This is a genomic window from Streptomyces netropsis, assembly GCF_014203545.1.
GTDB classification, from domain to species: domain Bacteria; phylum Actinomycetota; class Actinomycetes; order Streptomycetales; family Streptomycetaceae; genus Streptomyces; species Streptomyces netropsis.
The window spans coordinates 1-230,686 of the sequence record NZ_JACHJG010000006.1 but is presented as its reverse complement, the minus strand read 5'-3'; the positions used below and the strand labels follow the sequence as shown (position 1 = coordinate 230,686).

The window sequence follows — 230,686 nt, the reverse complement described above, 5'->3', positions numbered from 1 at the left end:
GGTGCCGTGGGTGTTGTCGGGCAGGTCGGGCGAGGCGCTGCGGGCGCAGGCCGCGCGGTTGGCGGCGCACGTATCCGCTCACCCCGAGCTGAACCCGGTCGACGTGGGCTGGTCGCTGGCCGCCACGCGCAGTGCGTTCGAGCACCGCGCGGTGGTGGTGGGCCGGGACCGGCAGGAGCTGCTGGCGAGCACGTCGGCGGTGGCCGCCGGTGGTGAGAACCCCGGTGCGACGGTCACCCGGGACGGTGTGGTGCTGACGTTCGCCGGTCAGGGCTGTCAGTGGGTCGGTATGGGCAGGGCCCTGCTCGAATCGTCCGCGGAATTCCGGGAGTCGATGCGGCGGTGTGCCGAGGCGCTGGCACCGTTCGTCGATTTTGAGTTGACGGATGTGTTGGACGACGAGGCGGCCCTGTCCCGGGTCGATGTCGTGCAGCCCGCGTTGTGGGCGGTGATGGTGTCGTTGGCCGGGCTGTGGCGGTCGTGGGGTGTGCCGGTCGCTGGGGTGATCGGGCATTCGCAGGGTGAGATCGCGGCCGCCGCGGTGTCGGGTGCGTTGTCTTTGGAGGATGCCGCGCGGGTGGTGGCGTTGCGGAGCCGGCTGATCGCGGAGAAGTTGTCGGGTCTGGGTGGGATGGTGTCGGTCGCGCTGCCTCGCGTTGAAGTAGATGCGATGGTGGGGGCGTTCGCGGGGGTGTCGGTCGCGGCGGTCAATGGTGCTTCGTCCACCGTGGTCTCCGGTGATGTCGCCGGGCTGGACGGGCTGCTCGCCTCGTGCGAGACCAAGGGGATCAGGGCGCGCCGTATCGATGTGGACTACGCCTCGCACTCCGCGCAGGTGGAGTTGATCCGGGAGGAGTTGCTTTCCCTGCTCGCCGGTATCTCCCCGCGGACGTCGGAGGTCCCGTTCGTGTCGACGGTGACCGGTGAGCGGATCGACACCGCTGAGCTGGGGCCGGAGTACTGGTACCGCAACCTGCGGCAGACGGTGGAGTTCCGGGCCGGTGTCGAGCACCTGCTGGGCCAGGGACACACGGTGTTCCTCGAGTCCAGCCCCCACCCCGTCCTCACCGTCGGCATCGAGGAGACGGCCGACCAGGCAGTGGTGCTGGAGAGCCTGCGCCGCGACGAGGGCGACCTCACCAGGATGGTCACGGCGGCCGCCGAAGCCTGGACCCGGGGCGTACCGGTCGACTGGACGCGGCTGCTGGCCGGCGGCCGACGGGTGGGCCTGCCCACCTACGCCTTCCAGCGCCGGCGCCACTGGCTGGAGGCCCCGGACCGGCCCCGGACGGCCGCAGACCAGGGCGACCAGGACTTCTGGACCGTCGTGGAGGAAGAGGACGCCGACCGGCTGGCGGACATGCTGCGCGGCCCGGCCGGCGACGACCTCCGCCCGCCGCTGAAGGACGTACTGCCCGCGCTGTCCACCTGGCGCCGGGAACAGCGTCGCAAGTCCACCGTGGACGGCTGGCGATACGCCGTCGCCTGGAGGCCCGTCGCCGATGCCCCCGTCCCGGCGGGCCTGGCCGGCCCCTGGACCGTGGTGGTGCCCGCCGGATACGAGCACGACGCCGTCACCGCCTGGACCTGCTCGGCACTGCGCAACCACGGAGCCGACGTCCAGTGCCTGGTCCTGGCGCCGGGGGACACACGGCAAGCGCTCGCCGAGCGGCTCGGTGCCGCCCGGCCGGCCGGGCTCGTGTCCCTCCTGGGGCTGGACGGGAACCCGCACCCCGGCCACGAGGCGCTGCCCGGCGCCGTGCAGGGCACCGTGCTGCTCGTCCAGGCGCTGACCGACGCCGGGGTGCGGGCCCCGCTGTGGTCGCTGACCCGCAACGGTGTCACGGCGACCGGCACCGACCCCGTGGGCTCCACGGCGGCCGCGCAACTGTGGGCCCTGGCCCGCGTGGCGGGCCTGGAGCACCCCGAACTGTGGGGCGGCCTGCTCGACCTGCCCTCCGAACCCGACGACCGCTGCGCCGCGCTGCTGGCCGGCGCGCTGGCGGCGCGGGACGGCGAGGACCAGCTCGCGCTGCGCCCGGCGGGCCTGCTGGCCCGGAGGCTGGTACGGACGCCCGCACCGGACGGTGCGCCGGCCCCCGCCTGGCGTGCGCGTGACACCGCGCTGGTCACCGGCGGAACCGGTGGCCTCGGCGGCCACGTCGCCCGCTGGCTGGCCCGCGCGGGCGCGGAGCACGTGGTGCTGGTCAGCCGCCGCGGAGCGGACGCGGAGGGCGCGGAACAACTGCGCGACGACCTTGCCGCACTCGGCGTCCGGGTCACCATCGCCGCCTGCGACGTCGCCGACCGGGAGGCGCTGGCCACGCTCGTCGAGCACGTCCAGGCGGCCGGCCCGCCGATCCGTACCGTCGTTCACACGGCGGGCTCCGGCCGGTCGGCGCGACTGGCGGACACCGACGCCGCCGAGATCGCCGCCGTGCTCGCGCCGAAGGCGACCGGTGCGCGGAACCTGCACGAACTGCTCGGGGAACTCGACGCGTTCGTCCTGTTCTCCTCCGGTGCCGGAGTGTGGGGCAGCGGCGGCCAGGGAGCCTACGCGGCGGCCAACGCCCACCTGGACGCGCTCGCCGAACAGCGCAGGAGCCAGGGGCTGGCGGCCACCTCCGTGGCCTGGGGCGCCTGGGCCGGTGGTGGCATGGCGGCGGGAGCCGCCGAGGAATGGCTGCACAAGCAGGGTCTGCGCTTCATGCCGCCGGAGACCGCGATCGGCGCCCTGCACGAGGTCCTCGACCGCGACGAGGGCACGGTGGTCGTCGCCGACATCGACTGGCAGGCCTTCGCTCCGCGCTACGCCTCGGCGCGGTCCCGGCCGCTGATCGGTGAGATCCCCGAGGCCCGCCCCGCGCGGGAGACGGACGCGGTGGAGCAGGCCCCGGACCTGGTGGCCAAGCTTGCCGGGCTGTCGGGCGACGAGCGGCGCCGCGCACTGCTCGCCGACGTACGGGCCCAGGCCGCGGTGGTCCTCGGGTACTCCGCTGCGGACGCCATCCCGGCCGACCGGCCGTTCCGCGAGCTCGGCTTCGACTCGCTCACCGCGGTCCGGCTGCGCAACCGGCTCGCGGCGGCCACCGGGCTGGCCCTTCCGGCCACCCTGGTCTTCGACCACCCGACCTCGGCGGCGCTCGCCGCGCATCTCGGCTCCCGGCTCGCGTCGGACGACAACGCGGCCCGGTCCGCGCTGCTCGACGAGCTGGCCGGGCTGGAGTCCGCGGTCGCGTCGCTGACCGCGGACACCCTGCCCACCGTCGTGCCGGACGCCCAGGAACGGTCGGCGCTCACCGTGCGGCTGCGTGCCCTGCTGACCAAGTGGGAGCAGGCGCAGGGCAATGAGCAGAACGCTTCCCGAGAACAGGTCGACGACGTGAGCGACGACGATCTCTTCGACTTCATCGACGCCAAGTTCGGCCGTTCGTGACCTCTGTCGACTACCACGCGAAAAGGACGGGTCTCTCCATGGGGGACGAGCAGAAACTCCGCACCTACCTCCGGCGCGTCACCGCCGATCTGGCGGACGTGACCGAGCGGCTGCGGCAGGCGGAGGACAAGAACTCCGAGCCCATCGCGATCGTGGGCATGGGCTGCCGCTATCCGGGCGGGGTCCGTACGCCCGAGGAGTTCTGGGCACTGCTCGACGAAGGCGTCGACGCGGTGGCCGGATTCCCGGACGACCGGGGCTGGGACCTGGAGAACCTCTACGACCCGGACCCCGACGAGCCGGGCAAGTGCTACGTCCGCGAGGGCGGGTTCCTGTACGACGCGGGCGAGTTCGATGCCGCGTTCTTCGGGATATCCCCGCGCGAGGCGCTGGCGATGGACCCCCAGCAGCGCTTGCTGCTGGAGTGCTCCTGGGGCGCGCTGGAACGTGCGGGCATCGCCCCGGCGTCCCTGCGCGGCGAGGACGTCGGCGTCTACATCGGCGCCTGGAACAGCAACTACGGCAAGACGAGCGGGGCGGAGAGCTCCGAGGGACACCTGCTGACCGGCAACGCCTCCAGCGTCGTCTCCGGTCGGGTCTCCTACGCCCTGGGCCTGGAAGGCCCCGCGGTCACCGTGGACACCGCCTGCTCTTCCTCGCTCGTCGGCCTGCACCTGGCTGCCCAGGCGCTGCGGGCCGGGGAATGCGAACTGGCCCTGGCCGGCGGTGTGACGGTGATGTCCACTCCCTTGTCGCTGGTGTCCTTCTCCCGGCAGCGCGGACTGGCGCTGGACGGCCGCTCCAAGGCCTTCTCGGCGTCCGCCGACGGCATGGGCATGGCCGAGGGCGTCGGCGTGCTGGTGCTGGAGCGGCTGGCGGACGCCCGGCGCAACGGTCACGAGGTGCTGGCCGTGCTGCGCGGCTCGGCGGTCAACCAGGACGGCGCGTCGAACGGTCTGACCGCGCCGAACGGCCCGTCGCAGCAGCGGGTCATCCAGGCGGCGCTGACCAACGCCCGGCTCGCCCCCTCGGACGTGGACGTGGTGGAGGCGCACGGCACCGGCACGGCCCTGGGCGACCCGATCGAGGTGCAGGCCCTGCAGGCCGCCTACGGACAGGGCCGGCCGGAAGGCCGTCCGCTGTGGCTGGGGTCGGTGAAGTCGAACGTCGGTCATACGCAGGCCGCGGCCGGCGTGGCCGGTGTGATCAAGATGGTGCTGGCCATGCGCGAGGGCGTGCTGCCCAGGACCTTGCACGTCGAGGAGCCGACGGCAGAGGTGGACTGGTCCGCCGGTGAGGTACGGCTGCTGGCGGAACATCAGCAGTGGTCCGCGGCGGACGGACGTCCGCGCCGGGCCGGGGTGTCCTCGTTCGGGATCTCCGGCACCAACGCCCATGTGATCGTGGAGGAGGCGCCGCCCGTCGAGGCCTCCACCGTCGACGTCGAACCGGACGCCGACGTGGTTCCCTGGGTGCTGTCCGGCCGTACCCCGGAGGCGCTGCGGGCGCAGGCGTCCCAGCTGGCCGCGCACGTATCGCAGCTGAACCCGGTCGACGTGGGCTGGTCGCTGGCCGCCACGCGCAGTGCGTTCGAGCACCGCGCCGTCGTGGTGGGCCGGGACCGGGACGAGCTGCTGGCGGGCCTGCGGGAAGCGGCCGACGCCGACGACGGCCCGGCCGTGGTCGACACCGACGGCGGTGTGGTGCTGGTGTTCGCCGGTCAAGGCTGTCAGTGGGTCGGCATGGCCAAGGCGTTGCTGGAGTCGTCGCCCGTCTTCGAGGAGTCGATGCGGCGGTGTGCCGAGGCGCTGGAGCCGTTCGTCGACTTCGCGTTGAAGGATGTGCTGGACGACGAAGCTGCCCTGGCCCGGGTGGAGGTGGTACAGCCCGCGTTGTGGGCGGTGATGGTGTCGTTGGCCGGGCTGTGGCGGTCGTGGGGTGTGCCGGTCGCTGGGGTGATCGGGCATTCGCAGGGTGAGATCGCGGCCGCCGCGGTGTCCGGTGCGTTGTCTTTGGAGGACGCCGCGCGGGTGGTGGCGTTGCGGAGCCGGCTGATCGCGGAGAAGCTGTCGGGTCTGGGCGGGATGGTGTCGGTCGCCCTGCCCCGGGACCAGGTCGTGCCGCTGCTGGCGGACTACCCGGGAGTGTCGGTCGCGGCGGTCAACGGCGCCTCGTCCACCGTGGTCTCCGGCGACGTCGCCGGGCTCGAAGGGCTGCTCGCCTCCTGCGAGACCAAGGGGATCAGGGCCCGCCGTATCGATGTGGACTACGCCTCGCACTCCGCGCAGGTGGAGCTGATCCGCGACGAGTTGCTGGAGGTTCTCGCGGGGATCTCCCCCCGGACGTCCGAGATCCCGTTCGCGTCGACGGTGACCGGTGAGCGGATCGACACCGCTGAGCTGGGGCCGGAGTACTGGTACCGCAACCTGCGGCAGACGGTGGAGTTCCGGGCCGGTGTCGAGCACCTGCTGGGCCAGGGCCACACGGTGTTCCTCGAGTCCAGCCCCCACCCCGTCCTCACCGTCGGCATCGAGGAGACCGTGCACGAGGCCGGCGCGCGGGCCGTGGTGCTCCACACCCTGCGCCGCGACGAGGGCGACCTGACCAGGATGCTCACCTCCGCCGGTGAGGCCTGGGCGCGCGGTCTGCCCGTCGACTGGCTGTCCCTGCTGGCCGGCGGCCGACGCGTGGACCTGCCGACGTACGCCTTCCAGCGGGAGCGCCTGTGGCTGGATCCGCCGCGCGCCCAGGCCGGCGACGTCGGCGCGGTCGGGCTGGTGGAAGCCGGGCACGAACTGCTGCCCGCGGCGGTGGAACTGCCCGGCGGGCAGTGGGCGTGGACCGGCAGGCTGTCGCTGTCGGCCCACCCGTGGCTGGCCGACCACCAGGTGCTCGGGTCGGTGCTGGTCCCGGGCGTGGTGTGGGTCGAGCAGGCCCTGCACGCGGGCCACCAGGTCGGATTCGGCTGCGTCGAGGAACTGACGCTGCAGGCACCCCTGGTGCTCGACGAGTCGGAGCCGGTGCACATCCGGGTGGTCGTCGCCGACATCGGTGAGGAAGGCCGGCGGTCGGTGTCCGTGCACTCGCGGGGCGCGGAGCAGGAGTGGGTGACGCACGCCGAGGGCTTCCTGACGGCCGAGGGGCCGCAGCAGCCGCAGAGCGTGGCCGTGTGGCCGCCCGCCGGGGCGACCCCGGTGGAGTCCGACGGGTTCTACGAACGGCTCGACGACGCGGGATACCGCTACGGAACCGTTTTCCAGGGAGTCCGCAGGGTCTGGCGGGCGGGCGACGACCTGTTCGCCGAGGTCCAGCTGCCCGAGGACGTCGACGTGGAGGGCTTCGGCATCCACCCCGGCCTCTTCGACGCCGCACTGCACACCGCCGCCGTCGGCAACCTCGGCGCCGGCGAGACCCGGCTGCCGTTCTCCTTCGCCGACGTACGCCTGTTCGCCACCGGCGCCAGGTCCCTGCGGGTGCGGGTCGGCCCGGCCGCCGACGGGCAGGGCATGTCCTGGCAGGCCTGGGACGCCACCGGACTCCCGGTGTTCACCCTCGGCAGTCTCGCCACCCGGCCGGTCAGCGCCGACCAGCTGTCGGCCAAGCGACCGGAATCGCTGTTCAAGGTGACCTGGGACGAAGCCGTCCCCGTCGTCGGGGCGGCCGCCGCCGCACACGGCGTGATCCTCGGCGACGACCGGATCGGCCTCGCCGACGCCCTGCGCACGGCGGGCTGGAAGGTGGACACCGCCACCGGTCCGGCCTCCGTCGAGGAGATCCCCGAGATCCTCGTACTGCCGTGCGCGGCTCCGGCCCCCCACGACGACGACCTTCCCGCCGCGGTCCGGGCGGTCACCGGGCACGTCCTGGGCGTGATCCAGGAGTGGCTCGCCGACGACCGGCTCGGCGACTCCCGCCTGGTCGTCGTCACGCGCAACGCCCTGCCGCGCGACCTGGTCCACAGCCCCGTCTGGGGCCTGGTCCGCTCCGCGCAGACCGAGAACCCCGGGCGCGTCACCCTCGTCGACGTCGACGACCACCCCGACTCGTCGGCGGCCCTGGCCGACGCCGTCCTCTCCGACGAACCCCGGATCATGATCCGGGCGGGCAAGGCGACGGCCGCCCGGCTGGTGCGGGCCACGGCCCCCGACCTCGTACCGCCCGCCGGAGCGGACGCCTGGCGGCTGGAGATCACCGAGCCGGGCACCTTCGACAACCTCACCCTGGGCGTCTACCCGCACGCCGAGAAGCCCCTGGCGGACAACGAGGTCCGCGTCGCCGTGCACGCCGGCGGCCTGAACTTCCACGACGTGGTGGCCGCGCTGGGCATGGTCGACGACGACCTGACGCTGGGCCGCGAGGCCGCCGGTGTGGTCGTGGAGGTCGGCGGCGCCGTGCCGGACCTGTCCCCCGGAGACCGGGTGATGGGCATCCTCTCCGCGGGCTTCGGACCGCTGGCGGTGACCGACCACCGCTACCTGGCGCGGATCCCGGCCGACTGGACCTTCGCCCAGGCCGCCTCGGTGCCGGCGGCGTTCCTCACCGCCTACTACGGCCTGAGCGACCTCGGCGGTGTCGGCGAAGGCGACCGCGTGCTGATCCACGCCGCCGCCGGTGGCGTCGGCATGGCCGCCGTGCAGATCGCCCGGCACCTGGGCGCCGAGGTCTTCGGCACCGCCAGCCCCCGGAAGTGGGGCACGCTGCGCGAACTGGGACTCGACGACGCGCACCTGTCCTCCTCCCGCACGCTCGACTTCGAGGAGAAGTTCCTCGACGCGACCGGCGGACGCGGCGTCGACCTCGTACTGAACTCGCTGGCCAGGGAGTTCGTCGACGCATCGCTGCGGCTGATGCCCGGCGGCGGCCGGTTCGTCGACATGGGCAAGACCGACATCCGCCGGCCCGAGCAGGTGGCCGAGGCCCACCCCGGCGTCACCTACCGCGCCTTCGACCTCGTCGAGGCGGGCCCGCAGCGGACCGGGGAGATGCTCGCCGAGATCGTCCGGCTGTTCGAGGCCGGGGAGTTCAGTCTGCTGCCGATCACCCAGTGGGACGTGCGCCGGGCGCCGGAGGCGTTCCGCCACATCAGCCAGGCCAAGCACGTCGGCAAGATCGTCCTGACCGTTCCCCGTCCCCTCAGGACGGACGGCACGGTGATGGTGACCGGAGCCTCCGGCACGCTGGGCGGCTTCGTCGCCCGGCACCTGGTCACCGAACACGGTGCGACGCGACTGCTGCTGCTCAGCCGCGGCCCCGAGCGCACCGAACTGGTACGCGAGCTGACCGAGCTCGGCGCCACCGCCACCTGGGCCTCCTGCGACGTGGCCGACGCCGCCGCGCTGGAACGGGTGGTGAGCGCGGTCGACGAGCGGCACCCGCTGGTCGCGGTGGTCCACTCGGCGGGCGTGCTGGACGACGGCGTGATCGACAAGCAGACCCCCGAACGCCTCGACACCGTGATGCGCCCGAAGGTCGACGCCGCGTGGAACCTGCACCGGCTGGTCGGCAACGCCCCGCTGACCGACTTCGTGCTGTTCTCCTCGGCCAGCGGCGTACTCGGCGGAGCCGGTCAGTCCAACTACGCCGCGGCCAACGCCTTCCTCGACGCCCTGGCCGAACACCGGCGCACCGCCGGCCTCGCCGGACAGTCGCTGGCCTGGGGGCTGTGGACCGACCGCAGCACCATGACCGGCCAGCTGGGCTCCACCGAGCTGGCCAGGATCGCCCGCAACGGTGTCGCCGAGATGTCCGAACAGGACGGACTGGCGCTGTTCGACGCCGCCCGCGAGGCCGGCGAGGCGCTGCTGCTGCCCATGCACCTGGAGGTCGCCAGGCTGCGCGGGCGCGGCGGAGAGGTGCCCGCGATGTTCCGCAAGCTGGTGCGCTCCTCGGCCCGGCGCACGGTGACCGCCGCCGTGCAGAACTCCGGCCTGGAGCAGCAGCTCGCCTCGCTGTCCGCGGCCGAACGCGCCGAGGTGCTGGTCGGCCTCGTGCGCGACCACGCGGCGGCGGTGCTCGGCCACGGCACCTCCGACGCGATCTCCGTCGACCGGCCGTTCCGCGAGCTGGGCTTCGACTCGCTGACCGCGGTGGAACTGCGCAACAGGTTCTCCTCCCTCACCGGGCTGCGGCTGCCCGCGACCGTGGTCTTCGACCACCCGACGCCGCAGGCACTGGCGACGTACCTCGGCGGCCTGCTGGCCACCGACGCGGCGTCCCCCACCGAACCGGTACTGGCCGCGGTCAACCGACTGCGCGGGGACCTGCGGGCGCTCGCACCGGACGCCGACGGCGTCGACGACGTGACGATCCAACTCGAGGCGCTGCTCGCCGAGTGGCGCGAGGCGACGGCCGCCCGGGACCGGGTGACCGGGTACGACCTGTCCGAGGCCACCGACGAAGACCTCTTCGCGCTGGTCGACAGCGACATGGGGGAGTCCTGATGACGGCCGGGACCACCGAGACGAAACTCCGTGAATACCTGAAGAAGGCCCTCACGGACCTGCACGGCACCAGGCAGCGGCTGCGCGAAGCCGAGCGCAAGGACGCCGAGCCGCTGGCGATCGTGGGCATGAGCTGCCGGCTTCCCGGCGGAGCCCGCTCGCCGGAACGGTTCTGGGAACTGCTCGTCGACGGCGTGGACGCCCTGGCACCGCTCCCCACCGACCGGGGCTGGAACCTGGACACCGCCTTCGACGAGAACCAGTCGTACGTGCGGGAGGGCGGCTTCCTCTACGACGCGGGCGAGTTCGACGCGGGGTTCTTCGGGATCTCGCCGCGTGAGGCGCTGGCGATGGATCCGCAGCAGCGGTTGCTGCTGGAGTGCTCGTGGGAAGCGGTCGAGCGGGCCAGGATCGATCCCGGCACGCTGCGGGGCAGCCGGACCGGCGTCTACTTCGGCACGATCGGCCAGGACTACTTCTCGCTGTTCGCCGGATCGGGCGGCGAGTACGCCAACTACCTGGCCACCGCGTGCTCGGCGAGCGTCATGTCCGGCAGGGTGTCCTACGCGCTGGGCCTGGAAGGCCCGGCGGTCACCGTGGACACCGCATGTTCGTCGTCGCTGGTGAGCCTGCACACGGCCGCGCAGGCGCTGCGGTCGGGCGAGTGTGAACTGGCACTGGTCGGCGGCGCCACCGTGATGGCCACCCCCACCGTGTTCACCGCGTTCTCCCACCAGCGCGGACTGGCCACCGACGGCCGCGCGAAGGCGTTCTCGTCCACCGCGGACGGCGCGGGCTTCGCCGAGGGCGTGGGCGTGCTGGTGCTGGAGCGGTTGTCGGACGCACAGCGGAACGGCCACCACGTACTGGCGGTGGTGCGGGGTTCGGCGGTGAATCAGGACGGCTCGTCCAACGGTCTGACGTCGCCGAACGGTCCGTCGCAGCAGCGGGTCATCCGGGCAGCACTGGCCAACGCGCGCCTGACGTCCTCCGACGTGGACGCCGTCGAGGCACACGGCACCGGTACGTCCCTGGGCGACCCGATCGAAGCGCAGGCCCTGCTCGGTGTCTACGGCCAGGACCGCTCACCGGAGCACCCGTTGTGGCTCGGATCGGTGAAGTCGAACATCGGTCATACCCAGGCGGCCGCTGGTGTGGCCGGTGTGATCAAGATGGTCATGGCGATGCGGGCCGGTGTCTTGCCGAGGACGCTGCACGTGGAGGAGCCGTCGCCGGAGGTGGACTGGTCGTCGGGTGCGGTGCGACTGCTGACCGAGGCGCGGGACTGGCCCGTCGAGGACGGTCGTCCGCGCCGTGCCGGGGTGTCGTCGTTCGGCATCAGTGGGACGAACGCGCACGTGATCATCGAGGAGGCCCCGGCGGTCGAACCGCTGGTGGGAGAGCCTGCCTCGGGCGCGGTGCCGTGGGTCGTCTCGGGGCGTACCGAGGATGCGCTGCGCGAGCAGGCCGGTCGGCTGGCCGCCTATCTGTCGGCGCGTTCTGAGCTGGATCCGGCTGATGTGGGTTGGTCGTTGGCGTCGACGCGGAGTGTGTTTCAGCGTCGTGCGGTGGTGGTGGGCTCGGGGCGTGGTGAGCTGCTGGCCGGTCTTTCCGCTGTGGCGGAGGGGCGTTCGGTGGTGAACGCGGTGACGGGTTCCGTCGGTTCCGGACGACTGGGCTTTGTTTTCGCTGGTCAGGGAAGTCAGCGGTTGGGCATGGGCCGGGGGCTGTACGAGCGGTTCCCGGTGTTCGCGGAGGCGTTTGACGAGGTCTGCGCGTCTCTGGATCCGGGGCTGCGTGAGGTGGTCTTCGGTTCGGACGCAGAGACATTGGATCGGACGGTGTGGGCTCAGGCCGGTTTGTTCGCGCTTGAGGTGGCGTTGTTCCGGCTGTTCGAGTCCTGGGGCGTGAGGCCTGGCTATCTGATCGGTCATTCGATTGGTGAGTTGGCGGCTGCTCATGTGGCGGGTGTGTGGTCGCTTGAGGATGCGTGCCGGGTGGTGGCTGCGCGGGGCCGGTTGATGCAGGCGTTGCCTGCCGGTGGTGCGATGGCGGCGGTGCAGACCGACCCCGCGGAGATCACTGACCTGCTCGGCGATGACCTGGTCGTGGCGTCGGTGAATGCCCCGGGGCAGATCGTGGTTTCCGGCGCTGAGGCGGCGGTGGACCGTGTGGTGTCTGCGGTGAAGGGGCGGGGTGGTCGTGCGCGTCGTCTGGCGGTGTCGCATGCGTTTCATTCGCCGTTGATGGAGCCGATGCTGGAGGAGTTCCAGCAGGTTCTCAAGACGGTGGAATTCCGTAAGCCGACGCTGCCGGCAGTCTCCAACGTGACAGGTACGTGGGTTGACCCGCAGGAATGGTGCTCGCCCGAGTACTGGGTGCGGCAGGTCCGCGAGCCGGTCCTTTTCGCCGACGGCGTGCGCACTCTCCTCGACGCGGGTGTCACGACCTGGGTGGAGCTCGGGCCGGCAGGGGCTCTGACCTCGATGGTCGCCCACTGCGCCGACACCGAAAACATCGCCACTGCGGCTGCACTTCGCCCCGGTCACGACGATGTGTCCACGGTCCTGGCAGCCCTGTCCACAGTCCACGTCAACGGCCACGCCGTCGACTGGTCCCCCTTCTTCCCCCACGCCCGCACCGTCGATCTCCCCACCTACGCCTTCCAGCACCAGCACTACTGGATGCGGCGCGCTGCCCCGGCCCCCGCCGAGAGCACGCCGGGCACGCCGTTGGACGACTGGACGTACCGGATCGACTGGACGCCGGTGGACGAGGGCGTGACGGCGCCTGTGTTGTCGGGGAGTTGGCTGGTGATCCGGCCGGCGGGGGAGTGCCGGCTCGCCGACGCCGTCGAAGCCGCATTGGCCGAGCACGGTGCCACCGTGCTCAGCGCCGGCGAGGCCGGGCCTCGTCAGGGCTCCGACCTGGCCGGAGTGGTCTCCCTGCTGGGTCTCGGCTCCGACACCGACGGCGGCCTGAAGGCGACTCTGCGCGTCGTCCAGGATCTGCTGGCCGAGGGCTCCGGGGTTCCCCTGTGGGTACTCACCCAGGGGGCCGTGGCCGTCGGTGACTCGGATCCGGTGACGAACCCGGAGCAGGCCATGCTGTGGGGCCTGGGCCGGGCGGCCGCCGCGGAGCATCCGGAACTCGGCGCCGTGCGGATCGATCTGCCCGCCGAGCTCACCGACCGCACCGCCAGCCGCCTGTGTGCCCTCCTGCTCGCCCGGGACGAGCAGGAGGTCGCCCTCCGGTCGGCGGGCGTGTTCGCCAGGCGCCTGGTCCGTACGCGTCCCGCCGCCGAACACTGGTCGCCCAGCGGCACCGTCGTGGTCACCGGCGGCACCGGCGCGCTGGCCGCGCACGTCGCGCGCTGGCTGGCGGACCAGGGCGCCGAGCACATCGTGCTGGCCGGGCGGCGCGGTCCGGACAGCCCCGAGGCCGGCGCCCTGCACGCCGAGCTGATCGCCGCCGGTGTGAAGGCGACGGTGGCCCGGTGCGACGTCACCGATCGGGAAGCCGTACGGGAGTTGCTCGATGCCCACCGGCCGAACGCGGTGGTGCACACGGCCGCCGTCCTCGACGACGGTGTGATCGCCTCGCTCACTCCCGAGCAGGTCGACCGGGTGCTGCGGCCCAAGCTGCTCGGTGCGAAGCACCTGCACGAGCTCACCCGCGACCGGGACCTCGACGCGTTCGTGCTGTTCTCCTCCCTGGCCGGTGTCCTCGGCGGCGCCGGCCAGGCCGGCTACGCCGCCGCCAACGCCTACCTCGATGCCTTGGCCGCGCACCGCACCGCCGAAGGGCTGCCCGCCGCCTCCCTGGCCTGGGGGCCGTGGGCGGGCGACGGCATGGCCGGCACCCAGGTCGTCGAGGACCGGCTGCGCCGCAGCGGCCTGGCCCCGCTGGCCCCGGAGGACGCCGTGCGGGCCCTGGGCCGTGCGCACGGGCCCGTGGTGGTGGCCGACGTGGACTGGGGGCGCCTGACCGGCGGTGCCCGGCACCGCCTGCTCGACGCGCTCCCCGAGGCGCGCCCGGCCACCCCGCCCGCCCGGGAGGAACAGCCGGACGCGCTGCGGGGCTTGGAAGGGCGTACCTCCGAGGAACAGTCACGGGTACTGCTGGAGGCCGTCCGCACGGAGATCGCCACCGTGCTGCGCTACGAGGACCCGGCGCGGATCGACCCCGGCCACGAGTTCCTCGCGCTCGGCTTCGACTCGCTGACCTCGATCGAGCTGCGCAACCGGCTCGTCTCCCGCACCGGCCTGGCGCTCCCCGCCTCGCTCACCCTGGAACACCGCACGCCCGCCGCTCTCGCCGAGCACCTGCGGGAGAGGATCGGCGCCGGCACCACGGGCGTACCGGACACGACGGGGAGCCTCGTCGAACTGTGGCACGAGGCGGACCGGCACGGCAGGCGGCTGGAGTTCATCGACCTGCTGACGACGGCCGCCGGTTTCCGGGCGGCGTACGACGATCCGGCCGAGCTGGACCTGCCGCCCCTGCGGCTGACCTCCGGCGGAGCGGACACGCCCGTGTTCTGCATCCCGTCGCACCTGGGCAAGGCCGACCCGCACAAGTTCGTCCCGTTCGGCGCGGCCCTGCGCGGCAGGCGCGACGTGTTCGTGCTGCGCGAGCCGGGCTTCGTGACGGGGCAGCCGATCCCCGCCACCCTGGACGTCCTGCTCGCCACCCACGCGCGGGCCCTGGAAGGGCAGGACGAGTTCGTCCTGCTCGGTTACTCGGCGGGCGGCCTGGCCGCGCACGCCCTGGCCGCCCATCTCGCCGGTCTGGGCCGCCCGCCCGCCGCCGTCGTGCTGGTCGACACCTACGCGCCCGAGCAGAGCGACGTGATGACCCGCATCCAGGGAGCCATGGAGCAGGGTCAGCGGGAACGCGACGGACGGACCGGCGAGGCACTGGGCGAGGCGTGGCTGACCGCGATGGGCCGCTACTTCGGCTTCGACTGGACGCCGGGCCAAGTCGACGTACCCGTGCTGCACGTACGCGCCGGCGACCCGCTGCCCGGAATGCCCGACGACGGGCGGTGGCAGGCCCGCTGGAACCTGGCGCACACCGGAACGGATGTGCCCGGCGACCACTTCACCATGATGGAACACCACGCGCCCAGGACCGCCGACGTCGTGCACGACTGGCTGGTCACGGCCGTTCACCGACCCCCTGGAGACCACGGCGGCGCAGCCGTGCGCTGACCCGAGGTCTCAGGAGCAACACCCATTCGCACGTCCTTGAAATGGAGCTGGCAATGCCTTCTTTCCCCGTTCGCCGTACCGTGCCGGACACCCCTCCGGTCGAGCACCTGGATCTGCTGAAGGAAGGGGGCGTGTGCCCGTTCACCATGGAGGACGGGCGGGCGGCCTGGCTGGCGGCCAGCCATGAGGCGGTGCGCGGCCTGCTCGCCGACCGCCGCATCAGCAACAACCCCGCCAAGGTTCCGTCGTTCTCGCAGCGCGAGGCCCTGCAGAAGCAGCGCGGCCAGTTCAGCCGCCACCTGTTCAACATGGACTCGCCGGAGCACGACATCGCCCGCCGCATGGTGGCGGAGGACTTCACGCCCCGGCACGCCGAGGAGGTCCGCCCGTTCTTCAAGGAGATCTTCGGCGAGATCGTCGACGAGATCGTCCGCCAGGGCCCGGGCGCCGAGATGGTCGAGGTGTTCGCCTTCCCGGTCGCCACGAAGACCATTTGCAAGGTGCTGGACATCCCCGAGGAGGACTGCCACTACTTCCAGAAGCGCACCGAGCAGATCATCGAGATGGACCGGGGCGAGGAGAACCTCGAGGCCGTCATCGAGCTGCGCGGCTACGTCGAGCGCCTCATGCGGGAGCGCACGGAGAACCCCGGTGACGACCTGCTCAGCCGGCTGATCGTCAAGGCGCAGGCGTCCGGCGACATCGAGCTCAGCGCCGCCGACCTGGTGGACAACGCGCTGTTCCTGCTGGTCGCCGGTCACGAGCCGTCGGCGAACATGCTCGGTCTCGGGGTGCTCGCGCTGGCCGAGTTCCCGCACGTCGCCGAGGAACTGCGGGCCGACCCCAGCCTGTGGCCGGGGGCGATCGACGAGATGCTGCGCTACTACACGATCGCCCGGGCCACCAAGCGGGTCGCCGCCGAGGACATCGACATCGAGGGGCAGACGATCAAGGAGGGGGACGCGGTGATCGTGCTGCTGGACACCAGCAACCGCGACCCGAAGGTCTACCCCGACCCGCACGTGCTCGACATCCGCCGCCCGGCGGGCAACCACCTCTCCTTCAGCCACGGGCCGCACCAGTGCCTGGGCAAGCACCTGGTCCGGGTGCAGCTGGAGGAGGCGCTGCGGGCGGTGGCCGAGCGCATCCCCGGGCTGCGGCTGGACATCGCCAAGGAGGACATCCCCTTCCGCGGCGACGCCCTCTCCTACGGGCCGCGCCAGCTCCGCGTCACCTGGTAGCAGCAGCCCGGGAGGGCTTCGCCGCCGGCCGCGACCCGGCCCGCGGCGAAGCCCTCCCCCCCCCGGATCACCGAACACACCATCAACGGAGGACTCCAAGTGGAGAAGACGGACGTCGACCGGCTGCGCAGGCTCGATCGCGAGCACATGTGGTACCCCTGGACGCCGATGGACGACTGGATGGCCAACGACCAGCTCGTCGTCGAACGCGCGGACGGATGCTGGCTGATCGACCCGGAGGGCAGGCGCTACCTCGACGGACGCTCGTCGATGGGCATGAACCTCCACGGCCACGGCCACCCCGCTCTCGTCGAGGCCCTGGTCGCCCAGGCCCGCAAGGCCGGCGAGACCACGCTGTACCGCGTCTCGCACCCGGCCGCCGTGGAGCTGGCCGCCCGGCTGGCGAACATGGCCCCGCCCGGGCTGCAGCGGGTGTTCTTCGCCGAATCCGGTTCCACCGCGGTGGAGACGGCGCTGAAGGCCGCGTACGCGTACTGGGTGGCCAAGGGCGAGCCGGAGCGTTCGACCTTCGTGTCCATGGCCAACGGGTACCACGGCGAGACCCTGGGCACGATCAGCCTGCGGGGCGTGAACAACGACCAGGTCGACATGATCCGCAAGACCTACGAGCCGCTGCTCTACCCCTCCCTCTCCTTCGCCCAGCCCGACTGCTACCGGTGTCCGGTCGGCATGTCGAGCGGGGGCTGCGAGCTCGACTGCACGGACTCGCTGGAGGAGATCCTCGTCCGGGAGAAGGGAAAGATCGCCGCCGTCATCGTGGAGCCCCGCGTGCAGGCCCTGGCCGGCGTGATCACCGCTCCCGAGGGCCACCTGGCCAAGGTCGCGGAGATCGCCCGCAGGCACGGTGTGCTGCTCATCGCCGACGAGGTCCTCACCGGCTGGGGCCGCACCGGGACCACCTTCTCGTGCGATGCCGAGGGCGTCACCCCCGACCTGCTGACCGTGGGCAAGGCCCTGACCGGCGGATACCTCCCGCTGTCGGCCACCTTGGCCACCGAGGAGATCTTCGACGCCTTCCGCGGCGGGGCGTTCCTCAGCGGCAGCACGTACTCCGGCTACGCGCTCGGGGCGGCGGTCGCCCTGGCCAGCCTCGACCTGTACGAGAAGGACGACGTCCTGGGTCGCGCCCGGGCGCTGGCCGACGTCCTCACCGCCGAACTCGAGCCGTTCCGCGGGCTCAGCCACGTCGGGGACGTCCGCCAGCTCGGGCTCATCGCCGGCGTCGAGCTCGTGGCCGACCGGGAGAACCGCACCCCCTTCCCGCCCCAGGACCGGGTCGTCGAGCGTGTCTGCACCCTGGCCCGGGACAACGGCGTCCTGGTCAACGCCGTCCCCGGCGACGTGATCACGATGCTGCCGTCGCCGTCGATGAGCCACGACGACCTGCGTCTCCTCACCGGCACGCTGTTCCGGGCCATCCGTGAGGTGACAGGGGAGTGACACGGCTGATGCGGGCGGCGGTCATCCGCGCCTGGGGCGGCCCCGAGCGGCTCGAGCTGGACGAGGTCGAGCGCCCGGTGCCGGCCCGGGGGTGGATCGGCGTGCGGGTCGAGGCCTGCGCGCTCAACCACCTCGACATCCATGTGCGCAACGGACTGCCGGGTGTGCGACTGGAACTGCCGCACGTGTCCGGCGGCGACGTCGTCGGCGTCGTCGAACAGGCCACCGACGAGGCGGGCGAGCGGCTCCTGGGCCGCCGCGTGCTGCTCGATCCGATGATCGGGCGGGGCATCCTCGGCGAGCACCACTGGGGCGGGCTCGCCGAGCATGTCGTGGCACCCGCCGGCAACGCCCTCCCGCTGCCCGCCGGCGACATCGACCCGGCCCGGTACGCGGCGCTGCCGATCGCCTACGGCACCGCACAGCGCATGCTGTTCACCAGGGCGCGCCTCCAACCCGGTGAAACGATCCTGCTGTTCGGTGCCACCGGCGGGGTCGGCGTGGCCTGTGCCCAGCTCGCCGTGCGGGCGGGCGCCCGGGTGATCGCCTGCTCCCGGTCGCCGGAGAAGCTCGCCCGGCTGCGCGCACTGGGCGTGGCCGCGACGATCGACATCGCCACCGAGGACGTACGCGGCAGGGTCCGCGAACTCACCGACGGCGGCGTCGACGTGGTCGTCGACTACCAGGGCAAGGACACCTGGCCCCTCTCGCTGCGCTGTGCGCGGCGCGGCGGCCGCATCGTCACCTGCGGCGCGACCACCGGCTACGAGGCCACCACCGACCTGCGCTACGTCTGGTCGCGCCAGCTGGACATCCTCGGCTCCAACGCCTGGCGGCGCGAGGACCTCCACACGGTCCTCGACCTGGTCGTCACCGATGCCCTGGAGCCGGTGGTGCACGCGCGGTTCCCGCTGTCCCGGGCCCCCGAAGCGGTCGCCGAACTCGAGGAGCGACGGGCGTTCGGAAAGGTCGTCGTCCGTGTGGAGTGAACTCAACCGCGCTTCGGCGCGATGCTAGGGGGGAAGAGTCTTGGCTTCTGAGGAGAAAACCGCATCGCATCGGTGTTTTCTCGCGAGGACACACGACGCGCTGACGCTGCAGCGCAAGATCTGTGCGCAGCCCGACGAAGCGGCGGACCGGGTCTTCGCCGACATCCTGGCGGGGGCGCGGGAGACCGCCTTCGGCCGCGAACACGGCCTCGCCCGGGTCCGCGCGCCCCGGGAGTGGAAGAACGCGGTGCCCATCCGCACCTACGACGGGCTCGCTCCCTACGTGGACCGGCAGCTCGCCGGGGAGCACGGGGTGCTGACCACCGACGACCCGTACGCCTTCCTGCGGACCTCCGGGACCACGGGGCGCGCCAAGTTCGTCCCCACCACCCACCATTGGCGCCGCGTCTACCGGGGGCCCGCGCTCTACGCCCAGTGGGGCCTGTACTTCGAACAGCTGGGCACCGAAGGGCTCGGGGGAGAGGAGGTCCTCGACCTGTCCTGGGAGCCCGGCCCCGTACGCCACCGCCGGCAGGGGTTCTCCGTCTACGGCATCAGCGAGCGCCCCCTGACCGAGGACCCGGAGGACTGGAACCCGCCGTGGCGCTCGGCGGACTGGTTCGCCCGCGACCCCGACGCCCCCACCCTGGTGGACCTGCTGTACAACAAGCTGCTGCGGCTCGCCGGACGCGAACTCCAGCTGATCGTCTCGGTGAACCCCTCGAAGATCGTCCTGCTGGCCGAGACGCTGCGCGAGAACACCGAACGGCTGGTGCGCGACCTGCACGACGGCCGCGATGCGGTCAGACCCGCCGACCCCGCGCTGGCCCGCAGGCTGGCGACGGTCTTCGACTGGGCCGGCGGGCGCCCGCTGCTCACCGACCTGTGGCCCACCCTGCGCCTGATGGTCTCCTGGAACTCCGCCTCCGCCGCGCTGTACCGGCCGTGGCTGTCCCAGCTCGCGCCCGGTGTGGCGACCCTGCCGTTCAGCACCACCGGCACGGAGGGCATCGTCACGCTGCCCGTCGACGAGCACCCGTCGGCCGGCCCGCTCGCCGTCAACCAGGGGCACTTCGAGTTCGTTCCCTGGCACGACCTCGACGACGGCAAGCCGCTGCCCGCGGACACCCCCACCCTGGGCTACGACGCGCTGGAACCCGGCGCCGACTACCGGCTGGTCATGAGCCAGGCCAACGGCCTCTACCGCTACGACGTCGGCGACGTCTACCGGGTGGTGGACAGGGTCGGTGCCACGCCCAGGCTGGAGTTCCTGGGACGGGCCGGCTTCCAGAGCTCGTTCACCGGTGAGAAGGTCACCGAGTCCGACGTCCACGCCGCGGTGACCCGGGTGCTGGGGAGCCGGCGGACCACCCACCCCGACTTCTCCGGCATCCCGGTCTGGGGCACCCCGCCGCATTACCTGATCGCCATCGAATGGACGGACGCGCACGACGCCCTCGACCTGCGGGAGACCGCCCGCCGCATCGACGACACGCTCCAGGAGGTCAACGTCGAGTACGCGGACAAGCGCCGGGGCGGCCGCCTGCGCCCGCTGCGGGTCCTGCCCCTGGTACCGGGCGCGTTCCGCACCGTCGCCGAGCGGCGCTTCCGCGACGGGGTCGCCGGAGCCCAGATCAAGCACCACTGGCTGCAGAAGGACGCGGCGTTCCTGACCACGCTGCGCGAACTCGACCTCCTCCACGGCTGTCTGGCGGGAGCGTGATGTGAAGATCGGATTCGCCGCGCCCGTGTCGGGCGCCTGGGCCACCCCCGCCAACCTCGTCCACATCGCCCGGCTGGCCGAACGGCTGGGCTATCCGTCGCTGTGGACCTACCAACGGCTGCTCGGAGCCCCCGACGGCTCCTGGGGCGAGGCCAACCGCGGCGTGCACGATCCGCTGGTCACGCTGTCCTTCCTGGCCGCGCACACCACCCGGATCCGGCTCGGTGTCGCCGTCCTCGTCATGCCGCTGCACACACCCGCCGTGCTGGCCAAGCAGCTCACCACGCTCGACCTGCTGTCCGGCGGCCGGCTCGACGTCGGGCTGGGCAACGGCTGGGCACCCGAGGAGTACGCCGCCGCCGGCGTGACCGGAAGGGACCTGGGCCGGCGCGCCGACGACTTCCTCACCTGTCTGAAGACCCTGTGGACCGACGAGGTCGTCCGGCACGACGGCCCGTACTACCGCGTGCCGCCCACCCGGTTCGACCCCAAACCGGCCCAGACGCCGCACCCCCCGGTCCTGTTGGGCGGCGCTGCGCCCGCGGCGCTGCGCCGGGCCGGACGGCTCTGCGACGGCTGGGTGGCGAGCAGCAAGGCCGATCCGGCGGCCATCCGCGACGCGATCGCCGTGGTGCGCGCGGCCGCCGAGGAGGCCGGGCGGGATCCGGCGGCGCTGCGGTTCGTCTGCCGCGCCCCGGTCCGGCTGCGTCCGTCGGCGGGTGCGGACCAGCCGGCGCTGACCGGCCCCGTCGGCAAGATCAGGGACGATCTCGAGGTGCTCGCGGGCACCGGACTGACCGAGACCTTCCTCGATCCGAATTTCGATCCCGAGGTCGGTTCGCCGGACGCGGAGGCCGGCCGGGCGCTGGAACGCGTCGAGCTCCTGCTCGGTGAACTGGCCACACCATCTGGTGAATTGTCGTCAAGGGCCGCCGCTACACTGGCGTGATCATTGCGGTTCCGTACCCAGCGCCGCCGGGCGGCGCTGATCCATGAGGAGAGATTGCCGTGTCTGCATCCCGTCCTGCCGATGAGACCAAACGCGCGGTAGTGGTCCCGGCCGGGACGACGTGCGCCGACGCCGTGGCCGCGGCCAAGCTGCCGATGAACGGGCCGAACGCCATCGTCGTGGTGCGGGACCCCGAGGGCACGCTGCGCGACCTGGACTGGGTCCCGGACGCCGAAGTCGAGGTCGAGGCGGTCGCGTTGTCCAGCCCGGACGGCTTGGACGTGCTGCGGCACTCCACGGCCCATGTGCTGGCCCAGGCGGTGCAGCAGGAATGGCCGGAGGCCAGGCTCGGCATCGGTCCGCCCATCGAGAACGGCTTCTACTACGACTTCGACGTCGAGCGTCCGTTCCAGCCGGAGGACCTCGAGCGCGTCGAGCAGCGCATGAAGGACATCATCAAGTCCGGCCAGCGCTTCCGGCGTCGTGAGTTCCCCTCGCTCGACGACGCCCGCACCGAGCTCGCCACCGAGCCGTACAAGCTGGAACTCGTCGACCTCAAGGGCGACGTGGACACGAGCGAGATCATGGAGGTCGGCAGCGGCGACCTGACGATCTACGACAACGTCGACGCGAAGACCGGCGACGTGTGCTGGTCCGACCTGTGCCGCGGCCCGCACCTGCCCTCCACCCGGCTGATCCCGGCCTTCAAGCTGATGCGCAGCGCGGCCGCCTACTGGCGGGGCAGCGAGAAGAACCCCCAGTTGCAGCGCATCTACGGCACCGCGTGGCCGACCCGCGACGCGCTCAAGTCGCACCTCAAGGCGCTGGAGGAGGCCGCCAAGCGCGACCACCGCCGCATCGGCGAGGACCTGGACATGTTCGCGTTCAGCAAGGAGATCGGCCGCGGTCTGCCGCTGTGGCTGCCCAACGGCACGATCGTCCGCGACGAGCTCGAGGGCTGGGCCCGGCGCAGCGAACGCAAGCTGGGCTACCAGCGGGTGGTCACTCCGCACATCACCCAGGAGGATCTGTACTACCTCTCGGGTCACCTGCCGTACTACGCCGAGGACCTGTACGCGCCGATCGAGATCGACGGCGAGAAGTACTACCTCAAGCCGATGAACTGCCCGCACCACCACATGGTGTACAAGGCGCGGCCGCACAGCTACCGGGACCTTCCCTACAAGATCGCCGAGTACGGCACGGTCTACCGCTTCGAGCGCAGCGGACAGCTGCACGGGACCATGCGCACCCGCGGGTTCACCCAGAACGACGCGCACATCTACTGCACGCAGGAGCAGGCCAAGGACCAGTTCCTCGAGGTCATGCGGATGCACGCGGACTACTACCGCACGCTCGGCATCACGGACTTCTACATGGTGCTCGCACTGCGCGACCCGGCGAACCGGGAGAAGTACCACGACGACGAGGTGATGTGGGAGACGGCCGAGCGGATCACTCGCGAGGCCATGGAGGAGTCCGACATCCCCTTCGAGATCGACAGGGGCGGCGCCGCGCACTACGGCCCGAAGGTCGACTTCATGATCCGCGCCGTCACGGGCAAGGAGTTCGCCGCGTCGACCAACCAGGTCGACCTGTACACGCCGCAGCGCTTCGGCTTGACCTACCACGACTCCGACGGCACCGAGAAGCCCGTGGTCGTCATCCACCGCGCCCCGCTGGGCTCCCAGGAGCGCTTCACGGCGTACCTCACCGAGCACTTCGCCGGCGCCTTCCCGGTGTGGCTGGCGCCGGAGCAGGTCCGCGTCATCCCGATCGTGGACGAGCTGACGGACTACGCGAACGAGGTCCGCGACCTCCTCCTGGACGCGGACGTCCGTGCCGACGTCGACGCCGGTGACGGCCGTCTGAACGCCAAGATCCGCACGGCGGTCACCCGCAAGATCCCGCTGATCGTCGTGGTCGGCCGGCGTGAGGCCGAGGAGCGTTCCGTGACCGTGCGCGACCGCTCGGGCAAGGAGACCCCCATGCCGCTGGACGCGTTCGTCGGTCATGTCACCGAGTTGATCCGCACCAAGAGCCTGGACGGCGCCGGGCACCTGCGGCCCGAGACCGACGGAGGCAACGCCTGACGCATGCGCCGGACGTGGGGGAGGCCGTCGGCCTCCCCCACGCGCCGTCGCAGGGACGGAACGCCCCGGGCGCCGAAAGGACCTTCAGGGCGTCGGCACGGGCGATCTTCACCCGGCCGTGAGCCCCGATGACGACGACCCGACCCGGGCGGAGGTCGGATACTCCTTGAGCCTGATGGTCTGCGCACGGGACACCTCGGGTGCGTTCGCGGCGATCATGTCGAGCATCTCCTGGGTCGGCGTGCCCATGAAGAATCGCTCGGCCCCTGCCCGGCCGGCCTGCTGGTGCTCACTGACGTAGCCGCGCATCTGCCGCTCGTATGCGGCGAACGCCGCGGTTACGTACGTGGCACCGCAGCCGACCTGGAGACAGAGGAGCAGGCCCACCGCGACACCGGCATCAGTGGTGAGGAATGGCTGGAAACCCAGGAGGAGGCGATGGACGCCCTCCTGGCCGGAGAGTCGCTCCCCGCCTTCGCGGCCATCAGGCACAAGCCCGGCGTCGACACAGCGTGCAGTCGCTGTTCGAGTACGGCCTGGGACGACTGCTCGACGGTGTGGCTCTTCACATCGCGAACAGCCAGGCACCCGGCGGCGGTTCTGCCCGGTGCGGCGGTGCGGGGTGTACGGACACCGCACGGCCCACCGCCGGTTCCTGATCCGCTCCAGGGCGAGGGTGTGGGGCCGGCTGCAACGGCCGGTGTCGTCAGGGGAAACGCGGCTCGGCGGTCATCGTGAGCCCCTTGGGGTGGGTGGTGGCCGCGGCCACTTCACGGACGGGGACGTCCGTCCGGGCGCGCATGCGCCAGCGGGAGCAGATGACGGCCAGGGCGATGGTGATCTCCGTCAGGGCGAAGGCGTCGCCGATGCACTTGTGGACCCCCGCTCCGAACGGGACGAAGGCGCCCCGGGGGCCGGCTCCATCCCGTTCGGGAAGCCAACGATCCGGGTCGAAGAGCTCGGGGTCGGCGAAGTGCCGCGGGTCGCGTTGCAGGGCATAGGGGCTGTAGACGACCTCGGCGCCCTCGGGGAGCGTGACATCACCCAGTCGCACCGGATGCAGGGTACGGCGCAGGATGAGCCAGGGCGCGTGCAGCCGTAGGGTCTCGGTGACGACCCGGCTGGTGTAGGGCAGGGCGCAGAGATCCTGCCAGGTCGGGGGGCGGCCGCCCAGGACGGTGTCGAGTTCTTCGTGCAGTCGTTTCTCCGCCTCGGGGTGGCGCCCGACCTCGTGGAGGGCCCAGGCCACGGTCGCCCCCGTCGTCTCCACACCGGCGAACAGGAAAGTGATCACCTGATCGCGGATCTGCTGGTCGGTGAGGGCGTCCCCGTCGTCGTCACGGGAGTCCAGCAGCAGGGTCAGCATGTCGTTGCGCCGCTGCCCGGGGGCGCGGTAGGTGGTGATCGTCTCGTCGATGACCCTGTTCGCCACCGTGATCGCGCGGCGGTAGCGGCGGTTGCCGGGAGTGGGGAGCTTCTCCCACGCCGTGGGCAGCAGGGTGCGCAGGACCGCACCGTGGAAGAGCGTGAGGATGCTCTCCCTGAACTCCGCGGCGGCCTGCGGGGTCATCTCCGTGGCGAACAGGCATGCCGTCACGGCCGTCAGCGCCATGTCGTTCATGGCGCTGTCGACGGAGATCTCCTGTCCGGGCCGCCAGTCGGCGATCGTGCTCTCGGCGGCGGCCCGCATCGTGTCGGCGTACTCGGCGATGCGGTCGCGGTGGAAGGCCGGTTGGATGAGTCGGCGCAGCCTGCGGTGCTTGCGTCCGGAGGTCGTTCCGACTCCCTCGCCGAGGAACTGGGCGAGTTTCTCGTAGACGCGGCCCTGCGTGAAGTCGTGGTCGCTGGAGACCAGGACCCGCCGCACCAGCTCCGGGTCGGTGACCACGTAGGCGGGCATGTGGGCGATGCGCACCTTGACCACGTCACCGAGGGATGACAGTGAGGTGATGAAGGGCAGTGGGGCGCGCAGCAGGGGAAGGACGTGACCGAGGCCCGGGAGGGCGCCCGGGGCCGGCGGGAGGACGGGGCTCTCAGCGCGTCGGGGCATAGGGATCTCCTGCGGTCGCGGGGACGGCGTGCGGTGCGGGACGGGGCCGTGCGTACCGGCGCATGAGTGGTGCCTCGCAGTACCGGTACAGCAGATGGGAGGCGAGGAGCGACAGGGTCACGATGCCGAGGACCAGCAGCGTGCCCGTCGCAGCCCCGAACTGCCGGTCGGGACCCAGGACATGACGCACGATCATGATGATGGGGTAGTGGACGATGTACAGGGCGTACGAGGACTGCCCGAGGGCGGTCACGCGCGGGTGCCGGAGGACGGACTTGCGCCCCATGATGTCCTTCCCGGCCAGGGCGGGGATGACCAGCGCCAGCGGTACGCACAGCGCGGCACCGAAGACGAAGGTCGCGGGCAGCACCGGGACGAGGGCGAACGCGACAACGGGAAGACCGATGAGCACCGGGCGGCGCAGCTCGACCCAGCGGCCCTCCTGCACCAGCCGGGCCGTGAGGATTCCCAGGGTGAACTCCAGCACCCTGACCGGCGGGAACGCGTAGACGAACCAGAGCTGGGTGCCGTTGAGGGGCAGCCAGTCGTAGAGCGTGGGCCCACTGACGAGCAGGCTCACCAGGGCCATGAGGGGGATCGCCACGGCGACCGCACCCCACCACCGCCACAGGTGCGGTGCGGCGATGCGGCGGACGGCCGTCAGCAGGAAGGGGAAGAGCAGATAGAAGAACGCCTCGCACGAGATGGACCACGCGGGCACGTTGGGGCCCACGTAGTAGTTCTCGTCCGGTACCCAGTTCTGGACCAGGACGAGGTTCGCCAGGGCCGGCGCCGGTTCGACGTCGGTGGGTGTGGCCAGCATGCCCGTCGTTCCGGCCGTGGTCATGAGGAACACGACGGCGACCAGCCAGGCGGCGACGTGATTCGGCACGATCTTCCAGAACCTGCGCCGCCAGAACCGGCGCCTGGGCTCGTGCCGAGGAGCCGACCACGTCAGGATGAAGCCGCTGAGCAGGAAGAAGGAAGCTACTGCCCCGGTGGCCAGGGGGAGGGTGAGTCCGAGGAGGTCGTGGAGTTGCTTGTCGCGGTACACGGAGGAGATGAAGGCCGCGTGGCAGACGAGCACCACGAGGGCCAGGACGAAGCGGTAGCCGGTGAGACTCGGCAGATCCCGGGGAGGGGAGGAGGAGTCCGGCGCCGCCGGACCGGGGGAGGTCGCGGGCATGACGTGTTCCCTTCGCCGTCCGTGCCCCGTCATTCGCCGAAGTGCTGCGGGCCGGTCACGCCGAGGTCCGGACTCTCCACGTGGTACCGGCCGCAGGTCAGGCTCCAGTCCTGGTTGCCGCGGGTCCACGCGGCCAGCGCGTCGAGGTAGCGCCCGACCCGCGGGTCGTCGCTGGTCAGCCGGAGTCGTCGGCTCAACTCCTGGAAGTCGGCGAGTTCCCGGTCGTGGTAGGCGACAGCTCGTCCGATCGCCTCTTCGGGGGTGCAGCCGTGGTGCTGTGCGAGGACGGTGATCAGGTTGATGGCGCCCGGCCAGTGCAGTTCGCGGAGTCCGGAGAGGATGTCGTTGATCCAGGAGTTCACCCGGCTCGCCGAGTGGGCGAGCGCCTGGAGTTCCGGCTCGCTCCACTGGGGGCCGGGTAACGGGAAGCCGCCCGCGGTCTCCAGGAGCACGAACATCACGGAGCGCAGGGCGATGCTGGATTCGCGGAGCGCAATGTACTCCTCCAGTGAGGGCATTGCGCGGTGGGACAGATAGACGACCTCGGCGCCCGCTCCGGTGAAGTACTCGTGCAGGCCGGAGAGGAACCGCTGGAAGTGCTCCGGCCCGGCGTGACGCCCGGTTCGCGCGCACAGGTCGTGCAGGGCGCGGATGTAGGGGTCGTCGCCCGGCGGGGCGTCGGGGTCGTGCAGGACCCGCAGACAACGGAGGGTGTGCCGCGCACAGTCCAGGAGCCGACCGTCCTCGGCGGCGCGCTCCATGTACTCGTCGTCCTGGAGGAACAGCCAGATCATCCAGTCGCAGGCCAACTGGGCGCCCTCGAAGCTTGCGTACGGGTACGTCAGGGCGGCGAGCCGCCCGAACTGAGCGGCCCGGGCGGCTTCCTCCTCGGCCGCGTCGCGTATGAAGCCGAACTGCCACATCCACGCGATCGCGGACTCCTCCAGGCGCTCGGCGGCCGGGTGGACGGCAGGGGGGAAGGGGCACCGCAGTTGCGGCACCGGTATCTGCAGGGATTGATCGAGCATGACGCACGTCCTCAGCGAAGTCGGTCCGATGTGTTGCCGGGCGCTGTCAGCGCCGGGCGGGCCTGCGGCACGGGCCGCCCCGCGCCCCGGGGGAGCAGGGTCCGGATCGCGGTGCGGGGTGCGAACAGGCTCGATGGGGGGCGCAACGAATGGAGAACCTCGAGAAAGGCCAGATGGACCCGGGGGTCACGGGTGCCGGCGGCCTGTACCCGGCCCAGGTAGCGGGAAGCCAGGCGCTGGGACCGGGTCGGTGGTGTGCCTTCGGTGCCGGGCAGCAGGTTGTCGGCTGTCGCGGCCATGTCCCAGAAGGTGCTGGTGAGGGCGGTGAGTTGGCGGTGGTACCGGTCGGAGAGGCCGGGGAGCCCGGCAGGTTCGGAAAGGCACTCACCGAGCAGGGCGGCGCCCAGGGCTGCCGCGGTCATGCCCTGCCCGTACACGGGGTTGAAGCAGCACAGGGCGTCGCCGGTGAGCAGCAGATTGCCGGGCTGCCGTGCCCCGGGGCGGATCAGCCGACGGCGGTTGCTGGTCGCGTGGCTGCCCGAGATGTCGGTCAGCGGCTCCGCGTGGGCTATCGCCTCCGCGATGAGCGGGTCGGCCAGGCCGCGGGCGTAGGGCAGGAAGTCCTGTTCCCGGGTGGTGGGGCGGTCCGCGCCGCTGCCGATCAAGGTGACGATCCACCGTCCGCCTTCCACGGGGGCCAGGACACCGCTGCGGAGCGGGCCGGGCGGGCCGCCCTGGATGTAGCACGATCGCCACGGCGCCCGGTGGTCCTCCGGTATGCGGTAGAGGCGGCTCGCGTAGCCGATGTGGGGATCGATGATCTCCTTCGGCGGTGGTGTGCAGCCGAGTTGCTCCAGCCAGTTGTCCACGGCGGAACCCCGGCCGGTCGCGTCGACGACGAGGTCGGCGGGCAGGGGCACCCGGTCGTCGGTCGGGCGTCCCCGGGTTCTCACCCGGACACCGGTTACGGCTGTCGCGTTCCCGACGAGGCCCGTGACCCGGGTCCCCTCACGGAAGGTGATGTTGGGCGTGGAACGAACCATGCGCCGGACCGTCCACTCCACCAGGGGACGGCCGGCGCACACGAAGCCCAGCCCCGAGGGGAAGACCGCCGCCCAGCCGTAGGGATTGCGCATCGCGAGGTCCGCGGCGAGGTCCAGCAAGGGGGCGCCCGCCCCGGTCAGTTCGTCCGTGAACCCCGGCAGTAGTCCCTCGATGGTCCGCAGGCCGCGCACCCCCAGGCCGTGCACATGGGTGGACTGCGGCACACCGCGCCGTGGCACGGGCCCTTCCGGTAATGGGTCCTGCTCCACCACCACGACGCGGGCGACGTGGTCGGCGAGGACCCGTGCCGTCAGCAGCCCGGCGATGCTCCCTCCGACCACCACCGCTTCGGAGTTCTCGAGGGCCGTGATCCGGGATTTCATGATCCCCCTGGGGTTCGGCGTATGCGGTGAAACACGGAGAAGACAGGCGGAAGCTGTTTCACGGCTCTTAGCGGTTCATGGGTGTGTTTATCGACGGATATCACGTTCAGGCGCAGGGATCATGACCCGCTGGCCACTCGCGGCACAAGAGAAACATCCAGCCAGTTAGGGAATTTCCCAGATGCATATGTGACGGATGGGGAGTGAGGCTTTCCGAACTCCCGCACCCGCGCCGTGGACCCATGGCAGCCCGGGCGGGACCGAGGGGGTCCGGCGCCCCTTCGGTGTTACTGTCGCGCCATGTCCAAGGTTGAGATCGACGCGTTGACCGCCGAGTTCTTCGGCGCCTTCGACAACCGGAGCGGCAAGGCTGCCGACGTGGCCCGGATCCGCAGGCTGGTCCTTCCCGGGGGCGTGATCGTCATGACCGGCCCGCAGTTCACGGTCTATACCGTCGACGAGTTCATCGAGCCTCGTCGGCGGCTGCTGAGCGACGGTCGGCTGGTCGAGTTCTCCGAGTGGGAGACCTCCGAACGGACCGAGATCGCGGGCGATATCGCGTCGCGGTTCGGCGCGTACCGCAAGTCCGGGATCCTGGACGGCGAGCCGTTCGAGGGAGGCGGGACCAAGACCATCCAGTTCGTCCGCACCTCGGAGGGCTGGCGGATCGCGGCATTCGCCTGGTACGACCAGCCCTGACGAAACCGCTCTACGTGGGAAGAGACCAGTGGCCGGCGCTCAAGGCACCGCCCAGAGACGGACGGTGTCATGGGTGGAGTAGCTGGTGCCGCCGTTGAGTCCCGCCGCGAGGGTCTTTCCGTCAGGGCTGAACGCCACCGCTTCGATGGAACTGGGGCTGGTGAAGGTGGCGGTGGTCGCTCCGGTGGCCGTGTCCCACAGCCGAACGCTGCCGCTTTGGTCGGCGGTGGCCAGCGTCCGCCCGCCCGGGTGGAACGCGAGCGCGTGGACTTGATTCCTGTGCCCCTTGAGCGCGACGACGTCCTGACGGGAGCTGGTGTTCCAGAGCCGCACCGTGTTGCTCTGCTGCACGACGGCCAGGATCTGGCCGTCCGGGCTGAACACCGCTTCTCGTGGGTTGATGATCTCGTCGAGGGTGTACAGCATCCGGCCGTCCGGCATCTGCCGCACCTGGAGGGGGTATCCACTGACCAGCAGTTTGCCGTCCGGGCTGAACACCGCCGGTCCGCTCTTGCAGTCCTCGTGGATATCGAGGGTGCGGCCGGAGCCCACGTCCCACACGTACAGTCCCTTGGCGGTGCTCGCGGCCAGCGTCCTGCCGTCCGGGCTGAGGCTCATGGAGGAGACGAAGCCGTCCTGGAGTCGGTACGACGTGATGCCGGTGAAGGTGCCGACGGTGCGGCCGGTGATCACGTCCCACAGCAGGACCTTGTTCTTCTCCGCCCTGACCAGGAGCTTGACGTCCCGGCTGAACGCGTTGGGCTGGATGAACTCGGCGACACCGATGCGCGTGGTCGTGCTGCGCTCGGTGGACAGGTCCCAGCGCCAGATCGTGCCTTCCCCACCCGCGGCGACCAGCGTCCTGCCGTCCGGGCCGAAGGCGAGCGCGTACACGCTCACGGGGCCTTTGAGGGTGACGTCTTTCGAGCTCGCGCTCTGCGGTGAAGCGTCGGAGGGAGAACTCGGGGTGCCGTCCTGGCTGCGCAGGAGGAGGGGGACGCCGACTGCCGTGGCCGCGGCGACAGCCAGGCCGCCGACGATGAGCGCACGCCGCGACACCCTGCCCGCGCCCGGCTGGGGGGCGGCCGGGCCCGTGGCCCGGTCCTCGACGGCGGTCGGCTGCGCATCGGAAACGGCTCCCATCCGCGCACCCGCTCCCGGCTCCGACACCGTCCCGGGCCGCGTCGGGGCCAGGACCACCGTCTGCTCCGGCCGGGGCGGGTGGACGGCCGCCCCGCCCCCGCGGGCGCTCGCGAACCAGGCGGGGAGACCGGCGACGGACGGTCGCTCGGCGGGGTCCTTGGCCAGGCAGGAGACCAGGAGGCGTCGGAGCTCGCCGTCGAGACCACCGAGCGCGGGCGGGTCGTCCAGGATCCGCTGGACGACCGCCAGCAGGGTGGGCGCGTCGAACGGGCTGCGGCCGGTGGCGGCGAAGGCCAGGACCGAGCCGAGCGCGAACACGTCGCTGGCGGGCCCGGCCCGGTCGGCACGGATCTGCTCCGGCGACATGTAGGAGTACGTGCCGACGATCGCGCCGGTGGCGGTGAGTGAACTGGCGTCCACGGCACGGGCGATGCCGAAGTCGATGATGCGGGGGCCGTCGTCGGCAATGATGACGTTGCCGGGCTTGAGGTCGCGGTGGACGAGGCCGCAGCGGTGGATCGCGGCGAGCCCTTCGGCGAGTCCCGCGCCGAGGCGAAGTACGGCGTCGGGTTCCAGCGGGCCGTCCTCGGCGACGACCTGCCGCAGGGTGGGTCCCGGGATGAACGCGGTGACCAGCCAGGGGGCTGCGGCGTCGGGGTCGGCGTCGACGACCTGTGCGGTGTGGAAGCCGCCGACCTGTCGTGCGGCGTCGACCTCGCGGGCGAAGCGGGTGCGGAACTGCGGGGTGGCCGCCAGCTCCGCCCGGATCAGCTTCACCGCGACCTTGCGGCCACCCGGCGACGTTCCGAGGTAGACCTGTCCCATGCCGCCCGCGCCCAGTCGGCCGTCCAGCCGATAGGGGCCGACCCACTGGGGGTCGTCGGGCCACAACGCGTCCATGAGTACCGTCCGTGAGATGGGTGGGGGTGTCCGCCGGGGAGCTAGCGAAGCTTCCAGAGCTGGATCGACGTGGCGGATTCGTCGCTCACCGCGGCCAGGTTGAGGGCGGCCGCCAGTGTCGTGCCGTCCGGGCTGAACGCCAGTGCCGAGACCGAGGTGGTGAGGTTGGATTGCGGCATGGTGCCGGTCAGGGTCGAGGTGACGCGCCCGGTGGACAGATCCCAGAGGCTGATCGTCTTGCCGGTGTTGTCGCGGGCCTCGGGCTCGCGATTCCCGCCGGCACCCGCGATCACCGCTCTGCCCGGGCGGTACGCCGCCTTGAGGATGTACGAGTGGCGGTCGGTGAGTGTCTTGGTGGGACGTCCGGTGGCCAGGTCCCACAGCCGGACGCCGGGTCCGGCACCGGCGACGGTCTTGCCGTCCGGGCTGAACACCACCGCGGAGAAGTTCTTCTCCGAGTCGGTGGTGAAGGTCTTGAGCAGGCGGCCGGTGTCGGCGGCCCAGAGCCGGATCGTGCCGTGCCTGCCGGTGTCGGCGGCCACGCTGGCCACGGTCTTGCCGTCCGGGCTGAACGCGACGTCGTTCATGCTGCCGGTGTGTCCGGTGAGGGTGGCGGTCGAGCGGCCGGTGGACGGCTTCACGATCTCGACCCGGCTGCCGACGCCCACGGCGAGGGCCGTGCCGTCCGGGCTGAACGCCAGGCAGTTGACGCTGTCGAACTCACCGCTGTACGAGGTGGCGTCGCCCGACGGCGCGCCGGTGCGTATGTCCCAGCGGCGCAGGGTCTGGTCGAAGCCGCCGGTGAACAACGTCTGGCCGTCCGGGGTGTAGGCCACCGACATGACGTTCGAGGTGTGCCCCTTGTACGTCGTGATGGTGCGGCCGGTGGCGGCGTCCCACAGCCGCACCGTGTTGTCGTAGCCGCCGCTGGCGAGGGTCCTGCCGTCCGGGCCGAAGGCAAGGCAGTCTATGGAGCTGGTGTGGCCGGCGAGGCGCGCGACCGGCTTGGTGATGTCCGGGGTGGAGGAGGGCGTGGCACCCGAAGCGGACTTCGATGGTGACTTCTTCTTCCCTGACTGCGGCCAGAGGACGTACGTGGGGACGGCGACCGCGGTCGCGGCGGCCATTCCGCCGAGCAGCAGGGTGCGCCGGGGGAGCGCCTTGGAGGAGACGACGGGTGGGATGCCGGGCGGAGTGCCGGGTACGGGGGGCACGGCGCCGGCAAGGACACCGGGCGGGATGCCGGGGCCGACGACCGAGAGCCGGGCCAGGACGTCGGCGGTGGACGGGCGATCGGCGGGATCCTTGGCCAGACATGCGGTGACCAGGGCGTACAGGCTGCCGTCGAGGCCGTCGAGTCGGGGCGGTTCGCTGGTGACCCGGTGGATGATGGCCGGCACGGTCGTCGCGTCGAACGGGCTGTGCCCGGTGGCGGCGAAGGCCAGGACCGAGCCGAGCGCGAACACGTCACCGGCGGGCGAGACCGGATCGGTGCGGATCTGCTCCGGTGACATGTAGGCGTAGGTGCCGATGACCATGCCGGTGTGGGTCATCGTCTCGGTACCCGGGGCGTGCGCGACGCCGAAGTCGATGATGCGGGGGCCGTCGTCGGCGACGATGACGTTGCCGGGCTTGAGGTCGCGGTGGATCAGACCGCAGCGGTGGATGGCGGCGAGCCCTTCGGCGAGTCCCGCGCCGAGGCGAAGTACAGCCTTGGCGTCGAGCGGGCCGTGTTCGGTGACGACCTGCTGCAGGGTGGGTCCCGGGATGAACGCGGTGACCAGCCAGGGGGCTGCGGCGTCGGGGTCGGCGTCGACGACCTGTGCGGTGTGGAAGCCGCCGACCTGTCGTGCGGCGTCGACCTCGCGGGCGAAGCGGGCCCGGAACTGCGGGGCGGCCGCCAGCTCCCGCCGGATCAGCTTCACCGCGACCTTCCGGTCGGCCGGCGACGTTCCGAGGTAGACCTGTCCCATGCCGCCCGCGCCCAGTCGGCCGTCCAGCCGATACGGGCCAATACGCCGGGGATCTCCGGGGCGTAGAGGCTCGACCATGCGCTACTCGAATCTGCCGGGGAATGCGGGCGGTATCACGCACGGCATTGAACCATGGCCTGACAGACCGCGGCGATGAGGTCGATGTCTCACCCCGCATCGGCGCCGGGCTTCACGGCAAGGGTCGCGCTACCGGCCGAACTCCGTGATGCGGGGCGGCTCCTCGGCTGTGGCGCCGACATCTGTGGGACGTCCTCAGAGCCAGCCGCGCCGTGCCGCCTGGACCCCCGCCTGGAAACGGGTCGTGGCGCCCAGCCTGGCCAGGAGGGCGGAGACCCGGCGCACGACGGTGCGACGGCCCACGCCCAGGTGTCTGGCGATCGCGTCGTCGGTGGCACCGCTGGCCATGAGAGTGAGGATCTGGCGGTCCCGGGCGTCGATCTGCGTGCCGATGCCCGCCGCCGATATCGGGACGGCAAGTCTCCACAGGGACTCGAAGACGTTGGACAGCGCCTGGAACAGGCCGGACGGACGTATCAGGAGGGAGACGACACCGGGGTGGTCGTCGGCGGCGAGGGTGACCACCGCCAGATCGTTGTCGCCGATGGCCAGCTTCATGGGCGGATCGTCCAGTGTCCGTGCCTGTTCCCCGGCCTCGATCATGCGCGCCATGTTGGGCCACGCGATGGGGTCGTCGAAGGCGGATCCGTGATAGATGCTGCGGTAGACGACTCCGGCGGCCATGCGCTCGCGCTGCAGCACTTCCTGCGCGAGGTAGTGGTCGGACGTCCCGGAGTACGGAGGTACGTCGATGACCCGGATCTGGTGGCGCGCCGACTGCTGAAGCTGTCGGCTCACCGCCAGGACGCGTGCGGGGTCCTCGACGACGTCCAACGCGCCGTAGTGCCCGGCGTCCTTCCGGGCGAAACGGTAGAGCCGTTCCAGCTCCGTCCCGGCCTGACGCAGCGATGTCCGCAGGGCGGCATCGCGCTGGAGCAGCGCCTCGACGACCTCCGCGGGCGGTAACGCCTCCCAGGAGGCTTCCCCGGTCTCGAGGTCCGTCGTCACGACGATGTCCTCGGCGGCGAGTTCCTTCAGTACCACGTGGACGACGGACTCGCTCAGTCGGACCAGGGGTGCCAACTGGCCGACGGACACGCGCGGATGGCTGACCAGACACCGATAGACCCGTCCGCGGTCGGAGTCCGGGTCCAACACGTCGTGCACGACATCTCCCTCGCCGTACCGGAGCCGGCCCGACCGGCTCCGGAAGCCCGCCGCTCGGGTGGCGCACTTGGGCCGCTGGCGCAGGTGCGCCACCCGCACAGTATGGCGTTACCCAGAGTGCTGCGATGAGATTTCCGGTGTCCGGCTGGACCACCAGTCCCATGGCACCCAGCCCCCGCCCAGCCCGAGGACAACTGATGAGATCAGTCCTGCCCACCCGGCTCCTGCGCGCGAAGGCAGCAGTCGCCGCCCTGGCCGCCGCCCTCCTTCTGTCGGGAGCACCTTCCGCGCGTGCCGATGCCGCCTCGGGGCCGCCGCCCATGGCCGACGGTTTCGGTTTGACCCAGGTCGGCGGTGCCACCGGCTCCGCCACCAACTTCGTGGTCACCGTGAACACGCCTCAGGTCGCCGGGGCGCACCGGATCCGGGTCCTGCTGCCGAGTGACTATGCGGCCAACCCTGGCAAGCGATATCCGGTGTTGTACTTCCTGCACGGTGCGTCCGACGATCCGGGCAATCCGAATCTTGCTTATCCGGCCCTCCTCGCTGCCAAGTCGATGATCACGGTCATTCCGGACGGGGGGCGCAGGGGCTGGTACAGCAACTGGCTCGACCAGGGCACCGCCGCCGGTGCGCAGAACTGGGAGAACTTCCATGTCAGCCAGGTGATCCCGTTCATCGAGGCGAACCTGCGCACCACCGCGTCGAAGAAGGGGCGGGCCGTCGCCGGTCTGTCGATGGGCGGTTTCGGTGCCCTGCACTACGCCCAGCGGCACCCGGACCTGTTCAGCCAGGTCGCCACGCTGTCCGGCGGCAACGAGCTCTCGCGGAACCATGCCGTCATGCGCGCCGCCGTCGTCGCCACGCTGACCAACATCGGTGCGCCGCTCTGCGGCACCTCCAGCCCCACCTGCTCGCTCAACTTCGGCCCCACCGTGTCCAGCGACGCGGTCTTCGGCACCCCGTACCCGGTGTTCAACGCGGACTGGCGCTGGAACGAGGCGGACCCGGTCTCGCACATGGACGTCCTGGCCCGGGCCGGGACGGGCGTCACGATCTACACCGGCAACGGCGGCGGCAACCCCGCCGAGCCCGAGTTCTGGGTCCAGTCCGCGTCCCAACACGCCAAGGAACGCCTGGACGCCCTCGGATATCCCTCGCACTACGTGGACTACGGCAACGGCTCCGGCTGGGGCGAGAGTTGCAATGGCGGCCACAACTACGGCTGCTGGGCGCAGGACCTCGTGGACTTCGTTCCGCGGCTCGAAGCGGCATTCGCCTCCGCCTGACCTCTCCCTCCCCGACAGACAGGGTTACGCACAATGATCAAGCGACTGTGCACGTTCTTATTGAGCCTGGCGGTCATCTGGACCCTGGGGGTCGGTGCCGCCCAGGCCGCCGCCGAGCAGGGCAAGCGCGTACACAACGCGATGCAGATCATCTTCAGCCCGTCGATGCCCGACGCCTTCTGCACGATCGGCGCGGTGGGCACGGACAAGTACGGGCACAAGATAGCCGTTTCGGCAGGCCATTGCCTCCGTGATCCCGAATACGCGGACCGCGAGATCCACGATGACATCGCTCCCGTATACGACCGGGCGGACACCGGGTTCGGTCCGATCGGATACGTGCGCTACTTCAAGGACCCCGAGGGTTCGCAGACGGGGCACGTGACCAAGGACTACATGATCATCGAGCTGGGCCCGAAGGTGACGCTCTCCTCGCAGGGCCCGTACCTGAAGCAGACGGGCATGCTGAAGGTCCCCGGCGGGATCGTCAGCCCGAACGCCCTGAACCCCGCACTCGACAACGAGCGGCTGCTCGCCCCCGGCGGCAACGAGCTCATCACGTCCGGTCAGACGGGTGTGTGGTACGGGACCATCATGGAGAGCGCCGTCGGCGTCTACCGATCGGCGGCATTCTCCATGAAGGGCGACTCGGGCGGGCCGGCGATCTGGCGCGTACCGGGGAGTGCTCTTCCCTCCCAGGCCAACAACTTCCAGGCCTCGGGCCCTTGGGCGGGCATCACCAAGGGGATCACCCTGGCATTGCCGCCCTTCCTGTACACCAGCTCGGCGAACATCCTCGCCGATCTGCGTGCCCGGGACGCCGCCGCTCCCACCGGCGTCTTCGGAGCGGGCTTCACGGTGACTGCCAACCCGTAAGGGCGGGGTGTCGAAGGCCTCGAGGTCCGGCCATCCGTCTCCATGAACGCCCTCAAGGAGGAGAAGGCATTGCCCGTCGGAAAGCTGGCAAGACGCACGAGAACCACCGTGCTCGGCGTGATCGGACTGATGGCCGCTCTGCTCACCGCGGCGCCCCCGGCGCAAGCCGCCGCCCCCGCGTTCGAGCTGACCCCGATGGTCCCGGCCGGTGCCGACCATCAGCAGAAGCTCAGGTCCGAGGTGGAGTACTGGACCCTCGCGAAGATGGCCTCCACCGGCCTCAACCACGAGGACCAGGACGCCGCCCCGCCCCCCGGGGGCTGGGACAACCTCAGCAAGCCGTGGCCGCGGAAGGCCGGGCAGATCTCGCGCACCGCCGGCAAGTTCTTCATCGAGAACAAGGACGTGGTCACCGGCGCCGTCTCGACGACCGCGTGCTCCGGCAACGTGGTGAACAGCGCCAATCAGAGTGTCGTCGTGACCGCCGCCCACTGTCTGCGCATCCACACCCCGATCGATGTGGGTTTCGGGAACACCATGATCACCAACATGGTCTTCGTGCCGGGATTCAACGGAGCGAACCTGGAGCGCCACACCTCCAGCACGGCGCTTCCCGGCAAGGACATCGCCCCGTACGGGGTCTGGGGCGTGACCCGCGAGTGGATCACCAACACCTGGAGCCGGAGCGCGGACTGGCTGCTGGGCCACGACATGGCGGCGGTCCTGGTGGACAACCCCGATGACCCGCGGCCGATCGGCCAGGTCACCGGCGGCCAGCAGATCGGCTTCAACCAGCCGCAGAACCAGAACAACCACGTCTTCGGGTACCCGACCATCAACGAACGCAACTACTACCGCCCCGGCAACGTGTCCCCGCAGCTCCAGCGGACCTTCGACGGCCGGAGCCTCATGGCCACCCAGGGCACCACCCGGAACGACCCCGTCTACTACAGCGACGTGATGCGCGGCGCGCAGTCGCCGGGTTGCAGCGGCGGCCCCTTGATGCAGAACTTCGACCCCACCACCGGTGAGGGCCTCCAGGTCGGGGTCTTCTCCCGGTACGACGACCCCGGCCAGATCATCAAGCTCTTCGGCTGGGTGCAGGGCCCCAACATGAGTTCCACGCACCTCGGTGACGAGGAACAGGCCGTCTACAACGCCGCCCAGTCGGCGAGCCCGGCGGGCAGCTGATCGTCGACGGACACCCGAACGACCACCGGGCGCCGGCCTCCCCTGTGTCGGCGCCCGGTGGTTTCGGCCTGCGAGGCAGGCGCGGGCGACAGGAACAGGGGAGACGTGGCTACGCGGACTGAGCCCGCCGGCCGTCGATCGGGTCCGGACTCTTGTGCAGGTGCACGGCGAGAGCGGCGATGTCGTCGTCAAGGCCTCTGCTGCTGTAGTGGAGGAGGTCGCGGTGGAGCCCGTCGAGCAGTTCGCGGGGCTGCACCGGCGTCTGCCGACTCATCCAGTCCGCCAGTGGGAAGAACTCGCCGTTGCGGGCGCGGGCCTCGGTGACGCCGTCGGTGTAGAGGAGCAGCTGGTCGCCGCGGGCGAAGGCGAAGGTGTCGATGCTGTAGTGATCGCCGATCAGGTCCGCGAGGTTGAGGAGCGGGGAGGGCGCGGTGGGGTTCAGGACGCGGAGCCCCTCGCGGCCCAGGACCAGCGGCGGCGGATGCCCGCAGTTGAGAACCCTGATGAGGTCGTCCTCGTGTGGGATCTCGACGAGAACGGCCGTGGTGAAGCGCTCCATCAGGTCCTCAGGGGGAAACGCGGTGCTGTAACGGGTGCTGCTGGCCTCCAGACGGCGCGCGATGCCGCCCAGATCGGGCTCGGCGTAGGCCGCCTCCCGGAAGGAGTTGACCACCGCCGCGGCCGCGCCCACCGCGGGCAGGCCCTTGCCCCGCACATCGCCGATGAGCAACCGGACCCCGAACCGGGTGTCGGCCACCTCGTAGAAATCGCCGCCGATGCGGGCCTCGGCGGCGGCCGCGAGATACAGCGACTCGATCTCGATGCCCCCGAAGCGGCGCGGCATCGGGCTCAGGACCACCTGCTGCGCCGCGTCGGCGACGAGCCGGACCTGGAAGAGGGACTGCTCCCGCTGGAGCCGGACGTGGCTTCCGTACGCGGCCGCCACGGTGACCGCGACGATGCCCGCCACCGTGTACCACGCACCCAGGCCGGGGAACACGAGGCTGAGGCCGATCATGAGCAGAAAGCAGACCGTCCCCAGCAGCACGGTGGGGAGCACGGGCCACATGGCGGCCGCGAGAGCGGGGGCCGCGGGCAGAATGCGGCTGAAGGCCATGTCCGGCGGCGTGGAGTACGCCAGGCCGGCGATGACCACGGTCAGGAGCACTGGGGACAGCTGAACGAAGGACCACCGGCCATGGGGACGGCGGAGTCGCGACTGTCCAGGCTTGACCATGATGCATATCATATCCGCACAACATGGACATAAGGCATGTCGGCCGGGTTCTCCCCCGCCTGGGGGCGTGGCACCTGATACGGCCAAGGCCCGAGCCCGGTCGGTCGAGCCTTCGTCTGCCCTGTTCAGCCCGTCTCGGCTGTGATCCGGCCGGTGCGTACGGCCTCGGTGAGGGCCTGGAAGTCGCGCTCGTTCTGATCGGCGTAGGCTTCGGCGAATTCGGCCAGCGCCCGGTCGAAGACGTCACCGCCGCCCAGATAGGCGGCGATCGCGATCCGGTCTCCTGAGCGGGCGTGGGCGCGTGCCAGCGTAGCGCCGCACAGGCCCGCGAAGAACCTCAGCTCGCTGGGCTTCATCGTCTCGGGCCGTGCGATGCCCTTCCAATCGCGCAGCTGGCGGATGTAGAAGTCACGCTGTCTCCCGTCGACACCCGTGACCCGGTCCCAGCCGAGGAAGATGTCACTCGCGGCCTGCATCAGCCGCTGTCCGGCGACGACGCGCTGACCCTGGTTGTCGTACTCGCTCCGCCCGGAGTACGGGGCGAGGACCGAGGTGCCGGCCTCCTTGGCCTGCAGGAGCAGCGGGTCCTCATCGTCTCTGCCGAGCATGAGCACGACCCAGCAGCGGGTGCCGACGCTGCCGACGCCGACCACCTTCCGTGCGATGTCGACCATCCGGAACTGTCCGAGAAGGTGTCGGCGGTCGGAGGTGAGACTGGTGCCATACCGCTCGATGACCTCACGGAGGTCCCGCTCGAACTCCGCACGATCGGCTTCGGAGAGCAGGTCTCTCAGCGGGACGAGAAGCGGGGGATCGGAGGCGATCCGCCGACTGCCGTCGACGGTCGTGGTGAGCTTCTCGAAGGCCTGCAGATTGTCTCTGGTCCGCGCCGTGTCCAGCGCATGGGAGAGACGCCGGCGGGAGCTCCTGGCCAACCGGCCGCCGAGCAGGGCGCTGAGCTTCTCGGTGTCCGCCTGCGCGTACCAGACATCGAGATTGCGCATCCCGGCGAACCCCCGCATCGATTCCCGGTACGACCGGACGGCTTCACGGACGACGCCGGCGCGCTGCCCGGCCGAGAAGTCGTTGGCACGGGCAGCGATCACGAGGCTGGCCGCGAGCCGTTTGACGTCCCACTCCCACGGTCCGGGCAGCGTCTCGTCGAAGTCGTTGATATCGAAGACCAGGTGTCGTTCGGGGGAGGCGAGCAGGCGGAAGTTCAGCAGGTGCGCGTCCCCGCACAGCTGTGTCGTGATGCCGGTGTGGCCCAGTGCCCCCAGGTCCACCGCCATGATCGCGGCCGCCCCGCGGTAGAAGCGGAACGGTGATTCGAGCATTCTTCCGTAGCGGATCGGTACGAGTTCCGGCACCCGACTGGCGGACTGCCGCTCGATGACCTCCACGGGATCCGGCCGGTCGTCCCGGGGCTCGAACGCGGCGTGGCCGGATCGCGGCGCCGTGCCGCGGGCCGCTTTGCCACGTGCCGCCCGCTCATCCGGGGTCGGGTGGCGATGCGGGGTCGTCGCGGTCATCACCGAATCTCCTCGCTCGCGCGGGTCTGCCGGTTCGGCAGCGGCGCGGTTGTGGAACACGCGCCCCCGTGCCGGCCGTCAGCCGACTTGGCTCCGGGGCGTGAGGGCACCGGGCCTCAGGGCTTCTTCCCGCATGTTCCGGGTGGGACGACGGCGTCGCATCACCCGGAGCGGGTGAGCTGCCGCTCGGCTCCTCACCCCGAGGGCGAGCCCACGGGAACCGCCACGTCAGGCCGCCGCCCGTGCGTCCGGCCCTTCGGCGAGCCGCACGGACGGCAGTCGGCGTGTGCACGCGAAACCGCCCCGCCCACCGCTCATCGCCGTCCCGCGTGGCAGCCGCAGAGGGGAGCAGGCACCATGGGAGTCGCGGGTCCGGAGAACGGCCCGGCACACGAAGAGGCACGTGCGCCCCGACGGGAAGATCTACCGTCGTCGGTGGCCGAGGTCCTCACCCTGGTGGTGGTTGGATGCCCACGTCCGGATTCCCCGCTGTCACGGAAGAAGTCAAGGGGGCCCACGGCGCCCACGCGCGCAGCCGACGTCCGGCCGGCACCGCCACCGAAGCAGCGCTGGCCTGGTCCGGTGACCCCCTGCTGACCTCGAAGGTCTCGGTGCCCGCCCTCCCCGGGACCTGTGTCCCCAGGCAGCGGCTGCTGGACCGTCTCAGCAGCGGGGCGAACGGACCGCTGACGCTGATCGCCGGCCCGGCCGGCGCCGGAAAGACGACCCTCGCCTCCTCCTGGGCACACCTCGCCGTGCCCCCGGGGCCCGTCGCGTGGTTGACCCTCGACCCCGACGACAACGCCCCTGGCGTCTTCTGGTCCTACGTCCTCGAAGCCCTCCGACGGGCGCTTCCCTCGCTGCCCGCCACCATCGGTACACCCACCAGCCCCGACAGCATCGGCCGCTCCCTGCTTGTCCGGCTCGCCTCCGCCGTGGAGCACCTGCCCCACCCCGTGGTGCTCGTGCTCGACGACATGGCCAAGGCGCCCGGCCGGGAGGTGTCGAAGGGCCTGGGTTTCCTCCTCGAGCACGCGGGCCCGCAGCTCCGCCTCGTCCTGATCAGCCGGGTGGACCCACGGCTCCCGCTCCACCGCTACCGCGCGGAGGACCGGCTGACCGAGATCCGGGGTGCCGATCTGGCGTTCACGTCACACGAGGCAGCGACACTCCTGCGACAGCACGATCCAGCCACCGCGGACAGCACCGTCCGCGCCCTCACGAGCCGCACCGAGGGCTGGGCCGCCGGATTGAGACTGTGCGCCCTGGCCATGCGGAACTCCGACGACCCCGAAGGCTTCGCCCAGTCGTTCGCCGCCTCCGAACACGCCGTGTCCGACTACCTGCTCGCCGAGGTGCTCGACGCCCAGCCCGCCGCCACCCGGGAACTGCTCCTGCGCACCAGCATCCTGGACCAGGTGCATCCCGAGCTGGCGAACGCGCTGACCGGACGGCAGGACGCCGAACAGATCCTGGCTCGGCTCGTCCACGACGGTGCCTTCGTCGAACCGGTCGCGGGCACCCGCTGGTGCCACGTCCACCCACTGTTCGCCAAGGTGCTCCAGGCACACCTGCGCGCCCGACGGCCCGGTCTCGCACCGCGGCTCCACAGCCGCGCCGCACGCTGGCTGGCCGATGCCGGCCGGCCCGCCGAAGCCCTCGGACACGCGACGGCGGCCGGGGACTGGCAGTACGGAGCCGCCGAAGCCGTTCGCAACCTGATGATCGGGCCCCTGCTCGCCGGCACCGACGAGGACCGCCTCCCGGCTCTCTTCTCCCGCATGCCCGACGACACCCCCGGCGCCGAGCCCGCCCTCGTCGCGGGAGCCTGCCGCCTGGCCCGCCGCGACCCCGGAGGCTGCCGCGAGCGGCTCACGGCAGCCGAGCGGTACATGAACCGCGGCAACACACCGCTCGGCCCCGAGGCCGGGCTGACGCATGCCCTGCTGAGGCTGCTCTGCGAGTCCTACGGGCCGGAGAGCGGCGCCACACCGGGGGCGGCCGCCGAGGAGACGGCCCGGGACGCCGATGACTTGACGGCGCGGGTGGCACGGTGGCGGACCGAGAAGCATCCGGAGATCAAGGCCCTGCGGCTCCACGGACTGGCCTGCGCGCTCCTGCGGTCCGGTCGCCTCGACGACGCCCGGCAGGCCTTCACCGACGCCGTCGCGGCCTGCACGGACGACGCGACCCACCTCGTACTCCACGCGTCCTTCGGCAAGCTCGCGCTGACCGAGAGCGCCGTAGGAGCCCTGACGGCAGCGGAGGACCACGCGGTGCGGTCCCTCGCGGTCGCCGACCGGCACGGTGTGTCTGCCGCCCGCCGTTCAGGAGCCGGTCACCTGGCACTGGCCGTCCTCGCGTTCGAACGCGAGGACCCCCGAGGTGCCCGTCACCACCTCGAACAGGCCATGGCATGCCCCGACACCCGTGACGACCCGGTCATGGCCGCGGAAAGCGCCGTCCTGCGATCCCGCCTCGAACTGGCGCAAGGGCGGTGGGCAGCCGCGCTGACGACCCTCGGCGAACCCGGGCCACCCCCCATGACCTGGCCGGCCGAGCGCCTCGCCGTCGCCCGCTCCCACGCGGCCCTGGCCCACGGAGACCACGAGGCCGCGGTCTCCGCCCTGCACGGGGGCGATGGCGACGGACCGGCCCTCACCGTCGCCCTGGCCCAGGCGCACCTCGCAGCAGGCCGCACCGACCGCGCCCTGCGGCTCGTGGCGCACGCCGACCGCTCACACCGGCTGACCCTGTCCGACCACGTCCGTATCCGACTCCTGCGGGCCCGTATCGCGATGCTGGGCGACGACCCCACCGCCGCCCACGACCCGCTGGCGCAGGCACTGGAGGCCGCCCGCCCCGAACAGCTGCGCCGCCCCTTCACCGAAGCCGGGCCGTGGCTGCGGCACCTGCTCGACAGGGCCGACGGCGAAGGCGGAGCTCGCCTCTCCCGGTCCTGGCTCACCACCCGACGACCGGACGGCCCGCGCACCCCCGCCTTCGTCGAGCCGCTCAGCGGCCGTGAGCGCGAAGTGCTCGCCTGCGTCGCGCGGATGCTGTCCACCGACGAAATCGCCGGCGAACTCCACCTGTCCGTCAACACCGTCAAAACGCACCTGCGAAGCGTCTACCGAAAACTCTGCGTCTCCCGCCGTCGCGAGGCCGTCGAACTCGGCAAGGAGCTGCACCTTCTCTGACCCCGGAGCGGTCGGCCCCACCATGCGCCACCCCGTGCCCGCTCACCCGCGTGGGGGGATGCCCACCACCCCGCGCCGCCCGCAGCATGACAGACGAAGAGTCCCCGGAGCAGGCAGGAACGGTACGGACATGCGCTACGAATTCCGTGTCACCGGCCGTGTTTCCACGCCGTTGGCCGACACCTTTCCCGAGCTCGACAGGGCGCCCATCCCACAACAGACACTGTTCTTCGGCACGGTGACCGACGAGGCTCATCTGTACGGGCTCCTCGCCCGCTTCCAGGACCTGGGGCTGCACGTCGAGGAAATGCGCCGCCTCCCGGACTGAAACGTCACATCAGCCGTGCGCGCGACACCTCACAGGCGGGACTCACCCTTCGCGTGCGATGCGGATCGCCCGCCGTCCCCGCGACGCTGAAAGTCACCGACCGGATCGTCGTGCTCCGCCAGGCCCACAGGACACGGCGGCTGCCGCGATCTCGCACCAACGGAGGAAACCATGGACCCGTCCGACGCCTCCGCCCCCCAAGGACGCGGCCGCTCAGCGGCCGAACAACCCCTGAGCGCCGCCGAACGCGAGGAATACGAACGCCTGCGGAGGACCGCCCACTCCCGACACCGCCGTACGCGTTACGCGGGAGCCTGCGTCTTGCTGGTGCTGGCCTTCCTCCTCTCCCCTCTGGCCGTCGTGGCCGCCTGGGTGAACGCCGAGGTCTCCGACACCGGCCGGTACGTACAGACCGTCGCACCGATCGCCACCGATCCCCCCGTACAGAACCTGGTGACCGACCGGCTGACCAAACGCGTGGTGAGCAACGTCGACGTCAAGAGCATCACGGACGCCCTCGGCGGGGCTCTCGCCAAGGCCGATGCCCCGCCCAAGGTGGTGGACAAGGTGCCCCTGCTCACCGGGCCGCTGCAGAACGCGCTCGACTCGGCCGTCCACGATGTGGTGGCCAGGGTGGTGAAGAGCGACCAGTTCGCCCAGGCGTGGGACGGTGCCAACCGGCGCGCCCACGCCGCCGTGGTGAAGACCCTCACCGGTGAGGGGAACAGCGCCGTCGAGGCCAAGGGGGACACGATCGTCCTGGACATGGGGACCGTCATCGACAACGTCAAGCAACGGCTGGTGGACGCGGGCTACGAGAAGGCCGCGGACATCCCCGACGTCGACAAGACGATCCCACTGCTGAAGACCGACAAGCTCGACAACGCCCAGGACGCCATGCGCCTGCTCAACGTCGTCGGCACCTGGCTGCCCGTCACCGCGGTCGTCCTCGCCGCCCTCGGCATCTGGGCGGCCCCCTCGCACCGGGTCGCCCTGATGGCCACGGGCATCGGCGTCGGCGTCGGAATGGTCGTGCTGCTCGTCGGTCTCGCCGTCATGCGCCGGGTCTACCTGGATTCCGTACCCTCGGACGTCCTGCCGTCGGACGTGGCAGCCCCCATCTACGACACGCTCGTACGGTTCCTGCGTGCGAGCACCCTCACGGTCCTCGTCCTCGCGGTGATCACCGTGCTGGCGGGCTATCTGTATGGTCCCGGACGCGGTGCCCGGTTCATCCGCTCGGTGGCGGCCCGCGGCACCGGAGCCACGGGCCGGGCCATGGCCCACTCCGGTGCGCGCACCGGCAGCACCGGACGCTGGCTGGACACCCACCGTGGTTGGACCACCGGCATCGTCATCGCCGGCGGCGGGCTGGCTCTGATCCTGTGGAACTACCCCACCCCCGCCTCCGTGGCATTGGTCCTCGGCATCGTGGTCCTCGTACTGATACTGCTCGGCATCCTCGCCTCGGCCTCCGGCGACACCGCGGCGGGTGATCGTCGCACGCGGTCCTCGCCCTAGACGGGTGAGGCGCACGGACCCGGACTCACCCACGCTGGAACAGCATCGGGGGAGACGACAGGAGAGAGACATGAACGACTACGTGTATCTGGCCTACGACTACCCGGTCCTGGGCGCGTTCTGGACCGCAGTGTGGATCTTCCTGTGGGTCCTGTGGGTCCTTCTGCTCTTCCGGGTCATCGCAGACATATTCCGCGACGACACCCTCGGCGGATGGGCCAAGGCGGGGTGGCTCGTCTTCGTGATCGGACTTCCCTTCCTCGGCGTCTTCATCTACGTGATCGCCAGAGGCAAGAACATGGGCCGACGCGAGCGGGAACACGCGCAGGCGCAGCAGCGGGCGGTCGACGACTACATCCGTGAGACGGTCGGCTCCTCGGAGTACACCAGCGACGTGGACGCCCTCGCGAAGCTCTCGGAGATCCGCGCCAAGGGAGGCATCACCGAGGACGAGTTCCGCCGGGCGAAGGAGAAGATCCTGCACTGAGGGCGCATCCCCGGTACCGCGGGAGGCCGCCGACCCTCCCCGGCACCCGGCTGAGGGCGTCTCGGACGGTGCCCGACAGGTCGGGGACGGGGATGCCCAGCTCCTGCAGCCACCGGGCCGTTCGAGCGATCGAGGTCTTCATGGCGCGCGACCTCTCGATCAGGTCGTACAGATCGACGTCGCAGTCGATGGTCAGGAACATGTCCTCGCCCTCACTGATCCTGAGCAGTTCGAGGGCCGAGGCGAAGGACAGCCCTGCCGGGACGTCCGGGCAGGAGACGTCGACGCCGTAGCCGGTGAGCCGCTGTACCAGTGCTCCCGGGCTCGTCAGCAGATTGCGGGCCGCCACCAACACGTGGGCAGCCGGCATCGCGTCCGCGGTGGTGACTCCGACCCACTGGAGCGGACCGTCCCGCCGCAGCAACTCCTTGTCCAGGGAGGTGAAGTAGCGCGGCGGCCGCAAAGGAACCGTGAACCCGTAAGCACGCATGCGGTCGACGGCGTGCTGCAGAGAGCAGTTCCGGCGGCGTGCCGAGTCGAAGAGGTGCACATAGGGAACCGGCTCGTACAGGGACAGTGGCCTGTTCGACTCGCTGCGAAGAAAATCGACATCGTCGGGTTCCGCGTCCCCGGGAAACGCCGTCGGAGCGGCGAACCCCAGCTCTGCCAGCCGGTCCAGGACGTCGCGCGGCCCGAGAGCGAGCGCGTGCGCGGCTGCCGGCACATGTCCGGGACGTATCTCCTCCGAGCGGCTCAGCCAAGGCCACAGGCCATCCGCCCGCTCACTGAGCAGCGTGGCCACCTCGGCGCCGGGCCGTTCCGGTAGTCCTTCCGCATCGGCACTCAGACCGTATTCCGTGAGGCGTGCGCACACCGCGCTCACCGGCAGCCCGAGAAGCAGGCCGGCCTTCGCGATGTGACCGGGCGGGACTGTTTCGCCGGGGTCCACCCAGCCGAGTGCTCCCTTCCTGCCGCCGAGATCTCGATGCAGCAGTGGATCCCGCCTTGCCGCGGTGGCCAGCTCGACGTACTTCTCGGGTACGTCCATGCCGCAGTGGCGCCACTCGGAGGCGAGGGATTCGGCGGATCCCGCCCCCAACGCCTCCATGAACTCCTCGAACGTGGCCGGCGCATGGGGTGGCATGGCTCCAAGGGACCGGGCCCGGCGCACCAGCGAAGGCAACGCCGCTCCCCAGGTTTCGGCCATCGTGCGCAGATGGTCCGCTGTATCGCGAGAATTCGTGGACCAGTGCCAGAAGAGCTCGCCGCTCTCGAGGCCGGGGGCGGCCAAGAGGTCCCTGTCCGACGGCAATGCCGCGAGCACGGTCTTGACCTCGGCGATCTCGGGACACGACTCCGCCAGCTGCGCCAGGAGCGCATGGGGCCGATGGGCGAGGAGCCGCCACAAGAGGATGTGGTCCGGGGGATGCCCACGCGGTGACGTCCACGGGTCGGACAGCCATCGGCGGCTCCTTCCGCCTCCCCCGAAGAGCTCCGTCGGCAGGATCTTGGAGTCGGCAAGGAAACACCCCGTGCGCGCGACGTCGAACTTCCGGTTCGCGAACTCCATCCGCACATCGGCTTTGACGGCTGCCGTCGTCAGCAGGTCGCCCAGTGCCATGCTCTTCTCGGCCACCCGGCAGATCCACTCGTAACCGGGCAACGCCCCACCGCCCGCGACCAGCGCGGCCGCCGCCCGTTCGAGCACATCCCGAAGCCGGTCCGACATGTCGTCGAGAAGCGTGCGCCGGTCGGCCGAGAGCCGCTCGGGTGCCAGGGCACCGGTCAAGTTGATCACGACGCCGGTCAGCCCCGACGGGCTGGACGACAGCACTCCGCGACGGGTCTCGGGCTCGACGACCAGGCCGTCCACCAGAATCCCACCGCCGTACTCGCACCATGTCAGCTGCAACCCGTCGGGCGCCCGCTGCCATGGCTGCAACACGCCGTGGGCGTTGAGACCGAATCGCTCGGCAACCGGTGCCTTTCTGGCCCTGAGCCGGTTCGCCTCCCACCGGGCATGCCGGGAACCGTGCACCACTTCGGTGGGGAACTCGGCGATCCCCAGCACCCGCCCCAGGACGTCGAGGCATGACCAGGAGGCCTCCTGCTTCCGCACGTACAAACGGATCTGCGTGCCCGCTTCCTGCCCGCGTTCCTGCAATCGCACGATGCGGAACAAGTGCCCCGGGCCGAAGACGCGTGCTTCGAGGAGCGGCCCGAGCTCTCCTGTCGCGTCCATGCGGCACGTGCGTACCCGCATCTCGTCGGCGAGCATGAAGTAGCTCAGCACACCGATGCCGAACCGGCTGTTCGGGTGGAGCTCGACCGGTGGCCGGGCCTGTTCCCACTTCGTGCGTTCGAGGGTGAAGTCGAGCTGCTCGACAAACCGTGAGCCCGCCCGGCAGAAGACGCCGCGCAGCTCGGACTCTCCCATCCCGACGCCGTTGTCGCGGCACTCGACGTACTCGCGGCCGTCCTCGTCCGTGCCCTGCTCGAAGTCGATGCGGCCCTCGTAGGCGTAGGACGCGGCGCGCGTCCGGTCCAGGTACTGCGTGCGGGCCCGGCGGTAGCGGCACGCGTCCAGCGCGTTCTGGTAGAGCTCGCGGACGGCCAGGTCGCGGTCCTTGTACAGCTGGATCCCCATGAGGAGGTCGCGGACGCGGCGCTCGTCGAGGCGGAAGGCGGCCCAGCCGGTGAAGGCACCCTCCGACGGCAGCACCTCGTCGGCGGAGAGACGGGCGGGCAACGGCGGCATCGGCTGGTTGACGCGCTCGTGGCCGGTGCGGCGGACGGCGGCCAGGAGTTCGTCCGTGCGGGCCGCGTACTCGCGCAAACCCTCGATCACGGCCTCGTGACGGCACTCGGCCCTGAGGACCGGAAGATCGTGGGAACCGCCCCATCGGGACGAGTCCAGGGTCTGCCGCAGCTGTCCCAGGTCGACCGGAAAGGGGATGCCGACGTGTTCCACCACGATCTGCGGCAGTGCCGTGACCTCGCGGCCCGCGCCGTAGGCCAGCGTGAGCAGGAGACTGAGGCGCTGATCCCGGATCCGCTGCTGCCCGCCGCGGCGGACCCGGACCGAGTCGTCCGCCGGGAGGGAATCGAGGTATTCGCGGTTGCAGACGTCGGGGCCACGATGCAGGCCGTGCAGCAAGCGGCAGACGCGTCGTGGGTCGAGCGTCTCGCCGAGGGCCTCGGCGGGCGGGCCGATGTCCCGCAGGAGCTGCTGGACGACGGCCGGACGGGAGAACTCCTCCTGTTGCGCGAGCCAGCGGTGGAAGAGCCACCAGCCGATCGGCTGCGCCGCTTCGGGGCGCTGCAGGCCGCGCTCGACCAGGAGATCGTGCCCCTCGGAGAACACCTCGAACGCGGTCCGCAGCGGACTCGCCCCGGTCAGCCGACCGAGCCGGCCCGGCTCGGCGACCGGGGCGAGCGAGGCCGTCGAGCGGAGGCGCTGCACGTGATGGAGGAACGGCATGAGTACCAGCAGGGCTGCCTCGGCCGGATAGATGTCCAGCCGCCGCTCGGGGTCGGGCTCGCCGAGCAGCCACTCCACGGCTTCGGCGAAGCGTGGCACGAAGCCGTCGTCCCGCCAGGGGTCGGGGGTCGGTTCCGACTCAGCCGCCTCGCGTAATCGCACCAGCGCGGCGACGGCCTCAGCGACCCGCTGCCGGAAGAAGTCGGCGTTGCGCCCGGCCGGGACGTGCTGCCACACGGTGGAGTCCGCGGCCAGCTCGACCCACAGGTCGGCCGGGCCCGGGGCGGGGCCCTCGGGGCGGCCGTTGACGTTGACGGTCCCCGCTTGGATCAGGAAGTCCACCGTTGAACCGCACACCGCGTTCCACGTCTCGTCCTGCCGCATCCGCCCCCCTCGCACCGACGCACCAGTTTAGAAGCCGGCGTCCTCCGGCGGTGCGGTTCGGGCGACAACGGAGCCGACGGTGATCAACACGGGGACACCGCCTCAACTCCCGTGAAGATCACGGACATTCGTGCCGCAGCCAACCAAGCCGCCTCGTCCTACGATGGATCCGGACCGACGGAACCGTCAGAAGCGGGGGCTCTCCTGTGGACATCAGAGTCAGCATTCCCGACGAGGAGGACCAGGAGCCGCTGTTGTCGTTCCACAGGTGGCTCATGGACGACCAGGACATCCGGAGGACGGCCGGCATCACCCTGGTCGAGGCACCGGCCCGGCCGGGCGACATGACCCCCGACATCGCACTGATCAGCCTGCTGGTCTCGTCCGGCTTCAACATCGCCGGACTGGGCATGGCGATCGCCAACTGGCGTTCCTCACGGAAGGCTCCGCCACCCGTACGGGTCGAGGTGGGAGGCGTCCGGATCGTCGTGGACGACTCCGGATGGACCATCCGGGAGGACGGGACGCGGGGGAACGGGCAGGGCTGACACGACGACCGGCCGCCGGGCAGGACATGCGCGCGGACCCCGCACGCTCACGTGCGGTTCTCATCGGGACCTACCACTTCGAGCACTTGGAGGACCTGCCCTCCGTCAAGAACAACCTGGACCGGTTGCTGCACCTGTTGACCGATCCGGACGTCTGGGGGCTGGCACCGGAACACTGCGTGGTCCTGCGGCAGCCGACGAGCGCGGCGGAGGTCGCGGACGCGGTCGAGGCCGCCGCCGCCGAGGCCACCGACACCCTGCTCGTCTACTTCGCCGGTCACGGCCTGACCGCACCCAGGACCATGGAACTGGGCCTCGCCCTCGTCGGGTCGAGGGCCAACGCACCCCACACGACGCTGCCCTTCGAATGGATCCGCCAGGCCGTGCTCGACGCCGAGGCGCCCCGGAAGGTCGTCCTCCTCGACTGCTGCTACAGCGGACGCGCGTTGACCGGTGGCATGGCCGGCGTCACCGAGCTCGTGCAGGACGCCGAGATCGAGGGCACCTACATCCTGGTGGCCGCGGCGGAGACGAAAAAGGCGCTGGCACCGGTGGGTGAGCGGTACACCGCGTTCACCGGCGAGCTCATCGCCGTGCTCGAGACCGGTGTCGCGGGGGAGCCCGAGTACCTCAGCATGTCCGTCATCCACACCCAGGTGCACACCGCCCTGGCGCGGAAGGGCCGCCCGATCCCGCAGCAGCGCAACAGGAACTCGGCCGCCCTGATCGCGTTCGCGCGCAACCACGCCTATCTGCCTCCCGGGGCGGATCCCCCCGCGGAGCCGCCCGAGGACGCGGCACGGCTGACGTCCCTCGCCGGGCTCGCGGACGCCTTGCGGCTCGAAGCGCAGTCGACCGGTTCCCTCGCGGCGCTCGACGACGCGATCGCCCTCTGCCGCCAGGCCGTCGCCGGGTCACGGCCCGACTCCGCCGATCACGCCTCGTACCTGGCCGGCCTGGGTGACGCACTGCGGCTCAAGTCGGAGACCGCAGGTGACCGGGAAGCGCTGCTGGAGTCCGTGACGGTGCTCCGGGACGCCGTCACCGCGGCTCCCGAAGGCAGCCCGCACCGGGCGACCTGTCTGACGGCCCTCGGCAACGCCCTGCGCCTGAGAGCCCATGCCACGGGTGACAGCGGCGCGCTCTCCGAAGCCGTCGAGAACCTGCGGGCAGCGGTCGAGGCGAGCGGACCGAGGCCGCTCGACCAGGCGGCATCACTGCTCAGCCTGGGCGGCACCCTGTGGGGTGCCGCCCAGACCGACGGCGGGTCCGCGGCCCTCGACGGCGCGTTGGCCTCATGGGAGCACGCGTCGCGCATCGAGCAGGCACCGGCCCGCCTTCGCATCGAGGCGGCCGGCCGCTCCGGCCGCGCCGCGATCGAGCGCGGCGAGATCGCGCGGGGCGACGCCGGGCTGACACTCGCGGTCAACCTCCTGCCGGAGCTGGCCTCCTGGCACATCGACCTGATCGACCGCGAACGGCTGCTCTCCGACTTCCTGGGCCTGGCCTCGGACGCCGCCGCGTGCAAGCTCATGCTCGAAGCGCCGGCCGCCGCGCTGCACATCCTCGAGCGCGGTCGTGGGGTGCTGTTCGGCAAACTCCTGGAGCTGCGCCCCGACCTCGGCGTGCTCAGGTCGACCGCTCCTGAGCTCGCCACGGAATTCGAGGAACTGGCCCGTGACCTCTCGATCGACTGGCTGACCCTCGGGGCGGAACCGCGGCCCCCGCACTCGGGGCGGTTGCCGGCCGCCGAGGGGGAAGCCGCCGATGCCCGGCACCGGGCCGCCCGGCACCTCGAAGAGCTGATCGCCCGCATCCGTACGCTTCCCGGGCTCGGGGAGTTCCTGCAACCGCTGCCGGCCGACCGGCTGCTCGACGTGGGGAAGGACGCCCCGGTCGTCGTCGTGAACGTCAGCCGGTACCGGTCCGACGCCCTGATCCTCACCGGGGGCGGCCTCCGCGTCGTCCCCCTGCCCCATCTGGAGGCCCAGGCGGTCCACGACCGCGTGAACCACTTCCTCGGCGCGGTACGGGAACCCGGCCAAGGCGGCGGCTTCGAGAGCCGGGTCACGCGGCAGCAAACCGTCCTCCACACCCTCGAATGGCTGTGGGACGCGATGGCCGAGCCCGTACTGCGCGAGCTGGGCCACGACCGGGCGCCCCGCGAAGGCGAACCCTGGCCACGCCTCTTCTGGTGCCCGACCGGACTTCTCTCCCTGCTGCCGCTCCATGCCGCCGGCTACCACGGACCGGCTGCCGCCGATGCCCCGTCGAGGACCGTCATGGACCGTGTCGTGTCGTCCTACACGACCACGGTGCGCGATCTCCTCCTCGGCGCCGCGGAGCAGACGGTGGCGCACGACGGTCCGTCCGCCCCGGCCCCGGATCCGCTCGTCGTCCTGCCGAACGCCTCGGGAGCGCCGGCCCTGCCGGGGGCCGAGCGGGAAGCGCGGTTCCTGACGACCCGGTTCCCCGCCGCCCGCCTTCTCTCCGGCAGGGAGGCGACGTGGGCCGCCGTCCGCCGCGCCCTCCCCACGCGGCGGTGGGCGCACTTCGCCTGCCACGCGATGAGCGACCTCGACCACCCGCTCAACAGCGGCCTGCTGCTCACGGACCGCATGGTCCCGGTCCGTGACATCTGCAGGACGCCTCTGGACTCGGTCCGTCTCGTGGTCCTCTCGGGCTGTGGCACCAGCCAGACGGGTCCGGAACTGGCGGACGAAGCCATCCACATCGCCTCGGCGTTCCAGACCGCCGGTGCCCGTCACGTCATCGGGACACTGTGGCCCATCGTCGACGAGATCGCCGAGAAATTCGCGACGTTGTTCTACGCCGGCCTCGCCTCCGGCACCACGGACCCGGCGTTCGCCCTCCACGTGGCGACCCGTGAACTCCGCGACGCGTACCCGGCGATGCCCGTGCTGTGGGCGTCGCTCACCCACCTCGGACCCTCACGGGCCACGACCGGCGAATCGCTGACGGCGGCCGTCCCGGACGAAGGCGAGGGGGCGGACGATCGAGCGTGGACGCTCCTCGAGCGCCGCCCCCTGCGGGGCGATCAGGCCTCAGGCGCCTTCATCAGCCGGGGTACCTCCAGAGGGTGAGCAGCGTGTCGAACGCGGGCAGACCGTTCTGATCGGCGATGTCCTTGATCTCGATCATCGCCAGGTTGTGCTCCGCGGTGATCGTGCAGAGCACCATGCCCTTGCGGAGGGTGGTGTGGTCGATCAGATCCTTCTTGGGGACGTCCGACGGCAGGACGTTGGTCTGCGCGCCGGCCAGGCACTGCTCGTACGTGGTGCCGGCGCTCACCCCGGTGGTCGTGGCGAAGTGCATCTTCTGAAAGAGCTCGGATCCTTCCTGGTTCTCGTACTTCAGTTCGGCGCTCGTCGAGTTGACGGTGTCGGTGCTGCTCTGCGGCGTGTCGAGGTCCACGAAGAGGTATCCGCTGCTCGGCGGACGGAGCATCAACTGCCGTCCCGAGAAGACGGGGACACCCGGCGCGCCTCCGGCGCCCGCGGTCGCACCGGCGGAAGGGCTCGCGAGGGCGGCGGCGCTCGGCGAGAGGGCCGGGGACGCGCCCGGGGAGGGGCTCCGGGAGAGGGATGTGGTCGGCGCGGTCACGCCCGTCACCGGCTTGCGTGCCGAAGGCGAGGTGTCATCGCCGTCGGGCCACCAGTACAGGCACGCGCTCAACCCGGAGACGGCGATCAGGGCGAGCGCGGCGAGCAGCGGGGTACGGCGGCGGCGTGAACCCGGTGCGGGGGTGGGGCCGGTCGCCGGGCCCGGGACGGCAGCCACATCGGGGGAGGGGAGGCCGGCACCGGGTCCCGACCCGGTGCCGGTCCGAGGGTGCGATGCCACACTTCCCGAGCCCTGGCCGGGAAATCCGCCGGCGTGTGGTGGCAGGGTCGGACCGTCGGGCCCGAAGGTGTCCCGGCCGGGGGCCGCCCCGTCGTCCTCGGCTCGCGCGGACGCGCCCGCCGAGACGAGCGGAGCGTCGGGGAGCGCTCCGACCGCCTGCTCCCTGAGGGCCGTCTCGGCGGCGACCGGAGCGGGCAGCCAGCCGTCGAAGTCGCGGAGCTTGCGTCCGCACGCCTGCTCGCACAGCGCCGCCAATTCCGCCGGCCCCGGCCGCTGTTCGGGGTCGCCGTCAAGGCAGCGGTCCAGAATCGGGCGCAGTTCACGGGGGTAGCGGCTCAGGTCGGGCGGGTGGGAGACGGTGTTCCCGATCCGATGGGCCAGCGTGGTCGCCTGACCCTCGCCGAAGGGGTGGTGCCCGGTGCCCGCGACGGCCGCCACCAGCCCCAGCGAGAACAGGTCGGCGGCCGGAGTGAGGGGGAGTCCGGCAACCTGTTCGGGGGACATGTACTGCGGGGTGCCGACGACACCGCCGCTACGGGTGAGCTGCGTGGAGTCGGCGGCCCGGGCGATGCCGAAGTCGATCACCCACGGGCCTTCGGAGCCGAGCAGGATGTTGCTGGGCTTCAGGTCGCGATGGACGATCCCGGCCGCGTGGACCGCGCGCAACGCCTCCGCCACACAACCGACCAGGTGCAGGACGACCAGCGGCGGCAGTGGGCCGAAGGTCTCGATGACGGTGCTCAGCGGCAGCCCCGGGATGTAGGTGCCGGCGAGCCAGGGTCTGGCACCGGTGGTGTCGTGGTCGACGACGGGCACGACGTGATAGCCGCGCACCTGTCGTGCCGCGCGCACCTCCTGCTGGAAGCGCAGACGGTACTCCTCCTCGTCCGCGAGCTCCCTGCGGATCACCTTGAGAGCCACCGGCTGGTTCCCCCGGGTGCGGGAGAGGAAAACCGATCCCATGCCCCCCTCGCCGATCCGGGCCAGCAGCCGGTAACCCGCCACCTCACGCGGGTCGTCCGTCCGCAACGGCCTCAAGTGCCCCTGGATACCCGAGATTTCGATGAGAATCCCTCCCCGGTCGTTCTGAGGGTGCGATGCTAGCGGCGGGACCCCGCCACGGTGACCGAAAACCGGATGTACGACGCTCTGCGGCGCCCTTGGCCTTATGGTCCCGTCACACACAGGCACGCCGATGCGGCGGACGAAGGCCGGAGGGCCGATGGAGCACAACCTGCCAGGCGCGGTCGACCTGGCCGAGTACCTGGTCGACCTTTCCAACGTGGTACGCGACCGGTCGCTCGGCCGTCCGGGGGCCCGCTCCCTGCACCGCTTCCGGCTCGTGGTGCGGGCCCTGGTACACCTCACCGGTGATCCCGAAGTCCCCGTCTACCCCGTGGCCGACAAGAGCCTGCTCGGCGGGGCCCGCGAGTTCACCGACCCGGGGGACGTGGTGGTGCTCCGGCGCTGGATCGAGGAGGGCCTGGTCGAGGAGGTCGGCGACGCCGACCGGCGCATCCTGGAACTGATGGAGATGACCAGCGCCACCCCGACCCGGGCCGTCACCGGCGACCTTCTGACCGGCCATCGCCGTGACTTCCCCTGGATCCAGGGGAACACCGACCGGTTCCTCAAGCCGGTGGCGGAAACGTCCGGCTCGGTGCGACTCGTCCCACTGGACATGGGTGTCCGTACGGAAGCCGAGATCTCACGGAGCGACGAGCTCGCGGCGTTCAAGAAGCAGGGACTCCTGAAGACTTCACAACAGCCGCTGTCCGCCGTGATCAACCGGTTCTGGCGCTGCCCGGAGCGGCGCTGCTCCCTCTACGACCCCCGCAGCGGCCGTGTGTTGCTCCCCCGCATGCAACGCGGTGTCCCCACCTGCGAGGTACACGGCCGGGCTCTGGCGGACGCCGGCCCTCGTCCGGCCATGGCCCAGCTCAAGGCGATGGTGAGCGGCACGTGCGCGGGCCGCTACACCGTGGAGGAGGGCTCCCGGACCGGCGTCGGCCGCAACCCCACGGGCGGCATCGCCCTGTACGACGTGCTGACCCCGCAGGTGGCGGCACGCGTCAGCCGTGAGCACGTCGTCGTCTCCACCACCGACGGCATCCTCCTGGTCCGGGACGTCAGCACCTACGGCACCCGGATGCGCACCGCCGGCCGCCGTGGCCGCCTCGGCCCGTGGGAGCAACTGCCCCCGCACCAGGACCGGCGCTTCGCACCCGGCGACGAGGTGGAACTCGCTCCCGGCGTGGTGCTCACCCGCAGCGGCCGGCGTTTCCCGGCGGAGCTGGCGGCGGCCTGGCAGGCAGGCGCTGTGGGCACACCGGCTCCGCCCGAGGCGTCCATGCCGACTTCCCTGCGCTGAGGCGGACGGGTGCGGCGACCGCTGCGATCCGCCCCGCCTCGGCTCGTCGCCCTCGGCTGCCCTGCCCGCCCGGCGGCTTCGCCCGGTGCCCTGCGTGCGGCGCTTTTGCTACGCGCGGAATGCCTCCGGTCGCTCCGGGGTCGCCTCGGTGAGGGCCTCGGCGACCGCTTCGGCGCCGGCGCGGAGTCCGTAGACGGGGGTGTCGGGCTGCTGGCGCCAGGAGTCGTCGATGCCGCCGGCGTCGACGGTGTCGAAGCCGAGCTCGTCGATGAGCTCGCGGACGACCTTCTTGGCGGTCTCGTCGTCGCCCGCCACCGGCACGGCGATCCGCTCGGGGTGGCCCTGGGGCTGGGGCCTGTCGAGGATGTCCTGGGCGTAGGTGCCGTTGAACGCCTTGATGACGGGGTGGCCGATGTGCTGCTCGGTCCAACGGCTCTCCGTCAGGCCGTCCTCGATGGCGGCTATCCGGCCGTCCCTCTCCTTGGGGTAGTAGTTGCCGGTGTCGATGACCACGACGCCTTCCGCAGCCTCGTCGAACAGCCCGGCCGGCAGGTCCGGTACGGCCTTGAGGGGAACGGTGACCACGACGACCGCTGCGCCGCGCGCCGCCTCGGCCGTGGTGACCGGGGTGGCGCCGGTCTCCTCGGCGAGTGCGGTGAGGGTGTGCGGGCCGCGTGAGTTGGCGACGGAGACGTCGTGGCCGAGAGCGGTGAGACGTCGGGTGAGGTTGCCGCCGATGTTGCCGGCGCCGATGATGCCGATCTTCATGGGAGTCCTTCCACAAGCCTGGCGACGGTGTGTCGTGCCAGCCCACAACCTCGGGTGCGCGTCGCCTATTCCGGCTCCCGACCATGCGGGTTCCGATCGGACATCAGTCGCCGCCCGCCTCCTTACGGTCCTTCTCGCTCCACTTGCTGGTGTCACGGGGCTCGACGTAAGGCTCCTCGCCCCGGGGGTGGCCGCCGATGATCGCGCGCTCCCGGGACATCTCCGCGTCGAACTCCAGACCCAGCAGGATCGCCAGATTGGTGATCCACAACCACACCAGGAAGACGATCATCCCGGCCAGGGTGCCGTACGTCTTGTTGTAGGAGGCGAAGTTCGCCACGTACAGCGCGAATCCCGCCGAGGCGATCATCCAGATCACCAGGGCCAGGAAACTGCCCGGGGTGACCCACTTGAAGCCTCGGCTCTTCGCGTTCGGTGCCGCCCAATACAAGATCGCGATCATGATGGTGACCAGGAGGACCAGGACCGGCCACTTGGCGATCGACCACACCGTCACGGCGGTGTCACCGGCTCCCAGGGCGGTGCCGGCCTGCCTGGCGAGGCCGCCGGTGAACACCACGATCAGCGCACTGGCGCAGGCCAGGACCACCAGCACCACGGTCAGGGCCAGCCGTAGCGGGGTGAGCTTCCACACCGAGCGGCCTTCCGGCATGTCGTAGACGGCGTTGGAGCTGCGGATGAACGCCGCGACATATCCCGACGCGGACCACAGCGCGCCCAGCAGACCGACCACGGCCAGGACGCCCCCGGCGCCCCCGGCGCCCCGCAATTGCTCGACCGAGTCCGTCACGATGTCGCGGGCCGGGCCGGGCGTGAGCTTCTTGAGGTTGTCCAGGATGCTCTTCGTCGCCGACTCGCCCGCCACCCCGAGCAGCGAGACCAGCACCAGCAGGGCGGGGAAGAGCGCCAGCACCCCGTAGTAGGTCAGCGCCGCCGCCCGATCGGCGAGCTCGTCGTCCCTGAACTCCGCCACCGTCCGCCGCAGCACAGCCCACCAGGACTTCTTGCCCAGTGCGGTCGGATCGTCCGGGGCCTCCCGCTCCACTCGCGGATCCGGTCCCGCGCCCTGGCCCGGCTCGGCGCTCATCCCCTCGTCTCCGGACGTGTCCCGTCCGTCCCGGGGCTGGGGGTTCCCGCGCTTGTGCTGCCACATCGGTGCCATGCCCGTACGGGTAACCGTTCCCTCTCCCCGCTAACCCCGACGGACAACGCGCCGCTGCGCCGTCACCCCCGCAGCCCAGGCGCGACCGTGTTGGAGGCCTTGACGACGCGGGTGTCAGGCCGTCGCCCCGGCCCGATGCCGCGGGCGGCGTCCAGCACGTCCGGAAGGGGGAGGGCCAGGGCGTCGGCGAGCTCGGCCAGCTCCTCCCGAGTGGGTCGCACGGGCCCATCGGCCCCGTCCTGGGCGAAGGCCCGGATGCGCGGGGTACGGATACCGGTTCGGTCGGCAAGGCATTGCGCGGTCAGATGACGCCGACGCATGGCCTCTCGCAGGAGTCCTTCAAGGTCTGCCATGGACCCCGCCTGCCCCGTCCGGGCCCACCTGACACCGCCCATCGCGCCGGACGCCCTCGCCCGGCCCGCCGAGAAAACCGGCTGCAAGGAGCCGTGCCCGGTGAACGGGCGACCGACCGCCTGCGATCGGTGGCCGTCTCCCTACGGCCGCGCCGCGCCCGCGGTCATGCCCGGAGTACGTCGCGAGAGCGCGCGGCCCCCGACCGCGATCGTGAGCGCGACGACGATCAGAATCGCCGCGACGGCGAACGTGATCCGCATACCCGTGGCAACAGCCTCGGGACGCGCCGTGGTGACGTCGGCCGTCGCCGATGCGAGCGCGAACACGGCGCCCATGACGCAGGTGCCGGTGACCAGCCCGAGATTCCGCGACAGGTTGAGCATGCCGGAGGTGACGCCCTGTTGATCCGGGTGGACATCCGCCATGACAGCGGTGTTATTCGCCGTCTGGAACACCGCGTAGCCGACGGTGATGACCGCGATGGGGGCGATGTAGCCGCAGACCCCGAGCGTCGCCGAGGTCATGGACAGCATGAAGCAACCGACCGCTGTGATGATGAGCCCCATGAGAGTCATGCGTGGCGCGCCGAAACGATCCGCGATGCGACCGGCCGGTACCCCGGCCAGCGCGGTGACCAGCGGACCGACCGACAGGGCGAGCCCGGCGGCAGCCTCACCGAGTCCGAGCGTGCGGGAGAGATAGAACGGCCCGACCACCAGCGTCGCCATCATCACCGTCGAGACGAGCGTGTTCATGGAGAGTCGCGCACTCAGCAGGGGATTGCGGAACGTGGCCAATCGGATCAAGGGGGACGCTGCTCTTGTCTCGGCGCGCACGAAGAGGGCGACCCCGAAGGCGGCAGCCGACAGCAGGGCCATGTTGAGCGCACCGAAACCACCGCGCCCCAAGGTCATGGCGAGTGCGTAAGCCGCGAGCGTCAGAGCGAGCAGCACGGTGCCCGCATGATCGAAGCCGGCCCGGTCGGCCTTGGTCTCCCGCCGGTCGACGGGCAGGTAGCGGTACGCGAGAAGAAGAGTCAGGACGCCCAGCGGCGCGTTGACGAGGAAGATCGCCCGCCAACCGGGTCCGGAGATCAGAACGCCGCCCAACGACGGACCGAGCGCGGTGCCGATCGCGGACATCGTTCCGAGCAGCCCCATGGCGCTGCCGGTCTTCGCCTTCGGAACCGTCTCGCCGACGAACGCCATGGTGAGGGCCATCATGACGGCCGCTCCGAGGCCCTGCGCCGCCCGGGCGGCGATCAGCAGCCAGAGCGTGGGCGCGGCACCGCACAGGACCGAGGCCGCCGTGAACAGGAAGATGCCGGCCAGGAGCAGCCGTCGGCGGCCGATCACGTCCCCGAGCCGTCCGACGCTGACGATCAGGGTGGTGATGGCGAGGAGATAGGCGAGAACGATCCACTGGACTTCCTGGAACGAGGCATTGAACGCCTGCGCCAACGTCGGCAGGCCGACATTGGCGATGCTGGTGCCGAGCGAGGACAGCAACATGGACAGCGAAAGACCGGCGAGCGCCCACCGGACCGAAGGTGACCGTTGCGTGCTTGCCGTTGCCGCCTCAGCCTGTCCCGCACTGACGGCCTTCAACACGAACTCCGTTCGCCGGTGGCTCCCGAAGCCCGGTCGTCAGAGGAAAGAGGGCAAGGTGGCCGGCCGTCGGAGCGGTGGCGTCCGTGCCCGGGTCGGGCATCGCTGTGTGGACTCATGCGGGGCAGCGTGCATCCGCCCGATGGCAGCGGCAACTCTTGTTGCCGATTCCGGGAAATAGGGTGGCGAACGCTGCCGCACGGCCCCGGAACGTGCCGCCCGAACGCGCTCGAGGGGCCCGACGTTAGCGGGAGGTTAGTGCCGAAGCAGCAGAACGTGAGTGGTGGGCCCGAGACTCATGACTGTTCGCAGGCCGGGCACGGCTTGCCCCAGGACCGGACGTTGGCCGCACCATCACCACGAGGGAATTCCCATGCGTAAGCTCCGCACCCGCACCACTGGCCTCGCCGCCGTCACCACCGCCGTGCTCGCCCTGTCGCTCACCGCCTGCGGTGAGGACAGCTCCGGTGTGAAGTCCTCCGGCCCGGCGGCCGGCAGCGCCGCATCGGCCCCCTCGTCGGCGCAGGCCGAGCAGAACACCGACACCGCGAAGGGTGCCGCCAACGGGAAGCACACCGGCACCGCACGGGGCGCCGGTGCCGCGAAGGCCACCACCGGGCCGGCGGCCGCGAACACGCCCGTCTGTACCACCAAGAACGTCGCCATCAGCGCCGCCCACCAGGGCGGACCGCCCTACACCCACATCGTCCTGACGGCGAAGAACACCTCCGGCCACAGCTGCAAGCTGACCGGCTTCCCGGAGATCGAGTTCCTCGAGAGCCACCGGGAGAACGTGCCGCCGGTGGCCAAGAGCAAGCCCGCCACGCCCGTCGTCCTCACCGCGGGCGCCCCCGCATACGCCCTGGTCAAGCTGTCGGACGGCGGGCGCACCGAGAACACCGAGCCCGTGACGGCCTTCTCCGTCACGCTCCAGGGCGGCGGCGGCATGGCCGCCGTGAAGGCTCCGGGCGGGGGCATCGCCGTCGACCCGGCGAAGTGGGCCACCGGCTACTGGACGCCGGAGCTGCGCAACGGCGCGGACGACTTCTAGCCGTCAGCCCCGCCCCTGCGCCCCCGTCGGCAGCGGAGACGTGCGGGCGCCCTCCCTCCGCCACCGGCACGCGCTACCGATTCGCCAGTACCGACAGAACGAGGCGCGCTTCGGTCTCGCCCTCCGCGTAATCGGCGGCGTGTGCCTCCCGAATGGCGTCGTCGAGCTGGCGTACGGCTTCACCCGTGCGGCCCGTGGCGGCGAGCGCCTTGCCGTACAGGGTGCGCAGTACCACGCGCCGGGGAGCCGCGAGCGGGGGCGCGGCGAGGGCCAGGCCGCGCATGGCGTGGTCGGCGGCCTCATGGGGAGCGCCGACGGCGAGGAAGTGGTGGGTGAGGTGCAGATGGGCGAGGGTGACTGTCTCGGTGAGACCGGCTCTTTCGGCCAGGGACAGGGCCTGGGCCAACAGATCCCGGGGCCGCTCCCGCCCGCCGTGCCGCATGAGCTCGACGGCCAGGTTGATCAGGGCGGTGGCTTCCCCGGCCGTGTCCCCTACCCGGGCGGCGAGGGCGGGGGCGTGCTCCAGCTGTACCAGGGCTTCCTCGGGCCTGCCCTCCTCGGACAGCACCCAGCCCAGCAGGGCCCGGGCCCGGGACTGGGCGCCGGGGTCGTCGTCGAGTTCCGCGGAGGCCAGGCCCTGTTCGAGCAGCGGCACCCAGCCGTCGCGGACCTGCCACAGGATCAGAGGCCATTGAAGGAGGACCAGACGCCAGGCACGGTCGTGCATGCCCGCCGCCGCGGCGGCCTCGACCGCGCCGCGCAACGTGTCCCGTTCGGCGGAATACCAGACGAGGGCGTCCTGGCGGCCCGTGAACGTCCGGACCGCGACGGAGTGCCTCGCCCCGGGAGGAAGGGTGCAGCACGGCTCGCTGCCGGGCTCCGCGGCGGCGCACGCCGCGAGCAGCGTGTGCAGCCGGTGGTCGAGCAGCCGGAGCAGCGCGTCGGGGTCGTGCCCGGGGGCCAGCGTGCGGGCGTAGAGCCGTACGAGGTCGTGCAGGACGTAGGAGCGTGGTCCCGTCTCGACGACCAAGTGGGCGGCGGCCAGCTGGTCCAGCGCGACGGTCGCCCGGCCGGGCGGGCAGTCGGCCAGTGCGGCGGCCGTGCCGGTGTCGAGTGTGGCACCGGTGTGCGGCCCGAGCCGGTGGAACATGTCCCGCGCCGGTTCGGGGAGGTGGTGGACGGTGAGGCCGAGAGCGGCGGCGACACCGGTGTCCTCGACGTTCAACAGGTCCAACCTGCTGTGCTCGTCGGCGAGTTCGCCGGCGAAGGCGGCCAGCCCGCCGTGCGGGCGGGTGACGAGACGGGCAGCGGCGACGCGCAGGGCGAGGGGCAGACCGTCGCACAGCTCGGCGAGCCGTGCGGCGGCCTCGGGTTCGGCCGCGACCAGGTCCGGGCCCAGGACGGCGGAGAGCAGCGCGGTGGAGTGGGCCGGCGGGAGCTCGGCGAGCGGGACGGGGCGGGCGGCGTCCGAGGCCACCAGCCCACCGAGCCGGTCACGACTGGTGACGAGCGTGACGCAGTCCTCCCCGCCGGGCAGCAGAGGGCGGATCTGCTCGGAGCCGCGGGCGTTGTCCAAGACGATCAGCAGTCTGCGTCCGGAGGTCAGATCGCGGTAGTGGGCACCCATGGCGTCGGGCGAACCGGGCATCCGCTCGGCCGGGACGCCGAGCGCGAGCAGGAACTCGCGGAGCACGGAGGTGGAGTCGCGGGCCGGGATGGCGCTGTAGCCGTGGAGGTCGACGAAGAGCCGGCCGTCGGGGAAGTCCGCGCGGCGGTGGTGCGCCCAGTGCACGGCGAGGGAGGTCTTACCGACCCCGGCGCTGCCCGTGATCACGGCGATGGGGCCGGAGCCGGAGGCCGTGGCGCGGTCGAGAGCCGCCAGTTCGTCCTTGCGGCCCGTGAAGCCCCCTGGGCGTCGCGGCAGCAGCTGCGGCACGGCGGCGATGTGGTGCGGTGCGACGGCCGGTGCGGAGATCTCCCGCGGCTCCCGTGCCTCCTGAGCCCGCCGCGTCTCCTGCGGCTCGGAGGAGGGGACGAGGGCCGACGATGTCGGAGCCGGCGCCGGTGCGGCGGCGGCCTGCGGGGTGTCGGCCCTCAACAGAGCGGTGTACGCGTCGGTGAGCGCCGCGCCGGGATCGATGCCGAGCTGATCGGCGAGCAGTCGTCGGGTGCGGTGGAACCAGTCCAGCGCCTCCGAGCGCCGGCCCGCCCTGCCCAGGGCCAGCATCAGCACCGCGATCAGCGATTCCCGCAACGGGTTCGCGATGGCCTCGGTGTGCAGGACGGCCGCCGCCGTGCCGTGCTCGCCGAGCCGCCCATGGGCGTCCGCCAGCTCCTCCACGGCGGCCAGCCGCAGCTCCTGGAGCATGTGCGCGGCGGTCTCCAACAGCGTGCTGTACACGGTCCCGGCGAGCGCGGGACCCTGCCACAGCGAGAGCGCCTCCCGGAGCATCGACACGGCGTCGCCCGGATCGCGCTGCCCCCGGGCGAGCTGGAGCAACTCCTCGAATCGGTGGGCGTCCACCAGCGACTCGGGCAGCCGCAGGAGGTATGCCCGGCCCTGTGTGACGAGCTCGACGCCGTACGCCGGAGCCCCGTGTTCGGCGAGCAGGGCGCGCAACCGGGAGACGTGGCCCTGCAACACGGTTCGCGAGTGCCGGGGCGGTTCCTCGCCCCACAGCGCCTCGGTCAGCCGGTCGACGCCGACGGCCGTATTGGGCCGCAGCAGCAACATGGCCAGCAGACTGCGGCGCATGGCGGGACCGAGCGGGATCTGTTCCCCGCCGTCCGTCAGCGCGGAGACCGCTCCCAGCACGCGGAACTCCATGCAGGCCCACCCCCTGTCCCATTCGTACGCGGCCTCTACGGCCGAGGATACGTGGGGCCACTTCGGGCGCATCAGGGTGGTTCCGGACCGTCGGTGCTGGTGGGGCCCGTGCCACTGCGGCTCCCCGTAGGGGATGGGCGCCGCGTCGTGGCCCTCCCGTCACCGACGAGGGGCGCCGCCATCGGCGACCGAGGCCAGTGACACGGCGTAGCGGTGCGCGCTGTCGGTCCACCAGTGGTCCAGCCGTAGGCCCGCCGCCGCCAGCTCGGAGGCGACCCCTTCCCGGCAGAACTTGGCCGATATCCCCACATGCAGCCGTTCTCCGGCCGTGAAGGACACAACGCGGTCCAGCGCGGCGAGGGTGACGGTGTGGGAACGGCGGGCCCGCAGCGCGTTCTCGATACGCCGCCGGCGTGGGTTCCAGGTGACGTCGTGGTCGAAGTCGCCGAGGCGGAAGTTCGCGCCGAGCTTCCGGTTGAGGACCGTCAGGCCGTTCTTGGCGAAGGCGGCGGTCACCCCCGCACGGTCGTCGTAGGCGGCGGTCAGGACGGCCTCGTCCTTGACCAGGTCGGTGCCCAGGAGCAGACCGTCGCCGGGCCGCAGCTGGGTTCTCAGCGTCGTCAGGAGACTTCGCCCCTCGTCGGGCCGGAAGTTCCCGTAGGTGGCGCCGAAGAGGGTGAGCAGGACGGGGGCGTCCGCCGAGTCGAGACCCAGCGGTGCCGTGAAGTCGGCGACGCGCGGCTGGATGTCCAGCTGCGGATGGTCCGCGCGCAGGGCTCGTTCGGCATCGCGCAATGCGGAGTCGCTGACGTCGACGGGCACGTACTGCTTCAGGCAGCCCTCCGCGCGGAGGGCGTCGAGCAGCAGCCGGGTCTTGCGGCCGGAGCCCGCCCCGAGGTCCACCAGGGTGCGGGCGCGCGTGCGGGCCGCGATGTCCGCGCCGCGCCGGGCGACGATCTCCCACTCGGCTTCGTCGAGGTAGTACTCGGGCTGCTGGGCGATGGCCGTGTAGAGGGCACTGCCCCGGGCGTCGTAGAGCCATTTGGTGGCAAGGCGTTTGGGCGTGCCGGTCAGTGCGCGCAGCATCTCGCGGTGCTCGGCGGCGACCGCCGTGTCGAGGGTCGCCGTGCTGCTGGCAGGCAGGGTCATGCTGTCTCCCGTACGAGGACCGAGGGCACCGTCAGGCGGTGTGCGCCCAGATCAGCCAGTGGTATCCGGAGTCGGAGGTGTCGGCTCTGGCGGGCACCGGTGGCATCCACGCCGCGGGCGGATTGCCCGGCTGAGGGTGCGCCAGGTCCTTGACCGTCCAGGTACGGGCCGCCCAGCCCGCCGCCTCGAGCTGGGCCACGGGGTCCGTCCAACCGCTGGCCCACAGCACCCCGAGCTCGTCCAGGCTCGTGAGGACCGGCGCGTAGTGCGCCGCGGTGAAGACATCCGGGTGGATGTGATCGCACCACAGCCGGCTGCCGGGGGCCGACAGACCCCGTACGGTGCGCAGCAGGGTGCGGCAGGCTTCGGCGTCCAGGTAGGGGAGCAGCCCTTCGACGACCCACAGCGTCCGGGCCCGGGGGTCGAAGCCGGCGTCCACGAGCCGCTGTTCCCAGTCCCCGCTCAGATCGGCGGCGACCTCGACCCGGCGGCAGCCCGGACGCAGGGAGAGCCCGGCCCCGTCCAGGCGTCGGCGCCTGGCCTCCAGGAGAGCCGGGAGGTCGACCTCCATATAGAGCAGGTCCGTGGGCAGTTCCAGCCTGAAGACCCGGGACTCCAGGCCCGCGGCCAGCGAGACCACCTGCCGGATACCGTCCTCGGCGGCCATCCGGACCGCCTCGTCCCCCAGGCGGGCCCGGACCGATACGACCGGCGGCGAATACCCGAGCACGGACACCACGACGTCCTGCCACTGCCGGCGTTCCGCGTCGGTGCACAGCGTCAGGGGATCCTCCAGGATGCGGTCCGCCCGCACGGTCTCCAGTTCCCTGGCAGCCGCGGTCCACCCCGCGGTTGAACTGATGGTCTGCACAACGCTCCTTGAAGTGAGGGAAGGTGTTCTCGGGCCGGCCGACGCCGTTGCCCCCGCACGGGCATGGACACGAAGCAGTGCATGAGTAGGCCATGCCGGGGTGGGGGCGTACGGCTGTGACGCAACCGCGGGGGAAGGCCGCTCCTACGACGCCAGGCCGAGCCGACGAAGAGCGTCCCGCGACACCGCTCATCCTTCCTGCGGCGCCCGGCCACCCACCATCGTGGACGACCACGAGATCACGCCTGGGACGACCACGAGACCACGCCGGTCGACACCGCGTTCCGCGTCGCCGCACCAAGCGGCGGCTGCCCGGCCGCCCGCCGGGAACGCTCTGCGGACCGACACAGTTGGTGATACATAGTCATCCGCCACCTGCGCGCCACACCATGACCGTCCAGGAGCTCCCTCATGACCGCCCCATCACTCCAGGGCCACACCCGCGATCACCCCGGTGCGCTGTGGGAACGTACGGAACCACTGGCCCGGGCCCGGACGCTGCTGGGCCGGGCCCGGGCGGGCGCCGGCGGACTGCTGGTGATCCGGGGTGCCACGGGCTCCGGCCGCACCGCCGTGCTGGAGGCCGTCGCCCGGGACGCGGCACGGACGGGGACGACGGTGCTTCACGCCAGGTGTTCCGACCAGGAGGCGGACGCCGCCTTCGGCGTGGTCCTGCAGATGTTCGACACCCTCCTCCACGGAAAGTCGGCCGTGCCGTGGCTGACGGACGGCGCGGGCTGGGACGGGTCGTTGTACGGGGCGGGGCTGCCGTCCCGGCTGTGGAGCGCCCTCCGGTCGCACACCGCGCAGGCGCCGGTGCTCCTCGCCGTGGACGACGTCCACCTGGCCGACGCGCCGTCGCGGCGCTGGCTCGCCCAGGTGGCCAGGCGGCTGGACCGGCTACCGGTCCTGCTGGCGGTGACGGAACGATGGCAGTACGACCTCGTCCTGCCGGGGCCCGCGTTCACCGACCGCTGCGGCAGACCGGCGGCCGGGCAATGCACGCTGGGCCCCCTCGGGCCGGCGGCCGCCGCGGGCGTGGTCCGCGACGTGCTGGGCAAGGACGTACCGCGGCCCCTCACCGACGAGTGCGTCCATGCCTCCGGTGGCAACCCGATGCTGTTGCACGCCCTGCTCGCGGACCTGTACGAGTTAGCCACCGACGGGCCGCTCCCGCTCCGTCTCCCCGAAAGTCGCGACCGTCTCCACCACGGATCCTTCGGCGCGGCGGTGACCCGCTGGCTGCACAGCGCGGGCGCCGAGACACGGACCGCCGCCCGCGTCCTCGCCGAGCTCCAGGACGAGGAGGACGTCCTCACCTTTCTGCCCCAGGTCGCTGGATCCGACCCGTCCCGGATCGACGGCTGGATCGGCGAACTCACCAGGCAGGGCCTGCTGCGGCCGACCCCGCCGGACGGACGCCCGGCCTTCGCCCACCCCTTGCTGCGCGAGGCCGTGCGGAACACCGTGGACCGGCACCAGCGGATGGACGTCCACCGCCGCACCGCCGAACTCCTGCACAGCCGGGGCGACCGGGACGACGCGGTGGTGCGCTATCTGCTGTCCGTTCCCGCGGTGGGAGAGCCCTGGGCCGTCGACGCGCTGCTGGCCGCCGCCGCGCGGGCGGTCCGCGCCGGCCGGACCGGCGAGGCGATCGCCTGCCTGCGACGGGTACTCGAAGAACCGCTGTCCGTCCGCCGCCGGGGTGAGGCACTCACCGAACTCGGCTGTCTGGAAGCCCAGGACGAGCGCCCTTGCGGAGTACGCCACCTCGCGGAGGCGCTGCGCCTGCAGCGGAACGTCGCCGGGAAGGTCCGCGCCGCTGCCTCGCTCGGTGCGGCCCTGGTGGCCCGGGGCGAGGTCCATACGGCCCTCGACGTGCTCGGTGATCTGTCCGACGAGTTCACCGGCTCCACGGACCTCGCACATGCGGTCCAGGCGGCGACCGCGCTGGTCGCCTCGCACGACGGAGACAGCTGGCTGCGCGTGGTGGCGGAGCTTCGACGCATCGGGGCCCAGGCACCGGAAAGGCTCGCCCCGACCGCCCAGGCCCTGCTGACCGAGTACGGAGCCACCGCCGGACACCTGTCGGCGGCCGACGTCATGGAACGGGCCAGGGCGCTGATGACCGTGCCGCTGGACCCACTGCTCGAACCGTATCTCCTGGCCTCGACCGCGACGCTGGCGCAATGGGCGGACGAGTTGCCGGAGGCCGACCGGTGGGTGGCCCGCGGACTGGCCGCCCACCGGCTGCCGAAGCTGCACCCCGGCCGGCAGAGCCTGCTCAGCGTGCACGCGGAGAGCCTGGTGATGCGCGGCCGGTACCGCGCACTGCTCGCCGACACGTCACTGTGGGGCACCCGCACCGGATGGCAGGCCGGGACCCTCTCGGACAACGCCCACCTCAACGCACAGGCACTCGTCGCCCTGACCGAGACCGGCCGACTGACCGAAGCCGCCCGCCTCGCCGACGCCGTCACCGCGCGCGGGACGAACGGCTCCTGGGAATGGAGCGAGTTCCTCTACGCCCGGGGCATGCTGCGCCTCGCGTCCGGCGACCCCGGCAGCGCCCTGGCCGACTTCCTGGAGTGCGGCAGCCGCCAGTCGGCCCGGCAGGTGGTGAGCCCGGTCGTCACACCGTGGCGCTCCGCCGCCGCCGACTGCTACCTGGCGCTGGGGTCCCCGGAACACGCCGTCCCCCTCGCCACGGAGGAACGGAGACTGGCCCGCATCTGGGCGACGCCCCGCACCGTGGGACGCGCGCTGCGCGCCCTGGCCGCGTCACTCGGCGGGCGGCACGGCCTGGAGCTGGCCCAGCAGGCGGTGACGTTGTTACGGAACACAGCCGAGCCCCTCCCCGAACTGATCCCCGCGCTCCTCTCGCTCGGAACGGCGTTCCACCGTTGCGGACAGCGGCTGCAAGCCCGCGAGGTGCTGCGGGAGGCCGCCCAGCGTGCCGAACGCACGGAAGCGGTCCGTCTGCGGCTGGCCGCGCAGGAGGCCCTGCGCGGCTGCGGAGCCCGGCCGCGGCGGACCCGGCACACCGGTTCCGTGGCGCTCACCCCCAGCGAGCGCCGTGTGGCGCTGCTGGTCGTGGCCGGCCACAGCAACAGTGAGATCGCGGCACTGCTGCACGTGGCGGTACGCACCGTGGAGACCCATCTGACCCACGGCTACCGCAAACTCGGGATCCGCGGCCGGGCGGACCTGGCCGCCGCCCTCAAGGCGTCTCCATAGAGGAGGGCGTGTTCATGGGGCCACCGGCGGCTACTGTGTCGGCAGCCGGCGAAGGTGACGTCAGCACGGGTGGGGGACATGAGCGGGACCGAGACGACCGTGGCGCCCGGCGCCGCCCCCGGGGCTCCGGCGTACCACCCGAGGCCGCCGGCATCGGGGGCCCGTAAGGTCTTCAGCTCTCTGATGTGGGCCGTACTCCTTCCCGGCCTGATGATCCTGGGTGCCGGCATCGGCCAGTGGGTGCTGTGGCTCGGCGCGGTCGTCATGCTGACGGCCGTCGCGGTCGCCGCCTGTCTGATCGGTGGTGTCTGGCACCGCGCGGGCGCCGCGACGCTGGCCTAGGCCGGTGGCTTCGCGCTGACGCTCTTCGCGGGGCCCGCGATCTACGAGGTCTATATGAAGACCGTGGGGGATCCGGTCGCCGCCGTGGTGACCGAGGTGACCGACCGGCACAACCGGCGGGGTGCGGACATGTTCTGTACCGTCGAGGAGGCCGGCGGCGACCACAGGAAGCACGAGGTGTCCGAGCAGGAGAACTGCTTCGGCCAGGCCAAGGTGGGCGACCGCGTCGAGATCCGCAAGGACCCGCTCGGCCTGCTCGACCCGCGGCTGCCCGACAGCGCTGACCAGCGGAACACCACGAAGATCACCGTCGGTGTCACCGCGGGTCTCACCCTGCTGACCGCTGCCACCACCTTCTCCGCAGGACAGCGCCGCCGGGCCGGGTAGCACCCGCCTCGCGCACTGCCCGGGAGCCGTGCGGGTCATGGCCTTCCGTCCGCCGCTCGGCAGTCGGGTGGGGTGTCGGGGGTGTGGGGGACGGTGCACAGGAACAGGGGGCGCCGGGCGAGGGCCTGGTCGTCGGCGGGCAGGTGGAAGGGGCGTTCGACGGCGACGGTGTCCTGGACGTCGATTCCCGAGCGCAGTTGTTGCAGGACGTTGGAGGCGCGGGGCGTGTTCGTCCCCGTCCATACCCGGTAGATCGCCGCTGCTGCCGCGCGGAAGGCATCGCTGCCCACGGCGTGGTCGCTGTGCCGGTCGCGGGAGAAGGCGATGTAGGAAAGGTCGACGGCCGTGTAACGGCCGAGGTGGGCGAATTCGGGGATCTCGGGGTACTCGACGAGGGTGCCGGTGTCGGACGCCAGCAAGGGGAAGGCCGGTCGGCGGGCGGCACCGCACTGGGCCTGGACTTCGTTGAGGATCTTGGGCAGCTGGCTCCCGCGGGCGGCGTACAACGTGATTCCCCCGCTCCGGCTGAGGGCGCAGATCTCCTTGGCGAGGTCGGGCAGGGTGCTCATGCCGCCGCGCTGACTCCGGGCCGCCTCGCGCATGACCGCGAACGACGGTTCCTCCACAGCGATGTCGCGGTCGGTGAGCTCGGCTCGGAGGTCTTGCTGGAGGTTGACGCTGTAGCGGTCCTTGTCGTCGTAGACGATCATCGCCTTCTTGCGGCCGAGTTCGGTGACGCGGCGGGCCAGGGCTCGGGCGAGGTGGCGGTTGGTGGGCTGGGTCTGGAAGTAGGTGGTGGTTTCGGTGGCCATGAAGTCGCCGGTGACCGCGGCGCCGATGACCGGAAGGTCGACGGAGAGACGATTGATCGCGTCGACGGACGCCTGCCGGCTCTGCGAGATGCCGATGACCGCCGAGATACTCGGATCCTCGCCGGCCAGTGCGTTGAGCCGGTCCACCACCGCCGGCGCGTGGGAGTAGGCGTAGCCGACGTTGGCGACGATGAGCCGTAGGCGGGGGCGGTCGGCGTTGACACCCACTTGCTGGTTGAAGACTTGTTGGGCACGGGCTGCGCCCTCGAGCTGGAGCACGCCGGCGGGGGTGAGCTGTTCGCCCGCGCCATGAGGGTCGGCGGTCAACGGGGCGAGGAAGACCACGGTGCGGTACGAGCCGCCTTGCACGGCGGCGTCGTTCTGGGCACGGATGCGGTTCTGGAGGGAGCGCAGCAGCTTCTGGCTGCTGCCATCGGTGAAGTAACAGCCCGTCGCAGCGGTGTCGACACCGACCCTGGCACCTGCGGCCTGCCACATGTCGTGGCAGGGATCCAGCAGTTGCTGTGCCCATCCCGCCGCCGGGAGGGCCGCCGCCACCATGACGAGGGCCAGGACGGTGCCCAGGTAGGTCGAAGGCCAGCGCACCGGGCGGGGCCGCACCGTGACGTTCGTGGCCAGCCAGTCACTCACCGACGACCGCTCCGGGCCTGCCAGCGCGACGGTCACCCGACCGTCGTCGTCCGCCGTGGCCGGCTGCGGTTTCCTCTCCAGCAGGGGCCGTAGGGCGGCCGCCGCCTGACCCGGGGTACGAACGGCCCGTTGCTCCGTACGGTCATCGGACGGCGCGACAGGAGTGCGGGCGGCCATCAACACCAGCGGCAGGCCGCGGCGACGGATCTTGACCAGGCCGTCCAGCAGCCGGTGCAGGGCGACGCCCGGGCCGTCGATACGGGGCAGCAGCACGACGAAGGGCCAGACCCGGCGCCGTCTGCGGGGCGAGAACACCCCCCGGCGGGCGGCCCGCGCCAGATCCACGGCCAGTGCCTCCAGCAACAGCGACTGCCGCAAGGCGGAGTTGTGCCGCAGATCCCCTTCGAGACTCAGATGGGTCGCGGCAGCCAGGAACGTGGTGGCTGCCTGCCCGGCGTTGCAGACCTTGCCCGAATACCACCGCAATCGCCGGGTGCGATTGAGCCACACGCGATAGCCCCATTCCAGGGGCCACGCGACCAGGACCGTGGCCACGGCCCCCAGACGCGCGCTCACCTGGCCCGCACCACCGGTCTCGATGAACGACCGCAACCCCCTCAGCCCGGGAGTGGCGCGCTGCCAGGACGCGCACAGCGATTCAGCCAGCGCGTCGCGCTGGGCGGGCGGAGCTCCCGCCCCGACGTTGACGTCCAGCACCCTGCGGCACGTCCAGTACGTGGTCAGCGCCAGCCGTCCCGCCTTCCCCGGCATCGTCTGCTCCAGCTGCGCGGTGATGCCGTCGAGCAGGACCACGTCCGGCTCCCGGGCGCCGCGGGCCTGGGCCAGCAGGGCATCGTCGGCCAAGGCATGGGGAACGATGCCCGCCCCGCCCCCGTCCCGCAGCCGCTCCTGGAAGCCGGTGACGAAACCGGCACCCAGGCCGCCATCGTCCTCGAAGACGACCGCGGGCACCGTCTGCTTGCCCACGCGCTGCCCCGCCAGCGCGTCCAACACACTCACCAGGTCCTTGACCCCGTCCAGCGCGGGAATTCCGCCCATGCCCGTCCCCCTACCCAGAGCTACGCGATGGGGAGAACGCTCCACCGCTCCGGTACGAAGGCAGAGCAGTTGGCCTGAACTGTTCGTTGATATGCCGAACCATTCCCGCAGGCGTCACGGCTTGACCGATCGACGCCCGCACATGGCCGACTCGGTACTCAGTTGATATGAGCGGAGCCTCCCCGTGGCCTGGTAACCCCTGCGCAGCGTTCCCCCCGGGGGGGGAGCTGAGCGGCATACCGGTCCGGAAGGCAATCAGCGCTGTGGCACCTTTCCAACCGGCGGGGCGTGCGCCGGGCTGTCTGCGGCGGATACAACAGCGGTATGACGGTTTTCCATTGCGCCAAGTGCGCAGTCGGGCTCACGCCTGATCTGCAGGCTCTGCCTGCTGTCCCTGACGTGTCGGTGCACGACCGGGCCCGGGACCGGAAGACGGCGCTTGCTCCCTCGACGGTGCCGCGGGGCCACTATGCGATCGACCCGGAGCCCTGGGGCGCCCCGTTCGAGCCTGCTCGGAATCCTGCGGGGAATGAGGGCAAGCGTGGAGCCGGCGACCGTGACCTGCTGATGCCGCCCGGCATGGAGGGGCTGGTCGCCGCAGGCCCCGCCGGCTCCGCGATCGTGCACCCGGACGATGTGCGCACCCTGCACGTGACCGCAGCCGGGGGCTCCCACTGGGGCTGTTGCGGACCGTTGGGCACCGGGGGCCGCAACATGGCGTGCACGTGCGGGACACTCGTCGCCACCCTGGCCGCCGACTGCATGGGCCCGCACGAATTGCACCTCGACCCGGTTCGCGTGTACGCATTCGACGCCGAAGGGTAGACATCGGCGCGGGGGGACGTCCCCAGGCTCCAGGCCCCCTATTCCTGGCCCGCGAAGTGGTTGGCTCGGCGGACGGTGTGCCAGCACGCGGAGCAGAGGTCGAGCCAACGCGGTCCTGCCGTCGTCGAGTTGACGATGACGGCGCAACGGGCCGGACTTCCGCAGCCGAGGCAGGGGTGGTCCTCGTTGCGTGCGCGGTGGTCGAGGTCGGATTCGCTCGTATCGGCGGAGGCGGCGGCGAGCAGGGTCGGCTCGGCGGCGATGAGGTGAAGGAGCCCGGCGGCGGTCGCGGCGTTCATCGCGTTGCCTCCCGGTTGCCACAGCGCCAGGTGGCGTACGGGCCGTTGAGGCCGGGCCGGCCCAGGGGGCGTCGACTCCTTCTGTTCCCGGCCGAGGTCACGGTCGGCCGTGGTCCGCGAGCGCCGTCGCCGTGGCGTGCGCGAAGGCTTGTGGATTGTCCAGCATGATGTTGTGTCCGCAGTCCGGGACGGGGACCACGGATACCCCGGCCGCGGTGAGCGCGTCGGCGCCCGGGAGCGGTCCGTCGGCCTCGGGCAGCAGGTACGTGCGGGGTATCTCCAGGCCCAGGAGGAGTTCGCGCATGGTGGGAACGGTCCCGCGTACGAGCTGCGTGGCGCTGCGGTGCAGGGCTTCCCGCCCGGTCAGGCGCATGGTGGACCACCAGTGCGCACCGACCCTGTCGCGGACCTCCTGCCACCCGTCCGTCAGGAACTCCTGCTCCGAGTACGCGGCGATGCCACTGCTGCCACCGGAGCCGGGTGTGCGCGGCATCGGGTCGAGATTGGCGTCGACCAGGACCAGCCGGGAGACCAGATGGGGGTGGCGGTCGGCCAGGACGATGGCTACCGAACCGCCCATGCTGTGCGCGATCAGCTCCGCGCCGCCGACACCCGCGGACGTCAGAGCCGCGGCGAGGGCATCGGCATGCGACTCAAGGCTGTAGTCGAAGCCCCTCGGCCGGTCGCTGATGCCGTGCCCGAGGAGGTCGATCAACAACGAACGGTGGCCGGCCAGAAGAGGATGCGTCGCGACCTCGGCGAAGTAGGGCGCCGACGTCGCACCCAGACCGTGCACGTAGACGCGGGCCGGTTCCCGTCCCGGTAGCTCGACCCACCGGATCCGATCGTCGTCAGCCGTCACCGTGGCGCTCCGCACAGTCTGCTCCCCTGTAGTCAGGATCGATGGACATACGAGGGTAGCCACGGAGCAGTGATGCCACCCGGAGGCCCCCGGATACGGGTGTTCGGCGACCTCCCACGACTCCGGGCAGCGTCCCCGAACCGGCTCACTGCCTTGCCGATTCCGGTCAGGGGGAAGGGGACCACGCCCCCTCGCTCGCCTTGCACTTCGAAGTGCGGAATCATCTGACAGCCGTACCGAGAGTGGACACGAGGAGCCCAGTGGAAGCGCAGAGCACGCCCTTGACGAGTGACGCCCCGGAGCGCACCTCACCTTCGGCACGCCATGCCGTCGTCATCGGGGGGAGCATGGCCGGGCTTCTCGCGGCTCATGTACTCGCCTCCCACGCCGACACCGTGACCATCGTCGAGCGCGACCGGTTCCCCGACGGCCCCGAACACCGTTCGGGCCTGCCGCAGGACCGGCACACCCATGTACTGCTGGAGAGCGGCCAGCGGGCCCTGGAGGCGTTGCTGCCCGGAATCCTGGACGCGATGCGCGAAGAGGGATCGCCCCGTGTCGGCATGCCCAGTGACATCGTGCAGTGGCAGGGCGGCCGATGGTTCCGCCGTACCCCTGCCACCACGCACATCCTCACCGGCTCCCGGCCGTTGACCGACTGGGTCGTACGCCGTCGCGTCCTGAGCAACCCCCGGATCAAGACCCTCCAGGGCACGGAGGTGACGGGGCTGCTCGGCGACGCCACCCGGGTACGGGGGGTCCGGCTGCGCGAACGCGGGGCCGCCGCCCTGCGACAGGATGTTCGCACTCTGGAGGCCGACCTCGTGCTGGACGCCACGGGCCGCTCGTCCCACGCCCCCGCGTGGCTGGCCGCGATCGGTGCCGAACCGCCCCACGAGGAGCTGCTAGAGACCGGACTCGCCTACTCCACGCGGTTCTACCGCGCACGCCACGACGAGGCGAACGCGAACTTCCGGGGCATCTACGTCGTCCCGAATCCCACCCAGCCGCGCGGCGGCATCCTGCTGCCCATGGAGGGCGGCCGCTGGTCCGTCATCCTCTCCGGCCTGCGCGGCTGCGAACCGCCCACCGACGAGGCGGGGTTCCTCGCCTTCTCCGCCCAGCTCCCCCACCCCGTCCTCCACGACTGGCTGCTGGAGGCCGAACCGGACTCCGCCATCCACGGCTTCCGTAAGACCGCCAACCTCCGTCGCCGCTACGACCGCCCGGGCCGCCGCCCTGCGGGCTTCCTGGCCACGGGGGAGGCCCTGTGCGCCTTCAACCCCGTCTACGGCCAGGGCCTGTCCGTTTCGGCGTTCAGCGCCGTCGCCCTGCGTGACGCCCTCGACGACCCCCGTCGCACGCCGACCACCGGTGCCGTGCAGAAGGCCCTGTTCGCCGCGGCGCAGCAGGCGTGGGACATCTCCGCCGGGGCGGACAAGAACATGCCGGGCGCCACGGGCAACGCCCTGCGCCCCCGCGCGGCAGACCGCCCCGCCGACTGGTACCTGAACCGCGTCCAGGACCGTGCCTGCGGCAACCCGGAGATCGGCGCCGCGTTCCGGGGCGTGCTGTCCCTGACCGAGCCGGTCACGTGCCTCTTCAAGCCGTCCATCGTCAAGGCCGTCCTCTTCGGCCCGGAACCGATGGCGCCTTCGGAACCGCCCATGCACAGGGAGACACGGTGAGCTCACGCACGACTCGGCAGCCGAGCGCCGGCCAGATGGGCGGCCGGTAACAGCCGCTCCTTCGGCAGGTGCCGAGGACGGGTGAAACTGAGTAGCGGAGTGAGTACAAACGCTCAAGCCGCAGCCGGGCAGGCGCCCGCATGCTGGGGCCATGATCACGTCACCGCCCGCCGGCCCGCCGCCGTATCCGCCCAGCCCCGTCCACCTGCCGCCCGCCCCTGCCGCACCGGCGCGAAAGCGCCGGGCGGCGGTGGTCGGTGTCGTCGCGGTGCTGGTTCTCGCGCTGGTGTCCGGGATCGCCGTGGCGTGGTACATGACGAACGACGACGGTGGTCCGCTGGCCGGTCGGCCGCGGGTGAAGGACGGTGCGGCAGGCATTTCCTACGCGATCCCGGAGGGCTGGGAGCGCAACGACAAGGGGGGCCTGATCAATGCCTTCACCTCATCGGTGGCCATGAAGGGTAAGGCCACCGGGGCCGACGGTGAGGGAGGGGGCCGCACCGTCCTCGCCGGTCGGGCGGGCGGCATACCGCAGTCCTCCCTGCGGCAGCAGACAGAGCGCGCGGCCCGGTCGAACGCGGAGTTCTTCTACCCGGACGGACGGTCGACGATCGAGGAGTCCCGGGCGACGACGGTGAGCGACCGCCCCGCGCACACCGTGGCGCTGAAGGTGAACGACCGTCAGGGTCACACAGCCCATCTCCGCATGACCCTCGTCTCGGTGGATGACAGCCGCGCGGCTTTTCTCCTCGGCGTCACCCAGCCCGCCGGGCCGGCCGAGCGGCGGGAAGTCGACTCGGTGCTGGAGAGTGCCTCCCTGATGTAACCGGCTCAGCGGACAGCCTTTCCCCGGGGGTTCCCCGGCCAGGTGCGGATGGGGCAGATGATCAGCGTGTGATCAACGCTGGTTACTCTGATCGAATTCGAACCCTGACGGGAAGGAACGTATGGGCACCAGGCCTCCCCTGGTCGGACTGGTCACCGCCACTCGATCGATCGGCTCACTCAACGCTCTGGTCGGCGCGGTCGGGTCGTTGCCCGTCGCGTTCGGCAACACGGGAGGGTTCGGCGTTCCCGTGACCGCCTCGCTGGCGGTGGTGATATTCGGCTTGCCTTTCGCTTGGTCCGCCGGGCCTCGCCGCGCGTGGTACCGGACGCGACTGGACCAGGCGTCACCGGTACCTCCCGGGTCACCGGTGACAGCACGCGAAGGGACCTTCGAAGCCGTGTCCCGAGCCGCGACCGCGCCTTTGGTCCTCGGTCTCGGCATCGGGTTGCTCATCGCCTACACGACCGGCATACCGGTCGGCCTCGCCCTGGTGGGTCTGGGCGGAGGGCTGCTCCACCAGGCTCGGTGGCTCGCCGGGCAGGAGCGTGAGCTGGGCTCCTGGCTCGTCTGCCCGCTGGCACCCTTCCAGGTGAGGGCGGACGACCCCGCACGGTCCACGTACCTCGAAGCGCCCTTCTACACGGTGCCGGCCGAGTAGGAGAACAGGGGTCGCCCCCCGGGGCGCGCAGCCGGCCTCATAGCTGACGGTCAATCAGAAACTCCGAGAGTGAACGGAGTTCACCCACCGCACGCGGCACGAGCGGCACGCTGTCGAGGCAATCGTGCGCGGCCGCCACATGGCGTCGGGCCTCCGCCATCGTGAAGGCCCGGCCCCCGGCCTCCTCGACGAGCTCGGCCGCGCAGTACGCGTCCGCGGTGTCCAAGGGTGCGTCGGAGTCGAGCAGTAGTGCCAGTCGGCGGCCCGCCGTCGTGTCCGATGCGAGGGCCGCGAGGACGGGCAGGGTCTTCTTCCTGCGGCGCAGATCGTTGTGGACGGGCTTGCCGGTGGACTCCGGGTCGCCCCAGATCCCCAGCAGGTCGTCGACGGCCTGGAAGGCGGCGCCCAGCTGCCGGCCCGCCTCCGTGAGCGCCCCCGACAGCAGCGGCGAAGCGCCGGCCAGCACGGGTCCCACCGCCATCGCGCAGCCGAGCAGCGACCCCGTCTTGCGCAGGGCCATGGCCCTGTAGGCGGGTATGTCCACCGCTTGCGGACCCGTCCACGGGCGGTTCTCGAAGAGGAGGTCGTCGGCCTGGCCGTGGACCAGCTCCCGCAGGGCGCCGGACAGATGGCGTACGGCCTCGGCCCCGCTCTCGCCCCCGGCCCCGGCGAGGGTCTCGACCGCGAGGGCGAACAGGGAGTCGCCGGCCAGGACCGCCGGTCCCGTGCCGAACGCCTTCCACGTGCTCTCCTGGTGCCGGCGCCGCTCGTCGCCGTCCATGATGTCGTCGTGCACCAGTGAGAACGTGTGCACCAGCTCGACGGCGACCGCACCGGCGACGGCGGCATCGCCGGGTGCGTCCACGGCCTCGGCGCCGAGGACGGCCAGGGCCTGGCGGACGCCCTTGCCGCCGCTGTTCCCCGGGCCGACGGGCAGACCGTCGGCGTCGCACCAGCCGAGGGAGAACGAGGCCATCCGTCGCGGCCAGGGGTGCAGCGTCCGGACGGCCGTTCTCAGCGCCGGTTCGACCAGTGCCCGGCAGCGGTCCAGGACGGGCGGAGGGGGTGCCTGGAGGCCGGTACGAGAGCCGGTACGAGACGTCATGGGTTTCTCTCTTCGTTCGGGGAGCGGGACGGGCGTGGCGGCCGGGGTCAGCCGGTCGGCACCGTCCCGGCCGCCACGATTCCCAGTTCGGCCCGCGCCTTGTCGACCATGTCCCGGGCGTGCAGCAGCCCGATCCGGCCGAGGGTGACGTGCAGCCCGTCGAGGTCGGCGGCGGTCTCCGCGAGGTCCCGTCCCAGCTGGGCGCGGGACTTGACCAGGCCGAGCCGGGAGAGCGCCTCGCCCCGGGGCTCGCCCATGGCCCGGAACTCCTCCAGAGCTCCGCTGTAGCACGCGCGGGCCTCCTCGTAACGGGCGGCGCGGAAGAGGACGTTGCCCCGCATCTTGTGGTTGTACGCCAACGCGCTGGCCAGCCGCATCTCCTGGCAGGTGACCTCCGCCTCGGAGAGCAGCTCCAGCGCCCGCTCGGTGTCGCCCCGCACGGACAGCACGTCGGCTATGCCGCGCAAGGCCCAGGCGCGGCCGCGGGCGTCGTCCGCCTTCCCGGCTATCTCCGCCGCCTCCTCGAAGAGGGCGAGGGCGCTGTCGTACGAGCCGGTGTTGCGGTGCATCTGGGCGATGCCCTCCAGCGCCCACACCGTGTGCCGGGCCTCGCCGCGCCGTCTGGCCTCGGCGAGCAGCTTCTCGTGCAGCTCGCCGACCGCCTCGTAATCCCCCTGGATCCGTCCGGTCTCGGCCAGTCCGGCGAGCGAGTAGCCGCGGGCGACGATGTCCCCGCCGCGCTCGGCGAGTTCGGCGGCCGTGGCCAGCCAACGCCGGGCCAGGGCGAGGTCGCCCCGCTGCCGGGCCAGGGTGCCGCCGCTCCACACCGCCCATGCCATCGCTCCCTCGTCCTCGGCCTGCCGCGCGGCCCGGTAGCTCGCCTTCCACGCCTGATCGGCCTCCTCGACCCGGCCCAGACGCCGGCTCGCCTCGGCGACGGCGAGCCCCGCGTGCGCCGACTCCAGCGCACTGCCCGAGAGTTCGGCCCGCCGCCGTTGTTCGAGCGCCTGCTCGAGGACGTCCTCGAGGGAGGAGTTCACCGAGAGCGCGCCGAGAGCACCCCGGTACTCCGGGGCGAATGCCTTGCCGTACATGCATGCCTCACTTCACGACCGATCGGCGGGCATGGGGTCGCACCGCCGATGATCAAGAAACTAGGCCCTCGCCCAGGCGCCTGGAATCCACCCGTGAGGCGGCCTTCCGTACATCTGCAGACCGGCTCGCCAGGCCGAGGTCATCCGGAAGTTGTACGGGACAGGCACGGGGGCGGTGTCTCCCCGGGGCCCGTTCCCGTCGCCACCCCGGCTGTGCCGTCTGCTCCTTCGATGATGCCCTTGGCCGGAAACGATCGGGGCCACGCCTCCACGCGACGTAGTCACCGGAGGTGGGAAGGCAGGCGCCTTCCCCGGTGCCCACGGCCTCAACTCTTCATACGAGTCCCGGAGCCGGGTGCGGGCGTCGGCCTGGGAGCATGGGGCCACCGCCGAAAGTCTTCTCTTCACCCTGCCCGCACTCCCGACGGCGTCCGTCGGAGCGCTTCGCGACGCGGAAGGACGGATTGACATGCTGCTGGAGAACAAGGTCGCCGTGATCTACGGGGCGGGCGGTCGCATCGGCCGCGCTGTGGCCCGTACCTTCGCCCGCGAGGGAGCCGAGGTCTTCCTGGCCGGGCGTACGCGCGCCACGCTCGACGACGTCGCCGACGAGATCCGCTCCGCGGGCGGCACGGCCGTGACGACGCGCCTCGACGCCCGCGACGAGAAGGACGTCAACGCCTTCGTCGACGGGGTGGCCGGGCGGGCCGGGCGGGTCGACATCTCGTTCAACCTCATCGGGTACGGCGCTGCCCGCAAGCTCCCGAAGCCGTCGGCAGGACTCTCCGCGGCGGAGTTCGCGCGGCCGGTCCCCACGGCCGCGACGTGGAGCCACTTCCTCACGACCGGCGCGGCCGCGCGGCACATGGCCGTGCGCGGGTCCGGGGTCATCCTGGCGTTGGGAGGCCCGAGCCCCACGTCTGCCGCCGGGCCGGGCGGGTTCGACGTCGCCCTGGACGCCCTCGAGGGGCTGCGCCGGCAGTGGGCCACCCAACTGGACCGGTACGGCATCCGCGTCGTCACGCTCAAGACGGGTGACGGGGACGCGATCGCGTCGATCGGGGAGACGGGGGCCGGGGAAGCGGGGAGGGGGGACGCGGGCGTCGAGGAGACGCAGCCCTTGAGTCTCACGGCGACGCCGGCCGACATCGCCGCCGCCGCGACCCTCGTGGCATCGGACCGCGCCCGTGCGATGGCCTCCGCCACCGTGAACGTCTCCTGCGGTGCGCTGGTGGACCTCTAGATACGGGTAGATACGGGCGGAGTTCTTGCGGATACCAGGGTGCCCGTGGGGGGCTGTGAGGCGCCGGTTCACAGCCCCCGGTCCCGCGTGCCCCCTTGCCGGCGCCGTTTCCCGGCATCGGCCACCGCGCGCGCCGGACGGCCGCAACCGGCCATTATCGGCGCCGTCCCGCTGCCCCCAGAGCTGTACTCGCCGTGTGCATCGCACCGGATATGGAACCGGCCGTTTCCATTCCATCGGCGGACCTTGCCGCCGAACCGCCCTACCGCCCGGAATCATTGGTGGAAGCGTTGCGCACCGTGAACCCCTCGGTTACGCTCCCAACCGCTCACCGAATTGCTTGCGCGTCCTCCCTTCTGCACCCCCTCGCGGCGAAGGAAGAAGGTCGGCCATGGCCGTGTGTCTGCTCCCGAAGTGTGCGTACAGGAATTCCCCGTCCGGGAAATCCGAGGCTGTGGAGAGATGAGTGGCAAGGAGGGGGAATTACGCACGACCGGTGCCCGAAACGGAGCGGCACCAAGGGACTTTCTGTATTTCTGGACGGCCGGCGCCGTCGACGGACTCGGCACCTACGCGTCGGCGCTCTTCCTCCCGCTGATTCTCCTGGCGTCGGGCAGCTCACCGGGTCTCGTCGGGCTCGTGGCATCGGTGTCCCTCGTCGGCGGGCTCGTCGTCTCGCCGTTCGCCGGGGTGCTGGCGGACCGCGGGTGCCGCCGCACCTTGATGGTCCGGTCCGCCCTGGTGGCCGCCGGAGCCATGGGCTCGGTCTTCGCCGCGGTGGCCTGGGACAGGGTCACCCCCGCCCATGTGCTGCTCGCCGCACTCGTCGAACGCGTCGCCTGCTCCCTCTACGCGGCGGCGGCGCAGGGCACGGTCCGGGCCCTCGTGCCACCCGAGCGGTACGCGACCGCCATCAGCCGCCTCCAATCCCGTGACCAGGCCGTACAGATCGTCGGCCCGTCCCTGGGCGGTGCCCTGTTCCAACTCGCCCGCTGGGTGCCCGTACTGGCCGACGCGCTCTCCTTCCTCTGCGTCGCCGTCCTCACCCGCGCGATCCGGGCCGACCTCACCCCCTCGCGCCCCGCGCGCCGCGACCGCTTCACCCGGGAACTGGCCGAAGGGCTGCGGTTCGTCCGCCACCAGCCGTTCCTGCGGTTCGTGACGCTGTGGACCGCGGGGCTCAACGCCGTGCTCGGCGTGCTGTACTTCCACGCCGTGCTCGCCTCCCACGCCCGCGGCGCCGGGGCCGCCGCCATCGGGCTGATCCTCACCGTCAGCGGCCTGTGCGGGCTGGTCGGCGCGCTGATCGCCCCCTGGGTGATCCGACGGCTGGGACCGGTCCGTGTCGTCGTTGCCGCCTCCTGGCTCATGGTCCCGGCCGCGGCCGGGCTCGGGTTCGTGACGCACACCTGGGCGTACGGGCTGCTCCTCGGCACGGTGAGCCTCGCCGCCCCCGCCGTGGGCATCGTGCTCCACGCGCGCGTGGTGCTCCTGACGCCCGATCGGCTCCAGGGCCGGGTGGGCACCGTCCTGGGCACGGCGGGCGAGACCGTGGCCGCACTCGCCCCGGCCGCAGCGGGCGCCCTCGTGGCCGGGACGGGCGGCCGGGCGGTCGCCTTCGGCAGCGCCGGCGCGCTCGTGGGGCTTGCCGGTTACTGCACCGCGCGGCGCGGCCTCGTGCACGACGCCGGTGCCACGGCGCGGCGGCCCGAGGGCGTGATCGGATGACCGCCACGCGCACGTGGGGCGTCTACCGGCCGGTCCTGCCGGAGGTGTGCCCCGCCCGGCCCGACCGGATGGTGTACGTCGGCGACGCCGGCGGCCGCTGCGAGGTGTTCGCCTGGGACCGGGCCACCGGACGTTCCCGGCAGGTGACGGAGAGCCCCCACGGCACCCTGCTCTGCGCCGTGGACGCCGACTGCGTCGTCTGGTGGTTCGCGGAGGAACGGGACGGGACCGGGCTCTGGTACACCCAGGGCTTCGACGGCGGCCCGCGCACTCCCGCGTTCGAGGGCGTGCGAGCCGGGCACTTCGCCGGGCTGGCCTTCGCCGAGGACGGCACGGTCGCGCTGGGCCTGCGACGGCCCGACGGCATGACCGTCCACCTCGGCCGACGCGGCGACCGTCCGCGGACCCTGCCGGGCCACGAGGGAGCCGTCCGGCTGTGCGACGTGGCCCCGGGCGGCGGCCTGCTCGCGCTGACCCGGTCGGCCCGCGCGCCCGAGGCCGTCACCGTCGTCTCGGCCGACGGCGCTTCCGTGGCCACCCTGGCGGGCGGGGAGAGTCCACTGTGGGCGCGGGGGTTCGCCCCTGGCGGCGGTGTGCCGCGCCTGCTGCTGATCCAGCAGTACGAGAGCCGATACCGCCTCGCCACCTGGACGGCGGCCAAGGGCATGCGCCCGCACCCCTGGTCGGCGCGCGACACCGAGTTCACCGCCCGCTGGTTCCCCGACGGCGAACGGGTCCTGATCCGGCAGGAACGGCACGGCCGGACGCTCGTCGGCGTCGCCGACCTCGGCCGGCGGACCGTCACCCCGCTGGCCACCCCGCTCGGCAGCCTCCTCGACGCCGCGCCCGCCCCCGACGGCGACGTCCACTTCGTCTTCACGGACGCGGTGACCCCCGCCCGGCCCATGACCCTGTCCGGGGCACCGCTGCCCGGTGGCGACGCCACCCGGCTGCCCAGCTTCGGTACCAGCGAGGAACTGTGGACGGACGGCGGCCCCGACGGCCCGGTCCACACCTTCCTCTCCCGCCCCACCGGCAGCCGTGGTGCCCAGCCGCTGGTCCTGCTCGTCCACGGCGGACCCGCCGACCACGACCGCGACGTCTACGACCCCATGGTGCAGTCCCTGGTGGGTTCGGGGCTGGCCGTGGCCCGGGTCAACTACCGCGGCTCCACGGGGTACGGGGCCCGCTGGCGCTCCGCGTGGGGCGAGGGCGTCGGGCACACCCAGGTGGCCGACCTGGTGCGGGTACGGGCCGACCTCGTACGCCGCGGTGTCGCCCGCCCGGACGCGGTCGGGCTGTGCGGCACCTCCTGGGGCGGCTATCTGACCCTGCTGGCCGCGGGCACGCACCCCGGACTGTGGGCGGCCGCGGTGGCGGTGAAGCCGCTCGCGGACTGCGCCACCGCCCACCACCACTCCACCCCGGCCCTCCAGGCGCTGGACCGGGCACTGTTCGGGGGCACGCCCGAGCAGGTGCCGGAGCGCTACGCGCACGCCTCGCCGCTCACGCACGCCACGGCCATCCGCGCTCCGCTCCTGCTGGTGGCCGCCCGGCACGACACCAAGTGCCCGCCGCAACAGGTCGAGGTGTTCCTTGCGGCGCTGGAGGCGGCCGGGGTGCCGCACGACGTCGGCTGGCTGGACTCCGGCCACGACGGCTACGACGGCGCCGAGCACGCCGCCGTCACGGAGCGGTCGGTGCGCTTCCTCCTGCGGAGGCTGACGCGCCCGGCCCCTCCGCCCACAGACGTCCGGACGCCGCACGGCGTCCGGTCGACCCCATCGGCACCTGCCACCGCACCGAGGAGGTGAACGCCATGCAGAAGGACGTCATCAACAACGACCCGCTCGAGGGCGACGAGGAGAGCCGTAAGCCCAGCGTGGGCATCAGCATCACCGTGCCCTTCCGTTCCGCCGAGGAGCCCGAGGAGTAGCCGCACCCGGGGGCCGGGCCGCCGCGGCGGCCCGGCCCTTCGCGCTGACGGCTCCGAATTCGGGATTCCCGCCGCACGGGTGAAGAAGGTCCGGCGGGCCGGGAGTTCGGACGAGATCCGATAAGAGAGGCCAATTGTGCGCGTAACCCTGGTCAACATGCCCTGGGCCCCCATCGATCTGCCCTCGCTGGCTCTGGGAATCCTGAAACGCAGCATCGACGAAGGAGTGCCGGGTGCGCACGCCGACGTGCTGCACGCGAATATCGACTATGTCGACTGGATCACCGAACAGCGCGACGATTTCTCGCTCGCCGACTACGAATACTATTCGCTGGCCTCCTACTTCCTCGGCTGCGGCGACTGGGTGTTCTCCTCCGCGCTCTACGACGACGACACCTGGCGGGTGGCGGAGTTCGCGGACGCGATGGGCGGGAAGATCGGTGCCCGGCGCCTGGAGACCACGGTGGAGCTCCACGCGAGCGCGACCGCGTTCATACGGAACATCGCCGAGCGCATCGTGGCGGCGGAACCCGACGTCGTCGGCTTCACCTCGACGTTCCAGCAGAACACCGCCGCGCTGGCCGCCGCGAAATACGTCAAGCGGCTCAATCCCGCCATCAAGACCGTCATGGGCGGCGCCAACTGCGACGGCAAGCAGGGCGAGGCCGTCCACCGCAACTTCCCCTTCGTCGACTACGTCGTTCGCGGCGAGGGCGAGGAGTCCTTCCCCGCGCTGGTCGCCGCACTGCGCGACGGCTCGGACCTCGACGCCGTCACCGGGCTGTGCCGGCGCGATGCGGGCGGCGGCTCGCACGCCAACCCGATGAGCACCAGGCCCCTGCCGCCCGCGGCCATCCTGCCGCCCGACTACACGGGCTACTTCGAGCGGCTGGCCGCCTCCGCCGCCCATGCGTGGGTCGAGCCCAAACTGGTCGTGGAAGGCGCGCGGGGCTGCTGGTGGGGGGAGAAGCACCACTGCACCTTCTGCGGGCTCAACGGCTCCTTCATGCAGTTCCGCAGCAAGAGCCCCACGGTGTTCTTCGAGGAGATCGTCGGGCTCGCGGCCAGGCACCGGGTGCTCGACATGTACGTCGTCGACAACATCCTCGACATGGGATACGTGAAGTCGCTGCTGCCCCGCATCATCGACAGCGGCTACGACCTGCGGCTGCACTACGAGATCAAGGCCAATATGCGCAGCGGCCAGTTGCAGACCCTCGCCGACGCCGGCCTCATCTACGTGCAGCCGGGCATCGAGAGCCTCAGCAGCAAGGTCCTCGGCCTCATGGACAAGGGCGTCACCGGCTGCCAGAACGTCCGCATGCTCCGCGACGGCGCGGCCGCCGGCCTCTCCGTGGCCTGGAACTACCTGCACGGATTCCCCGGCGAGGAAGCCGCGGACTACGACGGGATCACCTGCCAGCTGCCCGCCCTCGAACACCTCAACCCGCCCGTCGACCAGTCCGCGCGCATCGCCATCGAGCGGTTCAGCCCGTACTTCAACAACCCCGGCATGGGCTTCAGCGACCTGCGGCCGGCCGAGCCGTACCGCATCACCTACGACCTGCCGGAAGCGGAGATGTTCGACCTGGCGTACGTCTTCGACGTGCCGCCGCGCGGCGTCGGAGACGACGTGGTGCGCAGGCTCAACGACGCCCTGACGGCGTGGAAGGGGGCCTTCGCCACCAGTCGGCTGACGCACTGCGACCTGGGCGACCGGATCGTGCTGGTGAGCCGCCGCCGCGGCTTCGACTGGCGGACGCTGGAGTTGACCGACCCGGTGGACGTGGCGCTCTTCCGGCTGCTCGACCAGCCGCACACCCTCGTCGCGGCGGCGCGCAAGCTGCGCGAGGAGCACCCCGGCTCGGACGCCGGCACGATCGAGACGACCCTGAGCCGGTGGCGGGAGCTCGGCCTGGTCTTCGCCGACGGCGGCCAGTACGTGCACGTGGCGCCGCCCGCGGTGAACGAGGAGCTGCTGCGGCTGGACCACATGCGGCGGACCGAGGCCGAAGACGCGGCGGAGACGGAACCGGCGCTGCAGAGCACGGGAGTCTGATCCGCGGCCGCCGGGGCCGCCCCGGCCGGCCCGGCACCCATCCAGCACGCATGCCGGCACCGGTCCGGCATGCGACTCGGCACTCACGAAGGGGATCTCCATGACGGCAGCCGCCGCGTCCACGACGCCGGACGCTCTGACGGTGACGCTGTGGCGCGACTACGACCGGGCCGCCTGTGCCGTGCCCGGCATGCGGATCGGTGCCCGGCACCTCGACGGGCCGGGCGCGGGGCACGCGCGCCGCCTCTTCGACGCCGGTGCCCGGCGGGTGGTCCTGGCGGACCCCGTCGATCTGACCGGCCCGATGGACGACGCGAGAGCCGCCCGGACGGTCCGGACGCTGAGCCTCATCGGCGACCTCACCAGCCTCGCCCTCGCCGTCGACTGGACCGTGCGGCCGGGGCCGGACCCGCACGACTGGCGCCGGCTCGGTCATCTGCACCCGCCCACCGCCGTCCTCGGCGTCGAGGACCCCCAGGGCGTGCTGAGCGAGTGGCGCCGCGGCTACTACATCTGCAAGTGCGTGTACCGGCGAGGGCCGGGCTTCCTCCAGGTACGGGACCGGCGCTACCGCGAGCTGCGGCGCTTCACCATCGACGAGCCCCACTACCAGGAGGCCATCGCGGCGTTGGCGGACGGCGCCCGAGCCGAGGACCTGCCGGCCGACGCGGTGGAGGACTTCCTGCGGGAGGACCTCGCGGTGCGGTTCGGGGAACACCTCTGGTGGGCGCCGTACCGGGTGGGTCGCTGGCCGCAGGCCCAGATGGTCATCTGACCACCCGCCGCCGGGGCTCGCGGCCACCTGGCGGTCAGTCAGGAACTCGGCTCCTCCCACGACGTCCACGCTGTCCGGAACCCATCGGTCCGGGGACGGACCCGGGCGCCGGACGGGTCATTCACCTGGTAACTTCCAAGAGTTGATCATCTGTACACCTTGTCATGGGATGTACATGGGCCATACATGGTCCAAATGTGTTATGTCGTTCAACTCTTTACTTCGCACTTTGTTAAGGAAGCAACAGTGGTCAGACTCAGCCGTGTCCGTCGTATCGCGGGCTCCGTCACGGTCTCTGCGGTAGCCCTCGCCGTACTGCCCGCCACCCCGGCCTTCGCCGCCGACTCGGCCACCCCGCACCTCGACGCCGTCGAGCAGACGCTGCGTCAGGTCTCGCCCGGCCTCGAAGGCGACGTGTGGGAGCGCACCAGTGGCAACAAGCTGGACGGCTCGGCCGCCGACCCCTCCGACTGGCTGCTCCAGACCCCCGGCTGCTGGGGCGACGACAAGTGCGCCGACCGTGTCGGTACGAAGCGGCTGCTCGCGAAGATGACCGAGAACATCGGGAACGCGACGCGCACGGTCGACATATCCACCCTCGCGCCCTTCCCGAACGGCGCTTTCCAGGACGCGATCGTCGCCGGGCTCAAGGAGTCGGCCGCCAAGGGCAACAAGCTGAAGGTCCGGATCCTCGTCGGGGCCGCGCCGGTCTACCACATGAACGTCATCCCGTCGAAGTACCGCGACGAGCTGACGGCCAAGCTCGGCAAGGCCGCCGAGAACATCACGCTGAACGTCGCGTCGATGACCACGTCGAAGACCGCGTTCTCCTGGAACCACTCCAAGATCCTCGTGGTCGACGGCCAGTCGGCCCTCACCGGCGGCATCAACAGCTGGAAGGACGACTACCTCGACACCACGCACCCGGTGTCGGACGTCGACCTCGCCCTGACCGGCCCCGCCGCCGGCTCCGCGGGCCGCTACCTGGACACGCTCTGGACCTGGACGTGCCAGAACAAGAGCAACATCGCCAGCGTCTGGTTCGCCGCGTCGGGCAACGCCGGCTGCATGCCGACCATGCACAAGGACACCAACCCCAAGACGTCCCCGGCCACCGGCAACGTGCCGGTGATCGCCGTCGGCGGGCTCGGCGTCGGCATCAAGGACGTCGACCCGAAGTCGACCTTCCGCCCCGACCTGCCGACCGCGTCCGACACCAAGTGCGTGGTGGGGCTGCACGACAACACCAACGCCGACCGTGACTACGACACGGTCAACCCCGAGGAGAGCGCGCTGCGGGCGCTGGTCGCCAGCGCGAAGGGCCACATCGAGATCTCCCAGCAGGACCTCAACGCCACCTGCCCGCCGCTTCCCCGGTACGACATCCGGCTCTACGACGCCCTCGCCGCCAAGATGGCCGCGGGCGTGAAGGTCCGCATCGTCGTCAGCGACCCGGCCAACCGCGGCGCGGTGGGCAGCGGCGGCTACTCGCAGATCAAGTCGCTGTCCGAGATCAGCGACACGCTCCGCAACCGCCTCGCGAACATCACCGGCGGCCAGCAGGCCGCCAAGACGGCGATGTGCTCCAACCTCCAGCTCGCGACCTTCCGCAGCTCCCCGAACGGCAAGTGGGCCGACGGGCACCCGTACGCGCAGCACCACAAGCTGGTCTCCGTCGACAGCTCCACGTTCTACATCGGCTCCAAGAACCTGTACCCGTCGTGGCTGCAGGACTTCGGCTACATCGTGGAGAGCCCGGAGGCGGCCAAGCAGCTCGACGCGAAGCTGCTCGACCCGCAGTGGAAGTACTCGCAGGAGACCGCCACGGTCGACTACGCGCGCGGGATCTGCAACGCCTGATCCTTCGCCCGGCTCCCGTCGGGGGCACTTCGCGCCGACATCGGTGCGGGGTGCCCCCGCGGCGTTTTCCTTGGCGGTCTCCGGCCATGCGCGACAGCAGCATGGCACGCGCACGGGTGCCGCTCGATGCCGTCCCGGCCCGGTCACCCATTAGTGATCTTCGATTTCGCCGCGCCCGGCGCCGGGTGCGAGCATGCGGCCCGCAACCCGAACCGGGATCGACCGCGAGGAATTGGAGCGTCAATGCAGCGATGTGGGGGAAGCCCGGCCCGTCGGTGGACGGTGGCGCTGACCGCGACGACGGCGGCCTTCGCCGTCGCCCTCCCGACGGCCACCGCCGAGGCGGCGGGCGGCCCGAAGGGGATCGGCGCGAAGGGCGCCTATCTGCTCGACGGCAGCGGCGGCAGGCTCTGGGAGGGCAAGGCGGCGGACATCAAGCGGCAGATGGCCAGCACGACCAAGGTCATGACCGCGGTCGTGGTCCTGGAGACGCCGGGCGTCGACCTCAACAAGCCCGTCGCCATCAAGCAGTCCTACCGCGACTACGTCGCACGCATGGGCGCCAGCACCGCTGACCTGCGCGTCGGTGACAAGCTGACCGTACGCCAGCTGCTGTACGGACTGATGCTGCCGTCCGGGTGCGACGCCGCGTACGCACTCGCGGACACGGTCGGCAGCGGCGGCAGCGAGAAGGCGCGCACCGCGTCGTTCATCGACAAGATGAACACCAAGGCGGCCCGGCTCGGGCTGCGCGGCACCCACTACGACTCGTTCGACGGCATCTCCGCCCACGGCCGCAACCACACCACCCCGCGCGACCTGGCCGAGCTCGCCCGGCACGCCCTGCGCAACGCCACCTTCGACGCGGTCACCCGGTCGGCCAGCACCCGGCAGAAGGCGACCAACGTCAACCGGACCTACACCTGGTACAACACCAACCAGCTGCTCGGCGCGTACCCCGGCGTGATCGGCATCAAGACCGGGACCGGCAGCGCTGCCGGTCCGTGTCTCGTCTTCGCCGCGAAGCGCGGCAAGCGGACCGTGGTGGGTGTCCTGCTCAACGACGCCAACCGCTACCCCGACGCCTGGAAGATGCTGGACTACGCGTACCACACACGCACCCCGATGAAGCTGCGTCAGCTGCCCTCGGGGGCACACGAGGACTGAAGCTCCCCGCCCGCCCGGGGCGCCGGGACGGGGCTCCGGCGGTCGATGTACTCCACGGGATGGCAGTAGTCCAGGCCGCCGAGGGACTCGCCGGAGAAGAACCGGGTCAGCAGGTCCGCCAGCTCCGCCGGGCGTTCCAGATGCACCAGATGGTCCGCGTCCTTGAACGTGGTGAAGCGGGCGTCGGCGCATCGGTACGCCGCGTCGCGACTCAGCGCCGGCGTGGTGAGCGGATCGTGCTCTCCGGTCGCCACAAGAACCGGGACCCGGATCGTCGGGCCGCCGGGGTCCGGGTGGTCGAGCAGGCGGCGGCTGTTCTCGAGGAACTTCGCGAAGTCGTTCGCGGTCAGGTCGCCCAGCGCGCGGGAAAGGCACCGGACGACCGCCGGACGGCGTGCGACCGCGACGCCCGGGGAGGAACACATCATGGAATCGAGGACCGCGCCCTCGATCTCCGTGCGGCGGCCTTGTTCCCCGAGCCGCAGCACCCGCTCCATGCGCGCGCGGACGTGGTCGGTCAACTGTGCCATCGTGCCCATGAGCGCCAGTCGCTCGGTCCGCTCGGGGTGCTGCTGCACCCACTGGTAGGCGATGGCGCTGCCGTATGAGGCGCCCAGGATGTTGACCGGGCTCGGTGCGGCCACGGAGAGGAACTCGTCGAGGGCGCGCGTAAGGAAGTCGAAGCCGTACCGGGCGGGCAACGGGTCGGCGGTACCCGAGCCCGGCAGGTCGACCGTGATCACACTGGCGCTTCTCCGAAGGGAGCGTTCCAGCCGTCCCCAGGTGTCCTGGTACTGGAATGCCCCGCCGACGAGGACAACGGGTGCCATCCGCGCGTTGGGCTGGTGCACAACACGTCCGTTGTACGCGTAGCCGTCGCAGCTGAGCCTGATGACCTCTTCGTGGAGGGGGGCGAGCGTCGTCACGATGGTCTCCGTTTCACGGTCGGGTGTCGCGTCCGGGCGGCTGCTCACGGCAGCTCGTGGCAATGCGTACGACCGGGAATCTCGTGGGGGGTTTCACCAGGGGCAACGACAGGTCATGCCCGTGCGTTACTGGCCGCCCGCCCGACAGGTCGTCAGCGGTCACCCAACGTCGTCCCGTACGCCCCGGGAGCCCGACGCCTCACAGCCGCAACGCGTGGATCTCGTCGTGAATGAGGCCGGACAGCCGCGGGGCCAGATTCCGGTGATGGTGATCGGTCACGACCGCCACCACCGCGTTCGCGCCGTGCAGGGACATGGTCACCGCCACGGGGTGGCCGGTGCTGAGCGTGGGCAGACCCGACACGGCCACCAGCGGCGCGGCGCCCAGAGCGAGCGGACCGGCGTGGGTCGCCAGGCTGCTGCACAACAGGGAGGAATAGACGGGGGAGGCCACATAACGGCCGAGGGCGTCGGTCAGGCGGCCGTGCCGGCGCCGGGTCCGGGACACCAAAAGAGCCTGGGCCTGCGCCCGGCCCTGCAGCGCGGCGCGCCGGGTGAAGCTGTCCACGGCCGCGAGCCGCCGCGCGGGACGCCGGTGGGTGGGGAGCGGGACCCTGATCGTGGCGTAGTGGTTGCCGAGGACGTCGGCGTCCTCGGCGGCGCGCACGTCGACGGGGACCATCGCGCAGATCCCCGGGAGCTGCGGCCAGCGCCCGGCCAGGCCGGCGGTCCGCAGGGCGGCGGCGGTCGCGGCGAGGAAGACGGCGTTGGTGGAGGCCCGCCCCGAGGGCAGGGTGTCGCGGGCGGCGCTCAGGGTCGCCTTCGGCACCCGCTCGAAGGACAGCACCCGCCGGGCGTCCACGGGCCCGTGGAACGGCAGCGGGCGGGCCTTGGGCAGCACGTCGGTGAGCGCCCGGGTCAGTGCGCGGCGCGTCGGCTCGGCGGACGGCGCGAGCGGCCGCCGCGCCGCGGCCCGTGGCGGTGGCGCCGCCGTCACGTCGAGCAGCGTCCGCAACAGCGTCACCAGTGACTTCCCGTCGAGCAGGGCGTGGTGCACGCGGATCAGGAGCGCGAAGCCGCCCGGCGAAGGCAGCAGATGCAGGTGCCACGGCGGCCGTACGGGCGCGAGCGGGCGGGCCAGCAGCAGCGCCGTGTCCGCCTCCAGCGTCGTGTGTCTGCCTTCCGGCCCGGCGGTGACGTGCGCCGCGGTGTCGACCTCCGGGCCGGGCGTCCACCGCGGCCACGCCGACGCCGAGGAAGCCGCGGGTGGCATGAGCCGCAGCCGGGGGAACGCCCCCCAGCGTCGGCGGACCCGCTCCCGCAGCTCCGACAGCGGTGGTGGGGGGCCTTCGAACCAGGCGAGCAGCCCGGCGGTCATGCAGAGGTGTTCGCTGCTCTGCTGTCCGTGGAACCAGGCGTCCAGCGGCGGCATGGCGATGCCTGCCGCATACGGCACGGGCTGGGGGCCGCTCGGGTCGCGGCGTGGCCGTGGCAGGTCGGTGGTGTGGTCGGCAAGGGCGTCCGGGGAGGTGTCCTGGGTGCGTTCCGTCACGAGGGATCCTGGTTCTGACTGGGCGTCGGCGTCGTGGGTGCGTGGCCGGCGGACCGGTGGGGGAGTGGGCCGGGGCCGGTCAGGAGGCCAGTTCGGCGGCCGCCCGGGCGACGGCCCCCGCGCCGTCCTCCTGCGCCAGCCGCTTGGCGAACGCCGTGGCCCGCTCGGTGAAGCGCGGCTCCCCGGTCGCCCGCCGCATCGCGTCCGCCAGTCGGCTCGCGGTCAGCTCCCGGTGCGGCAACACCCTCGGGCTCACGCCCAGTTGCACCAGTCGGGCGGCCCACCAGGGCTGGTCGGTCAGCACCGGCATCGGCACGGCGGGCACTCCCGCGCGCAGACCCGCTCCCGTGGTGCCCGCTCCGGCGTGGTGCACCACGCCGGCCATGCGCGGCATCAACCAGCCGTGCGGTACCGAGCCGACCGTGATGACGTCGTCGTTCACCACGGACAAACCGGCCCACCCGGACTGGACGATGCCCCGGAGCCCCGCGTGTCGCAGCGCTCGCGCGGTGATGGCGCTGAGCCGCTCGGGGGCGTCGGGCATCATGCTGCCGAGGCTGACGAGCACCGGTGGCGGCCCGGCGGCCAGGAAGTCCGTGACCAGCGCCGGCGGTGTCCACAGCGGGCACTCGTGCGGCCACCAGTACCCGGCGACGCGCAGCTCGGGCCGCCAGTCGGAGGGGCGCGGGACGACCGAGGGGCTGTACCCGTGCCAGATGGGCCAGCGGCTCGCCTCCCGCGCCCTGCGCAGCCGGTGACCGCTGCGGTACGGCAGCCCCAGCCGGGCGTGCAGCCGCCGGCAGGCCGCGGCGTACAGGGCGTCCATCGCGACGTTCACCGCCCGGCCCCGGAGCCGGTTGGCGTACCCCGGCTCCCGCCACGACATCGCGCACGGCGAGAACGCCGCCGTGGGGGTGTCGGGCTGGAGGAAGACCCCCATGCTCGGGATGTCGTGGTAGCGGGCGACGACCCTGCCCACCGGCGCGGCGATCGTCGACAGCATGACCAGGTCCGCCGAGGGGTCCACCGCGGTGATGATCCCGTCCACGAGCCCCGCCGCCGCCCGCTCGGTGGCGTGCGCGAGCCGCTGGACGGCCCGCAGCGAACGGCCCCCGTGCCGGAAGCGGGTGTGCGCGCCGATCAGTTCCTCGAACGGGTCGGCGGGCAGCGGCCGCATGCGCAGGCCGCAGCAGGTCACCAGTTCCTCGAACTTCGCGTGGGTGACGATCTCCACCTCGTGGCCCTCGGCCACGAGACGGTGGCCGAGACCGGTGTACGGGGCCACCGAACCCATGGTGCCCGCCGTGATGATTTGGATCCGCATTACCCGGCCCTCCCGCCCGCCGGGACACGGCCGGCGTCTGACGAACTGCCTCACCGACCCAACGAGGAGGCACCCGGCCCGGATACGGCGGCGGCGTGGGAGAGCGAGGGCCCACCGGCCCTCCCGCCCGGCCGGGTCGGCCGTCCGGCGTCCGTGGTGACCGGGCGTCAGTATCTGCCCTGGGGCCGGGAAGCCCGCCTCAGCCGTCCGCCCCGCCCGCCCCGAGCCGGTAGACCCGCCGGGCGTTGCCCGCCCCGATCAGCCCCGCGATCCGCCGCGCGTCGTCCGGTGACCAGGATCCGTCGTCCACCCAGCCGGTCAGCAGCCGGGCCAGGGCCCGGCGGAAGAGCTGGGCGCCCACGACGTAGAGCTCCGGCAGCCCGTAGGCGTCACTGGAAAACATGATCTTGCCGAACGGGGCCAGTTCCAGCATCTCCCCGAGGACGGCCTCGGCCCGGGCCCCGGTGTGGGTCAGCGACAGGCCGACGTCGGTGTAGACGTGGGGGAAGGCGTGGGCGAGGTAGCCGGCACCCCGGTGGTACGGATAGCCGTGCAGCAGGACCAGCGAACAACCCGTGGGGCGCACGGCTCGTACGAAGTCGGTGAGCAGGAGCGGGTCGCAGCGGTCCAGGCGCAGATCGGGGTCGCCGAAGCCGGTGTGCAGTTGGAGCGGCAACGCCGTCCGCGCGGCGGACCACAGCAGGTGGCGCAGCAGCACCGGGTCGGCCAGCCGCCCGCCCGGCGTCCGCCGGTCGAGCCAACGGGCGGCTGCCGCCCGGACCTCGGCCGGGTCCGGCGGGGCGGGGTCGAAATCGAGTCCGTACCGGTAGGCGACCACGGATTTGAAGCCCACGGCGGTCCGGGCGGCGTCCTGCACGGCCGTGGCGAGGCCGTGGAGAAAGCCTTCGGCGGCATCGGGCGGGTCGACGCCGTCGGCGACCCGCTCGGCGAGGGCCTCCAGACGCACGATCTCGTGGGCGGTCGCGGCTCCGGCGGCCGCCAGCTCCTGAGGGGTCGTCAGGTCGCCGGGGAGTCCGGTGTCCACCAGGTAGTCGGTGATCCCGGCGGCCCGCAGCAGCCGTCCGTTGACCTCCCGCGCGCCGAGTTCGCGTCGGCGGGCGAGGTAGCGGGCCGGCGGGCAGTGCGCCGGGAGGTCCAGGAGCGGCGGGCACCAGCGGCGCACCGCGAAGCCGAGCTGGGTGTCGAAGAACGTGGTGCCGGGCGCGGCGGGCGCGTCGGACTCGGTGAGGAAGGACGCGAAGTCCTCCGGGCCGAGATCGGCGCGGGCCACGCCGTGGCAGTGGTGGTCCACCAGCGGCGACGCCACCGAGGGGGGCACTCAGAACCGCCTGCGGGTGGCGTCCGCGATGTCCTGCGGCGTGGCGCCGTCGAACCGCGCGGCTTCCCCCCGGCGGACCGCGACGACGGCCTCGAACAGCGGATCACCGAGCGCGGTGCGCAGCAGCGCCGAGCGGGTGAAGTGCTCCAGCGCCTCCGGCAGCGAGGCCGGCAGCCGGGTCTCCCGGCCGTCGGCGACGGGGTCGCCCGCGACCGGCGGCGGCAGCGTCAGCCCCGCCTCGATCCCGGCGAGCCCGGCGGCGGTGACCGCACCGACCACCAGATACGGGTTGGCCGCCGCGTCGAAGCACTTGACCTCGGCGTTGGCGCCCCCGGTGTCGTCGGGCGCCCCGGTGATGAAGCGCAGCGCCGCCTCCCGGTTCTCCAGGCCCCAGCACTGGAAGGCCCCGGCCCACTGCGAGGGTGCGAGCCGCAGATAGCCCGCCGGGGTGGGGGCGCCCAGGGCGAGCAGGGCGGGCAGCTCCCGGAGCACCCCGGCGAGAAAGGCCTCGCAGACCTCCGTCATGCCGTACGGGCCGTCGCCGCCCCGGCACAGATTCCCGTCCTCGTCCCAGAGGCTGAGATGCAGATGCGCGCCGTTCCCGACGCTTCCCGCCTCCACGACCGGTGCGAACGAGGCGGTCAGCCCGTGCCGCGCCGACACCGCGCGGATCGTCTCGCGGACCAGCACCGCGAGGTCGGCGGCGCCGACCGGGTCCGCCGGGGCCACCGACACCTCGAACTGCCCGGGCGAGTACTCCGGGTGGATCTGGAGGACCTCGACGTCCTGCGCGGCGAGCGCTTCGAGGACGTCGCGCAGATAGTCCGACAGCTCGACCAGCCGTGTCATCCCGTACGCCGGGCCCGCGCACGGATACCGGATCTCCGTCTCGGTGAGATCGCCCCGGGTGACGACCCATTCCGTCTCGAAGCCCATCCGCAGCCGCAGGCCGCGCGCCGCGGCGCGCTCGGTCATCCGTCGGGCGAACTGCCGCTGGCACGCGCCGTAGGGTTCGCCGCTCTGTTCGTACCGGTCGACGGGCGCCCAGGCCCAGCCGGGCTGCGCGGCCAGCACGGTCAGCCGGTCCAGGTCGGGGAAGAGCCGCAGATCGCCGTCCGGCCCGCCGATGTGGGGGCTGGTGACGCTGGAGTCGTCCGTGAGATAGACGTCGAAGCAGGGGGACATGCCCACACCGCGCCGTACGGCGTGCGGGAGCCGGGCGGTGGGAACGGCCTTGACCCGGGTGAGGCCCGCGACGTCCACCCAGGTGAGAGCGACGCCGTGGACGTCCATCGCCGTGAGCCGCGCCGCTTCCTGCCGCGCCGCCGACTCCGCCCGCTCCCGATCCGGCCTCTCCATGGCCGTATTACACACCACCAGGTGGGACGCGTGGGGGAGTTGTGCGGATCACCGCCCGGTCGGGGCGCCCGCCGCCCGGGTGTGTCCCGCCGTACGGGCCCGGGGAGCGCGCCCGTACGGCGGGTATGGGGAACGGCCGCTCAGCGCAGGCCGGTCATGGCCCTCAGGGTCCGGGACTTGGCTGTCGCGGGCGGCTTCGTACCGCAGTATTCGGCTTCGAGCAGCCCGGCGACGTCACCCGCCCAGTCGCCGTTCAGATTGAACGCGGCGGTATGGCGGCCGTCCCGCGTCGCCGAGGCCAGGGAGGACGAGCCGTGGATGCCGCCGGTGTGGAACCAGACGTTCGCGCCGCACGACAGCGTGGTCGGCATGATCCCGAGTCCGTACCGCCCGCCGGGGGCCTCGGCCCCCATCGGCACGGTCGTGAGGAGTTCCCGCTGCTGGGCCTTCGGGAGCAGTTCGCCGCGCAGCAGCGCGTGGTAGAAGCGGTTGAGGTCACCGGACGTGGAGATCATCTCGCCCGCCGCCCAGGCCCAGGACGGGTTGAGTGCGGTGACGTCGTGGATCTTGTCGGTCGGTTTCGGGGTGAGGGTGAGCTTGCCGTAGGCCCGGCCGTGCGGGTCGGGCAGCCCCGACGACGTGCCGGGAAGGCTGGTGCCCCGCAGCCCGAGGGGCTGGATGACGCGCTGCCTGATCTCGTGGCCGTACCGGTGTCCGGCCGCCTTCTCGACGATCATCCCGGCCAGGACGTAGTTGGTGTTGGAGTAGTGCCAGCCCTTGCCCGGCTTGAAGTGCGGGCGGTGGCTCATCGCGATGTCCGTGAGCTGCCGGGGCGTGAAGGTGTCGAAGCGGTGCTTGAGGAAGCCCTTGGTGAGCCGGTCCTCGAACCTCGGGTCCTCGGTGTAGTTGAAGATCCCGGACGAGTGGTTCAGGAGCTGACGGACCGTGACCCGGCGGCCGTCGTGACCGTGACCGCGGACGACGCCGGGCAGCCAGCGCTCGACCGTGTCGTCGAGGTCGAGCTTCCCCTCGGCCTCCTGCTGGAGGAGGACGACCGAGACGAACGCCTTGGTGAGGCTGCCGATCCGGAAGCGGTCCTGCGGCAGGCGAGGCCGTTGGGTGCGGAGGTCCGCGACCCCGGCCGAGCCGTTCCATGCGCCGCCCGCGTCCCGGGCCTGCCCCATCGCTCCGGGCACCCCGGCCCTCACCTGGGCGCGCAGGGCTTCCCGGGTGGCGGCGTGCGAGTCCCGTCGGCCGTCGTCGGCCGCGGTGGGGGTCGCGAAGGCCGCCACGGCCATCGCGGCGGCCGTCACGACTCCCACCAGAGCTCTATGTGTTCTCCGTACGGTCATCTGCCCTGCCTCTCGTTCGCAGCGGACGTGCACAGAGGTCCGGACTCCTTCGACGCCCCGTGCGTTGAGCGGCATATGGGTGGACGATCCGGATTTGGCCAGCTTGTCGATCTTACTCGGGCGGGCGGCGGACGGGCGGTAACACGGCGCGCGTCGGCGGAGCCGCCTGTGATGGGACGGGAGGGGGCAAGGGATGGCGCGAACGACTCGGTCCACCGGCTAGCGTGTCCCAATAGTTGATCTTGTCGTTGTTCGGGGGGTCGGTCGGACATGGATGTGCCGCTGTTCTTCCTGGCGTATGCCTACCTCGTCGTCGTGCTCTGCGCGGCCCTCGGTGGGGCGGCTCGTCTGGAAGCCGTCCAACGGCGTCGGGAGAGCCGGGAACCGGCCGACCCCGCGCCGGGCGGTGCGGACGGGGCCGGGGGCGGCGCCACCCGCGAGGTGCTGGAGGTCGCGTGGCTGAGTGGTGGTCCCCTGCGGGTGGTCGACACCGCTCTGGTCGCCATGGAACGCGACGGACTGCTCCGGATGTCCACCCGGCTCTCCCCCGGCGGCCGTGTGCATCTGACCTGGGGGCGCGGCCCGCGGACGGCCGTCGAGGAAGCCATCGTGCGCACGCACGGGGAGGCGAGGGCGCGAGGTGCGTCCGCACCCGAGGTGCGGCCGTTGCGCCGGCTGTGCGGGCGCACCCCCGAAATCCTCGACATCGGGCGTTCCCTGAGGGACCGGGGCCTGGATTACGGCCTCACGTGGCGGCGGCTGTTCCGCGTCTGCGACCGCGTGCTGAGGATTCTCACCTACCTCTGCTTCGGCTTCATGGCGGTCGTGACCGTGGTGGGGTTCGTGCGCTTCGCCCACGACCCGGCCTGGGGACCGCACATCCTGCTCTGCGACGCGCTGGCGGCGGTGGCCGCGCTGCTGTGCGGGCTGGTGCGTCACCACGTGCTGCCCGGGGCCGGTGACCGGACGCGGGCGGGTGCCGATTTCGCGCGCGGAGTCCGGCGCGGTGGTTCCGGAGGGAGCTACGCGGCCGCCTCGTCGACGGTGCTGATGCTGGGGGTGGCGCTGGACGGCGTGGGCTGCCTGCCGGACGCCCCGCTGCGGGAGCTGCTGACGGAGTGCGGTTCCGGAGCCGGCGGCGACGCGTCGTGGAGCGACTTCTTCTCCGGCGACGGCGGCTCGGGCTCGGGCTCGGGAGGCGACAGCGGTGGCGGCGACAGCGGTTCGAGCAGCTGTGGCAGCAGTTGTGGCAGTAGCTGCGGGAGCAGCTCCAGCGACTGAACGGGATCATTTGGCTCCCGCCGTCCCGGGCCGCTTGAGTACCCGTACTCAGGCGTCCGGGTGATCCGCCGGGGCAGCATGGCATCACGGATCGTCAAGGAGTGGCACGTGCTCAGCACCCTCGCGCATGCGGTCGTACCGGCTCTCGGCCGCTTCGACGTCACCACCGACGTGGTGACGGAGATCGCGCCGGGCAGCATCATCGCCCCCAACCACACGTCGCTGGTCGATCCCGGGCTGGTCCTCGCGGCGGTCCGCCGGCTCGGAGCCGAGCCCGTGTTCCTGGCGGCCGCCGGCCTGTGGCGGATCCCCGTCCTCGGGCACGTGCTCGCCCGCGAGGGCCATGTGCCCGTCCGACGGGGCACCGACACGGCCGCCGGAGCGCTCGACGCCGCCGCCGAGGCGCTGGCCGACGGGCGTGTCGTGGTCATCTATCCCGAGGGGCGGCTGCCCCGCCGCCCGGACTCCGGCGAGGCCGAGCCCGGTCCGTTCCGTACCGGGCTCGCCCGCCTCGCGCTGGCGACCTCGGCCCCCGTGGTCCCGGTGGGACAGGCCGGGGCCCGCCGGGTCACCTCCGGTTCGCGCGCCAAGCAGATCACCGGACTGCTGACGGCGCCGTTGCGCAGGCCCGCCCTGCACGTCCACGTCGGCACGCCCGTTCACCTCGCCGGTGACGTGCCCGCCGCCACGGCCCACGCCCGCGCGGCCGTGACCGGGGCCTGGCGGAAGGCGGTCGGACGCCTCGGTCCGCATGCCGTCGCTTCCCGCGAGGGGTAACTCGCCGGTCGTCGCCGGGAGTCGATGGCCGGACGGTGACAGACCGTACCCATCATCGAAATCTTCACTCGTTCGACTGAGTGCACGCAGGGTAATCAGGCAACTACGCTTGGTGCTATGAGTGCATGGGGTCGCGCTGTCCTGAGGTCCGCGTCGCGGGCCCTGGTCGTCGCGCTGATCGCCATGCTGTTGACGCTCTCCGGATCGGCCGCGGACGGGCTCGCGTCCAGCGTCGGCCGGGAGGAGACCTCCGGCTCCCTGTCGGCAGGCGCCTCCGAGGAGTACGCCGCCTGTGCCTCCGAGCAGCGCAGCTCGCGCTCCGGTCGGCGGTCGGGCCGTCCGCCCGGAAGGCTCGGCGGTGTGCTGCCGCCCGCCGTGTACGGGGGAGTGGACGCCGGGCGGTCGCCGAGTGAGCGGGCCGTGCTCCGCTCCGACGCCGTCGAGGTCGATGCCGCCCGCGCGCGGCACGCCGTCCTGCGCTGCTGAGCGGAACCGCGCCCGTCGCCTCCCCGGCACTTCCCTGTCAGGGGCCGTGGCGCCGTGCGTTCGCTTCAGCTCACCCGTAGGTGCGACAGCAGGAGAGACGTCATGCCCCTCGACCCCGCGCGCGCCATGGACGCGTATCTGCGTGCCCAGGCCTACCGCACTCACCGCCCCGAACCCGAGCCCGACCCCATCGTCGTCGAGGAGTTCCGCGACGTCCCGGACGCGCGGGACATCCAGGAGAACGAGAAGGGCGACCACCGGACCGGCGCGGGCCGCCGTGCCGACGGAGAACCGGCCGAGCCGGCCGCGGAGGTGGCCACGCGGTCCGGACCGGCGCCGAACGCTCCGCCCGGTGCCCCGCGCCGACCGGGGGTGCTCGCCCGGCTGCTGTCCCTGCGTCAGGGGTCGGACCCCGTGCGGGACCGCGGCAGGCCCGAGCCTTCTCCCTGAGCCGGTTCACCGGCCGGGCCGGGTGCTCCCGCGTCAGGGTGCGGCCGGGCCGGGCCCGGTGGGTCAGGCCGTGGCGGACTCCCGCGCGCCGGCGTCGGCCGGCGTGCGGGTGGCGGGCACCACCACGGGGGAGCCGTCGCCCGGTGCCTGCAGGATGTCGGCCTCGATGCCGTACAACTCGCGGACCAGGGCCGCGTCCACGACCTCGCGGGGCGGGCCCTGTGCGACGACGGTGCCGTCCTTCATCGCGACGACGGTGTCCGCGTAGCGCGCGGCGCTCGCCAGGTCGTGGAGGACCATGACGACGGTCCGGCCCGCGGCAGCCACCTGCTTCACGAGGTCGAGCACCTCCACCGCGTGGCCGATGTCGAGCGCGCTGGTCGGCTCGTCGAGCAGCACGATCGGCGTCTCCTGCGCCAGCACCATGGCCAGCCAGCAGCGCTGGCGTTGGCCGCCGGAGAGCTGGTCGAGGCGGCGGTCCGCGAGGGCGGAGACCCCGGTGGCGAGCAGGGCCTCGTGCACGGCCCGCTCGTCGTCGCGGGACCACTGGCGGAAGAGGCCCTGGTGCGGATGGCGTCCGTAGCGCACGAGCCCGGCCACCGTCACCGCCTCGGGGGCCAGCGGGGACTGGGGGAGCAGGGCGATGCGGTGGGCCGCCTGGCGCTGCTTCAGCTTCCAGATGTCGGCGTCGCCCGCGTGGACGTGGCCCGACTCGGGCTGGTGCAACCGGGCGACGCAGCGCAGCAGGGTCGACTTGCCGCAGCCGTTGGGGCCGACGATCGCGGCGACCTGACCCGAGGGGATGGTCAGGTCGACGCCCGCCACGGCACGGTGGCCGGGGTAGCCGGCGGTGAGCTGTTCGACGCGGAGCTCCACAGGTGGCAGGCCTTTCGAAGACGTTCGCCGCAATGTGGACCCTCCCGGCGGAAGGGCCTTAAGGTAAGGCTAACCTAATGACTCATGGGTCCCACGTGGGGGTGATCTCCCACGCGGAACGCTGTCCCCTTTTCTTTCTTGTTCCTTTCCCTTTTCACGCCCGGAGCTCTCGATGACCTCGACCCACCGCCCTCTTCTGCCCGCCTCGCGCCGCGCGGCTCAGGTTCTCGCCGCCGTGGGGGCGGCCGCGTTGCTGGTGACCGGCTGCGGCTCCGACAAGGGCTCGGACGACAAGGGTTCGGAGTCGACGTCGCAGGGCGCCGGGGGCGGTCAGACGCGTGAGATCAAGGACGCGACGGGCAAGCTCGTCAAGGTCCCGGCCCAGCCGAAGCGGATCGTGACGCTCACCCAGGAGGACCTCGACGCGGTGCTCGCACTCGGCCTCAAGCCGGTCGGCATCACCAACGGGCAGGGCCTGAGCAAGCCGCCGGCCTACCTCGAGGACAAGGTCAAGGACATCAAGGTCGTCGGCAACCTGCTCCAGCCGGTGATGGACAAGGTCATCGCGGCCAAGCCCGACCTCATCCTGGCCGGTGACATGCAGGACGAGCAGGTCCTCAAGCAGCTCCGCGAGATCACCCCGGCCACGCTGGTCACCATGGCCCCCACCGATGACTGGAAGCTGTCCTTCCGGGGTATCGGCAACGCGCTCAACAGCATGGACAAGGCCAACAAGGTCATCGCCGACTACGAGGCCAAGGCCAAGAAGGCCGGCGGCGAGCTGGGCGACAACAAGGGCGCCGAGGTCAGCATCGTCCGCTGGAACCCGGACGGCCCGAGCTGGATGGAGAAGAAGCAGTTCGCGAGCGGTGTCGCCCTGGACATGGGGCTCAAGCGCCCCAAGGCCCAGGACAAGGACGGCAACGCCCACACCCCGGCGTTGAGCCTGGAGAAGATCAACGAGATCGACGGCGACTGGCTCTTCCTGTCCACCCTCACCTCCGACGGTGAGAAGGCGCTGAAGGACGTGCAGAGCAAGCCCGCGTACAAGGACCTGAACGCGGTGAAGAAGGACCACGCCGTGACGGTGAACGGCTCGGTCTGGTCCACCCGCGGTGGCCCGCTGGCCAGCCAGGTCGTCATCGACGACATCGTGAAGGCGCTGAAGAAGTAACCCGCTCGGGGGCTTCGGTCCTCAATCGCCGGACGGGCTGCTGTGCTGTGTCCTCAATCGCCGGACGGGCTGCTGTGCTGTGTCCTCAATCGCCGGACGGGCTGACAAGCCCGTCCGGCGATCGAGGACCATGCGGTTCCAGGAGCCCGCTCCTACCCCCGGCGAGCCGCCGCGAAGTCCGCCGCGGTCCAGGCCATGCCGATCGCCCCGTCGAGCAGCGCCCGCTCGCCCATCGGCGACACCGCCGCTGCCACGAACTCCGCCTCGTGCGGCCCGCAGGAGCCGCCGGTGATGTCGAGCACGGGGTGGATCGAAGGCACGGCGTGCGAGACGTTGCCCATGTCCGTGCAGGCGAACGCCTCGCGCTGCTGCGGCTCGGGGCGGCCCAGCGCACGGGCGTTGACCCGCCACAGCGCGATCAGCTCCGCGTCGGTGCGGAAGTCCAGGTAGTCGGGCTCGGGGCGGGTCAGCTCCACCTCGCACCCGGTGGCGAGCGCACCGGCCCGGAAGCACGCCTCGACCCGCTCGCGCAGCTCCCGCAGGTCCTCGGCGGCCGAGGCGCGGATCTCGTACTCGGCGGTCGCCCGGTCGGGGATCGCGTTCGGCGCGGTGCCCGCGGACGTCGTCACGCCGTGCACCTTCCAGTGCGGCGGCAGTTGCTGGCGCAGCAGCCCGAGGGCGACCTGGGCGACGGTGAGGGCGTCGGCCGCGTTGCGGCCCTCGTGCGGGTTGAGGCTGGGGTGCGCGGCCTTCCCGGTGTACGCGACGGAGAGGGTGCCGAGCGCGAACGAGCGGAACTCGGCCACGTCGAACGGGCAGGGGTGCACCATCATCGCGGCGTCCACTCCGTCGAACGCGCCTGCCTCCAGCAGCAGTGCCTTGCCCGCCCCGCGCTCCTCGGCGGGGGTGCCCAGGACCCGTACGGTCAGCCCGAGTTCGTCGGCGAAGGGGGCGAGGCCGAGGGCCGCGCCGAGGCCCGCCGCGGCGATCAGGTTGTGACCGCAGGCGTGCCCGAGGCCGGGCAGGGCGTCGTACTCGCAGGCGATGGCCACGGTGACGGGGCCGGAGCCGAAGGTCGCGGAGAAGGCGGTGTCGAGGCCGTACGCCGGGGCCGTCACGTCGAAGTCGTGCTCCCGCAGGAGTTCGGCGCACCAAGCGGCGGCGCGGTGCTCGGCGAAAGCCGTCTCGGGGTGCGCGTGGATGCGGCGGCTGAGCGCCAGCAGGCTCTCGCGGTGCGCGAGGACGCGTTCCTGTACGGCGGTCTTGAGGCCTTCGGCCGCGGTCATGTCCAGCTCCTGTCCGTCCGGCTGACGCGCCGGCTGTTGGTCCCTTCCGCGTGAGCGGGGGGTCACACTCACAAGGGATCAAAAAATAGCTTAGGCTTACCTAAGCTGACACGCCGGGGTATACACGGCGTGCCCGGAACGAAGCCAGATATCGGGAGTCCCCACGCCATGCGTCACCCTCAGGTCGAGACTGCTCCTGCCGAACTGCCGCTGCTCGCCGCGCAGTCCGGAATCCTGTACGCCCAGGTGCTCGACCCCGGCAACCCGGTCTACAACACCGGTGACTGCGTGGAGATCGACGGACACCTGGACGAGGAGCTGTTCGAGCGCGCCCTGCGGCGGACGGTCGACGAGGCGCAGACGCTCTCCCTGATCGTGGCAGCGGAGCACGACGGCGGCGCGGCGGCCGGGGACGACACCGACCCCACCCAGCGCGTCGAGGCCGACCGGGAATGGACGCTGCACCGGCTCGACCTGCGCGCGGCTGACGCCCCGTCGGAGGAAGCGGACGCCTGGATGCGCGCGGACCTCGCACGCCCCGTCGACCTGACCGAGGGGCCGCTGGTCACCCAGGCCCTCATCCGTGTCGCCGACGACCGCTACCACTGGTACCAGCGCGTCCACCACTTCGCCGTCGACGCCTACGCCCTGACCCTCATCGGCCGCCGCGTCGCCGAGCTGTACACCGCGCTCGCCGCCGGTGAGGAGCCCTCCGAGAACCCCTTCGGCACGATCCGGGAACTCGTCGAGGACGAGGCCGAGTACATGGCCGGCGAACGCCACACCGCCGACCGGGACTTCTGGCGTGCGCGGTTCGCCGACCGGCCCGAGCCCGTCTCCCTGGCCGGCGACCCGACGACACCCTCCGGCTCCTCCGGCCCGGCCGGTGCCGTGCTGCGTCATGCCGCCGAACTCCCGGCCGGCACCATGACCCGCCTGGAGGAGGCCGCCCGCGCGGCCAAGGCCACCTGGGCGGAACTCCTCATCGCCGCCACCGCCGGATATCTGCACCGGACGACGGGCACCCAGGACGTCGTGCTCGGCCTGCCGCTGATGAACCGCCGCAGCTCCGTCGCCCTGCGCACCCCCGCCATGGCCGTCAACGTCATGCCGCTGCGCATCGCGGTCAGCCCGTACGACACCGGCGCCGAACTGCTGCGCCGCGTCGTCCTCGAGGTGCGGGCCGTCCGCCGCCACCAGCGCTACCGGCAGGAGGACCTGCGCCGCGACCTCGGGCTGAGCGGCGCGGAGCAGACGCTGTTCGGACCGATGGTCAACATCAAGGCGTTCGAGGGCGACCTGGAGTTCGGCGGTCTGCCCGGCAAGGTGCGCAACCTCGCGGCCGGTCCCGTCGACGACCTGGCCCTCGCCATCACCCCGGCGCCGGACGGCTCCGTGGGCTTCGGTCTCGACGGCAACGCCGCGCGCTACGACGGCCCGTCGCTCGCCGGACACGAGCACGGTCTGCGCCGCTACCTCGACGCGCTGACCGCGCTGCTCCTCGACGACCCCCAGCGCCCCGTCGGCGGCATCGACCTCCTGGACGAGGCGGAGATCCACCGCGCCACGGCGGGCCGCACCGAGGAGAGCGTCCGCCGGACGCTGCCCGAGCTGTTCGCCGAGCAGGCGGCCCGCACCCCGGGCGCCGTCGCCGTCCGCAGCGGCGGAGCCGCCCTCACCTTCGCCGAACTGGACTCCGCCGCCAACCGGCTCGCCCACGAACTGGCCGCCGCGGGCATCACGGCGGGGACCCCCGTCGCCCTCGCCCTGCCCCGCAGCGTCGACACCGTCGTCGCGATGTTCGCCGTGCTCAAGGCGGGCGGCGTCTGCCAGCCGCTCGACCTCGGCCACCCCGAGCAGCGCATGACCGCGGTCCTGGAGGACACCCGGCCGCGCCGCGTCGTCGGCACCGCCGACGCCGTGGCCGGCCTGCCCCCGCACGGTGTGCCCGCCCTGCTCCTCGACGACCCGGCGACCCGGGCCCGGATCGCCGCGCGGCCGGACACGGCCCTCGCCGCACCGGACCTCGGCCAGGACGCGTACATCATCCACACCTCCGGCTCCACCGGCCGCCCCAAGGGTGTCGTCGTCACCCACGCCTCCCTCGCCAACCTGCACGCCGGACACGGCGCCGACCACATCGCCCCCGCCGTGGAGCGCACGGGCCGCGACCGGCTGCGGATCGGGCACAGCGCGTCGTTCGCCTTCGACGCCTCGTGGGACCCGGTCATCTGGATGGTCCACGGCCACGAGCTGCACCTCCTGGACGACGTCGCCTACCGTGACCCGGCCGCACTCACCGCGTACATCGCGGAGCACCGACTCGACTACCTCGACGTCACCCCCTCCTACGCCGAAGCGCTCCTCGCCGAGGGCCTCCTGGACGAGGGTCGGCACCACCCGGCCATGGTCGTCGTCGGCGGCGAGACCGTGCCCGAACCCCTGTGGCACCGGCTGGCCACCACCGAGGGCCTCACCCCCCTCAACCTCTACGGCCCCACCGAGACCACCGTCGACGCCTACTACTGGGTGCCGGGCGAGAACGGCTCGGCCCACGGCAGCCCCGTGCGCGGTTCCCGCGCCTACGTCCTCGACAACTCCCTGCGGCCCACCGCCCCCGGCGTCACCGGAGAGCTCTACATCGCCGGCGCCTGCCTGGCCCGCGGCTACCTCGGCCGCCCCGACCTCACCGCCGAACGCTTCACCGCCGACCCCTTCGGCGCCCTGCACGGCGAGCCCGGTGCCCGGATGTACCGCACCGGCGACCTGGTCCGCCGCCGCCCCGACGGCACCCTGGAGTTCCTCGGCCGTGCCGACGACCAGGTGAAGATTCGCGGCTTCCGCATCGAACTCGGCGAGATCCAGGCGGCGCTGGCCGACCACCCCGACGTCGCGCAGGCCGCCGTGATCGCCCGCGACACCGCGCACGGCAAGCGGCTCCTCGGCTACGCCGTGCCCGCCCTGCCCATGGGGTCCGCCGAGGGCGCCCCCCTCGACCCCGAGGCCCTGCGCACCCACCTCGCCGCCCGGCTGCCCGGCCATATGGTGCCCGCCGCGATCGTCCTCCTCGACGCCCTGCCCCGCACCGCCAACGACAAGCTCGACCACCGGGCCCTGCCCGACCCCGAGCCCACCGCCGGCACCGCGCACCGCGCCCCGGGCACCCCGCGCGAAGCCGCCCTGTGCGCCCTCTTCCAGGACGTCCTCGCTCTGGAGGAACCGCCGTCCGCTGACGCCGACTTCTTCGAACTGGGCGGCCACTCACTGCTCGCCGGCCGCATCGCCGCCCGCATCCGCGACACCCTCGACGACACCATCGGCCTCGCCGACGTCTTCCGCCACCCCACCCCAGCCGCCCTCGCCGCTCTTCTGGCCACCACTTCCGGCGCTCTCACCGCCGAGGCCACCCATGCCACGGACCGCCCCGCCCTCGTGCCCGTACCCCGCACGGAAGGCATGCCGCTCTCCCCGGCCCAGAAGCGGCTGTGGTTCATGCACCGCCTCGAAGGCCCCAGCCCCACGTACAACATCCCGCTCCTCCTCGCCCTCACCGGCCCCCTCGACCAGGACGCGCTGCGCCTCGCCCTCCGCGACCTCACGGAGCGTCACGAGACACTCCGGACGGTATACCCGGCCACTGACAACGAGCCCTACCAGCGGATCCTGACGGCCGAACAGGCCTGCCCCGAGCTGCACGTCGCCCCCTCGACGGGCGACATCACCGAGGCCGTGCGGCACTGCTTCGACCTCGCCACCGAACCCCCGCTGCGGGTCACGCTGTTCACCGGGGGTTCCGGGGGTCGTCCCCCGGGTGGGCACAGCACCGGGGGTTCCGGGGGTCGTCCCCCGGGTGGGCACAGCACCGATGGTTCCGGGGGGCGCCCCCCGGGCGAGCACAGCACCGACGCGGACCGCCACACCCTGCTCCTCCTCCTGCACCACATCGCCGGCGACGGCGCCTCCACCACCCCCCTCGCCCGCGACCTCGCCGCCGCCTACGCCGCACGCGCCGCGGGCCACGCGCCCGAACTGCCGCCCCTGCCCGTCCAGTACACCGACCACACCGCCTGGCAGCAGCGCCTCCTCGGCCCCGCCGACGACCCCACGCCGCTCGCCACCCGGCAGCTGGACCACTGGAAGCAGGCCCTCGCCGGCCTCCCCGACCAGCTCGAACTCCCCACCGACCGGCCCCGTCCCACCGTCGCCACCCATGACGGCGACACCGTGCCCTTCCATCTCGAACCGGCCGCGCACGCCGCCGTCGAAGCGCTCGCCCGCACCACCGGCACCAGCGTCTTCATGGTCGTCCAGGCGGCCTTCTCCGCCCTGCTCACCCGCTACGGCTGCGGCACGGACATCCCCCTCGGCACCCCCGTCGCCGGTCGCGACGACACCGCCACCGCCGACCTCGTGGGCTTCTTCGTCAACACCCTCGTCCTGCGCACCGACACCTCCGGCGCCCCGACGTTCCGGACGCTGCTCGAGCGGGTCCGCACCACGACGCTCGGCGCCTACGAGCACGGCGACCTGCCCTTCGACCGGCTCGTCGAAGAGCTGAACCCGCCCCGCTCCCTCGCCCGGCACCCCCTCTTCCAGGTCATGCTCGCCTGGCAGTCGTTGCCCGACGCCGCGTTCGCGATGGGCCCCGGCCTCACCGCCGAGATGACCGCCGTCCCCTCCGGCACCGCCAAGTTCGACCTCACCCTCAACGCGGGCGAGCAGCCCGGCGGCGGCATATCCGGCTTCCTGGAGTTCCGCACGGACCTCTTCGACACCGGGACGGCCGCACGCCTGTCCGCCCATCTGACCCGCCTGCTCACCGCGGCCGCCGCCGACCCCGACACCCCCGTCGGCCGGCTCGCCCTCCTCGATGACCAGGAGCTGCACCGCTCCCTGGTCGAGTGGAACACCGGCACCACCACCCCCACGACCTCCAAGCAGACCCTCGTCGAGCTGTACGAGGACGCCGCCCGCCGGTACCCCGACCGCACGGCCGTGACCTGCGAAGACGCCTCCCTCACCTACGCTCAGCTGTCCGTCCGCGCCAACCGGTTGGCCCGGCTGCTCGCCGGACGCGGCATCGGCCCGGGCGCCATCGTCGCCCTCGCCCTGCCCCGCTCGCTCGAGCTCGTCACCGGCCTGCTGGCCGTCGCCAAGTGCGGTGCCGCCTACCTGCCCATGGACCCGGACTACCCGGCCGACCGGCTCGCGTACATGCTCCAGGACGCGGCCCCGGCCGCCGTCGTCACCGACACCGCGACCACCGCGCGCATCCCCGCGCACGACCTGCCGGTCGTCCTCGTCGACGGCACCGAGGCCGACGCGTACGACGGCGCGGACCTCACCGACGCCGACCGCACCCGGGCCCAGCGGCCCACCGACGTCGCCTACGTCATCTACACCTCCGGCTCCACCGGCCGCCCCAAGGGCGTCCCCGTCACCCACCACAACGTGGCCCGGCTGTTCTCCGCCACCGACCACTGGTTCGGCTTCGACGAGAGCGACGTCTGGACCCTCTTCCACTCCTACGCCTTCGACTTCTCCGTCTGGGAGCTGTGGGGCGCGCTGCTGCACGGCGGCCGGCTCGTCGTCGTGCCGCACCTCGTCAGCCGTGACCCGGCGGCCTTCCTGGGGCTGCTCGCCGACGAGGGCGTGACCGTCCTCAACCAGACGCCGTCCGCCTTCTACCAGCTGATGGCCGCGGACAAGGAGCATCCGGGGCGGGAACTGGCCCTGCGCTACGTCGTCTTCGGCGGCGAGGCCCTCGAACTCGGCCGCTTGGACGACTGGTACGACCGCCACGCCGAGGACGCGCCCACGCTCGTCAACATGTACGGCATCACCGAGACCACCGTCCACGTCTCCTACATCGCGCTCGACCGGGAGAGCGCCGCCGCCGGCTCCTCCAGCACCATCGGCGTCAACATCCCCGACCTGCGCGTCTACGTCCTCGACGCGTACCTCCAGCCCGTGCCGCCCGGCGTCACCGGCGAGATGTACGTCGCCGGCGAGGGCCTGGCCCGCGGCTACCTGGGCCGCCACGCGCTGACGGCGGAACGATTCGTCGCCGATCCCTTCGCCCACCTCTTCGGCGAGCGCGGCAGCCGGATGTACCGCTCCGGCGACCTCGCCCGCCGCCGCCCCGACGGCACCCTGGAGTACTTCGGCCGCGCCGACCACCAGGTGAAGATCCGCGGCTTCCGCATCGAGCTCGGCGAGATCGAGGCCGTCCTCGCCGACCACCCCGACGTCGCCGACGCGGCTGTCGTCGTCCGCGAGGACACCCCCGGCGACAAGCGCCTGGTCGCCTACGCCGTCCCCGCCCGCGAGACCACCCCGGCCCTGCTGCGCGAGCACGCCGGCACCGAACTGCCCGTCCACATGGTGCCCTCGGCCGTCGTCCTCCTGGACCGGCTGCCGCTGACCGCCAACGGCAAGCTCGACCGCAAGGCCCTGCCCGCCCCCGACCTCGCCGCCGCCGTCACCGAGGGCCGCGCCCCGCGCGGGCCCCGCGAGGAGCAGCTCTGCGCGATCTTCGCCGACGTCCTGGGTCTGCCCCGGGTCGGCGTGGACGACAACTTCTTCGACCTCGGCGGCCACTCCCTCCTCGCCGTGCGCCTCGCCGGCCGGATCAAGGACGCGCTCGGCGCCGAGGTGGGCATCGGCACGATCTTCCAGGCCCCCACCGTCGCCGCCCTCGACACCGCGCTGGACGCGGCGGAGGGCACCGACGCCCTGGACGTCCTGCTGCCGCTGCGCCCGGCGAAGGACGGGGACAAGGCGCCGCTGTACTGCGTGCACCCGGCCGGCGGCCTCAGCTGGTGCTACGCCGGTCTGATCCGCCACCTCCCCGCCGACGTCCCGATCTACGGCATGCAGGCCCAGGGCGTCGGCCCGGCCACCGCCGCCGACCCGCTGCCGCGGACGATGGAGGAGCTCACCGCCCACTACGTCGACCGGCTCCGCGAGGTACAGCCGCACGGCCCGTACCGGCTCATGGGCTGGTCCACCGGCGGCATCATCGCCCAGGGCATGGCCACCCGGCTCCAGGACCTCGGCCACGAGGTCGAGCTGCTCGCGATCCTCGACGCCTACCCGGCCGAGGGCTTCCGCACGCTGCCCGTACCCGACCAGGCCGAGGCCCTCGAAGCCCTGCTCGCCATGGGCGGCTACGGACCCGACAGCCTGGAGGGCAAGCCCTTCGAACTGGCCCACGTCACCGACGTGCTGCGCCGCGAGGGCTCCCCGCTGGCCAGCCTCGACGACACCACCATCGAGGCCCTCAACACCACCTACCTCAACACCAACCACCTGGTCCGCGGCTTCGACCACCGCGTCTTCCACGGCGACGTGCTCTTCTTCCGCGCCACCGTCGACACCATCGACGACGAGCTCACCCCCGACACCTGGACCCCCTATGTGACCGGGCGCATCGACAACACCGACGTCGCCTGCTCGCACAAGGACATGACCCTGCCCGAACCGATCGCGCACATCGCGAGCGTCATCGCCGACCGACTGCAGAACCTGGAGAACTGACCCCATGAGCGACGCACCCGCCAACCCCTTCGACGGCGACGGAGACTTCTTCGTCCTCGTCAACGCCGAGGGGCAGCACAGCCTCTGGCCGGGCTTCGCCGCCGTGCCGGAGGGCTGGACCACCGCCCACGGGCCGTGCGCCCGGCAGGACGCCCTCGACTGGATCACCGAGCACTGGACCGACCTGGCCCCGGCGGCCCGGTGAGCCGGCTCTCCCCGCGCATCGCCGTCGTGATCGTGTACACGGCGGCGATGTGCATGAACGGTCTCGACTCCACCATCGTCAACCCGGCGCTGCTGACCATCGCCCGGGACTTCGGCGAGCCGGTGTCGGCGGCCAACACCGTCGAGATCGCCTTCCTGGTGGCCCTCGCCGTGGCCCTGCCCGTCGCGGGCTGGCTCGGCGACCGCTACGGCACCAAGCGGGTGTTCCTCGGCGCGCTCGCCGTCTTCACCGCGGCCTCCGCGGCCTGCGGGCTCGCCCAGAACCTGCAGACCCTGGTGCTCGCCCGCGTCGTCCAGGGGCTCGCGGGCGGACTGCTCACCCCGGTCGGCATGACGCTGCTCTTCCGCGCCTTCCCGCCGCACGAGCGGATGAAGCTGTCGAAGGTGCTGATCGTGCCGACGGCCCTGATGCCCGCGCTCGGGCCCCCGCTCGGCGGCTTCCTCACCGAGCACCTCTCCTGGCACTGGCTGTTCTTCGTGAACGTGCCGATCGGCGCGGCCGCCGTGCTGCTCGGCGTCCTCGGCGTGCGCGAGCACGTGGAGGGCACCGAGGGCGGCTTCGACCGCCGGGGCTTCCTGCTGGCCACCCCCGCGCTCGGACTGCTCACCTACGCCCTGGGCTTCGGCCCCTCGCACGGCTGGACCTCACCGGCCATCGCGGTGAGCGCGCTGCTCGGCCTCGCCCTTCTCGTCGCGGCGTGCGCGCACCTGCTCAGGGCCGCGACACCGCTGCTGGACCTGGGGCTCCTCGGCGACAAGGTCTTCGGGTCCGCCACCGTCCTCGCCCTGGTCACCTCGGCGGGTCTGATGGGCGTCCTCTTCGCCTTCCCGCTGCTCTACCAGGCGGCCCTCGGGGCCTCCGCCCTGGACGCGGGACTCAGCGTCTTCCCCGAGGCGCTGGGCCTGATGCTGGCCTCCCAGGCGGTCGACCGACTGCTGCCGAAGCTCGGCCCCCGGCTGCTCGCCGCCCCCGCGCTGGTCCTCGCCACGGCGGTCTTCGCGGCTCTGGCGGTGCCGGGCGTGGCGGAGAACGCCTGGGCGGTGCGGGCGCTGATGTTCTGCGTCGGCCTCGTGCTGGGCACGGCCGTACTCACCGTCCAGATCGCCGGGTTCGCGGACATCGCGCCCCCGGTCATGGGCCAGGCCATGGGGCTGTTCACCATCGTGCGCACCCTGGGCGGGGCACTGGGCATCGCGGCCACCGCCGCGGTGATCGGCGCGTCCGGCGGCTCGGGCACGCACGACGCCGCCCCGGGACCGTACCGGGCGGCGATCCTCACGACCGCGGGACTGGTCGCCCTCGGCACGCTGTTCGCGCTGCGCCTGCCCAAGGACGCCCCCGCGCCGCCGCCCTTCGACGACGAGCCGCCGGCGCGGTCGGAGGAAGGGGCGCCCGCCGCGGCCTGACGGGCCCGAGACACACCCCGGCCCGGGACCGACAGCCGTCGGTCCCGGGCCGTTTCACATGTTGTTTGTCCGAAGGGGCGCCGTCCGTCAGCCCCGGTCCGCCAGCAGTTCGGCGAGTCCGGCGGCGAGGCCGCCGCGCCAGCAGGCGTAGTCGTGGCCGCCGTTGAACTCCTCGTACGACACCTCGTAGCCGCGCGCCTGGAGCACGTCGCGCAGATGACGGTTCTGGGGGAGGAGCATCCATTCCTGGAGACCTACCTCCAGACGGAAGCGGACCGCTGTGCGTTCGGCCACCGCGAACTGGCGGGTCAGCCACTCGCTGCCGCTGTCGAACTCGGTCCCGTCCGGCCACCAGAAGGAACCCGACTGGGACAGCGCGTTCCCGAACCGCTCCGGCCTGCGGAACGCGGCGAACGCCGCCGTCAGGCCGCCCGCGCTCTGGCCCGCCACGACCGTACGCGCCGGGTCCCGCGTCGCCCCGTACTCCCGTGCGGCCCACGGCAGCAGCACCTCGGCGAGCCAGTCCACGAACTCCTCGCTGCAGCTGAGGTCGGCCATCCGCCGGTCCCGACCCATGGTGTCCACCAGCAGGGTGACCGTCGGCGGGATCCGCCCCTCCGCGAGGAGATTGTCCAGGGCGTCGCCGAAGTCCAGCACCGGCCCCCACATCTCACCGTCCAGCAGCACCGCCACGGCGTACGGTCCGTCGGCGCCACGGTGACCGGCCGGCAGATGGACGCCGACCCGTCGGCCGTCCACCTCGGCCTCGACGCGCTCGCCGCGCGCCACCTCGGCCCGGGGGTGGGCCCAGGGCTGGGCCGGGGCGTCCGGCAGCGCCATGACGGACGACGGGTGGCGCCCGTCGCGGGCGGGCAGCGGCGGCGCGGCGTTCAACGGATCGGGCACGGCCGTGTCCAGGACCCGCAGCCACGACCGGCGGTCCGTGCGCAGGGCCTCCTCGCGGGGCCCGCGCGCCACGGAGAACTGGTACGAGGCCCGGTGGTCGGCGCGCAGCCGGTGGCTGATCGCCCACACGTCCGTGCCGGGCACCTTCTCCATCAGATGCGGCGTGAGGTCGTGCGCGTGCCGGTCCTTGTCGGTGACGGTGTGCAGCAGCGCCAGGACGTCGGAGGCCGGCTCCCGGGCGTCGTCCCGCCAGACGAACGTGACGAGCCGGTACGCCGGGTCGGTGGGGTCGGCCTCGACGAGCGGCGTGCCGGTGGCCGCCGCCCGGGCCCAGAAGGTCTCGACGGCGTCGGGCTTGCCGGCCTGGACGGCCGTGGCGAGCTCCCGCAGTATCGGACTCTGCGTTTCCATTGGCTTCCTTTGCGATGGCAGGTGGGGCTGCGTCCCGGGCGCGATCGATCAGCCCGTCCGGCGTTTGAGGACCGGGGCTCGGGGCGGAGCCCCGGTTCGGGAAGGGGCGGGGGTGGGGGAGAAGCCGCCGGAGGCGCTACACCCGCGCGGCCGCCGACCGTCCCAGCAGCACCCAGAGGAGGAACGGTCCGCCGAGAACGGTCGTCACGATGCCGACCGGCACCTCCGTGCCGTCGAAGATGATCCGGCCGACGGTGTCGGCGAGGACGATCAGCACGGCACCCGTCAGCATCGACCCCAGCACGGGCACCCGCAGGGGTCCGGCGAGCCGTCCGGCGATGACCGGGGAGGCGAGGGCCACGAAACCGACCGGCCCGCAGATGCCGACGGCCAGGCCGGCCAGGCCCACCGCGAGGAGCAGACAGATCAGCCGCACCCGGGCCGGGTTCGCGCCGAGGGACGAGGCGGTGGAGTCGTCGAAGCGCAGCACGTTCAGCTGGCGGGCGACGACGAGGGCGAGCGGCACCAGTACGGCCAGGCCGATGAGCACGGGGACGGCGACGGAGTAGCCGCGGCCGTTGAGGCTGCCGGAGGTCCAGACGTACAGCGAGCTGGCCGAGTTCAGCGAGCGGCGGGAGAGCACGACCTGGGTGACGGCCGAGGCGAGCGCCGACATGGCCAGGCCCACGACGAGGACGCGGTAGCCGCGCTGGCCGAGGCCGCCGGAGACGGTGGTGACGACGAGCACCGCGGCGAGCGCGCCGAGCGGCCCCGCCCACCAGGCACCGAACGTGCCGGTGGCGCTGAGGGTCACGGACAGCAGCACGGCCGCCGTGGCGCCGTCGTTGACGCCGAGCAGCTCGGGGGTGGCGAGCCGGTTCCGGGCGAGGGTCTGGGTCAGCAGGCCGGCGAGTCCGAGGGCGGCTCCGGCGGCGAGCCCGGCGATGATCCGGCCGAGTCGGAACTTCTGCACCAGCAGCACGTCGAAGCGGTCGCCCGAGCCGAAGACCGCGTTGAACGTGCGGCTGATGCCCATCTCGCTCTGCCCGGCGTACGCGGAGAGCACCACGGCCGCCACCAGCAGGGCCGCCAGGAACAGCGCGGCGAGCGTCGCCCGGCGCGGCACCAGCACGGACCAGGACCCGCGGCGCACGACCAGGGTCTCCGAACGGTGCCGCTTCGGCAGCCGCTCGATCAGCCGCCGTACGACGGAGGGGCGTCCGGCGCGCTGCCCGCCCTCGGCGGTGGCCGGGTCCGTCATGCCCATCGCGCCGAGCCGCTTGGAGCGGACGATGGCGATGAGGACGGGGGCGCCGAACAGGGCGATGATCACGGCGACCGGCGCCTCGAAGGGCCGGGAGACGACGCGGGCCAGCACGTCGGCGCCGGTCAGGACGCCGGCGCCGATGAGCCCGGCGAGCAGGATCTGCGCCGTGAGCCGGGGGCCGGTGACGGCCCGTGCGAGGAACCCGGCGAGCAGGCCCAGGAAGGAGATGGGGCCGACGAGCGCCACCGACGAGGCGGTGAGGAGGGTGACCGCCAGGGCGACGACGACGCGGATGACGGACGGACGGTGGCCGAGGCCCCGGGCGAGGTCGTCGCCGAGCGCCAGGGCGGACAGGGGGCGGGCGACGAGCAGCGCCACGACGAAGCCGACGGCGAGTACGGGGACGAGACGGCCGAGTTCGCCGAAGCCCTCGACTCCGGCGAGCGAGCCCAGCACCCAGAAGCGGAAGCGGTCGTAGGTCTCGGCGGAGTTGACGATCAGCACACTGGTGACGCCGCCGAACGTGGCGCCCAGGGCGGAGCCGGCGAGGACCAGCCGCATCGGTGACCCGCCGCCCCGGCTGCCGGCGATGAGCAGGACGAGCGCGCTGGCGAGGACGGCGCCGCCGAAGGCCCACAGCAGATAGCTGTAGCTGCTCTGCGCGCCCAGGAAGGTGATGCCGAAGACGACACCGAGCGAGGCCCCCGCGTTCACTCCGAGCAGCCCGGTCTCGGCGAGCGGGTTGCGGGTGACGGCCTGCAGGAGGCAGCCGGCGGTGCCGAGCGCCGCGCCGACGAGCAGGGCCGTGAGGGTGCGGGGGATGCGCAGATCCCCCACGACGAGGGAGAGACGGGAGCTGTCGCGCGCGCCGTCGCGCCCCAGGAGATAGTCCAGGACGTCACCGGGACCGACCTCGCCGGCGCCGATGGACAGCGAGAGGGCGGCGACCACGAGGACGGCCAGGACGAGGGAGGCGGACACGAGCAGGAGGGTCCGCCGCCCGTGCGGACGGCCGGGCAGCGCCTTCTTACTGACGGGGCGGTGTATCTCCGGGGCGCCCGGGGCGTCCGCGGTCTCCTCGGACCGCGGTTCCGCGGGGGCCTCCGGGGGGCCCGATGTCGGGGGGCCCACGTGCGACAGAGTCATAAGGTAAGGCTAGCCTAAGAAGATTTACGGCTTCGCGCCGGTACCCGGTGACCTCCATTCCGCTTTCCGATCGGTCAACGAGTGGGATAAACGTCACTCTTGAGTCAATCAACCATGATCGAGAATGGCCGGAAAATCAGGCCATAGCTCCCCATCCCGACCGCGCCGGCCGGCCTTCCGGTCCGCCTCGCACCCCCCTCCGGAACGGATCCGGGGCGGAGGGAGGTATTCCGATTTAGTGGACATGCGAGGTGGGGCAACCCCGGTGGGGGAACCGCTGTCTAGGGCGTTGAAGATCATCCGTTCTTGATGAAGTCAACGGGGTTCACATGTCTTTGATACGTCCTTTGCGTTCCTTCCTTCTGGCCGCCACCGCGGCCTGCGCCGTGGCCGGGCTCACCGCCGCCCCCGCCGCCGCGGCGCCCAGACCCACCGGTGCGATCGGCCTGGACCCGCAGACCCTCGCCGCCGTGGCCAAATCCCTTCTCACCCCCGACGCCGCCCCGGAGGGGGCCAACGACTGGGACTGCAAGCCCTCGGCCGAGCACCCCCGCCCCGTCGTCCTGGTCCACGGCACCTGGGCGAACGCGCTCAACACCTGGGCGTCGCTGTCGCCCAGGCTCAAGAAGGCCGGCTACTGCGTCTACACCGTCAACTTCGGTGCCCCCGCGGGGTCCGTGATCAAGGCGAGCGGACCGGTCCCGGAGTCGGCCAAGGAAATCGCCGCTTTCGTCGACAAGGTGCTCGCCAGGACCGGCGCCGACAAGGTGGACATGGTCGGCCACTCGCAGGGCGGCGGCCTGCTGCCGCGCTGGTACCTGAAGTTCGAGGGCGGCGCGCAGAAGGTCAACCACCTCGTCGGTGTCGCCCCGAGCAACCACGGCACCGACCTGAGCAGCCTCCTCAACCTCGGTGAGTCGCTGAAGCTCATGGGGATCGTCGGCAAGTTCGCCGGCCAGGCGGCCATCGACCAGACCCGTGGCTCGGACGTCACGCGCAAGCTGGACGAGGGCGGTGACACCGTGCACGGCGTCACGTACACGACGATCGTCACGACCAACGACCGGGTGGTCACCCCGCACACCAACCAGTACCTCACCGCCGGCGCGGGTGCGACGGTCACCAACCACACCGTCCAGGACCACTGCCCGAGCAGCTGGGTCGGCCACGCGGGCATGACCCTCCACCCCGCCGCCGCCCAACTGGTCCTCTCGGCCCTCGACCCGAACGACAAGGGCAAGCCCGAGTGCGGCATGTCGCTGCCGTTCTGACCCGGAAAGCAGCCCTCTGACACGGAAGGCGACTCTCTGGCCCGGAAAGTGGCTCTGATCCGGAAAGCGGCTCTCTGATCCAGAAGGAAGAAGGAGGCGGGAACGGCTCTGGCCGTTCCCGCCTGCGGCGTGTTACGGGCGGCCCCCGCGCGGACGGGGCCGGTCAGCCCGGTCCGTCGGCACCGGGAGGCGGGCGCAGGGGCTCGCTGATGGACAGGTCCTCGTCGAGCTTGGCCGCCAACTCGGCGCCGAGGGACGGGGCGTACCGCTCGCCCCACCGCTCCACGACGGTCAGGAAGCCGGTCAGATCGTCCTGCACGGACCGCAGCAGCGCGGTCAGCCCGTCCTTGGTGACCTCGACGGGCTGCCCGGCGGGCGGGGCCGGGGCGTCGCGGCCGTCGGGCCACAACTGCACGACCGGGCCCGCGTGCTCCACGCGCGGCGACGGGTCGTGCCCCAGCCACAGCTCCTCGCCGTGCAGGAGGTCGAGCCACTCCCGCCAGTTCTCCAGGCCGCAACAGCAGCCGGAGGAGACCGACACCCCGCTGGCGGTGTCCCGCACCCGCAGGCCGCCCGGCAGGAGGGTGCAGTCGGCCGCGAGCGTACGGCGTATCAGCTCGGGCGCGTCGGGCGCGCGGGCGTCCTCGTCGGCGAGGGCCGCGCCGTTGAACCCGGTCCACACCGCGATCGCGGTACCGACCTCCAGGGGTGACAGCCGCCCGGAGAGCGCGAGAGCCGGGCCGGCCGACGGATCGGCCACGGGCCACAGGGTGAAGTCGGCGGAGTCGTAGGTCTCCAGGACGGCGTCCATGATCAGCACGGACACAGTGTCACCCCGAACGGCGGTGCGCGCCTCCCCATTTCACGACAAGCCGAAACTCCTTGCCGGAACGTCCGCCGCCCTCGCGGTACGCCTCCCTCATGCCCGGCCGGACCGCCGTGCGCCGCCGAGCGCGATCCTGTTCAGCGCCCACAGCGCGACACCGATCACGAGCAGCACCCCCGCCCGCACATAGACGTCCGCCGGGCGGTCGGCCAGCGGGCTCGCCAGGGTGAGGGCGGTGACCGCCCCCAGCACCGGCAGCGCGGTGGGCGCGCGAAAGTGATGGTGCGTCACCCGGTCCTTGCGCAGCACCAGCACCGCCACGTTGACCAGCGCGAAGACGCACAGCAGCAGGAACGCCGCCGTGTCGCCGAGCCCGGCGATCTCACCCGTCGACGCCAGGGCGACGGTGAGTACGGTCGTGAAGACGATGCCGACGACCGGCGTGCGGCGGCGCGGCAGCACCCGGGCCATGGCGCGCGGCAGGATGCGCTCGTTCGCCATCCCGTAACAGAGCCGGGACGCCATCATCAGGTTGATCAGCGCCGAGTTGGTGACGGCGAAGAGCGCGATCAGCGCGAACAGCCTCGGCGGGAAACCGGCCCAGCCCACCCGCACGACCTCCAGGAGCGGACCGGAGGAGCCCTGGAGCGTGCGGTGGTCGACGAGCAGCGAGGAGACGAGCGCGACCAGGACGTACACCGTGCCGGTGACGGCCACGCCCAGGAAGATCGCGCGGGGAAAGGTGCGGGCCGGATCCCGGGTCTCCTCGGCCATGTTGACGGAGTCCTCGAAACCGAGGAACGCGAAGAACCCGAGCGCCGTCGCCCCGAGCACACCGGTGAGCGCCGCGTATCCGGAACCGCCGGTGTCGAACTCGCCGAGGCGCGACGGCTGCCCGTCGCCCGCGAGCACGGCGAACACGCCGATGCCGATGACGAGCAGCAGTCCGGACAGCTCGACGAGGGTCAGTACGACGTTGGTCCGCACCGACTCCGAGACGCCGCGCAGATTGAGCACCGCCAGCGCGAGCACGAAGACGACCGCGACCAGGGTCGGCGGCAGGTCCACGAACTCCGCCATGTAGTCACCGCCGAACGCGCGGGCCGCGGCGCTCGCCGACGCCAGGCCCGAACACATCACCATGAAGGCGATGATGAACGTCAGGAAGGGGACCTTGAACGCCTTGTGGGTGTAGAGAGCCGCTCCGGCGGCCCTGGGGTACTTGCCGACGAGTTCCGCGTACGACGCGGCGCTCAGGATCGCCACGAGGAAGCCGATGACGAAGGGCAGCCACAGCGCGCCGCCGATCTTCCCCGCCACCTTGCCGGTGGTCGCGTAGATCCCGGTGCCGAGGATGTCGCCGACGACGAAGAGCAGCAGGAGCTTCGGGCCGATGACCCGCTTGAGCGGTGAGCCGCCCCCGTCGGCCGGGACCGGGGGAGGGGCACCGGGGGGTGCCCCGGAGGGTCGAGGTATCCGCATGGCCCACGGCCTACCCGCCGTGGCGCGTGCCGTACCGCCCGTGCCGCGCCGGGCCGTGCGAGGGGCCGCGCAACACCGGGTGACCGGCCGATCGTGCGTCGTTCCCGGCCAACTCGCGCGCCGGTCGTTCCGCCCCGGCACCCGCCTGGGCACGGTGAGTCCGGCCCGTTCCCGGCAGAGAGGCGGCCCCGGCGGCGATGCCGCCGTGCCGCCGCGGAATTCGAGGAGAGCCCATGCGTGTGCGGCCGAGACTGTGGATCGTTCCCGTACTCACCGTGCTGGTGGCCGTGGCCGCCGCACTGCCCGCGTTCTCCCGGGCCGGCTCCGGGGCGGCTCCCCGGGCGGGTGCGGCGGCCTCCGCGAAGGCGGGGGAGGCGGCGAGGCCCGTCGCCCGTGACGTCGTGCTGGCGGTGCACGGCGGCGCGGGCACCGCGCTGCACAGGGAGACCACCGACCCCCGCAAGGAGAAGGCCTATCGTGACGGGCTGGCGGACGCCCTGAAGGCCGGCCGCCGGGTGCTGCGCAACGGTGGCGACAGCGTGGCCGCCGTCGAAGCGGCGGTGCGCTCCCTGGAGGACAACGAGCTGTTCAACGCGGGCCGGGGCGCGGTGTTCACCGAGGACGCGGGCCACGAGCTGGACGCGTCGATCATGCGCGGTTCGGACCTGGCGGCCGGTGCGGTCGCCGGGGTGCGCAGCGTGCGCAACCCCGTCTCGGCCGCCCGGCTCGTCATGGAGAAGACCAAGCACGTGATGCTGGCGGGGGAGGGCGCCGACGACTTCGCGGCCCGCAACGGCCTGCCGACCGTGACCCAGGACTACTACTGGACGCAGCGGCGGTGGGACGAACTGGCGAAGGCCAAACACCCCGCGAAGCCGAAGACGACGAAGGAAGGCAAGAGCGGTGGCGCCGCCGAGGAGGAGATCACCGGGACCGTGGGGGCGGTCGCCGTCGACCGCGGCCGGGACCTCGCGGCGGCGACCTCGACCGGCGGCATGACCGACAAGATGGTGGGCCGGGTCGGTGACTCGCCCGTCGTGGGCGCCGGCACCTACGCGAAGAACGGCACGGTCGCGGCGAGCGCCACCGGACACGGCGAGGTCTTCATCCGCGGCGCCGCCACCGCCACCATCTCCCATCTGATCGAGTTCGGCGGCCGGGACGTGGCCTCGGCGGCGTACGAGGTCGTGGTCGGGCGGCTGCCCGAACTCGGCGGCACGGGCGGGGTGATCGCCCTGGACCGGGAGGGCACGTTCGCCGCGCCGCACAGCAGTGAGGGCATGCTGTACGGCTATCTCACCGAGGACGGCGACATCGTGACGCGGGTGTTCCCCGACGAGTCGCCGTCCGGCGGGTCTGCGGCTGCGGCCTCGTCCGTGCCGCCGGGCTCAGCCGGAACCATTCCGTCCGGCGATTGAGGACACCGTCGCGCAGCGGCGGTGCGGCGCCACGCGTCGCAGCGGCCGCAGGCCGTCCGCGCTGCCTGCGGCGGCGAGCGCCCTGTGGGCGCGTCCTCAAGCGCCGGACGGGCTGGGGTGTGGCTGGACCGAGCTCGGCTCAGCCGCAGGGCGCCACGGTGAGCTCGGCGTCGACGGCGATCGAGGGGAAGCGGGTGTTGGTGACCAGTGCGAGTTCGTGCGGGTGATCGCGGCCGGGCTGCCACTGCCCGCCGATCAGCGGCAGCAGCGCGATGTTCGGGGTGGGCCCGGCAGTGAAGTCGATCAGTCCGGCGACGGTGGGCAGCCTGGTGCGGCCGACGGCCGCGGCGACGGCCTGCCGGTCGGTGGGGTCGTCCGCGGTGGCCAGGGCGTGCGCGGCGACCTCCACCAAGGCGTGGGCGAGCCCGAGGGGTTGCAGCCACGGCCTGCCGGTCTCGCGCTGGTAGGCGTCCGCCAGCTCCGCGGCGCCCGTTCCGTCAAGGGAGGAGGAGAACGGGTGGCGCGGTGTCCAGTAGACCAGGGTGGCGATGTCGGTGCCCGCCAGCGCGTCCGCCTGGGCCCGGTCGCGCGGGTAGGCGAGCCAGCGGGAACAGGTGACCAGCCGCGGCCGCAGCCCCGCCTGCCCGGCCTGCCGGTGGAACAGCGTCAGGTCCTCGACGGTGGCCGCGCTGGTGACGATCTCCGCCCCGGCGTCGACGAACCGGCGGATGTGGTCGGCGAACGTGACGGCCGGCTCCCGGTAGCCGCCCGGGTCGATCAGCCGGTGGCCGCGGGCGGCCGCCACGGGGGCGAAGCCGTGCACGGGATGCCGGAGGAACTCGCCCTGGACGTCGTCGTTCCACAGACAGCCCACCGTCCGCCGGTCGCCGACGCGCTCCCACATCTCGGCGAAGACCACGGCGATGTCGTCCAGCCCCCACGCGAAGTGGTACGTCCACGGGAAGGGGCGTTCCGTGTCACCGCCCCTGCCGAACACATAGGCCTGCCACGGGAACGTGGTGGACACACAGGGGACACCCAGCTCCGCGCAGGCGTCGGCCACGGCGGGAAGCACGCGCGTGCCGGCCATGGTCACCACCACCTGCGCCCCCTCCTCGCCGACCAGCTCCGCGACCGCCTGCCGGGCACCCTCGGGGTGCGAGCGGCTGTCGCGGGCCGCGAGCCGGAGCGGATAGCGCCGGGAACCGCCGTCAACCGCCGTCAACCGGGGTGCCAGGCGGCCCAGGACGAAATCGAGGGGATCCCCTAAACGAGCCAGCCGCCCCGAGCGTGGGACGACCGCCCCGATGCATAAACCTTCGTCTGTCCGCCGCTGCCCAACCATCGAGTCGGCCTCCCGGATTCCGTGCCGCCGTCAGCTTCAACGTCCCACGATCGAAGCCATGTTCACGTACCGGGGACAGATCCGAAAGAGGTGGTCCGGGGGATCCGGCACTCGTCGCCGCTGGGTCCCCGGGTGTCGGGCCCGTGTCAGGCCCGAGCAGACCTGGCCGGAAATCACCCTTGCCTCGTTGTCGGGGCAATGACAAGGATGATCTTTGTTCGGCATTGGCGACTCCCATCCCGTAATGCCGTTCGTGACAGCGGGCCGCGTTCTCGTCGAGGCTCCTCGGCCGACGGCCCGCGCCGGCGGCAGGCTGTGCGGGGCGCAACGCCGCGTCCCTCACCCGTGCGGCGCCGTGCCCGACCCCCCATCGCACGACAGAGGTGAAAGTCATGACAGTGCACGCTGTCGACCACGTCGGACTGCAGGTAGCCGACGCCGCCGAGGCGGCCCGCTACTTCTGCGAGGCCTACGGATTCCACATCGAAGCGGAGGCGGGGCCCGGGACCGGGTTCACCGACGGACACTCCCTCGTCCTCGCACACGGCGGCGTCCGCCTCGTCGTGACGTCCGCCGGGGACCCGGGACAGCCCGGCGCCGAGTTCGTCGCCCGGCACGGCGACGGCGTGCGCGACGTCGCCTTCTCCTCCACCGACGTCGCCGCCGACTTCGCCCGCGCGGTCGCCGCCGGAGCCGAGGCCGTCCAGGAACCGCGGGTCTTCGAGGAGGACGGGGCCGGACGGGTCGTCGTCGCCGTCATCGGGACGCACGAGGGCCTGCACCACTCCCTGGTCCAGCGCGACACCCCGGACGGCGCCTTCCTGCCCGGCCGCTACCGCCCCCTCCCCGTGGAGACGTCCGGCGAACCGGCCGCCCCGCTGCTCCGCAGCGTCGACCACCTCGCCCTGTGCCTGACGCCCGGCTCGCTCGACACCTGGGTCTCCTTCTACGAGCAGGCCCTGGGGCTGCGCCACACCTACAACGAGTCGATCAAGGTCGGCGGTCAGGTCATGGACTCCAAGGTGGTCCAGGACGAGACCCGTGGCATCACCTTCACCATGGTCGAGCCCCGGGCGGAGGGGAAGCGCGGCCAACTCCACGACTTCCTCGACAACTTCGGCGGCCCCGGCGTCCAGCACATCGCGTTCGGCACCGACGTCATCACCGACGCCGTGCGTAGCCTCTCCGAGCGTGGCGTGGAGTTCCTCTCCACCCCGGCCGAGTACTACAACGGCCTGGCCGGGCGGGGCATCGACGTCGGCGTGGACACCGAGGTGCTCCGCGAACTGAGCCTGCTGGTGGACCAGGACGAGTGGGGACACCTCATACAGATATTCACCCGGTCCCCCTACCCCCGGCGCACCGTCTTCTTCGAGCTCATCCAGCGCGTCGAGGCCCGGACGTTCGGCAGCGGCAACATCAAGGCCCTCTACGAGGCCGTGGAGCGGGAGCGCACCCGCGCCGCGGGCCCCGACGAGGCCGAAAGCCCGGCCCCGGCCATGACCGCGGCCCGGTGAGCATGCCCACCGAGCCCGAGTCCGACCCGGGGACGGCGACCGCCCCGCCGGCACCGGTCACCCTGGACGACTACCACACCGCCGCCCGCACCCTCGTCGACCCCGCGGCCTGGGGCTACATCGAGGGCGGCAGCGGCGCCGAGACCACCCTGCGGGAATCCGAGGCCGCCTACCGCCGCTACCGGCTGCGGCCCCGGGTCCTCGTCGACGTCTCCCACTGCGATCTGCGCACCACCCTGCTCGGCAGCCCCGTCGAACTTCCCGTCGCCATCGCGCCCATGGCCTACCACGGGCTCGTCAGCCCGGAGGCCGAGCCCGGCACCGTCCGCGCGGCGGCCGCGGCCGGGGCGCTGACGGTCGTCAGCACGTTCTCCGGAACCCCGCTGGAAGAGATCGCGGAAGCCGCCGCGGGCGCCCCGCTGTGGATGCAGCTCTACGTCTTCCGGGACCGCCCCACGACGGAAGCGCTCGTACGGCGTGCCGAGGCGGCCGGCTACCGCGCGCTGGTCGTCACGGTGGACACCCCGCGGGTCCCGCGGCGCGCGCGGGACCTGCGCAACGCCTTCAGCCTGCCGCCCGGCATGGTTCCGGCGAACTTCGACGACCACCACGCGAGCGGACTCCAGCAGGCGTCGAACGGGGCCTCCGTGATCGGCGCGCACGCCGCCCGGCACCACGACGCGGCGTTCAGCTGGGACGACCTGGCCTGGCTGCGCTCGCTCACCACGCTGCCGCTCGTCCTCAAGGGCGTACTGACCGGCGAGGACGCGGCCCGCGCCGCCGAGCTGGGAGTCGAAGGCATCGTGGTGTCCAATCACGGCGGCCGTCAGCTCGACGGCGCCGTCCCGGCCCTGGAGGCCCTCCCCGAGGTCGTCGCCGCGGCCGCCGGCCGCTGTGAGGTCTACGTCGACGGCGGCATCCGCCGCGGCACGGACGTCCTCACCGCCCTCGCCCTCGGCGCCCGCGCCGTCCTGGTCGGCCGCCCCGTGCTGTGGGGCCTGGCCGTCGCGGGCTCCGCCGGTGCCCGGGACGTGCTGTCGATCCTGCGCGCCGAACTGGAGGACGCCATGGCCCTGTCGGGCCGCCCCGACCTCGCGTCCGTCGACGCCGGTCTCCTCCGGTCCTGCGACACCCCCGCCACCAGCCCCGCCGCCCCCCTTTCCACAGCCCCTCACCGCACCCCCAGCAAGGAGAGCACCCACCGATGAGCACCGCCGAAGAGCTGACCTCGGCCGCCGCCGCTGCCTTCGACCTCGGCCCGGCCGACCGCGAACTCCTGCCCACCGCCGAGGACGTGGAGTTCTACCAGGAGCACGGCTGGTTCCTGACGAAGCAGCTGCTCACCGACGCCGAGGTCGACGAACTCCACGAGGCCAGCGAGCGGTTCTACGCGGGGCACCGCGACCGTACCCTGCCCGTCCGCCCGCCGCGCCTCGCGTACTGGGAGCCCGAGCAGGGCGACGTGCACCGCCACAACGACTACATCTTCTACGAGGACGACACGATCCGGCGGATCCTGTCGAAGCCGGTCATCGCCGCCACCGCCGCGCTCATCGCCCGCACCGAGCAGATCCGGCTGTGGAACACCACCCTCATCTACAAGCCCCCGCGCCCCGAGGACGCCCGCAACATCGTCCCGTGGCACTTCGACCGCCACTACTGGCAGACCTGCAGCTCGGACGAGATGCTGACCGCCTTCATCCCGTTCCACGACTGTGACGAGGAACTGGGCACCATCACCATGGTGGACGGCAGCCACACCTGGCGCGAGATCCCCGCCGGCGACTCCGTGACCCGCCACTTCGCCGAGCGGGACCGCTCCGAACTGGAGGACATGCTCAAGGAGAACGCCGACTTCAACGGCGTCGAGATCCGCAAGATCCCCATGATCATCCCCAAGGGGCACATGAGCTTCCACCACTGCCGCACGTACCACGGCAGCGGGCTGAACACGAGCGACCGCCCCCGCCGCGCCATCAGCCTGCACCTCCAGGACGGCGCGAACCAGTGGCGCCCGTACCCGCTGTCCACCGGCGGCAACGTGGTCTACAACAACGACGTGCTGGTGCGCCAGGACGCCGACGGCAACCCCGACTACACCGACCCCGAGTTCTGCCCGGTGCTGTGGGAGGACAAGCGGTGACGGCTGCCACGACCGACGGCGCCGGGGCCGTCCTGCCGCTCGGCGAGCTGCACGGCTCGCTGGCCGACCCGCTCATGGAGGTGATGAACTTCCTCAACGAGATCACCCTCCGCTACCCGGACGCCATCTCCTTCGGCCCGGGCCGCCCCTACGAGGGCCTCTTCGAGGTCGATCGGATCGGTGAGTACCTCCAGGCCTGGACCCGGTACCTGGCCGAGGACCTCGGCCAGGGCCCCGACCAGGTGCGCACCACCCTCTTCCAGTACGGGCGCACCAACGGCCAGATCCACGGGCTGATCGCGCGGACGCTCCACAACGACGAGGGCATCGACGCCGACCCGGCGAGCATCGTCGTCACGGTGGGCTGCCAGGAGGGCATGCTCATCACCCTGCGGGCCCTGTTCGCCGGGCCCGACGACGTCCTGCTCGTCACCGACCCCAACTACGTCGGCATCATGGGCGCCGCGCGCGTGCTCGGCGTCGAGACCGCCCCCGTCACCGAGGACGAGGGCGGCGTCGACCTCGACGCGCTGCGACGCGTGATCCACTCGCTGCGGGCGGCGGGAAAGCGCCCCCGGGCCCTCTACACCGTGCCGGACTTCTCCAACCCCTCCGGCACCTGCATGCCGGTGGAGCGCCGCCACGAGCTGCTCGCCCTCGCGGACGCGGAAGACCTGCTGATCCTGGAGGACAACCCGTACGGGTTCTTCACCCGCACCGACGCCGTCCGGCCCACCCTGAAGGCGCTGGACACCCGGCGCCGGGTCGTCCACCTCGGCTCGTTCGCCAAGACCTGCTTCCCCGGCGCCCGCGTCGGCTATGTGATCGCCGATCAGACGGTGGTCGCGCCCGACGGCCGGCACACGCTCCTCGCGGACGAACTGTCCAAGATCAAGAGCATGGTCACGGTCAACACCCCGACGCTCAGCCAGGCGCTCATCGGCGGCATGCTCGTCACCCACGACTGCCGCCTGCGCGAGGCCAACGCACCGGCCATCGCGTTCTACCGCGACAACCTGGACGTGCTGCTGGAGTCTCTGGAAGCACACTTCCCCGCCGCGCTGCGCGAGCGCACCGGCATCCACTGGAACGCTCCCGAGGGCGGCTTCTTCCTCACCCTCACCCTGCCGTTCCCCGCCGACGACGCCCTGCTGGAACTCTCCGCCCGCGAGCACGGCGTCCTGTGGGCCCCGATGCGCTACTTCCACACCGACGACTCCGGTGACAACCGGCTGCGCCTGTCGTGCAGTTACCTCTCCCCGGAGCAGATCCGCGAGGGCGTCTCCCGGCTCGCCGTCCTGGTGGAGAAGGGCCTGGCGCAGTGAACGGCGTGCTCTACGCGGTGACCGTGGTGATCTGGGGCTCGACGTGGCTGGCCATCAAGGGCCAGCTCGGCGAGGTCCACCCCACCCTGTCCATCTTCTACCGCTTCGCGCTCGCCGCCGTCCTCATGCTGGCCTACGCCCGCGCCCGCGGGCTGCCGCTGAAGTACCCCCTGCGCATGCACGCCCGGTTCGCGCTCATGGGCGGGCTGATGTTCTCGGGCAACTTCGCGTGCTTCTACTTCGCGGAGCAGCACCTGGCGACGGGGCTGGTCTCCATCGTCTTCGCCATGTCCCTGCTGATGAACATCGTCTTCGCGCGGCTGTTCTTCCACCGCCGGGTGTCCCCGGTCGTGCTCATCGGCGGTGGCATCGGCCTGCTGGGCATCGGCACGGTCTTCTGGCCGGCGCTCGCGGACTTCGATCCGGACTCCGGCAACGGGCTGGGCACGGTGCTGTCGATCGCCGGAACCCTGGTGTTCTGCCTCGGCAACGTCGTCTCCGGCAAGGTGCAGGCGCAAGGCGTTCCGGTCGTGCAGAGCACCGGCTGGTCGATGGCCTACGGTGCCGTGCTCATCGCCCCGTTCGCCGCCGTGCTCGGCCACGGCACGCTCTACGAGCCGACGTGGAAGTACACCGGCTCGCTGCTCTACCTGGCCCTGATCGGCTCGGTGATCGGCTTCGGCACCTATCTGACGCTGCTCGGCCGCATCGGCGGCGAGCGGGCCGCGTACGCGACGGTGCTCTTCCCGATCGTCTCGCTGCTGCTGTCCACCGTCTTCGAGGACTTCACCTGGTCGGCGCGGGACGGGCTGGGCGTCGTCCTGGTGCTGATCGGCAACGCCGTGGTGCTGGCCGGCCCGAAGCTGCTGGCCCGCCGCCGGGAGCGCGATCCCGCGCCACCGGGCCGCAAGGCGGCGGAGGCGAGCGCGAGCGGAGGCAAATGACAGCGGCGGCCCGAACGGGCCGCCGCTGTCCGGCCGTCGGCCGCCGCGCGACCGCCCAGCCCTCTTGCCAGTCGACGTTGCCGACCCCCGTGCCGCCACCGCGGGTGGCGGAGGAGCTACCGGAACCGCCGGGGTCCAGCGTCCGCCACGCGCCGACCTGATCCGGCCACCACCCGCAGACCACCACGAGCCGGTGTTGTCGGTGCAGTTCGCCCTGCCGGTCCAGCCGTCCCTGTCGGTGGTGCACGACAGGACCTCGGCCATCGGCGACCACGAGCAGGCCGCCCGGCTCATGGGTGCCTCGTACCAGCTCCGCCGGACGATCGGCGTTTCGCTCGCGGGGCTGCTTCCCCTCCACGACCGCCACGTCGAGGCCGAGCGCCTCGTGCGCGGTGCCCTCGACGCACGGGTTCACGCGGCTGACTTCGCCGAGCCGCCGCCCGTGACGCCGTGCGGCTCGCGCTGGACACGGGCCGGTGAGCCGCGGTGGCCCGGCCGTTCACCATCGGAGGGCGGAGAAGTCGACGGGCCGGGGACGCAAGTCCCGGGTGCGGACCGTCAGCCGTTCGAGCCGCCGGGACATCTCCGCGGCCGGGAGCCGCTTGCGGTCCCCGTGACCCGGCAGCAGCCACTCGAAGCGCAGCCGGGCGGCGGTGCGCGCCAGCGAGGCGGCCAACTCCTCGATGGAGTACCAGACGACGCTCTCCGCCACCTCGATGTCCGCCGTCGTCCGTGACCAGTAGAGACTGTCGCCGCTGAAGCAGTACCGCTCGTCCGCGACGTAGAGCACGCTGCCCTCGGTGTGCCCGGGCAGCGGATACGCGACGACGCCCCCGGCGATCTCGACCGGGTCGGTGCCGCGCAACACGCGGTCGGCGTCCGGCGCGGCGTCGAGGTCGCCTTCGTGGATCCACAGCCGGGCTCCGAAGCGGTCGGCGTAGCGGCGCCCGTGCGCGACGTGGTCCCGGTGCGTGAGCAGGACGTCGGTGACCGGGCCCAGCGCCTCGTACCGCGCGGCCAGCGGCTCGCTCCAGCGGGGCGTGTCGACCATCATCGAGGACCCCGAAGGGCGGCGCAGGAGATAGGAGTTGGCCCCGGCCGTGTGGGTGGAGTTGTGCCCGCACAGCAGGACACCCTCGTCGAGCGCCAGCGGGAAGGGGTCCAGCGCCGGGTCCAGCCTGCGGGCGGGGTGCCGGATCGAGCGGGTGGGGCAGGCGTACGCGGCCGCGTGCAGCAGACCGTCCTCCGCCGCGTCGCGCGGCTGGCGGAGGATCTCCGAGCGGCCGTCGACCTCGCCGATCAGCGTCGGGGCGAGCTGCCGGGCGACGTCGCAGTTCGTACAGCGGTCGTCCACGTACCAGCCCTCGTCGCCCTCGGGTGTCCCCGACGGTGCGTTGCCCATGGTGAGGTTCCTTTCCAGGGTTCTCCGGGTGGTGGGGGCGGCCACCGGACCGGCCGCCCCCACCCAGAGGTATCCCGGGCGGCGAGAGGAAAGGAAGGGGGAAGCCTTCTTGTGGTTTGCCGCCGGACCGCATCTCTCCGCCGCCGAAGCGACGGAGCGAAAAGCGCAGTATGCACCTTATGGGCGGGTGCAGCGGCCGGTGCTGTTGCCCGTCGTAGTGCCCGTGGCGGGAAGACACAGGGCGTCCCGGTCGCCCGCGCTGTGGCTCACGTACCGGCCCACGCACGCGTTCCTGGTGGTACGGCCGTGCTCCGCACACCAGTTGACGGCGGCGGACCCGTCGGCGAACGGTCCGGGGGCGTAGAAGACCCAGTAGCCGGGGTTGAGCGAGGCGTAGTCGTCGCTGCGCAGCATGACCGCCTCCGGGATGCTCTCGCGGACGGTCGCCAGCCGCCGGTCCCGGGTGGCGGTGCCGGTGGAGACGGGCTCGGAGTGGAGCTGGGCGATCCAGGTGCCCGCGGGCCCGGCCGGGGGCGGCTCGGAGGCGCGCGACGGGGTGGGGGAGGGCGAGGGGCGCTGCGGGGCGGGGCTCCCCGCAGCGGAGGCGCGCGGGGTGGGGCTCCGGCCCGCGGTGCCGGGCTCGCCGTCCCCCGCCGTGGCGGGGGAGGTCCTGGTGGCCTGCCCGGCGGCGGCCCGGTCGCCCTCGCCGCCGCCGGGTTCGACGGCGAGATAGACGCCACCCGCGAGGAGCGCCGCGGCGACGGCGGCGGCCACCACGGCCAGTGGTCCGCGCCGGGAGCGGGGCGCGCCAGGAGCCATGGGCCCGGTGGGGCCGGTGGGGTCGGACGAACCGTTCGTGACCGTCGGCAGGGAGTGCGGAGGCGTGGCCGGCGGCCGGGCGCCGTCCCACCGGGTCGGCGGATGGGCGGGTGCCGCTTCCGCCCGCGCCAGCAGCTCGTCCAGCCGCGCGCCGTCGGGCCGCGCGGCCGGGTCCCGTACCAGCAGGGCCGTCAGTACCGGCGCCAGCGGCCCGGACCGGACGGGCGGTGGCACCGGGTCGTCGAGAACGGCGGCCAGCGTGGCGAGCGTGGTGGCCCGGCGCAGCGGACTGATGCCCTCCACGGCCACGTACAACAACATGCCCAGCGACCAGAAGTCGGAGGCCGGGGTCTCCTCGGCACCACGGACGCGCTCGGGGGCGATGTACTCGGGCGAGCCGATGAGATCGCCGACCGCCGTGAGGGCGGTGGAGCCCTGGAGGGCGGCGATGCCGAAGTCGGTGAGGACGGCCCGGCCGTCCGCGCGCAGCAGGACGTTCGCCGGTTTCACGTCGCGGTGGTGGATGCCGGCGCCGTGCGCGGCGCGCAGCGCGGAGAGCACGTCCCGGCCGACGCGGGCCGCCTCCTGGGGCGGCAGCGGGCCGTGCGCGAGCCGGTCCTGCAGACTGTCGCCCGGGAGCAGCTCCATGACCAGCCAGGGGTGCGGGTCCTGGGCCACGATGTGATGGATCGTCACCACATGGGGGTGGGAGAGCCGGGCGAGTGCCCGCGCCTCCCGCAGCACCCGTTCCCGCAGGACGCGCGTGGCCTCCGGGCCGGCGGCCGCCGACCCCGGGTCCGGCGACCGCACCTCCTTGAGCGCGACCTCGCGGTGCAGCGCGAGATCACGCGCCCGCCACACCGTCCCCATCCCCCCGCTGCCGAGCCGCTCCAACAACTCGAAGCGCCCGTCGATGATCTGCCCGCTCTGCCCACTCGCGCCCCCGGTCATGGCGCCAGGGTAAGGGCTGCCCCCCACCGCGCACCCGCTGACCGCCCGGTAACCCCGCCTGGTGGAACGCCGCTCGGGCGAGGCGCCGCCGTCCCCGGGACGGCCGACGGAAGGGGGACTTCGGTCGGCTTCCGCCGAGCTGCCGTTCCCCGCCCCCGCCGAACGGACCGACGCGGGAGCGGTCGCGTCCGGCCCCGACCGTGCCGGCCTTCCATCAGCCCTTGGCCGCATACCAGGACAGAAAGTGGCGGAACGCGGGGTGAGGCCTGTCCGGGACGCGTCCCGGACAGGCCTCTTCGTGTCCAGGGGCGTTCCTTCCCGCCAACCTGGAGACGCCGGTCCCCTTCTTGGGGCGTGCGCGACACAACCACCCCTGCCCCCTGCCCAGGAGGGAAGCATGCGTGTGCCCGAAAGACCTCCACCCGCCGTACCGGTGCCAGGTGATGCCGAGCGGGTGGCCACGCCCTCCCTCGAAACCCGTCACGAGCCCGGTACTCACGACGAACGGCTCCGGCCGCATCCAGCGGTGCTGGACGAGATCACCGGGCTGTGGCACGTGTCGGCCCCGCAGACCGACGGCACGACGCGGCTCCGCGCGGGCCTGCGGGCCCTGCACCTCGGTGACGTGTGGGTCGCGGCACTTGCGTGTCCGCGGGCCGGCTTCGCCCGCACCGTGCGGCTCATCCGCCGGTGCGATCCGCAGGCCTTCCACGTCCTGCACATGAGGAGAGGCCAGGCCACTTTCAGCGTCGGGCGGCGCCACACCCGGGTCGGAGCCGGGCAATTGATGCTGGTGGACAGTTCCAGCCCCTACAGCGGACGGTTCGACGACCCGGGCGGGGTCCACTCCTTCGTGATCGTCCAGTTCTCGCGCGCCGTGCTGCAGTTGCCACCGCGCACCGCGCAACGCCTCCACACCGTTCCCGTTCCCCTCGGGCCGGGTATGGGCGGCGCGCTGTCGCGGTGGCTGGCGGACATCACCGGCCGTGCGCACGAGTTCACGCGGGCCGACGGCCCCTTCCTCACCGACGTCACCACGAGCCTGGTCGCGTCGGTGCTCCGCGGGGCGGTCGACCTTGCGGAGGGCCTGGACCCCCACGACCGCAGACGAGCGCTGCGGACGCAGATCCGGCAGTTCATCCGCCAGCACCTCGCCGATCCGCTCACCCCGGAGGGCATCGCCGCGGCACACCAGTTGTCCCGCCGCTCCCTCTACACCCTCTTCGAGGAGGACGGCCAGACCGTGGCTGCCTGGATCCGGCAGGAACGGCTTGAGCGGTGCCGATGTGATCTTGCCGATCCGCTGCTGGCGGGGCAGCCGATCCACTCCATCGCCGCACGCTGGGGGTTCCCGGACCAGGCGCACTTCAGCCGGGTGTTCCGGTCCGTGTACGGGGCTCCGCCGCGCGACTTCCGTCGGCGGGCGGCGCCGCACGGATCGACAACCACCCCGCACCCAGGGACAACGACAGCCGTGCAGCCGCCCGGCACGCTCGTTGCCAGGGGCACCGTTCCCGGCGAGCGGCTGTGAGTCCGTGCCCCGCCGTCCGCCCGGACGCGGCCGCGCCGCGGAGCGCGTACGGGCACCCGCGCACGGCCACGGCGGGGACGGCCTTTCCGTCGATCGCGAAGGAGTGAGAGATGCGCACAAGGCTTGAGGGACTGGGCAGCAGGATGCTGGACCTGCTGGTGCCGCGGATGGAAGCCTCCGCCGCCGAAGCCGCCTGCTGGTGTTACGAGTGCGTGCAGGGCGGGTCCTCATCCGGCTGTGCGGGAACCGACCACCTGTGGTACCGGAAGCAGCCCTGCGGCGGCGGCACCTGGGTCTTCGCCCGCTGCGCGAACTGCCGCAAGGGCTCCGGCTACTGCATCTGACGGCCGTTCGTGCCGCCGCTCCGCCGTGCGGTGGGTGGTCGCCCGCCGCACGGCTCCGTCCCGCCCCCTACTCGCCCGGAGGCAGTTCGATGGAGTACCTGGTCGTGGGAGCCCGCGGATTGCTGGGGCTGGTGTTCCTGGTGTCCGTCGCCGGCAAGGTCGCCGGGCGCTCCGCGTTCACCGCCTTCGTCGCGTCCGTCCGGTCCCTGGGCGTGGTGCCGCCCGTCCTCGTCCGCCCGGTGGCCCGGACGGTGGTCGCCGGTGAGGCGGCTGTGTGCGTCCTGACGGCCGTACCGGTGCGGGGTGCCGCGACGGCCGGGTTCCTCGTCGCCTCCGCCCTGCTGGCGGCCTTCACCGCCGGCATCGCGGCGGCCGTACGCCGGGGAGCCACAGCTCCCTGCCGCTGTTTCGGCCCTTCGACGACGCCGCTCGACACCCCGCACATCGTGCGCAACGTCCTGCTCTTCGCCGTCGCCGTCGCCGGGGTGCTCGCCGTACCCGTGGCCGCCGATGGCCGGCCGGGCGGTCTGGTGGTGGCCGGGATCGCCGGGCTGTTCGCCGGGGCCGTCGTCACCCGGCTCGACCACCTGCTCGCCCTCTTCCGTCCGCTGCCCGCCTCCGCGCGTGCCGGTGCGACTGACCCCGACCACCGGTCGGTCTGACCGGTCGGCGCGGTCGACCCGTACGACACCAAGAAGCCCCCGTTCGACACCAAGCAGCCAAGGAGCCCTCATGCCCGTCCTGATCGCCGTCGTGACCCTCGTCGGAGCGCTCTGCACGCTGAACCTGGTCCTCACCCTCGGCGTCGTCAAACGGCTGCGGGAGCACACGGAGATGCTCGGATCCGTGCAGGGAGATCCGGTCCGCCTCGAAGTGGGCCAGGAGGTCGGGGAGTTCCACACGTCGACCACCCTCGGGGAGCCCTTGATGCGCGACCTGCTGTCCGGGCCCGTCCTCTTCGGGTTCTTCTCTCCGACCTGTGAGCCTTGCCAGGACAAACTTCCCCGCTTCGTCGCATACGCGCGGCACGAGCCCGGCGGCCGCTCCTCGGTGATCGCGACCGTCGTCGGCGACGCCGACGCGGCGGCCGGGTTCGTGGCCGAGCTGAGCCGGGTCGCACATGTCGTGGTCGAGGACCCCGACGGCGCGATGGGCACCGCATTGGGGATCCGGGCCTTCCCGAGCGTCCTGCGGGCCGAACGCGAAGCCGACGGCCGACTCGTCGTCGTGGACGACGACGTGGCGCTCGGCAGCCCGACCAGCCTGACCGCGTGACCGGGGCCCCGTCCTCCGCTCCCGGCCCGGGGCGGGCGGAAACGCCCACCGGCCGGGAACGGAGGACGACCCGCCGGGCGGCCCTCTCGCGCTTCCCACGGCACGCCGCGGCGGCGATCGCCCTGGCGGCCCGGGCGGCCCCGGCGGTCTTCACCGGTCATGTGCTGCTGACGCTCGCGACCGGTGCGCTCCCCGTGGCGGCCGCCTGGCTGACCAAGCTCGCCCTGGACGGCCTGACGGAGGGCGGTACCTCGACGGCCGCGCTCGTCGGCCTGGCGGCGGGACTCGCGGGCGTCGGGGTGGTGACCGCGGTGACCACGCACACGAACCAGTACCTCCAGTCGCAACTGGAACGTGCGATCGGCCTGCTGACGCAGGGCCGGCTGTTCACGGCCGTCAACGGGTTCGTGGGCCTGGAACGGTTCGAGAGCCCCGCCTTCCTCGACCGGCTGCGCTTGGCGCAGCAGGCGAGCGCCGTCGGACCCGGCCAGGTGGCCAACGGGATACTGGGACTGTCCCAGGCCGCGATCATGGTCACCGGCTTCCTGGGCTCCCTCTTCGTCCTCAGCCCCGCCATGACCGCGCTGGTGCTGGCGGCCGGGGTGCCGGCACTCGTCGCCGAACTGGTCCTGTCCCGGCAGCGGGTCCGCCTGCACTGGGACCTCGGGCCCACGGAACGGCGCGAGATCTTCTACGGCCAGTTGCTGTCGACCGTCGAAGCCGCCAAAGAGGTACGGCTGTTCGGCATCGGCGCCTTCCTCCAGGGCCGGATGCTCACCGACCGGCGCACGGCCGATGCGGCCAAGGCGCTGCTGGACCGGCGGGACGCGCTCGTCCAGTCGGGGCTGGCGCTGCTCGCCGCGCTGGTCTCCGGTGGCGGGGTGGTGTGGGCCGTCCTGGCGGCGCGGTCCGGTCACCTCTCGGTGGGCGACATCGCGATCTTCATCGCGGCGGTGGCAGGAGTGCAGGGCTCGCTCACCGCCGTCGCGGGGCACGTCGCAGGCTCCCACGAGGCGGTGATGTTGTTCGAGCACTATCTGGACATCGTCCGCTGCGAGCCGGACCTTCCGGTGGCCGCCGCTCCGGCCCCGCTGCCCGCGCTGCGGGAGGGCGTCGAGTTCCGGGACGTGTGGTTCCGGTACTCCGACGAGCACCCGTGGGTACTGCGCGGGGTCAGCTTCCGTCTGCGGCACGGGGAGGCGCTGGCGCTCGTGGGGCTGAACGGTTCGGGAAAGTCCACCCTGGTGAAACTGCTCTGCCGGTTCTACGACCCGACGCACGGCGCGATCCTCTGGGACGGCGTCGACCTGCGGAACGTCGACCCGGCCCGGTTGCGCACCCGGATAGGGGCGGCGTTCCAGGACTACATGGCGTACGACATGACGGCGGCGGAGAACATCGGACTGGGCGATCTGGACGCCTTCGACGACGCGGAACGGATCCGGGGGGCCGCGGAGCGGGCGGGCATCCACCGCAAGCTGTCCACCCTGCCCCGGCGGTACGACACGCTCCTGTCCCGCCGCTTCCCCATGACGTCGGAGGACGGCGAGGCGGCCACCGGTGTCGTGCTCTCCGGCGGCCAGTGGCAGCGGCTCGCGCTGGCCCGCGCGTTCCTGCGGGACGCGCGGGACCTGATGGTCCTCGACGAGCCGGCCTCCGGGCTCGACGCGCAGGCGGAGGCGGAGATCCAGGAGGCGCTGCGGACACACCGGCGCGGCCGGACCAGTCTGCTGATCTCCCACCGGCTCGGCTCGGTCCGGGAGGCCGACGTGATCGTGGTGCTGGCGGCGGGACGGGTCGTCGAACGCGGCGGCCACGCGGACCTCATGGCGGCGGACGGAGAGTACGCGCGGCTGTTCGCCCTTCAGGCGTCCGGCTACCGGGCGGAGGACGTCCGGCCCGGCGTCGAGGAAGCGGGCCGCCGGTGATGCGCCGTGGGTACTGGGTGGTGTCCGCCACCGCGCTCGGCCTGGCGGACGTCGCCGTGCTGCTGCGGTACGCGGTGGTCCGGGTCACCGTGCGCGGCAGCAGCATGGAACCGGTGTACGAGGACGGTGCCCGGGTCCTCGTACACCGCGGCGGCCGGATCGCGGTGGGGCGGGTGGTGGTGCTGGAGCGCCCCGGGCGGGGCGTGAGCTGGCCCCTGCCGCCGGTGGACCGCGCGGCCTCTTCCCGCGCGGTGGCGGCCCGGCAGTGGATCATCAAACGCGTGGCGGCGGCCCCCGGCGACCCGGCCCCGCTGGACCGCATGCCGGCTCTGGACCGTACGGCGGGCCCGGTCGTGCCGCCTGGTCGACTCGTCCTCCTCGGCGACAATCCGAAGAACAGTTACGACTCGCGCCATGCGGGCTACTTCCCCGTGGAACGGGTGCTGGGCACCGTAGTGGGGCGCTGACCGACGCCGCCCGCCCCGCTACCAGTGCCGGCCCGTCGGGATCGCCGTCAGGTGCGGCGACGACAGGTGCAGGACCTCGTAGCGCTCGGTGTCGGCGGTGGAGGTTCCGGGGGTCTCGGGGACGGTGTCCGCCCAGAGGGTGAAGCGCATCAGTTCCCAGTGGCGGGGGTCGAAGGCGAGCGCCGTGGTGTGGACGTCCGCACGGCGGGCCAGCGCGCGCAGTTCCTCGAGGGCCTCCTCGACCAGGGTGGCCGGGTCGGCTCCGGCGGGCAGCGGTGTGACGCTGCGGGAGGCGGCCCGGGGCGTGTTCGCGCGGGCGGGCCCCGCTTCGCAGGCGATGCCCGCCCACTGGCGGACAGCGGGGCGCCCGAAGTCGGCGATGATGCCCTGGAAGCCCCCACGGCCGACGAGGAAGTGGCTCATCGCGCCGATGTCGTCCCACAGATAGAAGGGGGCGTACTGATTGACGGGTGAGCCGTCCACGCCGCGCTCGCGGATCACATAGGCCTTGAGCCCGAGGCCGGGCCGGTCGTCGAGGGCGTGGCCGCGGGTCGCCACCCGCTCGCGGATGATCCCCATGTCGTAGTCGGCGGGCAGGGTGATCTCATACTGCATGGCGTACATGAGGTGTTCCTCAGCTCGTCTCTCGTTCACGTGTCGGTCGGGGGAGGGCGGCCGCAGGGGCCCCGGTGGCGGCGTGCGCGGCCAGCAGACCCAGCGCGCCCTTGACGGCCCGGTCGTACGGCTCCGTGGACCCGGCCGCGCGGGCGAGGACGTAACCGCCCTGAAGCACCGCCATGACGGCCGAGGCCGTGTCGGCGGGGTCGAGGCCGGCGGCCAGCTCACCGCGCTCGCGGCCCTCCGCCAGTACCTCGGTGAGGCGGCCGTGCAGCCAGTCGAAGGTCTCGTCGACGGGCCCGCGCAACGCGGGGTCGGCGAGGACCTCCGGGTCCTGGGTGAGACGTCCGATCGGGCAGCCCCTGAGGACGTCCCGCTCGCGCAGCAGATAGGCGGAGATCCGCTCGACGGCCGTGCCGGGCGTGGTGAACTGCCGCTCGGCCTGCTCCCGCAGCTCGGCGGCGGTGCGGCGGATCGCGGCGAGCGCCAGATCCGGCTTGCCGCTGAAGTGGTGGTACATGCTGCCCTGCCCGGCGCCCGCGTGCTGCTGGATGGCCTTGGGGCTGGTGCCGACGTAGCCGCGTTCCCACAGGAGTTCACGGGTGCTTTCGATCAGGCGTTCCGAAGTGCTCACAAGATCAATGTACATACTAGTAGGTACAAGATCGAGTGGCCGGGCCCCGATGAGCCCTACGGCCTAGCATGAATGCGTCACTTGCGTGGAATTCATCCGGTACGTCGGCCAGGGTCGGTGCCGACCGTAGGAAGGGCGCGCACTCATGCCGGACACATCCGCGTCAGGCCCGCAAGGCGCCCCCGGCTGGGGTGGGCCGTCGGCGGCCGGGCATCCGCACCACGCCCCGCCCGCGCACCGCCGCCGCCGGAAGTGGCCGTGGGTCCTGCTGGTCCTGCTGCTGTTGATCGTCGGCGGGTGCGCCGTCCTGTTCGCCGTCGTCTCGAACGAGTCCGACAAGACCGTCACGGTGAAGTACGAGGTGACCGGCGACGCCAAGGACGTGAAGATCGTCTACACCACCTGGAGCAGCGGGAACCGTTCCGAGAGCCTGCAGAATGTGCCGTCCCTGCCGTGGCGCAAGCAGGTCGACACCAAGGGCTTCGTCAAGGGTGGTCTGCTCGCGGTCACCACCGGTCCCCGGGGCGGCTCGGTGACGTGCAGCGTCACCGTCGACGAGGGCAAGCCGACCACTGCCACGGCGTCCGGGGTGGCGGCCACCGCCACGTGTGAGGGCTTCTGACCAGCGGGTTCGCGGGGCGCCGCGGGTTCCGGCGCGAGTTCCAGGGCCGGCGCGGAGCCGCAGCTCACCCAGGCGCGAGAGCGCGCCGCGCGGGCCGAGCTCTCCTCGGCGAAGTCGGCGCAGGCAGGTCCGCCACCATGGCGCGGTCCGCTGCCCGCCGCATGCCACCGACCCGGCGCGGCCCGGTGCGGGGGACCGGCTCGACGGGGCTGTCCCGCATGGCCGGAGCGCGAACGTGGTGGCTCCGGCCGCCCCGGCCGGTGCGCTCGACACCGGCGGGGGCAGGGATCAGGAGCGCGGCCGGCGGGGCTGGTCGACGCGCTCCGCGTTCTTCTCCTTGATGCGCACGGCTTCCTTGCGGACCTCGGCCTGCGTGGCGCGCTCCCGCTGCAGCCACTCGGGCTGGTCGTTCTTCAGCGCCTCGATCTGCTCCGTGGTGAGGGCGTCCGTGACCCCGCCACGCGCGAGACCCGCGATGGAGACGCCCAGCTTCGCCGCGACCACCGGGCGGGGGTGCGGGCCGTTGCGTCGCAGCTCCAGCAGCCACTCGGGCGGATTCTCCTGCAGTGCGTTCAGTTCAGTGCGCGAGACGACACCCTCCTGGAACTCGGTGGGGGTGGCCTCGAGGTACACACCCAGCTTCTTCGCCGCGGTCGCGGGCTTCATGGTCTGGGTGGTCTTGTGCGACGTCATGGTGTCAAGGGTATCGAGCATGTGCGCTACCTCTGACCACGACCGGTAACCTGGCGGAGTGACAGGCTCGGAAATTCCCCCTTCGTTCCGGCTCGCGTATGTCCCGGGAGTGACGCCCACGAAGTGGGTGCGGATCTGGAACGAGCGGCTGCCCGACGTCCCACTGACCCTCATCGCGGTGTCCCCCACCGAAGCGTTCGACGTGCTGCGGAGCGGCGGCGCCGACGCGGGTTTCGTGCGGTTGCCGGTCGACCGGACGGACCTCAGCGCGATCCCCCTCTACACCGAGACCACGGTGGTCGTGGTCCCGAAGGACCACGTCGTGGCGGCGGTGGACGAGGTGTCCGCCGAGGATCTGGCCGACGAGATCGTGCTGCACCCCCTCGACGACACCCTCGGCTGGGAGCGTCCGCCGGGGCGGCCCGCGATCGAGCGGCCCGCCACGACCGCGGACGCCATCGAGCTGGTGGCGGCGGGAGTGGGCGTACTCGTCGTCCCGCAGTCGCTCGCCCGCCTGCACCACCGCAAGGACCTCACGTACCGGCCGGTCACGGAGACCCCCGAGTCGCGTGTCGCGCTGTCGTGGCCCGAGGACCGCACCACCGACCTGGTGGAGGACTTCATCGGGATCGTCCGGGGGCGGACCGTCAACAGCTCACGCGGCCGCTCCCCGGCCCCGGCGCAGCCGAAGAGCAAGCGCCCCGAGGCGGGCGGCGCGCGGCGGAAGCCCGCGGCGGGCAAGTCGAGCGGCAAGGCGGCGGGCAAGCCCACGGGCAAGAGCCCGCGGAGCGGTTCCGGCGGCGCCAAGGGCGCCAAGCGCGGCAAGCCCCGCCGCCGGTCGTAGCGCGGCGCCCCGCACCCCCGGGCTCGGGCGCCGTTCCCCTCGCGGGGCGGGTCCGGGCCGGGGCTGGACCGGACGCGCCGGATCGGGCTCTGCGCCTACGCGCCGGCCGTGTCGAAGTGAATCAGGGGCTTGATGATTCCCCCCTCTTTCGATTCCATCATCCAAAACGCGCGTTCGATCTCGTCGAAGCCGAATTCATGCGTGGTCATCGGCGTGGGATCCACCTTGCCGTTCTCCATCAGCCGGAAGATCCGCCGGAGCCGCTCGCTCCCTCCGCGGTTGAGCCCTCCGTAGACCTTCTTGTCGGCCATGCCGTACCCGAACGGCTCCAGGGGGATCTTCAACGGCTCGGGCACCTCCCCGTGGTACCCGACGTTGGAAATGCGTCCTCCCGGCTTCGTGACCCGGAAGGTCGCATCCCAGGTACCGGGCGTGCCGAGTGCCTCGATGGCCGCATCGACCCCCTGACCGTCCGTCAGTTCGAGGATCCGCTCCACCGGATCACACTGGGTGTAGTCGACGACGAGATCGGCTCCGAAGTGGCGTGCGAGTTCCTGACGCGCGGGAACCGACTCCACGGCGATGATGAGACCGGCGCCGCGCAGCCGGCAGCCGATCGTCGCCGACAGCCCCACCGCACCCTGCGCGAAGATCGCGACAGTCTCGCCCAGTTCGAGTTCCGCGTGCTCGGCGGCGAGGAAGCCGGTGTTGAGCATGTCGGTGGCGTACAACGCGTGGTGGTCGGAGAGCGCCTCGGGAATCGGTGACAGGTTGGCCTGGGCGTTGTTGACGAGAAAATACTGAGCCAGGTTCCCGTCACGCTGGTTGGTGAACTGGGCGCCGCCCAGCATCCTCCCGTGGCACTGCGAGGAGAATCCGCGCTGGCAGAAGTCGCACTGGAAGCACGGAGTGACCCCGGCCACCGCGACGCGCAGGCCCACGGCCAGACCCTCGACGGCCGAGCCGAGCGCATGGACGACCCCGACCGCCTCATGCCCCAAGGTCACGTCCGGGGCGACCGGAATCGCTCCTTTCATGGTGTGCACATCGGTCGTGCACACCATGGCCGAGGTGGTACGCACCACCGCGTCATTGGGGCCGGGTTCGGGGATCGGCTTCTCGATGACGCCGACCTCGCCGACCTTCCGGAGAACAAAGGCCCTCACGTTCGATCACCTGCCGTTCCCTGCGGAGCGCGCCGGGGTCGTCAGCAGGCCCCGGTCCCTTCGGCGACCTCGGGGGATCCGTGCCGTGCTGCGCGCAGGGCCGGGGACGCGGTTGCCGATCTTTTTGTAGCCGCGCGCACGCGGGTTCGGGTGGAGGGCGCGCCGACAGGATCTCCGAGCCGGGTGCACCACTGTTTCCGCAGGCCGGGTTCGTCGGGTCGACCTGACCCTGCCGACGGTGCCTCTACCCCGGATCGCAACGAGGAGTACCGGCCCCGGTGTTCAGCTCGTACGGGACCGGTCCGCCTCCGGTGGCACCGGGCTCACGTAGACCCACTGTCCGTTGTCGCGGAGGAAGCGGCTGTTCTCGTGCTGGCTGTCCGCGTGCCCCTGCTCGCTGTAGTGCGCGATGAATTCGACCGTGCCCTCGGTGTGGAAGGCGCTGCCCCCCGTCGTGCCGAGGATCTCGAGCCCCGTCCACCGCTGGTCCGGGTCGAAATCGAGGTCGGACGGCCGGGTCGCCGGATGCCAGGTGCGCAGCAGATAGGCGGCGTCGTGGACGACGAAGGCGCTGTAGCGGGAGCGCATGAGCCGCTCCGGGGTGGGAGCGGTCGTCTCCCCGCGGTGGAAGCTGCCGCAGCAGTCGCGGTAGGTCGCTTCGCGCCCGCAGGGACAGGGTGCGGAATCGGTGATCGCCGGCTGCCGGCGTGCGCTGTATCGGGCCACCCCACGATTGTGCCCGCTCCGCCGGGCGCCCCGGACCCGAGGGGGCGCCCGCCACCGGCGCCCCGCGGGTCCCCGTCGAAGCCCCGGGAGGCGGCACGAGAGACCGCGATCGAGCTGATCCACGTCACCGGCGTCCCGGGCTTCGAGCCGGCCCGGCAGTCCGTCGGCGTCATCGGCGACGACGGCTTCTCCAGCGCCTACGTCAACGGCGGCGCGGTCACGACAGTGGCCCGAAGCCGTCGGTCTCCGACGGGTTCGGGCCACTGTCGTATGTCCGCCCCCCCCGAAGCCGCGCGCTACCGCTCCGGCGTGAACCTCACCGGCAGGCTGACCAGACCGCGCAGCGCCATGCTGGGCCGCCAGGTGAGGTCGGCAGGGTCGATGTCGAAGGCGAGGTCCGGACAGCGCTCCAGGAGCGCCTTGAGGGCGATGGCCGCCTCCATCCGGGCGAGCGGCGCGCCGATGCAGTGGTGGATGCCGTGGCCGAAGGCGAGGTGCCCACGGGGCTCGCGGCGGATGTCGAAGCGGTCGGGCTCGGGGAAGTGCCGGGGATCGCGGGCCGCCGCGGCGAGTACGACGATCACGGGCTCCCTGGCGGGGATGGTGGTGCCGCCGATCTCCACCTGCTCGGCGGTGTAGCGGAAGGCGCACCGCTCCACCGGGCAGTCGTAGCGGAGCATCTCCTCGATCGCGCCGTCGAGCAGGGACCAGTCGGCACGCAGCGCCGCCAGCTGGTCGGGGTGGCGCAGCAGCTCGTGGACGCCGCTGGAGATGAGGTTGACGGTGGTCTCGTGGCCGGCGACGAGCAGGACGAAGGCCATCCCCAGCAGTTCGTCGGGCGAGAGCCGGTCACCGTCGTCGTCCGTGGCGGTGGTCAGGGCGCTGAGGAGATCGTCGCCCGGCGCCTGCCGCTTGGCCTCGATGAGCGAGACGAAATACGCGGTCATCGCCTGCGCGGCGGCGCCGGCGGCCTCCGGACTGCTGGGGAGGACGACCTCGTTGGACCACTCGCGGAACGCGGCGCGGTCCGCGACGGGCACGCCGAGCAGTTCGCAGATGACGGTCAGCGGCAGCGGCAGCGCGAAGGCGTCCACGAGGTCGGCGCGGCCGAGCGGCAGCATCGCGTCCAGGAGTTCGCCGGTCCACCGCGTGATGCGGGGACGCAGCTCCTCGATGCGGCGCGGGGTGAACTCCTTGGCGACGAACTTGCGCAGGCGCGTGTGGTGGGGCGCGTCGACCTGGAGCATGTTCAGCCCGATCGCGTAGCCGCCGTCGTCCTCCCAGTCCGGCGAGTAGCGGATGTCGTTGCGCAGTCGCGGGTCCGTCAGGGCGGCCCGGGCCTCGTCGTTGCCGACGATCAGCCACGACTCGCGCCCGTCGGGGGTCCGCACCCGATGGACGGGCCCCCGCTCCCGCAGGCTCGCGTAGAGCGGATACGGGTCCTTGGCGAAGTCCGTGCCGGCGGGCGTGAGGTCCTCAAGGGTTGGCGTGGACACAAGCGTTCCCTTCGTCGTCCGGGAGCATGACCGGAGCTCAAATGGGGATCGGCCCCCACTTGCTGGACCGACCCTAACACCAAGTGGGGACCGCTCCACGCTTTGGGGGAGGAGGGGGCAATCCGGTCGTCGTGGCTCTCGGACGTGAGGGGGTCCGATCGCTCATCGCCCGTCAGTCCGCCCCGCTCGCACAGAATGCGGAGGCTGATATTCAGTCATCGGGCGAGATGGCCCGTGGAACCGGCGAGGGCGTGCCGCGACCCGTTCTTCCGGCGTCCGGTGAGTTCCGGCCGCGACTGCCGGTAACTCCCTTGATATCTCGCCGCCTTCGTACTTCGACCGCAGCTGATTTCCCCTGTGTGTGGGGTGTTGACAGGGGTTCGGGCGGGGCGGAAACAGTCCCCGGTTCCCCGTGTCGACGCGAAGTGAACAAGTTCACAGAAGGCCGTTTGGGCTCTGATTCTGGGCGGTTGATGATGCAGGATCTCTGCTCGAACACAAGAACCCGTCACAGAGGCGGGCGACCCGGGCGGACGCCGAGTCCTGCCGCCGTCCGGGTGCAGATTCAGATCAAGGATCGGCAGGAGCGGGAGACCCAAGCACGACGAACCACGATGTCAGTGGTTCTTGGGGTGAAGCCACGTATGTGGCCGGGCAACTTTGTCAGCCCGAACCCGACAGGTCACCTTTCGTAGGCGGATGACGAAGGGCTTTGGCATGTCTGCGTTCCCTGGCATACCCGCACTTCTTTCCCGGGCCGGAACTGCATCCGTTCTGACCGCAGCCACCGTCACCGCGTCGATGCTGATCCCGACTCTGGCAACCGACGCACAGGCGGCGACTCCGGGAACGAAGGCGCTGCAGATCGCGGCCTCCAAGAAGGGGTCGCCGTACCAGTACGGCGCCACCGGTCCGAACCGTTTCGACTGCTCGGGCCTGACGCTGTACGCCTTCAAGAAGGCGGGTAAGGCACTGCCGCGCACCGCGGCTTCGCAGTACAACAAGACCAGGCATCTCTCGTCCGGCTCACGTCAGCCCGGCGACCTGGTGTTCTTCCACTCGGGTAGCAACGTCTACCACGTGGGGATCTACGCCGGGAAGAATCAGATCTGGCACTCTCCGAAGCCGGGCAAGTCCGTGCGGCTGGAGAAGATCTGGACGAACAGTGTCTGGTACGGCCGCGTCAAGTAGCCCTTGAGGCTGTTCAAAAGCCCGCCCGGACGCTCTTGTGGGGCACTGTCCGGGCGGGCTGACGGCCGTGGAAGCACCGCCGCGCGCAGCACGTTACCAGTCGAATCCGAGAACGCCCGGGTGTCCTCACCCCATTGGCCGATCCGGAAGTCAACAGCGCGCGGGTGCGCTATTTCCCGCCCCGTCTCCCGGCTTGCCTTTCGATGATGTCGCCCGTGATCCGACCGGCTCGAATGAATGAATATCCGGAACTTCTCATAGCGACCTGAGTGACCCGGGTCGCTTCCTTGCGAGGGGCGCCCATCGATCGAAAGGCATGGGCATGATCAGGACGGCACCCCCTGCTCCGGGTGTGCGGGACCCGGAGCAGGGGGATTCTCGTATGCCGGCGAAATCGATCACCTTGTCCAACGGGTACATCGTCGCCGGGCATTCAGGGACCCCGGGTGTAAGGAACAAGCCCAGGAGAGGGTCGCCCCGGATTCATCTCTTGTTGATGCACCGTCAACTCTGCGCTTCTATGGTCCGGGAGACCAGGCCTCGCCGCCGGTCGGTGACGAGGCACCCCCCAACTCCCCTGGAGTGACCGTGGAACGTCGCACTTTCCTGCGCGCGGCCGTCGTCGGCACCTCGGCCGCGGCGCTCGGCGGCTCACTGTGGAGCGCCGCCTACGCGAGCCCGGCCCAGCCGGGCCCCGGGCCGTACGGACCGCTCGGCGCCGCCGACGGCAACGGCCTCCGGCTGCCGAACGGCTTCAGCTCCCGGATCGTCGCCCGGTCCGGACAGAAGGTCTCCGGTACCTCGTACACCTGGCACAACGCCCCAGACGGTGGCGCCTGTTACACCGACGGCGCCGGTTGGATCTACGTCTCCAACTCGGAGATCAACCCCTCCGGCGGGGCGAGCGCGCTGCGCTTCGACGCCGCCGGGACCGTCGTCGCGGCGTACCGCGTGCTCTCCGGCACCCGCCAGAACTGCGCGGGCGGCAAGACGCCCTGGAACACCTGGCTGTCCTGCGAGGAGGTCGACCGCGGTTACGTCTACGAGACCGACCCGTGGGGCGTGAAGGCGGCGGTGCGCCGGGAGGCGATGGGCCGTTTCAAGCACGAAGCGGCCGCCGCCGACCCGGTCCGCAAGGTGGTCTATCTGACCGAGGACGTCACCGACGGCTGCTTCTACCGCTTCACGCCCACCACCTGGGGCGACCTCTCGGCCGGGAAGCTGGAGGTGCTCAGAATGGGTTCGGGGACCTCGGGACCCGTCACCTGGAGTGTCGTTCCCGACCCGTCCGGCGCCGGCACGGCCACCCGCAACCAGGTCGCCGGGGCCAAGCGCTTCAACGGTGGCGAGGGCTGCTACTACGCCGACGGCACCTGCTGGTTCACCACCAAGGGCGACAACCGCGTCTGGCAGTACGACGCGGCCGCCGGGACCCTCGAACTCGCCTACGACGACTCGCTGGTGAGCGGCAGCGCACCGCTCACCGGAGTGGACAACGTCACCGGCACGGCTTCCGGCGACCTCTTCGTCGCCGAGGACGGCGGCAACATGGAGATCTGTCTCATCACACCGGACGACGTCGTCGCCCCCTTCCTGCGGATCGACGGCCAGCCCGGCTCCGAGATCACCGGGCCGGCCTTCTCGCCGGACGGCAGACGGCTGTACTTCTCCAGTCAGCGGGGTACGACGGGAAGTTCCTCGGCCGGCATCACCTACGAGGTGACGGGCCCGTTCCGCGCCTAGCCCGCCGGGCGCCCCACGGCCTCATCCCGCACCACCGGGCGCGTCGTCCCAGCCGGGGACCGACAGCAGCGCACCGGAGGTGAACTGGGCCAGCAGCGCCGCGGCTTCCGCGTCACAGGCCGCCGGAGGCGGCACGGGCTGCGCCCACACCAGCGTGGAGTAGGCCGTGGGCTGCTGGATCCGGGGCTCGCCCGACCAGCGCCGGGCGGTGAAGACGAACCCGAAACGCCCCCGGTGGTCCGGGCCGTGCCGGTGGACGAGGTGACAGAACTCCATGTCCCCGGGGGAGACGACGACTCCCACCGCGTCGTCGGCGGTGCGCAGTGCGGTGGCGAGCACGCTCTCCTCGGACGTGAGCCCACCGCCGGGCGGTGCGAGCCGGCCGCCCGTGGCCGTACCGGCGGCGCGGCGCAACAGCAGGATGCGCCCGTCGTCACGGTGCAGCAGGACCGTCACGAGACCCGACGGGCACGCGTGGTCGATGGCGCTCATGCCCGCCGCCCTTCGACGGCGCGGCACGGCCTCGCAGCCGGTCGTGGCGGCCTCTCGTGTTCGAATGGCGGGTGGGCCCCGACGGGGGTCGTACGGCGGGCTTTCCGATACTGCACTGCGCCTCCTCGTTGACGCCGGATCGGACGGGTGATCGGAAAACGACGCCCGATGGGGGCGGTAACGGCCCCCCAAGAGCGTTCTCTCGCGCCGATTTTCGAGCGGGTGTCAAGCGGCCCGCAGCCGTCGGTCCGGGGGCCCGTCGGGTGGTGTGCGATTCACTCCGCCGTGGTGACTCACCCGATCCGGGGGTTGCGTTGCGGCTGGGAACGATCACTTCGCGAGGGTGGGCGAGGATTCCCCGCAGTGCTGGGAGACGGGGTTTGCAGTGCGGCGGGGGAAGCGCGGGCAACAGGCCGTGCGGTCGGCTCAGGGGGTCAGTCCGTGCTCGCGGCACGCCTGGTTCCACCGCTCGGCGGCTTCCTTCGTCCGCAGTCTCGTACGGCGCGCCTCCGCCGCGTGCAGCCGGTGGTACGCCGGGAACATCTGCAGTACCCGCAAGGACAGTTGAAGGTCGGCGGGGATGATCCTGCGCAGTACGTAGAAGGGGGCGGGCGCGGTGAAGTAGCGGGGCTCGGGGTGCCGGGGATCGTCGGGCCGGGCGGGGTCCTCGTGGAAGAGCGCCGCCGTGCACCCCCGCGCGTACACCGCGGGCAGCACCGCGCGGTGCGCGGCGGCCACCACGGGCAGCAGCGGGGCGGGCGGGCCGGGGAAGGCCACGACCAGCCCCGGGTGCTCGGCCGATTCCCGCTGGGAGGCGCGGTCGAACCAGGCCAGATAGCCGACGAGCGCCCGGGCCACCGCGCGCGGCGCCGTGTGCCCGGCCACGCGCAGCTCCGCGTAGTGCATGACGCCGGCCCGCAACGCCCCCCGGACGAAGGGGCAGATGGCGTTCGAAGGGCCCGCACGCCCGATGGAGTCGCCGATGTAGTCGCGCAGGTAGGTGCGGAAGACCGCGCCGAGCTCGGTACCGTCGGCGTCGTCATCGTCGCCGAAGACGACGGGAGCGGGCCGTATCAGCTCGCCGCGCCGCTCAGGGCCGGGCCCGGGGGCGGGCGGCGAGGACTCCTCGGCCGGTGGCTCGGGGTCCGGCTCAGGGGACACGGGCACCATCCTCCTCGGCGGCTTCGCCCACCACATGGGAATCGACCGCCACCCTCGCGGGCGGCGTACGCAAGGACCGGACACAGAACCAGGCGGCCAACGCTGCGAACAGTGTCGTACCGGCGGCCGCGGTGGTCCACACCCCCGTGACGTCCGCGAGGCCGATGCCGAGCCCGCCCATCACATACAGGCCGAGGCCGGTGGCGAGGGAGTTGAACAACCCGCCCGCGGACAGCATGGTGGCGCGCGAACGCGCGGGCACCCGCTCGTTGAGAGCGGCCTTGAGGCCGGGCATGCACAGGCTGCCCGCCATCACGAAGCCGATGTACAGCGGGACGCCGACCCAGCCGGAGGACGCGAGGGCCGAGCCGCCGAGGAAGAGCCCGGCGGCCACGGCGGCCAGCACGATGATCCGGGCCCGCGCGCCCGGGTCGTGACGCACCTTCCGGGCGACGACCTCGAGGAGCGGGATCTGCAACAGGTCGCCGGTGCACCGGGCCGCGGCCAGGGCGATCAGGGAGCCGCCGGTGAGGACGTCGAAGTGGACGGTCCACTGCACGCCCGGCAGCCCCCGGAAGAGGCACAGCGCGGCCGCGCACAGTAGCAGCCCGGTCAGGACGCGGTCGGTGCCCAGTGCCCGGCGGCAGCCCCGCAGGGCCTCCAGTGAGGCGGCGGCCAGCTCGCGGCGCACACCCGCCGGATCCGCCCCGGCGCCGGCGCCGTCCGCCACCGGTGTCCGGCTGCGCAGCAGCACGGTGGTGCACGCGGCCCCGGCCAGACAGGCGGATCCGGCCAGCAACTGCGGCACGGCCAGCCCCAGGAACTGCCCGGCCGCCGCCCCGGCGACGGTGCCCGTCACGATGCCGGCGTTCTCGGCCATCCGGCCCCGGGCGAAGAGCGCGTCGAGGCTCGCCGAGGGATCCTCCCGCTGGAGCCGGTCGACGGCCCAGGCGTCCAGGCTGCCCGAGGCGAACGGCGTGCCCACGGCCGCGACGATCGTGCCGGCCACCGCCACCGCCGGGTCGGCGGAGAAGAACAGCATGCCGTAGCCGACGGCGCGCACGGCGAAACCCACCACGACGGAGGCGCGGCGCCCGATGGCGTCCGCGAAGACCCCCGTCGGCACCTCCAGCAGGGCCTCCAGCAGCCACACCGAGGCGATGAGCCAGATGATGGTGCTGCTGCTCAGACCGCGCTCGCCGAGCAACAGCACCGACGTGACCGTCAGACACATGTCGCCGAAGAAGTCGAGGCCGGTCAGCAGCAGGTACAGCCGCACCGTCGCGCGCCGCGCGGTGCCGTCCGGCGTCGTCGGGCCGCCCTTCACCGCTCGTCGCCCCCGGGACGCAGCACGGGGACGACGCCCATGTCATAGCGGTACGGCCGGCCCGCCTCCTCGAAGGCGTGCCGGATCCGGTCCCGTACCTGCATGGGAATGCCCCCTGGGTGTCTGCGGGAGAACGCCGACTCGTGTTGGAACAACAGGAAGAATCCCTCCGCCTCGAACGCGTAACGGGTGTGGTCCGGGCCGAAGGCAACAGTGGCCGTCAGCGACGACGTCCGCAGCGTCGCCACGTCCGCCCCGAGCCGGGCCGGGAGGTCCAGGACGAAGCCGTCGGCCTCGCCCGCGGCCACCTGCCGCAGGGCCTGCCGGAAACGGGGCAGGGCCCGTTCGAGATGGTCCTCGACGGGCAGTCCGTCACGGGCGGGCTCGGAGACCGGCCAGGTCGAGGCGCGGGCGTACGGGCAGTGGGTGCGGTCGATGACCGGCTGGAACCGGGACGGCCCGGCGGGCCCGCTCATCGCACCGGGCCGTTCGACGACAGCCCGGCGGGCCCGGCCGTGAGCTGCTCGCGCAACTCCCGCCAGCTGCCCGGCTCGTCCCACCAGCGCTCGCCCCACCGCTCGGTGAACCCGGCCACCGTACGGTCGGCGAGGGCGTGCCCCTCGAAGACGGCGCTCCAATACCCGGCCCGCTCCGTCTCCTCCCGCACGTGCCGCGGATCGATCAAGTCGCCCGAGGTCCGGGCCACTTCCTCCTCCAGCCGCTCCGGTCGGGCGGCGCAGCGCAGGATCAGAGCGGCCAGCGCCCGGGTGTAGCGGTCCTCGTAGCGGCAGTGGGCCGCCACCCGCTCCGCGGTGTCCGCCGGGACGCCGAGCGAGGCCAGCCAGGCGGCCGAGAGGCCGAGGGTCTCCACGACGAGGGCGCCCCACTCCGCGAGCACGGGCGGGCGGCGCCAGCGCTCGGCCAGTGGCAGGCCGGGGGACCGCCAGGCCAGTTCCATGGCGTGCCCCAGTTCGTGGTGGACGTACTGGGCGCACAGGGGGGCCGGACGGTCGGGCAGTGCCACCGCGGACCGGTCGGGGATCCGGACGGGGAAGGTGACCGAGGGCCGGTCCCGGGTCCACACGAGCGACAGCCGGTGGCCCTCGGGCAGGGCGGACAGGCCCCGCAGCCGGGGCACGGCAGCCCGCACCAGCGCGCGCGGGCAGAGCTCGACCCCGGCCAGGTCACCGCGGAGGAAGGCCCTGCGGTCCGCCCGGAAGGCCGCCTCCGTGACGCCCATGGCCCGCGCCCACTCCCGCACCACGCACGGCAGTTCGTCCGTGACGTCCGTGACGTTCGTGACGTCCGTGATGCCCGTGGCTCCCGGGGCGGCCACGGTGCCCGGCGGCTCGGCGGGCGACGGGCCGCCCGCGACGGACCGCAGCAGCGCCGCGAGCCTTCTGCCGTTCTCGCCCAGGCCGGTCAGGCCGAGGTCGGCGGCGCGCAGCAGCTCGATCGCCCGTTCCACCACCGCCTCGTCATCCGTCCGCACCGGGGTCCGCGTCACCCGGTGCCCCCGTCCCGCACCAGCGCGCCCACCTCGACCAGCCGGCGCAGCAGCTCCTCGCCCGGTTCCCCGGCCGGCACGCGCGCGTGCGCGCGGGGGGCTTCGGTGAGCCAGGCGAGCGCCGCCGCCTCCTCGTCGTGCAGGACCAGCGGGCGCCCCGCGCCGGGGCCGGTGCCCGGCACGAGGATCGCGGTGCGGCGCTCCACCGGGCGCACCGTGTCGAGGACCAGGTCCCACGGCATCCGCTGCTTCTTCAGGGCCGTGCGACGGGCGTAGTCGGCGGTGTCGTACGGGCTGACCCGCAGGCGGGTGGCGGGGGCGGGCGACAGCCCGGCGCGGCGGGCCGCGGGCGAGGGCACCGGCGGCCGGTAGGCCAGGTCGGTGTCGGCCGACGCCAGCTCCCACTGCCAGCCGGGGCGGCCCTCGGGCCACCCCTTCTCCAGGTACTCCGCGAAGGCGCGGGCCGTGCTCGGGCCCGGCGGGAAGTCCTCGCCCGGCTCCCGCTCGCGCGCCCGCCAGGCGTCACTCGCCACGAACCGCCCGATGCCGGGTGTGCCCTCCCCGGCGAGATAGAGGAAGCCGGCGGTGGGCAGCCGTGCGGTCACCGCGGCGGCGACGGCCGCCAGCCGCCGGGCCCGCTCCAGCCGGAAGCCCGCCGCGTTGCGCACCTCGGGGGGCACAGCGGTGGTGTCCTCGGTGTCGTACAGGGCCGCCCACACGCCGCGCACGGCCCGCTCGTACGCGCTCTCGACAGATGCCCTTCGACGACCCGGTCCCACGCGAAGTCGTCCGGCATCAGCACGTCGGTGGCGATGCCGCTGACCTCGGAGGCGATCAGATGGTGGCCGACGTCGTAGACCATGAAGGCGTCGGCCCGCCGGGCGATCTCCGACTGGAGCGTGAACGGATTGGCGTCCCCGACGACATAGGCGTAGGCGGAGTTCTCGACCGCGACCCGCACGCCCAGCAGCTCCTGCATCCGCTCGACGCGGGGCACCACGTAGTCGACGGAGTCCTCGATCCACGGCATCGGGACCAGCGCCTCGACCAAGGACTCACCGTCCTTGGCCCACATCGCCAGATCGGTGGTGACCCAGGAGACGCCCAGCCTGCGCACCGCCTCCCCGAGCTGCTTCACCAGCTGGTCGTCGACGGGGTCGAGGCCGCACAGATCGAGGTCGAGGGTGTGCAACAGCGGTACCAGGCCGTGCTGTTCGCAGAACCGCACGGCCTCGTCGACGGTGGCGGCATCCCGTGCGTAGGGCCCCACCATGAACGCCCGGTCGTCGCCCGCCAGCCGCTCGGCGAACGGCGCCAGCCGCTCGTGCTCGGAGGTCATGTCCCAGCTGAAGCCCACCAGGGGCCGCGCCCCGGGCGGGGCGGCCTCGCTCACCGTACGCATGGCACCACCAGTCCTCGTTCCAGGGCGGCCGTCACGGCCTTGCCGTCCGTGTCGACCGGGCCCGCCTCCTCGTCCCACAGCGGGCGCAGCGCCTCGCAGGCGGCGTCCCGCAGATGCGTGCGGCGCAGCCCGGCGGGCGTGCGCAGGGTGAGGGTCGCGAACGGGCGGGCCCGCGGGCGGGTGTGGCGCACCGCGTCCGGCCAGGGACAGGAGGCGCAAGCCTCCCGCAGCCGGACCGCGTACTCGGGCACGTCGAAGACGCACCGGGCGACCCACGCGCCCTCCGGCAGCCGGACCCCCGCCCGCAGCGCCGCCGCCGTGGGCGCGGTCGCCGCACCCCACAGCACGTCGCACTCGTACCGCGCGATCTGCCGCGCCCAGGGATCGGCCGTCGGCAGCCACGCCTCCTCCAGGAAGGCCGCGAACGTGGTGACGGTGGAGGCGGCCTCGGGGAAGAGGGATCCCTCCTGCGCCCGCCGCCCGTGCCAGTGCTCGCTGCCCAGATAGGCGTCCATGGCGTCCGGGACCAGGCCGCAGTAGACGCGGGTGGTGGCCGGCAGGGCGCCCGTACAGCGCTCGAGCACCATGGCCTTGCGGGGCGAGCGGTCCACGGCCATGCCGGGGTCGGGCGGCCCGTCCACGGGCGCGGGCCCGTAGAAGCCGCGCCACAGCTCGGTCACTTGCGTCACATACGGGTGGGGGGCGGGCGTCGGGCCCTCGGCTCCGGTCGTCACCACGACACCGCCTCCAGGCACTCGTCCATCCGCTCCAGCTTGACCACCAGGTCGTCGATCCCCATCCCCTCCGACTCCCCGATCAGGGCCTGGAGCTGCGTCATCCTCGGCATGAGCAGCTCCGTGGTGCGCCACACCGGGTCGTCGACGGGCCATCGGTGCTGGTCCTGCACGAGCTGGTAGGCGGTGAAGTCCCGGCAGGTGATGCCGGAGATGTGCGCCTCCACCACCCGTTCCCAGGGGAAGTCGGCGTCCTCGGGGCGCTCGATCGGCTCCCCGCGCTGCTGCCGCAGGATGTAGAGGTGCCCGATGTCCATGCACAGGCCGCAGTCGGCCCGTTCGGCGATGCCGGCCATCAGGGTGAGGATGTCCAGGTCCCCGGCCAGTACCGGGTAGGGCGGGTTCTCGCCGACGATCGGCAGTTGGGCGATGTCCTGGATCCGCTTCGTGCGGTCCGCCACCCAGTGAGGGTGAGGGCGAAGAGGCCCGGCGAGAGCGGCGGCGCCTGAGCAAACAGGCCCGGCGGCTGCACCTGAACGTCCGCAGCCACCGCTGTGCCCGCTCTTGGGACGACGGCCCGGTGCCCGGCGATCTGCGGCTGCCGCCCCTTCCGGACCGCGATGGCGACGTCGAAGCCGACGGGGAGCCGGGGGAGGGGCCCGACTGCCGCTGACCCGTCCCCCCCCGAGCCGCCTCAGCGCTCGGCAGTGGGCTCCGCCAGTTCGGCCCGGGCGTGGCGGACGAAGGCGCGGGCGGCCGGGCCGACCGGACCCTCGGTCCGCCAGGCCAGCGCGAGAGCACCGCGCAGCGCGGGGCGGAAACCGATCGTGTGCAGCTGGGACGCGTAGGCACGGGCGAGGGACTCGGGCACGACGGCCACGCCCAGCCCGCGCGCGGCGAGCTGGGCGAGCACGTTGGGGTCACCGGCCTCGAAGGCGACGCGCGGCCGGAAGCCCGCCGCCGCGCAGGCGTTCTCCACGGAGGTGCGCAGGCCCGTGCCCCGGGGCAGGCTCATGATCGGCCGGTCGGCGAGGGCGCCGAGCGTGATGGTGCTCCGGGCCGCCAGCGGGTCGTCGTGGCTCACGGCCACGACGAGCGCCTCGTCCACGACGACCTGGACGCCGACCCCGGGCGGGGGCTCGCCCGCCAGTCCGACGACCGCCAGATCGACCCGGCCGCCCGCCACCGCTTCCAGCAGCCGGTCGGAGGTGTCCGCGGTCAGGCCGATCTCCACGGCCGGATGGTCGTGGTGGAAACCGGCCAGCAGTCCGGGCAGGTCGATGGACGGTCCGAGCGAGGTGACCGTACCGATGGTGACCTGCCCGCGCACCAGCCCGGTGAGTTCCTCGACGGCCTGCCGGGCGCCGCTGACCGCGCCGAGCGCGGCTCGGGCGTACGGCAGGACCGCCGCCCCGGCCTCGGTGGGCCGCACGGTCCGCCCCGACCGGTCCAACAGGTCCTGGCCGAGCTCCCGTTCGAGCTTGCGGATCTGGGCGCTGACGCCGGGCTGGGCGACGTGCAGGGCGGCGGCGGCCTTCGTGAAGCTCGCTTCCTCCACGACGCTCACGAAGTACTCCAGCTGGCGAAGCTCCATGTCCGCCGATGCTAGCAATCGGGAAGTCGGGAGCTTCGCCTTAGGGGAGCCGGGAGCCGGGGCCCGTCAAGCGGACATCGGCTCGTGTCCGACGTCCGCGCCTTCCCCGCAGACATCGGCCAGTTGGTCCAGGGACAGGCCCAAGGCGCCCGCCAGGGCCGCCACGGTGAAGAAGGCGGGAGTCGGCGCCCGGCCGGTCTCGATCTTGCGCAAGGTCTCGGCGGACAGTCCGGCGGCCGCCGCCACCGCGACCATGCTGCGCTCGCCGCGGGCATGGCGCAGCAGCGCGCCCAGCCGCTCGCCGCGCTGCCGCTCCCAGGGGGTCAGAGGGGTTCTCACCATGACCGTGATACTAATACCGCCCTGGGAAGCGTGATACTAATACCGGTATAAGAATTGGTTGACGGTGGCGCCGGGCATACCCGGCGCCACCGAGCGAAGGTGGGGAGCCGGAGCATGGTGGAGATCAAGACGGACGCGGCACTGGACGCCATGCGCGAGGCGGGGCGCGTCGTGGCCCACGCGCTCGCCGCGGCTCAGGACGCGGCGGCCGTGGGCGTGGGCCTGCGGGAGCTGGACGAGGCCGCCCGCACCGTCCTCGCCGAGGCCGGAGCGCGCTCCCCGTTCCTCGGCTACCACCCCTCCTTCGCGCCCACCCCGTTCCCCGCGGTGATCTGCGCCTCGGTCAACGACGCCGTCGTGCACGGCATCCCCGACGACTACCGCCTGCGCGACGGAGACCTCGTCAGCATCGACTGCGGAGCGGAACTCGACGGCTGGACCGGCGACGCGGCCGTCAGCTTCGTCGTCGGTACCCCCGCCCCCGCCGACCTGGCTCTGATCGACGCCACACGGCGGGCCCTCGACGCCGGCATCAAGGCAGCCGTCGTCGGAAACCGCATCGGTGACATCTCCCACGCCATCAGCACCGTCGCCCGCGGGGCCCGCTGCGGCATGCCCTCCGACTTCGGCGGCCACGGCATCGGGCGCCGGATGCACGAGGACCCCTCCGTCCCCAACCACGGTCGCCCGCGCCGCGGTTATCCGCTCCGCCACGGCCTCGTCCTGGCCATCGAGCCGATGCTCATGGCCGGCGGCCGCAACGACTACCGCACGGCCCCCGACGGCTGGACGCTCCGCACGACCGACGGCACGCGGGCCGCGCACATCGAGCACACGGTCGCCATCACCGAGTCCGGGCCCCGGATCCTCACCCTGCCGTGACGCCGGCGGCGCGGCCGTAGGTCCTGCGGGGAGAAGCACCTCCTCCCCGGGGCCCGGGCCGATCCGGCGCAGTGCCGTGTAAGGTCCGCTCATTCAGTGAAAAGCCCTGGTGGGGGGCTTGCTCGGAAAGAGGCGGAGGACATGGGCGAGGCAGTGTCGAGCGGCAGATCCTGGAAGCTGGGCGCGAAGGAGGGCCGCGCCCTGGCGGCACGCTGGTGGCAGTGGGCCCTCTCGGCGCCGGACGACCGCGATCCGGTGAGGGACGAGACCGGGGAGTTCGCCGACTGGCAGCAGCCCGACGACTTCTGGTTCCTCGCCGGTACCTACGGCGGCCGGGTGGTGCGGCGCTGTTCGATACCGGCGAACCGGCCGGTCTTCTTCCCCGTCTTCAACACGCAGCGCCCCGTCCCGTGGCACTCGAGGAAGCCCATGGTGATGGGGGTGGCCGAGGCGACGGCCTATCTCAACGGCGCCGCGCTGCCGCTCGATGAATTCACGTCCCGCCCGTTCCGGTCCGCCGGTCGCCGCCGGGTCGCCTGGGGCCTGTGGGCGGGCCTCGCCCCCCTGGTCCCGGGGCAGTACGTGCTGGAGATCAACGCGAGCACCACTGGTGGCTTCTGGGTGGCCACCACGTACCACCTCACGGTCGAGGACCGCTGAGCGTTCTGACCTCAGTCGTCGCGCATCGAAACGGCGCACCTATACGAACGGCACGCTGACGCAGGCGAGTCGGCCGCCGGCGGTCCCCGCGTGGCCGGGCCTGGTGTCGGTCGCGTGTTCGTGCACCACGATGGATCGGGCCTCGCCGGCCCGAACCCGCCAGCGCACGGATGTCTCCGAGCGGCCGTTGCCGTGCGCGTCCGTGGTCAGGTCCAGCCACGCTTCGTTGAGCGCGTTGGCGTAGGCGGGGTCGACGGAGGGCAGCACGGGGTCCTTGACGTTCTGGTAGTGCCCGCCTCCGGAGGTCGCAGAGTCGCCGCAAGGTTGCTGGTGGACGTGGGCGCCGAAGGTCCGGTTGGCCTGGACCCCCACCAGCCGGAGTTCGAACCAGGTGCCGCGGTCGCTCGTCCGCTCCCGCACGGTCACATGGCTGCCGAGCGGCACGGACCCGGGGTCGTACGTCACGGCTCCGTAGCCGGCACCGGCGGCCGCCCGGAAGGTCTCGACCACGGTCACCGCGCCGGTCTGGGTGCCGTCGATGGGGCTGGTGCTGTCGGTGGTGCTCAGGGTGCTCAGGCCCGGCGTCAGGGCCAGCGACGCGGCGAGCACCGTCGTCATGAAGGCCATCTTGGCCCCTCCTCCGTCGGGTATCAGGCCGTACCAGCACGTGCCTACCCAGCATGCCCGGGGTCACGATGTCCCGCCACCGATCGTGCGGTGAGGGGGGTGGCCACCGGTGCGCGCTCTGCCCGCGCCACGGCGCCGGGCCGAGGCCGCGGGGTCACGACGGCACCCCCGCCGCCTCCGGCAGCCACACCGCTCTCCGGCCAGGCACCGCCACCCCGGCGGCCCGCCCGGCCACGGGACCCCTGCGAGTCGACCGTCATGGCGGCGAGGGTGTCCAGGCAGGGGCATCCGGGTTAACGGTGCCCGTGGGCCGCACCGGCGGATCCCGCCCGCCGTCTCTTCGCCTGGCCGTGCGGATGTCCGATCTCATACATGGCCTCAGGATTGGCGTTACATACCGTTTGTGTCGGATCGGAGCCATGGATGAAGGACCTCAAGTTCGAGCAGAAGCGCTCGCTGTCACGTTTTGAGGCGGCTGAGCAGCTCACGGCACTCGCAGCCGTACTGAGGGAAGGTGGGGAGGCCGAACTGGAACTCGGTCCCGGGACGCTGAGCCTGCGGATCCCCGACGACCTTCGCAGCGAGATGGAGGTCGAGGTCGGTGACGGGCAGATCGAGCTGGAGATCGAGTTCAAGTGGCCGACCGCACCGAGCCGGACAGCGGCGTCGCAGGCGGTCGCAGGCACAGGGAAGGCCCCGAGGCGGAAGAGCGTGCCTGCCAAGCCCGGTCGGAGCAGCACGGGCACCAGCAAGAGCAAAAGCGCGAAACGGGCCGCCACGAAAACGCCCTGAGTCGTGGGTTCAGGCCCCAGCTAACCGGTCCACGGCCGTGACGACCGGGGCCGTCCCGTCCTCCGCGCGGATACGGGTGCCCAGGGCACGGGCCCGTTCCCGGTAGGCCGGGTCGGTGGTGACGCGCAGCAGAGCGTCGGTCAGGGCGTCCGCGGAGATCCGGCGCAGCGGTACGGCTCGGGGCGCGACACCCAGGGCGGTGAGGCGGCCGGCCCAGAAACCGGTGTCGAGCTGGAGGGGGAGCGGCACGGCGGGCACCCCCGCGCGCAGGGCCGCCGCCGTGGTGCCCGCTCCGGCGTGGTGCACCACGGCGGCGGTCTGCGGGAAAAGCGCGGCGTGCGGGAGTTCGTCGACGGTGAGCATGTCGTCGCCGTCGGCCTCCAGCCCGCTCCAGCCGCGCTGGATCACCCCGCGCAGCCCGGCCGCGCGCAGGGCCCGTACCGCGGTCACGCCCAGTTGTGCCGGGTCGGGCACGGGGATGCTGCCCAGCCCGACGAAGACGGGCGGCGGGCCGGCGGCCAGGAAGTCCCGGACGTGCGGGGGCAGCCCGGCGCCGGGCGGGTCGTGCTGCCACCAGTAGCCGTCGACGGTCAGCTCCGGTCGCCAGTCGCGGGGGCGGGGGACGACGAGGGGGCTGAAGCCGTGCCGGACGGGCCAGCGCTGCCGTTCGCGGGTGCGGCGGGCGGCGCGGGTGCTGCTGGGCGGCAGGCCGAGGCGGGCCCGCAGGGTGCGGGCGGTACCGGAGAAGACGGCGTCAATGGCCACGTTCACGGCCCGTGCGGCGATCCGGTTGCCGACCGGGCCCCAGGAGCGGGTGCTCATGACACTCGGGGCGAACTCGCGGGTGGCGTGGAGGGGTTGGAGGTAGACGCCCATGGCGGGCAGCCCGAGTCCTTCGGCGAGGGTGTGCCCGAGCAGTTGCAGCGAGCTCGACACGAGCAGGACGTCGGCCTCCTGCGCGGCTGCGAGCAGTCCGTCCGCCATCCGACCGGCGCTCTGCCGGGCGAGCGCGAAGGCCCGGACCCGCTGCTCCACATCGTTGGCACTGCGCCGCAGCGCGCGCCCCCGCGCACTGTCCAGCTCCGCCCGCGGATCCACCGGCAGCGGGTGGAAACCGATGCCCGCGTCCTCGGCGAGGGGCGCGAAGCGGGCGTGGGTGACCAGAGTGACCCGGTGCCCGGCCCGCTCCAGGGCGTGCCCGAGCCCGGTGTAGGGAGCCACATCACCACGCGAACCAGCGGTTAACAGCGCCACTCTCATGCGCGGCAGTATGCCGCAGCCGCCGACTGGCGTCAGCGGACCGGGAGTACAACTGTTCGGGGAGGCCTCCACGATCCAGGCGGTCCCTGCCCCACCGTGCAGGACGGCGGCCACGCGGGACACGGCGGCCGGCCGGAACCCGGTGGGCACCTGCCCCCCCGGGTGCGTGCCGCTAACGGCCTAGCCGTCCGGGCCCCGCCGCCAGCCTCCGGCTCTTCCACGGCCGGGCGATCTAGTCTGCGATCACCTCGTCCGCGCACCGGGCGAGGTGATCGCAGCACGGCTCTCACCTGGAGGAAGAAATGACGCCGCAACAGCCCTTCGGCACCGTCGTCAGCTCCATCGGCGTCAATCTGCGCAGGTATCCCAGCACCGATTCCGTCATCCTCGGAACGCTCAATAAGGACGCCCAGGTCGGCCTGAAGAGCAAGGTCCACGCCCAGGACATCGACGGCAACAGCATCTGGTACCTGCTGAGGGACCAGGCCGCCTGGGTCGCCGCGCGGCACGTCGACAACACCGGACAGGTTCCCCTCTCCAAGGACGCGGACGGCGCGGGCTGAGGGGAGCGGCCCCGCCGTCGTCAGCGGCGCGCGGGAGTCTCGCCGACGCGGTCGACCGCGGCCTTGGTGAGGACCGCGGAGGTGCCGACGACGGTCCCGGCCGGGCCGGCTTCGCCGGTTTCGGTGAGGACCGTGCGTTCACCGAGGAACGCGTACGTGGTCCGGTCGAAGACCCACTGGGTCTGCTGCCCGTGTGCCGTACGGGCGACGGCCACGCCTTCGCGTCCCGCGGCGTCGGCGGCCGCACGGACCACCGTGACTCCGGGGATCTTCGCGGCGGCCTTGTAGAGCGCGGCGCCGACCCGCGGTGGTGCCCAGGTCTCGGCCAGCAGGTCGCCGATCGCGGTGAACGCCCGCTGGTCCGCGTCCCGGCCTCCGCCGCGGGTCTCGTCCCGGATCAGCTTCAGCAGGGCGTCGGGGTCGGTGGGCAGCGACGCGACGTACTCATGGGTCGGGTTGTCGATCGACGGGCCCTTCCCCAGGGTGCTCGGCCGGGGTGTCGCCCCCGGGCCGTCGAGGGTGTACACCGGTGCGTCGGCGCCGAGCGGAGCATCGGGCCTGCCCGCCTCGCGCAGCAGGCCGGGGCGACGGCCGTCGGCGGACAACCACACCTGCCGGGTGTGGACGGCAGCCGCCGCCGCAGGGCCTCCGGCGGCGCTCCGCGCGGCGTGGGCGACCTTGCTCTCGACGTACACGAACTGGCCGGCGCGGACCGCCGGCCGCTGCCCGCCGGCGGCGGCGAGTGCGATGCGGTCGAGGAGCCGTGTCGCTTCGGGTGCGCCGGGTGCGCCGCCACCGTGGACCGTCGTGGTGTCACGTCCGGGCGTGTCCGTGAGGTTCACCGCCACGACGCCGCCGATCGCCACGGCGCAGGCGAGCGCCGGGACCACGACGGGGACCAGGCGGCGAGGCGGGCGAGAAGCCCGGGTGGTGCGGCCGCCGGGCGTTTCGGTCAGGGCGGCCTCGCGCAGCAGTGCTTCCTTCAGCAGCCGTTCACGGTCGGGACCCAGACCGGGGACCGGCGGCGGAGGCAGCAGGTCGGTGGCGTCGAGGCGTTCGGTCTCCTCGGAGCGCTGGAACGGACGGCGCCGCGGGGTGGTGTTCATCCGTGGTTCTCCTGGGTCGACGAACGGGCCATGGTGATACGGCCCGGTGCTGGCTTGTGGGGGGTGGCGGAGGCTTCCCCGCCGTCCGCCGCGGGGGGCCGCCCGGCTGCGGCCCGTGGAGTCCCTGAGCGCGGGGTGCGGGCTTCGGCGTCGGCGAGCTCGCGCAGTCGGGTACGGGCGCGGGACAGGCGGGACCGGACGGTGCCGACCGGCACGCCGAGCGCCTCGGCCGCGGCCGCGTAGTCCAGGCCCTCCCACACCACGAGGGTGAAGACCTCCCGGTCGCGGCGCCGCAGCCGGGCGAGTGCGGTGTGTGCGGCGCGCAGTTGCTCGGCATCCGCGAGATGCGTGACGAGATCGTCGGCGAAGTCCGCGATCGCGCCGCGTTCCGGGACGCGCGCGAGCGCGAGCTCGCGGAGCCGGCGGGTGCGTGCGTTGCGGCGCATGACGTTGGTGGCGATTCCCAGCAGCCAGGGGCGCAGACCGTCCCCGTCGGGGCGCAGTTTCTCCCGGCTGCGCCAGGCCTCCAGGAAGGTCGTCGAGACGACGTCCTCGGCCTCCGCCCAGTCGCCCGTCACCCGCAGGGCATAGCGGTACAGCACTTGGGCGTGCTCGTCGTACAACTCGCCCAAGGCGTCGCGGTCCCCGCGGCGGAAGCGATTCCTCATGAGTGATTCCACGCTCTGCTCTGCCACGTACACGGCGCCGGTTCCGGTGACGTGCACCACACGTGCCGCCCGGCCGCCACATTCCGCCGCGCGTGACGCAGCTCACGGGAACCCGGGCGCTCGGGAGTGCAGTGCAGGTCATGATCAATTCTTCCGTACCCCGCCGGAGCGTCCTCCGGACCCTGACCCTCGCCGTCGCCCTGGTCGGCGGCGCGACGCCCGCCTGGGGCGCCACGGCCTTCGCCGCGGAGCCGGAGACGTACGCCCTCACGATCAAGCACCTCGACCGCGCCGGCCGTTCGACGGGGGCCTTCGACACCACCGTCACCGGAATCTCCGGCCCGGGTGCGAACAAGGTCGTCAAGCCGCGCGGCGCCTCCGGCGCGACCACCGTGCGACTGCCCAAGGGCCGGTACCTGCTGGACAGTCTCCTGACCACGGGCAAGGGCGCGGACGGTATGGACTGGGTCGTCCAGCCGCGCCTCGACCTCGACCGCGACACCACCGTCACCGTCGACGCGCGGACCACCGGCCCCGTCGACGTACGGCCGCCCGACCGCGCCGCGGGCTTCCTGGCCGGCGGGATGTTCGTCAAGGTCACACACGGCGGCGTCACCCGCCTCGTCAACCAGGTCATCCCCACTGCGAACCTGCGCGTCGCACACTTGGGCCCCGCCGCCGAACCCGGCTCGGTGCAGCAGTGGTACGACGCGCACTGGACGACCAAGACCACCGGTTACGCGCTCGGCTACACCTTCACCGGCACCCGCGCCCTGACCGGACTCACCCGGCACCCCTCCCCGAAGGACCTGGCCACCATGCGGATCCGCGGTGCGGCCCGACCCGGCACCACGGGCACCGCGACCATCGCCCTGGGGGCGAGTGCCGGACCGACCGTCGGCGTCACGCAGAAACTGAAGACCCCCGGCACAGCCACCTATCTCATGACACCCGAACGCGGCACCTGGGACATCACCTACTGGGCCCCCGCCGCGCCCGGTGGGGCCGAGAACCGCTACAGCGCCGACGGCATCACCGTGCGCGCCGGGGCCACGACCACGCACACCTTCGACAACGCCGTCTTCGGCCCCGACCTCACCGGCCGCCCCGGCGTCGTGCGCGACCGCGACCGGCTCGCCGTCGACGTCCCGCTGCTCGCCGACGGCGACGGCCACGTGCCGTCGTCACCGTCGTACGACAAGGCCTCGACGACCCTGCACCGCAACGGCGTGCTCGTCGGGACGCGGTCCGGCGCCCCCGGACGGGCCGGGTTCACCGTGCCGCCGGGGCGCGCGGCGTACCGGCTCACCAGCACGGTCCACCGCAAGGGCGCGCCCGGTGCCGCCACCCGCGTGACCACCTCGTGGACCTTCACCTCGCGCACGACGCCCCGTCCGACCCCGGTGCCGGTGAGCGCCGTGCGCTTCTCGCCCGCACTCAGCCCGACCGGCACTGCGGCGGCGGACAAGACACTCCGCATCCCCGTCACCGTGCAGGGCGCCGCCACGGGCGGGCGCGTACGCTCGCTGGCGGTCTCGGTGTCCGTGAACGGCGGCGCCTCCTGGACCCGGGTCCCGGTCGAGCGCGGCGCCGTCACCGTCCGCAACCCGCACGCGGACACCGGCGTCTCCTTGCGCGCGGAGCTCACCGACACCGGCGGAAACACCCTCACCCAGACCGTCATCGACGCCTACCGCACTCAGTGACCCCGCCGTCCGGGCAGGTGAACGGCCAGGGGTAGACGTCAGGTCGCGCATACCTTGGGCTCGTCGGGCGCACAGTACCCCCGCGCCCGGCGGGTGCCCCTGTGTCGCGGCCGGGCCCGGCCGCGGGGGATCAGTTGTGGCCGAACTTCCGCGGCTGCTTATGCGCGACCTGTTCCGGGGTCGGGCGTCCCGTCTCCTGTGCCGCCGATGTCTTCTCCTGCTTCTTGGTGTCCACAGTGGTGCCGTGGTCGTGGCCGCCCGTGCGGGCGCCGCGGTTCTGACGCGTCTGCTTCTTGCCCACGATCGTGCCTCCTGCAGCGGATCTCGGATGATGAGCTGCTACCAGGCTCGCACGCACGTACGAAGCGTGCATTTCGGGCAACCAGGTGTGTGCCTGCGGTCAGGGAGTGGGCGCGGAGCGTGACGCCCGTTCCAGGAGCAGCTCCCGCTCGCGTGCGTTGCGGGTCCAGGACGCCGCCCTCTCGAACTCCGCACGTGCCTCCTGCTTCCTCCCCAGGCGTTCCAGCAGATCCCCTCGGACGCTCGGCAGCAAGTGGTAGCCGTCCAGGGCCGGTTCGTCGGTCAGGGCGTCGACCAGCTCCAGGGCGGCCGCGGGGCCCTGGGCCATCGAGACGGCGACCGCCCGGTTCAGCTCCACCACCGGTGACGGGGTCAGCGCCATCAGCTGGCCGTACAGCGTGGCGATCGCCGCCCAGTCCGTGTCCTCGTAGCGGATCGCCTGAGCGTGGTACGCGGCGATCGCGGCCTGGACGGAGTACGGTCCGTGGCCCGCGTGCTGCAGGGCCTCGATACCGCGGCGGATGAGCATGCGGTTCCATCTGGACCGGTTCTGGTCGGCGAGCAGCACCGGCTCGCCGCCGGGGCCCGTGCGGGCCGCGATGCGGGACGCCTGGAACTCCAGGAGGGCGGCCAGGCCGTGGACTTCGGGCTCCTTGGGCATCAGGCCTGCCAGCACGCGGGCCAGGCGGAGTGCGTCCTCGCACAGGGCGGGGCGCACCAGGTCGTCCCCGGCCGTCGCGGAGTAGCCCTCGTTGAAGACGAGGTAGATGACCTCGAGAACCGACGACAGGCGGGCTATCCGGTCGGGCCCGTACGGGACCTCGAAGGGCACCCCGGCCTTGGCGAGCGCCCGCTTGGCCCGGACGATGCGCTGGGCGACCGTCGGCTCCGAGGTCAGGAACGCGCGGGCGATCTCCTGCGTGGTCAGCCCGCCCAGCAACCGCAGCGTGAGCGCGATCCGCGCCGGTGTCGACAGGACGGGATGGCACGCGGTGAAGATCAGCCGCAGCAGGTCGTCGTCGATGTCGTCCGGGTCCGCCGGCCCCGGTGCCGGTACGTCCTCGAGGGTCCGCCCGACCTCCGCCAGCTTGCGGGCGTACGTCTCCTTGCGGCGCACGAGATCGATCGCACGGTGCTTGGCGGTGGCCATGAGCCAGGCGCCCGGCCTGTCCGGGACACCTGACTCCGGCCATTGCTCCAGCGCGGCGACCAGGGCGTCCTGCGCGAGTTCCTCGGCGATGCCCACGTCCCGCACGATGCGGGCGACGCCCGCGATGATCCGCGCGGACTCGATCCTGAACACCGCTTCGACCGTTTCGGTCGCGCCTGCTGCCGTCACGATCACCCATCACAGCAGCCGCCCCGGGGCGGGGCAACCGCGGCCGGATCAGCCCTCGGCGATCTCGCGGACCTCGGCGGTGATGGTCCAGTAGTCCTCGTGGGTCTGCAGGAACCGCTTGGTCCACTCCAGGGCCTCGGCCTTGTCCTTGGCCTGGATGATGGAGTAGCCGCCGATGACCTCCTTGGTCTCGGTGAAGGGCCCGTCGGTGCAGCTGAGGTTGCCGCCGGACCAGGTGACCCGGGTGCCGTCGGAGGTCGGGGTGAGCCCGGCCGTGTCCAGCATGACCCCGGCCTTGGTGATCTCCTCGAGCAGCACGCCCATGCGTTCCATCAGCTCGGGGCTGGGGCCCTCGGCGGGGGCGTTCTGCTCGTCGATACGGATCAGTGTCATGAAGCGCGGCATGGTGACTCCTCGGTCGGGAGGGCGGGGGCCTTTTCCCTGCCTCTCACCCCTGCGTCGAACGGGAGAGGGCCGGATCGACAGCTCCCGGGAAATTCTTCCGGGAGTTTTCCGGGGCGGCCACAGGAGCCCTCCGGGCCGGTCGGGCGACGCCCGCGGGGTGACCACCGGTGATGGTCACCCGGTCCGCTTGACGCAGGTCACGTCCTTCGCCGGGAGTTCGCCCGTGGCCAGGTAGGCGTTGACCTTCCCGTCCACGCAGGTGCTGCCGTAGGAGCCGTAGACCCCGTGCTGGTCGGCGCCCTTCAGGGTGATCAGCTTGGAGCCGGTCAGCAGGCCGTGCAGGGCCACGGCGCCCGTGTGGGGGGTGCGCGGGTCGCCGGTGGCGGACACGATCAGTGCCGGGGCGTCGTGCCGCACCTGTGTGGGCTCCTCGCGCGGGCGGTCCCAGAAGGCGCACGGGCCGATGTTGTTGGTCAGCGGACCGAACAGCGGGTGGGCGGCACGGCTGCGCTCGATGTCGCGCCAATAGCGCTCGGGGTCACGAGGGGCGGCCACGTCACCGCACAGGATGGCCGTCTGCACGCTGCCGGCGTGTGAATTCTTGCTGGTCACCATCCCTTGCAAATACTCCTTGAACTCCGCTGAGAGCCGGGTCGGTTGACCCTTCGCGGCCCTGTTCATCACGGACACCTGCTCACCGACCGCCGCCCGCGCGGCGTCCGTGTCTTCCGAGATCGCGCCGAAGATCAGGGTCGGCACCTGGGTGTCGTCGACCCGGAAGGCATCGGGGGCGGTGCCGAGGGTCAGCCCGCGCGCGGACGCCTCGACGACGCGATCGACGGTGGCGAGCACGTGGGCGCGGGTACGGCCGAGGCCGTAGGTGTCGTGTCTTTTCGCCGCCCAGGCCGCCCAGTCGGCCAGCGCCCGCTCGTTCTCCCGCTCGACGCCCCGCATCAGCCGGGGGCTGTAACGGCGCGGGTCGAGCGCCCCGTCGAGGACCACCCGGTCGTAGCGGCCGGGGAACATCTGGGTGTAGACGGTGCCCAGGTAGGTGCCGTACGAGTAGCCCAGGTAGGAGATCTTCCGCTCGCCGAGCGCGCCCCGGACGACGTCCATGTCGCGGGCCGTGTTGCGCGTGCTGACGTGCGGCAGCACGGACGCGTTCGTGGCACGGCACTTCGCGGCCAGGTCCTTGTGCAGGGCGACCTGCCGGTCGAAGCCGGCCCGGCCGACGCCGGCCGAGAAGACGGAGTGGCCCACGGGCCAGCCGCAGTCGAGCGGGGTGCTGCGGCCGACGAAGCGCGGGTCCATGCCGATGATGTCGTAGCGCGCGCCGACGTCCTTCATCGCCTTGCGGACGGTCGGCGGCTCGCCGAGGGCGGTCCCGCCGGGGCCGCCGAAGTTGATCAGCAGCGAGCCCACGCGACGGCGGGTGTCGGTTGCCTTGAGCCGGGACATCGCGACGGTGATCGTACGCCCCCGGGGATCGGCGTAATCGAGGGGCACGGTCACGTCCGCGCACTGGGCGCCGGCCTTCTCCAGATCGCGTCCCGTGGTGTCGTCGGGGCCCTGGACGCAGCTGCCCCAGTCGAGACGCTGCTGGTAGTAGCGGTCGAGACCGGCCCCGGGCGTCGCCGGGGCGGGGGTGGTGAGGGCGGAGGCGAAGGCCGCAGGGGTCGCCGTGAGACAGGCGGTGAGGGCGAGACCCAGGGCCGAGGCACGGCGTGCGGCGACGGAGCCGATGATGGTCACGGAGTCTCCTTGGCGTGGTCTGTGCGGTCTGTGCGGTCTGTGCGGTCGGTGGGCTCGGTGCGGTCGGCGCAGAAGGCGGTGTTCACGACGGCATGGAAGTCCTCTTCCGCCCGGTCGGTGTCGGGCACCTCGTTGAGGGCGAGGGAGACGCTCCGGCCTCCGGGACCGACCGCGCCCAGCGCCCGGTGACCGCCGGGCACCGTCCCGCCGTGTCCCCACCACCAGCCACCGCACTCCAGGGGAGAGGCGATCAGGCCCAGCCCGTACCGGGCACCGGGCCAGAGCCGGTCAGGGTCGGCGGGGACGGTGCGCTTCATCTCGGCGAGCCACCGCGCGGGCAGCAGCTTGCCGCCGAGCAGCGCACCGAAGAACCGGCCCACGTCGGAGGGGGCGGAGACCAGCGCGCCGCCCGCCCCGCCGAAGGTCACGTTCCACTCGGTGCCGTCGACCCGGGGCGAACGCGTGCCGTCCGGTGCGTCGGCGTCCCTGAAGTAGCTGCGCGAGTGCGGTCCCCGGATGCGGGTGTCGTCGCCCGGCCAGTAGGTGTCGCGCAGGGCGAGCGGCTCGATGATCCGGCGGGTCACCTCCGCCTCGATGCCGTGCCCGGTGACCTTCTCGACGACGAGCCCGGCGATCACGGTGTTGGTCGTGGAGTAGTGCCACTTCTTGTCCGGGCGCGGCAGCCCGAGCGCGGTCGCGATCAGTTCGCGGGGCTCGAAATGCCGGTGGCGCCACTCGTTCACGGGCCGGTCGACGAAGGCTTCGACGTGGTCGGGCAGTCCGCTGGTGTGCTGGAGCAGTTGCCGCACGGTGATCGTGCGACCGTCGTGGCCATGGCCCCGGATCAGCCCCGGCAGATAGCGCTCGACAGGGGCGTCCAGCCCGATCCGGCCCTCCGCGGCGAGCTGCACCACGACCGTGGCGGTGAAGGTCTTGCTGACGCTGCCGATCCGCAGCCGGTCCTTCGCGTTCATCGGGCGACCGGTGCCCAGGTCGGCCACGCCCCGGGCGGCCCCCCACTTCCCGCAGCGGCCGTCGACCACTTCGACGGCCGCACCCGCCAAGCCGTGGCGTTGTGTGAGGGTGCCCAGGGAGTCGACGACCGCGCCGCGCGCGGCGTCACATCCGAGGGACGAGGCGGGTGGGGCCGCCGCGCCGGCCGAGGGGGCGGTGAGCGCGAGGGCGACCGATGCCATGGCGAACGCCGCCGCGCCACGCCCTCGCCTTCCTGAGGATCGCCTTCTCTCGCTGTGCCGTAGCGATGTCATGCGTCCAGACGCTAGCGACGCGCCCGTCCGCGATCCCTCCGGCTGTCCCCCGTATCCCTGCGGGGGCCTGCTCCACCAACGGGCCTGCGTGCGGGGCGATGTGGCGTGCAAGCCGATGGTCCATGGGCCGCGTGGGGCACCAGGCCGGTGCCCTCCACTCGGTGCCGACCCCGGCCCCGGCCCGGTGCCCGATCGGGGCTCGCTGCCCCTTGGGAGGGCGAGTATCACGGCCTCGTTCTTCGGAACTACGCAGCGGAGTACGGTCTGCACGTGATCCACTTGATCGGCGGTCACCCAAGGGTGGGCAAGAGCACCCTCGCCCAGATGGTTTTGGAACGCGCCGGCATCCCCGGCTGCCCGACCGACACGCTGGTGTCGATGCTCCAGAACGCCGCGCCACAACGCGGAGTGCGGCACGGTACACACCCGGACAAGGCCGCGTTGGCGCTGGCTCGACGGGGCCGATGACTCCACCTACCGACAGATCGCCGCGTGGTGACAGAGCAGAGCCGCACCTTTCTGGCATCCCGTGGCGAGGCCTGCCCGCGCGATGAGGGAAATGGAAGACGGTGCGTGATCGCCACCGGCGCTGGTCGGCGGACGGCACGTGGGATCGGTTTCTTCGGGCTGTCCTAGCCGACGCCGGCGCGGAGGGGCGGATCGACTGGAGCGTTGTGAGTGTGGACTCGACGGTGTGCCGTGCTCACCGGCACGCCGCCGGGGCCCGTCACGGCCCCGGTGCACCAGCTCGGACACCAGCCGCGAAGTAGCGGGTGATCGCGGGCTTTCCGCCGTGACGGTCTGCTCGTCGTACTCGCGCAGCATTGGCATGTTGGGATCACCTGCGAGCCGGTCCCGGCTGCTTGGGACCATGGACCGCTCGCTCTGGCGCCGTTCACCGGGGCAATTCACGACGATCCCGTACGCGATGCCATCAATACTGGACAGGCAGGGCTCGATAGCCTCAGAACTCGTAAGGTTCCGGTCATGGTGACTGCGACTGTCCGATGGTGGAACGACGAGGAGGGGTGGGGGGTGCTCGACTCGTCCGAGACTCCCGGCGGCTGTTTCGGCCATTACTCCCACATCCAGATGACCGGCTTCCGCACGCTCTCGCTCGGGCAGCGGGTAGACCTCACGTGGGAAGCCCCCGGCTTCAAGCAAGACGGTTACGACTACCGTGCGGTGAGCATCGTGCCTCTGCCTGCCTGAGCCTGGCTCCATCGGGGGTCCAGGGGGCGCGGCAGGAGCGGCGCGCGCCGGTGGGTGGGTGTGCCGGCGCTCGTCATGTGCGGGCGCTGCCTCGTGCTTTCGCGCTCTGGCCCAGGTGGGTCGTGTCGTTTATCAGACGGTGCGGCGGAAAGGACACGGTCACCATCCGTGTGTGACAGGCCCAGGAGGATTCTGTGACCTCTCTCAAGCGTGCTGCCGCCACCCTCGCCGCCACCCTCTTGCTCACTGTTGGTTCCGCGGCGATGGCTGCCCCGGCCAATGCAGCCGTCCATATCCACCTCCTTGGACTGGTCGGTGCGGACTCGAACGGCACCATCGATCTGACCGGCCCCGGTGGCGAGGTGGTCGTCTCGGCCCCGAATCTGCTCAGCCCCATCGTCTGACCCGGCCGCACGGGGGGTGGCCGGGCCAGCCGACCGGCCACACCCGAGGGGCCTGCGGGGGTGATGGTGGTCACGCGGGTGCCGCCCAGGGACGTGACATGTCACCTGGGCGGCACCCTTTACCTTTCCGGGGCGGGGGGTCAGACGAGGCTCAGCAGCGCCTGGCCGATCGCGGTCACGAAGACGCCCGCGTCCACCGTGACCCGGTCGGCTGCCGCTGTCGCCGCCGGCACGTCATGGTCCTCCGCCGCCTCGATCAGATCACCCGTGCTGCCGCGCAGTGCGTCCAGCGCGGCCCGCAGTTCACCGACGGCGTCCATCCTGGCCGCGGGGGAGGCGGGGCCGTGCCGGCCTGTGTCGGCCTTGTCGCGGGCGAGGGTGAGCGCCTGCGTGGCCACGGCGTTGAACGTGGCGGACAGCTGGGCGGTGGTCTTCTGCGCCTGGGCCGCCGGCAGGTTCTCCAGCACCGCGGGGATCTTCGACACCAGGTTCCCGGTGTCCTGGACTGCCTTGGCGGCGTCCTGCGTCGCCTTGAGCAGATTCGCCTTCTCCACGTCATCGATGACCTTCGTGGCGTCCCTGACCAGCTTGTCCAGGGCCAGCTTGAGCTCGTCGAGGGGGTCCGGGGCCTGCTGGCGTACCGTTTCGGCGGCTGTGCCGGGCAGTGCCGGGGTGGCGGCGAGCAGAGCGGTGAGCTGGTCGGCGAGCCGGGCCGCCTGCACAGTGGCCGCCGCCTGGGGAGCGGTGCGGGGGGCTGCGAGAGCGAGCGGTGCGGTACCGCCGACGACGCCGAGAACGGTGAGCGCTGCGATACCGGCCAGAGCCATACGGCGTGCCGGTGTCTGACGAGATGCCATGACGGAACTCCCTTGGAGGAATCATGCGGGGGACGACTGGGCACAACAGCCCGGCCGGCGAAAGGGATTCACAGATGTTCTGCACCGGCATCAGGCAGATTCGAGAGGGGCCCTGTCGCTCCCGGGGTCCAGGGGAGACTTGCAGGGTCTTATGCCGCTGCCGGTCTACTGAGTGACCATCACACCAGACGTTCAGGAATTAACGACTGGTGCGTAATCCGAGATTCCTCGGCATGTGATAAACGGTCAAGAGGATGCAGGGTGAAACCAATAATCACACCACCCCCCGCAGGACGCGACAGCCCCGGACACGCACACCCACCTGCGGCAGAACCGTTTCCCCTCCGTCACCCACCCAGCGAAATCCACCCGTTAGGGTGATGTCAGCGCACGCCGGGCGCACAAGAACCTCCACACAGGAGACCAGACGCTACTGACCGGAAGCTCCGCCCCGCCCCAGCCTGCGGGCGTCACCCGAGCACGAAGGAAGAGGCACAGGCTCCCGGCAGCCCGTCGTGGCCCGCCGCCAGCGCCGCCGCCTCGGCGTGGGTGAGGGAGGCGGGCTTGTGGGCCAGATGGCGGGGCGGGGCGGTGACGTACTCGGCGTAGCCGCCGCCGCGCCACGGGAAGTGCACCAGCCCGTACACCTCGTCGCCCGGCGCGAAGCGGGTGACGCCGGGCGCGACCGCCTCGACCACCCCCGACACGTCCCAGCCGGGGATGAACGGCAGCGCCCCCCAAGGAGTCACGCCTGCGCGGAACTTCGCGTCCACCGGGTTCACGCCGGCCGCTTCGACCCGCACCAGCACCTCGGTGGCCACCGGCTCCGGACACTCCACCTCCGTCACGCACATCTCGCCGGGACCGCCGAAGGCAAGCTGATGGACGGCGCGCATACGCACACCCATGACATACCCCTCTTACTGATCGCCCTGATCTCTCACGGTCGCCGCGCGGCGCACACCAAGCCTGCGCCAGGCACAGACACTTGAGAAGAAGGCACCCTCCTGATACCCAGGTTCCCTATGGGTACCTGCGATGACCTGCGGCAATACGGCGGCGCCCACGCCTACTTCCAGACCTGTCCGTCCCGCCCGGTGCTGGCACTGCTCACCAGCAAATGGGCCCTGCTCACGGTCGGTGCCCTCCAACAGGGGCCGCTGCGCTTCAACGCACTGCGCCGCCTGGACGGCGTCACGCAGAAGATGCTCACGCAGGCACTGCGCACCCTGGAGCGCGACGGCCTGGTCACCCGCACCGTCTACCCCACGATCCCGCCGAAGGTCGTGTACGAACTCACCGAGCTCGGTCACAGCCTCACCGGCCTGCTGACGGCGATCCAGGACTGGTCAGAGGAACACCGGGACGAGGTACTCGCCGCCCGCGGGACCTATGACCGGCGGGCGGCAGCCGAGGTGGAGCCGGTGCGACCGGTCGGCGACCAGTGACCTGTGGCCGGATCGCCGGTTGTTCCGCCCCCTACGCGGACAGGGGCAGCGGCACCGGCGTGCACTCCCGGCCCCTTGCCGAGGCCCGCCGCCCCTCGGGATGCCTCCGTAAGACTTTCGTCATGAAAATTCGGAAGGTCCACGCCCTCGCGGCCCGTTGAATGGGTGAAGACACAGCGGGTGTGAGGAGACGGACATGGGACGCATACGGCGCCTTATGAGCAAGCGGGTCGTGATCGGGGTGCTGGTCGCCGGGCTGGTGGCGGTCGGGGCCGGGGTCGTGTGGTTTCAGCCGTGGAAGCTGTGGGTCGACGAGACCGTGCGTGAGGCGCTGCCCGCCGTCACGGACTCACCGGCCACGGGGGCAGCCGCGCGGACCCTCGCCTCCGGTGAGCTGATCAGCCATGAGCACGCGACCAGCGGCTCGGTGCGGATCCTGCGCCTGGCCGACGGGACCCGCGTGCTGCGGCTGGAGAACCTCGACACCAGCAACGGACCCGATCTGCGGGTCCTCGTGGCCGACGCGCCCGTGAAGAAGGGCACGGCCGGGTGGCGGGTCTTCGACGACGGCGCGCACGTCAGCCTCGGCAAGCTCAAGGGCAACAAGGGCGACCAGAACTACGTCCTGCCCGCCGGGCTCGACCTCGACCGGTACACCAGCGTGAGCATCTGGTGCGACCGCTTCGACGTCTCCTTCGGCGCCGCGGCCCTCAGCCGCGCCTGACTGCCGCGCGCCCGGGGGCGCTCAGTGCGGATGGCTCAGCCCCCGCCGCCGTACCCCCGGTGGGCGGCCCGCGAGCAGATCGCTGGTCGCCCGGGTGGGGCGTACGCCCAGCTCGCGGTCGAGGACGTGCACACACGTCTCGTACGCCCGCCAGGCCTCGCCGATGTTGCCCTCGGCGAGGTGGACGCGCACCAGCACCCGGTGCGCGCTCTCACGCAGCATGTCGGCGCGCAGAACGGTCAGCGCGACCTCGATGGCGAGGCCGTAGGAGCCGGTCTCGCACAGCCGCTCGGCCACGGTCTCCATGACGTGCAGGCGCATCTGGCGCAGCCGCTCGCGGGCGTCGGCGAGCCATTCGTCCTCCCAGCCCGGCAGCAGATCCCCGGCCTCCTCGCCCGAGGACCACACCGCCGGTTCCACCTCGCCGCCGTGCAGTACGCGCAGCGAACGGTCGACGACGTCGCGGACGTCCACCTCGGTGCGCGCGTGCAGCGCGATCTCACCGGCGGCGGTGACCACCAGCTCCGGGGCCGCCTGGTTGACCCGCCAGATACCGGTCCGCAGCCGGGCCAGGGCGCGGTGCTCCTCGGTCTCCGGCCAGAGCGTTCCGGCCAGTCGGCTGCGGCTCATCCGGCCGCTCAGCGCGAGGGCCGCGGTCAACCGCTGCGCACCGCCCGGCAGTTCCACGTCGCTGCCGTCGAGGGTGAGCCGGAACCCGCCGAGGAGGGCGACCGCGACCCGGCCCGGCGTCCGCTGCGCCGGCCGGTGCGCGGGCGCGGGCCGCTCCGCGGCGGTCAGCTGGTGCGGGACGTCGGGATTCCCCCGTGTATCGGTCATGGCTCCCCCCACCGGGCGCCCGCGGCACGTGCCGCGGGGCGGCCGCGTCCTGGCGCTGCCTGACTGGGGGGCGGTCGGCGTGACGAAGCCGGTCTGAGCCCGTCGGGCCCGGTCCCCTCGACGAGGATGCCCGAGTTTTGACGCACATGCCAAGGGATAGTCGGTGACGCGGGAGACCGGGAAACATACGGCTGGCGGCTGGTCGGCCGACGGGTGACGGCGAGCCGGGCGGGCGGGATCCGTGCCCGGGGCGGCCGCCGGTACCGGTGCCGGGACCGGCGGCACGGTCGGGGGCGCGAGGAGTGCGGGGCAGCCGCCTGCTCCGCCACCGCCCCGCACCCCTTCTCCCTCTTCCCTCCCTGCCTCCGGGTCAGCCGGAGACAGGTGCGGCGCCCGCGTCCTGGCCGCCCGCGTCCTGGCCGGGGTCTGCGGGGGCGTCCGGGCGGGGTATCCGGCCGGCGTCGGCGAGCCGGACGAGGTCGGCCAGCCAGCCGGGGGCCGCGCCGGCGTCGGTGCCCCGGCCCGCGGCGCCCGCGGTCGGCTCCCCGGCCGTCGCGCCCGGGGCGGCCCCGGCGTCGGCGGCCTCCGGGCCGGTGGCCGGCGTGGTGACCGCCGCGGTGCCCGGGGGCCCGCCGTCGTCCGCGACCGTGATGTGCAGCTTCATGGACGGCTCCCTAGGTGAGACGGGGCTGAGGACTAGTTGAGGACCGCGTAGCGGCCTTCGAAGTTGATCTGCGCGCCGCTGATGTTCTTCACCGTCAGCCAGTAGGTCACCGCCGTGGCGGACGCCCGCTCCACCGCGGTCTCCCACTCGATCTGCGGGGCCCCGGACTGGGGCGACGTCGGTATGAAGTACCAGACGACATGCCATTCCTGGGGCCAGCTGTGGGTGAACCAGCGTCCGGTCTGCCCGGGGCCCAGCGTTCCGGTGAACTGCGTTCCTACTCGCATCGTTGCTCCCTCTCCCGATCCCGACTCACGCGATCCCGACTCTCCCGGTCCGGCGTTCCCGGTTCGACGTTCACCGTCCGGCCGTCACCATCCGAGGACCGCGAACCGGCCCTCGAAGTCGACCGGGGCGCCCACGAGGTTGGTCACCTCGATCCAGTACGTCGCGTACGCGTCACTGGCCCGCTCGACCCGGACCCGCCAGCGGACCTGTGGGGCGCCCGGGCGGACGCTGGTCGGCTGGACCGTCCACACCACGTGCCAGTGGGCGGGCCAGTTGTAGGTGAACCAGCGGCCGGTCTGGTTGGCCGCCAGCGTGCCCCGGAACTGGACGCCGACCCAGGTGGCCGTCTGCAACGTGGCGGGTATGAGCTGCCGCAGATCGGGACGGTTGCCGATGCGTTGGGTGGCCGGACGGCCGGGCGCGTCCTGCTGCGGCGAGCCGGTGGCCCGCAACAGCTCCCGGGCGCGCGCCGGTGACAGCGGGATCCGGCCGTGGGCCCGCAGGACCCCCTGGGTGGAGGCCAGCGCGCCGACGACGATCGGCGAGGCACTGGAGGTGCCGCTGAAGTGGTCGGTGTACCAGAGGTCCTGGTTGGTGCCGCCCTGCAGATCGCCGTACCCGGTGGTGGTCACCTCCCGCCCCCAGCCCTGGGCGTCCACGCACGCACCGTGGTTGGAGAAGTCCAGCCGTGACCGGTCCGGGCCGTGGTTGGCGCCGTGCGTGCCCGGTGGCGGCGCCCCGGCGCCGACGATCACGGCACCGGCGTCCAGCGCGGTGCGCCGGAAGGGGTTGCGCCACCAGGCGGGGAAGCCGGGCTGCGGGGTGTCGTAGACGGCGGCGTCCAGGTTCTCCGCGCCGTTGCCCGCGGCCTCGACCACGACGATGCCCTTGTTGACGGCGTAGCGGATGGCCAGGAAGTCGTCCGGCCACCACTCGACGGCGATGAAGCCCTGTTGGCCGGAGCCGGTCGCGTTCGGACCGGGCCGGTGGATCTCCAGCAGGATGATGTCGCCCGGGCCGAGCCGGTCGGCCGCGTTGCGGATCGCGGTGGCCGTCGCGATGGAGAACGCCGAGGCGCTGGTCACCGCGTCGGGCGAAATGCCGGTGACGCCGAGGGTGTTGACATCCCCGCCGATCTCGCCGAGGACGGCCGTGCCGTGGTTGACGAAGGCGGTGTCGGTGCTGCCGGTGCCGGAGACGATGCCGCCCTGGTTGTTCAGCAGGTCCTCGTGGGTGAAGCGCCAGCCCCACTCGCAGTCGATGACCCGGACCCCCGCGCCCCGGCCGCCCGGTCGCGTCCAGGCGTAGCGGGCGTCGATCCCGCCCGGCGCGGCGTCGAGATAGCCCTGGCGGGCGGTGAAGTCCGGGGTGACGGGCGGGGCGTCCGCCAAGGCCGGGACCATGTCGTTGAGGGGCGGGCCCGTTTCGCTGTCGGTACCCGATTTCTTCGATGCCTTGGCCGTGCTCTCCCGGGCCGCGAGCTGCGCGCCGGGTTTGACGTAGGCGGCTTCGACGGCGTCCGAGGAACGCAGTCGCTCGGCGAGTTCCTCCAGCCGGTCGGCCGGAGCCGTCACCTGGTAGAAACGCGCCATCCTGTCGATGATCTCGCGCGCGTCGTCGTCGAGGGGCGGTGCGTCCGTCGCCCGCTCCGCTCGGGCGAGCAGCCTGTCCTGGTCCGCGCCGAACAGCGGACTGATGACGACGTCCGCGTCGGCGGCCACGGCGTGCAGACCGCTCACCGAGACGTCCGAGTCGGCGCTCGCGCCGGTCGGAGTGATCCGTACCCCCGCACCGGCGCGCGTCACGCACACCAGCTCGGCGCGCCCGAAGGGCGATCGGGGCGGAGGAGCCGTGCCGCCCCCGCCGTTTCCCGCACCTGTTCGCTGTGCCACAGCACTCTCCTTCGCCCGTTACGGAAGGTCTGCCGGTGGTTTCACATAGGCGGCCTCGACGTCCGGGCGGGCGCGCAGGGCCGCCGCGACGGCCTCGGCGTCCGCGCCGGCGGGGACGCCGACCCTGAGCCACCGTGCCGAGTCCGGGTCGCCGCCCGGGTGCAGCGGCTCGGCGGTGACGCCGAACCGCCGCGCCAGCCAGCCGTGCACGTCCGCCGGCCGCGCGGCCCCGACGGGCCCCGTGAGCTCGGCGGGCGACTGCGTACGAAGCTGGACGACGATTTCCGCCTTGGCCATGGGCAACCCTCCGTGTGCCCCTGGTCCCGTGCCTGCTGCTCGGCCACTGGGCCCGGCCGAGATTAGTGAGCGCCTCGTCACCTGCCCGTCACGGCGGCGTCACCGCGGCGGCCGAGCGCTGCCGGAGGGACCACGAGGGGCGTGAAGGGTCGTGAAAGGGGTCGCGAGGGGTTCGCGAAAGGCACCGGGGAAGGGCCGTCGGGGGGCGGGCCTCACGGATTTCGCCCCCTGTCCGGATGTCGAACATTGGCTGAATACGCCCCTATGAACCCCTCGTGACCTGCGCGTTCACGGGTCGTAAAGCGCCAGTCGAACAGCACGGAGTTACGATTCGGCCCTAAGCGCGTGCCGGGGGAATCGCGTGAGGAGCACAGAACGGGGAATCGGGTGCTCGGTCGGGAACGGCCCGCGTCCGGCGGTCTTGGGGGGCAGGCATGGTCAACGACGGTGGCGGGCTGACGTTCGCCGTACTCGGCCGACTGCGGGCCTGGCGCGACGGCGAGGCCTTGGAGCTGGGCTCCCCGCAACAGCGGACGCTTCTCGCGGAGTTACTGCTGCGCGAGGGGCACGCCGCCTCGGCCGCCGAGATCGTGGACGCGATCTGGGGCGAGAAGCCGCCGCCCCGCGCCGTCGGGGCGCTGCGCACGTACGTCTCCCGGCTGCGCAAGCTGCTCGAGCCGGGGCGGGGGCCGGGCGTGGCCCCGCGGCTCCTGGTGTCGGTGTCCGACGGCTACGCCCTGCGGGTGCCCCGGGAGGCGCTGGACGTGGCCCGGTTCGAGGACCGGGTGGCCGCCGCCGCCCGCGCGCGGGCCTGCGGACGGCTCACGGAGGCCCGTGACCTGCTGAGGTCGGCGCTCGCGCTGTGGACCGACGAGCCGTTGCTCGGCCTGACCGGTGCCCAGGTGCGCTCCCGCCGCGACCGGCTGGCCGACCGGAGACTGATGGCGCTCGAGACCCGTCTCGAACTCGACCTGGAGCTGGGCACCCCCGAGCCCGCCCTGCGGGAGCTGGCCGAGCTGACCGCCCGGCACCCGCTGCGCGAGCGGCTGTGCGCGCTGCGCCTCCTCGCCCTGCACCGCGGCGGCCGCCGCGCCGAGGCGCTCGCCGTGTACGAGGACACGCGCAGGGCCCTGTCCGAGGAGCTCGGCCTCGAACCCGGCCGCGAGCTCGTCGAGATCCAGCGGCGCATCCTGGCCGCGGCACCGGGCGAGCCGACCCCCGACACCGGCCCGGCCGCCCCCGGGGAGCGGGCCGTCCCCGCACAACTCCCCGGCGACCTGGCCGATTTCACCGGCCGCGGGGAGACCGTCGCCGAGCTGTGCCGTGCCCTCCTCCCCGAGCGTCCGCAGGCGGTCGTCACCGTGGCCGTCTCCGGCATCGGCGGGGTGGGCAAGAGCGCCCTGGCCGTGCACGCCGCCCACCGGGTCCGCGAGGACTTCCCGCACGGGCAGTTCTACGCCGACCTCCAGGGCACCGGGGAACGCCCGGCGGACCCGGCCGCCGTCCTCGGCTCCTTCCTCCGGGCGCTCGGCGTGGACGACGCCGCCGTCCCCGACGGACTGGCCGAGCGGGCCGCGTGCTTCCGCACCCAGCTGGCCGACCGCCGGGTGCTGATCCTGCTGGACAACGCCCGGGACGCCGACCAGGTCCGACCCTTCCTGCCCGGCACTCCCTCGTGCGCCGTACTGATCACGAGCCGCGCCAAGCTGGGCGACCTGCCGTCCGCGCGCCTGATGGACCTCGACGTCATGACACAGGGGGAGGCGATCACCCTCATGGGGCGGGTCGTGGGCACGGACCGCACCGAGGCGGAGCCGGAACCGGCCGCCCAACTGGTCTCCGCCTGCGGCCTCCTGCCGCTGGCCGTACGGATCGTGGCCGCCCGGCTCGCCACCCGCCCCACGTGGACCCTCGCCACCCTGAACGACCGGCTCGCCGACCGGAAACACCGGCTGGCCGAGCTGCGCGTCGCGGACCTGGCGGTCGAGGCCGCCTTCGCGCTCGGCTACCACCAGCTCGACGAGCGGGCCCGGCGGACCTTCCGGCTCCTGTCCCTCCCGGACGGTACGGACATCTCGGCGGCCGCCGCCGCGGCGGTCCTCGGCCTCGCGGAGCGGGAGGCCGAGCCACTGTGCGAGGCGCTCGTGGACGCCAGCCTGCTGGAGTCCCCGGCGCCCGGCCGCTACCGCTTCCACGACCTGCTGAGGCTCTTCGCCCGCGAACGCGCGGAAGCCGAGGAGCCCCCGCGGGAGCGAGCCGACGCGCTGCGCCGCCTCGTGGAGTTCTACGTCGCCACGGCGCGCGCCTCCCATCTGCTCACCAGCCCCGGGGCGGGTCGCCGCGAGGTCGCCTCCCCGGCGGCCGACCGCACCTTCGACAGCGCCGACGCCGCCCGCGACTGGCTCTTCGCCGAGGCATCGTGCCTGTTCGCGGCGGTGGGCCAGGCGGTCGAGGCCCCGTGCCCCGCCGTCGCCCCCGCCGCCGACCTGCTGCTCATGATGGACGGCCTGTTCGAGTACGGGGCACACGGGCGGGAGTTCGAGCAGGCCGCCCGGGCGGTGATCGCCTGCGCGCTGCGGGTGGCCGACCGGCGCAGCGCCGGCCGCGCGTACCTCGTCCTCGGCTCCGTGTACTACCACGCCGACCGGCTCGCCGAGCTCGTCCCCGTCTGCCGGGAGGCGCTGGCGCTCAGCCGCGCCGCCGACGACCCGCTGATCACCGCCGACTGCCTGGTGCAGCTGGCCCGGTGCGACCACCACATGCGCCGTCACGAGGCGGCCCGCGAGCGGCTGTCCGAGGCCCTGGCCGTCTTCCGCGCGAACGGTGACCGGTTCGGCGAGGCGAACGTCTTCGGCGCGCTCGGCCGGGTGTATCTCGCCCTCGGCCACGAGGAGCCGGCCCTCGTGGCGACCGAGGAGGGCCTGGCCCTGCACCGCGCCCTCGGCAGCACCCACCTGGTGGGCCACGCGCTGTACCAACTGGGCATCGTCCTGGCCGGCACCGGCCGGACCGAGGAATCGGCGGCCAGGCTCACCGAGGCGCTGACCCTCTTCGGAGCACACCGCAACCGGCTGTGGGAAGGGCTCACCTTCTTCCGGATCGCCGAGAACGACCTGGCCGGCGGGGCCCCGGAGCGGGCCGCCCGCCACGCGGAGCAGGCCGTCGCCGCGTTGGAGGGGATCCGGGACGCATGGGGTCACGCCAAGGCGCTCGCCGTCCTCGGCCATGCGCTCGACCTGTTGCACCACCCCGACCGGGCGCGGGCGAGCCGGCTCGCCGCATACGAGATCTTCCTGCGCCTGGGCGTCCCGGAGGCCGACGACCTGCGGGTACTCCTGGGCCGTGGGAGCGCGCGCGAGGAGGCGACCGTGCGGCCCGTCGACTAGGGCCTGACCGGCGGACCTCCGTGGACCGGCGACCGGCATTGGGGGTACCTCCCAGCGGTAGCTGGGGGAGCATGCGATCACAGGGCGGAGGACCGCCCTCGTACCAGGCGCACGCGGGCGACCTTCGACAACGCGGCGAGCTCCCCCGGCCACCGCCGGGAGGCGGCCCCGATGCCGGGCGCCGGGACCCCGCGAAGATCCACCGGGCAGGCCCTGATCGCAGCTCCCACGGCCGAGGCTCCCCCGCTCCCCCCACCAGAACCCCGGCTTCCCCGAACCACGGAGAACACCATGACCGCGCCCCCCGTCCTGGACCCCGCCCCGAACGGCCCGCCCGCACTCCGCTTCGCCGTGCTCGGCCCGCTCCGGGCCTGGCACGGCGAGAACGCACTGCCCTTGAACGCACCCCGCACCCAGGCCGTGCTCGCCGTGCTCGTGCTGCGCGCGGGCAGACCCGCGTCCGCACGGGAACTCATCGGCGCCGTCTGGGGGGACGACGCGCCACCCCGCGCGCTGGGCGCGCTGCGCACCCACATCTCCGGGCTGCGGCGCCTCCTCGAACCCGGACGCGGCCCCCGCACCCCGGCCCGCGTCCTGGTCTCGGCCGAAGGCGGCTACGCCCTCCGCCCGGGGCCCGGGGCCCTCGACCTCGCCGTCTTCGAACAGCACGCCGCGGACGCCGGGCGGGCTCGCGCCGCCGGGCGCCTGGAAGAGGCGCGCGAACTGCTCGACTCGGCGCTCGCCCTGTGGGCCGGAGCACCTCTGGCCGGGGTCCCCGGCCCGTACGCGAACGCCGAGCGCACCCGCCTCACCGAGCGACGGCTGACCGTGCTGGAAGAGCGCTGGGAGGTCGAGACCGAACTCGGCGGCCACACCGCGGCGATCGCCGCGCTCGGCGTGCTCGCGGCCGAACACCCCTGGCGGGAGCGGATACAGGAACTGCTGATGACCGTGCTGTACCGGGCCGGCCGCCAAGCCGACGCGCTCGAGGTCTACGCCCGCGCCCGCCGCGCCCTGGCCGACCAGCTCGGGGTGGAGCCGGGCCCCGGCCTGGCCCGTCTGCAGCGGCGCGTCCTCGCCGCCGAACCGGGCCCCGCCGACCCCGCCGGCCTGCTGCGGCTCGTGGCACCCTCCCCGCTCCCGGCGCAACTGCCCTATGACACCGAGGACTTCACCGGACGCGAGGACAGCGTCGCCCAGCTGTGCGCGGCCCTCGACAGTAGCGGGATCGTGGCACTGAGCGCCATCAGCGGCATGGGCGGCGTCGGCAAGACGACCCTCGCCGTCCACGTCGCCCACCGGACGCGGGACAGGTTCCCCGACGGCCAGCTCTACGCGGACCTGCGCGGCACCGACCCCCGGCCCGCCGAACCCATGCACGTACTCGACCGGTTCCTGCGCGCCCTGGGCGTCCAGCCCGGCCACATCCCTGCGCTGCCCGACGAGCGGGCCGCCCTCTACCGCTCCCGGCTCGCCGACCGCAGGGTGCTCGTCGTGCTGGACAACGCCCGCGACCTGGCCCAGATACGCGACCTGCTGCCCGGCTCGCCGGGCACCGCCGTGCTGCTGACCAGCCGTTCGCGGCTCGCCGGGCTCACCGGCGCCACCCTCGTGGACGTCCGTCCGATGGTGCCCCGGGAGGCGCTGGCGCTCCTCGCCCGCATCGTGGGGGAGGAGCGGGTGAACGCCGAGCCGAGGGCCGCGGCGGAGGTCGTCGAGTCCTGCGGCGGACTGCCGCTCGCGCTGCGCATCGTGGCGGCCCGGCTGGTGGCCGGCCCGGACCGCACGCTCGCGCAGGCCGCCGCGCTGCTGGCCGACGAGCGGCGCAGACTCCGCGTGCTACGGGCCGAGGACGCGGCGGTGGAGACCACGTTCCGGCTGGGCACGGGCCTGCTCGACGACGAACAGAGCCGCGCCTTCCGGCTGCTGGCCCTGCCGGACGCACCCGAGCTGACGCTGCCCGAAGTGGCGGCGGTCCTGGACCGGCCGCGGCGGGCCGCCGAGGACCTGTGCGAATCACTGGTCGACCTGAGCCTGCTGGAGTCCCTCTCACCCGGCCGCTACCGCTACCACGACCTGCTGCGGCTGTTCGCCCGCCAGGCCGCCGCCGACGAGATGCCGGACGGCGAGCGGACCGCGGCGCTCACCCGGCTGCTCCACTTCCTGCTCGCCACCGCCCGCAACGCCCACCGGACGACGATGCCGGACGACGTGTTTCCCGGGTTCCCCGGCGACCCGGCGCCGCCCTGCTCCGCCGGGCTCACCTTCGCCACCCAGCAGGAGGCCACGGGCTGGCTGGTGGACACGCAGGTGTCCCTTCTCGGCGTGATCGAACAGGGCGCACGCGACACGCGGGTGCCGCTGGCCGTGTGCGCCGATCTGCTGGTGGCCGTGGACCCGCTCGGCCGGATGGGCGTCCGGCCGTACGGGCTGGAGCGTGCCGCCCGCGCCGTGTGCGAAGCAGCCGAACGGGCGGGTGACACCAGGGCGGAAGCCCGCGCCCGGTACATGCTGGGCGGCGCGATGAGCCAGCGCTTCGAACTCGACGCGGCCGTACCGGAGTTCGACCGGGTGGTCGAACTGTGCCGGGCCGCGGGGGACCGGGCGCTGCTGGGGCCCGTACTGATCGCGCTCGGCGGCTGCGCGCTCGCCCGCCGGGACTTCACCACCGCGCGCGACATGCTCACCGAGGCGCTCGCGCTGAGCCGGGCCGTGCACAGCCGCGGCAGCGAGGCCTACGCCCTGGGATTCCTCGCCATCGCGCGGCTGGCGACGGGGGAGTCGGAATCGGCGGTGGCGACCGGCCGCGAGGCGGTCGCCATCACCCGCGCGACGGGCGACCGGGCCGGGGAGGCGAACGCGCTGCACAACCTCTCGCAGGTGTGCCTGTGGACCGGCCGCACCGAGGAGTCCTTGGACTGCCTCCACGAGAGCCTGCGGCTGTGGCGGGAGACGGGCTCCCTGTACCGCGAGTCCCTGCTGCTCGGGGCGCTCGCCCAGGCGTACAACTTCGCGGGCCGCCCGGCGGAGGCCGCCGAGCACGCCGAGACGGCCCGCGACATCGCCGAGCGGCACGGCGACGGCTATTTCCTCGGCCGCGCGCTCGCCCAGCTCGGCCACGCCCACGAGGCACAGGGGCACCACGCCGAGGCGACGGTCTGCTTCCGGAAGGCGTACGACATCTTCCACGGCCTCGGCCTGCCCGACGCCGACGACCTGGCCCCGCACCGGCCCGCCGGGGCGGGGTGAGCGGGGTCGCGCCCGGCACGGGGCTCCTGTCGGGGAGGAGCCCAGCCCGTGGGCCGGCCGCCTGCTTCTCCAGTTCGGCCCGGGCTCTGACGAGGGAGTCGTGGTGGAGCTCCGTCTCGACGCGGTGCCGCCGGCCGTGCCGAGGGTGAGCGTCGGAGTCTGCCGACCCGGCCCCGGACGGTGGTCCGGGGCCGGGCCCGCCGGACCGGCGGCGCCCGTCCGGGCCGTGGCACCGGCGTCAGCGGGTCCGGTCGAACGCCGCCCAGCGCTCCAGGGCGAACTTGCTTCCCTCGCGGCGGATTTCGGCCGCACCGTGGCCCGGCAGATGCGCCGGGAACACCAAGGAGCCGGTGTCGGCCGCCTGTTCCAGGATCCGGCGGCGCGACCGGGTGGCCTCCTCCTGGTCCTCGCTCAGGCAGGTGTCGCAGTCGGGTTCCACGAACTGGAGCGGGCTGTGGACGAGGTCGCCGATGAAGAGGGCGCGCTCCGTGCCCGACGCCAATTGCAGTACCGACGAACCCGGGGTGTGCCCCGGGGCGAGCCGCAGACTCAGATGGGCGTCGATGCGGTACTCGTCCTCCCACAACAGCGTCTGACCCGCCCGGTGCACCGGCGCGACGCTGTCCTCGAACATGTCCCCGCCGGCCGCCGCCACACCGACACCGCCGAGAGAACCCCGCTTGGGGTGGTTGTTGACCGGATTCCAGTAGTCGAAGTCGGCCTTGGCGATCACATAGGTGGCGTTCGGGAAGGTGGGCACCCACTCGCCGTCCACCAGCCGGGTGTTCCAGCCCACGTGGTCCGAGTGCACATGTGTGTTCACGACGACGTCCACGTCCTCGGGACGGACCCCGACGGCGGCCAGCTGCCCGAGGAAGTCGGTCCGCAGGTGTGACCAGGCGGGCATGTGCGGCCGGGGCTTGTCGTTGCCGATGCCCGTGTCGACGAGGATCGTACGGCCCTCACTGCGCAGCACCCACGTCTGCACGTTGGCTATGAGGTCGTCGGTCTCGGGCTTCCAGAAGTCCGGAGTCAGCAGCGACGCGTTCTCCCGCCACATCTGCGGGGTGCTGCCGGGAAAGATGGCGGGGGTGGGAGCGACCGGTGCGTGCCATTCGACGATGCGGGTGATGTCCACCGCGCCCAAAGTGATTGTCTGCATGCCCTCGACGTTAGAGAGCAAAGACGAGACGGCCAATAAGTGATCGTGCTCGATCTATACGCCATCGTCTCGACAGGGGCCGGGTGAGCGGAGCGCGACGCGGTCTTCCGCATACTCGCCTCATGGACGTACTCAGCGACGCCGTCGCCGCCCTGCGCACCGGACGGCCCTATTCGGCGCTCTCCGGCCGGCACGGACGATGGCGGACGGACATCGAGCCCTTCGCGGGCGCCGGATTCCACGTGGTGCTGCGGGGGAGCTGTCTGATGCTGCCCCACGGTGGCGGCGAGCCGATCCCGCTCGCCGCGGGCGACGTGGTGTTCCTGCCGCACGGCACGCCCCACGCCCTGACCGGCTGCGACCCGGCGGACACGGCCGACGCGGTGGACGTGCCCTGCGACGGCACGCGGACCGACCCGTCCCACGCCCCCCTCGTACTGCTCTGCGGCGCCTACCGGCTGGACCAGACCCGGGCGCACCCGCTGCTCGCCGACTTTCCCGAGGTCATCCACCTGCCCGCCCACCACGGACGACACCCGTCGCTGCGCGCGACCGTCACCCTGCTCGGCGACGAACTCCGGTCACCGGGGCAGGGCACGGACGCCACCCTGCCCGCGCTGCTGGACCTGCTGCTGATCTACCTGATGCGCGCCTGGTTCGACGAACGGTCCGCCCTGCCGGGCACCGGCTGGTGCCGGGCCCTGGCGGACCCGGCCATCGGCGCCGCGCTCCGCACGGTCCACGACGACCCGGCGCAGCCGTGGACGGTGGCGGACCTCGCCGCCCGGGCGGGCCTGTCCCGGGCGGCGTTCGCCCGCCGGTTCACCTCCCTCGTCGGCAGGCCGCCGCTGACCTACCTCACCTGGTGGCGGCTGACGCTCGCGGCCAGCCTCCTGCGCGAGACCGACGCACCCCTGGCAGCGGTGGCCCAACGGGTCGGCTACACCTCGCAGTTCGCCTTCGCCACGGCCTTCAAGCGCGCCTACGGCGTCTCCGCGGGCCGCTACCGCCAGGAGCGCCACGACGACCACCGGCACATCAGCGACTGGGCGATGACCACGACCACCACCACCGAGGCACGGCAGCTCGTCCCCGCGTGAGCCGCGGGCCGGGGGCCGGGGGCCGGGGGCCCGTTTTCCGGCAGGGCCGGAATCCCCGGCCTTCCGCTGCGCGGGCCGGTGCCGCGCCCGGCACGATGGTGGGGGTCGTGCCGGGCACGTCCCCGCCGGCGCCGGCGGGGCGCCCCCGCGTCACACGCGTGGGCCACCCGGCCCGGCCACCGAGCCACCGTCCGGAAGCAGCGGGAGCATTCCATGATCTTCATCGTCGTCAAATTCACCGTCCGCCCCGAGCGCAGCGACGAGTGGCTGACGCTCGTCGACGACTTCACCCAGGCCACCCGGCGGGAGCCGGGCAACGTCTTCTACGAGTGGTCCAAGAGCGTGGACGACCCCCACCAGTTCGTCCTGGTCGAGGCGTTCAAGGACGCCCAAGCTGGCGAGGAGCACGTGAACTCCGAGCACTTCAAGACCGCCATGGCCTGGATGCCCGACGTGATCGCCAAGACGCCGGACATCATCAACGTCGAGGTCCCGGGCACCGGCTGGGGCCCGATGGCGGAGCTCACCCCGCGCGGCTAGGCCAAGCGAACGCACCCGGGCGAGGGGCCCGGTCCGGAGGACCCCGGACCGGGCCCCTCGCCCGTTCGGCCCCCGAGCACGGGCCGCATCCGCCGCGCCGCCATAGCGTCGGGACGGAGCGGGACGCCGACGGTGAAGGAGACGGATGATGTTGCGGGTGGATGTCGATATCTTCTCCGGCCGTCCCAATCCCGCGTGGGTCGTCACCGACGAGGACGCGGCGGGCGCCCTGCTGGAGGAGATCGCGGCCGTGGCGGAAGAAGCGGTCGGCCTGTCCGGAGCGGGCTACGGCGGTCTCGGCTACCGCGAAGTCGTCATCTCCTCGATGAGCGACGACGAGTCCTGGCCGGAACCCCTGCCGCGCACGTTCACCCTCGGCACCATCGGTGCCCCCGATCCCGGGCGCTCGGCCGAGCTGGCCCGACGGATCGTCGCGGACATGCCCCGGTACCGCGCGTTCAAGCTGCCCGGGCACGCGGAGACCCCCCTCGACGACGCGACGCGCGACCTCGTCCTGGAGCAGATGGACCGGTTCTTCCAGGACCCGCCGGAGTGGTTCCGGCCGCCGCTCTTCCCGTCGAACTCCCTGCGCACCACCATCAGCGAGGACGAGCCGATCGACGCCGGCTGCTTCTACGAGGTGAGCGAGTTCAACCCCGACTTCTGGAACCGCCCGGAAGTGCAGCCCTACAACAACTGCTACAACTACGCGCGCAACTACCGCACGGACACCTTCGCCCAGCCCGGCCGCGCCCACGGCGCCCAGACCGACGTCATGGCCTGCGCGGACGTCTCCCGGGCCGCGCTCGCCGACGGTCTGGTCCGCCGCTTCGACTGCCTGCCCGACAGCGAGTACCCGCGCCGCCTCATGGCCCTCGTGATCTGGCCCGGCGTGGACTACCACTGGTACCGCGAACAGCGCGGCGACTTCTGGGGCCACAAACCGGGTTCCACGGCCGCACGGAACTACGACAACAGAGGCGCCCTCATCACCAACCCCGAGACCTGCGACCGAGGTGGCTACACCGACTTCTGCGGGTACTTCTACGCGGGCAAGTCCGTGGTCATCAACTGAGCCGGTGGCCGCCGACCGATCGGAGCGGCGAGCACCGGTGATCGTGGAACTGGGCATCTTCAGCGGCCGCCCCGATCCGCGCTGGCCGCTGGACCCCGGCGCGGCGGCCGAGTTCCGGGCGCTCCTCGCCGGACTCGCCCGGGAGGACGCGAACCCGCCGCCGGCCCCGGGCCTCGGGTACCGGGGGTTCACGGTCACGGACTCCGAAGCGGTCAGGCAGGTGTTCAACGGCCGGATCACCGGTGGCGACGCGACGCTGGCCGACCCCGGAAGAACCGTCGAGCGCTGGCTGCTCGGCACGCTCCCACCGGAGTTCGAGCCTCTCAGGCCCGTCGTGTCCGCCGCGATCGACGGCTGACGGCCCAGCGGCCCGCCTCAGCCCCGCTCGAGCGCGGCCGCCATCCGCCGCACCGCCTCCGTGATCACCTCCGGTGACGTGGCGAGGTTCAGCCGTACGTGCCCGGCCCCTCCCGTGCCGAAGCCGATGCCGCTGATCAGCGCGACCCGCCCCCGTTCCAGGAAGAAGGCGGCCGGGTCGTCGCCCAGGCCGAGCGCCCGGCAGTCCAGCCACGCCAGATAGGTGCCCTCCGGGCGCTCGTACCGCACGTCCGGCAGATGACGCGCCAGCAGGTCGGAGAGCAGCCGCCTGTTCTCGTCCAGGCCGGTCAGTACCGTGTCGAGCCACTCGCCGCCGTACCGAAGGGCCGCGGTGTGGGCGATGATGCCGAGGTGGCCGGGGCCGTGGCTCACCTCGTAGGGCAGCCGGGCCAGGTCGTCCGTGGCGGCCGGGCCCGCGACGGCCAGCGCCGCCTTGAGCCCCGCCAGATGCCACGCCTTCGACGCCGACATCAAGGAGAACGCCCCGCGCGCCCCGGGCACCGACAGATACGGCACGAATCGGGTGCCCGGCATCACCAGGGGCGCGTGGATCTCGTCGGCGACGACCCGCACGCCGTAGTGGTTCGCCAGCTCCGCCAGGGCTGCCAGCTCCTCCGCGGTGTGTACGGTGCCGGTCGGATTGTGCGGACTGCACAGCAGATACGCCGCGCGCCGCCCACCCGCCACCGCCTGCCGGAACGCGGCCTCCAGGGCGGCAGGGTCGATCCGGTGCCCGTCGCCCAGCGGCGCCTCGAGCACCCGCCGGTCCATGTGCTCCACGAACGGGAAGAACGGGGGATAGACCGGAGGACTCACCACCACCGCGTCCCCGGGCCCGGTCACCAGCTTCAGCATCTCGACGACGCCCAGCATCACGTCCGGCACGATCGCCGTCCGCTCCGCCACCACCCCGTCCCAGTCCCACCGCTGCCGCGCGAACGCGTCCAGCGCCTCCGCGTACCCCGTGCCCACCGGGTATCCCGTATCGCCCAGCGCGATCGCGTCCGTCAGCGCCCTCACGACGGGCTCGGCGACCGGCACGTCCATCTCGGCCACCCACAGCGGCAGCACGTCCGGCGGGTACGTGCGCCATTTGGCGCTCGTCCGCAGGCGCAGTTCGTCGAGAGAGAGCTGGCGCAGCGGGTTCTTCTCGTCGTACGGCATGGGGCCATTGTGCGCGGTGCCCGGCGGTAGGGGAACGTGACTGCGACGACACGGAGTTCAGACGGCGCGTCCCTCGTCCCCCTCGTCCGGGGCGGGGCCCGCCCGGTCGTCGAGGACGATGACCACCTGGGGGCCGTAGCGGTCGGCGGAGTCGGTGTTCTCCAGCGCGTCGGCGATCCGCTGGTACAGCTCGGTGGCCATGGCCAGGTCGCCGAGCTTCGCGGTGTCCTCTTCCCGGGAGGTACCGAAGAGGGAGAGGAGCACGGCGATGAGGCTCCGCCCCGACAGGGTGACCTCCACCCGCCCCTCGTGTTCGTCGTCGACCGGGCCGGGCGCGCGGAAGTGCGGGTCGCGTGCGGTCTGTTCGAGGAGGAAGGCCCAGGTGTCGCGGTGGCAGACGAGCTTGGCGGAGGAGATTCCGGCAGCACGCCGGAGCAGCTTCCGAAGCCGCACGGGGTCCGGGGCTTCGGCGTCCGTCTCGTCGAGGGTGATCACGGGAGGGGGCAAAGGCTGTGCACCCCTCGGCGGCGCCACGGGAGGATCGGTCTGCCGCTCGGCCGGTTCTGCTGGAGGCGTGGTGCGGGCGTCGACGAGGTCACTCAGGGCCGCACAGCAGGCGCGGAGTTGCTCGATCTCCCCGAGGGCTTGGTCGAGCTTCCTGTGCAGCTGCCTGTGGTCCTCACGCAGCCAAGCCCCGTCGGCGGCGATGGTCTTCGGCAGCCCCGCCAGCTTGCCGAGGGAGGTGCGCAGATCGGTGAACCCGGCGCCGAGAGCGCTGAGGATTTGTTGGCGTGTCGTGTGGGCGTCGTTCAGGATCGTGCCGGTCTTGATCCAGGCCATGACGCGGACGTCCCCCTCCTGTATCCGCCGATGTCGCCTACATCTCTATCCGTACGGTCTGGGCCGGACACGCGACGTCCGTCCCCGATCCACACCACGCGCGTCACCGCCCGTCACTCCACGGCTGTGGGGCCACGCGGCTCCCATGCGTCGTTGACGCCGGTGGCGACGGCCCACCACGATCGGGCACACAGCGTGAACGATGGTTGTTCCAGGGTGAGGAGCCGCACATGTCCACTCCGCAGTCCGGTCACGGGGCCACCCCGACGAGCAAGGGCCTGATCCTCGACTTCGGCGGGGTGCTGACGACCTCCGTCGCCGCCTGCACCCGCGCCTTCTGCCTGCGCGAGGGGCTGGCCCCGGACGCCTTCTCGAACGCCGTCTCGGTGGATCCGGTGGGACGTGAACTCTTCGCGGACCTGGAGCGCGGGTCGATCACCCAGGAGGAGTGGAACGAACACACGGCGGCCCTCCTCGGAGTCGACCCGGCCAATCTGCTCGGCCGGGCCCTCGCCGACCTGCGTCCGGAGCCGACGCTGACCGGCGCCGCGCGGGCCGCACGGCGGGTCGGGGTGCGGGTCGGTGTCCTGTCCAACAGCCTCGGCTCCGAGCCGTACGACCCGTACGCCGGGTACGAACTCGACACGTCCTACGACGCGGTGCTGCTCTCCGGCCGCTACCGGATGCGCAAGCCCGACCCCGGGCTCTACACCATCATGCTCGGCCTGATGGAACTCCCCGCCGAGGCCTGTGTGTTCGTCGACGACTCCGCCCGCAACCTCACCCCCGCGCAAGAGCTCGGGATGGCCGTCGTCCGCGCCACCGAGCCCGCCGAAACGGTGGCCCGGATCGAGGAATTGCTCGGCGTCGACCTCACGGGCCAGGTCCGTTGATCCCCGACGGCGATGCCCGGCCACCGGCGCGCGCAGTGTGAATGGCATCCTGAAGAGGTGAACGGACCCGAGATCCACATCAGCGTCGCCCCGGAACTGAAGCTCTTCGTCGCCGCCGAGCGGCGCGGCGAACGGGCGAGGGTCGTCACCGACGGGGTGTCGACTCTCGGGCACGTCGTCGAATCGCTCGGCATCCCGCTCACCGAGGTCGGCCGGCTGCTCGTCGACGGCCGCGAGGTGCCGGTGGCGCACGTGCCGGGCGCGGGCGAGTCCGTCGAGGTGCACGCCGTCCCGCGCCCGCAGCCCGTGCCGGGAGCGCCGCTGCGGTTCCTGCTCGACGTGCACCTCGGAACCCTGGCCCGGCGGCTGCGGCTGCTGGGGGTCGACGCGGCGTACGAGGCCGAGGACATCGGCGACCCGGCGCTGGCCGCGCTGTCCGCCGCCGAACGAAGGGTGCTGCTCTCCCGGGACCGGGGCCTGCTCCGGCGCCGGGAGATCTGGGCCGGGGCGTACGTCTACAGCGACCGCCCCGAGGAGCAGCTGCGGGACGTGCTCGGCCGCTTCGCGCCGCGACTGGCGCCGTGGACCCGGTGCACCGCGTGCAACGGCGAGCTGCGGGACGCCGACAAGGAAGCCGTCAGCGAGCTGCTGGAGCACGGCACGCAGCGCACCTACGACGTCTTCGCGCAGTGCACCGCCTGTGACCGCGTCTACTGGCGGGGTGCGCACCACGAGCGGCTCGAGGCGATCGTGGAGAACGCGGTCCGTGAATTCGGGGCCGCCGAAGCCGGGCTCAGGCCCTAAGGCCTGCCCGGCCGTGGCCCCGGCTCACACCGGGCAGGGGCTCACACCAGGCGGGAGCCGGTCCTCACGCCCGGGTCACCGGCGACGAGCGCCGAGACCAGGGCCTCACCGGCGGCGGCCAGGGCCTCGTCCGTCAGGGGGGCGAGCGCGTCGAGGATGAAGACGGCGCGGGTGGTGTCATGGGAGAGGCGGGTGCGGGTGCACTGGCGCCAGTTCCAGCGGCGGCAGGTGACGCCCGCGTCGTCGCGCCACACGACCTCGCCGGGTTCGGGATGCTCCACGACGGGCTCGCCCGCCGCGGTGGTCTCGAACCGCTCCGTGCCGTCGGCCCGGGTGAGGAACGCGGACCCCCGGTAGTGGTCGAGGTCCTCACCGCCCAGCGGCACGGCGTGGGCGACGGAGATCGCGTTGTAGATGTCCGTGAGGCGGTCCACCCGGGGCAGCCCGGCCGGCACGCGGCGCAGCAGCCCGTCCACGCTGGGGCGGGTGCGCTGCGGCTTCGCGCCGAAGTCGCGGAACGCCTCACGCCAGGCGGCCACGTGCGGGTGCGGCCCGGCGGCCCCGTCCCCGGTGTACGCACGGGCGGTCGCCTCGGCGGCGGCGAGCAGCTCCTCGCTGAAATCGTCGCTCGGCCCGGGCCGGAGCCCTTCGGCGACGATGACCAGCGCGCGGTAGTCCGGCCGCAGCTCCCGCACCTCGGGGTCGATGGCGACGGTGTCGAGCCACGTCTTGATGTCGGGTGTCACGTCTCTCCTTGCCTGCACGTCGTCGTTCATTTCAATGTACCAGTAGGTCATTCTGTTGAACTACCCCCTTTTCTGTTGCCGCTCCCGGTGTTGCCGCGCGCAACACCCGCCCGGTGCCCGACGCTGTGCTCGTCCCGGCCGGTCGTCGTGCCCGGGCCGAGCCGGGCCGGTGCCCGGCCGAGGAACGGGAGGTCCGTGGTGAAGGGTTCGCTGTTGACGCCGAGATCGGCGCTGGTGCTGCTGCTCGGGGTGCTGACCGGGCTGGGGGCGGGGGTGCTGTCGGGGCTGGCCGGGGTCGATGCCGCGCGATGCGTCCTGTTCGGCGGTGCCGTATTCGGCGCGGCGGTGTCGTTCTTCGACCGCTTGGTGGCTGATTCCGATGCCTGAACGGACACGGAACCGCTCCGGAGGGGTCGCGTGGGAGGGTGGTCACCACCGGCCGGCGGTGACGGTGGCGTCGGCGGTGACGGCCGCGCGGGAAGAACACGGGCGGCCGTGGCGCGGGGACGGAGCTGGGCATGGGTGAATTGCGGCCGCTGGCCGACGGGCTGACCGACGAGTGCCGGACGTTCGCACAGACACTGCGCGAACTGTTCACCGGACTCGGGGTGTCGGTCCGCCGGTACGCCGCGCGCCGGTTCCGGGACGCGGGCACCATCTCCCGCTATCTGAGCGGTACGCGGATCCCGCCCTGGGAATTCGTCCTCGACCTCTTCGCCGACCTCGCGGAGGCACGCGGCACCGCGGTCACCCCGGCCGCGATCGAGCGGGTCCGGGAGCTGCACCGGGCGGCCGTCCGCACCAGCGGATCACCCGCGCACGCCATGGAGCTGCTGGAACACCAGCTGGCGGACGCCGACCGGGAGTCGAGGCGGTCCACCGTGCAGGAGGACGTACTGGGCGACGCCCTGCTCGACCGGCAGCACCGGATCGCGGATCTCGAGGTGCGACTGAGCCAGCTGGAAGCGGCGTGGGCGGCGGAGCGCACCCGCGCGGACGAGCTGGAGATGAACGTCCCCGACCGCGAGGAGCTGGTCCAGGAGCGCGACAAGCTCCGCCAGGACGTACAGCGGCTCACCGAGGAGCTGGAGGACGTACGCCGGCGCGGGCTGCTGGCGGAGGAGCGCTGCCTGCTGCTGGAGAGGCAGTTGGCCATGGTGGAGGCCCAGCAACCGCCCCCGGCGCGGGAGGACCGCCACCCGCCCCACGCCGAGACCGCACCGGTCACCCCCTCGGGGTCCTATCCGGGCCCCCGCCCGAAGATCCTCATCGTCGACGACCAGCACAACAACCTGCTCGCCATGACGGCCGCCCTGTCCACCCTCGACCAGGAACTGGTGGCCGCGTCCTGCGGGCAGGAGGCGCTCAAGGCCCTGCTCGACCACGACGACTTCGCCGTCATCCTGCTGGACGTACAGATGCCGGAGATGGACGGCTACGAGACGGCCGCACAGATCAAACGCCGCGCCCGCAACCGCGACATCCCCATCATCTTCGTCACCGCCATGGGCATAGACGCCGAACACTCCTCGCGCGGCTACGCCGCCGGGGCCGTGGACTACATCGCCAAGCCCTTCGACCCCTGGGCCCTGCGGGCCAAGGTCTCGGTCTTCACCGAGATCTTCCTCGAACGCCGCCGCTACCACCGGCGGGAGTACGCGCGCGAGCACTGACACGGGAGGGGTGCGGCCGGACGCGTGGTAATGCCGGGGAAGTACGGCTCAATTCACCTGCCGTACGACGCGTGTGCGAGGAGAATGGGCACTCTGGCAACAGACGCTCGCTCTCGCCTCGCGGCCGGGACACGACGGACGGCTTCGGGGCTACCGGACATCACTCGACCGAGGAGCCCGATCATGCCCCCGTCACTGCCCACGTCCCGCACCGCCACCGCGTCCTCCCCGGCGGGCGCACCCGCGTCGGCTCCGGCCGCCCGGCTCGGTGAGCGGCTCGACGCCGCCCGTCCCTATGTCCTGTCCCTCTTCCGCATCGTGGTCGGCCTCCTCTTCCTCTGCCACGGCGCCGCGTCGCTCTTCGGCGTCCTCGGCGGTGCGGTCGGTGCGGACGGCGGCACGATCGACGCGGGCACCTGGCCGGGCTGGTACGCCGCCGTCATCCAACTGGTCGGCGGCGCCCTGGTCCTGCTGGGCCTCGGCACGCGCACGGCGGCGCTGATCTGCTCGGGCTCGATGGCGTACGCATACTTCGACGTGCACCAGGGCACCGCCCTGTGGCCGTTGCAGAACGGCGGGGAGGCGTCGGCGATGTTCTGCTGGGCCTTCCTGCTGCTCGTCTTCACCGGCCCCGGCGCGCTCTCGGCGGACCGCGTCCTCGACCGTGAGCGCAGACACAAGGCATAGACCCCACACGCGGTGCCGCCGTGGGCCTGCGCCGCCCCGGCGGCGACCGCCGTGTGTCCCGACGGCGGCCGCTACGGTGGCCGCCGCCGCCCACGCGCGTCACCGGCCGGCGCCTGGCCGTCCGCCTCGACGAACTCCTCGCCCGCACCCGCCGCTTCCGCGACGAGCGGACCCCGGGCTTCCGCGCCTACCGCCGGCGGCGCGACGAGCTCGTCGCCGCCGAGCGCGCCCGGCGGCGCATCGAGGAGTTCGCGCCCCAGGTGATGAGCGCCTTCGTCCGCAACCGCCTCCTCGACGAGGTCTACCTCCCGCTGATCGGCGGGAACCTCGCCAAGCAGCTGGGCGCCGCGGGCGACGCCAAGCGCACCGACAACAACGGTCTGCTGCTGCTCGTCTCACCGCCGGGCTACGGCAAGACGACCCTCATGGAATACGTCGCCGACCGGCTCGGACTCCTCTTCGTCAAGGTCAGCGGACCGTCTGGAACGGCCGGAAGCACCTACGACCTGCGGGGCAAGCGCTTCGCCGTATCCATGGCCGGTAACCCCTACACCGAGTCCGGCGGGCGCTTCCGCATCCCCGACATGGTCGCCAACCGCGCCGACGTGTGGAACCTCGGCGACGTGCTCTCCGGCAAGGAGGAGGTCTTCGCGCTCAGCTTCATCGAGAACGCCCTGACCTCCAACCCCGTCCTCGCCCCGCTCGCCGGGCGCGACCGGGCCGACCTGGAGCTGCTGATCCGCCTCGCCGAAGGCGACCCGGCCGCACGGGCGGACCGCCTCGTCCACCCGTACGCCCCGGCCGAGCTGGACCGTGTCCTCGCCGTCCTGCGCCACCTGCTCACCGCGCGGCGCACCGTCCTGGCCGCCGAAACTGCGCGGCACGCTGACCCCCGAACAAGCCGCCCGCCGGGCCGCGATCGCGTCGGCCTACGTCCGCACGCAGGCCCTCGGCGGCCCCGACGACGACCCCCTCACCCGCGCGGTCGCCGCCCTCGGCCTGCTCGCCGACCGTGTCGCCGCCGTGGAGAGCGCCATCACCCGGGCGAGCGCCCCGGGCGCCGGGACCGACGCGGGCAGACCCTGACCGGCCCGAAGCCGTCAGACCAGGGAGGGCCGCGACTCGTACAGCCGGGTGTGATAGCGGCCGTCGGCCTCCAGCCCGGCGGGGTCGTCGCCCGCGAGGAGCACCCGCTCGACGGCGGCACTTTGCTCCGCCACCGTGGTGAACAGCCGCTGCGGATACGTCCGGGAGGCGTCCGTACGCGTCGTCAGGCCGCGGGCCTCCAGGCTGGCGGCGACCTGCTCGTACGGGACGGTGCGCAGCACGAACGCGCTCACCCACACCGGACGCCGCGTCCACTCCAGCAGTGCCTCGAAGGTCCGGTGGGTGACATAGCCGACGCCACCGGTGACCGTGATCAGCCCGGTGCGCCCGAGGGCCCGCTGCAACAGGAGGCTGGGGGAGGCGCTCTCCAGGTTCTCCGCGTACGCCTCGTCGAGCAGGCCGACGGCCAAGGCGTAGCGGACGGCGTTGTCCGCGGCGTCGAGGCCGATGGCGGGTGACGCGTCCGCGCGGCGCCGGGAGGCGTAGAACTCCTTGTCGCGCTCGATGAGTTCGGTGGTGGTGAGGGAGTCCGCCTCCGGACCGGTGTAGTGGTGGTAGAGCTCGGCGAGTGAGACGTCGTGGTTGAGGAGCGCGGCGTTGATGCCGTAGGAGCAGCACACGTCGAGCACGGTGACGGGGCCCTCGCCGTCGTCCGTGCCGATCGCGGCGCGCTCGGCACGGGTGCGGCGGAAGACGTCCTGGGCGTGGTGGGGGATCTCGTATTCCAACGGGCCGAGCCGCCGGAAGTAGGCCCGGGGGTCGGGCTCGTTGTAGATGTCGTGGAACCATGCCTTGCCCGTCGTGTCGCTGCTCCGGCTTTCGGCCATGCGCGTACCTCCGGGGGATGGTGGACAGCTCTCCTGCGCGTGCCTAACGGACCCGTGGCAGGGGCCGATAGGCCGCAGGGCTGGAACCGGTCAGGAACATGGTCCGCGCTTTGACGGCCGGAAACTCCGAAGTGTCCGAAACATACCTCGTGTGGGGTACCTCAAAGGGGGCGGGCACGCCGCACCGTGCTGCACACACGCGCCGGACGGCGAAAGCGGTGCGGCCCGCCCCCGTGGTCACACCCGATACGGGCTCCTGGGGGGCATACCTTGGCCGACAACCGCCCGTGCCCCTTCGGGCCCAGCCGACCGGAACGGACTCAACCATGGGAACATTTCAAGCCGTCGCCCTGATGGCGGCCACGATCACCGTCGGACTCGTGGCCGGGCTGTTCTTCGCCTTCGCCTGTGCCGTCATGCCGGGGCTGGGCCGGTCCGACGACAGGGCGTTCGTCGAGGTGATGCAGCGGATCAACGTCGCGATCCTCAACGGGTGGTTCCTCTTCTGCTTCCTCGGCGCGCTGGTGTTCACCGCTCTGGCCGTGGCGCTGCACTTCCGCGCCGACGGGCGGGCGGCGCTGCCGTGGACCATCGCCGGCCTCGTCCTCTACGCGGTCGTCCTGATCGTCACCGCGGCGGTCAACGTACCGCTCAACAACCGGCTGGAGGCGGCCGGACCACCCGACCGCATCGCTGACGCGGCCGCCGTCCGCGAGCACTTCGAGGCCGTGTGGGTCCGCTGGAACCTCGTCCGCGCGGTGGCCTCCACGGCGGCCTTCGGCGCTCTCGCCTGGGCCCTGGTGCTGCACGGCCGGGCGGCCTGATCCCCGTCGCGTGTTCACCGGCCGGACTTCCCCGGGGGAACGGGCGGTGGTAAACGGTGAGGCGAGCCACCACCCGGTGCGCATGTCGCCCGGCGTGAACCCACGGCCGTGAAGGAGCGCTCCATGCGCAGGACCGTCGCACCGCTGGCCACATTCCTGCTGGCCTGCGCCGCCGTCCTCTCGGTCGGCGGCGGCGCCTCGGCACACGAAAGACCGGCCCCGGCCGCCGCCGCACCGGACGGCGGCCAGGAGTGCGCGGACGTCTGCTTCACCGTATGGCTGCCGGTCCGATGTGTGTTCTCGAACGGCTATACGGCCCGGTTCAGCAACCGGTGCTTCGCCGAGATGCACGCCTGCCGGCATCACCTCGAGATCGTGAGCTGCCACCGGGTGTGAACCCCGCCGGTGGCGCCCATGCCCGGAGTGCTACGCGGAGATCTTGATCCCCGCGGCGGTGAGCCATTCGGTGATCCGCCGCGGCGGCCAGGCGCCACTGAAGCGGAAGACCTCGGAGCCGTCCCGCATCAGGACGACGGTGGGAACGCTCAGGGCGTCGAACCGTTCCTGCGCCCACTCCGCCTCGTCCACATCGATCTTGACGCCGACCAGGGCGCCCCCGCACGCGTCGACGATGTCCTCGAGGACGGGCGTGAGCAGTCCGCACGGGCCGCACCACGGCGCGGTCAGATCGATCAGCACGGGCACGGGACCCGCCAGCAGCCCGTCCAGGTCCGCCTCCCGGACGATGTCGCGGAGCACCCCGCCGCGTTCCTCGGCGACCGACTCCAGTTCCTCGTCCATGTCCTCGTCCAGGACCGCGGCGTCGGCGGCGGCGCGGGCGAAGACGGCGGCGTTCTGCGGGGGCGCGGAGATGCCGTTGACCGCCAGGCCCGTGGCCAGCAGGCGCTCCAGCACCGCGAGGTCCAGGTCGTGGCCGGGACGTTCGGCCACGGACAGGTCGGTCAGCGGGGGAGCGAGCGTGAGCACGGCGTCCGCCAGCGCGTCGTCGACCGGGGTGTTCTCGATGGTGAGGGTGCCCAGGTTGTGCCGGCCCGCCAGCTGCCGGAGCGAAGCGGGCTCGAAGGCGCCGCCGCCGCACAGCACCAGGGAGTCCAAGGAGGCGAGGGTCTCGGATCCGGCCAGCGCGGCCAGCCCCGCGCCGGTGAACCGGGGGGAGTCCAGGACCAGGTCGCCCAGCGAGGACAGACCGCCGAGCGCCCGCACCCCCTCGTCGGTGAAGTCGCCCGCCACGACGAGGGTCCGCACCCCGCGCAGCTTCCCGACCGACCGGAGCGTCTCGTCCGTCGCGCCGCCCAGGTCCACCACGACGAAGGTGTCGGGCGGCAGCTGGGCGAGGTCGGCCAGGCTGTGTCCGTCGGCGTCGGCCGCGTAGACGAGCTGGGCTTCGGCCGGGACCTCGACCGCGCCGCGGGGCGCGACCTCGACCGGGCCGCCCTCGCCGTCGGCCTCGGGCGTGGAGGGTTCGTTGTAGTAGACGACGGTGCCGGGCAGACCCTGCTCGGGGAAACGGACGACGCGAGTGCTCATGGGCCCCATGCTAAACAGCCGACCCACCCTTCCCGGAAGGGCGGGTTCCGTGGCGGCCGGGGCCCGTCACGGTTCAGGCCGCCGCCACGAGGGGTCGCGTCCGCTGAGCCCGATGACCCGGTCGAGGAGCGGGGCGTCGGCGGGGACGTCGACGACCGGGCCGAACGCGCTGCCACGGGCGGCCTGCTGGTCCGGTGCGGCCATCGCGGAGACGAACGACATGCACGCCTCCAGCTCCTCCGCGTCGACCTCGAACGGTAGTCCCATGGCGCGGGCGACGTCCCAGCCGTGCACGACCACCTCGTTGAGGGCGACCCGCCCGGCCAGGTCGCCGGGCAGTTCGATGCCCCCGGCACGGGTCGTGCCCACCCAGGCGGCGGGTGCGCGCCAGGCCTCGGCGAGCGTGGCGAGTTGGGCGGGGATACGGGTGCGCCAGTCGTCGCCCAGCCGGGCGGCGTCCCCGGGCGCTCCTTGGGCCGATGCCTGGCCGCCGGATCCGGTGGTGTCCTTGGTGGCGGCGGCGGTGAAGGCCAGGGCCAGCCCGCCGACGTGGTCGACGAGGTCGCCGAGGGTGTACCTCTCGCAGGGGGTCGGGGCCGTCAGCAGGCTGTCGGGGACGGCGGCCACGAGGTCCGCCAGCCGCCGGGCCGCCGGCCCGAGGTCGAACATCACCGTCATCGTCGGCTCCTTCGGCGCTCGTCCCTTCGGTGGCCGGCTCTCAGAGCCGCGCTTTGATCAGGTCCTCCAGCGAGCCCTGCGGCACCTCGCCGTCGGGAGTGAGCTTGTCGACCGCCTCCGGCAGGGCCGCGGCGAGCTGGTCGGCGGCTTCCTCCGGCGCGATGCCCGCCTGCTGTGCGACCCGGTCCAACGTCTGGTACGGCAGGGCCTGCGCGACCTCCGCGCCGGTGATCGCTTCGTTCGCGCCCGCGCCCACCCAGGACCGGGCCTTGCCCTCGAGACCGCCGTCCCGGAGTTCGCTCAGCAGCGCGGCGAGCGGGTTCCCCCCGCCCTGCCCGCTGTCACCGAGCGTACCCAGGAGGGCGGCCAGCAGATTGCCCGTCCCGCTGCTCCGCCCGCCGCCGAGCAGCCCGCCCAGCAGACTTCCCAGGTCGTCATCCGCCATGTCCCATGCCTTTCCCGGTCGCGGGCCGGGTGGCGGCGCGCGGAGCGGCCGCCACCCGACTCATGTCAACCGAGGCCTACCCGTGGCGGCAGGGTCCGGCCTGGTGAGCGGGTCATGTTCACTCGTACGTAGCCGGTGGCGGCCCGGCGGGGCCCGCCGGGCGACGGCGCGGGCGCGACGCCGAGGCGGTCCGGTGAGGCGGTCCGGCGAGGCGCGCGGCGCCAGGACTCCGTCAAGGGTGGCCGGCGCGGCGCGGCCGTTCAGCGGGAGGAGCGGGCGCGCGGCAGATGGAGGCCGTAGCGGATCGCCCCGAGGCGCAGGGCGAAGACGGTGCCCGCCGAGATCACCGTCGCGGTGGTACCGCCCGCCCCGGCCCAGTGCAGCAGCTGGTAGCAGACGGCGCCGGCCAGGGCGGCCGTCGCGTACACCTCCTCGCGCAGCAGCAACGGCGGGAGCTCACCGCACAGCACATCGCGGACAACCTCGCCGGTCACCCCGGTGAGCACGGCCAGGATCAGCACGGCGAACGGGGTGACACCCGCGTCGATCGCCGCCCGGGCGCCGATCACGGTCACGACGGCGAGGCCCACCGCGTCCACCACCATGAGCGAGCGCTGCGGCAGCTCGCGGTAGCGCAGGAAGACCATCGTGGCCACGGCCACGCATCCGATGACCGTCAGCAGAACCCAGTCGTGGGTCCAGTACAGCGGGTGCCGGTCGAGGATCAGATCGCGCAGCGTGCCGCCGGAGACCGAGGCCGCGAAAGCCAGGACCAGACCCCCGAACGGGTCGAGGTCGGCCCGGTGCGCGGCCATCACTCCACTGGCCGCGAAGGCGGCGATGCCTATCAGATAGAGGACGTGCAGCATGGCCCGTTCCGTTTCGTGATCGCGTGGGGCTGGGGAACGGACGTCGTCGTCCGGTACGAACCCGCCGAGTCAACCAGCGTCCGGGGCCGCTCCACCTCCGCCATTCGGCCAGAACGGGGGTGGCCGAAGGTATGAGAGAGCCGTGCCGTGGACCACGCGTCCTGGCGCGAAAACGACGTCGGCCCTCAAGGAATCGTCCGTAACGGCAGGCCTGTTGCGTTCGAATGGCGTGAACCAGGAGGAAAGTGTGGCCAGTTGGGTCGGCTTGTCGGCCGTATCGGTGGTATCGGCCCTCTTCGTCCGTACCAAGTCGCCCTGTGTACCAGGTCCGTATGCCGCTGTGTAACAAGTCCGTATAAGCCATCGCGGGAGCCTCGCTCCACAGTATTACTGGTGCCTCACAGCGAGCGGTACGACCCGGAGGAAGCCCTATGGGTAGGCACAGGCAGCCCAACCGTGTGATGCGCGCACATGCCACGGCGATCAAAGCGGCCACCATGATGGGCGTGGCGGGGGCGCTGGCCTTCACCTTCCAGACGACGGGCGGCAACACCGCCGCCGAAGCGCGGTCCGATCCCCGTTTCGAGCCGATGCCCGACCCCGTCGACGGCACGGCCGAGCCCACCGCGGCCACGCACCGGGACAGGAGCGGGAAGCCGGCCGAGGCGAAGCCCGCCGGGCCGTCCGACGTCACCTTCTCCGCGGAACCGAAGGTCGGGCACACGGTGAGACAGCCGACGGCGGCCGCGACACCGCCGGTGCGCGCCGAAGAGCCGGGGCGGGCGGCCGGGGCGCCGGCGGGCCCTTCCCTGCCCGATGTGTCCTCCCTCCCGGCCGTCGCCACCGATGCCGCCACCGATGCCGCCACCGATGCCGTATCCGGCGTGGCATCCGGGGTGTCCGGGGCGGCCTCCGCACCCGAGCGGGCCGTGCCCCCGCCGCCGGCGCCCGCGCCCGGTGCGCCCGCCGCGCCGGCGGCACGGCCGGCGGGCGGCGAGTCCGCTCAGCGGCAGGCGCCGCTGAGCGGTGTGGTCGACGGGCTGCTCGGTGGTGTCACCGGTGTCACCGGCGGTCTGTTGGGCCGCTGAACAAGTGGCCGGACGGGCCGCCGCCCGGGGGGACGGGCGTCGCCCGGGCGTCAGCTCCGGTCGGCGGTCACGGTGAGCAGGTCCACGACGTCCCGCAGGTCGCCGCGTCGGCGGAACGCCTCCCGCTGCCGGTCGGCGCCGCCGCCGAGCACACGTCGGCGCTGCCACAGGTCCCGGACGAGGGACAGATCGCCCGCCGCCTCCAGGGCGGGCGCGGCGCGGCGCAGAAGCCGGTCGACGGGTTCGGCGGCCGGATGGCGGCCCCCGGTCGCCGGGTCCACGCCGCGCCCGGTCAGCCCGTCCCGGGCCGCCCGCCAGTGCGCCGCGCGCAGCAGGGAGTCGAGGACGCCGGGTGCCGGGACGCCGCGCCGTACGTCGGCCAGCAGCACCGCTGCCAGCGCGCGCGTCAGGCCGGCCAGCAGGATCACGGTGTCCACGTCGGCGTTGACGTCGGTCACCCGGATCTCCACGGTGGGGTAGTGCTCGGAGGGGCGGGCGTACCAATAGACCATCCTGCGGTCCACCAGCATGCCGGAGGTGACGAGGGAGTCCACGAGCGTGTCGTACGCCGTCGCGTCGGGGAGCAGGGGAGTGGGCCCGGCGCCCGGCCACTGGGCCCAGCGCATCGTCCGCCAGCTGGCGTATCCGCTGTCCCGGCCCGCGTGGAACGGCGAGTTGGCGGCGAGTGCCTGGAGCGCGGGCAGCCAGGGCCGGAGGTGGTTGGCGAGCTGAACGGCCTGTTCCCGGTCGGCGACCCCGACGTGGATGTGGCACCCGCAGACGCCGGTGCCCTGGTCCCCGTTGACCAGCGGACCGTACTCGGTGGCCATCCGTAGATAGCGGGTCTGGTCGGTGACCTCGATCGGGCCCTTGGGGGGAACGATCACGGTGCCCGACGCCACCGCCCGGCAGCCGTACTCGGCGGCGGCCGCCGCGACGCCCGCACGCAGCCGGTATAACTCCTTGTACAGGCCGTCGAGCGTGGTGACGGGGTGGGTGCGCGTCTCGATCATGGTCGGGAAGATCTCGGCGCCGATCTGGTCGCCGAGGACGCCCTGGGCGCCCTTGATGACCACCGGCGCGCAGCTGACCGCGGCTCGCGAGTGGCTGTCGACGAGGACGAACTCCTCCTCGACGCCCAGGGTGGGTATGTCGTCGGACGTCGAAAGCGGCGGATCACTCGAAGAGCCGATGTGCCGTATCGTCCCATCGCCCATCGCGCCAACTCCTCCTGCTGGTAGGTGTGATGATGGACTTGCCAGGGCCGGACCGTTTTGCTCTTTCCAGGGGGCGCCGTACCGTTCTTTCGGCTTCCCGGCGGCGGTCCACGCGCGTCGCCCTCGGCCGGCGGAGGAACGGAATCGTCGAGCTGTTCGCCCCTGCGGGCGAGGAGTCGGACCCGCCGACCGTCATCAGCACTCCCTCGGCGCCAGGGGGGAAACCCATGGTGATGGGCGCCGGTCAAGCCGTCAATACGGGTCGGACGCGGTCGGGACGGGGACGGAACCGGTACCAAACAGGCAAAGCCCCGATCCGGGCGGCCGGGGCCGCGCCGGTATCGGGGCCGGTGCCGAGCACGCCTAACCTGCGGCGACGGGCTCCTGGGCGAGGCTGCGGGCGCGCAGCCCGATGCCGTAGCGGCGCAGCAGCAGGACCGCCGTGGTGGCGAGGCCGACGAGCAGACCGAGCCAGATGCCGAGGGTGTCGAGTCCCGCCGCGTACCCCAGCAGCCAGGCGGCGGGCAGACCGACGAGCCAGTAGCCGATGAGGGTGATGCGGAAGCCGCTCTTGGTGTCGTCGAGGCCACGCAGCAGACCGACGCCGATGTTCTGGGCGCAGTCGAAGAACTGGAGGAAGGCGATGACGAAGAGCAGTTGGGTGGCGATCGTGACGGCCTTGTCGTCGCCCGCGGCGTCGGCGTCGAGGAACGGGCGCAGCACCAGGTCGGGCAGCGTGGCGTAGACGACGGCGACGACGGCCATGACGGCGGCGGCACAGGCGAGGGCGGTGTTCTTGATGCGCCGGGCGGCGTCGGGACGGCCGAGGGCGAGCTCGCGGCTGACGTTGATGGACGCGGCGTGGGAGAGCCCGACGGCGACCTGGAAGACGATGTAGACGAGCTGGTTCACGGCGGTGTGGGCGGCGAGGGCGGCACTGCCGAAGGAACCGGCCATCAGGGCGGTGACCGAGAAGAAACCGGCCTCCGAACCGTAGGTCGCGGCGATGGGTATGCCCAGCCGGACGAGTTCGCGCACGGTCGCGCGGTCGGCCTTCAGGACGTTGAGGCTGAGCAGCGGGGCGAGGACGGTGTCCCTCTTCGCCGAGAGGTACAGGGCGAGGAAGGAGAGGAGGTAGACGGTAGAGGTGGCCACGCCGATGCCGGGCAGGCCCAGTTCGGGCAGCCCCCAGGTGCCGTGGATCAGCAGCCAGTTGAGGCCGGCGTTGACGGCGACCGAGGCGATGGTGATCTGCAGCAGCGCCTGCGGGCGGCGCATGCCGACGGTGAACTGCCGGATCGCCTGGAACCACAGACACGGCAGCAGCCCGGGGGCCAGCGCCAACAGCACCGTCTGGGCGCGGTCGGCGACCGCGGCGTCCTGGCCGAGCCACGTGAGGGCCTGCCCGATGAGGACCATGAGGACGGCCCCGACCAGTCCGGCGAGCGTGGCCACCGCCATGCTCGCGCGGACGATCCTGACGACCTCCTCGTCCCCCGCCACCGCGTCGGTGTCCTTCGCTTCGGCCCGCTCGGCACGGGCCGCGGCGGCCGCGATCCGGTTGCCCACCGAGGTCACGAGGCCCACGCCCATGGTGCGCAGCTGGTTGAAGACGACGATGGCCAGCCCGCCGGCCGCCAGGGCCTGGGTGCCGAGCAGGCCCATCATCACCGTGTCGGTGGTCGTCAGCGCGACCTGGGCGAGTTGGGTGAGGACGAGGGGGACGGCGAGGGTGGCCAGCGCGCGGCTGTCGCGGAGGAGGGTGAGCGGCTGCATGGAGGGCATCAGTTCCTGCGGAGCTTGGTCAGCGTTTCGTCGATCTCGCGCTCCACGGCGGGGTCGATCAGATTCCGGGCGTTCATCCAGTCGTCGTTGAAGACGGTGTCCATGTACTTCTCGCCGCCGTCGTTGACCAGCGCGACCATGGTGCTGCCCGGCGGCAGCGACGGCAGGCGGGTCAGCGCCTCGTGCACGACGCCGCCGGCGGAGCCGCCGATGAGCAGGCCGGTACGGGCGACGACGCGGGCGGTCGCGAACGCCTCGACGTCCCCGACCTTCACGCCCTCGTCGATCAGGCCGAAGTCGACCAGCGCACCGATCTCGGCACCCTCGGGGGTGCCGGTGCCGGACTGGTAGTAGTCGTGGGCGGGGCCGCCGAAGGCGATGGAACCCTTGGGCTCCACACCGATCGTCCGCACGCCGGGGACGAGCTTGCGCAGCTCCCGGGTGGTGCCGCACAGGGCGCCGCCGGTGCCGACCGCACCGATGAGGACGTCGATGCCGCCGTCGAGGGCCTGGTGGAGTTCGTGGGCCACGGGGAAGTAGCCGACGCCGTTGCTGGGGTTGTTGTGCTGCTCGGTGAAGATGGTGTTGTCCTGGCCGCGGGCCATGTCCTCCGCGAGCTCCTCGCGGGCGGCGGTGGCGAGCTCCTCGGCGCCGTCGTCGACGACATAGACGAGTTCGGTGCCCAGTGCCTTCATCCCGCGCAGCTTATCCACGCAGGCGTGGTTGTCGACGACGGCGGTGAAGGTGTAGCCGCGCTCGGCGGCGATGACGGCGAGACCCAGGCCGGTGTTGCCGGAGGTGGACTCGATGATGCGGCCGCCGGGGCGCAGTTCGCCGCGGGCCTCGGCGTCGAGCACCATCTGACGGGCCATGCGGATCTTGGCGGTGCCGGTCGGGTTGTACATCTCCAGTTTGAGGAGCAGCCGGCTGCCGTTCTCGGTGCGGCACAGCTCGAACAGCGGGGTGTATCCGATGAGGTCGGATATGCGGGAGACCACGGCGGGGCGCGTCAGTGCCTCGTTCATGGGGAGAGCTCCTGTGGCAGGCGGGGCGGAGGGATGTCAGCAGGCGGGGCGGCGGTCCAGGCGCCAGCGCGGCCGCCCGCCGGTGTCGTCGAGGACGACCTTGGGCGGCAGCGGCAGATCGTGGAACGGCGACTCGTTGGAGTCCATCTGGTACCCGGCGGTGTTGGGGTAGACCAGCAGGTCACCGACCGAGGGACGGGTGGGGAAGGGGATTTTGCGCCAGGTGAGCAGATCCGACTCCAGACAGCTCGCACCCCCCACGGCCGCGGGGAAGGCCCCGGTGCCGGCCGGGTCGGGCCGTGCCCGCCCGTCCGGGGTCACCAGCACCGGGTCCGGGAGGTACTCGCTGTTGAACCACTGTTCGGAGAGGCTGAGGCTCGTCCCGTCGACGGTGAGGATCCCGTACCCGTCGCGGTCCTTGACCCCCTGGACGCGGAAGACGGAGGCACCGGCCCGGTCCAGCAGTGCCCGCCCGGGCTCCATCAGCACGAGGGTGCCGGTCTCGCGGAGTCTGCTCGCCAGGCTGTCGTGGCCGCCCTCGGGGACGGCGGACAGGACGGCCCGCAGGGCGTCCGCCCCGGCGACCGGCGAGTGGTACGGGTAGAAGTCGGGGGCCGAGAAGGCCTTGCGGGCGTGGTAGTGCTCGGGCCGCTGCGCCGCCAGGAAGGCGTGCCAGTCGTCGGCCGCCGCGTAGTCGACGGCGAATCCGCCGCCGATGCTGATCCGGTCGGCCTGGAGCCCCATGACGCGGGCCTTGAGGCAGAGGTCGACGAGCTGCCCGGCGAGGTCGGCGCGCGGCTGCGTGGCGTAGCCGGACAGATGGAAGCTGAACCCCTCCATCCGGACGGCGTCGCCCGCCCGTACACACCTCTCCAGCGCCTGGGCCAGCTCGGCCTCGTCCATACCGAAGCGGCTGTGGGGCTGCGCCGGGGGGAGCCGGCGCAACAGCAGCCGGGCGGGGCGGACCGCGCCGGTGCGCGCCAGCGCGATGAGCCGGTCCAACTCGTCGAGGCAGTCGACGGCGGTCAGGGCGCCCTGGAGGACGGCGATCCGCAGCAGTTCCTCGTTCTTGGCCGGGCCGGTCACCACGACGTTCTCGCCGCGCACTCCGTGGCCGAGGACCTCGCGGAGTTCGCCGAGGCTCGCGACGTCCACTCCGGTGCCGGTGGCCGCGCAGCGTTCGATCCACGCGGCGGCCTTGTTGGCCTTCTTCGCGTAGTACACGCGCCCGTCCACCCCGGCCTCGTCCAGCGCCGTCCGGAAGGCGGCGAGGTTGTCGTCGAAGCGGTGCGGGAGCAGGAAGTGGAAGGGGCCGCCGAAGGCGTGGGCCAGCTCGTGCAGCAGACCGCTGTCGAGGACCGCGTCCGTCTGGAGGTCGGGGTGCGCGGGCAGCGTGGGCACGAGGGGGAGGGGTATGCCGGTCACCGCCACAGCGGCACCCGCGTTCCCAGGCCCAGCTCGATGGCGAGCTGCGCGAAGCGGTGGCCGAGGGCGATGTCGGTGACGACCAGGCCGCTGTTGTAGGCGAAGATCCGCTGTTCCGGTGCGGTGCGGCCGGCCGCGGCGCCCGCGAGGACCGGGGGGAACTCGGTGTCCACGGCGGGGAAGTTGCCGTCGGCGTCCGCCATGTCGGTGCCCGTGACCTTCATCTGGGCCTCGCTGGTGGCCACGACGCGGTCGGCGCGGAGCAGGGTCGAGGGGGCCAGCCCGTGGCCGACGAGGATCGACAGCGCGCCGGGCTTCAGGTCGTCGGCCTCGATCGCCGCGGGGGTGTGGGCGCCCGCCGTGGCCACGATGACGTCGGCGTCCGACGCGGCGGCCCGCGCGTCGGTGACGATCTCGACGTCCCGGTCGGGGAAGTGGGCGCGCAGCTGCGTCCGGACCGCCTCGATTCCTTGGGGGTGGGTGCCGAAGAGCATCAGCCGGTCCAGGCCGGGCAGCGTGGTGAGCAGGAACGGCAGGGCCAGCCGCCCTTGCGTGCCGGTGCCGATCACCAGGGCGCTGCGTGCCCCGGGGGCGGCGCACTCGCGGGCCAGCAGGGCGGAGACGGCCGGGGTGCGCAGGGAGCCGATGCGGCCGCAGTCCATCATCGCCACGGGCAGGCCGGTGACGTCGTCGTAGAGCGTGAGCGAGGTGTAGTAGTGCTGCTCCTCGCGCCCCTTGTGCAGGCCGTGCTTGTACGAGGTCTTGATGGCGACGACGTCGCGGGAGCCGTCGCGGCCGAGCATCGCGTACGAGACGGAGTGACCGTCGGAGGGCTTGACGGTGAGCTTGCGCGGATTGTCCGACCGGCCGGCGGCCAGGGTGCGGTAGGCGCCCTCCACCGTGTCGACGACGTCGGTGAGGCTGATGTCGATGCCCGCGAGGTCGCTGGTGGACAGCAGGCGCAGGGTCGTGTCGTCGGCGGGTGTGCCGGCCGTGTCGGATATGCAGGGGTCGCCGGTGGCGGCGGTGATGTCGGTCATGTCTCGCTCCTCGTCTGCTGGTCGTCGGGAAGGGGGGTCAGGCGGCGTGGGCCTCGACGGCCGCCTGGCCGTAGCCGTGCTCGGCGGCCTCGGCCGGGGGACGGGTGTCGCGGCCGAGGACCCGTACGGAAGCGCGCTTGAGCCAGCGGTCGGTGCCGTCGTAGCGGGCCTTGAAGGGAACCCTGCCGTGCACGACGAGGTCGTTGTCGACGACGAGGACCTCGCCGGGGGCCAGGCTCACCGCGACCGAGACGCGGGCGAGTTCGGCCTCCAGGCGCCGGTAGGCGGCGCGGTGCCCGGGCGTGGCCCGCTCCAGCGGGGTGTAGGCGGGGTCGAAGCGCAGGGTGAGGCCGTCCGCGGAGCGCCACAGGGTGGGGACGTCCGGCGGGAGTCCCTCGAAGCCGCGCGCCTCGGTGTAGGCGTCGTCGGGGAGGATCGGCAGCGCGGGGCGGGCGAGGGTGTCGAGGTCGGCGTCGTCCAGGCGTACCTTGCGGATGCTCGCGGCGGTGGTGGCGATGTGGTCGTGGTTGCGCATGCAACCGAGCATCAGCAGATGGGCGCGGCCGGGGTGGAAGGCGTCCTCGGTGTGCGGGCTGAGGAGGACGTCGCTGCTGGCGCCGGTCTGCTCCTGCTCGTGACCGGGGGCGGGGACGATGTTGTGGACGAACCGTCCGTTCTGCTGACCCTGCCAGGCGATGGGGTCGCCCATGACCGTGGCGAGCAGCAGCATCACGATGTCGTGGACGGCTCCGCTGTCCCCGGCGGTGGCCCAGCCCGCGGGCGTCGGGCCGATGCCGGTGTCGTCGACGGCCAGGCCGCGCAGCACGAACAGGCCGTCGTCGGTGTCGACGGGCCGCAGTTGGTGCCGGATCGGCTCGCTCAGGTCCGCGGCCGATCCGGCGACGCGGGCGAGGAGTTCGGGGGAGGTGGCGGAGGTGCCGAATTCGGTGAGGATCTTCGCGGCGGCCCGGTGGAGTTCGGCGGCCGAGGCGGCATCGAGCAGGCGGACGGGTGCGGCTCCCGTGCTCATGGCGAATTCATCCGTTTCGTGGGGTAGGGGCGGAGGTTCCGTTTCCGGGTGCGGCGCAGGAGGTGCCGTAGGGCAGGGCGGAGCACGCTCGACGCCCTGCGAGGGGGGTGCGGCTGTGGCGGAAACGCGGCAGTCGACGTCAGCGGTTGCCGAGGAAGCTACCATCGAATTTAGGTAAGGCAAACCTTACCCAGAGGTAGTCCGCTTCGCCCGATTTTCAGTAATTGGCGGGGGAAAAACGAGAGTTGACGGCGATTCAGTTTTCGTTTCATTGCTCACGCACAGTTGCGATCAGGGCTCGTTTTAGGGTAGCCAAACCTAAGTAAGAACAACTGCAGTGGAACGAGGACCACGTGAATTGGACAAGGCGCCAGGCGCTGTGGGCCGGCGGGGGCGTGGGTGCGGCCGCGCTGCTCGCCGCCTGCGGGGGCGGCAAGGACGACACGGCCTCCTCATCGGCGGACTCCGCCGGTGGCACACCCCGGAAGGGCGGCACGCTCCGCATCGGCGCGCTCGGCCGCGGCTCCGCAACCACCCGCGACCCGCACGGAGTTCAGGGCAACGAGAGCGACTACCTGATCATCGCCCTGGTCTACGACACCCTCACCGCGCCGGGCCTCAAGGACAACACCGTCGGCCGCCTCGCCTCCGGCTGGAAGTCCTCCGACGACCTCAAGACCTGGCGCTTCACGATCGCCAAGGGCGCCACCTTCCACGACGGTTCGCCGGTCACCGCCGACGACGTGGTGTGGTCGCTGCGCAGACTCCGCAACACCCCCGCGGGCGCGGGCCGGCTGCCGGGCATCAAGGCGGAGAACATCACCGCCGACGGCAAGGACACCGTCGTCCTCGTCTCCGACGACGCCAACGCCGATCTGCCCCTGCTCACCCGCCTGTCGACGTTCGTCCTCAAGAAGGACACCTCCGACAAGGAGATCGCCAAGGCCCCCGGCACCGGTCCCTTCAAGCTCGACTGGTTCCGCGGCGGCAACGCCCGTCTGCTGCGCAACGACAAGTGGCACGGCGGACCGGTCCACCTCGACGCCATCGAGGTGACCATGTTCGAAAGCCCCCAGGCCATGGCCAACGCGCTGCTGGGCGGCCAGATCGACGTCGCCTCCAACGTGGGCGCCGTCGCGGCCCGTACCGCCGCCTCGCGCAAGGACATCCAGGTCACCCGCCGCCCCAACGACATGGCCATGCCCATCGTCATGCGGACCGCCGAGGGCCCCTTCGCCGACCCCAAGGTTCGCGAGGCCATGAAGCTCGTCGTCGACCGCGAGGCCATGGTCAAGCAGGTCCTCTCCGGCTACGGCACCGTGGCCAACGACATCCTCGGCACCGGCGACCCCGCCTACGCCAAGGACGTCCCCCAGCGCCGACGCGACCTCGACAAGGTCAAGAAGCTCCTGGAAGAAGCCGACTTCGACTTCTCCAAGACCTACGAGCTCGTCACCACCGAGGACATCGCGGGGCTCGCCGAGTCCGCGACCCTGTTCGCCACCCAGGCCCGCGAGGCCGGCATCAAGATCAAGGTCGTCAAGCAGGAGTCCGGCGCCTTCTACGAGAAGACCTGGCTCAAGGGCGACTTCTACACCAACTACTGGGGCACCAACGACTCCGTGGTCTTCTTCGCCTCGAAGACCATGGTGACCGGCGCCGGGCAGAACGAGGCCGGCTGGTCGGAGAAGCAGTTCGACGACACCTACCGCAAGGTCATCGGCACCGCCGACAAGAAGGCCCGCGCCACGTCCCTGCGCGAGCTCCAGCAGATCGAGCACGAGAAGTCCGGCTATCTGCTGTGGGGCATGGCCGACGGCATCGACCTGGCCGCCGCCAAGGTGCGCAACCTGCCCAAGCTGCCCGGCTACGGCCGGGTCCAGCTCGAGAACGTCTGGCTGTCGCGTTGAGCGAGGCGGAGATAGCACGGGCCGAGGCCGCCACCGACAGGGTGGCGGCCTCGGCCCCGCGCCGTGCCGTGTCGCTGGCCGCCCGTGCCGGTGTCGTGCTCGCCAAGCGGGCCGCGCTGCTGTGCGCCCTGCTCGCCGTCGTGTTCGCCGCGATCGAACTGCTCCCCGGCGACGCGGCCTCCGCCGCCGCGGACCGGGGCGAGAGCGCCGCGGACACCGCCGCCCGCCGCCATCTGCTCGGCCTGGACCGGCCGTTGTGGGAGCGGTTCGGTGACTGGATGACGGCGCTGCCCACCGGCGACCTGGGCACCTCCGCAGGCGGGGAGCGCGTCACCGACCTGCTGTCCGCCCCCCTGCCCAACACCCTCCTCCTCGGCGGCGCCGCCTTCGCCCTGACCCTCGTCTCGGCCCTCGCCCTGGGCTGCTGGGCGGCCGCCCGGCCCGGCGGACCGGTCGACCGCGTCATCGGCTTCGCCTCCACCGTCACCCTGGCTCTGCCCGAATTCGTCGTCTCCGTGGGCCTGTTGCTGCTCCTGTCGCTGTGGACCGGCTGGCTTCCCGCCGCCACCATGACCACCGCGGACGGCTCACCCGCCTCCTGGACCATGCTGATCATGCCGGTCCTGGCCCTCGCCGTCCCGCAGATCGGCTGGAACGCCCGTATCGTCCGCGGCGCCCTGGCCGACCAGGCCGCGGCACCGCACGTGATCGCCGCCCACCTCGACGGACTGGCCCCCCGCCGCGTGCTGCTCCGCCACGCCCTGCCCGGCGCCTGGCCCGCCGTCGCCACCGGCGCCGCCACCTCCACCGGCATGCTGCTGGGCGGCGCGGTCGTGGTGGAGACCCTCTTCAACTACCCCGGACTCGGCACCGTCCTGGCCGGATCCGTCGCCGACCGCGACACCCCCGTCATCGCCGGGGTCGTCGCCTGCACCGGAGCCGTCATCAGCCTCGTCCTGCTGGGTGCGGACCTCGTCCGCGCCCGCACCCTGGGAGCCCGCCCATGAGCGCCGACGCCCTCGCCACGCCCCGGCCCCGCCGCCCCCGGGCCCGCATCCTCGTGCGGGTGGCGCCCGGCCTCCTGCTGACCCTGCTCGCCCTCGCCGGACCGCTGCTCGCGCCGCACCCCCTCGACAAACCCGTCACCGCCCCCTACGCCGAACCCGGCGGCCCGGCGGCCCTCGGCGGCGACCAGCTCGGCCGCGACGTGCTGAGCCGGATGCTGCACGGCGGCAGCGAACTCATCGGCAGCGCCCTGGTCGTGGCCCTCCTCGTCACCACCCTCGCCACCGTGCTGGGCTGTTTCGCGGTCCTGCGGCCCACCCTCGGCAGGCTCGTCGAGCGCGGCGCCGACCTCGCCATCCTGCTGCCACCGGTGCTGGGCATGATGCTGCTCGCACTGGCCTGGCCCGGCGGCGGACGCCTCGCCGTGATCGTCGCCGCCGTCGCCCTGGGCGTCCCCTACGCGGTGCGCGTCGTCGCGAGCGCCGCCGCCCCCGTCGCCGCCTGCGGCTTCATCGAGGCGGCCACCGCGAGCGGGGAACGGCTGTGGCACCTGGCCCTGCGGGAGATCCTGCCCAATCTGCGCGCCACCGTCCTGGCCCTGTTCGGGCTGCGCTTCGTGGCCGCCGTCTACGTCATCGCCATGGCCGGATTCCTCCAGCTGGGGCCCCAACCACCGGAAGCCGACTGGGCCCTGATGATCCGCGAGAACGCCGCCGGCGCCCTGCTCAACCCCTGGGTCGTCCTCGCGCCCGGCGCCGCCATCGGCCTGCTGGCCGTCAGCGTCAACCTCGCCGCCGACGCCCTCGCGCCCACCGCGGGACGTCACGCGGTGACCGCCCGATGACCCCGGCCGACCCCACGCCCCGTACCGCGGAGGAGCCCCGCCCGGCCATGACCGACAACCCGACCGCGGTACGGGTCACCGACCTGTCCGTCCACCTGCCCGACGGCCCCGAACTGCTCGCACGCACCACCCTCACCCTGCGCCGCGGCCGCGTGAGCGCCCTCACCGGCCCCTCGGGCTCCGGCAAGACCACCCTGCTGCGCGCCGTCATCGGCGACCTCCCCGGCGGCGCCCGGATCGCCTCCGGCACGGTCGACGTGCTCGGCCACGACGTCTTCGCCCTCCCCGCGGACCGGCTGCGCGACCTCCGCCGCCACAAGGTGGCCTACGTCGGCCAGGATCCCGGCTCCGCCCTCAACCCCCGGATGCGCGTGGCGCGACTCGTCGCCGAGACCGCCGTCGACCCCTCCCCCCGGGCGGTCCTGGGCCTGCTGGCCGAGTGCCGTCTGCCCACCGGCACCGGGCTGGCCGACCGCCGCCCGGGCGCCCTCTCCGGCGGTCAGCAGCGCAGAGTCGCCCTCGCCCGGGCGCTCGCCCGCGAGCCCGAGGTCCTCCTCCTCGACGAGCCCACGGCGGGGCTCGACACCGCCCTGCGCGACGAGATCGCCGACCTGCTGTGCCGCCTCGCCGCCACCCGGAACCTCGCCGTCGTCCTCGCCTGCCACGACCCCGAACTCGTCGAACGCTGCGCCGACGACGTGATCGACCTCGGTACGGCCCGCGCTCCGGCGGCACGTACCGCCGTTCCCGTCCCCGCGCCACGGCGGTCCGGCACGGAGCGCCCCGCCGCCGACGCGACCGCCGCCCCGGGCCCGGGCCTGGCCGCCCACGGGATCGAGGTGGGCTTCACCCAGGGCGGGCGGGCCCACCGTGCCCTGGCCGGGGTCGACTTCGCGGCGGCGCCCGGTGCCGCCACGGGGATCGTCGGCCCCTCCGGCTCCGGCAAGACGACCCTGCTACGGGTGCTGGCCGGACTGCAACGACCCGCCGCCGGAACCCTCACGCTCGACGGGCGGCCCCTTCCGGCGACCGCCCGCGCTCGCGCTCGCGACCGACAGCGCCGCATCCAACTGGTCCCGCAGAACCCACTCGGCGCCCTCAACCCCACCCGCACCATAGGAGCCACCCTCGCCCGGCCCCTCCGCCTCCATCGGACCACGCCGAAGCCGGACATCCCCGGACGCGTCACCGAACTCCTCCACGACGTCGGCCTGCCCGCCGACTTCGCCGGGCGCTACCCCCACGAGCTCTCCGGCGGACAGCGTCAACGCGCCTCCATCGCCCGGGCCCTGGCCCCCGAGCCCGACGTCCTCCTGTGCGACGAGGTCACCTCCGCCCTCGATCCGGACACCGCCACCGCCATCATGGAGCTGCTCACCCGGCTCAGGACCGAACGCGGGCTGACGCTCGTCCTCGTCAGCCACGAACTCCACCTCGTCGCCGCCTACACCGACACCGTCCACCTCCTCGAGGCGGGGCGCGTCGAGGCCACCGGCCCCACCGGGAAACTGCTGTCGGCGGTCCGGTGAAGACAGCAGGAGCGGGGATGTGCGCCGACGGAGTGCAGGTGAGACCGAAGGGGAGGCGACCGTGTCATCGCCTCGCGCCGGATGCCGGCGCGAGGCGATGGCGCGGAACGCACCCGCGAGAAGCGGAAACCTGGTCGCCGGGCTCCGTCCCCTCCTACCATGACCGGTATCCGGGGGAGAGGGTGGGGCAGTGGCGCGCAGAACCACGGATCCGGGGGGCCGGGTCGAGAAGGCCGTCTCCTGGACCATCAAGAACCTCGACGGCGTCGTCGCCACCGGCGCCGCCCTCATCATCGGCCTGCTGGACATCTTCGACCAGAACGTCGACGACAACGTCACCTCGGGCGCGACCTTGTTGGTCCTGGCCGCGCTCGTCTTCGGGACACTGACCGAGCGGCGACGGCGGATCGCGGACATCCGCGAGGCGACCACCGGCACCCGGCACGCGCTCGAAGACCTCACCATGGTGCGGTCGTTGTCCGGAGCCGAGCTCGAACGGGCCCTGGAGCAGGCGCGCCAGAACACGGACCACTGGATCTTCAAGGGTGGCACCGGTACGTATCTGCGCGCCGTGACCCTCCCGGTCTGTGTCCGGGAAGCGCAGCGCCAGCGGCGCTCCCTCGCCATGAAGATCGACATCGTCAACCCGGCCGACGACCAGGCGTGCGCGGCGTACGCCCGCTTCCGGCAGACCTTCGCCCACCGGCTGGACGTCGTACCGCCCGACGCCTGGAGCGCCGACCGGACCCGCAAGGAGTCCTTCGCCACCGTGCTCGCCGCCTGCTGGTACCGGCAGCGGCTGGACACCCTGGAGATCGGCGTCCATCTGTCCTCCGTCGTGCCCACCCTGCGTTTCGACCTGTCCGCTTCCTGCCTGATCATCACTCAGGACGACCCCCGCCGGGTCAATCTGCTGGTCGAGCGGAACCGGCCGCTCTACGACTACTACGTCACCGAACTCCACCAGAGCCGGGAGCAGGCGGTCACCCTCGACCTGATCCGCACCGAGCCCCTCGGCGAGGAACCGACGGTCGACGAGGTGTACCGGCTCTTCGACGGGCTCGGGCTGCCCCTTCCCGCCGCGTTCACCGACCGGGACGTCAGCGACATCATCGACAAGGCGCTGCACCCGGAGAATCCGTACCGGAGGTGAGCTTCGAGTGCGCAAACCCGTGGACTACCGGCTGTTCGAACGGGCCGTGGACAGAAGCGAGGCGGTGGCGGGGCTGTTCGAAGCGGCCACCTCGGCCCTCGACGAGATCGCCTCCGGACGGCGCGAGCTGCACGCCGTCCGCCACCCGCTCGGATTTCTGTGCCTGCCCGTGGAGCGCGACGGCGACCGCGGCGTCTGTCTGCACGTCTTCGGCGCCGGCATCCCCCGCGAGGCCGGTCCGGAAGCGGCACCTGCCACCCCGCCCGTCCACTCGCACAGCTGGGAGTTGACCAGCTGTGTGCTGTACGGGAGCGTGGGCAATCTGCGGGTGCGGGTGCGCGAGCGCCCGGAAGTACCCACCCACCGGGTCTTCGAGGTGCGCAGTGATCCCGCCGGGGTGGACGACATCAGGCCGACTTCGCGCCTGGTGAGCTGCGAGCCCGGCCTCGAACAGACCGTCGTCGGAGGGGAGATCTATACCCTCCCGGCGGGTGAGTTCCACACGTCCGTCATACCGAGCGGCAGCTCCGCCGCCACACTGTTGCTCGGCCGTTCACGACCCGGGCGCTTCGACCTCTCCCTCGGGCCGGTGCACGGCCGGGGCCACCGGATGGTACGACAGACATGCGACGCCGCTCAGACGGCCCGGACAGCCCGCACCGTCCTCAGGAGGATCGATGCGCCTCACCCCCGATAGCGCAGACGGCCGGGCCGCGGCCCATGACCCGGACGCCCCCGACGGGGAGTTCGCGGGGCACTTCGCGGCCGAGCGGCGACTGGCCGTCGCCGCCGCGCGGGAAGCGGGCGCGCTGCTGCGCTCGCGCTTCCAGGACGACTACGGCATCCGGGCCAAGGGCGACCACGGCGACGTGGTCACCGAACTCGATCTGCTGGCCGAGCGCCTGGTCGTCGGGCGGATCCGGGACGGCTTCCCGCACGACCGGATCCTCGCCGAGGAGGCGGGCACGCTGGACGGCGACACCACCGGAGAGGCCCCGCTCCGCACCTGGCTGGTGGACCCGCTCGACGGCAGCAACAACGTCGTCATCGGGCTGCCCGCCTACGTCGTCGGCATCGCCCTGTGCGTCGACGACGCGCCCGTGGTCGGCGTGGTGCACGATCCCGTCACCGACCGGACCTGGACCGCCCTGACCGGCCGCGGCGCCTACGGGCCGCACGGGAGGATGCGCTGCCCCGCCAGGCCGCTGTCGCCCGCCGGGCCGTTGCTCGCCTGGACCCAGGGGCACGGCGTGGCGCGCGACGACCGGGCCGCGCACGGTCTGAAGGAAGTGCTGGAGGCCCGCTCCCGGCGGTTGCTCCAGCTCTGGGCGCCGCTGCTGACGTGGTCCATGCTGGCCCGCGGCGACATCGACGGCTTCGTCGGCTACCGCGCGGAGGCCATCGACCTGCCCGCCGGCGCGCTGCTGGCCGCCGAGGCGGGGCTGGAGATCCGGACCCTGGACGGGCGGCCCTTCCACCCCGGTGTGACGGGGCCGGACACCGACCGCAGCTTCGTCGCGGGCCGGCCCGGTGACCTCCCGTACCTCCTGGACCTGGTCGGGCGGAGCACGGCCGACGGCGCGCGCTGAGCGGCTGCCCGGGCGCCTTGGCTCATCGCGTCGCCGCGAGCGCCGCCACGGACGCGAGGACGGCGCCGGTCGCCAGCACCGCACCGGTACCGAGGAACACCTTCAGAGAGACCTTGACCCCCTGGGCATGGCAGCGCTCAAACCACAGCAGTGTGGCCAGTGAGGCCCAAGGGGTCACCACCGGGCCCACGTTGGTGCCGATGAGCAGGGCCAGCAGCTGGTCGTGGTTGTCCACCGGAACCGCCGACTCCGCGGCCAGGTACACCGGCAGGTTGTTCAGCACGTTGGACATCCCGCCGCCGACCGCCCCCGCCCGGAACATCCCCAGCAGCCCGCCGTCCGTCCCCATCGCCGCCGACAGCGCGTCGTGCAGGCCGTTGACGTTGACCGTCTCCACCACCAGGAACAGCCCCGGCACCAGGACCAGCAGCCGCCACGGGATCAAGGACGGCCGCAGCGCGGACCGCTGCCGCACCACGAAGGCCGCGGCCGCCACCAGCGCCGCCGCCGCCGACGCCATCCACAGCGGGATGTCGGCGAGCAGTATGGCCAGCAGGAAACCCGCACAGGCCAGCCCGCAGACCCGGAAGAGCACCCGGTCGGCGGGCCGGTGAGCCGCCGGTGGCACGTAGCCGTCCGAGCCGCGTCTGCCGCGCCGCCAGAAGAACAGCCACAGACAGCCCATCGTCACCGCGACGGAGACCAGTTGGGGCGCCCACATCCTCGCGGCCAGGCCCGCCGGGGACAGCGCCACCCGGTCGGCGGCCAGCAGATTCGTCAGATTGGACACCGGCAGCAGCAGACTCGCCGTATTGGCCAGCCAGACCGTGGTCATCGCGAGCGGCACGGCCGCGATCCCCACCCGTGAGGCCAGTGCCAGCATGACCGGCGTCAGCAGCACCGCCGTCGTGTCCAGATTGAGGGTGATCGTGGTGAGGGAGGCGAACACCACGCACAGGACGAACAGCGCCGGATAGCTCCCGCGCCCGGCGCGCGCCACCGCGGACGCCACGACGTCGAACACCTGGGCCCGGCTCGTGAGTTCGGCGAGCACGATGACCGTGCCGAGGAACGCCAGCAGCGGGGCGATGCGGACCATCGCGTCCCCGGCCGGCTCCGTCGGCAGCAGTCCCGTGGCAAGGCAGAGGAGACCGCAGGCCAGCACCCCCCCGGCCACCCAGTCCAATGCGTGCAGACGATGTATGGCGCGCACGGACAAGAGCATCGCACACACTTCGCACGAAAGCGGTGACCGCGAGTGACCTGACGCATAAGATGGGGTCCATGGTCCTACGCCAGGAACTCGCGGGACAGCAGCGGCCGTTGGACTTCTTCATCAGTTACTCGCCGGCCGACGAGCGCTGGGCGGCCTGGATAGCGTGGACCCTGGAGGAAGCCGGGTACCGCACCGTCATCCAGGCGTGGGACTTCGTGCCGGGGACGAACTTCGTCGACTTCATGGACCGCGGCGTCAGCGAGTCCGTCGCCGTCATCGCCATCCTCTCCCGCAACTACGAGCGCTCCCGCTACGGCCGGATGGAGTGGCAGGCCGCGCTGCGCGCCGACCCCGACGCCCCCGAGCGCAGACTGATCACCGTCCGCGTCGAGGACATCCCGGTCGAGGGCCTGCTCGCCACGATCACCTATGTCGACCTGGTCGCCGTCCACGACACCGCCGCCGCACGCGACCTGCTGCTCACCCGCGTCGGCCAGGCGCTGGACGGGCGGGCCCGGCCCGCCGAGCACCCCGGCTTTCCCGGCGGCCCGACCGCCGCCGGTGTCCCCGGCGCCATCGCGAGCATCCCGCGACCGCTCTCCGACCGGCAGCTCGGCAGTCCCGGCTGGGCGGGCCGCCGGCGCCCCGCGAGCCCGCCCGGCTACCCGCAGGCCGACGAGGAGAACCACGCCAGGGAAGCCGTCTCCGTGCTCCACCTGGCCGGTCCCGGCTTCGGCCGCGGCGCGGACCCCGCCGAACTCCAGGCCGCCGTCTGGGGCGACCTCGTCGAACTCACCGACGCCGGCGCCCCCGCCCCCGACCTCCTCGTCGTCACCGGCGACCTCACCGCCTCCGGCAGCCCGCGCGAATGCGACCAGGCGCTGACCTTCCTGACCGGACTGCGCTCCCGGCTCGGCCTCGCCGCCGACCGGCTCGTGGTCGTACCCGGCGGGCAGGACGTCAGCCAGGCCGCCTGCCGCGCCTATTTCAGCACCTGCGAAGCCGACGAGATGCAGCCCCGGCCGCCCTACTGGCCCAAGTGGCGCCACTACGCACGGCTGTTCCAGGAGCTCTACCAAGGCCTCGACGCCGTCTTCGACAGCGACCAGCCCTGGACCCTGTTCCCCGTCCCCGCCCTGCGTACCGTCGTCGCCGGGATCAACTCCTCGATGGCCTACAGCCACCGGCCCGACGACCAGTACGGCTGGCTCGGCCCGGAACAGGCGGCCTGGTTCGCCCAGGCCCTGCGCCCCTACGAACAGGAGGGCTGGCTGCGCCTCGGCGCCCTGCGCCACCCGCCGGGCGCCCTCCGGCCGCTCGACGGCGCCGCCCCGGTCCAGGCCCGCGAGAGCGGCCTCGGCCCCCGCCGGGGCCACGAAGGCGGCCCCGGTGTCGGCGGCCGCCGCCCCGGCACCGCGCCCCTGCGCGACAGCGACGTGCTCGCCCGGCTCACCGGCCCCCGGCTGCATCTGCTGCTGCACGGCCCCGCCGGCGACCCACGGGCCGCCGACGCCTCGCCCACCGCCGCCGCGCTGCCCCTCGCCTCCGGAGAGCTGCCCGTCCTCGGTGCCGCCGCCCCCGCCCGGCACCAACTCCTCCGCGTCACCCGCGACGGCCTCACCCGCTGGCCGGAGCGCCCCGGCCGGGAACCGTGGGAGTACGCGTCCGAGTGGCGCGGCGCCCGGCGTGCCTTCGGTCCGCCCCAGCCACCACCCGCCCCCGGCACCGAATCACCCGCGAACACCGGGGCCGTCCCCGGCGACCCCGGCCCACCGGTCGACGAGGACGGCGCCCGGGAGGCCGTTGCCGGGGCGGAGGCCCGGACCGTCGAGGGCCCGCTCGACGCCCTCATCGCACGCGTCGCCGACGTCTGCCGCATCCGGCACGAGGGCGTCCAACTGCGCCGCATCCCCGGCGACGTGCCCGGGCTGCTGGCCACCTGGACCGAGTCCGGCTTCGTCCGCCAGCAGCGGGTGGCCGTCCACGTCGGCACCCCCCAAACGGAGGACGTCGACCGCTTCATCGACCACATCTACGCCTCCGACACCGAGCCCGACGCCGAACTCGTCCACGACGGTCCACCACCGCCGCGCGAACTGCGCGAGCGCGCCCGCCGCCGGGGCGTCCTCATCCGCAGCTTCACCGAATTCCAGGGGCTGCTCGACCTGCGCGGCTATGTGGCCGCCCAGACCGAACGGCTGAGCACCGACCTCCAGTACCAGCCGGGCCTCTACCTCCCCCAGCGCTACCGCGAGATCGAACGCCTCGGCGGCGCGGAGCGCGACGGGCTCGTGGAGGACCTCCTGCGGCTGCTCGAAGCCGACCACGGCCGTTTCGTGTTACTCCTCGGCGACTTCGGGCACGGCAAGACCTTCGGCCTGCGCGAGCTGGCCCGCCGCCTCCCCGAGGAACTGCCCCACCTGGTCCCCCTGCTGATCCAGCTGAGCGCCCTCGACAAGGCCCACACCCTCGACGGGCTCGTCGCCGCACACCTGGCGAGCCACGGCGTCGACACCATCGACCTGCGCGCCTTCCGCTACATGCTCCGGCAGGGCCGCATCGTCCTGCTCTTCGACGGGTTCGACGAACTGGTCAACCAGGTCAGCTACGACCGGGCCGCCGACCACCTCCAGGTGCTGCTCGACGCCGCGGTGGACAGCGCCAAGATCGTGGTCAGCAGCCGCACCCAGCACTTCAGGTCCCAGGCCCAGGTGCTCACCGCGCTCGGCGAGCGCGTCGGGCTGCTCCCGCAGCGCCGCGTCCTCGCCCTGCAGGAATTCTCCCCGCAGCAGATCCGCACCTATCTCGTGAACCGCTACGGGGACGAGCACGCCGCCGACCGCCGGGTCCGGCTGCTGGAAGGCATCCCCGACCTGTTCTCCCTCTGCCGCAACCCCCGCCTGCTCAGCTTCGTCGCCGACCTCGACCACGAACGGCTGCGCGCGGTCGCGGGCGCGGGCCGCGCCCTCAGCCCCGCCGGGCTGTACGAAGAGGTGTTCACGTCCTGGCTCCAGTTCGAGGAGCGGCGCGGCCAAGGAAGCCCCGGCAGCCTCCCGGGCCTCAGCCTGCGCCAGCTCTGGCGGGCGGTGACGACCCTCGCCCTGCGTCTGTGGGAGAGCGGCGAGGGCGCCCTCCGCCTGGACGAGCTGACCGATGTGGCGGAGGTGCTGAGCGGGCTGGCGGACAGCAGGCTGTCGGTCAGCCAGGCCGCGCACGCCGTCGGATCCGGCAGTCTCCTGGTGCGCACCGACGAAGGCCTGTTCCAGTTCATCCACGGCTCCGTGGTCGAGTGGCTGGTCGCCCGCGAGGCCGCGACCCGGCTCGGCCACGGCGACCGGAGCGAGGTCGGTCTGCTCGCCCGCCGCCCGCTGAGCCAGCTGGCCGTCGAGTTCCTCTGCGACCTCGCCGACCACCGGGCCTGCCAGCAATGGGCGGAGCGGACGCTGGCCGACGGCACCGCCCCGGACGCGAGGGACCGCGCCTGCGAGGACGACGAGACCGCCAGGGCCAACGCCGTCAAGATCCTCAGCAGGCTCCGGGTGCCCGCGCACACCGATCTGCGCGGCGCCCTCCTCGCCGGCGAGGACCTCTCCTACCGCGACTTCTCCGGCGTCGACCTCACCCGCGCCGACCTCACCGACGCCAGCCTCGTCGGGGCCGACCTCTCCGGGGCCGTCCTGCGCGACACCCGCCTCACCGGCGCCCGGCTCGACGACGCCCATCTCACCGGCACGGATCTGCGCGGCGCCGACGTCCGCGGCGCCCGGCTGATCGGGACCGATCTGCGCGGCGCCCGGCTCGACGGCAGCCGCTGGCACCAGGCGGCTCTGATCAACGCCGAGTTCGACCCCGCCGCCCCGGCCACCCCCGAGCTGAGCACGGCCGCCATCGCGCCCGGCCTGTCCGCCGGCACGGGGTTCCGGCCCGCCGCGGTCGGCGTCCCGTACGGCTTCGACATGCGCACCAGCCGACTGCCCGAGCCCGTCTCCTACAGCCCCGGCGGCGAACTCCTCGCCCTCGGCAGCGAGGACGGCGGCGTCCTGGTGTGCGACGCCGCCACCGGCACCGCCCTGCGCACACTGCAAGGGCACATGGGCCGGGTCTACGCCGTGAAGTTCCGCGGCCGGGTGCTCGCCACCGGCGGCGCGGACGGCGTCGTCCGGCTGTGGGACCCCATCACCGGAACGTGCCGCCACCGGCTGGACGTCCACCCCGACGGGGTGTGGCCGGTCTCCCTCGACCCTTCCGGAGACCGCCTCGCCACCGGTGACGCCGAAGGCACCGTCACCCTCTGGGACGCGGCCGACGGGACGGTGACCCACCGGCTGCCCGGCCACCGGGCGCCCGTCTACACCGCGGTGTTCAGCCCGGACGGCCATCAGCTGGTCACCGGCGACGCGGCCGCGTCCGTCCGGCTGTGGGACACCCGCTCCGGCCGCCTCCTCGGCGAGCTCGAGGGCCACCGCGGGGCCGCCTACCGCGCGCGGTTCAGCCCTGACGGCACACTGGTGGCCACCGGCGACATGGGCGACGACGACCACGGCACGGTGCGGATCTGGGACGCCCGGAGCCTGCGGCTGCGCCATGAACTGACGGGCCACACGGGCCGCGTCTACACCCTGGACTTCCACCCGGGCGGTGGCCTGCTGGCCAGCGGCGACACCGAGGGGCGGGTCCGGCTGTGGGACCCGGTGGCAGGCACCCCCGCCGGGGCACCGCTGGAGGTCGCCGGGGCCGTGTACCAAGTGGTGTTCGACCCCGAGGGCACGGTGCTGGCGGCGGGCGGCAGCGATGGCGCGGTCCGTCTGTGGCGGGTCGCCCAGCGGCCCGAGGGCTGGTCGGTCGTGCCGCTGCGCCAGCGGCCCCCGGACCACCAAGGATCCGTCTGGGCCTGCCGGTTCCGCCCCGGCGACGGGATCGGCGCCCAGGAGTCCGGCCCCCTGCTGGTGACGGTCGGCAACGACGGCGTGGTGCGGCTGTGGGACACCTCGACCGGCCAGGGGCGGCGGATCCTCCGCGGCCACGGGCGCAAGGTCACCAGTCTGGCCTTCAGCGCCGACGGCAGCCACCTGGCGGCGTGCGGCAACGACGGCCTGGTCCGGCTCTGGGACCCCGCGACCGGCCGGCGCGTGCGCGAGCTGGTCGGCCACAACGACCGTCTGGTCTCCGCGGTGTTCAACCCGGCGGGGCCCGTCCTGGCGACGTCGAGCAGCGACGGCGACGTCTATCTGTGGAACGCCGCCACGGGCGGGTACCAGCGCGAGATCGACGCCGAGACCGACCATGTGTGGGCGGAGGGGTTCAGCGCCGACGGCGAGATACTCGCCACCGCGAACGACGACGACACCGTCCGGCTGTGGTACCGCAGCACCGGCGCCCGCGTGGCGACGTTCGCCCAGCACCGGGGGCGGGTGCGGTCGATCGCGTTCCGGGCGGACGGCTCCCTGCTGGCCACGGGCTGCGACGACCGGTTCGTCCGGCTGTGGGACCTCTCGAAGCACCGTCTGACCGCCGAGCTCGACGGCCACACCGACCGGGTCTACGCGGTGGTCTTCGGGCCCGGCGGCGACTGGCTGGCGAGCGCGTCGTGGGACGGGCAGGTCATCGTCTGGCGGGACGGCAGGCCCCGGCACCGGCTGGCCGGTCACTCGGGCAGGGTGTGGACCGCCGCGGCCCACCCGAGCCGCCCGCTGCTGGCCACGGCCGGCGACGACCGGGTCGTCCGGCTGTGGAACCCCCTCTACGGCTTCGAGACCGGCCGTCTCACCGGGCACACGGGCCGGATCCTCGCCGTCGCCTTCAGCCCCGACGGTTCGTTGCTGGCCAGCGGCGGCGAGGACGGCACCGTACGGCTGTGGAGCGTGCCCGCCGAGGGCGAACCGACACCGCGCGCCACGCTGATCGGCGTGCCGGGCGGCTGGGCGGCGCTGGCACCCTCGGGCGGCTACAAGTACGACGGCGACATAGCCGGTGAGTTCTGGCACGTCGTGGGGATGTGCCGGTTCGAGCCCGGCGAGCTCGACGACCATCTGCCGGGCGTCCGACGACTGGCGGCGGACGACCCGATCTGATCGATGAGCGAGGCGCGTCCTGGGCGCGCGCCATCGGCACGGCGTTGGCGGTCTTCCGGACCCAGGGCGCGGGGCACTTCATCACCGTCGCCTCCACGGCCGCATTGCGCATCGTGCCGACCGTGGCGGTGTACGCCGGTACGAAGGTCGCGGTCCGCGCCATCTGCGAAGGCTTGCGCCAGGAGGCCGGTGATTCCCTGCGGGTGACCACCGTCTCGCCCGGCGCAGTAGGCACTCCCTTCGCCGAGGCATCAACGAATCCGCAGGTCCGAGCACGGAACACGGAGATGCGGGACCGGATCGCGATCCCGCCGGAGGCGATCGCCCGAGCCATCGCGTTCGCCATCGAGCAACCTGCGACCGTCGGCATGAACGAGATCGTCATCCGGCCCACCGCCCAGAACTGATCGCGATCGAGTTCGAGGCGCATGTCCCACCCGGACCGTGAATCACGAGCTCAGCGGCGCAGGAGATACAGCCGCCAGAACATGTGCTCGATCGGGAGGATCTCGATGTCGTCGTAGCCGGCCCGCTGGGCGTACTCGCGGAATATGGGCGTCCGCATGACCGTGCCGGTGGCGGCGGACGGCTGCTCGGCCATGCCCGTGGGCAGGCAGTACAGCACGCTCACCCCGTAGAAGAACCGCTGGATCTCGTCAGCCGGTGCCTCGAACGTGTCCGGCACCCGCTCGTCGGCGATCAGCGCCACGCCGCCCTCCGCCGTGATCCGCCGGATGGTGCGGAGCACGTCGACCAGGCGGGCCATGTCATGGATCGCCTCGAAGACGGTGACCAGGTCGTAGCAGCCGGCGATGTCCGGATCGGCGGCGTCGCGCGCCCGGAAGTGGACCCGGTCCGAGACGCCCTCCGCCCTGGCGTTGGCGTGGGCGTCGTGGATGGCGGCGGCATCGAGGTCGTAGCCGTCGACGGTGGCCTTGGGGTAGGCCTTGGCCATCACGATGGTCGACCAGCCGGCGCCGCAGGCGATGTCGGCGATGCGCGCCGGTGGATCGGCGAGCAGCCGGGCGTGCACCTCGGGGACGGCGGGCAGCCATGCGTCGGCCAGCAGATGGAGGAACTGGGGCCGGTTGCCCGCGGCGATCATCTCGCGGACGTCGCTGCCGTACACGGCGGCCGGCACGCCGCCGCCGGTGCGGAAGGCATCCATCAGCAGACCGGTGCGCGGCTGCATCATCCCGCCGATCAGCCATCCGAGGAAGCCGAGGTAGTTGAGGCTGTCCCCGTCGAGCAGCACCTCGGCGTGCTCCGGCGGCAGCGTGTAGCGCCGCTCTCCGTCGGGCCGGGCCGGGTCGTCGACGTCCAGGATCCCCGCGGTGGCCTCCTGCTCCAGCCATTCCCGGGCGTACCGTTCGTGGATGCCGGCGGCGTCCGCGAGCCCGGGTGTGGTCAGCGGGCCGTGATCGGCCAGCGCCCGGTACAGGCCGAGCTTGTCTCCGAGGTATACGCAGACCAGCTCGAGTGTGCCGGTCCCCGCGTCGAACAGGCGCCCGACGAAGGCGTCCCGCCGATCGGTGTCGATCGGCGCCGATTGGATGGTCATGTCCTGTCACACTCCCGCCGCACGGGCCGCGCCCGTCGGCCGGCGCCGCGCGCCGGAGGGGCGCGACAGGGGCTCTCTCCATGGTCTGCCCGTCGCGGACGGGTGTCCACCGGCCGCCGGACCGGAGGGCGGGCGCGCCCGGCGTCACGGCCGCCGATGCCTTACGGCCGCCGATGCCTTACGGCCGCCGATGCCTTACGGCCGCCGATGCTTTACGGCCGCCGGCCCAGGAGGGCGACGAGGCGGTCCTGGACGGGGGAGTCCTCCGGCACCGTCACGGGCGGGTCGAAGATCCCCGCCCCCTGCCAGCTCTTCACCTGGGGGCCCACGATCTCGTACACGGCCCGGGCGAGCTCCTCGTCGAGGCGGTCGTCGCCGCCGATGCCGCGCGCCAGGTCCCAGGCGTGCACCGTGAGGTCGCCGACCATCTGCCACGCGTAGTCGCTCGCGGCGCCGATTCCGCCACTGGTGTGCACCTCGCCGTCCAGCGCGCCGGGCTCGTGGAAGGCCTCCCGCGACGCCGTGGCGGCCCGGTCCCAGGCGCGCCGGGGGTGGTCCCCGAGCACGTCACCGTCGAAGCGGTCCCCGACCTCGGCCAGGGTGGCTCCGCGCAGCAGCCACGGCGCCCAGAGGTGTTCGGCGGTCAGGTGGTTGACCAGGTCACGCACCGACCACTCGGTGCACGGTGTGTCCGCCGGCCACTGCCCCTTGTCCACCTCGTGCACCCGGCGGTCGAATTCCCCCATCGCCCTGTCGTACGCGTCGAGAAGTCGCATGTCTTCCAGTAGAACACCGGGGGGTGCGCGCCACCCGGGCGTCGGGGCCCGTCGGGGGGGGGGGGGGGGGGGGGGGCCGCCCCGCGGGGGGCGCGCGGGGGGGGGGGGGGGGGGGCGCCCGCGCCGGGGGGGGGGGGGGGCGGGCCGGGGGCCCCGCGGGCGCGGGGGGGGGGCGGCCGCGC

At 72.4% G+C, this 230,686-nt stretch carries 180 protein-coding genes, 5 pseudogenes and 1 riboswitch (1 of these 186 cut by a window edge); of the genes and pseudogenes, 95 read left to right on the top strand and 90 right to left on the bottom strand.

The annotated features are described in order from the left end of the window. The 9 genes and pseudogenes from FHS38_RS16735 to thrS all read left to right on the top strand — a co-directional run. On the top strand, positions 1-3,436 hold the 3' portion of the coding sequence (locus FHS38_RS16735; protein ID WP_184734364.1) for a type I polyketide synthase. It extends 1,442 nt beyond the left edge of the window; 3,436 of the gene's 4,878 nt are visible here — the last part of the coding sequence; its start codon lies beyond the left edge, outside the window; its stop codon occupies positions 3,434-3,436. A gap of 38 nt (positions 3,437-3,474) precedes the next feature. Next, entirely contained in the window at positions 3,475-9,876 is a 6,402-nt protein-coding gene (locus FHS38_RS16730; protein ID WP_184734363.1) for a type I polyketide synthase, read from the top strand. 44 nt (positions 9,877-9,920) lie between these two features. After that, positions 9,921-15,089 (top strand): annotated as a pseudogene (locus tag FHS38_RS16725) (SDR family NAD(P)-dependent oxidoreductase); the annotation flags it as partial. A 53-nt stretch (positions 15,090-15,142) separates the two neighbouring features. After that, positions 15,143-16,330, top strand: coding sequence for a cytochrome P450 (locus FHS38_RS16720; protein ID WP_184734361.1), 1,188 nt, complete (start codon positions 15,143-15,145; stop codon positions 16,328-16,330). A 99-nt stretch (positions 16,331-16,429) separates the two neighbouring features. Continuing rightward, entirely contained in the window at positions 16,430-17,791 is a 1,362-nt protein-coding gene (locus tag FHS38_RS16715; RefSeq protein WP_184734360.1) for an aminotransferase family protein, read from the top strand. Further along, positions 17,788-18,780: a zinc-binding dehydrogenase gene (locus FHS38_RS16710; RefSeq protein ID WP_184734359.1), complete on the top strand. Its 993-nt coding sequence runs from the start codon at positions 17,788-17,790 to the stop codon at positions 18,778-18,780. The genes FHS38_RS16715 and FHS38_RS16710 overlap by 4 nt, the downstream gene beginning before the upstream one ends. Positions 18,781-18,820: 40 nt before the next feature. Then, the gene (locus FHS38_RS16705) at positions 18,821-20,503 is read left to right on the top strand and encodes a GH3 auxin-responsive promoter family protein (RefSeq protein ID WP_184734358.1); all 1,683 of its coding nucleotides are present in this window, start codon (positions 18,821-18,823) and stop codon (positions 20,501-20,503) included. Position 20,504: 1 nt separating this feature from the next. After that, positions 20,505-21,452 carry a TIGR03619 family F420-dependent LLM class oxidoreductase gene (locus tag FHS38_RS16700; protein ID WP_184734357.1) on the top strand — a complete coding sequence of 316 codons (948 nt, stop codon included), beginning with the start codon at positions 20,505-20,507 and terminating at the stop codon, positions 21,450-21,452. Between the two features lie 155 nt (positions 21,453-21,607). Then, positions 21,608-23,545, top strand: coding sequence for a threonine--tRNA ligase (thrS, locus tag FHS38_RS16695; protein WP_221495093.1), 1,938 nt, complete (start codon positions 21,608-21,610; stop codon positions 23,543-23,545). Positions 23,546-23,653: 108 nt separating this feature from the next. On the opposite strand, the gene FHS38_RS16690 is transcribed toward thrS, so the two are convergent. The 5 genes from FHS38_RS16690 to FHS38_RS16670 form a co-directional block, all read right to left on the bottom strand. Continuing rightward, complete coding sequence (locus FHS38_RS16690; RefSeq protein ID WP_184734355.1) at positions 23,654-24,037, bottom strand: hypothetical protein; 384 nt, start codon at positions 24,035-24,037, stop codon at positions 23,654-23,656. A gap of 214 nt (positions 24,038-24,251) precedes the next feature. Further along, positions 24,252-25,595 carry a cytochrome P450 gene (locus tag FHS38_RS16685; RefSeq protein WP_184734354.1) on the bottom strand — a complete coding sequence of 448 codons (1,344 nt, stop codon included), beginning with the start codon at positions 25,593-25,595 and terminating at the stop codon, positions 24,252-24,254. Beyond that, positions 25,579-26,781, bottom strand: coding sequence for an acyltransferase family protein (locus FHS38_RS16680; RefSeq protein WP_184734353.1), 1,203 nt, complete (start codon positions 26,779-26,781; stop codon positions 25,579-25,581). Before FHS38_RS16680 ends, FHS38_RS16685 begins: the two co-directional genes overlap by 17 nt. A gap of 29 nt (positions 26,782-26,810) precedes the next feature. After that, positions 26,811-27,809: a terpene synthase family protein gene (locus FHS38_RS16675; protein ID WP_184734352.1), complete on the bottom strand. Its 999-nt coding sequence runs from the start codon at positions 27,807-27,809 to the stop codon at positions 26,811-26,813. Between the two features lie 11 nt (positions 27,810-27,820). Further along, positions 27,821-29,236, bottom strand: coding sequence for an FAD-dependent oxidoreductase (locus FHS38_RS16670; protein ID WP_184734351.1), 1,416 nt, complete (start codon positions 29,234-29,236; stop codon positions 27,821-27,823). A gap of 300 nt (positions 29,237-29,536) precedes the next feature. Between FHS38_RS16670 and FHS38_RS16665 the strand changes: the two genes are divergently transcribed. After that, positions 29,537-29,935, top strand: a complete 399-nt coding sequence (locus FHS38_RS16665; RefSeq protein ID WP_184734350.1) for a nuclear transport factor 2 family protein — start codon at positions 29,537-29,539, stop codon at positions 29,933-29,935. Between the two features lie 39 nt (positions 29,936-29,974). Here the strand turns inward: FHS38_RS16665 and FHS38_RS16660 are convergent, their stop codons facing one another. The 3 genes from FHS38_RS16660 to FHS38_RS36085 form a co-directional block, all read right to left on the bottom strand. Next, the gene (locus FHS38_RS16660; protein WP_184734349.1) at positions 29,975-31,978 is read right to left on the bottom strand and encodes a WD40 repeat domain-containing serine/threonine protein kinase; all 2,004 of its coding nucleotides are present in this window, start codon (positions 31,976-31,978) and stop codon (positions 29,975-29,977) included. A gap of 41 nt (positions 31,979-32,019) precedes the next feature. Continuing rightward, positions 32,020-34,029: a WD40 repeat domain-containing serine/threonine protein kinase gene (locus tag FHS38_RS16655; RefSeq protein WP_268246160.1), complete on the bottom strand. Its 2,010-nt coding sequence runs from the start codon at positions 34,027-34,029 to the stop codon at positions 32,020-32,022. 195 nt (positions 34,030-34,224) lie between these two features. Next, the gene (locus tag FHS38_RS36085) at positions 34,225-35,196 is read right to left on the bottom strand and encodes a LuxR C-terminal-related transcriptional regulator (protein WP_184734347.1); all 972 of its coding nucleotides are present in this window, start codon (positions 35,194-35,196) and stop codon (positions 34,225-34,227) included. Positions 35,197-35,393: 197 nt separating this feature from the next. Between FHS38_RS36085 and FHS38_RS16645 the strand changes: the two genes are divergently transcribed. From FHS38_RS16645 to FHS38_RS16635, 3 genes are read left to right on the top strand one after another with little or no spacing between them, the layout of a single operon-like run. Continuing rightward, positions 35,394-36,485, top strand: a complete 1,092-nt coding sequence (locus FHS38_RS16645) for an alpha/beta hydrolase (protein WP_184734346.1) — start codon at positions 35,394-35,396, stop codon at positions 36,483-36,485. A gap of 33 nt (positions 36,486-36,518) precedes the next feature. Continuing rightward, entirely contained in the window at positions 36,519-37,361 is an 843-nt protein-coding gene (locus FHS38_RS16640; RefSeq protein WP_184734345.1) for a hypothetical protein, read from the top strand. A 42-nt stretch (positions 37,362-37,403) separates the two neighbouring features. Beyond that, on the top strand, positions 37,404-38,552 hold the full coding sequence (locus FHS38_RS16635; RefSeq protein ID WP_184734344.1) for a trypsin-like serine peptidase: 1,149 nt from the start codon (positions 37,404-37,406) through the stop codon (positions 38,550-38,552). 109 nt (positions 38,553-38,661) lie between these two features. On the opposite strand, the gene FHS38_RS16630 is transcribed toward FHS38_RS16635, so the two are convergent. Beyond that, the gene (locus tag FHS38_RS16630; RefSeq protein ID WP_184734343.1) at positions 38,662-39,789 is read right to left on the bottom strand and encodes a PP2C family protein-serine/threonine phosphatase; all 1,128 of its coding nucleotides are present in this window, start codon (positions 39,787-39,789) and stop codon (positions 38,662-38,664) included. Between the two features lie 125 nt (positions 39,790-39,914). Further along, a complete protein-coding gene (locus tag FHS38_RS16625) occupies positions 39,915-41,321 on the bottom strand; it encodes a DUF2252 domain-containing protein (protein WP_184734342.1) in 1,407 nt (468 codons plus the stop codon). Positions 41,322-41,788: 467 nt separating this feature from the next. Here FHS38_RS16625 and FHS38_RS16620 point away from each other — a divergent pair, with 467 nt between their 5' ends. From FHS38_RS16620 to FHS38_RS16605, 4 genes are all read left to right on the top strand, one after another. After that, the gene (locus tag FHS38_RS16620; RefSeq protein WP_184734341.1) at positions 41,789-44,521 is read left to right on the top strand and encodes a winged helix-turn-helix domain-containing protein; all 2,733 of its coding nucleotides are present in this window, start codon (positions 41,789-41,791) and stop codon (positions 44,519-44,521) included. Between the two features lie 130 nt (positions 44,522-44,651). Then, complete coding sequence (locus FHS38_RS16615) at positions 44,652-44,849, top strand: DUF8691 family protein (protein ID WP_184734340.1); 198 nt, start codon at positions 44,652-44,654, stop codon at positions 44,847-44,849. A 171-nt stretch (positions 44,850-45,020) separates the two neighbouring features. Beyond that, positions 45,021-46,370 carry a hypothetical protein gene (locus tag FHS38_RS16610; RefSeq protein WP_184734339.1) on the top strand — a complete coding sequence of 450 codons (1,350 nt, stop codon included), beginning with the start codon at positions 45,021-45,023 and terminating at the stop codon, positions 46,368-46,370. A gap of 70 nt (positions 46,371-46,440) precedes the next feature. Beyond that, positions 46,441-46,857 carry an SHOCT domain-containing protein gene (locus tag FHS38_RS16605; protein WP_184734338.1) on the top strand — a complete coding sequence of 139 codons (417 nt, stop codon included), beginning with the start codon at positions 46,441-46,443 and terminating at the stop codon, positions 46,855-46,857. Here FHS38_RS16605 and FHS38_RS16600 read toward each other — a convergent pair. Then, positions 46,811-50,722, bottom strand: coding sequence for a wHTH domain-containing protein (locus FHS38_RS16600; RefSeq protein ID WP_184734337.1), 3,912 nt, complete (start codon positions 50,720-50,722; stop codon positions 46,811-46,813). The two genes, FHS38_RS16605 and FHS38_RS16600, sit on opposite strands and share 47 nt — an antisense overlap. A gap of 206 nt (positions 50,723-50,928) precedes the next feature. Between FHS38_RS16600 and FHS38_RS16595 the strand changes: the two genes are divergently transcribed. Together FHS38_RS16595 and FHS38_RS16590 are read left to right on the top strand one after the other, a co-directional pair. Beyond that, positions 50,929-51,270: an effector-associated constant component EACC1 gene (locus FHS38_RS16595; protein ID WP_184734336.1), complete on the top strand. Its 342-nt coding sequence runs from the start codon at positions 50,929-50,931 to the stop codon at positions 51,268-51,270. Positions 51,271-51,296: 26 nt separating this feature from the next. Next, positions 51,297-54,374 carry a CHAT domain-containing protein gene (locus FHS38_RS16590; protein ID WP_184734335.1) on the top strand — a complete coding sequence of 1,026 codons (3,078 nt, stop codon included), beginning with the start codon at positions 51,297-51,299 and terminating at the stop codon, positions 54,372-54,374. On the opposite strand, the gene FHS38_RS16585 is transcribed toward FHS38_RS16590, so the two are convergent. Beyond that, positions 54,349-56,172: a serine/threonine-protein kinase gene (locus FHS38_RS16585; RefSeq protein ID WP_229821982.1), complete on the bottom strand. Its 1,824-nt coding sequence runs from the start codon at positions 56,170-56,172 to the stop codon at positions 54,349-54,351. The genes FHS38_RS16590 and FHS38_RS16585 overlap by 26 nt on opposite strands. 184 nt (positions 56,173-56,356) lie before the next feature. Here FHS38_RS16585 and FHS38_RS16580 point away from each other — a divergent pair, with 184 nt between their 5' ends. After that, positions 56,357-57,505, top strand: coding sequence for an FHA domain-containing protein (locus FHS38_RS16580; protein WP_184734334.1), 1,149 nt, complete (start codon positions 56,357-56,359; stop codon positions 57,503-57,505). Between the two features lie 108 nt (positions 57,506-57,613). Here FHS38_RS16580 and FHS38_RS16575 read toward each other — a convergent pair whose 3' ends face one another. The 4 genes from FHS38_RS16575 to FHS38_RS16560 all read right to left on the bottom strand — a co-directional run bounded on the left by FHS38_RS16575 (position 57,614) and on the right by FHS38_RS16560 (position 61,420). Then, a complete protein-coding gene (locus FHS38_RS16575; protein ID WP_184734333.1) occupies positions 57,614-58,273 on the bottom strand; it encodes an NADPH-dependent F420 reductase in 660 nt (219 codons plus the stop codon). Between the two features lie 103 nt (positions 58,274-58,376). Further along, a complete protein-coding gene (locus FHS38_RS16570; protein ID WP_229821981.1) occupies positions 58,377-59,381 on the bottom strand; it encodes a YihY/virulence factor BrkB family protein in 1,005 nt (334 codons plus the stop codon). Between the two features lie 137 nt (positions 59,382-59,518). Continuing rightward, complete coding sequence (locus FHS38_RS35385; protein WP_229821980.1) at positions 59,519-59,677, bottom strand: hypothetical protein; 159 nt, start codon at positions 59,675-59,677, stop codon at positions 59,519-59,521. 273 nt (positions 59,678-59,950) lie between these two features. Then, positions 59,951-61,420 (bottom strand): MFS transporter, encoded by a 1,470-nt coding sequence (locus FHS38_RS16560; protein WP_229821979.1) that lies wholly within the window; start codon positions 61,418-61,420, stop codon positions 59,951-59,953. Between the two features lie 370 nt (positions 61,421-61,790). Between FHS38_RS16560 and FHS38_RS16555 the strand changes: the two genes are divergently transcribed. After that, entirely contained in the window at positions 61,791-62,468 is a 678-nt protein-coding gene (locus FHS38_RS16555) for a DUF4232 domain-containing protein (protein WP_184734331.1), read from the top strand. A 73-nt stretch (positions 62,469-62,541) separates the two neighbouring features. Here FHS38_RS16555 and FHS38_RS16550 read toward each other — a convergent pair whose 3' ends face one another. The 3 genes from FHS38_RS16550 to FHS38_RS16540 all read right to left on the bottom strand — a co-directional run bounded on the left by FHS38_RS16550 (position 62,542) and on the right by FHS38_RS16540 (position 67,315). Further along, positions 62,542-65,295 (bottom strand): AfsR/SARP family transcriptional regulator, encoded by a 2,754-nt coding sequence (locus FHS38_RS16550; RefSeq protein ID WP_184734330.1) that lies wholly within the window; start codon positions 65,293-65,295, stop codon positions 62,542-62,544. A gap of 159 nt (positions 65,296-65,454) precedes the next feature. Beyond that, on the bottom strand, positions 65,455-66,444 hold the full coding sequence (egtD, locus tag FHS38_RS16545) for an L-histidine N(alpha)-methyltransferase (RefSeq protein WP_184734329.1): 990 nt from the start codon (positions 66,442-66,444) through the stop codon (positions 65,455-65,457). 31 nt (positions 66,445-66,475) lie between these two features. Continuing rightward, positions 66,476-67,315: a class I SAM-dependent methyltransferase gene (locus FHS38_RS16540; RefSeq protein WP_184734328.1), complete on the bottom strand. Its 840-nt coding sequence runs from the start codon at positions 67,313-67,315 to the stop codon at positions 66,476-66,478. A 411-nt stretch (positions 67,316-67,726) separates the two neighbouring features. Here FHS38_RS16540 and FHS38_RS16535 point away from each other — a divergent pair, with 411 nt between their 5' ends. The 3 genes from FHS38_RS16535 (at position 67,727) to FHS38_RS35375 (ending at position 71,281) form a co-directional block, all read left to right on the top strand. Next, positions 67,727-70,552 carry an AAA family ATPase gene (locus FHS38_RS16535; RefSeq protein ID WP_184734327.1) on the top strand — a complete coding sequence of 942 codons (2,826 nt, stop codon included), beginning with the start codon at positions 67,727-67,729 and terminating at the stop codon, positions 70,550-70,552. 78 nt (positions 70,553-70,630) lie between these two features. After that, positions 70,631-70,894 carry a hypothetical protein gene (locus tag FHS38_RS35380; protein WP_229821978.1) on the top strand — a complete coding sequence of 88 codons (264 nt, stop codon included), beginning with the start codon at positions 70,631-70,633 and terminating at the stop codon, positions 70,892-70,894. Between the two features lie 54 nt (positions 70,895-70,948). After that, positions 70,949-71,281: a hypothetical protein gene (locus FHS38_RS35375; protein ID WP_229821977.1), complete on the top strand. Its 333-nt coding sequence runs from the start codon at positions 70,949-70,951 to the stop codon at positions 71,279-71,281. A gap of 35 nt (positions 71,282-71,316) precedes the next feature. On the opposite strand, the gene FHS38_RS16525 is transcribed toward FHS38_RS35375, so the two are convergent. Next, positions 71,317-73,803, bottom strand: coding sequence for an ABC transporter substrate-binding protein (locus tag FHS38_RS16525; RefSeq protein WP_184734326.1), 2,487 nt, complete (start codon positions 73,801-73,803; stop codon positions 71,317-71,319). A gap of 567 nt (positions 73,804-74,370) precedes the next feature. Between FHS38_RS16525 and FHS38_RS35370 the strand changes: the two genes are divergently transcribed. Next, positions 74,371-74,628: a hypothetical protein gene (locus FHS38_RS35370; protein ID WP_229821976.1), complete on the top strand. Its 258-nt coding sequence runs from the start codon at positions 74,371-74,373 to the stop codon at positions 74,626-74,628. A gap of 38 nt (positions 74,629-74,666) precedes the next feature. Here FHS38_RS35370 and FHS38_RS16515 read toward each other — a convergent pair whose 3' ends face one another. Both FHS38_RS16515 and FHS38_RS16510 read right to left on the bottom strand, forming a co-directional pair. Further along, the gene (locus FHS38_RS16515; protein WP_184734324.1) at positions 74,667-74,927 is read right to left on the bottom strand and encodes a hypothetical protein; all 261 of its coding nucleotides are present in this window, start codon (positions 74,925-74,927) and stop codon (positions 74,667-74,669) included. A gap of 97 nt (positions 74,928-75,024) precedes the next feature. After that, the gene (locus FHS38_RS16510; RefSeq protein ID WP_184734323.1) at positions 75,025-75,804 is read right to left on the bottom strand and encodes an alpha/beta fold hydrolase; all 780 of its coding nucleotides are present in this window, start codon (positions 75,802-75,804) and stop codon (positions 75,025-75,027) included. A gap of 320 nt (positions 75,805-76,124) precedes the next feature. Between FHS38_RS16510 and FHS38_RS16505 the strand changes: the two genes are divergently transcribed. The 3 genes from FHS38_RS16505 (at position 76,125) to FHS38_RS16495 (ending at position 78,964) form a co-directional block, all read left to right on the top strand. Next, positions 76,125-77,477, top strand: a complete 1,353-nt coding sequence (locus FHS38_RS16505; RefSeq protein WP_373301772.1) for an NAD(P)/FAD-dependent oxidoreductase — start codon at positions 76,125-76,127, stop codon at positions 77,475-77,477. A 151-nt stretch (positions 77,478-77,628) separates the two neighbouring features. Next, positions 77,629-78,303, top strand: coding sequence for a hypothetical protein (locus FHS38_RS16500; protein WP_184734321.1), 675 nt, complete (start codon positions 77,629-77,631; stop codon positions 78,301-78,303). A 400-nt stretch (positions 78,304-78,703) separates the two neighbouring features. Continuing rightward, the gene (locus tag FHS38_RS16495) at positions 78,704-78,964 is read left to right on the top strand and encodes a hypothetical protein (protein WP_184734320.1); all 261 of its coding nucleotides are present in this window, start codon (positions 78,704-78,706) and stop codon (positions 78,962-78,964) included. A 37-nt stretch (positions 78,965-79,001) separates the two neighbouring features. On the opposite strand, the gene FHS38_RS16490 is transcribed toward FHS38_RS16495, so the two are convergent. Both FHS38_RS16490 and FHS38_RS16485 read right to left on the bottom strand, forming a co-directional pair. Continuing rightward, the gene (locus FHS38_RS16490; RefSeq protein ID WP_184734319.1) at positions 79,002-80,069 is read right to left on the bottom strand and encodes a polyprenyl synthetase family protein; all 1,068 of its coding nucleotides are present in this window, start codon (positions 80,067-80,069) and stop codon (positions 79,002-79,004) included. Between the two features lie 47 nt (positions 80,070-80,116). Beyond that, positions 80,117-81,163: a tetratricopeptide repeat protein gene (locus FHS38_RS16485; RefSeq protein WP_184734318.1), complete on the bottom strand. Its 1,047-nt coding sequence runs from the start codon at positions 81,161-81,163 to the stop codon at positions 80,117-80,119. 469 nt (positions 81,164-81,632) lie between these two features. On the opposite strand from FHS38_RS16485, the gene FHS38_RS16480 reads away from it, so the two are divergent. The 7 genes from FHS38_RS16480 (at position 81,633) to FHS38_RS16450 (ending at position 91,931) form a co-directional block, all read left to right on the top strand. Beyond that, entirely contained in the window at positions 81,633-82,406 is a 774-nt protein-coding gene (locus tag FHS38_RS16480) for an SDR family NAD(P)-dependent oxidoreductase (protein ID WP_184734317.1), read from the top strand. A gap of 462 nt (positions 82,407-82,868) precedes the next feature. Further along, complete coding sequence (locus FHS38_RS16475) at positions 82,869-84,134, top strand: MFS transporter (RefSeq protein ID WP_184734316.1); 1,266 nt, start codon at positions 82,869-82,871, stop codon at positions 84,132-84,134. Further along, on the top strand, positions 84,131-85,948 hold the full coding sequence (locus FHS38_RS16470) for a S9 family peptidase (RefSeq protein ID WP_184734315.1): 1,818 nt from the start codon (positions 84,131-84,133) through the stop codon (positions 85,946-85,948). The genes FHS38_RS16475 and FHS38_RS16470 overlap by 4 nt, the downstream gene beginning before the upstream one ends. A 258-nt stretch (positions 85,949-86,206) precedes the next feature. Then, on the top strand, positions 86,207-88,129 hold the full coding sequence (locus FHS38_RS16465) for a RiPP maturation radical SAM C-methyltransferase (RefSeq protein WP_184734314.1): 1,923 nt from the start codon (positions 86,207-86,209) through the stop codon (positions 88,127-88,129). A gap of 100 nt (positions 88,130-88,229) precedes the next feature. Further along, on the top strand, positions 88,230-88,904 hold the full coding sequence (locus tag FHS38_RS16460) for a DUF5825 family protein (RefSeq protein ID WP_184734313.1): 675 nt from the start codon (positions 88,230-88,232) through the stop codon (positions 88,902-88,904). 246 nt (positions 88,905-89,150) lie between these two features. Next, complete coding sequence (locus tag FHS38_RS16455) at positions 89,151-90,764, top strand: phospholipase D-like domain-containing protein (protein ID WP_229821974.1); 1,614 nt, start codon at positions 89,151-89,153, stop codon at positions 90,762-90,764. A 243-nt stretch (positions 90,765-91,007) separates the two neighbouring features. Continuing rightward, positions 91,008-91,931, top strand: a complete 924-nt coding sequence (locus tag FHS38_RS16450) for a D-alanyl-D-alanine carboxypeptidase family protein (protein WP_184734311.1) — start codon at positions 91,008-91,010, stop codon at positions 91,929-91,931. On the opposite strand, the gene FHS38_RS16445 is transcribed toward FHS38_RS16450, so the two are convergent. From FHS38_RS16445 to FHS38_RS16420, 6 genes are all read right to left on the bottom strand, one after another. After that, a complete protein-coding gene (locus FHS38_RS16445) occupies positions 91,901-92,905 on the bottom strand; it encodes an alpha/beta fold hydrolase (RefSeq protein WP_229821973.1) in 1,005 nt (334 codons plus the stop codon). The two genes, FHS38_RS16450 and FHS38_RS16445, sit on opposite strands and share 31 nt — an antisense overlap. A gap of 151 nt (positions 92,906-93,056) precedes the next feature. Further along, complete coding sequence (locus FHS38_RS16440) at positions 93,057-94,409, bottom strand: wax ester/triacylglycerol synthase domain-containing protein (RefSeq protein WP_184734310.1); 1,353 nt, start codon at positions 94,407-94,409, stop codon at positions 93,057-93,059. A gap of 79 nt (positions 94,410-94,488) precedes the next feature. Further along, the gene (locus tag FHS38_RS16435; protein ID WP_184734309.1) at positions 94,489-95,733 is read right to left on the bottom strand and encodes a glycosyltransferase; all 1,245 of its coding nucleotides are present in this window, start codon (positions 95,731-95,733) and stop codon (positions 94,489-94,491) included. 199 nt (positions 95,734-95,932) lie between these two features. Then, positions 95,933-97,072, bottom strand: a complete 1,140-nt coding sequence (locus FHS38_RS16430) for an amidohydrolase family protein (protein WP_229821972.1) — start codon at positions 97,070-97,072, stop codon at positions 95,933-95,935. Beyond that, positions 97,073-98,431, bottom strand: a complete 1,359-nt coding sequence (locus FHS38_RS16425) for a glutamine synthetase family protein (RefSeq protein ID WP_184734308.1) — start codon at positions 98,429-98,431, stop codon at positions 97,073-97,075. A 140-nt stretch (positions 98,432-98,571) separates the two neighbouring features. Further along, entirely contained in the window at positions 98,572-99,753 is a 1,182-nt protein-coding gene (locus FHS38_RS16420) for a serine hydrolase domain-containing protein (protein ID WP_376700040.1), read from the bottom strand. A 300-nt stretch (positions 99,754-100,053) separates the two neighbouring features. On the opposite strand from FHS38_RS16420, the gene FHS38_RS16415 reads away from it, so the two are divergent. The 4 genes from FHS38_RS16415 to FHS38_RS16400 all read left to right on the top strand — a co-directional run bounded on the left by FHS38_RS16415 (position 100,054) and on the right by FHS38_RS16400 (position 102,777). Then, entirely contained in the window at positions 100,054-101,064 is a 1,011-nt protein-coding gene (locus tag FHS38_RS16415) for a TIGR04222 domain-containing membrane protein (protein WP_184734306.1), read from the top strand. Positions 101,065-101,172: 108 nt separating this feature from the next. Continuing rightward, complete coding sequence (locus FHS38_RS16410) at positions 101,173-101,841, top strand: lysophospholipid acyltransferase family protein (protein ID WP_184734305.1); 669 nt, start codon at positions 101,173-101,175, stop codon at positions 101,839-101,841. Positions 101,842-101,958: 117 nt separating this feature from the next. After that, on the top strand, positions 101,959-102,327 hold the full coding sequence (locus tag FHS38_RS16405) for a hypothetical protein (protein ID WP_184734304.1): 369 nt from the start codon (positions 101,959-101,961) through the stop codon (positions 102,325-102,327). Positions 102,328-102,429: 102 nt separating this feature from the next. Continuing rightward, positions 102,430-102,777 (top strand): hypothetical protein, encoded by a 348-nt coding sequence (locus tag FHS38_RS16400; RefSeq protein WP_184734303.1) that lies wholly within the window; start codon positions 102,430-102,432, stop codon positions 102,775-102,777. Positions 102,778-102,840: 63 nt separating this feature from the next. Here FHS38_RS16400 and FHS38_RS16395 read toward each other — a convergent pair whose 3' ends face one another. Beyond that, positions 102,841-103,653 (bottom strand): ABC transporter ATP-binding protein, encoded by an 813-nt coding sequence (locus FHS38_RS16395; RefSeq protein ID WP_184734302.1) that lies wholly within the window; start codon positions 103,651-103,653, stop codon positions 102,841-102,843. A 172-nt stretch (positions 103,654-103,825) separates the two neighbouring features. Between FHS38_RS16395 and FHS38_RS16390 the strand changes: the two genes are divergently transcribed. Next, positions 103,826-104,827 carry an ABC transporter substrate-binding protein gene (locus tag FHS38_RS16390; RefSeq protein WP_184734301.1) on the top strand — a complete coding sequence of 334 codons (1,002 nt, stop codon included), beginning with the start codon at positions 103,826-103,828 and terminating at the stop codon, positions 104,825-104,827. A 152-nt stretch (positions 104,828-104,979) separates the two neighbouring features. Here FHS38_RS16390 and FHS38_RS16385 read toward each other — a convergent pair whose 3' ends face one another. Further along, positions 104,980-106,113 carry a M20 family metallopeptidase gene (locus tag FHS38_RS16385; protein WP_184734300.1) on the bottom strand — a complete coding sequence of 378 codons (1,134 nt, stop codon included), beginning with the start codon at positions 106,111-106,113 and terminating at the stop codon, positions 104,980-104,982. A 168-nt stretch (positions 106,114-106,281) separates the two neighbouring features. On the opposite strand from FHS38_RS16385, the gene FHS38_RS16380 reads away from it, so the two are divergent. The 3 genes from FHS38_RS16380 to FHS38_RS16370 are packed head-to-tail and all read left to right on the top strand — an operon-like array spanning position 106,282 to position 115,284. Further along, positions 106,282-113,652: a non-ribosomal peptide synthetase gene (locus FHS38_RS16380; protein WP_184734299.1), complete on the top strand. Its 7,371-nt coding sequence runs from the start codon at positions 106,282-106,284 to the stop codon at positions 113,650-113,652. 4 nt (positions 113,653-113,656) lie between these two features. Next, positions 113,657-113,857 carry an MbtH family protein gene (locus FHS38_RS16375; RefSeq protein ID WP_184734298.1) on the top strand — a complete coding sequence of 67 codons (201 nt, stop codon included), beginning with the start codon at positions 113,657-113,659 and terminating at the stop codon, positions 113,855-113,857. Then, the gene (locus FHS38_RS16370) at positions 113,854-115,284 is read left to right on the top strand and encodes a DHA2 family efflux MFS transporter permease subunit (RefSeq protein ID WP_268246159.1); all 1,431 of its coding nucleotides are present in this window, start codon (positions 113,854-113,856) and stop codon (positions 115,282-115,284) included. Before FHS38_RS16375 ends, FHS38_RS16370 begins: the two co-directional genes overlap by 4 nt. Positions 115,285-115,371: 87 nt before the next feature. On the opposite strand, the gene fes is transcribed toward FHS38_RS16370, so the two are convergent. Together fes and fhuB are read right to left on the bottom strand one after the other, a co-directional pair. Then, positions 115,372-116,601, bottom strand: coding sequence for an enterochelin esterase (gene fes, locus FHS38_RS16365; RefSeq protein WP_184734297.1), 1,230 nt, complete (start codon positions 116,599-116,601; stop codon positions 115,372-115,374). A gap of 136 nt (positions 116,602-116,737) precedes the next feature. Then, positions 116,738-119,014, bottom strand: coding sequence for a Fe(3+)-hydroxamate ABC transporter permease FhuB (gene fhuB / locus FHS38_RS16360; protein ID WP_184734296.1), 2,277 nt, complete (start codon positions 119,012-119,014; stop codon positions 116,738-116,740). Positions 119,015-119,361: 347 nt separating this feature from the next. On the opposite strand from fhuB, the gene FHS38_RS16355 reads away from it, so the two are divergent. Continuing rightward, positions 119,362-120,285 (top strand): esterase/lipase family protein, encoded by a 924-nt coding sequence (locus FHS38_RS16355; protein WP_184734295.1) that lies wholly within the window; start codon positions 119,362-119,364, stop codon positions 120,283-120,285. Between the two features lie 163 nt (positions 120,286-120,448). Here FHS38_RS16355 and FHS38_RS16350 read toward each other — a convergent pair whose 3' ends face one another. Then, the gene (locus tag FHS38_RS16350; RefSeq protein ID WP_221495087.1) at positions 120,449-121,096 is read right to left on the bottom strand and encodes a hypothetical protein; all 648 of its coding nucleotides are present in this window, start codon (positions 121,094-121,096) and stop codon (positions 120,449-120,451) included. 108 nt (positions 121,097-121,204) lie between these two features. Beyond that, entirely contained in the window at positions 121,205-122,593 is a 1,389-nt protein-coding gene (locus tag FHS38_RS16345) for an APC family permease (RefSeq protein WP_184734293.1), read from the bottom strand. Positions 122,594-122,826: 233 nt separating this feature from the next. Here FHS38_RS16345 and FHS38_RS16340 point away from each other — a divergent pair, with 233 nt between their 5' ends. Beyond that, on the top strand, positions 122,827-124,011 hold the full coding sequence (locus tag FHS38_RS16340) for an isoaspartyl peptidase/L-asparaginase family protein (RefSeq protein ID WP_184734292.1): 1,185 nt from the start codon (positions 122,827-122,829) through the stop codon (positions 124,009-124,011). A gap of 139 nt (positions 124,012-124,150) precedes the next feature. On the opposite strand, the gene FHS38_RS16335 is transcribed toward FHS38_RS16340, so the two are convergent. Beyond that, positions 124,151-125,356 carry an ABC transporter substrate-binding protein gene (locus tag FHS38_RS16335; RefSeq protein WP_184734291.1) on the bottom strand — a complete coding sequence of 402 codons (1,206 nt, stop codon included), beginning with the start codon at positions 125,354-125,356 and terminating at the stop codon, positions 124,151-124,153. 392 nt (positions 125,357-125,748) lie between these two features. Between FHS38_RS16335 and hppD the strand changes: the two genes are divergently transcribed. From hppD to FHS38_RS36080, 5 genes are read left to right on the top strand one after another with little or no spacing between them, the layout of a single operon-like run. Next, a complete protein-coding gene (gene hppD / locus FHS38_RS16330; RefSeq protein ID WP_184734290.1) occupies positions 125,749-126,873 on the top strand; it encodes a 4-hydroxyphenylpyruvate dioxygenase in 1,125 nt (374 codons plus the stop codon). 2 nt (positions 126,874-126,875) lie between these two features. Beyond that, on the top strand, positions 126,876-128,081 hold the full coding sequence (locus FHS38_RS16325; protein WP_184734497.1) for an alpha-hydroxy acid oxidase: 1,206 nt from the start codon (positions 126,876-126,878) through the stop codon (positions 128,079-128,081). After that, entirely contained in the window at positions 128,078-129,016 is a 939-nt protein-coding gene (locus tag FHS38_RS16320) for a phytanoyl-CoA dioxygenase family protein (protein ID WP_184734289.1), read from the top strand. Before FHS38_RS16325 ends, FHS38_RS16320 begins: the two co-directional genes overlap by 4 nt. Next, positions 129,013-130,341, top strand: coding sequence for an aminotransferase-like domain-containing protein (locus FHS38_RS16315; protein WP_373301767.1), 1,329 nt, complete (start codon positions 129,013-129,015; stop codon positions 130,339-130,341). The genes FHS38_RS16320 and FHS38_RS16315 overlap by 4 nt, the downstream gene beginning before the upstream one ends. Beyond that, entirely contained in the window at positions 130,338-131,285 is a 948-nt protein-coding gene (locus FHS38_RS36080; protein ID WP_184734288.1) for a DMT family transporter, read from the top strand. The genes FHS38_RS16315 and FHS38_RS36080 overlap by 4 nt, the downstream gene beginning before the upstream one ends. A gap of 499 nt (positions 131,286-131,784) precedes the next feature. Here FHS38_RS36080 and FHS38_RS16305 read toward each other — a convergent pair whose 3' ends face one another. Both FHS38_RS16305 and FHS38_RS16300 read right to left on the bottom strand, forming a co-directional pair. Then, positions 131,785-132,687 (bottom strand): MBL fold metallo-hydrolase, encoded by a 903-nt coding sequence (locus FHS38_RS16305; protein WP_184734287.1) that lies wholly within the window; start codon positions 132,685-132,687, stop codon positions 131,785-131,787. 177 nt (positions 132,688-132,864) lie between these two features. Then, positions 132,865-134,457 carry a serine/threonine-protein kinase gene (locus FHS38_RS16300; protein ID WP_184734286.1) on the bottom strand — a complete coding sequence of 531 codons (1,593 nt, stop codon included), beginning with the start codon at positions 134,455-134,457 and terminating at the stop codon, positions 132,865-132,867. A 526-nt stretch (positions 134,458-134,983) separates the two neighbouring features. Here FHS38_RS16300 and FHS38_RS34855 point away from each other — a divergent pair. The 6 genes from FHS38_RS34855 to FHS38_RS16270 all read left to right on the top strand — a co-directional run bounded on the left by FHS38_RS34855 (position 134,984) and on the right by FHS38_RS16270 (position 140,002). Then, positions 134,984-135,988, top strand: a complete 1,005-nt coding sequence (locus tag FHS38_RS34855; RefSeq protein WP_221495066.1) for a helix-turn-helix domain-containing protein — start codon at positions 134,984-134,986, stop codon at positions 135,986-135,988. 110 nt (positions 135,989-136,098) lie between these two features. Continuing rightward, complete coding sequence (locus tag FHS38_RS16290; protein WP_184734285.1) at positions 136,099-136,332, top strand: hypothetical protein; 234 nt, start codon at positions 136,099-136,101, stop codon at positions 136,330-136,332. An 89-nt stretch (positions 136,333-136,421) separates the two neighbouring features. Then, positions 136,422-136,994 (top strand): MauE/DoxX family redox-associated membrane protein, encoded by a 573-nt coding sequence (locus tag FHS38_RS16285; RefSeq protein ID WP_184734284.1) that lies wholly within the window; start codon positions 136,422-136,424, stop codon positions 136,992-136,994. Between the two features lie 70 nt (positions 136,995-137,064). Beyond that, entirely contained in the window at positions 137,065-137,607 is a 543-nt protein-coding gene (locus FHS38_RS16280) for a thioredoxin domain-containing protein (protein ID WP_184734283.1), read from the top strand. Continuing rightward, positions 137,604-139,535 (top strand): ABC transporter ATP-binding protein, encoded by a 1,932-nt coding sequence (locus FHS38_RS16275; protein ID WP_184734282.1) that lies wholly within the window; start codon positions 137,604-137,606, stop codon positions 139,533-139,535. The genes FHS38_RS16280 and FHS38_RS16275 overlap by 4 nt, the downstream gene beginning before the upstream one ends. Then, positions 139,535-140,002 (top strand): S26 family signal peptidase, encoded by a 468-nt coding sequence (locus tag FHS38_RS16270; RefSeq protein ID WP_189222270.1) that lies wholly within the window; start codon positions 139,535-139,537, stop codon positions 140,000-140,002. The genes FHS38_RS16275 and FHS38_RS16270 overlap by 1 nt, the downstream gene beginning before the upstream one ends. Before the next feature lie 18 nt (positions 140,003-140,020). Here FHS38_RS16270 and FHS38_RS16265 read toward each other — a convergent pair whose 3' ends face one another. Beyond that, positions 140,021-140,626, bottom strand: a complete 606-nt coding sequence (locus FHS38_RS16265; RefSeq protein WP_184734280.1) for a DUF4865 family protein — start codon at positions 140,624-140,626, stop codon at positions 140,021-140,023. Positions 140,627-140,636: 10 nt separating this feature from the next. Further along, positions 140,637-141,254: a TetR/AcrR family transcriptional regulator gene (locus FHS38_RS16260; RefSeq protein ID WP_229821971.1), complete on the bottom strand. Its 618-nt coding sequence runs from the start codon at positions 141,252-141,254 to the stop codon at positions 140,637-140,639. A gap of 145 nt (positions 141,255-141,399) precedes the next feature. On the opposite strand from FHS38_RS16260, the gene FHS38_RS16255 reads away from it, so the two are divergent. Continuing rightward, positions 141,400-141,876 carry a hypothetical protein gene (locus tag FHS38_RS16255; protein WP_184734278.1) on the top strand — a complete coding sequence of 159 codons (477 nt, stop codon included), beginning with the start codon at positions 141,400-141,402 and terminating at the stop codon, positions 141,874-141,876. Positions 141,877-142,164: 288 nt separating this feature from the next. Here FHS38_RS16255 and FHS38_RS16250 read toward each other — a convergent pair whose 3' ends face one another. Further along, positions 142,165-142,569, bottom strand: coding sequence for a DUF5997 family protein (locus tag FHS38_RS16250; RefSeq protein ID WP_184734277.1), 405 nt, complete (start codon positions 142,567-142,569; stop codon positions 142,165-142,167). A 58-nt stretch (positions 142,570-142,627) separates the two neighbouring features. On the opposite strand from FHS38_RS16250, the gene FHS38_RS16245 reads away from it, so the two are divergent. Further along, a complete protein-coding gene (locus tag FHS38_RS16245; RefSeq protein WP_184734276.1) occupies positions 142,628-143,413 on the top strand; it encodes a LysR substrate-binding domain-containing protein in 786 nt (261 codons plus the stop codon). 95 nt (positions 143,414-143,508) lie between these two features. Here the strand turns inward: FHS38_RS16245 and FHS38_RS36075 are convergent, their stop codons facing one another. From FHS38_RS36075 to FHS38_RS16230, 3 genes are all read right to left on the bottom strand, one after another. Further along, on the bottom strand, positions 143,509-144,579 hold the full coding sequence (locus tag FHS38_RS36075) for a zinc-binding dehydrogenase (RefSeq protein WP_184734275.1): 1,071 nt from the start codon (positions 144,577-144,579) through the stop codon (positions 143,509-143,511). A 282-nt stretch (positions 144,580-144,861) separates the two neighbouring features. After that, positions 144,862-145,305 carry a YchJ family protein gene (locus FHS38_RS16235; protein ID WP_184734274.1) on the bottom strand — a complete coding sequence of 148 codons (444 nt, stop codon included), beginning with the start codon at positions 145,303-145,305 and terminating at the stop codon, positions 144,862-144,864. A gap of 296 nt (positions 145,306-145,601) precedes the next feature. Further along, positions 145,602-146,801, bottom strand: coding sequence for a cytochrome P450 family protein (locus tag FHS38_RS16230; protein WP_184734273.1), 1,200 nt, complete (start codon positions 146,799-146,801; stop codon positions 145,602-145,604). 548 nt (positions 146,802-147,349) lie between these two features. Further along, positions 147,350-147,514, top strand: a riboswitch (cyclic di-AMP (ydaO/yuaA leader). 4 nt (positions 147,515-147,518) lie between these two features. Here FHS38_RS16230 and FHS38_RS16225 point away from each other — a divergent pair. After that, positions 147,519-147,992, top strand: a complete 474-nt coding sequence (locus tag FHS38_RS16225) for a C40 family peptidase (protein ID WP_184734272.1) — start codon at positions 147,519-147,521, stop codon at positions 147,990-147,992. Positions 147,993-148,580: 588 nt separating this feature from the next. Continuing rightward, positions 148,581-149,735 carry an alkaline phosphatase PhoX gene (locus FHS38_RS16220; RefSeq protein ID WP_184734271.1) on the top strand — a complete coding sequence of 385 codons (1,155 nt, stop codon included), beginning with the start codon at positions 148,581-148,583 and terminating at the stop codon, positions 149,733-149,735. Positions 149,736-149,756: 21 nt separating this feature from the next. On the opposite strand, the gene FHS38_RS16215 is transcribed toward FHS38_RS16220, so the two are convergent. From FHS38_RS16215 to FHS38_RS16165, 11 genes are all read right to left on the bottom strand, one after another. After that, positions 149,757-150,227: an NUDIX domain-containing protein gene (locus tag FHS38_RS16215; RefSeq protein ID WP_184734270.1), complete on the bottom strand. Its 471-nt coding sequence runs from the start codon at positions 150,225-150,227 to the stop codon at positions 149,757-149,759. Positions 150,228-150,653: 426 nt separating this feature from the next. Then, positions 150,654-151,388, bottom strand: coding sequence for a DUF6875 domain-containing protein (locus tag FHS38_RS16210; RefSeq protein ID WP_184734269.1), 735 nt, complete (start codon positions 151,386-151,388; stop codon positions 150,654-150,656). Beyond that, positions 151,378-152,715 carry an MFS transporter gene (locus FHS38_RS16205; RefSeq protein ID WP_184734268.1) on the bottom strand — a complete coding sequence of 446 codons (1,338 nt, stop codon included), beginning with the start codon at positions 152,713-152,715 and terminating at the stop codon, positions 151,378-151,380. Before FHS38_RS16205 ends, FHS38_RS16210 begins: the two co-directional genes overlap by 11 nt. After that, positions 152,712-153,191 carry a hypothetical protein gene (locus FHS38_RS16200; protein WP_184734267.1) on the bottom strand — a complete coding sequence of 160 codons (480 nt, stop codon included), beginning with the start codon at positions 153,189-153,191 and terminating at the stop codon, positions 152,712-152,714. Before FHS38_RS16200 ends, FHS38_RS16205 begins: the two co-directional genes overlap by 4 nt. Then, a complete protein-coding gene (locus FHS38_RS16195) occupies positions 153,188-154,222 on the bottom strand; it encodes a hypothetical protein (protein WP_184734266.1) in 1,035 nt (344 codons plus the stop codon). The genes FHS38_RS16200 and FHS38_RS16195 overlap by 4 nt, the downstream gene beginning before the upstream one ends. Continuing rightward, a complete protein-coding gene (locus tag FHS38_RS16190; RefSeq protein WP_184734265.1) occupies positions 154,219-154,902 on the bottom strand; it encodes a hypothetical protein in 684 nt (227 codons plus the stop codon). The genes FHS38_RS16195 and FHS38_RS16190 overlap by 4 nt, the downstream gene beginning before the upstream one ends. Continuing rightward, positions 154,824-155,624, bottom strand: coding sequence for a multinuclear nonheme iron-dependent oxidase (locus FHS38_RS16185; RefSeq protein ID WP_184734264.1), 801 nt, complete (start codon positions 155,622-155,624; stop codon positions 154,824-154,826). Before FHS38_RS16185 ends, FHS38_RS16190 begins: the two co-directional genes overlap by 79 nt. Next, complete coding sequence (locus FHS38_RS16180; RefSeq protein ID WP_184734263.1) at positions 155,612-156,361, bottom strand: hypothetical protein; 750 nt, start codon at positions 156,359-156,361, stop codon at positions 155,612-155,614. Before FHS38_RS16180 ends, FHS38_RS16185 begins: the two co-directional genes overlap by 13 nt. Beyond that, complete coding sequence (locus FHS38_RS16175; protein ID WP_184734262.1) at positions 156,355-156,819, bottom strand: multinuclear nonheme iron-dependent oxidase; 465 nt, start codon at positions 156,817-156,819, stop codon at positions 156,355-156,357. Before FHS38_RS16175 ends, FHS38_RS16180 begins: the two co-directional genes overlap by 7 nt. Positions 156,820-157,052: 233 nt before the next feature. Beyond that, the gene (locus FHS38_RS16170) at positions 157,053-157,952 is read right to left on the bottom strand and encodes a LysR family transcriptional regulator (RefSeq protein WP_184734261.1); all 900 of its coding nucleotides are present in this window, start codon (positions 157,950-157,952) and stop codon (positions 157,053-157,055) included. A 66-nt stretch (positions 157,953-158,018) separates the two neighbouring features. Then, positions 158,019-158,294, bottom strand: coding sequence for a helix-turn-helix domain-containing protein (locus FHS38_RS16165; RefSeq protein ID WP_184734260.1), 276 nt, complete (start codon positions 158,292-158,294; stop codon positions 158,019-158,021). 114 nt (positions 158,295-158,408) lie between these two features. On the opposite strand from FHS38_RS16165, the gene map reads away from it, so the two are divergent. After that, entirely contained in the window at positions 158,409-159,176 is a 768-nt protein-coding gene (gene map, locus FHS38_RS16160) for a type I methionyl aminopeptidase (RefSeq protein WP_184734259.1), read from the top strand. Positions 159,177-159,317: 141 nt separating this feature from the next. Next, a complete protein-coding gene (locus FHS38_RS16155) occupies positions 159,318-159,836 on the top strand; it encodes a hypothetical protein (protein WP_184734258.1) in 519 nt (172 codons plus the stop codon). Positions 159,837-159,875: 39 nt separating this feature from the next. Here the strand turns inward: FHS38_RS16155 and FHS38_RS16150 are convergent, their stop codons facing one another. Next, entirely contained in the window at positions 159,876-160,463 is a 588-nt protein-coding gene (locus FHS38_RS16150) for a superoxide dismutase family protein (protein ID WP_229821969.1), read from the bottom strand. 423 nt (positions 160,464-160,886) lie between these two features. Between FHS38_RS16150 and FHS38_RS16145 the strand changes: the two genes are divergently transcribed. Continuing rightward, entirely contained in the window at positions 160,887-161,255 is a 369-nt protein-coding gene (locus FHS38_RS16145; protein ID WP_184734257.1) for an amphi-Trp domain-containing protein, read from the top strand. A 9-nt stretch (positions 161,256-161,264) separates the two neighbouring features. On the opposite strand, the gene FHS38_RS16140 is transcribed toward FHS38_RS16145, so the two are convergent. Next, positions 161,265-162,515 carry a glycosyltransferase gene (locus tag FHS38_RS16140; protein WP_184734256.1) on the bottom strand — a complete coding sequence of 417 codons (1,251 nt, stop codon included), beginning with the start codon at positions 162,513-162,515 and terminating at the stop codon, positions 161,265-161,267. Positions 162,516-162,817: 302 nt separating this feature from the next. Here FHS38_RS16140 and FHS38_RS16135 point away from each other — a divergent pair, with 302 nt between their 5' ends. Further along, on the top strand, positions 162,818-163,078 hold the full coding sequence (locus FHS38_RS16135; protein WP_184734255.1) for an SH3 domain-containing protein: 261 nt from the start codon (positions 162,818-162,820) through the stop codon (positions 163,076-163,078). 20 nt (positions 163,079-163,098) lie between these two features. On the opposite strand, the gene FHS38_RS16130 is transcribed toward FHS38_RS16135, so the two are convergent. Both FHS38_RS16130 and FHS38_RS16125 read right to left on the bottom strand, forming a co-directional pair. Next, positions 163,099-164,184 (bottom strand): CU044_5270 family protein, encoded by a 1,086-nt coding sequence (locus tag FHS38_RS16130; protein ID WP_184734254.1) that lies wholly within the window; start codon positions 164,182-164,184, stop codon positions 163,099-163,101. Next, complete coding sequence (locus FHS38_RS16125) at positions 164,181-164,852, bottom strand: RNA polymerase sigma factor (protein WP_184734253.1); 672 nt, start codon at positions 164,850-164,852, stop codon at positions 164,181-164,183. Before FHS38_RS16125 ends, FHS38_RS16130 begins: the two co-directional genes overlap by 4 nt. A 140-nt stretch (positions 164,853-164,992) precedes the next feature. Between FHS38_RS16125 and FHS38_RS36070 the strand changes: the two genes are divergently transcribed. Beyond that, positions 164,993-166,558 carry a serine protease gene (locus tag FHS38_RS36070; protein ID WP_184734252.1) on the top strand — a complete coding sequence of 522 codons (1,566 nt, stop codon included), beginning with the start codon at positions 164,993-164,995 and terminating at the stop codon, positions 166,556-166,558. A gap of 130 nt (positions 166,559-166,688) precedes the next feature. On the opposite strand, the gene FHS38_RS16115 is transcribed toward FHS38_RS36070, so the two are convergent. From FHS38_RS16115 to FHS38_RS16095, 5 genes are all read right to left on the bottom strand, one after another. Next, positions 166,689-166,859, bottom strand: coding sequence for a hypothetical protein (locus FHS38_RS16115; protein WP_184734251.1), 171 nt, complete (start codon positions 166,857-166,859; stop codon positions 166,689-166,691). Between the two features lie 99 nt (positions 166,860-166,958). Continuing rightward, positions 166,959-168,197, bottom strand: a complete 1,239-nt coding sequence (locus FHS38_RS16110; protein WP_184734250.1) for an RNA polymerase sigma factor — start codon at positions 168,195-168,197, stop codon at positions 166,959-166,961. A 48-nt stretch (positions 168,198-168,245) separates the two neighbouring features. Beyond that, positions 168,246-168,602, bottom strand: a complete 357-nt coding sequence (locus FHS38_RS16105; RefSeq protein WP_184734249.1) for a YciI family protein — start codon at positions 168,600-168,602, stop codon at positions 168,246-168,248. A 174-nt stretch (positions 168,603-168,776) separates the two neighbouring features. Further along, complete coding sequence (locus FHS38_RS16100) at positions 168,777-170,354, bottom strand: alpha/beta hydrolase (RefSeq protein WP_184734248.1); 1,578 nt, start codon at positions 170,352-170,354, stop codon at positions 168,777-168,779. Further along, a complete protein-coding gene (locus FHS38_RS16095; protein WP_184734247.1) occupies positions 170,351-171,550 on the bottom strand; it encodes a serine hydrolase domain-containing protein in 1,200 nt (399 codons plus the stop codon). Before FHS38_RS16095 ends, FHS38_RS16100 begins: the two co-directional genes overlap by 4 nt. 342 nt (positions 171,551-171,892) lie before the next feature. Here FHS38_RS16095 and FHS38_RS16090 point away from each other — a divergent pair, with 342 nt between their 5' ends. The 4 genes and pseudogenes from FHS38_RS16090 (at position 171,893) to FHS38_RS16075 (ending at position 173,238) form a co-directional block, all read left to right on the top strand. Continuing rightward, positions 171,893-172,090: a hypothetical protein gene (locus FHS38_RS16090; protein WP_184734246.1), complete on the top strand. Its 198-nt coding sequence runs from the start codon at positions 171,893-171,895 to the stop codon at positions 172,088-172,090. A 50-nt stretch (positions 172,091-172,140) separates the two neighbouring features. Then, positions 172,141-172,353 (top strand): annotated as a pseudogene (locus FHS38_RS16085) (transposase); the annotation flags it as partial. Between the two features lie 256 nt (positions 172,354-172,609). Continuing rightward, entirely contained in the window at positions 172,610-172,834 is a 225-nt protein-coding gene (locus FHS38_RS16080) for a cold-shock protein (protein WP_184734245.1), read from the top strand. Positions 172,835-173,028: 194 nt separating this feature from the next. Beyond that, positions 173,029-173,238: a hypothetical protein gene (locus FHS38_RS16075; protein ID WP_184734244.1), complete on the top strand. Its 210-nt coding sequence runs from the start codon at positions 173,029-173,031 to the stop codon at positions 173,236-173,238. Positions 173,239-173,378: 140 nt separating this feature from the next. Here the strand turns inward: FHS38_RS16075 and FHS38_RS16070 are convergent, their stop codons facing one another. Together FHS38_RS16070 and FHS38_RS16065 are read right to left on the bottom strand one after the other, a co-directional pair. Further along, positions 173,379-174,095, bottom strand: a complete 717-nt coding sequence (locus FHS38_RS16070; protein ID WP_184734243.1) for a hypothetical protein — start codon at positions 174,093-174,095, stop codon at positions 173,379-173,381. Between the two features lie 470 nt (positions 174,096-174,565). Further along, positions 174,566-175,003: an alcohol dehydrogenase catalytic domain-containing protein gene (locus tag FHS38_RS16065; protein ID WP_308433503.1), complete on the bottom strand. Its 438-nt coding sequence runs from the start codon at positions 175,001-175,003 to the stop codon at positions 174,566-174,568. 117 nt (positions 175,004-175,120) lie between these two features. Here FHS38_RS16065 and FHS38_RS16060 point away from each other — a divergent pair, with 117 nt between their 5' ends. Together FHS38_RS16060 and FHS38_RS16055 are read left to right on the top strand one after the other, a co-directional pair. Then, the gene (locus FHS38_RS16060; protein WP_184734242.1) at positions 175,121-175,543 is read left to right on the top strand and encodes a winged helix-turn-helix transcriptional regulator; all 423 of its coding nucleotides are present in this window, start codon (positions 175,121-175,123) and stop codon (positions 175,541-175,543) included. A 196-nt stretch (positions 175,544-175,739) separates the two neighbouring features. Then, on the top strand, positions 175,740-176,267 hold the full coding sequence (locus tag FHS38_RS16055) for a DM13 domain-containing protein (RefSeq protein ID WP_184734241.1): 528 nt from the start codon (positions 175,740-175,742) through the stop codon (positions 176,265-176,267). 21 nt (positions 176,268-176,288) lie between these two features. On the opposite strand, the gene FHS38_RS16050 is transcribed toward FHS38_RS16055, so the two are convergent. From FHS38_RS16050 to FHS38_RS16030, 5 genes are all read right to left on the bottom strand, one after another. Next, positions 176,289-177,104 carry an AfsR/SARP family transcriptional regulator gene (locus tag FHS38_RS16050; protein WP_184734240.1) on the bottom strand — a complete coding sequence of 272 codons (816 nt, stop codon included), beginning with the start codon at positions 177,102-177,104 and terminating at the stop codon, positions 176,289-176,291. A 370-nt stretch (positions 177,105-177,474) separates the two neighbouring features. Next, positions 177,475-177,768, bottom strand: coding sequence for a hypothetical protein (locus FHS38_RS16045; protein ID WP_184734239.1), 294 nt, complete (start codon positions 177,766-177,768; stop codon positions 177,475-177,477). Positions 177,769-177,800: 32 nt separating this feature from the next. After that, positions 177,801-178,055, bottom strand: coding sequence for a hypothetical protein (locus FHS38_RS16040; RefSeq protein ID WP_184734238.1), 255 nt, complete (start codon positions 178,053-178,055; stop codon positions 177,801-177,803). 84 nt (positions 178,056-178,139) lie between these two features. Continuing rightward, entirely contained in the window at positions 178,140-179,948 is a 1,809-nt protein-coding gene (locus FHS38_RS16035) for a S8 family peptidase (RefSeq protein ID WP_229821968.1), read from the bottom strand. Between the two features lie 18 nt (positions 179,949-179,966). Further along, positions 179,967-180,245 (bottom strand): hypothetical protein, encoded by a 279-nt coding sequence (locus FHS38_RS16030; protein WP_184734237.1) that lies wholly within the window; start codon positions 180,243-180,245, stop codon positions 179,967-179,969. A 434-nt stretch (positions 180,246-180,679) separates the two neighbouring features. Between FHS38_RS16030 and FHS38_RS16025 the strand changes: the two genes are divergently transcribed. Next, a complete protein-coding gene (locus tag FHS38_RS16025; RefSeq protein ID WP_184734236.1) occupies positions 180,680-183,631 on the top strand; it encodes an AfsR/SARP family transcriptional regulator in 2,952 nt (983 codons plus the stop codon). A gap of 291 nt (positions 183,632-183,922) precedes the next feature. Then, positions 183,923-186,880, top strand: coding sequence for an AfsR/SARP family transcriptional regulator (locus tag FHS38_RS16020; protein WP_184734235.1), 2,958 nt, complete (start codon positions 183,923-183,925; stop codon positions 186,878-186,880). Between the two features lie 238 nt (positions 186,881-187,118). Here the strand turns inward: FHS38_RS16020 and FHS38_RS16015 are convergent, their stop codons facing one another. Then, positions 187,119-188,042 carry an MBL fold metallo-hydrolase gene (locus FHS38_RS16015; RefSeq protein ID WP_184734234.1) on the bottom strand — a complete coding sequence of 308 codons (924 nt, stop codon included), beginning with the start codon at positions 188,040-188,042 and terminating at the stop codon, positions 187,119-187,121. Between the two features lie 122 nt (positions 188,043-188,164). Between FHS38_RS16015 and FHS38_RS16010 the strand changes: the two genes are divergently transcribed. From FHS38_RS16010 to FHS38_RS15995, 4 genes are all read left to right on the top strand, one after another. Next, positions 188,165-189,142: an AraC family transcriptional regulator gene (locus FHS38_RS16010; protein ID WP_184734233.1), complete on the top strand. Its 978-nt coding sequence runs from the start codon at positions 188,165-188,167 to the stop codon at positions 189,140-189,142. A gap of 213 nt (positions 189,143-189,355) precedes the next feature. Next, on the top strand, positions 189,356-189,682 hold the full coding sequence (locus FHS38_RS16005; RefSeq protein ID WP_184734232.1) for a putative quinol monooxygenase: 327 nt from the start codon (positions 189,356-189,358) through the stop codon (positions 189,680-189,682). A 157-nt stretch (positions 189,683-189,839) separates the two neighbouring features. Beyond that, positions 189,840-190,757 carry a hypothetical protein gene (locus tag FHS38_RS16000; RefSeq protein WP_184734231.1) on the top strand — a complete coding sequence of 306 codons (918 nt, stop codon included), beginning with the start codon at positions 189,840-189,842 and terminating at the stop codon, positions 190,755-190,757. A 4-nt stretch (positions 190,758-190,761) separates the two neighbouring features. Beyond that, positions 190,762-191,115 (top strand): hypothetical protein, encoded by a 354-nt coding sequence (locus FHS38_RS15995; RefSeq protein ID WP_184734230.1) that lies wholly within the window; start codon positions 190,762-190,764, stop codon positions 191,113-191,115. Between the two features lie 17 nt (positions 191,116-191,132). Here FHS38_RS15995 and FHS38_RS15990 read toward each other — a convergent pair whose 3' ends face one another. Continuing rightward, on the bottom strand, positions 191,133-192,299 hold the full coding sequence (locus tag FHS38_RS15990; RefSeq protein WP_184734229.1) for a MalY/PatB family protein: 1,167 nt from the start codon (positions 192,297-192,299) through the stop codon (positions 191,133-191,135). A gap of 57 nt (positions 192,300-192,356) precedes the next feature. Beyond that, entirely contained in the window at positions 192,357-193,139 is a 783-nt protein-coding gene (locus tag FHS38_RS15985; protein ID WP_184734228.1) for a hypothetical protein, read from the bottom strand. 230 nt (positions 193,140-193,369) lie between these two features. Between FHS38_RS15985 and FHS38_RS15980 the strand changes: the two genes are divergently transcribed. Together FHS38_RS15980 and FHS38_RS15975 are read left to right on the top strand one after the other, a co-directional pair. Beyond that, positions 193,370-194,032 carry an HAD-IA family hydrolase gene (locus tag FHS38_RS15980; protein WP_184734227.1) on the top strand — a complete coding sequence of 221 codons (663 nt, stop codon included), beginning with the start codon at positions 193,370-193,372 and terminating at the stop codon, positions 194,030-194,032. 57 nt (positions 194,033-194,089) lie between these two features. Next, entirely contained in the window at positions 194,090-194,836 is a 747-nt protein-coding gene (locus FHS38_RS15975; RefSeq protein ID WP_184734226.1) for a Mut7-C RNAse domain-containing protein, read from the top strand. Between the two features lie 41 nt (positions 194,837-194,877). On the opposite strand, the gene FHS38_RS15970 is transcribed toward FHS38_RS15975, so the two are convergent. Then, positions 194,878-195,582, bottom strand: a complete 705-nt coding sequence (locus tag FHS38_RS15970) for a B3/B4 domain-containing protein (protein WP_229821967.1) — start codon at positions 195,580-195,582, stop codon at positions 194,878-194,880. Positions 195,583-195,777: 195 nt separating this feature from the next. Here FHS38_RS15970 and FHS38_RS15965 point away from each other — a divergent pair, with 195 nt between their 5' ends. From FHS38_RS15965 to FHS38_RS15950, 4 genes and pseudogenes are all read left to right on the top strand, one after another. Continuing rightward, positions 195,778-195,969, top strand: a complete 192-nt coding sequence (locus FHS38_RS15965) for a hypothetical protein (RefSeq protein WP_221495108.1) — start codon at positions 195,778-195,780, stop codon at positions 195,967-195,969. Between the two features lie 131 nt (positions 195,970-196,100). Next, entirely contained in the window at positions 196,101-197,255 is a 1,155-nt protein-coding gene (locus FHS38_RS15960) for a response regulator (RefSeq protein WP_184734224.1), read from the top strand. 183 nt (positions 197,256-197,438) lie between these two features. Continuing rightward, complete coding sequence (locus FHS38_RS15955; RefSeq protein WP_184734223.1) at positions 197,439-197,942, top strand: DoxX family protein; 504 nt, start codon at positions 197,439-197,441, stop codon at positions 197,940-197,942. A gap of 95 nt (positions 197,943-198,037) precedes the next feature. Beyond that, positions 198,038-199,028: pseudogene (locus FHS38_RS15950) on the top strand (AAA family ATPase); the annotation flags it as partial. Between the two features lie 14 nt (positions 199,029-199,042). Here FHS38_RS15950 and FHS38_RS15945 read toward each other — a convergent pair. Further along, a complete protein-coding gene (locus FHS38_RS15945; protein ID WP_184734222.1) occupies positions 199,043-199,876 on the bottom strand; it encodes a hypothetical protein in 834 nt (277 codons plus the stop codon). A gap of 326 nt (positions 199,877-200,202) precedes the next feature. Here FHS38_RS15945 and FHS38_RS15940 point away from each other — a divergent pair, with 326 nt between their 5' ends. Both FHS38_RS15940 and FHS38_RS15935 read left to right on the top strand, forming a co-directional pair. Then, the gene (locus FHS38_RS15940; protein WP_184734221.1) at positions 200,203-200,700 is read left to right on the top strand and encodes an anthrone oxygenase family protein; all 498 of its coding nucleotides are present in this window, start codon (positions 200,203-200,205) and stop codon (positions 200,698-200,700) included. A gap of 123 nt (positions 200,701-200,823) precedes the next feature. Next, positions 200,824-201,096, top strand: coding sequence for a hypothetical protein (locus tag FHS38_RS15935; protein WP_184734220.1), 273 nt, complete (start codon positions 200,824-200,826; stop codon positions 201,094-201,096). Positions 201,097-201,126: 30 nt separating this feature from the next. Here FHS38_RS15935 and FHS38_RS15930 read toward each other — a convergent pair whose 3' ends face one another. The 4 genes and pseudogenes from FHS38_RS15930 to FHS38_RS15915 all read right to left on the bottom strand — a co-directional run bounded on the left by FHS38_RS15930 (position 201,127) and on the right by FHS38_RS15915 (position 204,240). Then, a complete protein-coding gene (locus FHS38_RS15930; RefSeq protein ID WP_184734219.1) occupies positions 201,127-202,248 on the bottom strand; it encodes a thioredoxin family protein in 1,122 nt (373 codons plus the stop codon). 66 nt (positions 202,249-202,314) lie between these two features. Further along, positions 202,315-202,926, bottom strand: coding sequence for a TIGR03086 family metal-binding protein (locus FHS38_RS15925; RefSeq protein ID WP_184734218.1), 612 nt, complete (start codon positions 202,924-202,926; stop codon positions 202,315-202,317). Between the two features lie 40 nt (positions 202,927-202,966). Further along, a pseudogene (locus tag FHS38_RS15920) lies at positions 202,967-203,389 on the bottom strand (YidB family protein); the annotation flags it as partial. Between the two features lie 242 nt (positions 203,390-203,631). Next, the gene (locus FHS38_RS15915; protein WP_184734216.1) at positions 203,632-204,240 is read right to left on the bottom strand and encodes a trimeric intracellular cation channel family protein; all 609 of its coding nucleotides are present in this window, start codon (positions 204,238-204,240) and stop codon (positions 203,632-203,634) included. Between the two features lie 431 nt (positions 204,241-204,671). On the opposite strand from FHS38_RS15915, the gene FHS38_RS15910 reads away from it, so the two are divergent. Then, positions 204,672-205,328: a hypothetical protein gene (locus FHS38_RS15910; protein WP_184734215.1), complete on the top strand. Its 657-nt coding sequence runs from the start codon at positions 204,672-204,674 to the stop codon at positions 205,326-205,328. Positions 205,329-205,378: 50 nt separating this feature from the next. Here the strand turns inward: FHS38_RS15910 and FHS38_RS15905 are convergent, their stop codons facing one another. The 6 genes from FHS38_RS15905 to FHS38_RS15880 form a co-directional block, all read right to left on the bottom strand. Further along, complete coding sequence (locus tag FHS38_RS15905) at positions 205,379-206,545, bottom strand: carboxylate-amine ligase (protein WP_184734214.1); 1,167 nt, start codon at positions 206,543-206,545, stop codon at positions 205,379-205,381. A 363-nt stretch (positions 206,546-206,908) separates the two neighbouring features. Next, complete coding sequence (locus tag FHS38_RS15900) at positions 206,909-208,330, bottom strand: MATE family efflux transporter (protein ID WP_184734213.1); 1,422 nt, start codon at positions 208,328-208,330, stop codon at positions 206,909-206,911. Next, a complete protein-coding gene (locus FHS38_RS15895) occupies positions 208,330-209,355 on the bottom strand; it encodes a cysteine synthase family protein (protein ID WP_184734212.1) in 1,026 nt (341 codons plus the stop codon). Before FHS38_RS15895 ends, FHS38_RS15900 begins: the two co-directional genes overlap by 1 nt. Before the next feature lie 36 nt (positions 209,356-209,391). Next, entirely contained in the window at positions 209,392-210,786 is a 1,395-nt protein-coding gene (locus tag FHS38_RS15890) for a type III PLP-dependent enzyme domain-containing protein (protein WP_184734211.1), read from the bottom strand. Beyond that, positions 210,777-211,820, bottom strand: a complete 1,044-nt coding sequence (locus FHS38_RS15885; protein WP_184734210.1) for an ornithine cyclodeaminase family protein — start codon at positions 211,818-211,820, stop codon at positions 210,777-210,779. Before FHS38_RS15885 ends, FHS38_RS15890 begins: the two co-directional genes overlap by 10 nt. Positions 211,821-211,857: 37 nt before the next feature. Next, the gene (locus FHS38_RS15880) at positions 211,858-212,850 is read right to left on the bottom strand and encodes a TauD/TfdA family dioxygenase (protein WP_184734209.1); all 993 of its coding nucleotides are present in this window, start codon (positions 212,848-212,850) and stop codon (positions 211,858-211,860) included. A gap of 353 nt (positions 212,851-213,203) precedes the next feature. Between FHS38_RS15880 and FHS38_RS15875 the strand changes: the two genes are divergently transcribed. The 7 genes from FHS38_RS15875 (at position 213,204) to FHS38_RS15845 (ending at position 220,880) form a co-directional block, all read left to right on the top strand. Continuing rightward, positions 213,204-214,760, top strand: a complete 1,557-nt coding sequence (locus tag FHS38_RS15875; protein WP_184734208.1) for an ABC transporter substrate-binding protein — start codon at positions 213,204-213,206, stop codon at positions 214,758-214,760. Continuing rightward, a complete protein-coding gene (locus FHS38_RS15870) occupies positions 214,757-215,767 on the top strand; it encodes an ABC transporter permease (RefSeq protein WP_373301766.1) in 1,011 nt (336 codons plus the stop codon). Before FHS38_RS15875 ends, FHS38_RS15870 begins: the two co-directional genes overlap by 4 nt. After that, entirely contained in the window at positions 215,764-216,609 is an 846-nt protein-coding gene (locus tag FHS38_RS15865) for an ABC transporter permease (protein ID WP_184734207.1), read from the top strand. The genes FHS38_RS15870 and FHS38_RS15865 overlap by 4 nt, the downstream gene beginning before the upstream one ends. 47 nt (positions 216,610-216,656) lie before the next feature. Continuing rightward, entirely contained in the window at positions 216,657-218,138 is a 1,482-nt protein-coding gene (locus FHS38_RS15860; RefSeq protein ID WP_184734206.1) for an ABC transporter ATP-binding protein, read from the top strand. 190 nt (positions 218,139-218,328) lie between these two features. Then, positions 218,329-219,291: a hypothetical protein gene (locus FHS38_RS15855; protein WP_184734205.1), complete on the top strand. Its 963-nt coding sequence runs from the start codon at positions 218,329-218,331 to the stop codon at positions 219,289-219,291. Between the two features lie 7 nt (positions 219,292-219,298). Then, positions 219,299-219,988: a hypothetical protein gene (locus tag FHS38_RS15850; protein WP_184734204.1), complete on the top strand. Its 690-nt coding sequence runs from the start codon at positions 219,299-219,301 to the stop codon at positions 219,986-219,988. Next, on the top strand, positions 219,969-220,880 hold the full coding sequence (locus tag FHS38_RS15845; RefSeq protein WP_184734203.1) for an inositol monophosphatase family protein: 912 nt from the start codon (positions 219,969-219,971) through the stop codon (positions 220,878-220,880). The genes FHS38_RS15850 and FHS38_RS15845 overlap by 20 nt, the downstream gene beginning before the upstream one ends. A gap of 22 nt (positions 220,881-220,902) precedes the next feature. Here FHS38_RS15845 and FHS38_RS15840 read toward each other — a convergent pair whose 3' ends face one another. Beyond that, the gene (locus FHS38_RS15840; protein ID WP_184734202.1) at positions 220,903-222,105 is read right to left on the bottom strand and encodes an ArsB/NhaD family transporter; all 1,203 of its coding nucleotides are present in this window, start codon (positions 222,103-222,105) and stop codon (positions 220,903-220,905) included. A 59-nt stretch (positions 222,106-222,164) separates the two neighbouring features. Between FHS38_RS15840 and FHS38_RS15835 the strand changes: the two genes are divergently transcribed. Together FHS38_RS15835 and FHS38_RS15830 are read left to right on the top strand one after the other, a co-directional pair. Then, positions 222,165-228,167 (top strand): WD40 domain-containing protein, encoded by a 6,003-nt coding sequence (locus tag FHS38_RS15835; RefSeq protein WP_184734201.1) that lies wholly within the window; start codon positions 222,165-222,167, stop codon positions 228,165-228,167. A gap of 32 nt (positions 228,168-228,199) precedes the next feature. Further along, positions 228,200-228,574, top strand: a pseudogene (locus FHS38_RS15830) (SDR family oxidoreductase); the annotation flags it as partial. Positions 228,575-228,624: 50 nt separating this feature from the next. Here the strand turns inward: FHS38_RS15830 and FHS38_RS15825 are convergent. Next, on the bottom strand, positions 228,625-229,728 hold the full coding sequence (locus FHS38_RS15825) for an SAM-dependent methyltransferase (protein ID WP_184734200.1): 1,104 nt from the start codon (positions 229,726-229,728) through the stop codon (positions 228,625-228,627). A gap of 212 nt (positions 229,729-229,940) precedes the next feature. Then, complete coding sequence (locus FHS38_RS15820) at positions 229,941-230,504, bottom strand: TIGR03086 family metal-binding protein (RefSeq protein ID WP_184734199.1); 564 nt, start codon at positions 230,502-230,504, stop codon at positions 229,941-229,943. Between the last annotated feature and the right edge of the window lie 182 nt (positions 230,505-230,686).

Bases quoted from the DNA above. Each gene is read 5' to 3' on its own strand.
- FHS38_RS16730 (WP_184734363.1), top strand. From the start codon at position 3,475: ATGGGGGACGAGCAGAAACTCCGCACCTACCTCCGGCGCGTCACCGCC.
- FHS38_RS16720 (WP_184734361.1), top strand. From the start codon at position 15,143: ATGCCTTCTTTCCCCGTTCGCCGTACCGTGCCGGACACCCCTCCGGTC.
- thrS (WP_221495093.1), top strand. From the start codon at position 21,608: ATGAACGGGCCGAACGCCATCGTCGTGGTGCGGGACCCCGAGGGCACG.
- FHS38_RS16685 (WP_184734354.1), bottom strand. From the start codon at position 25,595: ATGCCCCGACGCGCTGAGAGCCCCGTCCTCCCGCCGGCCCCGGGCGCC.
- FHS38_RS16680 (WP_184734353.1), bottom strand. From the start codon at position 26,781: ATGCCCGCGACCTCCCCCGGTCCGGCGGCGCCGGACTCCTCCTCCCCT.
- FHS38_RS16675 (WP_184734352.1), bottom strand. From the start codon at position 27,809: ATGCTCGATCAATCCCTGCAGATACCGGTGCCGCAACTGCGGTGCCCC.
- FHS38_RS16670 (WP_184734351.1), bottom strand. From the start codon at position 29,236: ATGAAATCCCGGATCACGGCCCTCGAGAACTCCGAAGCGGTGGTGGTC.
- FHS38_RS16665 (WP_184734350.1), top strand. From the start codon at position 29,537: ATGTCCAAGGTTGAGATCGACGCGTTGACCGCCGAGTTCTTCGGCGCC.
- FHS38_RS16660 (WP_184734349.1), bottom strand. From the start codon at position 31,978: ATGGACGCGTTGTGGCCCGACGACCCCCAGTGGGTCGGCCCCTATCGG.
- FHS38_RS16655 (WP_268246160.1), bottom strand. From the start codon at position 34,029: ATGGTCGAGCCTCTACGCCCCGGAGATCCCCGGCGTATTGGCCCGTAT.
- FHS38_RS16645 (WP_184734346.1), top strand. From the start codon at position 35,394: ATGAGATCAGTCCTGCCCACCCGGCTCCTGCGCGCGAAGGCAGCAGTC.
- FHS38_RS16640 (WP_184734345.1), top strand. From the start codon at position 36,519: ATGATCAAGCGACTGTGCACGTTCTTATTGAGCCTGGCGGTCATCTGG.
- FHS38_RS16635 (WP_184734344.1), top strand. From the start codon at position 37,404: ATGAACGCCCTCAAGGAGGAGAAGGCATTGCCCGTCGGAAAGCTGGCA.
- FHS38_RS16630 (WP_184734343.1), bottom strand. From the start codon at position 39,789: ATGGTCAAGCCTGGACAGTCGCGACTCCGCCGTCCCCATGGCCGGTGG.
- FHS38_RS16625 (WP_184734342.1), bottom strand. From the start codon at position 41,321: ATGACCGCGACGACCCCGCATCGCCACCCGACCCCGGATGAGCGGGCG.
- FHS38_RS16620 (WP_184734341.1), top strand. From the start codon at position 41,789: ATGCCCACGTCCGGATTCCCCGCTGTCACGGAAGAAGTCAAGGGGGCC.
- FHS38_RS16615 (WP_184734340.1), top strand. From the start codon at position 44,652: ATGCGCTACGAATTCCGTGTCACCGGCCGTGTTTCCACGCCGTTGGCC.
- FHS38_RS16610 (WP_184734339.1), top strand. From the start codon at position 45,021: ATGGACCCGTCCGACGCCTCCGCCCCCCAAGGACGCGGCCGCTCAGCG.
- FHS38_RS16605 (WP_184734338.1), top strand. From the start codon at position 46,441: ATGAACGACTACGTGTATCTGGCCTACGACTACCCGGTCCTGGGCGCG.
- FHS38_RS16600 (WP_184734337.1), bottom strand. From the start codon at position 50,722: ATGCGGCAGGACGAGACGTGGAACGCGGTGTGCGGTTCAACGGTGGAC.
- FHS38_RS16590 (WP_184734335.1), top strand. From the start codon at position 51,297: ATGCGCGCGGACCCCGCACGCTCACGTGCGGTTCTCATCGGGACCTAC.
- FHS38_RS16580 (WP_184734334.1), top strand. From the start codon at position 56,357: ATGGAGCACAACCTGCCAGGCGCGGTCGACCTGGCCGAGTACCTGGTC.
- FHS38_RS16575 (WP_184734333.1), bottom strand. From the start codon at position 58,273: ATGAAGATCGGCATCATCGGCGCCGGCAACATCGGCGGCAACCTCACC.
- FHS38_RS16570 (WP_229821981.1), bottom strand. From the start codon at position 59,381: ATGAGCGCCGAGCCGGGCCAGGGCGCGGGACCGGATCCGCGAGTGGAG.
- FHS38_RS16555 (WP_184734331.1), top strand. From the start codon at position 61,791: ATGCGTAAGCTCCGCACCCGCACCACTGGCCTCGCCGCCGTCACCACC.
- FHS38_RS16550 (WP_184734330.1), bottom strand. From the start codon at position 65,295: ATGGAGTTCCGCGTGCTGGGAGCGGTCTCCGCGCTGACGGACGGCGGG.
- egtD (WP_184734329.1), bottom strand. From the start codon at position 66,444: ATGACCCTGCCTGCCAGCAGCACGGCGACCCTCGACACGGCGGTCGCC.
- FHS38_RS16535 (WP_184734327.1), top strand. From the start codon at position 67,727: ATGACCGCCCCATCACTCCAGGGCCACACCCGCGATCACCCCGGTGCG.
- FHS38_RS35380 (WP_229821978.1), top strand. From the start codon at position 70,631: ATGAGCGGGACCGAGACGACCGTGGCGCCCGGCGCCGCCCCCGGGGCT.
- FHS38_RS35375 (WP_229821977.1), top strand. From the start codon at position 70,949: ATGAAGACCGTGGGGGATCCGGTCGCCGCCGTGGTGACCGAGGTGACC.
- FHS38_RS16525 (WP_184734326.1), bottom strand. From the start codon at position 73,803: ATGGGCGGAATTCCCGCGCTGGACGGGGTCAAGGACCTGGTGAGTGTG.
- FHS38_RS35370 (WP_229821976.1), top strand. From the start codon at position 74,371: ATGCCGCCCGGCATGGAGGGGCTGGTCGCCGCAGGCCCCGCCGGCTCC.
- FHS38_RS16515 (WP_184734324.1), bottom strand. From the start codon at position 74,927: ATGAACGCCGCGACCGCCGCCGGGCTCCTTCACCTCATCGCCGCCGAG.
- FHS38_RS16500 (WP_184734321.1), top strand. From the start codon at position 77,629: ATGATCACGTCACCGCCCGCCGGCCCGCCGCCGTATCCGCCCAGCCCC.
- FHS38_RS16490 (WP_184734319.1), bottom strand. From the start codon at position 80,069: ATGACGTCTCGTACCGGCTCTCGTACCGGCCTCCAGGCACCCCCTCCG.
- FHS38_RS16485 (WP_184734318.1), bottom strand. From the start codon at position 81,163: ATGTACGGCAAGGCATTCGCCCCGGAGTACCGGGGTGCTCTCGGCGCG.
- FHS38_RS16480 (WP_184734317.1), top strand. From the start codon at position 81,633: ATGCTGCTGGAGAACAAGGTCGCCGTGATCTACGGGGCGGGCGGTCGC.
- FHS38_RS16475 (WP_184734316.1), top strand. From the start codon at position 82,869: ATGAGTGGCAAGGAGGGGGAATTACGCACGACCGGTGCCCGAAACGGA.
- FHS38_RS16470 (WP_184734315.1), top strand. From the start codon at position 84,131: ATGACCGCCACGCGCACGTGGGGCGTCTACCGGCCGGTCCTGCCGGAG.
- FHS38_RS16460 (WP_184734313.1), top strand. From the start codon at position 88,230: ATGACGGCAGCCGCCGCGTCCACGACGCCGGACGCTCTGACGGTGACG.
- FHS38_RS16450 (WP_184734311.1), top strand. From the start codon at position 91,008: ATGCAGCGATGTGGGGGAAGCCCGGCCCGTCGGTGGACGGTGGCGCTG.
- FHS38_RS16435 (WP_184734309.1), bottom strand. From the start codon at position 95,733: ATGCGGATCCAAATCATCACGGCGGGCACCATGGGTTCGGTGGCCCCG.
- FHS38_RS16425 (WP_184734308.1), bottom strand. From the start codon at position 98,431: ATGGAGAGGCCGGATCGGGAGCGGGCGGAGTCGGCGGCGCGGCAGGAA.
- FHS38_RS16415 (WP_184734306.1), top strand. From the start codon at position 100,054: ATGGATGTGCCGCTGTTCTTCCTGGCGTATGCCTACCTCGTCGTCGTG.
- FHS38_RS16405 (WP_184734304.1), top strand. From the start codon at position 101,959: ATGAGTGCATGGGGTCGCGCTGTCCTGAGGTCCGCGTCGCGGGCCCTG.
- FHS38_RS16400 (WP_184734303.1), top strand. From the start codon at position 102,430: ATGCCCCTCGACCCCGCGCGCGCCATGGACGCGTATCTGCGTGCCCAG.
- FHS38_RS16390 (WP_184734301.1), top strand. From the start codon at position 103,826: ATGACCTCGACCCACCGCCCTCTTCTGCCCGCCTCGCGCCGCGCGGCT.
- FHS38_RS16385 (WP_184734300.1), bottom strand. From the start codon at position 106,113: ATGACCGCGGCCGAAGGCCTCAAGACCGCCGTACAGGAACGCGTCCTC.
- FHS38_RS16380 (WP_184734299.1), top strand. From the start codon at position 106,282: ATGCGTCACCCTCAGGTCGAGACTGCTCCTGCCGAACTGCCGCTGCTC.
- FHS38_RS16375 (WP_184734298.1), top strand. From the start codon at position 113,657: ATGAGCGACGCACCCGCCAACCCCTTCGACGGCGACGGAGACTTCTTC.
- fes (WP_184734297.1), bottom strand. From the start codon at position 116,601: ATGGAAACGCAGAGTCCGATACTGCGGGAGCTCGCCACGGCCGTCCAG.
- fhuB (WP_184734296.1), bottom strand. From the start codon at position 119,014: ATGACTCTGTCGCACGTGGGCCCCCCGACATCGGGCCCCCCGGAGGCC.
- FHS38_RS16350 (WP_221495087.1), bottom strand. From the start codon at position 121,096: ATGGACGCCGTCCTGGAGACCTACGACTCCGCCGACTTCACCCTGTGG.
- FHS38_RS16345 (WP_184734293.1), bottom strand. From the start codon at position 122,593: ATGCGGATACCTCGACCCTCCGGGGCACCCCCCGGTGCCCCTCCCCCG.
- FHS38_RS16340 (WP_184734292.1), top strand. From the start codon at position 122,827: ATGCGTGTGCGGCCGAGACTGTGGATCGTTCCCGTACTCACCGTGCTG.
- FHS38_RS16335 (WP_184734291.1), bottom strand. From the start codon at position 125,356: ATGGTTGGGCAGCGGCGGACAGACGAAGGTTTATGCATCGGGGCGGTC.
- hppD (WP_184734290.1), top strand. From the start codon at position 125,749: ATGACAGTGCACGCTGTCGACCACGTCGGACTGCAGGTAGCCGACGCC.
- FHS38_RS16325 (WP_184734497.1), top strand. From the start codon at position 126,876: ATGCCCACCGAGCCCGAGTCCGACCCGGGGACGGCGACCGCCCCGCCG.
- FHS38_RS16320 (WP_184734289.1), top strand. From the start codon at position 128,078: ATGAGCACCGCCGAAGAGCTGACCTCGGCCGCCGCCGCTGCCTTCGAC.
- FHS38_RS16305 (WP_184734287.1), bottom strand. From the start codon at position 132,687: ATGGGCAACGCACCGTCGGGGACACCCGAGGGCGACGAGGGCTGGTAC.
- FHS38_RS16300 (WP_184734286.1), bottom strand. From the start codon at position 134,457: ATGACCGGGGGCGCGAGTGGGCAGAGCGGGCAGATCATCGACGGGCGC.
- FHS38_RS16290 (WP_184734285.1), top strand. From the start codon at position 136,099: ATGCGCACAAGGCTTGAGGGACTGGGCAGCAGGATGCTGGACCTGCTG.
- FHS38_RS16285 (WP_184734284.1), top strand. From the start codon at position 136,422: ATGGAGTACCTGGTCGTGGGAGCCCGCGGATTGCTGGGGCTGGTGTTC.
- FHS38_RS16280 (WP_184734283.1), top strand. From the start codon at position 137,065: ATGCCCGTCCTGATCGCCGTCGTGACCCTCGTCGGAGCGCTCTGCACG.
- FHS38_RS16270 (WP_189222270.1), top strand. From the start codon at position 139,535: ATGCGCCGTGGGTACTGGGTGGTGTCCGCCACCGCGCTCGGCCTGGCG.
- FHS38_RS16265 (WP_184734280.1), bottom strand. From the start codon at position 140,626: ATGTACGCCATGCAGTATGAGATCACCCTGCCCGCCGACTACGACATG.
- FHS38_RS16255 (WP_184734278.1), top strand. From the start codon at position 141,400: ATGCCGGACACATCCGCGTCAGGCCCGCAAGGCGCCCCCGGCTGGGGT.
- FHS38_RS16250 (WP_184734277.1), bottom strand. From the start codon at position 142,569: ATGACGTCGCACAAGACCACCCAGACCATGAAGCCCGCGACCGCGGCG.
- FHS38_RS16225 (WP_184734272.1), top strand. From the start codon at position 147,519: ATGTCTGCGTTCCCTGGCATACCCGCACTTCTTTCCCGGGCCGGAACT.
- FHS38_RS16215 (WP_184734270.1), bottom strand. From the start codon at position 150,227: ATGAGCGCCATCGACCACGCGTGCCCGTCGGGTCTCGTGACGGTCCTG.
- FHS38_RS16200 (WP_184734267.1), bottom strand. From the start codon at position 153,191: ATGAGCGGGCCCGCCGGGCCGTCCCGGTTCCAGCCGGTCATCGACCGC.
- FHS38_RS16185 (WP_184734264.1), bottom strand. From the start codon at position 155,624: ATGCGTACGGTGAGCGAGGCCGCCCCGCCCGGGGCGCGGCCCCTGGTG.
- FHS38_RS16170 (WP_184734261.1), bottom strand. From the start codon at position 157,952: ATGGAGCTTCGCCAGCTGGAGTACTTCGTGAGCGTCGTGGAGGAAGCG.
- FHS38_RS16165 (WP_184734260.1), bottom strand. From the start codon at position 158,294: ATGGTGAGAACCCCTCTGACCCCCTGGGAGCGGCAGCGCGGCGAGCGG.
- map (WP_184734259.1), top strand. From the start codon at position 158,409: ATGGTGGAGATCAAGACGGACGCGGCACTGGACGCCATGCGCGAGGCG.
- FHS38_RS16155 (WP_184734258.1), top strand. From the start codon at position 159,318: ATGGGCGAGGCAGTGTCGAGCGGCAGATCCTGGAAGCTGGGCGCGAAG.
- FHS38_RS16150 (WP_229821969.1), bottom strand. From the start codon at position 160,463: ATGGCCTTCATGACGACGGTGCTCGCCGCGTCGCTGGCCCTGACGCCG.
- FHS38_RS16145 (WP_184734257.1), top strand. From the start codon at position 160,887: ATGAAGGACCTCAAGTTCGAGCAGAAGCGCTCGCTGTCACGTTTTGAG.
- FHS38_RS16140 (WP_184734256.1), bottom strand. From the start codon at position 162,515: ATGAGAGTGGCGCTGTTAACCGCTGGTTCGCGTGGTGATGTGGCTCCC.
- FHS38_RS16135 (WP_184734255.1), top strand. From the start codon at position 162,818: ATGACGCCGCAACAGCCCTTCGGCACCGTCGTCAGCTCCATCGGCGTC.
- FHS38_RS16130 (WP_184734254.1), bottom strand. From the start codon at position 164,184: ATGAACACCACCCCGCGGCGCCGTCCGTTCCAGCGCTCCGAGGAGACC.
- FHS38_RS16125 (WP_184734253.1), bottom strand. From the start codon at position 164,852: ATGAGGAATCGCTTCCGCCGCGGGGACCGCGACGCCTTGGGCGAGTTG.
- FHS38_RS36070 (WP_184734252.1), top strand. From the start codon at position 164,993: ATGATCAATTCTTCCGTACCCCGCCGGAGCGTCCTCCGGACCCTGACC.
- FHS38_RS16105 (WP_184734249.1), bottom strand. From the start codon at position 168,602: ATGCCGCGCTTCATGACACTGATCCGTATCGACGAGCAGAACGCCCCC.
- FHS38_RS16095 (WP_184734247.1), bottom strand. From the start codon at position 171,550: ATGGCATCGGTCGCCCTCGCGCTCACCGCCCCCTCGGCCGGCGCGGCG.
- FHS38_RS16080 (WP_184734245.1), top strand. From the start codon at position 172,610: ATGGTGACTGCGACTGTCCGATGGTGGAACGACGAGGAGGGGTGGGGG.
- FHS38_RS16070 (WP_184734243.1), bottom strand. From the start codon at position 174,095: ATGGCATCTCGTCAGACACCGGCACGCCGTATGGCTCTGGCCGGTATC.
- FHS38_RS16065 (WP_308433503.1), bottom strand. From the start codon at position 175,003: ATGGGTGTGCGTATGCGCGCCGTCCATCAGCTTGCCTTCGGCGGTCCC.
- FHS38_RS16060 (WP_184734242.1), top strand. From the start codon at position 175,121: ATGGGTACCTGCGATGACCTGCGGCAATACGGCGGCGCCCACGCCTAC.
- FHS38_RS16055 (WP_184734241.1), top strand. From the start codon at position 175,740: ATGGGACGCATACGGCGCCTTATGAGCAAGCGGGTCGTGATCGGGGTG.
- FHS38_RS16050 (WP_184734240.1), bottom strand. From the start codon at position 177,104: ATGACCGATACACGGGGGAATCCCGACGTCCCGCACCAGCTGACCGCC.
- FHS38_RS16045 (WP_184734239.1), bottom strand. From the start codon at position 177,768: ATGAAGCTGCACATCACGGTCGCGGACGACGGCGGGCCCCCGGGCACC.
- FHS38_RS16040 (WP_184734238.1), bottom strand. From the start codon at position 178,055: ATGCGAGTAGGAACGCAGTTCACCGGAACGCTGGGCCCCGGGCAGACC.
- FHS38_RS16030 (WP_184734237.1), bottom strand. From the start codon at position 180,245: ATGGCCAAGGCGGAAATCGTCGTCCAGCTTCGTACGCAGTCGCCCGCC.
- FHS38_RS16025 (WP_184734236.1), top strand. From the start codon at position 180,680: ATGGTCAACGACGGTGGCGGGCTGACGTTCGCCGTACTCGGCCGACTG.
- FHS38_RS16020 (WP_184734235.1), top strand. From the start codon at position 183,923: ATGACCGCGCCCCCCGTCCTGGACCCCGCCCCGAACGGCCCGCCCGCA.
- FHS38_RS16015 (WP_184734234.1), bottom strand. From the start codon at position 188,042: ATGCAGACAATCACTTTGGGCGCGGTGGACATCACCCGCATCGTCGAA.
- FHS38_RS16010 (WP_184734233.1), top strand. From the start codon at position 188,165: ATGGACGTACTCAGCGACGCCGTCGCCGCCCTGCGCACCGGACGGCCC.
- FHS38_RS16005 (WP_184734232.1), top strand. From the start codon at position 189,356: ATGATCTTCATCGTCGTCAAATTCACCGTCCGCCCCGAGCGCAGCGAC.
- FHS38_RS15990 (WP_184734229.1), bottom strand. From the start codon at position 192,299: ATGCCGTACGACGAGAAGAACCCGCTGCGCCAGCTCTCTCTCGACGAA.
- FHS38_RS15985 (WP_184734228.1), bottom strand. From the start codon at position 193,139: ATGGCCTGGATCAAGACCGGCACGATCCTGAACGACGCCCACACGACA.
- FHS38_RS15980 (WP_184734227.1), top strand. From the start codon at position 193,370: ATGTCCACTCCGCAGTCCGGTCACGGGGCCACCCCGACGAGCAAGGGC.
- FHS38_RS15960 (WP_184734224.1), top strand. From the start codon at position 196,101: ATGGGTGAATTGCGGCCGCTGGCCGACGGGCTGACCGACGAGTGCCGG.
- FHS38_RS15955 (WP_184734223.1), top strand. From the start codon at position 197,439: ATGCCCCCGTCACTGCCCACGTCCCGCACCGCCACCGCGTCCTCCCCG.
- FHS38_RS15945 (WP_184734222.1), bottom strand. From the start codon at position 199,876: ATGGCCGAAAGCCGGAGCAGCGACACGACGGGCAAGGCATGGTTCCAC.
- FHS38_RS15940 (WP_184734221.1), top strand. From the start codon at position 200,203: ATGGGAACATTTCAAGCCGTCGCCCTGATGGCGGCCACGATCACCGTC.
- FHS38_RS15935 (WP_184734220.1), top strand. From the start codon at position 200,824: ATGCGCAGGACCGTCGCACCGCTGGCCACATTCCTGCTGGCCTGCGCC.
- FHS38_RS15930 (WP_184734219.1), bottom strand. From the start codon at position 202,248: ATGAGCACTCGCGTCGTCCGTTTCCCCGAGCAGGGTCTGCCCGGCACC.
- FHS38_RS15925 (WP_184734218.1), bottom strand. From the start codon at position 202,926: ATGACGGTGATGTTCGACCTCGGGCCGGCGGCCCGGCGGCTGGCGGAC.
- FHS38_RS15915 (WP_184734216.1), bottom strand. From the start codon at position 204,240: ATGCTGCACGTCCTCTATCTGATAGGCATCGCCGCCTTCGCGGCCAGT.
- FHS38_RS15910 (WP_184734215.1), top strand. From the start codon at position 204,672: ATGGGTAGGCACAGGCAGCCCAACCGTGTGATGCGCGCACATGCCACG.
- FHS38_RS15905 (WP_184734214.1), bottom strand. From the start codon at position 206,545: ATGGGCGATGGGACGATACGGCACATCGGCTCTTCGAGTGATCCGCCG.
- FHS38_RS15900 (WP_184734213.1), bottom strand. From the start codon at position 208,330: ATGCCCTCCATGCAGCCGCTCACCCTCCTCCGCGACAGCCGCGCGCTG.
- FHS38_RS15895 (WP_184734212.1), bottom strand. From the start codon at position 209,355: ATGAACGAGGCACTGACGCGCCCCGCCGTGGTCTCCCGCATATCCGAC.
- FHS38_RS15885 (WP_184734210.1), bottom strand. From the start codon at position 211,820: ATGACCGACATCACCGCCGCCACCGGCGACCCCTGCATATCCGACACG.
- FHS38_RS15880 (WP_184734209.1), bottom strand. From the start codon at position 212,850: ATGAGCACGGGAGCCGCACCCGTCCGCCTGCTCGATGCCGCCTCGGCC.
- FHS38_RS15865 (WP_184734207.1), top strand. From the start codon at position 215,764: ATGAGCGCCGACGCCCTCGCCACGCCCCGGCCCCGCCGCCCCCGGGCC.
- FHS38_RS15860 (WP_184734206.1), top strand. From the start codon at position 216,657: ATGACCGACAACCCGACCGCGGTACGGGTCACCGACCTGTCCGTCCAC.
- FHS38_RS15845 (WP_184734203.1), top strand. From the start codon at position 219,969: ATGCGCCTCACCCCCGATAGCGCAGACGGCCGGGCCGCGGCCCATGAC.
- FHS38_RS15840 (WP_184734202.1), bottom strand. From the start codon at position 222,105: ATGCTCTTGTCCGTGCGCGCCATACATCGTCTGCACGCATTGGACTGG.
- FHS38_RS15835 (WP_184734201.1), top strand. From the start codon at position 222,165: ATGGTCCTACGCCAGGAACTCGCGGGACAGCAGCGGCCGTTGGACTTC.
- FHS38_RS15825 (WP_184734200.1), bottom strand. From the start codon at position 229,728: ATGACCATCCAATCGGCGCCGATCGACACCGATCGGCGGGACGCCTTC.
- FHS38_RS15820 (WP_184734199.1), bottom strand. From the start codon at position 230,504: ATGCGACTTCTCGACGCGTACGACAGGGCGATGGGGGAATTCGACCGC.